The sequence below is a fragment of the Rhizobium terrae genome (genome assembly GCF_003425685.1).
Taxonomy (GTDB): domain Bacteria; phylum Pseudomonadota; class Alphaproteobacteria; order Rhizobiales; family Rhizobiaceae; genus Neorhizobium; species Neorhizobium terrae.
Window position 1 is genome coordinate 110,323 of the sequence record NZ_QJKM01000003.1, and the last position, 225,623, is coordinate 335,945.

A 225,623-nucleotide genomic window follows, 5' to 3' on the forward strand; every position below is an offset into this window, starting at 1 on the left:
CAGGGCGTCGATCACCACGTCGCCGGTTGCCGGCCGGTAGTTTTCCAGCGGTGCAGGCTGCAACGGGCAGAGATCCCGCGCCCTCCGTGCGTCACCCTTCAGCATCGATAGCTCTCCAAGATGGAAGAGGCCGACATGCGCACCCGCCTGCAGGAGCCCCCGCGCGGCCACATAGCCATCACCGCCGTTGTTTCCGGGGCCGCAGAGCACCACGAACCGCAACGCGCCGGGAAAATGGCGCAGCGCAGACGCCGCCACCGCCTGCCCTGCCCGCTCCATCAAGTCGAAGGAGAGGATGCCGGAACGAGCCGAAGCGTCATCGGCAGCCGCCATTTCCAGAGGCGTCAAAAGGATAGTTTCCAGCAAAGGGGTCATGGCCTCAGTTGAATGGAAAGATGGCTAGAAAACAAGCGTCGATTCACATGGCAAATAGATTAATTAATATGCAATTGCCTAAATTATAACCTTAGCAACAAGCATATCCAGGCCTGCCTAACTTTCTAAGAATCCACCGGATTTGCCGGTTTTTGCGCCGCAGCGCACAAATTTGCGGAAAATCGGAAGCATTTTTGCCACGGAACGCACTGATTTGCGGAGATCTGGTGCAAAAGCGCATTATTTTTTTGAATGTCGCTTCCGAGTTTGGCACGATATCTGCATTTGGATGGCCGAGCGGGTAAAAGCCTGCTTCAAGGGAGAAGCGGAGACATAGTTTCTCATGAAAAAGATCGAAGCGATCATCAAACCTTTCAAGCTCGATGAAGTGAAGGAAGCCCTTCAAGAAGTCGGCCTGCAGGGAATCACCGTTACCGAGGCCAAGGGTTTCGGGCGCCAGAAGGGCCATACGGAACTCTATCGCGGCGCGGAATACGTCGTGGACTTTCTGCCGAAGGTCAAAGTAGAAGTCGTGCTGGCGGACGAGAATGCGGATGCCGTCATCGAGGCCATCCGCAACGCCGCGCAGACTGGACGGATCGGAGACGGCAAGATATTCGTCTCCAATGTGGAGGAAGTCATCCGCATCCGCACCGGTGAAACGGGCGTCGACGCCATCTAAACGTCCTGCGGCCGGGAGGCCCAGGCTTCATCGTCATCGTACATCGAGGAAGGTCATATGACGAGCGCAAGCGAAATCATGAAACAAATCAAGGAAAACGACGTTAAGTTCGTGGACCTGCGCTTCACCGACCCGCGCGGCAAGCTGCAGCATGTCACCATGGACATCGCATCGGTCGACGAGGACATGTTCGCCGACGGCGTCATGTTCGACGGGTCCTCGATCGGTGGCTGGAAGGCGATCAACGAGTCCGACATGGTGCTGATGCCAGATCCGGCGACGGTCCATATGGATCCCTTCTTCGCACAGTCGACCATGGTCATCTTCTGCGACATCCTCGATCCGATCTCGGGTGAAGCCTATAACCGCGATCCGCGCGGCACCGCCAAGAAAGCGGAAGCCTATCTCAAGGCATCCGGCATCGGCGACACCGTATATGTCGGCCCCGAGCCGGAATTCTTCGTCTTCGACGACGTCAAGTACAAGGCCGATCCCTACAATACCGGCTTCAAGCTCGATTCGTCGGAACTGCCGTCGAACGACGATACCGATTACGAGACCGGCAACCTCGGCCACCGTCCGCGCGTCAAGGGCGGCTATTTCCCGGTTCCCCCGGTCGACAGCCTGCAGGACATGCGTTCCGAAATGCTGACCGTGCTCGCCGAAATGGGCGTGGTCGTCGAGAAGCACCACCATGAAGTGGCTTCCGCCCAGCACGAACTCGGTGTCAAGTTCGACACGCTGGTCCGCAACGCCGACAAGATCCAGATCTACAAATACGTCGTGCATCAGGTCGCCAATGCCTATGGCAAGACCGCGACCTTCATGCCGAAGCCGATCTTCGGCGACAACGGCTCTGGCATGCACGTCCACCAGTCGATCTGGAAGGACGGCAAGCCGACCTTCGCCGGCGACGAATATGCCGGCCTTTCCGAAACCTGCCTCTTTTATATCGGCGGCATCATCAAGCATGCCAAGGCGATCAACGCCTTCACCAACCCGACGACGAACTCCTACAAGCGCCTCGTCCCAGGTTATGAAGCACCGGTCCTGCTCGCCTATTCGGCCCGCAACCGTTCGGCATCCTGCCGCATTCCCTTCGGCACCGGGCCGAAGTCGAAGCGCGTCGAAGTCCGCTTCCCGGATCCTTTGGCAAACCCCTATCTCGGTTTCGCAGCCATGCTGATGGCCGGTCTCGACGGCATCAAGAACAAGATCCATCCGGGCAAGGCCATGGACAAGGATCTTTACGACCTGCCGCCGAAGGAACTGAAGAAGATCCCGACCGTCTGCGGCTCGTTGCGCGAAGCGCTCGAAAACCTCGATCGCGACCGCAAGTTCCTGACCGCCGGCGGCGTCTTCGACGACGATCAGATCGATGCCTATATCGAACTCAAGATGACCGAAGTGATGCGTTTCGAGATGACGCCGCATCCGGTCGAATTCGACATGTATTATTCGGCCTGATCCGGATGGGCGCGGCCTGCCGCGCCCGACTTCACTGAACGGCGGGCCGAAAGCCCGCCGTTTGTCTTTCCAGCGGGCGCATGCCTGCATGCCCAGTGTATTCCATGCCCTCCCCGAACATGTCGCAGCCGCGCCCGGCAGGCCGGCTGACCTTTGCCCTTGTGCCGGTCTTCTTTTCCAGCAACCTGATTTTCGGGCGCGGCGTGATCGGCGAGGTCGGGCCTTTCGTCACCGCCTTCATCCGCTGGGCAGGATTGACGCTGATCATGGTGCCGGTGCTCTATGTGAGCTGGCCGGTCGCCCGGGATTTCGTGAAGAAACACACCTGGCGGTGGCTATGGCTCGGGTTCCTCAGCATCGGCATCTGCGGCGGCTTCGTTTACTGGGCTCTGACGCGGACGACCGCTTCAAACGCGAGCTGATCTACACCACCTCGTCGCCCTTCATCCTCCTCCTCCAATGGCGGTTCGCCGGCCGGCGGATCGGCGGTCGCGAACTTCTCGGCATGCTGATGGCGTTTGCCGGCGTGGCGGCCATCGTGCTGCGCGGCGATTTCCGGGCATTCGCCCATATGAGCTTCAATGTCGGGGATTTCGGCATGCTGGTCGCGGCGATCGCCTTCGCCATCTATTCCGTGCTGCTGCGCCGCCCCGCCGCGCAGGCGATCCCGCCGTTGTCGCTGTTCGGACTGATCGCCTTTTCGGGTTCGCTTCGGCTGCTTCCGCTGGCCGTCTGGGAATTCTTCCATGGCGGACTGCTAGCCAAGACATTCTCCGCGTGGTCGAAGATTTCCGGCATCATCCTCATCGCATCGCTCGCCGCATTCTTCTGCTTCCACCATACTGTGAGGATTTTCGGACCGCCGACGGCCGGCATCACGCTCTATATGATGCCCCGGTCTCGATCATCATGGCCATGATCTTTCTCGGCGAATCATTTCATGCTCATCATGCTCTCGGCATCGTACTTGTACTTGGCGGCGTTATCCTGGCGACGATGAAACCCGGGAAACTTACGAACAGTTAAGTTCAAACCGTGGAACGAAGAGTGCCGGTCCGCATTAATCTCTTGATGTCGGAGAATTTTATTCCCACATTAGGATGCGAAAGGACATCGCACCATGAAACAACGCAACGCTAAATTCACCATCGGAGAAGTGGTCCGCCACAAGGTCTTTCCGTTCAGAGGCGTCGTGTTCGATGTGGATCCGGAATTCGCCAATACGGATGAATGGTGGAATTCCATTCCCGCCGAAATCCGGCCGAGCAAGGACCAGCCCTTCTATCATCTGCTTGCCGAAAATGACGAGACGGAATATGTGGCTTATGTGTCCGAACAGAATCTGGAGCATGACGAAAGCGACAAACCGCTTCGCAATCCTCAGGTCTATCAGATCTTCGATCGAGCTCCGTCCGGCCAGCTGAAGCCCAAGGTCATACTGGCCCACTAACGGATGGCAATCGATATGCACTGGGGAGCGCCGGCTTTTGTCGGCGTTTTTTTGTGCACAGGAACCGGCCATGGAAAAAGCCGGCTCAGGGCCGGCTTTTTCTCGTCTAACTCGGTTAAGGCTCTTACTGGCCCTGCTTGGCAGCGTTCTGGGCGTCTTCGAGCTTCTTGCGGGTTTCTTCAGCCTTCTTCTGCAGGCCTTCTTCGAGGCTGCGCTGGCTCTGGGCGATCTGCTCCTGCGGCATGGCCGGACCGTCGAAGGCGCCGGTGAAGCCGTTGAGTGCGATCTTGATCGGATTGGGCGCACGGCGGAAGTTGACCGAGGTGAAGACGACCTCGTTGCCCTTCTTGAGGCTGGCGATCATGGCATCGGTCAGCGGCACTTCGGCGGTGCACTTGTCGGGAAGGCAGACGACGTAGTCGAGCTTCTGGCCCTTGCCGCCATCGATCTGCATGACGATGCCCGGCGGCACGAGGCGCGCGGTCGGCACGGAAACCTGCAGGATCTTGCGGTTCACCTTGCCTTCGACCGTGATCAGGCCGACGGCGGTAATCAGCTGGCCGTTCTGTGCGGCGATAATGTTCTGCACGACGCAGAGATCGGCATCATCCTGCTTGGTGCAGGTCTTGAACCAGCCAAGCGGCGGGGCACCCGGGGCAGCCGCAGCCGGAGCATCCTGGGCAAGAGCTGCAACCGGCAGCGCGCCGGCGCCGACCGAGAGAGCAAGAGCGGACATTGCCGTCCGCAGAACTTGGATTGCCTTTAGCATCATAACGAGATCCGTCTCCTGAAATCCGCTGGGGACGGCAGCCGCCGTCAACTCCCTCGGGGTGTCCTATTGCCTGTCACCTGTCGTTCAAATGAGGCAATTGAATGACCCGCCCGTCCGGCAAACCTGTTACATCGGGCAGGCTTCGATATCCAGTCCTTCTTTCGTATTTTTTGACAAGACGTTAACATGGGCGATCACTCTTTTGCGCGCGCCAGCCGTTGGTAGCCTGCGGAGCATGCGCTATTTTGCCCTCGAATCAGCGAGGATTTCACAATCATGAGTCCCTTTCGACGCTTGCCCGCCCTTCTCGCCGCGCTTCTGCTGTCCGCGCCCGCATGGGCCGAACCGCTGCACGGAATTGCCATGCACGGCAAGCCGGCGCTCGCGCCCGACTACAAGAACTTCTCCTACGTGAAGCCCGATGTGAAGAAAGGCGGCCGGATAAGCTACGGTGTCGTCGGCACCTTCGACAGCCTGAACCCCTTCATCCTCAAGAGCATGCGCACCTCGGCGCGCGGCATATGGGATCCGGTTTTCGGCAACCTGATTTACGAGCCGCTGATGACGCGCTCCAGCGACGAGGCCTTCACGCTCTACGGCCTGCTTGCCGAAAGCGTCGAATGGGACGACGAGAGGACCTATATCCAGTTCAACCTCAACCCCAAGGCCAAATGGTCGGACGGCCAGCCGGTCACTCCCGAGGATGTAATCTTCACATTCGAACTGTTGCGCGACAAGGCTCGCGTTCCTTTTTCGAACCGACTTTCGCCGGTTGCGAAGATGGAGAAGGTCGGTGAGCACAGCGTTCGCTTCACCTTCAACGACAAGGCGGACAGGGAATTTCCGCTCATTCTCGCGACAGCCACCCCGATCCTGCCGAAACACGCGATCGACCCGGCGACCTTCGACCAGTCGACATTGAAGCCGCCGATCGGCTCGGGACCTTACCGCATCAAGTCCGTTTCACCCGGAGAGCGCATCATTTACGAGCGCAATCCGGATTATTGGGGCAAGGACATTCCCTCCAAGATCGGGTTCGACAACTACGACCAGATCGCGGTCGAATATTTCCTGCAGGACAACACTCTTTTCGAAGCCTTCAAGAAGGGGGACGTCGACGTCTATCCGGATGGCAGCCCGACCCATTGGGCGCGCGCCTACGACTTTCCCGCCGTCCAGAACGGCAGCGTGGTGAAGGACAGCTTCAAGCCGCAGCTGCCGACCGGCATGCTGGGATTCGTCTTCAATCTCCGGCGGCCGATCTTCGCAGACGTCAACGTGCGGGCCGGCCTGTCGCTGGCCTTCGATTTCGAATGGGCCAACAAGAACCTCTTCGAAGGCGCCTATACCCATACCGAAAGCATCTGGCAGAACTCGCCCCTCACCTCGCTCGGCAAGCCTGCCGACGAGCGGGAGCTGAAAATACTGGGAGCGGCCAAGGACAGGATCGAACCGGCCGTGCTTGCCGGCACCTACCGCCTTCCCAAGACAGACGGTTCGGGTGCCGACCGCAAGATCCTGCGCGAGGCCGTCGACCTCCTGAAGAAGGGCGGCTTCACGATCAGGAATGGCAAGATGTCGGATGCTTCCGGCAAGCCGCTCTCCTTCGAGGTGATGACCCAGAACCAGGATCAGGAAAAACTTGCGATCGCCTATCAGCGCACGCTGAAGACGATCGGCGTCGACATGGCGATCCGCACGGTCGACGATGCGCAGTACCAGGCACGGTCCGGAAATTTCGACTATGACATGATCGTCAAGGCCTATCCCGCGTCGCTCTCTCCGGGCATCGAACAACTCGGTCGCTGGGGATCGGCGGCGCGCGACGCGCAGGGCAGCTTCAACTTTGCCGGCACGGCCGATCCCGATATCGACAGGCTGATCGAGACGATGCTGAAGGCACGCAGCAAGGAGGATTTCGAAGCCACCGTCAGGGCTTACGACCGGCTGCTGATCTCCGGCCACTATATGGTGCCCCTCTATCACATCCCGGAACAATGGGTGGCGCGGCGCAGTCATATCGGTTATCCCGAAAAACTGCCGCTCTATGGCTACCAGTTCAACACCTGGTGGGATAAACGCGCACAATAAGCCGGTCCTGCCCCTTCAAAGAAAGGACGCCGCCATGGAGCGCGTCACCATCGACATCGTCTCGGATATCGTCTGCCCCTGGTGCTACCTCGGCAAGGCGCGGCTGGAGCTCGCGGTCGCCGAAGTCCAGGACGAGATCGGCGTCGACATCAACTGGCGGCCCTACCGCCTCAACCCGGACCATCCGCCGGAAGGCGTCGACCACCAGGCCGATCTTGCCGCAAAGCTCGGCGGCAAGGACGCGGTCGAACGCGCCCATGGCATGCTGAGGAAGCTCGGCGAGGAGGTCGGTATCCGTTATAATTTCGAGGCGATCAGGATCGGGCCCAACACGCTCGACGCGCACCGGCTGCTGCACTGGGCGATGATGGAGGGCCGCGAGGTCCAGGACAAGGTGGCGACGGCCCTTTTCAAGGCGAATTTCGAGGAGGGCCGCAATGTCGGCGACCACACGGTGCTCGCCGATATCGCCGAGGCCGCGGGCCTCGACCGCAAAGTCATCGAGAACCTCCTCAAAACCGACGCGGATAAGGATACCGTGCTTGCCGAGATCGATGCCGCCCAGAAGATGGGCGTCACCGGCGTACCCTTCTTCATCATCGACGGGCAGTATGCGGTGAGCGGTGCGCAGACGCCGGACGTCTTTGCCGATGCGCTGCGCGAAATCGCCAAACTCAAGAGCGAAGCCCGCAAGGGCATGATCTGAAGCGGATTTTTTGCGTGCGTACCGACCAGACCATGAAGGGCGTGCTTTTCGCCTTCGCTTCGTTTGCCGCCTATTCCTGGAGCGATGCCAGCGTCAAGATGATCGAAGGCGCGCTGACGCCCTATGAGATGGGCTTTTTCGGCGCCGTTTTCATGCTGGTCGCGGTTCCCTTTCTCATGAAGCCGGGCGACCGATGGGCCGACATGGTCAGAAGCAGCAACCGGCCGCTCTGGGTGCTGCGTTTCTTCTCCGCCGCCATGGGCACGATCGGCAGCGTGGCCGCCTTTACCTATCTTTCCATGGCGGAAGCCTTTGCGCTGATCTTCCTACTGCCGTCCTTCGTGACGATCATGTCCGTGATATTCCTCAAGGAGCAGGTCGGAGTCCGGCGCTGGAGCGCCGTGCTCATCGGCTTCGTCGGTGTCCTCATCGTGCTGCGCCCCGGCTTCCGGGAGCTTTCGATCGGCCATGTCGGCGCTGTGTTTGCCGGACTTTCCGGCGCGATCTCGATCATCGTCTACCGCGCCGTCGGACCGTCGGAGAAGAACATCTCGCTTTACGGCGCCGGCGTCATCGGCGTGCTCGTCATTCTTGGCATTCTAATGATCCCGGACTTCCGCTGGCCGACCCTGGTCGAATGGGCCATGCTTGCAGGCTATGGGTTGCTGGCGGCAATCGCCACCGTCTGGCTGATGTACGCCGCAAACTATGCACCCGCCGCCGTGATCGGCCCGACGCAATACAGCCAGATGCTCTGGGCGATCCTGTTCGGCTATCTGATCTTCGGCGACAGGATAGACCTGCCCATGCTGGTCGGCATCGCCTTGATCATCGGGTCGGGGTTGCTGACGCTCGCCCGCGAGCGGGTGAAGAACGTCGCGCTGCCACCGGCTGTCGCTTCCGACCCGCAGGCGGCGGCCGTCATGACGCCGGAAAAATCGGAATCTTAGTCATGTTTTTGCCAGCTCGGCGAACTGGGTCATCACCTGGGCGGCGGCGGTCAGCCGCTTTTCCGGCGTCGGCAGGTCGCGGGTCAGGAACACGCTCTGGTCGGGCCGGATTTTGGCGAGCGTGCCCTGCTTGGCAATGTACCCGACGAGATTGGCGGGGTTGGGGAACTGCTTGTCGCGGAAGGTGACGACGATGCCCTTCGGGCCGGCATCGAGCTTCTCGACATTCGCCTTGCGGCACAGCGACTTGATATAGACAACCTTCAAGAGGTTCTGCACCTCGACCGGCATTGAGCCGAAGCGATCGACCATTTCCGCACCGAAACCGTCGATCTCCGAAAGTTCGGAAACCTCGCCGAGGCGGCGGTAAAGACCCATGCGCAGATGCAGATCCGGCACATAGGTTTCGGGGATCATCACGGTAATGCCGACCGAAATCTGCGGCGACCAGCCGGTATCGGTGATCTCGTCGTCGCCCTTCACTTCGGCCACGGCCTCTTCCAGCATCTGCTGGTAGAGCTCGAAACCGACTTCCTTGATATGGCCCGACTGTTCCTCGCCAAGCAGATTGCCGGCGCCGCGGATGTCGAGGTCGTGGCTGGCGAGCTGGAAGCCGGCGCCGAGCGTATCGAGCGACTGCAGCACCTTGAGGCGGCGCTCGGCGGTCTGCGTCAGCGGTTTGTTGACCGGCAGCGTGAACAGCGCAAAGGCGCGCACCTTGGAGCGGCCGACGCGGCCCCGCAGCTGATAGAGCTGTGCAAGGCCGAACATGTCGGCGCGATGGACGATCAGCGTATTGGCGGTCGGCACGTCGAGACCGGATTCGACGATGGTGGTCGAGAGCAGGACGTCGTATTTGCCGTCGTAGAAGGCATTCATGATGTCTTCGAGCTCGCCGGCCGGCATCTGCCCGTGGGCGACGGCGACCTTGAGCTCCGGCACGTCGGACTGAAGGAAGGCTTGAATTTCCGGCAGGTCGGCAAGCCGCGGACAGACGTAGAAACTCTGGCCGCCGCGATAATGCTCGCGCATCAGCGTCTCGCGGATGACGAGCGGATCGAAGGGCGAGATGAAGGTGCGCACCGCCATGCGGTCGACCGGCGGCGTGGTGATCAGCGACAGTTCGCGCACACCGGTCATGGCAAGCTGCAAGGTACGCGGGATCGGTGTCGCGGAAAGCGTCAGGACGTGCACGTCGCTCTTCAATTCCTTCAGCCGTTCCTTGTGCTTGACGCCGAAATGCTGCTCCTCGTCGATGATCAGGAGGCTGAGATTGGCGAACTTGATGCCGGCGCCAAGCAGCGCGTGGGTGCCGACGACGATATCGACCTTGCCTTCGGCGAGTGCCTTCTTGGTGTCGGCCAATTCCTTGGCCGAAACGAGGCGCGAGGCCTGGGCTACTGTGATCGGCAGGCCACGGAACCGCTCGCGGAACGTTTTATAATGCTGGCGGGAGAGAAGCGTCGTCGGTACGACGACCGCCACCTGCGCTCCGTTCATCGCCGCAAAAAAGGCGGCACGCAGCGCGACCTCCGTCTTGCCAAAACCGACGTCGCCGCAGACCAGCCGGTCCATCGGACGGCCGGCGCCGAGATCATCGCGCACCGATTCGATCGCGTTCGCCTGGTCTTCGGTTTCGTCATAGGGAAAACGGGCGGCAAATTCGTCGTAGAGCCCTTCCGGCGTGGTCAGCACCGGGGCGCGGCGGACCATGCGGGTCGCGGCGATGCGGATGAGGTCGCCGGCCATGTCCAGCAGCCGCTTCTTGAGCTTGGCCTTGCGAGCCTGCCAGGCACCGCCGCCGAGCCTGTCGAGCTGCGCTTCCGCAGCATCCGAACCGTAACGTGAAAGCAGATCGATGTTTTCGACCGGCAGGAAAAGCTTCGCCTGGTCGGCATAATGCAGTTCGAGGCAGGCGCGCGGCGCACCGGCGGCTTCGATCGTGACGAGGCCGACGAAACGGCCGATGCCGTGTTCCGCATGGACGACGAGCGAACCTTCGTCGAGACCGGCCACCTCGGTGAGGAAATCCGCACCGCGCTTGCGGCGCTTGCCGCGGCGGACCATGCGGTCGCCCAGGATGTCCTGCTCGCCGATAACCGCGATATTGCCCGTCTCGAAACCGGCTTCGAGGCTCAAGACCGTGGCGGCCGCCTCCCCCTTGTCCAGCTTGTCGAGGTCGGCAAACCTGTCAATCTGCCGGATGCGTTTCAGGCCGCGTTCGTCGAGCACCTGCAGAAGCCTGTCGAGCGAGCCGGCCGACCAGCCGGTGACGAGAACCTTGGCACCTTCCGCCCGCTTGTCGGCGATGTGCTTGACGACGAGATCGAAGACGTTGACGCGTTCATCGCCGCCGCGCTCATTGGCCTTCTCCTCGGCCTGGCTTTTTGCCCAGCGCGGACCGGCATGCGCGTCTATCGCCACGACCCGGCGGCCTTCCGCATCCATTTCGTTGAACGGGGTCAGACGGAGCGCATTGACCCCGTCTAGCGCCGAGGCGAAAGCTTTTCCATCCAGATAAAGCTGGCCGGGCGAGACCGGCTTGTAAGGTGTGGCCTGGGCAGCGGCGCCTTTGCCCTGTGTGCCCGAATCGCGCCGGGCTTCGAAATAATCGAGAACGAGTTTTGAACGTTCGTTCGCCGCCTCGCGGGCGGTATGATCGGTGACGATGCGAAAGCCTTGCAAATAGTCGAATGCGGTCTCCAACCCGTCATAGAAAAGCGGCAGCCAATGTTCCATCCCGGCATAACGCCGTCCCTCGGAAACCGCCTGATAAAGCGCGTCGTCGCGGGTCGCGGCGCCGAAGAGCGACAGGTAATTCTTGCGGAATCGGCTGATCGTATCCGGCGTCAGCGTCACTTCGCTCATCGGGTTCAAGTCGAGGGAACGCGCCTGTCCCGTGGTGCGCTGGCTCGCGGGATCGAAGCTGCGGATCGATTCCAGCGTATCGCCGAAGAAGTCCAGGCGGACCGGCTCCTCCGTACCCGGTACGAAGACATCGAGGATGCCGCCGCGGACAGCAAATTCACCGACTTCGCGAACGGTGGCGACCCGCTCGAAACCGTTGCGCTCCAGGCGCGCGGCGATATCGTCCATGCGGATCTGGTTGCCGGGCCTGGCGGAGAAGGCCAGGCTTTCGATGATGTCGGACGGCGCGATCTTCTGCAGCATGGCATTGACCGTGACGAGGACGATCGCCGCATGCGGCTTCTTCCGGTGCGAGATCAGTCCGGAGAGCGCCGTCAATCTCCGGGCGGAGACATCGGCACTGGGCGAGACGCGGTCATAGGGCAGACAGTCCCAGGCAGGCAGCGTCAGGACGGGGATTTCCGGCGCGACAAAGGAGAGCATCTGCTCCAGATCCGGCATGCGCTGGCCATCGGACATGACATAGGCGACCGGCTGGCCGGCGCGCGCCAGTTCAGCGAGAACCAGCGGCTCCATGCCGGGCGGCACATTGCCGATCGTCAGCGGGTTCTGGGCCGCCGCGATCCTCTTCGCGTCAAAACCGGCGATCATCTGTTCTGTCCGAGTTTCTCTTCCAAGGAGGCTTTTGTAACCGGGGAAAAGTCCGGCTTGTAGGCCGCGACGCGTGCGAAAAGCGGCGTGTCGAGTCCAGCCGGCAAGGCCTTGGCGCCGGTGATCCAGGCATGCAGGTCGTGGTCGTCCTCGCCCATGATCGCCTCGAATTCGTCGAGTTCGGCATCCGACAAGCGGCCGATCTCCGCTTCGGCAAAACTGCCGAATACAAGGTCCATCTCGCGGATGCCGCGATGCCAGCAACGATAGAGAATGCGCCGGCGGCGCGGGTCGAGATCCGCGCTGGTGCGCGCCAAACCTGTCACGAGAATTTTCCGGTCATGGGCATGTTCCTGTTTGCGCTTCATATAGGACGGAAATCCTTGGCCGTCACCTTGCCAAATGGGCAAAACTTGACGCATTTTGCGCGCCATGCGTCCCGCCATTCTCGATCCGCTGTTCTCGCCCGTCGCCTCGCTTGCCGGTGTCGGGCCGAAGCTCGCCGAACTCATCGCGCGCGTCACCGGCCGCGAGGAGCCGGACGAGTGCCGTGTCGTCGATCTCCTCTTCCACGCACCCTATTCACTGATCGACCGGCGCAACCGGCCGGGCATCGGGCTGGCGCCGCAAGGCGCGATCGTCACGATCGAAGGCCGGGTCGATCGCCACCAGCCGCCACCGCGCGGCAAGCCGAACATTCCTTACCGCGTCTTCCTGCACGACGACACCGGCGAACTTGCGCTGACCTTTTTCCGGGCAAAAGGCGACTGGCTGGAAAAATCACTGCCGCTCGACGAGATGGTGATGGTGAGCGGCAAGGTGGACTGGTTCAACGGTCGTCCCTCCATGGTGCATCCGGATTTCATGGTGAAGGCCTCCGAGGCGGAAAACCTGCCGCTGGTGGAACCGGTCTATCCGCTGACGGCCGGGCTTTCGCCCAAGACATTGCGCAAGGCGATCGACGGTGCCGTCGCCCGTTTGCCTGCTCTGCCGGAATGGGCGGATGCCAACCTCACGCAACGTCAGGGCTTTCCCTCCGTGGCGGAAGCTTTCCGGCGCCTTCACGACCCGCGTGACGAAGCGGATATCGATCCGCAGTCGCCGGCCCGCCGACGGCTTGCCTATGATGAGTTCCTTGCCGGTCAGGTATCGCTTTCGCTGGTGCGTCAGAAGGTGCGGAAAGTGCCCGGCCAACCGATCCGGGTGAAGGGCGCTCTCGCCGCAAAAATCGTCTCCAACCTGCCCTTTTCTCCGACGTCCAGCCAGAAGAAAGCCGTCGAAGACATCATCAAGGACATGGCCGGCGAGGAACGCATGCTGCGCCTGCTGCAGGGCGATGTCGGCGCCGGCAAGACTCTGGTGGCGCTGCTCGCCATGGCGGGTGTCGTGGAGGCCGGCGGTCAGGCCGTGCTGATGGCACCGACTGAGATCCTCGCTCGCCAGCATTTTGCGACGATTTCGAAGTTCGCCGGTGCCGTGGGCGTCTCTGTCGAGGTGCTGACCGGCCGCACCAAGGGCCGGGAGCGCGACCAGATCGTCGAGCGGATCGCCTCCGGTGAGGCACAGATCGTCATCGGCACGCATGCGCTCTTTCAAGATGCGATCAACTATCACAATCTGATGCTTGCTGTGGTGGACGAGCAGCACCGTTTCGGCGTTCACCAGCGACTGCGGCTCACCGCAAAGGGCATTTCCCCGCATATGCTGGTGATGACCGCGACGCCCATTCCGCGCACGCTGGTGCTCGCCGCCTTCGGCGATATGGACGTGTCAAAACTCACGGAAAAGCCGGCCGGCCGCAAACCGATCCAGACCGTCACCATTCCGACCGAGCGGATCGGCGATATCGTCGCCAGGCTGAGAAGCGCGATCGAGGAAGGAAAAAAAGCCTATTGGATCTGCCCACTTGTGGAGGAATCCGATGTATCCGAGCTGATGTCGGCAGAGGAGCGGCATTCTGTGCTTGTTCGGGAACTCGGACGTGACAATGTCGGCCTGATCCACGGGCGGATGAGCGGCCCGGAAAAGGATGCGGTCATGACCGCCTTCAAGAACGGCGAAATCAGGCTCCTGGTCGCCACCACCGTGGTGGAAGTCGGCGTCGACGTGCCGGACGCGACGATCATGGTGATCGAGCATGCGGAACGGTTCGGGCTTGCCCAGCTCCACCAGCTGCGCGGTCGGGTCGGCCGCGGCGATGAGGCTTCGACCTGCATCCTGCTCTACAAAGGCCCTTTGAGCGAAACAGGCCGTGCGAGACTTTCGATCCTCCGCGACAGCGAGGACGGGTTCCTGATCGCCGAAGAGGATCTCAAGCTGCGCGGCGAAGGCGAGTTGCTGGGCACGCGCCAGTCCGGCACACCGGGTTTTCGGATTGCCAGCCTCGAGGCGCATGCCGATCTCCTGGAAATCGCCCGCAAGGATGCGGCTTATCTCCTGGAGCGCGACCCGGACCTTGTGAGCGAGCGCGGGCAGAACATCCGTGTGCTTCTCTATCTGCACCGCAGAGACGAGGCGATCCGCTTCCTGAGAGCCGGATAGATCAAGACTGGATGGCCGGCGGCGGCAGGACAGCGGTCGGCGCACCGGGAACCGGCTTGTAATCCGGTGCGATGAGGCCGCCGGAGATCAGGAGCTTGGCGCCTTCTTCCGGTGTCATGTCGAGCATGACGATCTTACTCTTCGGCACGAACATCAGGAAACCCGCCGTCGGGACCGGTGTCGGCGGCAGGAAGACGCCGACCATTTCCTCGCCGTCCGCATTGAGCTTTGCAGCGATCTCCCCCTGCGCGTCTCCGGAGATGAAAACCAGCGCCCACATGCCGGGGCTCGGGAACTCGATCAGGCCACATTTCTTGAAGGAGGTCGACTGCTCCTTCAGGACCGTCTCGAAGATCTGCTTCAGGCTTTTGTAGATGGTGCGGACCAGCGGCATGCGGTGCAGGATCGATTCGCCGAAATTAACGATCGACCGGCCGATCAGGTTCTTGCCGAGAAAGCCGATGATGGTGATGAACAGGACGGCGATCAGCAGGCCGCTGCCCGGAATGGTGATATTGAAATAATATTGCGGATCATAACGCTGGGGAATGTAGGGCGTCACCCAGCTGTCGGCCCAGTCGATAAATGTGAACGTCAGCCAGATGGTGATGGCGAGCGGCGCGCAGATGATCAGCCCGGTAAGGAAGTTATTCCTGAGGCGGCCGGCCAGCGATATTCGCTCTGCACTGTCGCTCATCCGTTTCCCTGCATCACCTAAGCATCGCACCAAATCTGATGCGACAATGCCGGATGCGATGCTGCGATGCAAGGAAAAGCGGCGAAGATCACTCCACAGTGACGGATTTCGCGAGGTTGCGCGGCTGGTCGACGTCGGTGCCCATGAAGACCGCCGTATGATAGGCGAGAAGCTGGATCGGCAGCGAGAAGATCATCGGCGCGATGATCTCGTCGACATTCGGCAGGGTGATCGTCGCCATGGTCGGCAGTTTGGAGGCGGCGGCGCCCTTTTCGTCGGTGATGAAGATGATCTTGCCGCCGCGTGCTGCCACTTCCTGCATGTTGGAGACCGTCTTGTCGAAGAACCGGTCGTGCGGCGCGATGACGATGACCGGCATATGCTCGTCGATCAGCGCGATCGGCCCGTGCTTCAATTCGCCGGCGGCGTAACCTTCCGCGTGGATATAGGAGATTTCCTTGAGCTTCAGCGCGCCTTCGAGCGCCAGCGGGAAACTCGTTCCGCGGCCGAGATAAAGCACGTCCTTGAACCGGGAAAGCTCCCGTGAGAGCGTCTCGATCTCCGGCTGGATATCGTTCAGCACCCGGCTCATGATGCGCGGCATCTCGGCAAGGTGTTTCACCATCGCCTTCTCGTCGCCTGCGGTTACCGTGCCACGGGCGCGTCCGGCGCCGATTGCAAGCGACGCCAGCACGGCAAGCTGGCAGGTGAAGGCCTTCGTCGAGGCGACGCCGATTTCGGGGCCGGCGAGGATCGGGAAGATCGCGTCGGATTCCCGGGCGATGGTCGATTCCCTGACATTCACCACCGCACCGATCTTGAGGCCTTCATCCTTGCAATAACGCAACGAGGCGAGCGTATCGGCAGTCTCCCCGGACTGGGAGATGAAAAGCGCCGCCTGGTTCGGCGACAGCGGCAGTTCGCGATAGCGGAATTCAGAGGCCACGTCGATCTCGACCGGGAGGCGGGCATAACGCTCGAACCAGTATTTGCCGATCAGGCCGGAGAGGTAGGCGGTGCCGCAGGCGGAGATGGCGAGGCCGGACAGCTTGCTGAAATCGATTGCCGTCCGGTTCGGCTTCACCGTGTGGGCGGTAAAATCGATATAGTGGCCGAGGGCATGGGAAATGATCTCCGGCTGCTCGTAGATTTCCTTTTCCATGAAATGGCGGTGGTTGCCCTTGTCGACCATGAAGGCGGCGGCTTGGGAAATCTGGCTTTTCCGCTTCAGCGGCTTGCCGTCGTAATCGATGATCTCGACGCCCCTGCCGGTCATGACGGCGCAATCGCCGTCGACCAGATAGGTGATCTCGTTCGTGAAGGGCGACAGCGCGATCGCGTCCGAGCCCAAAAACATCTCGCCGCGACCGTGGCCGACGGCAAGCGGCGGTCCGAAACGGGCGGCCATCACGGTGCCGGGATCGTCCTCAAACATCACCACCAGCGCGTAGGCGCCGGAGATCCGGTTCAGCATGGCGAGCATGGCGGCGCGGTGGTCGAGCCCCTGGCGGGTATATTTGGCCAGCAGATGCGCGACGACTTCCGTGTCTGTCTGGCTTTCGAAGACCGCCCCCTCGGCGATCAGCTCGTCCTTCAACTCGGAAAAATTCTCGATAATGCCGTTGTGGACGACGGCCACGCCATCGACGAAATGGGGATGGGCATTCGCTTCATTTGGCACGCCATGGGTGGCCCAGCGGGTATGGGCGATGCCGATCGTGCCGGGCAGCGGCTCCTGATCAAGCTTCTTTTCGAGATTGTAGAGCTTGCCCTCGGCACGGCGGCGATCCAGCCGGCCCTCGTGTATGGTGGCGACACCGGCGGAATCATACCCGCGATATTCAAGCCGCCGCAACGCATCGACGAGCCGCGCAGCGACCGGCTCCACACCGACGATTCCGACAATGCCGCACATGAACAGCCCCTTCCCGCTCGTTGAACCCGGGCGAATTCCTAGCCGATTGCCTGTTTTGCGCAATCGGCGCGCCGGTCACTTTCGGTGACGGAAAGTAATGGTCCGCAGTTAAGGGGCCGTTGTCTATTTCGCCTGCTTTTTAGCGGCCTTGAATGCAAGCGCACGTTCGCGGATCACTTTGGCACGTTCCGGTTTCACCTCCTGCCGCGCGCGGCCGAAGGCGAGCGCCTCGGCGGGGACGTCCTCGGTGATGACGCTGCCGGAGGCGACATAAGCGCCGTCGCCGATCGACACCGGTGCTACAAGCGACGAATTGGAGCCGACAAAGGCGTTGGCTCCGATCCTCGTCTCGTGCTTGTTAACCCCGTCATAGTTGCAGGTGATCGTCCCGGCACCGATATTGGAATGCGCGCCGACGGATGCGTCGCCGATATAGGTGAGATGGTTGACCTTGGCCCCCTCGCCGATCGTGGCGTTCTTCACCTCGCAGAAATTGCCGACCTTGGAACCGGGAGCAAGATCGGCTCCGGGGCGGAGCCGCGCAAAAGGCCCGACGGTTGCGCCGGCATGCACATGCGCGCCTTCGATATGGGAGAAGGCGTGGATGACGACGCCACTTTCGATCGTCACGCCAGGCCCGAAGACCACATTCGGTTCGATCAGAGAATCCTGGCCGATCTGCGTATCGTAGGAGAGAAACACGGTTTCCGGTGCAATCATGCTCACCCCCGAAACCATCAGCTCGTGGCGCCGGCGTTCCTGCCAGAGCTTTTCCAGCACCGCGAGTTCGGCGCGGTTGTTGCAGCCCGCGACCTCGGTCTCCGGCGCATCGACCGCCACGACCCTGCCGCCAGCCGCACGGGCGATCTCCACCAGATCCGTAAGGTAATACTCACCCTTCGCGTTGTTATTGCTGATCTTTTCGAGAAATTCCAGCGCTTTGCGACCATCGATCGCCATCAGCCCGCTATTGCACCAGGTGATCTTACGCTCCTCGTCGCTCGCATCCTTCTCCTCGCGGATGGCGATGAGCTCGCCACCTTCGACCAGCAGCCGGCCATAACCCGCGGGCTTGTCCGTATGGAAGCCGATGACGACCACGTCGGCGCCCTCCGCCAGCTTCTTTCGCGCTGCAGCAAAAGGCTGCGAGGTGACAAGAGGGACATCGCCATACGCCACCAGGATGTCGTCGTAACCTCTGGCGATGGCATCCTTTGCCGCCAGGACAGCATGGCCGGTGCCGCGACGCTCGGTCTGCAGAAAGCTCTGAACGGAGATGCCGTCAACCGCGCCCGCCTTCGCGACCCCCTCTGCATCGCGGCCGACCACGAGCGCGGCGTCGCTCACTCCGGTCGATGCGACCGCCGCCATGACATGCGAAATCATCGGCCGGCCGGCAATCGGATGCAGCACTTTCGACATCGACGATTTCATGCGGGTGCTGTCGCCGGCGGCCAAAATCACGGCAAGGCAGGAACGGCTCATCTCGAATCTCCTTCATGCTTTCGCGCTTCTTATCAGCAAGTTTCTTGAGGCGCGATAAACGGCGTGTCTGGCCGGGAACAAAAAGGGCGCCCGGAGGCGCCCTGTTCCTTCCCTTGAGAGGAATTACTGAGGAAGCTTGTCGTCCACGCCTTCGATATAAAAATTCATGCCGAGCAGGACGCCGTCCTGCGCCTTCTCGCCAGCCTTCAGCCAGGCAGAACCGTCCTGCTTGTTGATCGGGCCGGTGAACGGATGCAGCTCGCCCGACTTGATCTTGGCTTCGGTCTCTTCGGCCATCGCCTTCACGTCGTCCGGCATGTTGGTATAGGGCGCCATGGTGAGGATGCCGTCCTTCAGGCCGTCCCAGATCTGCTCGGACTTCCAGGTGCCGTCGAGAAGTGCCTGGGCGCGCTTGATGTAATAGGCGCCCCAGGTATCGACGATCGCGGTCAGCTGCGTCTTCGGGCCGGCGGCGATCATGTCCGAGGCCTGGCCGAAGGCGAGAATGCCGCGCTCTGCTGCCACCTGCATCGGCGCGGTCGTGTCGGTGTGCTGGGTCAGGATATCGACGCCCTGGTCGATCAGCGCCTTGGCGGCATCGGCTTCCTTGCCCGGATCGAACCAGGTATTGGCCCAGACCACCTTCAGCTTGAAGTTCGGGTTGACCGACTTGGCCCCGAGTTCGAAGGCGTTGATGCCCATCACCACTTCCGGGATCGGGAAGGAGGCGATGTAGCCGGCAAGCCCCTTCTTCGACATCTTGGCGGCGATCTGGCCCTGGATGTAACGGCCTTCATAGAATCGCGAATTGTAGGTCGCGAGGTTCGGAGCGGCTTTGAAACCGGTCGCGTGCTCGAACTTGATGTCCGGGAATTTCGCAGCGACCTTGACGGTCGCGTCCATGAAGCCGAACGAGGTGGTGAAGACCATGGCGCAACCGGAACGGGCCATGCGCTCGATGGCACGCTCGGCATCCGGGCCTTCCGGAACGTTTTCGAGGAAAGGCGTCTCGACCTTGGCGCCGAGCGCCTTGTCGAGCTGCTGGCGGCCAAGGTCGTGCGCCTGTGTCCAGCCGCCGTCCGTGCGCGAACCAACGTAAATGAAACAGACCTTCTTCTTTTCCTGGGCCTGAGCACCGCTCGTAAACCCGCCCAGGAGAGCAGCCGATGCGGCAAGTGCGATAATCAGTTTCTTCATTTCCTAACCTCTATTGGCTTGAAGGCGTTTGTTCTTGTAGCGCGGTCACCGGTCGGGGACAAAGGGTTTCCCGAGCGAGGCCGGCGTGTTGATGAGCGTCGTGCGGCGATTATGCGAGATGATGATCAGCACGACAATAGTAGCCGCATAAGGAAGTGCGGAGAGCAGTTGCGAGGGCACGCCGATACCGAATGCCTGGGCATGCAGCTGGCCGATGGTGACGGCGCCGAACAGATAGCCGCCGGCGAGCACCCGCCAGGGTCGCCAGGAGGCGAAAACCACCAGCGCCAACGCGATCCAGCCGCGGCCCGCCGACATGTTTTCCACCCATTGCGGCGTATAGACGAGCGAGAGCTGGGCGCCGGCAAGACCTGCACAGGCACCGCCGAACATGACCGCCAGATAACGGGTGCGGATGACGTTGATGCCGAGTGCATGGGCGGAGGCGTGGCTGTCGCCGATCGCGCGGAGCTTCAGCCCCGCGCGGCTTTTGAACAGGAACCAGCCGATGCCGAAGACAAGTGCCATCGAAAGGTAGAAGGTGAGATCCTGCGCGAAAAGGACCCGGCCGACGAACGGGATATCCGAGAGCAGCGGAATGGCGATCGGCTGCAGCTTGATACCCGGCTTTCCAACGAAACTCTCGCCGATCTGGCCGGAGAGGCCGAGACCCAGAATGGTGAGCGCGAGGCCCGTCGCGACCTGATTGGCGACCAGGGTCAGGGTGAGGAAACCGAAGAGCAATGAAAAGGCCGCGCCGCCGAAGACGCCGCCGAGGAGGCCGAGATAGGGCGAGCCGGTGAGCTGCGCGGTGGCAAAGGCGCAGACGGCGCCCATGATCATCATGCCCTCGACGCCGAGGTTCAGTACGCCGGCGCGTTCGGTGACGAGCTCGCCAAGCGCTGCGATGACGAGCGGGGTTGAGGCGGTGATGACGGTGAGAAGAATCGCTTCGAACATCAGCCCTTTGCCTCCACCGTCCTTACGTCGGAAAACACCAGCTTGATCCGATAATGGATGAGCGTGTCGCAGGAGAGCACGAAGAAGAGCAGCAGGCCCTGGAAGACGCGGCTGACCTTGTCGGAAATGCCGATGGAAAGCTGTGCCGCCTCGCCGCCAAGATAGGTCAGCGCCAGGACCAGGCCCGATGCGACGATGCCGAGCGGATTGAGCCGACCGAGGAACGCGACGATGATCGCCGTGAAGCCGTAGCCGGGAGAGATACTCGGCTGTACATGGCCGATGGAGCCGGAGACTTCCGAAATGCCGGCAAGGCCTGCCAGCGCACCGGAAAGCAGCATGGCGAACCACACCATGCGGCGGGCGGAAAATCCGGCGAATCTCCCTGCCCGCTCGGATTGCCCCAGTACCGAGACTTCAAAACCTTTCAGCATGAAGCGCATCATGAACCACAGCGCCACGGCCGCGACGATCGCGAAGACAAAAGCCCAATGCGCCCGGCCGGACGCCAGCATCTCCGGCAGGACGGCTTCGACCTGGAAACTCTTGGTCTGCGGAAAGTTGTAGCCCTGCGGGTCGCGCCAGGGACCGCGCACCAACCAGTCGAGAAAAAGCTGGGCGATATAGACCAGCATCAGGCTCGTCAGGATTTCGTTGGTGTTGAAGCGGGTCTTCAGGAGAGCGGGAATGCCGGCATAAAGCGCGCCGCCCGCCATGCCCATGACCAGCATCAGCGGCAGGATGATCCAGGAATGCCATTGCGGATAAAGGACGGGCAGGATCGAGCCGGCGATGGCGCCGATCGTGAACTGGCCTTCAGCGCCGATATTCCAGTTGTTGGAGCGATAGCAGACGGCCAGCCCGACGCCGATGAGGATCAACGGCGCGGCCTTGATCGCCAACTCGTGCAGCGACCAGACTTCGAGCAGCGGCTCGACGAAATAGACGTAGAGCGCGTTGAGCGGGCTTTTGCCCAGCAGCCAGAACATGATGGCGCCGAAAACGAGCGTCAGAACGAGAGCCAGCAACGGCGAAAGCACGGAGAACAGCAGCGAGACACGGGGGCGCTTTTCGAGCTCAATGCGCATGCGCAGCCTCCGGGATAGAATGGCTGTCGTGGATCCCGCCCATCATCAGGCCGATCCGCTCGAGCGTCAGGCTGCCCGCCGGATGCGGCTCGGACAACCGGCCTTCGGAAATCACGGCGATGTTCGTCGCCACTTCGAAAATCTCGTCGAGATCCTGGCTGATGACGACGACCGCCGAGCCCGCCTTGGCGAGATCGATCAGCGCCTGGCGGATGCGGCTTGCGGCACCCGCATCGACGCCCCAGGTCGGCTGGTTGACGATGAGCACCGACGGCTGGCGGTCGAGCTCGCGGCCGACGATGAATTTCTGGAGATTGCCGCCCGAGAGCGAGCCGGCAATCGGATCCTCGCCGCTCTTGCGCACATCCATCGCCTCGCAGATGCGGCGCGCGGCAGAGCGGATCGCATCGTGGCGAACGATCGAGGCGAAACCGCCGGAAAGAAAAGCCTTTTTGTCCGACCGGCTGCGGGCGAGCAGGAGATTGTCGGAAAGCGGCATGGCCGAGACCGCCGCGTGGCCGTGACGCTCCTCCGGCACGAAACCGGCGCCGAGGAGCCTGCGGCCATTGATGCCGGTTTTGCCGACCGCCTTGCCGCGGATGCGGACCGCCTCATCGTCCGCCACCGGATATTCACCTGACAGCGCATCGAAAAGCTCGCTCTGGCCGTTGCCGGCAACGCCGGCGATCGCCAGCACTTCGCCGGCCCGAACCTTTATGGCGATGTTCCTGAGGGATATCGCAAAGGGCGTGCGGGCCGGCACGGAAAGGTTGCTGACTTCGAGGCGGATGTCACCGGGTGCCACCGAGCCGTCGCGATGCACCTCCGCCACGTCGGAGCCGACCATCATGCGGGCGAGCGAGGCCGGTGTTTCCTGCTTCGGGTCGCAGGCGCCGGTCACCTTGCCGTGCCGCAGAACCGTCGCCCGATCGCAGATGCGGCGCACTTCTTCCAGCCTATGGCTGATGTAGAGAACCGAACGGCCTTCCGCCTTCAGCTTGAACAGCGTCTCGAACAGCCGGTCCGCCTCCTGAGGCGTCAGAACCGAGGTCGGCTCGTCGAGGATGATCAGCTTGGGGTTCTGCAAGAGCGCGCGGACGATCTCGATGCGCTGGCGTTCGCCGACCGACAGGTCTGCCACATGCGCGTTCGGATCAAGCGGCAGGCCGTAAGCCTTCGAAAGCGATGCCGCCTCATCGGAAATCCTGGCGAGCGAAATCTTCGGATCGAGCGACAGCGCGATGTTTTCGCCGACCGTCAGTGCCTCGAACAGGGAGAAATGCTGGAAGACCATGCCGATGCCAAGCCGGCGGGCCTCGCCCGGCGAGGCGATCGTCACCGGTTGTCCCTCCCAGAGAATCCGGCCGGCACTCGGCTGCAATACGCCGAACAGCATCTTGACCAGCGTCGACTTGCCGGCGCCGTTCTCGCCCAGAAGCGCGTGTATCTCCCCCGGCGCGATATCCAGGTCGATCGCATTGCAGGCTGCGAAACTGCCGAAAAGCTTGGTCAGACCTTCAACCGACAGAAGCGGGACGGTCGCCGGACCTGCGGATAGTGTCACTGAACCCCCTTCTTCACAGCCTTTGCTCACCTTCTCGCGAGGCTTTCATAGCATGGCAGCGCATTGTTTTTACGAACGCTTCGCGGGAAAAATGCCCGAGCGGGCGGCTGTCATATTGATACCGGTTTTGTTGCTGCGCACAACATGAAAGACGCGGGCCGGCCGGTCGTGCCGGACTATTTTCCGAGGCCGGGGAAAAGCTGCAGCACGCCGCCGATGCAAAAGAGATAGATGCCGCTCGCCACCACGCCCCAGATGACCCAGTCGGGTGTCTCGAAATGGAGCAACAGCGAATAACCGCCGAGCGCGCACCAGACGGCACAGACTGCCAGGTTGAGCGGGCGAAGCCGCTTTACCCGCACGGGGTGCAGGAAATTGATGGGGAGAAAGGTGAGGATGACGGCGACGGTCACGACGGCGATTGCCGCCGCCGCACTGGCATCGATGACGAACAGCGTGAAGATCACCATGTTCCAGACGACGGGAAAACCGGAGAAGAAATATTCGTCCGTCTTCATGCCCATGTCGGCGTAATATACGGCGCTCGATACGACGATTGCCCCGGCCGCCACGAAGGACCACGGTTCGCCGATCATGCCGCTCTGATAAAGCGCGAAAGCGGGCAGCAGGACATAGGTCACGTAGTCGATGATGTTGTCGAGCGTATCGCCCGACCAGTTGGGCAGGACTTCCTTGACCCGCACCTTGCGGGCGATCGGCCCGTCGATGCCATCGACCAGAAGCGCCAAGCCAAGCCACCAGAACATATCGACGAACCGGCGCTCGGCGGCGGCCACGACGCCAAGAAAGGCGAGAAAAGAGCCGGAGGCGGTCAGGAGATGAACCGAAAAGGCGCGGATTTCCGCATAGGGCACTTTCCGGTAGTTGAAGATTCGCCTTATCACGCCGTTCGTCCACCTCTCTCTGGTCGGGCAGGTATGCGGCCAATCACGATGTATTGCAACCGGCTCCGGGCGGAGCACGGGGACAAAGCCTTGCTTTTTCTATGCTGCGCCGCGATGTCCCATGGATATGCTCAGGCCGAAGTTCTAGATTACGTAGACGGATATCGGCAGGACAGGACGACGGACATGCAACATTTCGAGATCGCCGTGGTGGGCGGAGGGCTGGCCGGATCGATCGCCGCCCTGGCGCTGGCACGCGCCGGCCGCAAGGTGGCGTCGATCGCGCCGGCATCCGGAAAGGCCGACGAGCGCACCACGGCGCTGATGGACCAGTCCATCCGCTTCTTGGAACGGCTCGGCGTGTGGGAGGATATCGCGCCTTCCGCCGCTCCGCTTTCCATCATGCAGATCATCGATGGCACGAAGCGCCTGCTGCGCGCACCCACGGCGCAGTTTCGGGCACAGGACGTCGGCCTTTACGCCTTCGGCTACAATATTCCGAACCGGGCGCTTTCCGAAACGCTGGATGCGGCGGTGATGGCCGAACCCAATGTGACAACGATCGGTCAAAGTGTCGAAACCTACGACTTTGCGGAGGAGAGAGCGCTGCTGACGCTTTCCGACGGCACGATGACCAGCGCGGATTTCGTGGTCGGGGCGGACGGCCGCAAATCGAAGGCACGCGATGCCGCCGGCATCGGTGTACGGCGCTGGTCCTATCCGCAATCGGCACTTGTGCTGAATTTCGTCCATACATTGCCGCACGGCAATGTTTCGACGGAATTCCACACCGAGACGGGGCCGTTCACCCAGGTTCCCCTGCCCGGACTGCGGTCCAGCCTCGTCTGGGTGGTGAAGCCGGACGAAGCCCGGCGTCTTCTGGACCTTCCGGTCGACGAGCTTTCGCGACGCGTCGAGGACCGCATGCAGTCGATGCTCGGCAAGGTGACCGTGGAAGGTGTGCCACAGGCCTGGCCGCTTTCCAGCCTGATGGCTGACCGGTTCGGCAAGGGGCGGCTTGCCCTGGTCGGCGAGGCGGCACATGCCTTCCCGCCGATCGGCGCACAGGGGCTCAACCTGTCCCTGAGGGACATCATCACACTTTCGGACCTGTTGGCCGCGACCGGAACCGACCGGCCCATACCGGCCGATGCGGGAGAACGGTTCAACCGGCGTCGCCGGGCGGACGTCATGAGCCGCACATTCGGCGTCGATCTTCTCAATCGCTCGCTGCTTTCGGATTTCCTGCCGGTGCAGATGCTGCGCGCCGCCGGCCTGCACGTCCTCGCCAGTGCGCCGCCGCTTCGCAACCTGCTGATGCGCGAGGGGATCGAGCCAGGCCGCGGTTTTCGAGCCGTCGTCAATGCGTTACGGAACGAGATCCGGCGGTAACAGGCCGGAATGGATGAGATAGAGCACGATGGGTAAGGTCGCGACCGAAAGGATCGTGGTGATCAGGATACTGGCCGAGGCCCTCTCCTGCCACACGCCGTATTGCTGGCCGATCACGAAGACATTGGTCGCCGCCGGCAGAGCCGACAGAAGCGTCGCCGAGTAGATCCATACGGGATCGAAGTTGCCGATCAGCGAAAGCACCACATAGGTCGTCGCCGGCAGAAGGATCAGCTTGAAGACCGATATATAACCGATCTCCACCGGTACGCGCCTGATCGGCCGGAGCGCCAGCGTGACGCCCATGGCGAAGAGCGCGCAGGGCGCCGCAGCCTGGGCGAGATAATCGATCAGCCGCTGAAAGGCGTCCGGGGGCCTCACTGAAAAAACAGCAAAGCAGAAGCCGAGTGCCGTCGAGACGATGAAGGGGTGCAGACCGACCTTCTTGGCGATATCGACGGCCACCTGAGCGGCCGGACGCTTGTCGCCGCCTGCAACGGCCATCATCGCCGGCGCGACGATGAAATGAGTTGCGTTTTCAAAACAGACGATAAGCGCCACCGGCACCGCCGCAGCCTCGCCGAAGGCGAGCAATGCCAATCCCGGCCCCATATAGCCGATATTGCCGTAGGCGCCGGCGAAAGACTGGATCGTGCAATCGGCGAAGGAGTTGCGGCGGATGAAGAAGCCGATCAGGAAGAGCACAGAAAAGACGAGATATGTCGCGCCGATCTCGCCGAAGATGAAATCGGCTTGAGTCAGCTGCTCGACGGGCGTGCGGGAGACGAGCTTGAAGAACAGAGCGGGAAGTGCGGCATAGATGATGAACGTGTTCATCCAGCCGAGCGCTTCGGCGGGTTGTTTCGTCACCTTCGCAGCAATGTAGCCGATGAGGATCAGCCCGAAGAAGGGCAGAAGCAATGCAATGATATCGGCCATCGTTTCCTTGGCCCATAAAAACCGGGCATATGATCAGACGCTTTTCCGTTAGCCGATTTGCATCAGGATTGGAAATGTCTGCTGGAACCAGATCGCCGCGGAAGTGACGAAGCCGAAGATGAAGGCAAGCCCCGTGAGGATCAGGAACACGCCCATGACCTTTTCGACCAGACCGAGATGGCGGCGGAACCGGGTCAGGAAGCGCATGAAGGCCCCGGAGAACCCTGCGGCGATCCAGAAGGGTACGGCAAGGCCGAGCGAATAGATGGCGAGCAACGCGGCCCCTTCGCCCACCGTATCGCGCGATGCGGCAACGCCGAGGATCGCGCCAAGCACCGGCCCGATGCAAGGCGTCCATCCGAATGCGAAGGCCAGGCCCATCACATAGGCCCCCGACAGCGTCGCCGGCCGCCCTCCGCCCTGGAAGCGCGCCTCGCGCGCCAGCAATCCGATCCGGAAGACACCCAGAAAATTCAAACCCATGACGATGATGATCAGGCCGCCGATCTTGGAAAGGAGATCGAGGTGTTGACGCAGCAGCACGCCGATCGTCGAGGCGCCGGCGCCGAGCGCCACGAAGACGGTGGCGAAACCGAGGGTGAAGAACAGAGCGGACATGAGCACTGCCCGGCGTGTTCCCCCGCTCGAATCAACGACCGCCGCACCGCCGCCATCGCGGAACTGTTCGACCGAAATGCCCGCCATATAGCAGAGATAGGGCGGTACGAGCGGCAGCACGCAAGGAGAAAGAAAGGACAGGGCGCCGGCGAGCAGCGCGCTCAGCAGGGATATTTCGGCTATCGACACGTATGGCTCCGATCGGCAGGCCTTTGCGGGACCTCTATCTGCGCTCAGGTAACGGCCTGAGGCGGCAAATGCCAATCACCTTTTCGCATCTACGGGGAAAAGCGGCAAGAAGCCGCATTTTTGCTGTTTTTGCGGGTTGACCGAAGGGGGGCACCTGCATATGTTCCGCGCACTTTCAAGGACGCGCTTCGCGGCCGCGGGAGAGCGCGTAGCTCAGTCGGTAGAGCAACTGACTTTTAATCAGTAGGTCCTGGGTTCGAATCCCAGCGCGCTCACCAAAATTATCTTGCGAAACCAACTGGATGAGCTGGATAATCGGTGAAATCGTCGGCGGGTTTGCCGTATTTTGGCGGATACGAACGGCCCAAGACATGCGGCTGACAGGCCGTCGATCTCTTCCATCGCGACACGCAAGTTCGAGACAGGATTCCGCATGAACACCCCCTGGAAAAAACCTGTCGTCGTCAAGCTCGGCGAACCTGCCGCCGAAACCGTCATAGAGACGACGCAAGCCGCGGCCTGGGCGATGATCGAGGACTGGCCGGTCGAAGACGGTACCCTCCTCGATCGTGCTCTTGTGATTTGTGCCGCAGTCGATGCCGGCAAGCGCAAGCCGGAAGAGGCCCGCCATGCATTCGTAGACGCCGCGGCCGAGGCCGGAATCCTGGTCCGGGCTTAGATCATCCGCCGTATGACAGCCTCTTCCCCGGGATGTCGTCGAGCCGCATTACAAATTCCTCATCTTTGCCGCGGAAAATCGTTTATTACAGGTGCGTTAGGTTGAGGCCGGCACCGCCGGGCGGTCGAGCGGCGCCATGTTCTGGCCAAGCCATTGAAAGATCGAGGCTATATAGAACCCGCGTCAGGCCGAGCCTCAGGATTTGGCCGAAAATTCGGCAAAGCGCCCGGCAACAACCTTATTTATATTTAAGCTGACCGGCTGAGAGGGCGAGAGTATTTTTCGTCTCGGGACTGAATGCCGCCGGCGGTGAACGATGCCGCGACGCGACGGTGTGAGACAGTCCTGCAATCGATTGTCACGGAGCTGCATCATGCGCCCGTTCATGGCGAAAGACCTGCATCCGTCCGCACGGCAGGCGCCCTCCTCCATCCGCCCGATTACCGGTCCGCCCGCCCGATTGCGATCGTGACGGACCTACCGGAGCGCCCGCCTCCAGCGACCCCGCTTCGCAACGCCAGCGACCTGGCGCCCTCGACCACCAAGCATAAAACGCAACGATCTGCCGCGGGTGACGCTTTCCCCGGCAGCGATTTTTCCTGCCCTGAAGGATCGCCCCTCCCAGACCTTCATGGCGCCAGCACACGAAAGGAAGACCTATCATGTCCGTTATCCTCCGCAGACACCGTATCGCAGCCCTCGTCGGCGCCGCCATTCTCGCCATCCCGCTCGCCATGCCCGTCATCGCCGGCAACAATGCGGCTCTTGCCGCGTCGACGGCGACTGCCGTGCCGGGCATCGTTGCCCCCGGCGGCTCCTTTGCGCCGATCGTCTCGGCCGACAAGCCGGCAGTCGTGACGATCACCACGACGATGAAAGTCGACAATGCAAACTCCGACGACAGTTCCCCGTTCGGCGACGATTCACCATTCGATGAGCAGTTCCGGCAGTTTTTCGGTCAGCAGGGCATTCCGATCCCCCGCCAGATGCCTCAGCAGCGGCAGGCTCCGCGCGCAGAGGCGCTGGGCTCCGGCTTCGTCATCACCGCCGACGGGTACATCGTCACCAATAACCACGTGATCGACCATGCGATCGGCATCAAGGTGACGCTCGACGACGGGACCGAAGTACCGGCCAAGCTCGTCGGCACCGATCCGAAATCTGATCTGGCGGTGATCAAGATCGCCGCGCCAAAGCCGCTCCCGACCGTCGCCTGGGGCGATTCGGACAGGTTGAACGCCGGCGACCAGATCCTTGCGATCGGCAATCCGTTCGGCATCGGCACCACGGTCACCGCCGGCATCGTCTCGGCCCGCGGCCGCGACCTGCACAGCGGTCCCTATGACGACTTCATCCAGATCGACGCGCCGATCAACCACGGCAATTCCGGCGGCCCGCTGGTCGATCTGGAAGGCAAGGTGGTCGGCATCAACACGGCAATCTACTCCCCGAACGGCGGCAGCGTCGGCGTCGGTTTCGCCATCCCGTCCGATCAGGCCCAGAAGGTCGTGGCCAAGCTGATGAAGGACGGCTCGATCGAACACGGCTTTATCGGCGTGCAGATCCAGCCGATCACCGCGGATGTCGCAGGCGCGATCGGCCTCGACAAACCGGAAGGCGCACTGGTCGCCAGTGTGAACGACGACACGCCCGCCGCCAGGGCCGGGATCGAAACCGGCGACGTCATCAGCTCGCTCGGAGGTCAGCCGGTCAAGTCGCCCAAGGACCTTTCGCGCATGGTCGCCGACCTGACGCCCGGTATGAAGGAAAACCTCACTGTCTGGCGGCGAGGCGAATCCAAGGATCTGCGTATCACCATCGGTGGAAACGAGGCGGACCGGCAGCAGGCTTCGGCCGACAAAGGCGACAAATCCGTCCCGGTGGCTCAGCGCGTTCCGACCATCGGCGTCGGACTTGCCGATCTCACGCCGGATGTCCGCCAGGCGCTCAACCTGCCCCGCCGCGAAAGCGGCGCGGTGATCGAAACCGTGGCGCCCGACAAGCCGGCCGCCGATGCCGGTCTCCAGCCGGGAGACGTCATCGTCTCGGTCAACCAGCAGCCGGTCAAATCCGCGCGGGAAGCGAAGGCCGTGTTTGCGGAAGCCGGCAAGGCGGGCCACAAGTCGGTGCTACTCCTGATCCAGCGCGGCGACAACCAGACCTTCGTTGCCGTTCCCTTCTCGGTCGGCTGACCATCGCCGGGACATCATCAGCCCGTCGGCATCGCCCGGTTTTCGCGACCGATTGTCGCAGCGGCGGTGTCCGGACGCCCGTCTGACTATCGGATGCCGCGATCGCTTCAGCAAAACATCCTCCAGGCAAGGATCAAGAATACCGGCACGAGGTGTCGATCACGCCAAGCACGGTCCCGACCCGCCCTGCGCGGCAGTTTGACATCCTGGAGCGGAAGGCCGCGTTGTCCGCATCGGGGGAAACTCGATCACGCCTCCATGTCTGCACCGGGAACCTTGCAGCCTCGCTCCTCGTTACAGCCGCCGAAGGAGCAATCCATGCGGATCATCTTTGTCATTCTGGTCGGATCGGTGCTGAGCATTCTCGCATTCAAATATGCGGATCAATCGCTTGGCGACGCGGATATCATGGCTTCGCCGACGGAACTCTCCGCACAGAACTGATGCCTACGCAAAGACGATCGCATCAGGCGAGGTCCGGTCCACCCCTCTCTCTCCCGCTTGACCGCCCCGGCCAGCAGCCATATTCGTTCGGTCCATCAATCCATTTTCCGAACAAGAGAGGATTTCCATGGCCAAGCCCAAGATTGCGATCATCATCACCAGCACGCGCGATGTCCGTTTCGGCGAAAAGCCGGCCAGATGGATCTACGAAACGGCTTCGCAGCGCGACGACATGGACTTCGAGATCGTCGATCTACGGGATTTTCCGCTGCCGTTCTTCAACGAGAAGGCGTCCAATGCCTGGGTTCCCACCGAAAACGAAGTCGGTCAGGCGTGGCAGAAGAAGATTGCAGAATTCGACGGCTACATCTTCATCGTGGCCGAGTATAACCGCTCGATCACCGGCGTCCTCAAGAATGCGCTCGATTATTCCTATAAGGAATGGAACCGCAAGCCGGCCGCTGCGGTGGGTTACGGCAGCGTTGGTGGCGCCCGTGCGGTCGAGCATCTGCGCAACATCGCCGTCGAACTCCAGATGGCGCCGACCCGCCCCGGCGTGCACATTCAGGGCGCCGATTTCTTCGCCGTCTGGCAGCAGGGCAAGGACCTCAAGGAACTCACCCATCTCGAAGCCGGCGTGAAGACGATGCTCGACGATCTTTCCTGGTGGGCGACGGCGTTGAAAACGGCCCGCGAACAGGCCTGATCGCACTTCACGCGAGCTTGATGGGGAGGTTTCTGTCCAACCGGAACCTTCCGTCTTCATAGGGGTTTTCCGGCTATAGAGGAGTGTATAGCCATGAATGCCCGAAATGCTTTGATAGCCTTGGGTTCGGCGATCGCCGGCGGGCTCGTCGTCGCTCTTCTGATGCATCCGGCCGGGCCGACGGTGACTGCCAAATCCGACCGCCTCAGCGGCCCGCCGGCGGAGACGGCGTTCCTGCCGGAGCGCTTCGGAGTCCCCGCTTCGACCCAATAGAGTCCCGATCACAGAATGCAAAAGAGACCGGCGCCCCGTAAGAGACGCCGGCTTTTTCTACCCGTTCAATGTACGGCCTTGCCGCCTTCCTCCTCTTCGAAGGAGACCGCGACGGCGCCATCGGCTGACAGGCGTACCCGTCCGCTCTCGATTTCGGCGACGAGTTCGAGCGGGATGAAGTGGTGATGGCCTTCGTGGCTACCCTCGCCGCTATCCTTCCTGGTCAGCTTGATACGGCTCCCCTCGACGCGGTCGACGGTTCCGACATGGACGCCGTCCGCACCGATCACCTCGGCATGTTCCTTGATTCTCGCAGCATCGATCATGGGAAATCTCCTTTCCTGCGTTTCCACAACGCATGAGGCCGCATATTGATGCAGTCCTTTGAAAAGAAGGCGTTCTCGAAACCTGCGATCGGTTTCGGCCCTTTCAGATACTACCTTACCGATATTTAAGTGGGCACCGATTGCGTTTCATGTCATTGAAAAACCCTTGCAAATCGATCCGCCGACATGGTTCCGGCGGATTCGTGCCGCATGACGGCGAGAAAGCGCGCCGGCGCAACATCTTGGCGCCCGCGCAACACAATCCGCCAGCAGAGGACCCGACCTTGAACGTGCAGAACACATCCGATCCGGCAGCGGGCAAAAGCGAGGCACCGGACCTCGCCGCGATCCTGGCGACGTCGGGCGGACGGCGCGGGAAGAGCCGCTTCCTCTGGCCGGTGCTGGTCATCCTGCTCGCGGCCGGCGCCGCCGGCGCCTATTCCTATTTCGGCAGTGACGGACCTCGCTTCGACTACACGACGCGGCCCGCCAAGCGCGGCGATCTTTCGGTCGTCGTCACCGCCACGGGCTCGGTCCAGCCGACCGACCAGGTGGATATTTCGAGCGAGCTTTCCGGCACGGTGCGCAAGGTCAACGTGACCTATAACAGCGCCGTCAAGCAGGGAGACGTTCTGGCGGAACTGGATACCAACAAGCAGGAGGCCGACGTGCAGAGCGCCCGCGCGCAGCTCGCCTCGGCGCGCGCCAACGTCCTGAAGGCGGAAGCCGAAGCGGCATCGGCGAAAAACTCGCTTGACCGGCTGACGGGTCTCGTCAGCAACCGCATCTCCAGCCAGCAGGAACTCGATGCGGCGAAATTCGCTTACGACTCGGCGCTCGCCACGAAGTCGGTGAACGAGGCATCGGTCCTCTCCGCCCAGGCCAATCTGCGACTTGCCGAGGTCAACCTCTCGAAGCTCAAGGTCGTCTCGCCGATCGACGGCATCGTGCTCACCCGCGATGTCGATCCCGGCCAGACGGTCGCCTCCTCGCTCAACGCGCCGGTGCTCTTCACCATTGCCGGCGACCTGAAGCGGATGGAGCTGCAGGTCGCTGTCGATGAGGCGGATGTCGGCCAGGTCCAACAGGGGCAGATGGCGAAATTTTCAGTCGATGCCTATCCCGAACGCGATTTTCCCGCGACCATCCAGACGGTGCGCTTCGCCTCCGAGACCGTTTCCAACGTCGTCACCTACAAGGCGATCCTGACGGTCGACAATGCCGATCTGCTGCTGCGCCCTGGTATGACGGCAACCGCCGACATCACCGTACAAGCGGTGTCCGACGCGCTGCTCGTGCCGAATGCGGCGCTGCGTTATGCGCCGCCGGCCACGGCCCGCAACCGTGGCAGCTTTCTGACCCGGCTTTTTTCGCCGCCGCGTCCGCGGGGCAATCGCGGCGCGGACGAAGCCTCCGGCGCCGGCCGAGCCGTCTATGTGCTGCGCAACGGAGTGCCGCAGCGGGTGGGCGTCGAGACTGGGCCGACCGACGGTCAGTTCACCGTCATCCGGTCCGGCGAGGTCAAGGCTGGCGATCTGCTGGTTACGGACGCCGTGGCGCGCGCGAGCTGAGGTGATGCCGTGACGCTGCCTCCCCTCATCGCATTCAGACAGGTCTCGAAATTCTACGGCCGCGGCGAAGCGACGATCCGGGCGCTCGACCGTGTCGACCTCTCCATCTCGGCGGGCGAATTCGTGTCGATCATGGGACCGTCAGGTTCCGGCAAATCGACGGCGATGAACATCATCGGCGGGCTCGACGTGCCCTCCTCCGGCGAATATCTGTTCCAGGGCATTCCGACGAGCGGCTTCGATCGCGCCCAACTGACGCTGCTGCGGCGGCACATGCTGGGCTTCGTCTTCCAGGGGTTCAATCTGCTTGCTCGGACATCCGCCGTCGAGAATGTCGAATTGCCCCTCGTCTATCGCGGCATGGACCATCGCGAGCGGCGCAAGCGTGCGCTCATCGCGCTCGAACAGGTGGGCCTCAAGGGACGCGAAGGGCATACGACCCAGGAATTGTCCGGCGGCCAGCAACAACGCGTGGCGATTGCCCGTGCGATCGTCACCGATCCGGCCGTGCTGCTCGCCGACGAGCCGACCGGCAATCTCGACACCAAGACCAGCATTGAGATCATGGAGCTGATCACCCGCCTCAACCGTGAGAACGGCATTACGGTCATCATGGTCACCCATGAGGAGGACATTGCCGCCTATGGCAGGCGCCTCTTGCGTTTCGTCGACGGGCGCCTCTCCGCCGACCAATCGCAGATCAGGGAGCCGGACCATGTTTCTTGAGACGGCGAAACTGGCCTGGCGGGCGATCCGCCGCAATATCCTGCGCTCCTTCCTCACCGTGCTCGGCGTCGTGATCGGCGTAGCGGCCGTCATCGCCATGGTGACGGTCGGCAACGGCACGACGGCGCGCGTACAGTCAGAGCTTTCGCGGCTCGGCACCAACACGCTTTTCGTGCGGCCCGGACAGTTCGGGCCCGGCCGCGCCAGCACTGAGGCGAAGCGTTTCAACGATAAGGACATCCTGGCGATCCAGGAGCAGGTGCCGGGCCTGAGAGCCGTCGCGCCGATGAACCGCGGCACGGCGACCGTGATCGCTGGAGGCGCCAACCATTCATCGAGCGTCATCGGCACCACCAACGACTATCTGGTCGCCCAGGACTGGGACCTGTCGCTCGGCCGCAACTTCCTGCCCAACGAGGATCGCGGCAGCCAGGCGGCCTGCATCATCGGTGAGACGGTGCGCAAGGAACTGTTCGGCTCGGCCAACCCTGTCGGCCAGAACATCCGCGTCAGCAATGTCGCCTGTCCGGTGGTCGGCGTATTGGCCGTCAAGGGTCAGTCGGGCCTCGGCGACGATCAGGACGACACGGTAATCATGCCTCTGAAACTGCACCAGCGGCGGATCGGCGGCACGACGACGATCGGCAGCATCATCCTTTCGGCGCAGGACGGGGTGGCGACATCCAAGGTACAGTCGGACGTGGAAGATCTGCTGCGCGAACGCCGCCGCATCGCGATCGGACGGGAAGACGATTTCTCCGTCAACGACATGTCGCAGATCGCCGCCGCCATGACCGGCACGACCGTGCTCCTGACCGGCCTGCTCGGCGCGGTGGCGGCCGTCAGCCTGCTCGTCGGCGGCATCGGCATCATGAACATCATGCTGGTATCGGTCACGGAGCGAACCCGCGAGATCGGCATCCGGCTGGCGATCGGTGCGCTGGAAAGACAGGTGCTGACGCAATTCCTTGTCGAAGCGGTGATGCTGTCGATCTTCGGCGGCGTGACCGGCATCGTTACCGGCCTTTTGCTCGCCTTCGGCGTGGTGAATTTCCTCGGCGTGCCCTTCGTGGCGAGCCCGACGATCATCCTGCTCGCCTTCGCCTTTTCCGCGGCGATCGGCATGGTGTTCGGTTATTTCCCGGCCCGGCGGGCAGCGCAGCTCAATCCGATCGAGGCGCTACGACACGAGTAACATCGGGGTGCCGAGGCTGGCACCACACTCGAACGTCATGCTCGAGGGCCTGTCCCGAGCATCTGCATCGGCCTGATGTGTTGAAGGGGCCTAGATCCTCGGGACGAGCCCGAGGATGACGAAAATGCGCGAAATGCCGACCACTGTGAGCGGTCAAACCCGCGCTTCCGCTTCGCGCTGTCTGGCCAGCGCTGCCAGATCCGCTGGCTTCAGTTCAACGGATTCCCCGCAGCCGCAGGCGGAGGTCTGGTTCGGGTTCACGAAGGTGAAGCCCGAGCGCATCTTGGTGACCTCGAAATCCATCTGGGTGCCGAGGAGATAGAGCACGGCAGACGGCTCGACCCAGACCCTTGCACCATCGCGCTCGATCAGGTCGTCCTTGGCATTCGGCTCGGTGACGAGATCGATCGTATATTCCATACCGGCGCAGCCGCCCTTTTTTATCCCGACACGGATGCCCTTGGCCTCCGGCCCGGAACTGGCGACGATCTGCTTGACGCGGATCGCGGCGGCATCGGTCATGGTCATCACTGCAAAGCCCATGGGCACATTCTCCTTCCACAGCAGGGGTAAAGGCCCTGAGTTTCTAGAATCCAATGTAATACCGGCCACTTGACCGATCAATACCAGCCGACGGCAACCTGAGCCTCTTCGGACATGCGCTCGGGGGTCCACGGCGGATCGAAGGTCATTTCCACTTCGACACCGGAAACACCTTCGATAGAGCCAACGGCATTCTCGACCCAGCCCGGCATCTCGCCGGCCACCGGGCAACCTGGCGCCGTCAGGGTCATGACGATCTTCACCATGCGGTCGTCTTCGATATCGATCTTGTAGATCAGGCCGAGTTCGAAAATGTCGGCCGGGATTTCCGGATCGTAGACCGTCTTCAGCGCTCCGATGATGTCGTCGCTCAAACGCGCCAGTTCATCGGCCGGGATGGCGGATTGGATGATCCCCTCCCGGGCGTCCCACTTCAGTTCCGTTTCGTCGACAGCCATGGCAAGCGTCCCCAAATAGCGAATTCAGGCAAAGAAATTGCGCGCATATTCCAGCGCGTCAGCCAGCGCGTCCACTTCCGCGCGGGTATTGTACATGCCGAACGATGCCCGGCATGTGGAGGTGACGCCGAAGCGTTTCAAGAGCGGCATGGCGCAATGGGTGCCGGCACGCACCGCGACGCCCCTGCGGTCGATCACCATCGATACGTCATGGGCATGGATGCCGGCAAGCTCGAAAGAGAAGATGCCGCCCTTGCCGGGTGCATTGCCGATGATGCGCAGCGAGTTGACCGCCCGCAGGCGCTCCGCCGCATAGGCCGCCAGATCCGCCTCGTGGCGAGCGATCGCCGCGCGCCCGACCTTGTCCATGTAATCAAGGGCATAACCCAGCCCGATCGCCTGGACGATCGGCGGCGTGCCGGCCTCGAAACGGTGCGGCGGATCGTTGTAGGTGACGACGTCTTCCGTTACGTCGATAATCATCTCGCCGCCACCCTGGAACGGCCGCATCTCCTTCAGCCGATCCGCCTTGCCGTAGAGTACGCCGATACCCGACGGACCATAGAGCTTGTGGCCGGTCATCACATACCAGTCGCAGTCGATATCGCGGACATCGACCGGCATGTGCACCGCGCCCTGGCTTCCGTCGATCAGCACCGGAATGCCGCGCTCATGGGCGATGCGGCAGACTTCCTTGACCGGCACGATCGTGCCAAGCGCGTTCGACATATGGGTGATGGCGACGAGCCTGGTCTTTTCCGTCAGCGACTTTTCGAAGTCCTCGATATGGAAAGCGCCCTCGTCGTCGATCGGCACCCAGACGAGCCTGGCGCCCTGCCGTTCGCGAATGAAATGCCAGGGCACGATATTGGAGTGATGCTCCATGATCGTCACGACGATCTCGTCGTCCGCGCCGATATTCGGCATGCCCCAGCCGTAGGCGACCGTGTTGATCGCCTCGGTCGAATTTTTGGTGAAGACGATCTCGTCGACCGAGCCGGCATTCAGGAACCGGCGCACCTTTTCGCGCGCCGCTTCATAAGCGTCCGTGGCCGCGTTCGAAAGATAGTGCAGGCCGCGGTGGACGTTCGCATATTCATTGGAATAAGCGTGGCTGATCGCGTCGATCACCACCTGCGGCTTCTGCGCGGAGGCGCCATTGTCCAGGTACACAAGCGGCTTGTTGCCATGCACCATGGTCGACAGGATCGGGAAATCCCGCCGGATGGCTTCGACGTCATAGGCGGTAACCGGTGTTGTCTGGTCCATTGCAGACCCTTTCGATTGTCGCCCGCGGACTATCGACGAGCGTCACCACTTGTTCCACGTCATCTTCGGCCTTGTGCCGAGGATCTATTCACGTCGCAACGAAATCAACCGTGCGCAGATGCTCGGTACACCCTCGGGTTTAACCCGGGGGCGAGCATGACGGAGGAGAGGTTGCGCCTCTCGCCCGTAATCTCAGGCATGCTTTTCCAGCCAGGCGGAGATGACGCCTTCGAGCGCCTCGACCAGCTTCTCGTCTTCCAGCTCCTCGACGATCTCCGCCACGAAGGCGTTGACCAGCATGGCGCGCGCCTTCTTTTCCGGAACGCCACGGGCCATCAGGTAGAAGAGATGGCTTTTTTCGATGTCGGCAACGGTAGCGCCGTGGCCACAAACCACGTCGTCGGCAAAGATTTCGAGCTCCGGCTTGGCCGAGAATCCACCCTCATCGGACAGAAGCAACGTGTTGCACGACATCTTCGCATCGGTCTTCTGGGCGTCGGGAGCAACCCGGATCATGCCCTGGAAGACGCCGCTCGCCTTGTCGAACACGACGTTGCGGATAATTTCCGTCGAGTTGGTATGCGGCACGTTGTGGCCGAGCACCAGCGTCACGTCCGTATGGCTGTCGCCGCCGAGCAGGTTGACGCCGCGCAACGTCAGCTCGGCCCCCTCGCCTTCGACGGCGATCCTGAGCTCCTGGCGCACCAGCTTGCCGCCGGCATTAACGACGAAGAGCCGCAGCTTGGCGTCCTTGCCGAGATTGACACGGATCTGACCAAGATGGGTGTCGGCCGCGCCCTGACGCTGCAGGATGATCCAAGTGACGTCGGCACCGTCTTCCAGCGCGATGTCGCTGATCGAGGATACGAGCGCCGCGCCGTCCGCCACCGACTGGTGACGCTCGACGATCGTTGCCTTGGAAGCAGCCCCGAAGGATGCCGGGAAGCGGGTATGGACCTGTCCGGCTGCATGCAGCGCCTGCAGTTCGATTGGCTCTTCGATTTCGGCATTGGCCGGGATGGCAAGTGCGAAACCATCGCGCACAAAGGAACCGTTGATGCGGCCGATCACATCGTCCTTGTCGAGCGCCGTCAGGCCGGCCGCGGCCGAACCATCTGCCAGCTTTTCCTTAAAAGCTTCGATCTGCACGCCTTCAACGGTCGCCCTGGCATCTGCCGCGCCCTGCAGCACGGACAGCACGCTCGAACCTTCGACCAGCGCCGCGACCGGATCGATCACCGATGCCGGCACCGCTTCCGGGACCATGCGAAGCAGGGTCTTGAGATCGGTATAGTGCCAGGCCTCGATACGACGGGTCGGCAGGCCGGCCTTCTTGAGGTCGTCCAGAAGCCGGTCGCGCGTGCCGATCACGGCGCCATTGCCCGGCAGTTCGCCGATCTGTGAGGCGAATGCCTCGACCAGAGCGGTTTCGGCGGCGGTCAGCCGCGTTGTCGTCTGCATGTTCATGACAGCATCCTTCCCCGCGCCTTAGGCCGCTTCCCCGATGATGTCCGCATAACCGTTCTCTTCCAGCTGAAGCGCCAGCGACTTGTCGCCGGAGCGGATGATCTGGCCCTTGTAGAGGACGTGAACGCTATCAGGCACGATGTATTCGAGCAGACGCTGGTAATGGGTGATGACGATGACGGCGCGATCCGGCGACTTCAACGCATTGACGCCGTCTGCAACGATCTTCAGTGCGTCGATGTCGAGGCCTGAGTCCGTCTCGTCAAGGATGCAGAGCTTCGGTTCGAGCAGCGCCATCTGCAGGATTTCGGCGCGCTTTTTTTCACCGCCGGAGAAACCGACGTTCAGCGGGCGGCGCAGCATGGCCTGATCGATCTTCAGCTTCTCGGCCGCTTCCTTGACGCGGCGGATGAAGTCCGGCGTTGTCAGCTCGGCCTCTCCGCGCGCCTTGCGCTGCTCGTTCATCGCGACCTTGAGGAATTGCATAGTGGCGACGCCTGGGATTTCCAACGGATACTGGAACGCGAGGAAAATGCCCTTGGAGGCACGCTCGGCCGGATCGAGTTCCAGGATGCTCTCGCCGTTATAGAGGATGTCACCCTCGGTGACCTCGTAGTCTTCGCGGCCGGAAAGGATGTAGGACAGCGTCGACTTGCCGGATCCGTTCGGGCCCATGATCGCGGCGATCTCGCCCGCCTTCACGGTGAGATTCAGGCCGCGGATGATTTCGGTGCCGTCTTCGGCGATACGGGCGTGCAGGTTCTTGATCTCAAGCATGGTAAAATCTCTTATCTGTTTGCAAAGAACGGGCGGCGAATTATTCGCTCAGCTCCATCCGTTTTTCGGGGCGGTCGAGGCGCACTTTGATGCTCGCAAGTTCGCCGTCATGAAGCACCTGAGAGCCAAGCAGCCCAGCCATGTGCTGGCGCATGACCAGCATTTCCGCTCGCACGCCGCCCATTTCTTCCTTCAACGAACTCATATCAGCGCGCATGACACGAAGATGTTCCAGAATGAGGTTTTCGACCTTCTCGTTCATCAGCCGACACTCCCCTCCAGCGAAATGCCGATCAGCTTCTGCGCCTCAACGGCAAATTCCATCGGCAGTTCCTGGATGACGTCCTTGACGAAGCCATTGACGATCAGCGCGATGGCTTCCTCTTCCGGAATGCCGCGCTGCATCACGTAGAACTTCTGGTCCTCGGAAATCTTCGATGTCGTCGCTTCGTGTTCGACCTGCGCGGAGGCGTTCTTCACGTCGATATAAGGCACGGTATGTGCGCCGCATTTGTCGCCGATCAGCAGCGAGTCGCAATTGGTGAAATTGCGCGCGTTCTCCGCCCGGCGATGCACCGAGACCTGACCCCGATAGGTGTTGTTCGACTTACCGGCGGAAATGCCCTTGGAGATGATGCGGCTCGACGTGTTCTTGCCGAGATGGATCATCTTGGTGCCCGAATCGATCTGCTGATGGCCGTTGGAAACGGCGATCGAATAGAATTCGCCGCGGCTCTCGTCGCCGCGCAGGATGCAGCTCGGGTATTTCCAGGTGATCGCCGAACCGGTCTCCACCTGTGTCCAGGAGATCTTCGAACGGGCGCCGCGGCAATCGCCACGCTTGGTGACGAAGTTGTAGATGCCGCCCTTACCTTCCTTGTCGCCCGGAAACCAGTTCTGGACGGTCGAATACTTGATCTCGGCGTCGTCCAGCGCAACGAGCTCGACGACCGCCGCATGCAGCTGGTTCTCGTCCCGTTGCGGCGCGGTGCAGCCTTCGAGGTAGGAGACATAGGCACCCTCCTCGGCGATGATCAGCGTGCGCTCGAACTGGCCGGTATTCTTCTCGTTGATGCGGAAATAGGTGGAAAGTTCCATCGGGCACCGCACGCCCTTGGGCACGAAGACGAAGGAGCCGTCGGTGAAGACCGCCGAATTCAGCGTCGCATAGAAATTGTCGGACTGCGGAACGACGGAGCCCAGGTATTTCTGCACCAGTTCCGGGTATTCGCGGATGGCCTCCGAGATCGACATGAAGATCACGCCAGCCTTCTGCAATTCCTTCTTGAACGTGGTCACGACCGAGACGGAATCGAATACCGCATCGACGGCCACTTTCGAGGTCTTCACTCCGGCGAGGATTTCCTGTTCCTTCAGCGGGATGCCGAGCTTCTCATAGGTCCTGAGAAGCTCCGGATCGACCTCGTCCAGCGATTTCGGACCGGTGACGTTCTTCGGCGCGGCATAATAATAGAGGTCGTTGAAGTCGATCTTCGGATAATCGACGCGCGCCCAGGTCGGCTCTTCCATGGTGAGCCAGCGCCTATAGGCTTCCAGCCGCCATTCCAGCATCCATTCCGGCTCCTGTTTCTTGGCCGAAATGAAGCGAATGATCTCTTCCGAAAGCCCCTTGGGCGCCTTGTCCACTTCGATGACGGTCTCGAAACCGTATTTGTACTGATCGATATCGATCCCTCGGACCTGATCGATCGTTTCCTGGACAGCAGGCATGTCATTCTCCAAATCTTGCCGGTTCAAATTCCGACAATTCTGTCATCTTGTCAGGGGGACATCAGCCACCCCTATGTAGGCGCCAGAAGGATGTTTTCACACCGTTTGGCAAGCGGAAATTTGTGTTTCCGCAATTTAAGCGCAGGTCACGCCGCCGCTCCTGCCGGCTTTCTTCGGCCGGCGATCTTGGCGAAGGCCGCGATCGCCTGTTCGATATCCGTTTCCGTCGTTTCGGGACCGAGCGAAATCCTGAGGGCGCCGAGCTTCGGATCGTGGCCCATGGCGGTCAGCACATGGCTTTCGCCGACCTTTCCCGACGAGCAGGCCGAGCCCGCCGAAATCGCCACCCCTTCGAGATCGAAGGCGATCTGCCCGGTCTCCGACCTCAGGCCCGACAAAGTGAAGAAGCAGGTATTCGCCACGCGCAAGGCATACTCGCCATGGATGATCACATCGGGCGCCGCCTGGCGCATGCCTCGCTCCAGACGCTCGCGCAGCAAGCCGATCGCAACATTGCGCTCGTCGAGGTTTTCGCGGGCAGCCTCCGCCGCCGCGCCAAACCCCGCGATCGCGTGGAAATTCTCCGTGCCGGAACGATGACCCTTTTCCTGGCCGCCGCCGCGAATGAGCGGTTTCGGCATCAGCACCTCACCGCGTGAAACCAGAGCACCAACGCCTTTCGGGCCGCCGATCTTGTGGGAAGACAGGATCAGGAAATCCGCATCCAGGCCATTGATATCCACCGGAATGCGACCGACCGCCTGCACCGCGTCGACCACCATCAGCCCGCCATGGGCATGGGCAAGCCCCGCCGCTTCCGCCACCGGCTGGACGATCCCGGTCTCGTTGTTGACCAGCATGACGGCGACCATCGGCATGCCGGTGCCGCGATCGTGCTCCGCGAGCAGGATTTCGAGCCCCTTGAGATCGAGGATTCCATCACGCGTGACCGGAACTTCCGCAACGTCGGAGGGATCGAAACGCCCCCCTTCGCGGATCGCCGGATGTTCGATCGCCGAAACGTAAAGCCGACCGACGGTCAAGGGCGCCCGGCCCATCCTGAACTCCGGCGTCAGAACGTGATTGGCCGCTTCCGTCGCTCCGCTGACAAAAGTGACATGCGCAGCCTCGGCGCCAACCAGCGACGCGACCTGCCGGCGGGCCCTGTCGATGGCGGACCGCGCCGCCCTGCCCTCGCCGTGGACGGAGGAGGCATTGCCCGGCAATTGCAGCGCATCGAGCATGGCGGCGCGGGCCGGCGCGCTCAAGGGCGCCGTCGCGTTCCAGTCCAGATATATGCGTTCACGCGCCATTGCCTTTTGAAGTTCCGTTCCCAGATAGCAGTTGCGTTTGCAGATAGCAGGCCAGAGCCCCGCATTTTCCTTGAAATTTCCTTGAGCCTTGCCTTATGAGACATGGCACCGGGCGCTGATCGAGATGCGCCCAAAGTTTCGAATGGTTCTAAACTGTGTTTTAGAAAAGCTGAGCCGCTTCGTCAAGTCAAACTCGACGTGATGACCGGTTTGGAACCTGACACGTTGACCGGAGTACCAATGCCCGAAGTCATTTTCAACGGCCCCGCCGGCCGCCTGGAGGGACGTTACCAGCCTTCCAAGGAAAAGAGCGCCCCGATCGCCATCATCCTGCATCCGCATCCGCAGTTCGGCGGCACGATGAACAACCAGATCGTCTACCAGCTGTTCTACATGTTCCAGAAGCGCGGATTTACCACGCTCCGGTTCAATTTCCGCGGCATCGGGCGCAGCCAGGGCGAGTTCGACCACGGCGCCGGCGAGCTTTCGGATGCGGCTTCCGCCCTCGACTGGGTGCAGAGCCTGCATCCCGATTCGAAGAGCTGCTGGGTGGCGGGTTATTCCTTCGGCGCCTGGATCGGCATGCAGCTTCTGATGCGTCGTCCGGAAATCGAGGGTTTCATGTCGATCGCACCGCAGCCGAACATCTACGACTTCTCCTTCCTTGCCCCCTGTCCGTCATCCGGTCTGATCATCAACGGCGACAGCGACAAAGTGGCGCCGGAGAAGGATGTCAACGGGCTGGTCGAAAAGCTGAAGACCCAGAAAGGCATCCTCATCACCCACCGCACGGTCGACGGCGCCAACCATTTCTTCAATGGGCAGGTGGAAACGCTGATGGCCGAATGCGAGGACTATCTCGACCGCCGGCTGAACGGCGAACTGGTGCCGGAGCCGGCCGCCAAACGCATCCGCTGAAGCGGATTTCCGAGAATACAGACGGCCGCAGAAGCGGCCGTTTTCATTTCACGGATCTGATTGCCGTCACACCTGCGAAGCCCGGCGGTCGAGCCTGCTTTACCCGGTTGCGCCCCGAACGCTTGGCCTCGTAGAGCGCCATATCCGCATCACGCATGGCGTCCGCGAAGTTTCCATCGCTTCCGAGTTCCGCCACGCCGAAGCTCGCGGTGATTGCAAAGGAATCGGGTAATGCGCCGATGGCGATCCTCATCGTCCCGCCCCGGAGAGCCTGGGCGAACAGCACGGCCATGTCGATCGTCGTGTTTGGCAGGAAGATTACGAATTCCTCGCCGCCCACCCGGCCGACGACCGCATTCTTCGGAGCACTCGCCTGCAGCAGTTCCCCGAAGGCCCGGATCACCAGGTCGCCGCCATGATGGCCGTAAGTGTCGTTGACGTTCTTGAAATGGTCGAGATCGCAGATCACGACCGCATGCGCGGTCTTCGGCGCCAGCGCCAGCGCCGTCTTCACGCCATTTTCGAAGCCCCGGCGATTGGCGAGGCCCGAGAGCGCGTCCTTTTCTGAATTGCTGCGTTCGTCGGCCATGATTTCCAGGACCAGAACCGACAGAAGCGTCAGACCGACGGCGACGATGAGCACCGCCGTCGAGCTTTGCGAGATCAGCGCGTAGTTCGTGTGTATGTAGTCCTTGGCAGTCGTCCCGGCGCCGGCCAGAACCGCAAATCCGGCCTTGACGAAAAAATGCAGCCCCGTCACGGCGAGCAGACCGCCGAGAGCCCGATCGATCGGCAGGCGGCGGCCGGAGGAAAAAACGGCTGCCGCGCTCGTCAAGACCACCAATGCGAACGGCGTCTGGTAAGAAAAGGAATGCATGAGGGTGCCGCGCGGCAGATCGTATATCAATATGTCGAGTAAAGTCGCGGCCACGAGGAAACTGCCGGCCCAGGGAAGATTGGCCTTCACGCCATACAGGTCCCCAATGCCGACCCGCAGCAGGATCAAGCCGCCGAGGACGGAGGCGAAGGCGCCGATCGCCCAGAATTTCGCGAAGTCCGTGTAGGCGACCAGAAGCTCGCAGATTGCCGAGAGCGACGCTACGGCAAATCCTGCAGCAAACCAGAGGGCTGCGGTTCGGGAGCGGCTGCGGGTCGAAACTACGGCAAACATCGCCGCGAATGACGCGGCGATGACGAAATTCACCGCCAGGAAAAAAGCTGCCCCGTTCATCAACCCATCAACGCAGGCGGCCTGTACGCCACCCTTTTAGCGTGTCCCGGCCGGATGTTAGGGGTACATGAAACAAGAAAACGTTAATGCCTGGGATATTGGTCCACAATTGATGCAGAAGATCCCGGCAGGAGGCATTCGCGGCGCTGATCCAACCGAGCATCACTTTTGAAGTGATTACCGTCCAAAACAGTGGTAGACGCGCGGCATTACAGCAAAACACATCCTGCCAGAGATAGGTCATGTCCAGGTTCAAGTCCGATTTCCTCCGCATCCTCGACGAACGCGGCTTCATTCACCAGATCTCCGATCCGGAGGGTCTGGACAAGCTCGCCGCCACGAGCCGCATCAGCGGATATGTCGGTTACGATGCGACGGCGACCTCGATCCATATCGGCAATCTCATCACCGTCACGATGCTCTACTGGCTGCAGGAGACCGGCCACCAGGCGATCAGTCTGATGGGCGGCGGCACGTCGATGGTCGGCGATCCGTCCTTCCGCGACGACCAGCGCCAGCTTCTGACGCCTGAGAAGATCGCCACCAATATCGAGAGCATCAAGAAGGTCTACTCGAACATCCTTCGCTACGACGGATCCAATCCGGCCATCATGGTCAACAATGCCGACTGGCTGCTGGAGCTGAAGTATGTGGAATTCCTGCGCGACGTCGGCCGCCATTTCTCGGTCAACCGCATGCTCTCCTTCGACAGCGTCAAGCTGAGGCTCGACCGCGAGCAGTCGCTGTCCTTCCTCGAATTCAACTACATGATCATGCAGGGTTACGATTTCACCGAGCTCAACCGGCGCTACGGTACCGTGCTGCAGATGGGAGGGTCGGACCAGTGGGGTAATATCATCAACGGCGTCGACCTGTCGCACCGCATGGGCGGCCCGCAGCTCTACGCCGTCACGACCCCGCTCCTGACGAAATCCTCGGGCGAGAAGATGGGCAAGTCGGCGTCGGGCGCCGTGTGGCTCAACGGCGATCTCTTCAGCCCCTACGATTTCTGGCAATATTGGCGCAACACGGAGGATGACGACGTCACCCGGTTCCTGAAGATCTTCACGCGCCTGCCGCTCGACGAGATCGCCAGGCTCGGCGCGCTCGGCGGTTCGGAAATCAACGAGGCGAAGAAGGTTCTCGCCACCGAAACGACGGCGATCGTCCATGGCCGGGCAGCTGCGGAAGCAGCCGCCGCGACGGCCCGGACCACCTTCGAGGAAGGCAGGGTTGCCGAGAACCTTCCGTCGATCGATGTGCCCTCCGCCGAACTCGAATCCGGCCTCGGCCTGCTGTCGCTGATCGTGCGCGCCGGCCTTGCGGCTTCGAACGGCGAAGCACGCCGCCATGTGCAGGGCGGTGCGGTGCGCATCAACGACGAGGCGGTCAGCGACGAGCGCAAGATGGTCGGCAGCGGCGAGATCACCGGCGACGGCGTCATCAAGCTGTCGCTCGGCAAGAAGAAACACATCCTGGTGCGTCCGGCTTGACGGATATCGGCACTTGACGGCAGGAGGGCCGCGTTGCGGCCCTTTTGCATTCCACAGTCATGGATCAACCGCCTGGCGGCATCATCACGGTAACACCGATGGAGCCGGCTTTTCCGATATCCGACGCGAGGCGTTCGGCCAGATCTTTGTTCATGTTGGAAAGAAGGAAGTATCGATTGGTAATCGGTGCCGTGATCACCGGCAACCAGACCGCCTTGCCGTTGAGTTCGATCGACATATTGCGGCCGACATTTCCGGTTGTCAGACGCTCGATGATCTCGCCTGAAGGTGCGGACAGGTAGATCATTACGCCATAGGAGCCGTTGTCCGGGTCGTTTTTGACTTTGGCATCAAGAACATCAAGGGTCTCAGCTCCGGCTAGGCCGGCCGATGCAATGAACAATGCCAATGCAAAAGGTACTCTCTTCATCACCCGTTCTCCGCTACGACCTCGGCAAGATAGCGCGCCGCCGATGATTGGCAACGAACGAGATTTTACCCTCCGGTTTCGCAAACCGGCGGGTTCGGCGGGCCACGGTTACTGGAACTCGAAAATCTGCCGGAAGATGCCTGGAGCGATCAGGGACAGGGGATTGACGGTCAGTTTCGGCTTGTCGAACTGCCCCTCGAGCTTGAACGTGATGCCGACGAGGCCGCGGTCACGGCCGTTGCCGAGGATCTCGCCGATCAGCGGCAGTTCGCCGAACAGGCGGTTCAGCCCATAGGCCGGCATGAACGTTCCCGTCATGTCCATGTTGCCCTTCGCATCGCGCACCAGGCCCTGGAACGTCGCGCCGATCTGTTCGCCGCGAACGACGCCGTTTTCGATCGCGAGCGCCCCGTTGCGGTAGAGAAGGCTTGCAAATCCGCGCTGGAATTTTGCGGAAGTCACGTCGATGTTGCGCCTGGTGGCGGTGTTCAGGCTGCGTCCTTCCTGATCGGCGGTGGAAACCAGCGATTCGAGCTTCTGTTCGTTGACGAGGGAGAAGCTGCGCAGATCGACTGAACCGGCCCAGGCGTCGCCCTGTTCCTTCAGGCGCAGGTTCAGGAGACCGCCGCGCATGTTACCGTAGAGGTTCATGAAGCGGATGAACGCGCCGGCATCGCCGCTGGTGATCGAAATCGTGTCGCCGCCTGTCATCTGACTGACAACCGCCTGCCCACTCTCCGTCACCCCGGAAAAATCAGCCGTCGCGATATCGCCTCCGCGGCTCGAAAAGAGCAAGGACACGTTGGAGAGCGCCTGATCGTTGAAGCCTATCATGCGGTCGATCCTGGCGCGCACCGTCGCGTTGCCGTTGTCGTCGCCGCCGGGTTTGCCGCCGCCTTTTCCACCCGCGCGAAGCTTGGTGATCACCGGGCGAAGGTCTACGACGGAACCGGTTATCGACACGTCGAAGTTTCCCTTGGCGCGCTTGACCGAAACCGCATAATTGTCGGAAGGCGAAAGCTGCATATGCGAGAAATCCGCCGAATTCAGCGAACCTCCGTTGAGCGCCAGGGCGCCCTTGGCCCCGAAACCGTCGCCGGAAAGTTCGAAATTGCGGATCTCGGTATGCTCCCCCTCCCCGGAAAGTTCGAACTGCGCCTTGGCGGGAATGCCGCCGCCCTTGGTCCAGCCGACCCACGGCACGGAAAGCGTCGCGCGGCCGAGATCCAGGGAGACGGCCTGGCGGGTCTCGTCGATCCGCGTCAGCTGCGCGGTTACCGTGCCGTCGATCATGTCGGAAAGGCCAGGCGCCAGCTTCTCCCGCTGGTCGTTGTTGAGCACGGTCCTAATGATCCGTTCCCGCTTCACGGGAGACGCGTTATCGACCGGTTCGACGACCATGAGATCGGCCGGCACGTCGTCGATCGTACCCTTGGCGACAAGACGCGCGGCCTTCGTGTCGATGTCGAGCGTCCCGTCCAAGGCCCCGATCCTGTGGCCGGAGAACTGCGGTGCGAGGTTTACCTTGTCGAGATCGATATGGGCGTTCCAGGTGGGCTTCGGCGGATTGTGCGCGTTGATGAGGCCCATGCGCGCCTTGAGATCGATGCGAGCATGTCCGGAAAAATCCTCGGGCTTGAAACCGGTCCCCTTGAGTGCGTTGATGGGGCGGAAATTCGACAGTTCCGTCACCGCATCGGCGGGGCCGGCCAGATTCAGCGCCAGGTCGGCCATCAGCGGCTTGGCGTAGGTCGAAGGGATGGAGAAGCGGCCTCCCTCCACGGCGACGAAACGGCCCGAAGGGAAAAAAGACGCGGCGCGCGCGACATCGACCTGCATTGCCTCGCCCTTCAGATCGAACCGGCCGTCGATATCGCGCAGCGGCGGAACGTCGCCGGGCAGATTGATGCGCACGTCCGCCATATCGAAGCTGATCTGCAGCTCGTTGCGGTTAAGCTCCATCGGAATGCCAGGCCCCTTCATCCGGCCGGCCGGAATGAAGACGGCAATCGAACCGTTGGTTACGGTGCCGCCGAACATGTTGTCCATGACCCATTCGCGCGGCTTGCGCGCCATCCAGAAGGGCCAGAGCTGCTTGACGCCCGTCACCTGCATGTGCGGCAGCTGCGCGCCGAAACTGATCTCCGGCGACTGGTCGCCGAAACGGACCTTCAGCGCACCCGCCATCCGGCCAAGCGGGCTCGAAACGCCCATTTCGTCGAACTGCAGCTCCCGGTCGGCGGCAAGGTAACGGCCGTTTGCCTTCAGATCGAAGCGGGCCGGTTGCTCGCTTGCCGTGGCTCCCACCGCGGTGCCGCCGCTGATCAGGAGATCGAGGCCGAAGCCGATCCGCTTGTCATCGGGATTGAGCCGGTTCAGGTCGATCACCGCACCGGTAAACGGAAGGATGGTCGGCCCGAAACGGGCTTCGGATTTCAGCAGCTCGACCGAGTTCTTGGCGAAATCATACGCGATGTTGATATCGGCGCCGGTGAAAGTCTGCTCGAGCCCGTCGAAATAGAAGCGACCGGGAGATTGACGCAGTTTGGCGGTGATGGAGGGCTTGGTCGTCTCGCGGGAGCGCACCGCCGCCAATTCCAGGTCGAGCGTACCCTCGATGCCCTCGCGAGGCTGGCCGCCATCTGTCCGCTGCAGCAGGAACGGCGTCATTTCAAGCCCCGTCAACGTCGCGGAGAGAGATGTGGTAACCCCGTCCACGGCCTTGGAGGCCACCACCAACGTGGCTTTGCGGTCGTTGAGGCGGATCTCGCCGTTGATCTCGACCTCCCCCTCGGCGCTGCGGGCGAGTTCCAGATCATCGACGACAAGGCTGATGGGTTTGCGGCCCGGCGCCGCCGGCAGCAGGACCTCGATGCCGGAAATGCTGACAGAACCGGTGCCAGTCCGTTCGATCAGGCCTTTCGCCTCATCGAGACGCTGGAAGGCTTGTTCCAGAACGGCCGGCATGGCATCGACGCGCACTTCCGAGAGCGGCATCGGATCGCCGGAGGGCAGTTGCGCGGTGTAGAGGCGGATATCTTCCGCCTCCATATGCTTGATCGAGATACGGCCGCTCAGAAGCGCCAACGGATCGACCGCCATCCGCATGGCACCGGTGCGACTTAAATGCTCGCCGGTTGCCTGTTCGATCACGTCGACGTCGCGCGCCTCCAGCGCCAGGCGAAACCCCGAATCGAAACGTATCGCCGTCGAGCCGAGCGAAGCCTTATAACGCGGGCCGATGGCGTCGTTGAGGGCGCTCTGCGCCCGGGCCGACAACGTACCGTCCACAATGCCGGTTTCTATGGCGAAAACCGCGCTGCCGGCGGCGAGAATCACCAGCATCAGAAACAGCACGACGGTCTTGCCCAGCCTTCTCATCCGCGAACGCGGCGGCGGGCAATGGACGATGACCGGATCCTCCACCTGAGCGGAGGGAAGTTCATGCAGCGGAACGATTTCCTTCCTGTTGAAACTGACCCTTTCTCCGCGAATTTCCGCCATCAGGTTGAGAACTCATCTTTCCGCAGCCGCGACCGATCCGGCCACGACTGATCTGGACGTCGTCACGGCCAATATATACCGATTGCTTCGATTATCACCCAGGATGCCGGCAAAAGAAAGGAAATCCATGTCTGCTCTGACTATTGGCGACATCGCACCGGACTTCGAAATTCCGCGCGACGGCGGCGGCACGGTGTCTTTGAGCGCATTTTCCGGCAGGCCGGTCGTGCTTTATTTCTATCCCAAGGACGACACCGAGGCCTGCACCAAGGAGGCCGTCTCGTTCACCGCGCTTCTGCCGGAATTCCAGAAGGCGGGCGTCCCGGTGATCGGCGTTTCCCCGGACAGCGTCAAGAAACACGACAGGTTCGCCAGGAAACACGCGCTTTCGATCATCCTCGGATCGGACGAGGATACCGCCCTTGCCAATCTCTACGGCGTCTGGAAGGAAAAGATGATGTACGGCCGCACCTATATGGGCGTGGAACGCACCACCTTCCTGATCGGCGCAGATGGAAAGATCGCCAGGATCTGGCCGAAGGTGAAGGTCGCGGGCCATGTCGAGGAGGTGCTGGAAAACGTCAGGGCGCTTTAGGCGGGGAATGCGATGGCGGACGAATTTGCGATCACGTCACTGAGAGGCGGTGCGACCGGGGCCATCCTGTCGGCCGATCTCGACACCAAGACACGTCTGGCGCAGGAGACCGCCACACGGTGGTTCGAGCGCCGGCTTTCGCTGCGTTCTCCCCTCGATCCGCCGCTGCCGGACCGTCCCGGCCGGCCGGCCAAACCCGAACTCGTACCTCCGAAGGCGGTGGCGAAGCGGTCGCTGCATACGCAGCAGGGCCGAATCGCCCTCCTCCACTCGATCGCCCATATCGAACTCAATGCGGTCGACCTGGCGCTCGACATCGTCGCCCGCTTCGCGACGGAACCGGTGCCGAACTCGTTTTTCGACGGCTGGATGCAGGTCGCCTTCGAGGAAGCCAAGCACTTTCGCATGGTGCGCGCCCGCCTGAACGACATGAGGGCCGACTATGGCGACATGCCGGCTCATGACGGGTTGTGGCAGGCGGCGCATTCGACCCGCAACGACCTGACGGCGCGGCTTGCGGTCGTGCCGCTCATCCTCGAGGCGCGCGGTCTCGACGTCACGCCCTCGCTACAGGCCAAGATGCGGGAAACGGGCGATCTCGAAAGCGCGGCCGTCCTCGACGTCATCTACAACGACGAGAAAGGCCATGTGGCGATCGGCGCGAAATGGTTCCGCTTTCTCTGCGCCCGCGAGCGCAAGGATCCGGCCGCCACCTTCCAGCAGCTGGTCCGCGCCAATTTCCGCGGATCGCTGAAGGCGCCTTTCAATGATGTCGCCCGCGCGGAGGCCGGTCTTACCCCTTCCTTCTATCGATCGCTGACGTCGACCAGCAACGGCTGAACAGCCGGAAATAAAGCAATCGTTAACCATATCCATGTGTAATCCCGAAAAAGGGAATGGCGGCGAAACGAGTCGCACCTCCGGGAGAATCTCGTGGCGAAGGGAACCGAAAACCGGGTGTTTGGGAGGCGGACGTCTCAGCACGTTCTCATTCTCGCCAGCGGCGAAAAGATCCGCCACATGACCGTCCGCCCATGGATGGCGGCGCTGACTTTCTGCTTCTTCGGGGTTTTCGCCATCGGCTATCTGGCGGCGACCTCCTATCTCGTCATCCGCGACGACCTGATCGGCGCCACCATGGCCCGTCAGGCGCGTATGCAGCACGATTACGAGGATCGCATTTCCGCCCTGCGGGCGCAGTTGGACCGCATCACTTCCAGGCAGTTGCTGGATCAGCAGGTGGTCGAGCAGAAGGTCGAAAAACTGCTCGAACAGCAGAACGCCCTCTTCTCCCGGCATGGCAAGCTCGGCTCGCTCCTGAACCGCGCGGAAGAGTCGGGGCTGACCAGTCCCGAGGCTCCGGCGTCCCAGCCGAACACCAAGGAACGCCAGGCGTCGCTCACTGGCGGCAGCGGCTTGAACGCGATCGAGAAGCTTCTTTCCGGAGAAACCTTCGCAGCCCCTCTCGAAAGCAGCCGCGCACTTGGTTATGCACCCTTGCGTGAAAATATCGCCGATCGGGCCGACCGGGTCTTTTCGAAAGTCACCTTGTCCCTCAAGAACATCGAGAAGGAACAGCTCGGCAAGATCGCCAGCCTGACCACAGATGCCTCCGAGACGGCGGATGCCATGGCTGCGATCATCCGCCGGACCGGCGTCGATGTCGCGGAGGCCGACAAGCCGGCCGGTCCGGCCGCCGACGGCGTAGGCGGCCCCTATATGGCACCTCAGCTCAATGTCAACGGCTTCGACGCCTCGCTGGACGAACTCGACGCCGCGCTGAGCCGGCTCGAAAGCGTTCGCGAGACCGCGCGGGACCTCCCCTTCGGCAACCCTGCACCCGGCCACCCCGTCACAAGCCGCTACGGCAACCGGATCGATCCCTTCCTCGGCCGGCTCGCCCTGCACGCCGGCATCGATTTTCAGGCATCGACCGGCGACGAAGTCCGGAGCACGGGCGCCGGCAAGGTGATTTCCGCCGGTCCGACCAGCGGTTACGGCAACATGGTGGAGATCGATCACGGCCAGGGCATCACCACCCGTTACGGGCACATGTCGAAAATCCTCGTCAAGGAAGGTGACGCCGTTTCAGCCGCCGATGTGATCGGCCGTGCCGGTTCCACCGGCCGCTCGACCGGCCCGCATGTGCATTACGAGGTGCGACGCGACGGCAATCCGATCGATCCCGTTCATTTCCTGAATGCCGGAATGAAGCTCACGACCTATCTCAACTGAACGGCTCCTGCGCAGAAAGGCAACGGCTTTGCCGCGGGAACGATAGCCGGCTTGCCGATTTAGCATCTTCATTCACCAATCCGCCAGCGGAATTGCCTGTATTCCTTGACTTTCGGGCATTTTGGTCCTATGTCGCGGGCCAGTTGCCGGCCGTCCGAGGCCGACTCTCACAGTGTTCGCACAGAACCGGAACGGAAACAGAATTCCCTTTGACCACATTCGCTGATCTTGGCCTGAGCCAGAAAGTCCTCTCCGCCGTCACCGACGCGGGTTATACGACCCCAACACCGATCCAGGCCGGGGCAATCCCGCATGCGCTGCAGCGCCGCGATATCTGCGGCATCGCGCAGACCGGAACGGGCAAGACGGCATCTTTCGTTCTGCCGATGCTGACGCTTCTGGAAAAGGGCCGCGCCCGGGCCCGCATGCCGCGTACGTTGATCCTCGAGCCGACCCGCGAACTGGCGGCGCAGGTCGCCGAGAACTTCGACAAATACGGCAAGAACCACAAGCTCAACGTCGCGCTTCTGATCGGCGGCGTCTCTTTCGAAGAACAGGACCGCAAGCTGGAACGCGGCGCCGACGTGCTAATCTGCACCCCCGGCCGGCTCCTTGACCATTGCGAACGCGGCAAGCTTTTGATGACCGGCGTCGAAATCCTGGTCATCGACGAGGCCGACCGCATGCTCGACATGGGCTTCATCCCGGATATCGAACGGATCGCCAAGATGATCCCGTTCACCCGGCAGACGCTGTTCTTCTCCGCCACCATGCCGCCGGAGATCCAGAAGCTCGCCGACCGCTTCCTGCAGAATCCGGAACGGGTCGAAGTCGCCAAGCCGTCGACGACCGCCAAGACCGTGACGCAGCGCCTCGTCGCCTCGCATGCCAAGGATTACGAAAAACGCGCGGTCCTGCGCGACCTGATCAAGGCACAGGACGATCTCAAGAACGCGATCATCTTCTGCAATCGCAAGGTGGATGTGGCCGACCTGTTCCGTTCGCTGGAGCGCCACGGCTTTTCGGTCGGTGCGCTTCACGGCGACATGGACCAGCGCTCCCGCACGACGATGCTGCAGAATTTCCGGGACGGCAATATCCAGCTTCTGGTCGCGTCCGACGTCGCCGCGCGCGGCCTCGATCTGCCCGACGTCGGTCACGTCTTCAATTTCGACGTGCCGATCCATGCGGAAGACTATGTCCATCGTATCGGCCGCACCGGTCGAGCGGGACGTTCGGGCCGGGCTTTCACGCTCGTCACCCGTTCCGACACGAAATATCTCGACGCCATCGAAAAGCTCATCAACGAAAAGATCGAATGGCTGAACGGCGATCTTTCCGCGCTCCCCGCACCGATGGAAAGCCACGATAGCGATCGCGGTGGCCGAAAGGGGCGCGACCGTGATAAGGACCGCGGCCGCGGCAGACGTGGCGATTCGTCCCGGGGCGATTCGCGGCGCGGCGATTCGAGTCACAACGCTGACACGAAAAACCAGGATAATCAGATCGAAGCCTCAGAAGAGACAATCGTGGAAGCAAGGGTAGAAAACGTGAAATCGGAGCGCAAGGCAGACAGGAAGCCGCAGAACAACGGCGGCAACCGCAATTCGCGGCCGAGCCCGAACCCTGCGAACGACGACAATCGCGAACGGCGCGCCCGCTACCATCGCGATCACGACGATGGCCCGACCCCCGTCGGTTTCGGCGACGATATCCCCGCCTTCATGCTGATCGTGGCAAACGCCAAGGGCTGACAGCCAGAGTTTTCTGATGTCTGCAAAACCTGGCATCGATTTTCCGGGTGTCGGCGCGGGGCTCGTCATCATGCGCGATGACGGCAGGGTCCTGCTCTGCCGTCGGCTGAAGGCGCCGGAAGCGGGCTGCTGGAGCATTGTCGGCGGCAAGGTCGATCTGATGGAACCCTCTTCCGAAGCCGCGCGTCGCGAAGCGGAAGAGGAAAGCGGCCTCCGCATCGGCCAAGTCGACTATCTCTGCACGGTCGAGGAAATCGTCGAGGCCGACCGGCAACACTGGGTTTCGCTGATCTATGTCACGCGCGATTTTTCCGGCGAGCCAAGCCTCCTCGAACCCGACAAATTATCGGAAATCGGCTGGTTCGACCTTGGCGACCTGCCGCAGCCGCTATCAGCCTTCGCGACAAAAGCCTTCGCACATCTTCTGAAATGATAGAAAGAGAAAGCCGTCCCGGTTGTCCGGAACGGCTATCTTGATGAAATCATTTGGTTCTAATCCTGGACGCAACCTCTACCGAAAAGTCGGCAACCCACGTCCCCAGTACGAGTTGATACTAAGCTTCCCTTAGCATTTGGGGCAACCCGCTAAATCTTACACTGTGACGCATCTGCATCCGTCAAGCCTTCGCGTTGGCGCGAATTGCAGCATCATAAGCGAGCCTTACCCATTTGCGCATCTCATCGGGATCGTCGAAAGCTTCCTCCGGGATCGACCAGTAGGGCATGAGAACCGGCTTGCCCTTCTTGTTCTCGTAAGCCCATTGGCGCGCGCCGGCCGCGGCAAATTCGGGACCGCTGAGATCGTCCGCCTTCAGCATGATCTCGTCGCGCAGATCGATCGCGACGATCAGGCCCTGATGATAGATCCCCTTGCCGCCGAACATGCGGCGTATCGAAACGGGGCCAAGTCCTTCGAACATTTCTTCGATGCCGGCATTGTCCATCTGTCTACTACCCCTTCAAAATGCCGCCCGCCGCCGTCACCGCTTCCGGCGTATCCACATCGAGATGGGCCGCCGGACCGATATCGACATCGATCACCGCAAGCCCGGCGGTCTCGATGATGGCGCGGGCACCGACATCGCCTTCCAGCCGCAGGACTGCGTCATAGGCAATCCGCGGGAGAATGATCGGGTTGCCGCGTTTTCCATCCGAGACCGAACGCACCACGACGCCGCCACCCGCAGCACGGAAGGCGGAAACCAGCATGTCGACATGTTCCGTGGTCACGCCCGGCATGTCGGCGAGCATGACCAGGATGCCATCCTTCTCCGCGAGCTCCGGCGCGGAGAAACCGGCAACCAGGGAGCTTGCCATGCCGAGCGCGTAATCCGGGTTGAATCGTGTCCGCAGGGCGAGGCCCGAAAGCACCGCCTCGATCTCCTCGCGCCGATGGCCGGTGATCGCCACGACAGGCGCAGCCTGCGACGCAAGCAGGATCTCGGCCGACCGCCGGGCGAGCGGCACACCGCCGAATTCGGCAAGCAATTTGTGCGGGCCGTCCTTGCCCATTCGCCTTGCCTGGCCGGCGGCCAGCATCAATGCGCCGATGGAAAGTGCCGACGGCTTTTCGGGCGGATTGTCGCGCGGCCGCGGCCGGGTCGGAATCTCCATCAGCAGTCCTCCGACACCCATGCCGGTGATGTCGAACGAGGTCAGTGTCTCCCCGGCCATCAAGCGGTTCAGCACCCAATCGAAACCATTCTCCTTGGGAGAGCGGGCGCAGCCCGGCGCCCCGAGCACGGGCACGTCGCCGATTCGCCCGAGAACCAGGAGATTGCCGGGATCGACCGGCATGCCGACCTGCTCCACCTCGCCGCCTGCACGGCGGATAGCGGCGGGAATGACATCGTCGGGATCGGCAACCGCCGAGGCTCCGAACACGATAATCATAGCCGGCTCATTAATTTTATGAGGTTCAAGCGCTTGAAGAACCTCAGTCAGCCGGTCGGACGAATGTGGAATGCGGATCTCTTTTATGAGCCGGCTACCGGATGGCGCCAGTCGTTGCTCGAGCAGTCTTGCGGTACGGTCCATGACCGATGCCTTGAGCGACGGAAGCTCCGTCGCAACCAGCGTCACCGCCCGGGGACTGAAGGCCTTCACCTCGAAAGCGACCGATTCCGTCAGCAGCGCGACCGCCTGCGCGACCTTCCCGCCGCCGACGGCGAGCGGAATGATCTTGACGGTCGCCACCATGTCGCCTGCCCGTACGGCCACGTGGTCGGCTAGACAGGCGAGCGTGATCGCCGGATCAATGCGGTTCAGGGCATCGACCACCGCCCTGTCGGCGATGAAAAGCCCATCCACCTTGGCATAGACGTTGACGCGACCGGTGGTTGCTTCGGAAAAGCGCAGATTGTCCGGACTGATCGCAGCGGCGATCGCCTGAGCCGCCACGTCCTCCAGGAGATCACCTGGATCGAGCCGCACCGCAACGACGGAGCCGATACCCTCCTCAGCGAGCCGGGCGATATCGGCTTGCGACAATATTTCGCCTTTCGACAGGCGCCCGCCCGGCAGCCGGATGCTGTGGGCCAGCACTGTGCCTTCCGCTTCGGCGAGTTCAAACGTCCCGTATTTCATGTCATCACCCGGCAGTGACAAGATCGCGGCGGCGGAAGGCCTGGACGATCTGGGCGAGCGTCGCGAGCGCGATCTCGGCGGGGCTTGCGGCACCGATGTCGACGCCGATCGGTGCCGCAATGCGGCCGATCTCGTTGTCCGTCCGCCCCATTTCCCTGAGCCGCTCGACGCGTTTCGCATGGGTTTTCCGGCTGCCCAACGCACCGACATAAAAACAGCCGACCCTCAGCGCCTCGGAGAGCGGAAAATCGTCGATCTTGGGGTCATGGGTCACGGCTGCCAGCGCCGTGTAGGCATCGAGCGGGCGATCCTTCAGCACGTCCTCGGGCCAATCGGCGATGAGTTCGACACCTTCGAAACGTTCTTCGGTGGCAAACGCCGTGCGCGGGTCAATGATCGTCAGGTCATAACCCGCGACGGGGGCAATACGCGCCAGCGCCTGGCTGATATGCACGGCGCCGATCACCACGATGCGCGGCGGCGGCAGATGGGCATTGAGAAAGACCGATCTGCCTTCGATTTCGACCGTCCCCGCCTTGCCGCTGCGAAACGCCTTGGCGACCTCCTCGCCGAGCGGACCGGCCACAGACTCGCCCTCGATGATCACGCGGACCTCGTTGCTGCCGAGATCGGTCACGACCATCGCGGCCCGCCGATCACGCCGCGCGGCATTCAGCTTCGTCAGTGTTTCTAACTGCATCAGGAGAGCCTTTCGACGTAGACCCGGATGCGGCCGCCGCAGGAGAGGCCGACCCGCCAGGCCGTCTCGTCTGCGACACCGAATTCGAGCATCTTCGCCTCGCCGCTCTCGATCACGTCGAGTGCTTCGGTGATGACAGCGCCTTCGACGCAGCCCCCGGAGACGGAACCTTCGAAATTGCCCTCGCCGTCGATGACGAGATGGCTGCCCGCCGGGCGCGGCGCCGAGCCCCAGGTCTCGACGACGGTGGCGATCGCCACGTCGCGACCGGCCCGTTTCCAGCTCTCGGCGGTCAGAAGCGGATCCAGAGTTTCGATAACAGTCATGCCACCCTCCTCCTATCGAGATAACGCCGCGGATCCGCGGCCTTTGCATGATCATCCGACAATGCGATCGCCAGATCGGCAATCGACTGCAGATTGTGGACGGCGCGAAACTCGTCCACATGCGGCAACATGGCGCGAACGCCGCGCGCCCTCGCCTCGAAACCGTCGAAGCGCAGCAGCGGATTCAGCCAGATCAGCCGCCGGCAGGAGCGGTGCAGCCGGTCCATCTCCTTTCCCAGTTCCTCCACACCCTCGCGCTCCAGGCCATCGGTGATCAGCAGCACGACGGCGCCCTGCCCCAGTACGCGGCGCGACCAGAGCCGGTTGAATTCGGCAAGCGTCGCACCGATCCGCGTTCCGCCGGACCAGTCGCGCACCGCGTCCGTGCAGCCGGCCAGCGCCTCGTCCGGATCGCGGCGGCGCATCTGGCGAGTCACATTGGTCAGCCGCGTGCCGAACAGGAACGTGTGCACCCTGGTCCGCTTTTCCGTCAACGCATGCAGGAAATGCAGGAAGATGCGGGTATACTGGCTCATCGAGCCGGAAATATCGGCCAATACCACCAAAGGCGGCGGCGCCGTCCTGCGCCTGCGGAACCGCGGCAGGATCAGATCGCCGCCGCTCCGCATCGCCTGGCGCATGGTGGCGCGCGGATCGATGACCGGCGGACGGTTCGAGGCCCGGAAACGGCGGGTTGCGACCTTGTCGAGCGGCAAGGCCAGTTTCTGAAGCTCCCGCCGCGCCTGCGCCAGTTCGGCGGCGCTCATCTGGGCAAAATCCCGATGCTTGAGGATCTCACTTGCGGACGTCGTGAAGCGGGAGTCCACCTCGATCTCCGGCGGCTTGCGACCCGGCTTTTCCTGCCTGTCGGCAGTCAGAGCGTCGTTTACGCGGGTCGCTCCCGCCTTCTGCTTTTCCGTCTCGCGGTCGTCGGCCACCTTGGGGGACATCATCGCGATCATCTTGCCGACGAGATCACGCGAGCGCCAGAACAGCCGAAAGGCTTCGTCGAAGACGGGCTGCTCCTCGTGGCGTCTGACGAAGACGGCCGAAAGTGCCGCATGGAATTCCTCGCGCGAGCCGATGCCGATCGCGTCCACCGCGGCAATGGCATCCGCGGCAGCCGACGGCCCGTTCTTCAACCCGGCCCGGCGCAGGACGCGGGAAAAATAGACGAGATTTTCCGCAAGCCGGCCATCGCCGGAAGCGCTCGCGCGCACCGCTTCGCCGCCGGCGGGAGCCGGCGAGACGATCCATCCCTCCTCGCTGGAGCCTGCCGCCATCGTCTTATCCCGCCGCCAGAAGTTCCGCCTTCACGTCGGCGAGTACTCGTTCGCCCTCGCCGCCCTTGATGCGGGCAATGTCATCCTGGTATTTCAGAAGCGTGCAGAGCGTGTCGGCGACGGTTTCCGGATCGAGTGCGATCCGGTCGAGTTCCGTCAGCGCCGTTGCCCAGTCAATGGTTTCGGCGACACCCGGGTTCTTGAAGAGGTCGATCGTTCTGAGCTTCTGCACATAGGCGACCACCTGCCGCGACAGGGTCTCGGAACATTGCGGCACCTTGCGTCGGATGATCTCCAGTTCCTGGACCGCATCCGGATAATCCACCCAGTGGTAGAGGCAGCGCCGCTTCAGCGCGTCATGGATCTCGCGGGTGCGGTTGGTGGTGATGATCACGATCGGCGGCTCGTTCGCCTTGATCGTGCCGAGTTCGGGGATCGTCACTTGGAAATCGGAGAGCACCTCCAGCAGGAAGGCTTCGAAGGCCTCGTCGGTGCGGTCGAGTTCGTCGATCAGGAAGACCGGAGCCGGGCCGCCCTTCTCGCCGAGCGCCCGCAGTACCGGTCGGCGGATCAGGTGGCGTTCCGAGAAGAGATCGGATTCCAGCGCCTTGCGATCCTTGACGCCGGCGGCTTCCGAAAGCCGGATGTCCAGCATCTGGGCCGGGTAGTTCCATTCGTAGACGGCAGAGGAAATGTCGAGACCCTCGTAGCACTGCAGGCGGATCAGCGGCCGGTTTAGGGCCTTCGCCAGCGTCTTGGCGATCTCGGTTTTGCCGACCCCGGCTTCCCCTTCCAGGAATAGCGGCCGTTTCATCTTCAGTGCAAGGAAAACCACGGTGCCGAGCGCGCGGCCGGCGAGGTAATCCCCGGCACCGAGCATGGCGATCGTCTCATCAATGGAGGCGGGCAGAGCGCACGTCTTGTCTTCCGGCATCATGACACCCTTTCAAACGGCGTTCTACAAAGTCCGAAAGCCGCGGTCCAGATAGATGAGCGAGGGATTGGCTTCGCCGAAATGCATGGCCTCGACCTCGCCGAACATGACGAAATGCGTGGAAACCGGCTTGATGTCGGTCAGCCGGCAATCGAAGCTGACGACGGCATCTGCCAGCACCGGCGCCCCGGTCTCCAGCGTCTTCCAGGTCGCGAGCGAAAACCGTTCCCCGGCCGGAACACCGCTCAGGCCCGCAAACGCCGTCGCCAGCGCCTGATGATGCGCCGCCAGCGAATTCAGCGCAAAGACGCCGCTCTTCTCGAAGATCGCATTGTTGGCATTGCTGCTGTTCAGGCAGACGAGCACCGTCGGCGGATCGTCGGAGACCGAGCAGGCAGCCGTCACCGTCACGCCGCGCCGCATCCCTTGAAATTCCGTCGTCACGATCTGAACATGGCCGGCATAACGTGCCATGCCGTTGCGGTAGCGGACGGGATCGAGAAGAGGCTGGTCCGTCAAGATCATCTCGCGAAAGGCATCCGGAGACCGACGTCAGTCTCGCATTACAGTGGAGATATGGTGGTAAAGCCGCTTGATGTCCACCGGACTTGCGGCTTTTTACATCGATGAGCTGATTCTCTTTGACGGCTGAGATCAGAAAGCTAAATGTCACTCCAAGGACGGAACGCCAGGAAAAGCATGACAGCACGACGTTTCATCATCGCCGGGTTGCTGGCGTCGTTTTTCGGATGCCAGCCGGCATCGGCGGCGGTGATCGGCGTCGTGGCCCCGCGGTCCGGCCCTTATGCCTCTCTCGGTGCCCAGGTCTTCCAGGGCGCGCGCGCGGCAGCGGAAGCGTCCGGCGATACGGTGATCGAAATCGATGAAAGCTGCGACGAAAACGGCGGCGCTCTTGCCGCCAGGGGCCTGGCCGATGCCAAGGCCACGGCAGCGATCGGCTTCCTCTGCGTCGAAACGCTTTCCACGGCACTGCCGGCCTTGAAGGCGGCGCATATCCCCGCCGTTACCGTCTCCGTGCGTTCGAAGATCCTCATGGAAGATACGCTGCGCAACGGTTGGCCGTTCTTTCGCATGGCCCCCGCGGAAGGCGACGAGGCGGAGAAGCTGTCGGAAACCATCCTGAGCATCTGGAAGGCCGAGCCGATCGCACTTGTCGAGGATGGCACGATCTACGGCCGCGAGTTGGCAAGCGCCATCCGCCAGCATCTCGAGCCCATGGGCATGACCCCGATCTTCACGGATACATTCCGACCGGGCCAGGAGCAGCAGGTGGCGCTGGTGCGCCGCCTTGCCAAGGCGGGAGCCACGCATGTCTTCGTCGGCGGCGACCGCAACGACATGGCGATCATCGCCCGCGACGGCGCTTCGGAGAACATTTCCCTGGTCCTGCTCGGCGGCGATGCGATGCGGGCGGCCAACCGCCCCGTGCCGCTGCGCGACGGCGTTCTGGCGGTCGCCCTGCCCGATTATGCGGCCCTGCCTTCCGCAACCGCGGCGGTCGCGGCGCTGCGGGCGAAAAACATCGATCCGGACGGCTATATGCTGCCGGCCTATGCCGCCGTCGAATTGATTCACCAGTCGGCGACCGCCGCCGCCGGGCGTCCGCTCGCAACGGTCATCGGCGGCGGATCCTTCAGCACCGCCCTCGGCACGATCCGTTTCGACAAGAACCATGAGCTCATCGACAATCCCTTCCGCCTGCTCGAATGGCGTGGCTCGTCGTTTGTCCTGTCCCGGCCGGTCACCGAGTGACATTGTTCCCGCGCCGGCGGAATGTTAGAGGACGCCGGAAACGGAGATCTTCGACCCATGACCCTGCCCGTCCGCATCGCACCTTCCATCCTCGCCGCCGATTTTTCCAGGCTGGGCCAGGAGGTCCGCGATGTCGTGGAGGCGGGAGCGGACTGGGTGCATCTCGACGTGATGGACGGGCATTTCGTGCCGAACATCTCCTTCGGGCCGGATGTCATCAAATCGCTGCGCCCCTATACGACGGCCTTTTTCGATTGCCACCTGATGATCTCCCCGGCCGATCCCTATCTCGAAGCCTTCGCGAAGGCCGGCTGCGACGGCATTACCGTGCACGTCGAGGCGGGGCCGCATCTGCACCGCTCGCTGCAGACGATCCGCGGGCTTGGCAAGAAGACCGGCGTCACGCTCAATCCGGCAACGCCGCTCTCCGCCATCGAAAACGTGCTTGACGATGTCGATCTGATCCTCATCATGAGCGTCAATCCCGGCTTCGGCGGCCAGAAATTCATCCCGGCGATGACGGACAAGATCCGCGCCGCCAAGGCGATGATCGGCGACCGGCCGATCGAGCTGGAAGTCGACGGCGGCATTACCGCGGAAACGATCGGTGCCGCCACGGCTGCCGGCGCCAATGTCTTCGTCGCCGGTTCGGCGGTTTACAAAGGCGACGGAATCGCGGCCTATCGTCAGAATATCGCGCAGCTCAGGCAGGCAGCGGAGGACGGACGCAGATGATATCGAACTCGCGATCTTCGGCCGTCGCCCTTGCGGCAATGCTTTCCGCAGGGCCTTTGGCCGCTTCTGCAGGTGCAGCCGATATCGCAAGCATCCATCCGATCGGCTTTTCCGCCGACGGCGCCGTTTTCGCCTTCGAGGAATACGGCGTGCAGGATGGCTCCGGTTTTCCCTACGCCAGCATTTTCGCGCTCGATCTCGCCAAGGATGCCTATCTGCCGGGAACCCCTTTCCGGGTCAGGCTGGAGGATGACGGTGCGACGATCGCCAAGGCCCGCTGGCAGGTCCGCAACCAAGCCGAGACGATGATCGAGACGCATGAACTCGCCAACCATCCGGGCGAACTGGTCGCATTCAATCCGATCACCGAACTTGACGACGACCCGCATAAGATACGCTATCGCAGCGTCGCCGTTCTGCCGCCGGTCGGCGAACCGAGCACGCTGGTGCTCGACGAAATCCCGGAGCCGCCGGATCCGGGTTGCGAGGGCGTAGTGGAGCGAAAGGTCTCCTTCCGGCTGCGCTTTACCGAGCGCGACGGCAAGCCGGTCAACGAGGTGGTCCATGACGACGAACGCATTCCGAGCTCGCGGCGTTGCGTCAACGGCTACCGGCTGGGCGGGGTCGTCGCCGGCGAAGCGGCGGGCGGCGGCACGGTCGAGGTCGCGCTGGTTCTCGTCCTCAGCGCCGGTTTCGAGGGTCAGGACGGCCGCTGGATCGCCATTCCGATCAAGTCTCCGGCAGCCGATCGTCCCTGAGCGACTCCCAAACTTGAGCTTGGGCGCGCTTCTTGCTACAGCGGCGGCAATATTCCCACAGGAACGAAAATTTATGATCCCCCGTTATTCGCGGCCCGAAATGGTCGCCATCTGGTCGCCCGAAACCAAGTTCCGCATCTGGTTCGAGATCGAGGCGCATGCCTGCGACGCGCTGGCGGCGATCGGCGTGATCCCAAAGTCGGCGGCCGAGACCATCTGGGAAAAGGGCGGCAAGGCCGAGTTCAACGTCGCACGCATCGATGAGATCGAGGCGGTCACCAAGCATGACGTCATCGCCTTCCTCACCCACCTTGCCGAATTCGTCGGCCCCGACAGCCGCTTCGTCCATCAGGGCATGACGTCGTCCGACGTGCTCGACACCTGTTTCAATGTCCAGCTCGTGCGTGCCACCGACCTGCTGCTGGCCGACATGGACAAACTCCTGGACGCGCTGAAGCGCCGCGCCTTCGAACATAAGGACACGGTCACGATCGGCCGCAGCCACGGCATCCATGCGGAGCCGACCACGTTCGGCATCAAGCTCGCCCAGGCCTATGCGGAATTCGACCGCAACAAGACGCGCCTGCTCGAAGCCCGCGAGGAGATCGCCACCTGCGCGATTTCCGGCGCCGTCGGCACTTTCGCGAACATCGATCCTCGCGTCGAAGAACATGTCGCGGCGGCCATGGGCCTGAAGCCCGAGCCGGTATCGACCCAGGTCATTCCGCGCGACCGGCACGCCATGTATTTTGCGATCCTCGGCGTCGTCGCCTCGTCGATCGAGCGCCTGGCGATCGAGATCCGCCATCTGCAGCGCACCGAAGTGCTGGAGGCCGAAGAGTATTTCTCGCCCGGCCAAAAGGGCTCGTCGGCCATGCCGCACAAGCGCAACCCTGTTCTGACCGAAAACCTGACGGGCCTTGCCCGCATGGTCCGTTCCTATGCGATGCCGGCGATGGAAAACGTAGCGCTCTGGCACGAACGGGACATTTCGCATTCCTCCGTCGAACGGATGATCGGGCCCGACGCGACGGTGACGCTCGACTTCGCCCTGGCGCGTCTCACCAGCGTCATCGACAAGCTGCTCGTCTATCCCGACAACATGATGAAGAACATGAACAAGTTCCGCGGGCTTGTTCATTCGCAGCGCGTTCTGCTTGCCTTGACGCAGGCCGGCGTGTCGCGCGAAGACGCCTATCGTCTCGTGCAGCGCAACGCGATGAAGGTCTGGGAAGAAGGCAAGGACTTCCTGGAGGAACTGCTCGCCGACCAGGAAGTCCGTGCAGCGCTTTCCGAAGCCGACATCCGAGAAAAATTCGATCTCGGTTATCATACCAAGCATGTGGATACGATCTTCCGCCGGGTGTTCGGCGAAGTGTAGGGCGCGGAACAGCAATCAATTCACTTCGGTCCCCGGTTGCCGCAGCAACCGGGGATTTTTCATGGCCGCTCGTCAGCGAGCAGGCACGACCAGTTTGCGGTAGAGATGCCAGGTCGCATGGCCGAGGATCGGCATAATGACCGCCAGCCCCGCGAAGATCGGTATCGTGCCGATGACGAGAAGCGCTGCGACGATCAGCCCCCAGAGCGCCACCGGTCCCGGGTTGGCGATCGTCGCCCGCACGCTCGTGTCGATCGCGGCGGCGGCGCCGACGTCACGATCGAGCATCAGCGGAAAGGCGACCACCGTCGTCGCCAGCACGACGACAGCGAAGGCGAAGCCGGCGAGATTGCCGAGCACAATCAGCGCCAGCCCCCGCGAGGTCGTGAGGACATCGGACAGGAAGGACGAAACGGAAGCCGGCGCGGTCTCGCCGAAATAGGCGGTGTAAATTGCTTGCGCAACGAGCAGCCACGCGATGAACATCACGAACAGGAAAAAGCCGACCGCCAGGATGGACGGCAGCGCCCGCGAATGACGAACGTCGAGCGCGTGCCGCCAGGACGTGTCCTCGCCGCTTTCGCGCCGCCGACTGATCTCATAAAGGCCGATCGCGGCGATCGGTCCGAGAAGCGCGAAACCCGACATCAGCGGGAAAAGCAGCGGCAGCAGGTTTGCACCGGTGCTCCAGACCGTCAGAAAAATGCCGGCGACGGGATAGATCAGGCAGAGAAACACATAATGCGACGGCTTTTCACGAAAATCCCTGAGGCCCAGCTTCAGTGCGTCGGCGATATCCGCAAACCCGACCTTCCGTACCACCGGACGAACAAAATGCTCGCTCGCACCGGCCATGACATGAAATGCAGTCATCGAGCTTATCCTCCTTGGCTCATGCCACGGCGGCGCTCCCCCAGACGCAGATGACGACGTGGCAGCAATTGCACGAGGAAGCCTAGCAAATTTTATCGCGCCTGTCGCCTGCCGGCTTGACTTCGGTCCCTCCACTCCTCACATCGCGTCCTCATGAAAGCATCCGACGCAGAAATATTGATCGTTCCCGGCTACACGAATTCGGGGCCGCATCACTGGCAGACCCGCTGGGAACAGAAACTGACGACCGCCCGAAGGGTCGAGCAGGCGGAGTGGTCGAAGCCGGTTCGAGAGGACTGGGTGGCGCGCGTGGCCGAAGAGGTCAATGCGGCGACGCGCCCGGTTGTCCTCGTCGCGCATTCGCTCGGCATTCCAACGGTCGTCCACGCCGTCCCGCTGTTTCGCAAGCCGATAGCCGGCGCCTTTTTCGTGGCTCCGCCGGAAGTGGACAATCCGTCGATCCGCCCGAAACACCTGATGACGTTCGGTCCCTATCCGCGCGATCCCCTGCCCTTCCCGTCGCTCACGGTGGCGAGCCGCAACGATCCGTTCGGCTCCTACGAGCATGCCGACGACATCACCGCCGCCTGGGGTTCGCTGCTCGTCGATGCCGGAGAGGCCGGCCATATCAACGCGGAATCCGGTCACGGTCCCTGGCCCGAGGGAACGATGGTCTTTGCGCAATTTCTGAGCCGCCTCAGGGTCTGAGCCGTCCCTCGGCCCGCGAAACATCGGAAATGTCGATAGTTTTGAGGAGCGCAATTCGAACGGCTATTTTAAGCCGGATTTAATTGGCAATTGCTAAGGTGTTCGCTCGTGTTGTTGTGAGTGATGCCGCGCCGATGCCATCAAACGCCCTCCCGCGCCTTCTGGACCCAGGATATGGAGAGGATATCGGTGTCCTGGAGACGGTTTTCGAGGCGGTTCCCCTGGCCGTTGCGGTGATCGACGCCGGCGGTGCGCTTCTGTTTGCAAATTCCCCCTTTCGGCGTGAATGGATCGGCACAACATCCGATTTTCACGCCTGCATCCATCCCGATGATCGCTGCACGCTCGCAGAAACGCTGCGGCCCATGCGTGTGGACTCCGCTCCGCAGCATATGGATTTGCGGATAACGGCCCCCGATGGCCCTTTGCGCCGGGTCCTTGCCACGCTGACCCCGTTCACCAGAACTCTGAACGATCGGCTGCTGCTCACCGTTCATTTGACGGATGTGACCGAACTGAAGCGGCATGCCGAAGAACTGGCCGAACGCGAAAGCCGCTGGAACAACGCGCTCGTCAGTTCCGTCTCGGGCGTCTGGGATCACAATTACGCAACCGGCCAGAAATACTACTCGCCGGTCTGGCGCCAGATCCGCGGCATGTCGGCCAGCGATCCACTTGCGGCAAGCACACAGGAATGGCTGGAACTCGTGCATCCGGACGACCGGGCACGGGTCATCCATGCGATGGAACGGCAGAATGCCGGCGATCCTGCCTATGCCGTTTTCGAATATCGCGAGCGGCATAAACTCGGACACTGGATCTGGATCGAGTGCCGCGGCGCCTGTGTCGAATGGGATGCGCAGGGCAAAGCTACCCGTGTCGTGGGCACGGATACGGACATCACCGCACGCAAGGCCGCCGAGGAGGCGACCGAGAGAATGTCGCGCCGGCTCGACATGGCGCTCGAAATCTCCGGCATCGGCGTCTTCGAATGTGATTTCACCACAGGCGAGGTCGATTGGGACGAGCGCATGTTCCGGATCTATGGCCTCGACAAGAACGAGGAGGTCTTCGTCGGCGGTCTCTGGGAAAGCCTGTTGCATCCCGAGGATGCCGACCGCGTGCAGGCCAATGTCGATGTGAACGTGCGCAACAACGAACGTTTCTCCGACCAATACCGCGTGATCCTGCGGGATGGATCCGAACGGATCGTGCGCACCCGGACGATGCCCTTTGTCGACGGCAATGGCCATCGGAAGATGGTCGGCGCCAACTGGGACGTGACGACGGACGTGTCACTCCACCGCGAGCTCGAGCGGGCCAAGACGCTCGCCGAGGCACGCAATCGCGAGCTCGAATCCGCCCGCAGCCGCATCGAACACAATGCGATGCACGATTATCTGACCGATCTGCCCAACCGGCGCTATCTCGACGAGATGCTCGACCGCGTGGCGGCGGAATGCGCCCGGGAAGGTGGCGGCATCGCCATCCTCCACATCGATCTCGACCGTTTCAAGCAGATCAACGATACGCTTGGCCACAGCGCCGGCGACACGATGTTGAAGCACGTCGCCAGGATCCTGAAAGGCACGATCCGCAAGGGAGACTTCGTGGCTCGCATCGGCGGCGACGAGTTCGTCATCCTGTCGAAATTCCAGGGGTCGCCCCGCAAACTTTCGAACCTCGCCGAGCGGATCATCAAGGAACTGCGCAAACCGGTTTCCTACGAAGGGCACGACTGCCGGTTTGGCGCCAGCATCGGGATCGCCTGCGAAACGGCCATGCGGATCGATCCGCGCCAGCTCCTTCTCAATGCCGATATCGCGCTCTACCGCGCCAAGAACAGCGGCCGCAACCGCCATGAATTCTTTTCGACGGATACCCAGAACGAGATCATCAGCACCAAGAAGATGTCGGACGAGATCCTGCTCGGTCTCGAACGCAATGAATTCGTCCCCTTCTACCAGCTGCAGTTCGACGCGGCGACGCTGGAGGTCGCCGGCGTGGAGACGCTCGCGCGCTGGATGCATCCCGAACGGGGCATGCTGTCGCCCGACAAATTTCTCGAAACGGCCGAGGAACTGGATACCGTCTCGGTGATCGACGGAATGATCTTCGACAGGGCGCTGGCGGATTTCCGCGAGTGGCGCCGGCAGGGCCTGTCAATCCCGAAATTCTCGGTGAACGTCTCGTCCCGTCGGCTTCACGACCCGTCGCTGGCGAAAAAGCTCAAGAAGCTGAAGATCGAGCCGGGAACGGTATCCTTCGAGCTTCTCGAATCGATCTTCCTCGATGATTGCGACGAGGAAGTGCGGAAAAATCTGACGCGGCTGAGGAAACTCGGCATCGAGATCGAGATCGACGATTTCGGCACCGGTCATGCGTCGATCATCAGCCTCTTGAGGCTCAATCCGAGTGCGCTCAAGATCGACCGGGAACTGGTTCGTTGCGTTCCGCAGTCCCACGAACAGCGAAAGCTGGTGAGTTCGATCATCGAAATTGGAAAGTCCCTGAATATTCGCGTGGTCGCCGAAGGCGTCGAAACCACCGACCATATCCGCATCCTGCGCGATCTCGGCTGCGATGTGCTGCAGGGTTATGCGCTGGCAAGGCCGATGCCGCGCGCCGGGATTTGCGACTTCATCCGGTCCCACCGCTGGCGTCCTGTCGAGGCCGCGCAGCATGAGGTTCGCGGGAAAACCCCGTTCCGCGGCTGAGCTTACGGCTTTCGCCGGGCTCACGCGGACGTGGATGCGGTGCTAAGGAGAAGCGGAGCTACTGCTTCTCGATCTGGGTTACGGCTTCGCTCAGGAGATCGACCATCTTGACGCGGATATCCTGGTCCGAAACCGAAATACCGGCGGCGTCGAAATCGCCACGCAGCTTGCGGAAGACGTCCTCATCGCCGGCTTCCTCGAAATCGGCGGCAACGACTTCCTTGGCATAGGAGTCGGCATCCGCCTTGCCGAGAAGGCCGGCGGCCCACTGGCCGAGAAGCTTGTTGCGGCGAGCCAGCGCCTTGAACTTCAGTTCCTGATCCAGGGCGAACTTGTTTTCGAAGGCTTTTTCGCGATCGCTGATGCCGCTCATCTAGGGTCTCCCAAAAGTGGACTCGTGCCTGGACCCCTTAATCAAAACGTAAAGGAAGTGCAATCGGCGACCCAAGGAATCCGACGCCGCCGATCGTGAAATCTGCGTGACGTGCCATCCCCGGGACGAAGTGTCTCACACATGAGGAGGCACAGTGTCAGGCGCGTTCCATTTCCTTTACCAGCTCGATCAGGAGGTCGCGTGTCTTGGCCTGCAGGTCGTCGTCCAGAACCGGCACGCCGACGGTGTCGAAATCATGACGCAATTTACTGGCTATGTCTTACTGCCTATGTCGTGCACAGACTTGCCGTCGAGCGTCGAAGACATCAGATCCTGCGCATGGATGGCAGCATAGACAGCCCCTATGGAGAAGTGACCAAAGACCGAGAAGCTCGTTACGGCGCATTTGCACGAAATTGAAAAGCTTCGTCACAGGCGAATTCATCTTCCAGGGCTTCGGCCCGGTCACGAAGAGCGCACATCATGGCCCCTGCTTTTGTTGTTCATTACTTGTCCCGTCCAAGAGGACACTATGATTGCTACGACAAAGATCTCAGAATCCGTGTACCCTGAGGCCGAATGATTCCTGATCGCGCTTCGTCGAGAGGCCCCTCGCCCACAAAGGTTTCGGAGGCCCGCATTGTGAAACCCGTTCTTTTCCGATAAGGGACCGCTCAAACATCATCCATTGCGCCCCTGAAGGGCGCCAACAACGAGACAAGAATCATGAATCGTCGCCGCCGTATCTACGAAGGCAAGGCCAAGATCCTGTATGAAGGCCCGGAGCCCGGCACGCTGATCCAGTTCTTCAAGGACGACGCCACCGCCTTCAACAAGAAGAAACATGACGTCATCGACGGCAAGGGCGTCCTCAACAACCGCATCAGCGAATACATCTTCACCCATCTCAACAAGATCGGCATCCCGACGCATTTCATCCGTCGGCTGAACATGCGCGAGCAGTTGATCAAGGAAGTGGAGATGATTCCGCTCGAGATCGTGGTGCGCAACGTCGCCGCCGGCTCGCTGTCGGAGCGACTCGGCATCGAGGAAGGCATGGTCCTGCCGCGCTCGATCATCGAATTCTACTACAAGTCCGATGCGCTGGCTGATCCGATGGTCTCCGAGGAGCACATTACTGCCTTCGGCTGGGCGAACCCCGCCGAGCTCGACGACATCATGGCGCTCGCCATCCGCGTCAACGACTTCTTGTCGGGCCTCTTCCTCGGCGTTGGCATCCAGCTCGTCGATTTCAAGATCGAATGCGGCCGGCTCTTCGAAGGCGACATGATGCGCATCATTCTCGCCGACGAGATTTCACCGGACAGCTGCCGCCTTTGGGACATCGAAACCAAGGAAAAGATGGACAAGGACCGTTTCCGGCGCGACCTGGGCGGGCTTCTGGAAGCCTATTCGGAAGTGGCTCGCCGTCTCGGCATCATCAATGAAAACGAACCGATCCGCGGGACCGGTCCGGTTCTCGTCAAGTAATGGTTTTGGCTCAGCAATTCGGGGGTAGATCAGTGATTAAGGCACGCGTGACGGTCACGCTCAAGAACGGCGTTCTCGATCCGCAGGGCAAGGCCATCGAAGGCGCACTCGGCAGTCTCGGCTTTTCCGGTGTCGGCCAGGTGCGCCAGGGCAAGGTCTTCGACCTCGAACTCGACGGTGCCGACAAGGCCAAGGCCGAAGCCGACCTCAAGGCCATGTGCGAGAAGCTTCTGGCAAACACGGTCATCGAGAACTATACTATCGCTCTCGACTGACGGTTGCGGAGCAGGCGATGGCTGAGATCACCACCGAATTGATGTACGAGCTTCTGAAGAAGATCCACCGGCGGTTTGACAAAGTCGAACATTCGATTGGTGAGCTGCGTGCTGACAACATGACTTTGAGAGGACAACTCCATGTCCTCCAAGGCGATGTGAACAATCTCCGCGTGACCGTTGGTCATATCGAAAACCGTCTCGACCGTATCGAAAACCGCCTCGAACTGCGCGAGCTGGCCGAGGCCCAGGCAAGGTTTGAACCGCATCCATGAAATCCGCCGTCGTTCAGCTCCCCGGTCTCAACCGCGATCGCGACATGATCGCGGCACTCACCAAGATTTCCGGCAAGGCGCCGGTCACCGTCTGGCAGACCGAGGCCGAGATCCCGGACGACGTCGACCTGATCGTCATTCCGGGCGGCTTCTCCTACGGCGACTATCTGCGATGCGGCGCGATCGCCGCCCGCATGCCGGTGATGCAGGCGATCAAGGACAAGGCAGACAAGGGCGTGAAGGTGCTCGGCGTCTGCAACGGTTTCCAGATCCTCGTCGAGGCCGGCATGCTGCCGGGCGCGCTGATGCGCAATTCCTCGCTGAAATTCGTCTGCAAGGAAGTGAAGCTCGAAGTGGTCAATGCCGAGACCGACTTCACCCGCGCCTATGAAAAGGGCCAGGTGATCCGCTGCCCGGTCGCCCATCACGATGGGAACTATTTCGTCGATCCGGAGACGCTCGCAGGCATGGAAGACCGCGGCGAGATCGTGTTCCGCTATGCCGAAGGCACGAACCCGAACGGATCTCTCGGCGACATCGCCGGCGTCATGAACAGGCGCGGCAACGTGCTTGGCATGATGCCGCATCCCGAGAACCTGATCGAAGCCGCTCATGGCGGCAGCGACGGTCGCGGCATTTTTGCTTCAGCCCTCGATGTGATCGCTGCAACTGCTTAAATACTTGGTGTTATCGGCGCGTATCTCCAGATCGGCCGAAACCATTGTCAGGACATTCGATGCCGCTTTCCCGTCGCCTTCCCGTGCTGCTTTCGATCACCGCACTCGGCACCGCACTTTCCGCCTGCCAGTCCGACCGTCCCGTTTCTGGTCCGAACCGCGCCGCCCTGCCGACCATGGAACGCGTGGCGCTGGCGGCCAATACCTGCTGGTTCAAGTCTGGAGACGCGGCCTTCAGGCCGTACCGGCTGGCGCCGGAACTCAACTCGTTCTCGGGGCGCCCCCGCATTCTGGCCGTGCCGCGCAACAGCCCGGAGTCACGCCCGATGCTGGTCGTCCAGGCGGAAGGCAATCCCGCGCGCCTGGATGCATTCGGCCCGATGATGAGCGGTCCGGAGGGTGAACGAATCAAACGCGACGTGTTGCGCTGGGCCAGCGGCACAAGCAGCTGTTGAACTTGCCGGCGGCACATTACAGTTTGATGTAGAATTTGTTGCATGCCTGCACCGCACGCCGTGAATTTTCACGTTTTTCCAATCCGAATCAGCCCGTTCTGCGGAGATCGCTGGACGAGTTCCCCTCGCCGCGATAGCCCTTGATACAGACAACAAGGGCGAGCGTATCACGTATGGATCGTCCAACTGCCAGAATGGCAGCGATTGCAGGGACGGTGGGAATGAGCAAGGCATTTCTGGGGTCTATGGTCGGAGCAATTATGATTGCTTCGATTTTCGCCTCATCGGCATCCGCCCAGGAACATCTGCTGGACGAAGTGCGTATCGGAGTTTCAGGGTCGATCCAGACCAAACGTACATTCGAACCGGGCGTATTCCCCTCCGCCACCGTCTTTTTCGATCCGTTCGACCAGCGCCACGCGCAAAGTTTCCTGGATCACATGCTGCGTCCGCGCGTCCATGTCGGTGCGATCGTCTCCACGACAGGCGGCGCCAATCAGGCCTATGCCGGGTTCACATGGACTGTACCTCTCGGCGAGAAATTCTTCGTCGATCTGGGATTCGGCGGCTCGGTCACCGATGCAAGCCCGGATGACCCGAACAAGCGCCCGGTCGTCGGCTGCCGCCTTCAGTTCCACGAGTCCGCGGGCCTCGGCTACAACATCAATCAGAACTGGCGTGTTCTTGCGACGATCGAGCATTCCTCCAATGCCGATCTTTGCGACGAGAACGACGGCCTGAGCTATGCGGGCATCGCGGTCGGCTACAGGTTCTGAACGATCCGGGAGTGCATTTCGAGCGCCGGAGATTTCCGGCGCTTTTTGTTTTTCAGAGACGATGCTGTAACCTTGCAGAGCAGCATTTTCCTGTCGCACCTTTCTGCGACATAGGCTAAAGAGCGGCCAAAGCTTGGCCCTTCAATCCAGAGAAGATCATGACCATTCCGAACAGTATCGCGATCACGCCCGAACTCGTCGCCTCGCACGGCCTGAAGCCCGACGAATATCAGCGGATCCTCGATCTGATCGGACGCGAGCCGACCTTCACGGAACTCGGCATCTTCTCGGCCATGTGGAACGAGCATTGCTCCTACAAATCATCGAAGCGCTGGCTGCGCACGCTGCCGACCAAGGGTCCGCGCGTCATCCAGGGACCGGGAGAAAATGCCGGGGTCGTGGATATCGACGACGGCGACTGCGTGGTCTTCAAGATGGAGAGCCACAACCACCCGTCCTATATCGAGCCCTATCAGGGCGCGGCGACCGGCGTCGGCGGCATCCTCCGCGACGTCTTCACCATGGGCGCCCGGCCGATCGCGGCGATGAACGCGCTGCGCTTTGGCGCTCCCGATCATCCGAAGACCAAGCACCTCGTCTCGGGAGTCGTCGCCGGCGTCGGCGGCTACGGCAACTCCTTCGGTGTGCCGACCGTCGGCGGCGAGGTGGAGTTCGATCCGCGCTATAACGGCAACATCCTGGTCAACGCCTTTGCGGCCGGCCTCGCGCGCACCGACGGGATCTTCTATTCCAAGGCCGAAGGCGTCGGCCTGCCAGTCGTCTATCTCGGCGCCAAGACGGGCCGTGACGGCGTCGGCGGCGCGACCATGGCTTCTGCCGAATTCGACGAGTCGATCGAGGAAAAGCGCCCGACCGTACAGGTCGGCGACCCCTTCACCGAAAAATGCCTGCTGGAGGCCTGCCTCGAACTGATGGCGACCGGCGCGGTCATCGCCATCCAGGACATGGGGGCTGCCGGCCTCACCTGCTCGGCCGTCGAGATGGGCGCCAAGGGCGACCTCGGCATCGAACTCGATCTCGACAAGGTGCCGGTTCGCGAAGAGCGGATGACGGCATACGAAATGATGCTGTCGGAAAGCCAGGAGCGCATGCTCATGGTGCTGAAGCCGGAGAAGGAAGAGGAAGCCAAGGCGATCTTCGTCAAGTGGGGGCTCGATTTCGCGATCGTCGGCAAAACGACCGACGACCTGCGTTTCCGCATCCTGCATCAGGGCGAGGAGGTCGCCAATCTGCCGATCAAGGAACTCGGCGACCAAGCGCCGGAATACGACCGGCCTTGGGTCCAGTCGAACGGGCGGCAGCCCCTGCCCGCTTCCAAGGTCGCCGCTCCCGCCAACTATGGCGAAGCGCTGCTGAAGCTCGTCGGTTCGGCCAACCAGTCCAGCCGCCGCTGGGTCTGGGAACAATACGACACGCTGATCCAGGGCAACTCGCTGCAGCGTCCCGGCGGCGATGCGGGCGTCGTGCGCGTCGAAAACCATCCGTCGAAGGCGCTCGCCTTTTCCTCCGACGTGACGCCGCGTTATGTCGAGGCCGATCCGTTCGAAGGCGGCAAGCAGGCGGTCGCCGAATGCTGGCGCAATCTCGTTGCGACAGGCGCCGAACCGCTTGCTGCGACCGACAACCTCAATTTCGGCAATCCGGAAAAGCCGGAAATCATGGGTCAGCTCGTCGGCGCCATCAAAGGCATCGGCGAAGCCTGCAAGGCGCTCGACTTCCCGATCGTTTCCGGCAACGTCTCGCTCTACAACGAGACGAACGGCATTGCGATCCTGCCGACCCCGACGATCGCCGGCGTCGGCCTGCTGCCCGACTGGCAGAAGATGGCAAAGATCGGCTCCGCGAGGGACGGCGACAGACTGATCATGATCGGCACGGACGGCAGCCATCTTGGCGCGTCGGTTTACCTGCGCGACATTCTCGACACGATCGAAGGCCCGCCGCCGCAAGTCGATCTCGCCGCCGAGCGCCGCAACGGCGATTTCGTCCGTTCGCTCATCCGCAACGGCCAGGTGACCGCATGCCACGACATCTCGTCGGGCGGCCTGGCTATCGCGCTTGCAGAAATGGCGATGGCCTCGGCCAAGGGCATGAAGATCAGCCTGTCTGAACAGCGCGGCGCTGCCCATGCCCTGCTCTTCGGAGAGGACCAGGCCCGCTACGTGATCGCAGTGCCTGCCGACCTTGCCAATTTCGTGCAGGCGAGCGCGGAAAGCGCCGGCGTGCCGTTCCGCCCGCTCGGCGCCGTCGCAGGCCGCGAGCTCGTGGTCGACGATCTCATCAACGTAGCCGTCGAAGACCTTGCGAAGGCGCATGAATCCTGGTTCCCGACCTTCATGGCCTGATCAACGGCAGGAGCCGCCTCAGCGGTGTGAGCGAAAGACGGCGGCAACCTTCGTGCGCCGTTTGAGTTTTTAGGCAACTTCTTCATCGTCCTCCTCCCCCGGTTTCAACCCGGAGACGAAGACGACGGCGGTGGTGCGACCTCAGAATCTCTAATACGCGGCGCGATCTTTCAGATTCGCTTGCCACGCTTCAGCATGCCGTTGTCGCAAAACCGCCGGATACTTTTGCGCGACAGGCCTTAGACAACGCGCCCACACCATCGTTTTTGCACACGTATTCAAGTGCCGGGGATTGATGGATGGGTACCCGGCGCGTATGCATCTGGATCCACTGAAATAGAAAACTGGGCACAGAAATGCACAAGCCGATTCTGACCTGGCTCAGGTCATCGGGCCCGACCTGGCAATACAAGCGCATCTGGCTGGACGCGCTGATCGCCACTCTCTGCCTGAATGTCCTCGCCTACGTGATCTTCTCGAAGATGGGTTTCACCACTTTCGAGATTTTCGAGGAGGACGGGCCCATCGAGGACCTTCAGTCTCTGGTGCTTGCCATCACCGTGGTGCTTGCCGTGCTTGCGGCATTCAGGACGCGGATACTGGCACGTTTCATTGCAATCACCACCGCCTGCATCGCCGTGGTCTTCTTCATGCGTGAAATGCCGATATGCCGTGGAGATGTAACGGTATATTGCGTATCAAAGACCTCGCTGCCGATTGTTCTCGGGGCGACGGCGCTCGTGCTGCTGATCGCCACCGTCCTCTTCGAGCTGCGCCATCGCGGCGGCCTATCCCGCGCCATTCATCCGCGCCTTTCCTGGCCGCTCGCTCTCATCGCGCTCATCCTGGCGGCCGGTCAGGCGGCCGAGCATTTCGATATCGTCGAGGCAGAGGAGACTTTCGAATCCTACGGTTTCATGGTTCTGATGATGAGTGCCGTCTGGCTTTTCCGCTTCTCGCGAAAGCAGCCCGTCGAGCCCCTCAAAGTGCGCGCCCGGGCAGGTTTCCACAAGCTGATGCATCCTCTGTCACATCGGTGAGGTAGCGCCCTCTCCTGCTTTGACCGGAACGAAGCTTTGAGGCACTCTGTTCTAAACAAAAGGTTCCGCGTGAGTCCGCGGAAGGGAAAAGGGATGACAACATGGCTATGAGACCCGGTGAAATCGAAGATCTGATCAAGGCCGGCATTCCCGGCGCCAAGGTCACCATCCGGGATCTGGCGGGCGACGGTGATCACTATGCCGCCGAAGTCGTAGCGGAAGCCTTCCGCGGCAAGAGCCGGGTGCAGCAGCATCAGATGGTCTATGAGGCCCTGAAGGGCAATATGGGCGGTGTGCTGCATGCCCTGGCGTTGCAGACATCGGCTCCGGCTGAGTGACCGCTCCATGTCCGACCTTATCAAGCAAATCGTCACCGGCCTCGTGGAAAACGCGGTCAAGGAGCTTCTCGGCAAGTCGCACGGACGTACCGCTTCCAAGCGCAAGAAACGCCGGACTCGTTCGGCCACCACTCGCTCCGCGACGACCGGCCGTTTCGTGAAGAAGAAAACCACCCGCACCGCCAAGCCGGCGCGCAAACAGGTCAGCCGCCGGCGCACCGCCGCCAGCCGCAGCAGGCAGCGCAGCTGCTGACCGTCCCATGAAGGCCGCCGCTCTCCTTGCCTCATCCCTGTTCGTTATGGCTGACGCCGCCTCTGCACAGGACGTCGAATGCCATTCCAACAAGGATTTTCTCGTTGCCGCTAAATCCTATCAGGACGAGGCCGGTTCGCAGTTCGCCGTCACCGCGCTGGCCGGCAAGCCGAAACCGGCCAAATGCGTCTTCGATATGAGGAAGGCGGATTTCGTCATCGGAACACCGGGCGACCCGCTCTGGTTCGGCGAACAGTCCGGCAACCTGCTGATCCTCTCCCGGTCCACCGGCCCCGAAGGCGATCTCGTGATCTACGACCTGAAGACGCGCAAGGCGATCCTCGACGTTCCCTCCGACGACTATGCGCTCGAAAACGGCAGGCTGACCTTCTGGCAGCGCACTGCGCAGGCGACACGGAAGAACTGCCCGAGCTTTGCCCGGAACAAGGCGAACGGCATGGGATCGGTCATTTCCGTCGAGAAAACCTTCGACTTTGCAGCCAATACGGTAAAGGATACCGGCAGGAGCCGCTGCGACGCCACCCAATAACCATGGCCGGCGGACTATTCCGCTGGAATTCCGGCGGGCAGGTTGCTATCTAGAGAAAATTCAAGCAGCGCAGCGGTCCTTGAAACCGCATGTGAAAGGACAGGATATGAGCGGAATTCACGAACTCATCGACAACGAAGTGAAGACGAACGACGTGGTTCTCTTCATGAAGGGCACGCCGCAGTTCCCGCAGTGTGGTTTCTCCGGCCAGGTGGTGCAGATCCTCGACTATCTCGGCCTCGACTACAAGGGCGTGAACGTGCTCGCCGACGCGGAAATCCGCCAGGGCATCAAGGACTACTCGAACTGGCCGACCATTCCGCAGCTTTATGTCAAGGGCGAGTTCATCGGCGGCTGCGATATCGTCCGCGAGATGTTCCAATCCGGAGAGCTGCAGACTCACCTGCAGGAACAGGGCATCGCCGTGCGCGGCGCAGCCTGATACTTTCCGGGCGCCGCCCGGCGAAATCAAAGATATTTTCAAGGCGCCGCTCCCAACGGCGCCTTTGACGTTGTTTAGGAAATTGCTGTGACACATTCTTCACAAACGGCCCCGGACCGCCTGCCCGGCATGGGACGCGCCGAATTCATTGCCATGATGGCAATGCTCATGGCCCTCAACGCCCTTGCCATCGATATCATGCTTCCCGGCCTTCAGGAGATCGGAGCATCGCTCGGGGTTGAAAACGAGAACCACCGCCAATATGTGGTTTCAGCCTATATCTTCGGGCTCGGCGCAATGCAGCTTCTTTACGGTCCCTTGTCCGACCGTTTCGGACGCCGCAGGCCGATGATCTTCGGCATCTTCGTCTATGTGCTCTGCGCCATCGGCATTGTCGTCGTCCCCTCCTTCGGGGCGATGCTGGCGCTGCGCTTCATACAGGGTGCGGGAGCCGCCGCGACGCGGGTCGTTACCGTCTCCATCGTGCGCGACGTATTCGGCGGCCGCGCGATGGCGGAGGTCATGTCGCTGATCATGATGGTGTTCATGGTCGTGCCGATCATCGCGCCGGGCACGGGCCAGCTCATCATGTTCCTCGGCAACTGGCACCTGATCTTCCTGTTCATGGCGATCGTCTCGTCCGGCATCGGTCTGTGGATGTATTACCGCCTCCCCGAAACGCTCGATCCCGCCGACGTGCGGCCGTTCACGCTCTCGTCCATCCTCGACGGTTTCCGGATCGTGCTCACCAATCGCATCGCACTCTGCTACACGATCGCCAGCACCTTCATCTTCGGCGCGATGTTCGGCTTCATCAACTCCGCGCAGCAGATCTACGTGGGGATCTACGAGCTCGGCATTTGGTTCCCGGTCGCATTCGCAGCCGTCGCCGTCTTCATGTCGACTGCGTCCTTCCTGAACTCCCGTTTCGTCGGACGGTTCGGAATGCGGCGTCTGTCGCACGGTTCTCTCATCGGCTTCATCACCATCACCTTCCTCTGGATGATGGTACAGGTGTTCGGCCCGCAGCCGATGCCGATCCTGCTGTTCCTGACGTTCTTTGCGCTTGCCATGTTCCAGTTCGGCTGGATCGGCGCGAACTTCAATTCGCTTGCCATGGAGCCGCTCGGCCACGTTGCCGGCACGGCTTCGGCGGTGCTGGGTTTCATGAGCACCGTGGGCGGCGCGCTGATCGGCGTCGCGATCGGCCAGGCCTTCGACGGCACGGCCCTGCCGCTGGTCGCCGGCTTCTTCACTGTCTCCATCGTCGGGCTCGTCTTCGTGCTGATCGGCGAAAAGGGAAAGCTCTTCCAGCCGCACAATCCGCCGATCTGAACGAAGCTGATCGCCAAAAAAGGCCGGATCGCTCCGGCCTTTTCTGTTCAGTACCCGATGATCTCGTCGCGTAGCACTCGCCAACTTTCCTTGTCGGTCGCGACCAGCAGACCGCCGTCCACATGGTGCGGCAGGTAAGGCGAACCATCGAGGCGCGCCCCGTAACCGCCGGCTTCCGCGGCGATCAGCGTTCCGGCCAGATGATCCCATGGCATCAGCTTGTTGTAGAGCATGAACTGCACGTGGCCGCCGGCAAACGTGCGGTATTCGTGTGCCGCGCAGCGGTAGTTGGCAAAGAAACGTACCTTGGCGAGATTGCCCAAAATGCGCTCGCGCTCCTCACCGAAAAAATAGCCGGGTGACGCCATGCCGACCATCGCGTCGAGCGGCCGCGCTTCGGCCACCGAGAGGCGTACCGTTTCGCCGTCGGGCCTTTTCAGAAAAGCCCCCGCCCCCCGTTCCGCCATCACCCAGTCGTCGCCCATCGGATCGTAGATGATGCCGGCAGCCGTCTCGCCCTTCCAGATGACCGAAGCCATGACGCCGAAAGCAGGAATGCCGGAGGCGAAATTGAAGGTGCCGTCGACCGGATCGACCACGACTGCAAAATCCGCATCGGCCAATCTGCTCAGCAGCCCCGGATCGGCCGCAACCGACTCCTCGCCCACGAACAGCGCATCGGGCGCAATCGCATCGATCTCCCGCCGGATCAGCCGCTCCGCCGCCTCGTCGGCCTCTGTCACCAGGTCCGTCGGCTCGCTCTTCGAGCGGATATCGCCGCTACCGAGCCGCCGGAAACGCGGCAGGATTTCAGTCTTGGCGGCAAGCCGCAAAAGGTCGGCAAGCTTCGTGACGTCGAGCGGCAAGGTCATGGAAAAGTCTCTTGGCAGAAGGGTTCAGATAGTCGGAGCGACCTGGAGGCCGGAAAAGTCGAAAAGGTTCGGGTCGAGAAGATGGGACGGGTTCACATGCGCAAGCGCGCGCAGCATCGTGTCCTTGCGGCCCGGCATGCGTGCCTCGATATCGGCAAACATCTGCTTCATGGCGTTGCGCTGCAGCCCGTCCTGCGAGCCGCAAAGATCGCAGGGAATGATCGGGAACTGCATGGCAGTCGCGAACTTCGCAAGATCGTCCTCGGCGCAATAGGCGAGCGGGCGCAGCACCATCAGGTCGCCCTCGTCGTTCAGGAGCTTTGCCGGCATGCCGGCAAGCCGTCCGCCATGGAAGAAATTCATGAAGAAGGTTTCGAGAATGTCCTCCCGGTGGTGGCCGAGAACCAGCGCGTCGCAGTCCTCCTCACGCGCGATCCGGTAAAGATTGCCGCGCCTGAGCCTCGAACAGAGCGAGCAATAGGTGGCGCCTTCCGGCACCTTCTCCTTCACGATCGAATAGGTGTCGCGGTACTCGATCCGGTGCTTCACGCCGATCGAGGCGAGATAGTCCGGCAGGATGTGTTTCGGGAAATTCGGCTGGCCCTGATCGAGATTGCAGGCAATCAGCTCCACAGGCAACAGACCGCGCCATTGCAGATCGAGAAGCACGGCCAGCAGCGAGTAGGAGTCCTTGCCGCCGGAAAGGCCGATCAGCCAGCGCTTCTGGCCCTTCAGCATGCCGAAATCGTCGAAGGCCTGACGCACCTGGCGCAGCAGCCGCTTGCGCAGCTTGTTGAACGAAACGGAGTTCGGCGCATCGCGAAAAAGCGTCGGCACGAGCCCGTTCACGGCCTCTTCCAGCTCATTCTCGATCCTGGCGTTCACGCCCATTCGTCTTCCCTCAAAGCGGCGAAGCGGGCCGAGCCCGCTTCACGTATCGTCATCAGGCACCGAGCGCGGCTGCCACCGCTTGCAGCGCCGCGTCCGCCTTGGCGCCATCCGGGCCGCCGGCCTGCGCCATGTCCGGACGGCCCCCGCCGCCCTTGCCGCCGAGTGCCGCGGAAGCCACCCGCACCAGGTCCACGGCACTGAAACGCTGCGTCAGTTCCGGCGTCACGGCGACGACGGCGCTTGCCTTGCCATCCTCCGAAACGCCGATCAAAGTGACGACACCCGAACCGAGGCTGGCCTTTGCTTCGTCGGCCAAACCCTTGAGGTCCTTTGCATCGATGCCGGCAAGCGCCTTGCCCATGAACCTGATGCCGGCGATCTCGCGAACATCGTCCGCAGAACCGCCCTGCCCGCCGCCCATGGCGAGCCGGCGTCTGGCGTCCGCCAGCTCCCGTTCCAGCCTGCGACGCTCGTCGATCAGCGCCTCGACGCGATTGACCACGTCACCCGGCTGCACCTTCAGGGCGCTGGCGAGCGTCTTCACCCGCTCGTCCTGCTCGGCAAGATAGGCGCGTGCCGCCTCGCCCGTGACCGCCTCGACACGGCGGACGCCGGAGCCGACCGCGCTTTCACCGAGAATGCGGACCAGACCGATATCGCCGGTGGCGTTCACATGCGTGCCGCCGCAAAGTTCGACCGAATAAGGCTTACCGGCCTTTTGACCTTCCACCGCCCTGCCCATGGAGACGACACGCACTTCGTCACCGTATTTCTCGCCGAACAGCGCCATCGCCCCCTCGGCGATCGCATCGTCGACACTCATCAGACGCGTGGTGACCGGTGCGTTCTGCAGGATGATGGCATTCGCCATGTCCTCGACCTTCTGCAGTTCTTCGGCCGACATCGGCTTCGGATGGGAGACGTCGAAACGCAGGCGTTCTGGCGCGACCAGCGAACCCTTCTGAGCCACATGGGTCCCGAGCACCTCACGCAGCGCCTCGTGCAGGAGATGGGTCGCCGAATGGTTCGAGCGCAGGCGCGACCGGCGATCGTGGTTCACCCGCAATGTCACCGGCATGCCGACCCTGAGAGGTCCCTGCTGGACCCTGGCGGAATGCACAAACAGGCCTTCCCCCTTCTTCTGGGTGTCCGTCACGGCGAGCCACAGCTCTCCCTCGCCGATGATCGTGCCGGTATCGCCCATCTGCCCGCCGGACTCGGCGTAAAAAGGTGTCTGGTTGACGATGACCTGGACGTCCGCGCCTTCGGCAGCGCTCTCGACAGACTTGCCGTCATGGACGATCGCCTGGACGACGCCCTCGGCCGTCTCGGTATCGTAACCGAGGAATTCGGTCGCGCCATGCTTTTCCTTGAGCTCGAACCAGATCGTCTCGGTCGCCTTGTCGCCGGAACCTGCCCAGTGAGACCTCGCTTCGGCCTTCTGGCGCTCCATGGCATCGGTGAATCCGGCAAGGTCGACGCCGATTTCCCGGGCGCGCAACGCATCCTGCGTCAGATCAAGCGGAAAACCATAGGTGTCGTAAAGCTTGAAGGCGGTCTCGCCATCGAGCATGTCGCCCTTGCCCAGCGTGTTCGTCGCATCCGACAGCAGCGAAAGTCCGCGCTCCAGCGTCTTGCGGAAACGGGTCTCCTCCAGCTTCAGCGTCTCGGAGATCAGCGCCTCGGCACGGACCAGTTCGGGATACGCCCGACCCATCTGCTGGACGAGCGCCGGCAGCAATTTCCACAGCAGAGGATCGCGGGCACCCAGAAGCTGCGCATGCCGCATGGCGCGGCGCATGATGCGGCGGAGCACGTAACCACGGCCTTCGTTCGACGGCAGCACGCCGTCGGCGATCAAGAAGGCGGAGGAACGAAGATGGTCGGCGATGACCCGATGGCTGGCGCGACGTTCGCCTTCGGCCTTGACGCCGGTCGCTTCTTCGGAGGCCGAAATCAGTGCCCGGAACAGATCGATGTCGTAATTGTCGTGCTGACCCTGCAGCACGGCGGCGACGCGCTCCAGGCCCATGCCGGTGTCGATCGAAGGACGCGGCAGGTCGATCCGTTCCTCCTTCGTCACCTGCTCGTATTGCATGAAGACGAGGTTCCAGATCTCGATGAACCGGTCGCCGTCCTCTTCCGGCGAACCGGGAGGACCGCCCCAGATATGGTCGCCGTGGTCGTAGAAGATTTCCGAGCACGGACCGCAGGGGCCGGTATCGCCCATGGCCCAGAAATTGTCGCTGGTGGGGATGCGGATGATCCTGTCGTCAGAAAGGCCGGCAATCTTCTTCCAGAGATGGAAAGCCTCGTCGTCGGTGTGGTACACCGTCACCAGCAGGCGCTTCGCGTCGAGGCCGAATTCCTTGGTGATCAGGTTCCAGGCAAGCTCGATGGCGCGCTCCTTGAAATAGTCGCCGAAGGAGAAATTGCCGAGCATTTCGAAGAACGTATGATGGCGTGCCGTGTAACCGACATTGTCGAGGTCGTTGTGCTTGCCGCCGGCGCGCACGCATTTTTGCGCGGTCGCCGCCGTCGAATAGGGGCGCTTCTCAAGCCCGGTGAAAACGTTCTTGAACTGCACCATGCCGGCATTGGTGAACATCAGCGTCGGATCGTTGCGCGGCACCAGCGGACTGGAGGAAACCACCTCGTGTCCGTTCTTTCGGAAATAGTCGAGGAAAGTCGACCGGATTTCATTCACGCCGCTCATGCTAGGCCCTTTTTACCGCCGGATGCGGTCACGTTATTCGAAAACCAAAGGCTTGTATCGCCCACGCCCACAACTGTCCAGCCGGACCGCCGTCTTAGATCGTTTTGCGCAATCTCCAACGGAAGACTGCAAAACACCTTTTCGGAAACTGCCCCGATCCAAAGAGAAACCGGCCGCGCATCTCTCCATGCACGGCCGGTTCGAAGTAAGCGGTCGAGTGCGGCGGAACCGCTTACATATCTGCTGCGACGTCCCCGTCGTCGGCATCCGGTCCGCCATTCTGCAGGAAGCGGTCGGCGATCAGACCGGCATTCTGGCGGAGCGACATTTCGATCTCGCGGGCGAGCTCTGGATTGTCACGCAGGAAGAGCTTTGCGTTTTCGCGGCCCTGGCCGAGGCGCTGGCTGTTGTAGGAGAACCAGGCACCGGACTTCTCGACGATACCGGCCTTGACGCCGAGGTCGATCAGTTCGCCGGTCTTGGACACGCCTTCGCCATACATGATGTCGAATTCGACCTGCTTGAAGGGAGGCGCCATCTTGTTCTTGACGACCTTCACGCGGGTCTGGTTGCCGATCACCTCCTCGCGCTCCTTGACCTGGCCGATACGGCGGATGTCGAGGCGGACGGAGGCATAGAACTTCAGCGCGTTGCCACCGGTCGTCGTTTCCGGCGAACCGAACATGACGCCGATCTTCATGCGGATCTGGTTGATGAAGATCACCATCGTATTCGATTTGGAGATCGACGCCGTCAGCTTGCGCAATGCCTGGCTCATCAGGCGCGCCTGGAGGCCCGGCAGGTTGTCCCCCATCTCACCTTCGATTTCGGCGCGCGGCGTCAGCGCGGCAACCGAGTCGACGACGAGGACGTCGACGGCGCCGGAGCGAACCAGCGTATCGGTGATTTCGAGCGCCTGCTCGCCAGTGTCCGGCTGGGAGATCAAAAGGTTCTGCAGATCGACGCCGAGCTTGCGGGCGTAGACCGGATCGAGCGCGTGTTCCGCATCGACGAAGGCGCAGATGCCGCCCTTCTTCTGGGCTTCGGCAATCGTCTGCAGCGCGAGCGTCGTCTTGCCCGAGCTTTCCGGACCGTAGATTTCGATGATGCGGCCCTTGGGCAGGCCACCGATGCCGAGCGCGATATCGAGGCTAAGAGAGCCGGTGGAAACCGTCTCAATCTCGACAATGCTCTCGTTCGCACCGAGCTTCATGATCGATCCTTTGCCGAAGGATCTTTCGATCTGCGACAGTGCCGCTTCCAGCGCCTTGCTCTTATCCACGCCCTTATCCTCTACCAGCCGCAATGTGTTCTGTGCCATGTGATCCCACCTTTAGGTTATTGCCGCCGCGCAAGCAATGAAGCAGCCGATAAAGGTGATGTACTCTATTTGTTCTCATTTCGCAAGAGCCGATCAAGAGATTGACTTCAAATAGTTATTCCGATTCTGTTCCCGTCCTGTTCCGCATATTGCCGCTGTGGAAAATTCTCGTTTGAAAACAACCACTCGCGGCGATCCGCGAGCCGGATTCGCAATCTCGAAAAAGTTTGCCCAAATGCGATTCTCACTGCGAATCGAGCATTTCCCGGACCGCCACCGCGAGCTGCTTTAACGAGAACGGCTTCGGCAGGAAGCCGAACTTGGCCTCGGCGGGCAGATTGCGCGCGAAGGCATCCTCGGCATAACCGGAGACGAAGATGAACTTCAGGTCCGGATAGGACTTTCGCAGCTCCGCCAGCAGGGTCGGACCATCCATTTCGGGCATGACGACGTCGGATACGACGATATCGACCTTGCCTTGAAGCTCTTCCATGATGTCGAGCGCTTCGACGCCGGAACCCGCTTCGTGCACGGTATAGCCGCGTGTCTCCAGCATCCGCTTGCCGCCACGCCGCACCGCCTCCTCGTCCTCGACGAGCAATACGACGGCCGACTTGCCGGTCAGATCCAGATCCTCGGCGGGCGGCGCGGAAACCACCGGGGCCGGCGCCTGTTCGATGCCCGGGGCGGCCACGGTCGCGGGCGCCTCCTGGGTCAGCACAGGCGTCTCCGGCACATGGCGCGGCAGAAAGATGCGGAAGCTCGTGCCGCGGCCGACTTCCGATTCCGGATAGATGTAGCCGCCGGACTGCTTGACGATGCCATAAACCATCGAAAGGCCGAGACCCGTTCCCTTGCCCACTTCCTTGGTGGTGAAGAAGGGTTCGAAGATCTTGTCCATGATCTCGGAGGAAATGCCCGTGCCGGTATCGGATACCTCGACCATGACGAAATCCTCGGCCGGCAGATCCGCCTGGTGGAAGCCCGCCGCCTCCTTCGCCGAGACGTTGCGGGTCTTGATGAGGATCGTGCCGCCCTGGGGCATGGCGTCCCGGGCGTTGACGCAGAGGTTGATCAGCACCTGCTCGAACTGCGAAAGGTCAGTGCGCACCGGCCAGAGGTCGCGGCCGTAGTCCACTTCGAGCTTCACATTGGTGCCGGAGATCAGCCGGTCGACCAGCATGCGCAGGTCGCCCACGACGTCGGTCAGGTTCAGCACGGCGGGGCGCATGGTCTGTTTGCGCGAGAATGCGAGCAGCTGGCGCACCAAGACGGCCGCCCGGTTGGCGTTCCGCTTGATCTCCATCAGATCCGCGAAGCTTGCATCCGAGGGGCGGGCCTGCAGCAGAAGATGGTCGGAGGAGAGCAGGATCGCCGTCAGCACGTTGTTGAAGTCGTGCGCGATGCCGCCCGCCAGCGTGCCGACGGCGTTGAGCTTCTGGGTCTGCGCCATCTGCGTTTCGAGCGCCTTCTGCTCGGTCGTCTCGACGGCATAGACGATCGCCGCCTCTTCCGGCGCCTCGTCGCTCTCGTCGATGACGGCGTTCACGTAGAAGCGCACATACCGGTTCTCGTCGCCCGGATGGCGCGAATCGATCGGCGGAATGTCGCCTTGCCTGTCCTTGGCGGCCGCAATCGCTTGCATCAGATGCTGGCGGGACGTCTCGTGGACGATGCGCTCGAGTTCGACGCCCGAATCGATCTCGTCGCGCGAGACGACGCCGGCAAACAGTTTCAGGAACGGTGCGTTGATGCGCAGGATCCGGCCGCCGCCGTCGACCGAGGCGATCGCCATCGGCGTGTTGTTGAAGAAGCGGGTGAAGCGCATGGCCGACGCCGACTGGTCGCCCTCGCCGCCTTTCGGACGAGCCAGGACGATGGTGCGGCTTTCGCCCGGTGCGCCGTCCCGGGCGGCGCTGACATTGTGCACCAGGCGCACCGGCAGGCTCTGGCCGTTGGCGCGGCGCAGGTCGAGATCGAGCGTCTCGGTGCGTTTCAGGCCGGGAGCTGCCTGCACGGACTGGATCAGCGCCATGCCTTCGCCGGCCACGATATCGGCGATCGTGATGGAGCGCGGCACGAACTTCGTGAGGTCGAGGCCCAGCCATTCCGCAAGCGTGGCGTTGAGATAGAAGAGCTCGCCGTTCTTTCCGGCGGAGAAGAAGCCGGCCGGCGCGTGGTCGAGATAGTCGATGGCGTTCTGCAACTCGCGGAAAAAGCGTTCCTGATCGTCCCGTTCCGACGTGATGTCGGTGATCTGCCAGATGTCGAGCGGATCCTTGCGGCCGTCGGCCGGCGCCAGAAGCCGCGCCTTCAGGCGGTACCAGTGCGCGCCGGAGCCGTTGCCGGTGGCACGGCCGAGCGGTTGCAGCAGCCGGAATTCCTCGTGCCCTTCGCGGCCCTCGCGCAGCGCCGACGTCAGCCGATAGAGCGATTCGGTCGATTCGCGGGTCTTGGCGAGAAGGGCCTCGAGGGACTGGACGTTGCTGGCCTTGGTCGCGCCGGTCATCCGTCCATAGGCCGCATTGGCATAGAGAATGCGGCCCTTGGGATCGGTGATGAGGATGCCGTCCGGGTGGCTGGCGAGAAAACCCCTTGCCAGCTCGTCCGACCGCGACTGCGGCATGACCTCGACAAGGCCGATGATGGAGGAGACCAGGAAAAAGATGCCGACCATGGCGAGGATGCCGAGCACGCCGAGCACGACCTCGTTGTTCAGGGCGTTCTGGAACAGCACGAAGCCGGCGGCCACGCCGCAGAGGACGAGCGCCAGGAGAACGATCCGGAAGATGGTGCCGCCCCGCGTCCCGCGATCCACCAAAGGCGCTTCGTAGTTGCCGCCTTGCTGCAACTTCGTCATCAATTCCTCACATTTAGGCCGGCGCTGCGGCCATGGACGTCCACGGGAGGAGATCCCGCGATTCTTTCTTAGCAAGTTGCAGGTGAAGCAAAAAGCTCCGGAGAGCCACAAAAGCCGGGACAGTTCGGCTTCGTGACCTATCTTCGTCATTCCTGACCGTTTTTCGGGGCAGGACAATGAACGCGGGCGGCTTGCCTCGCCAAGAAAAAAGTCGTCTGTTACCGCAGCATTCAAGGCAGGGAGTGGCAGGACATGTTCGAAGATCTGATGGGCGCCTATGGCGGCCGCCTGGTGATCGCGATCCTTGGCGTGGGCCTTGGCCTCCTTCTCCTCGTCGGCGTCTTGTGGACGATTCGCGGCCGGGGCGGGCCGTCGCCCTTCGTGCGCGGCGGCAAAAATCGCCAGCCCCGGCTGCAGGTTCTCGATGCCGCCGCCGTCGATACGAGACGCCGGCTGGTTCTCGTGCGCCGCGACGACGTGGAACATCTGATCATGATCGGCGGCCCGACCGATATCGTCATCGAGAGCGGCATCGGGCTGACACCGGCCGGCGCCTCTGCGAATTCCGCCCAGAGCCGCTTCGCTCCGCTCGACATGTCGGTTCCGGCACTTGTAACACCGCCGATGGAGCCCCGCCCCGTGCCGCCGGCGGAGCCGCGCGCCGTCCCGGCATCCCGCCCCGTGCCGGCTGCACCGATCCCGGAACTGCGCGCCGAACCTCTCCGGGAAAATCCACCCCCTCGGGAACGGCCGCGTCCTATCGCCGGCGCCGAGCCGCCTTCGATTGGACCTGCCATTCCGACGGCGACGGTGCCGCCGAACGCCGCAGCGCCTATGCGACCGGCTCCGCCGGTCGCCGCCGCAGCGCCGCAGGAGGCCTTCGCCGCACCAAAGGTCGAAGCACCCGTTCGCGAACCGTCACCTGCAAGGCCCGAACCCTTGCGCCCCATCGCCGCCCTTGCCGCGGCCCAGGGGCTCAACACCGCCGCCAGCGCGCTCGATGCCGCCCGCGGGCGAGTTTTCCAGGAGGCGCCCGAGCCCCGGGGCATCCCGCCGCTCGCCGCTCCGCCCGCCTCGGCGGCGCTGCAATCGGCGGCCGAAAGACCGACGCAGCTCGGCAACGATTTCGAAAAGATCCTCGAACAGGAAATGGCCAACAATCTCGCGGCCCGTGAAACTGCCGCGCCCGGACAGCCTGATCGCCGCGAGACGCCCCCGCGCGATCCCTCCACCCCGAAGGTTACGGGAGCCACGCCCGATCCCTCGCTTCAGTCGGAAGTCGCGCGCATTTTCGGCGAGATGTCAGTCAACCGCGAAAAGTAGGCGGCAGGCGTCACCATGGCTTCCAACCGGGGCGTTCTGGTCCCTCCAAAGAAAAAGGCACGGAAAACCGTGCCTGCAAATCTCTTTTCTGACGAGAATCTCTTCCTGACGAGAAAGAGCCTATTCGTCCCGGTAGACCTTCTCGCGGCGCTCGTGGCGCTCCTGCGCTTCGATCGACAGCGTCGCAATCGGACGGGCGTCGAGGCGCTTGAGACCGATCGGCTCCCCGGTTTCCTCGCAGTACCCGTAGGTGCCGTCCTCGATGCGCTGAAGCGCGGCGTCGATCTTGGAAATCAGCTTGCGCTGGCGATCGCGGGCGCGAAGTTCGATGGCTCTGTCGGTTTCGGAGGAGGCCCGGTCGGCGAGATCGGGATGGTTTGCGCTTTCTTCTGCCAGATGATCCAGCGTTTCGCGCGCTTCTCTCAGGATGTCATTCTTCCAAGCAATCAGTTTCGCCCGGAAATACGCTTTCTGATTTGCATTCATGAACTCATCGTTTTCCGAGAGCACATAATTGCTAAGATCGATCTTCTCACTCAACGCGATTCTCCTGAAGAACATCTCATGCGGCGCCTCTATATCCTATCCGCCCATTCCGATTCAAGCCTTGCGCTCCGCATTAAGGCATTTTTAAAACTGTCATAAAAATCGGCTAAAGGGCTATTATTTAAGCTTTTATTTCGAAGTACCGGAATTGTTGCCCAAAGTCGTGCCGGCTTTTAAAGGTCATTTGAGAACAAGCCGGGCAGTTGACGAGCGTCCCGCCGAAAGGCTACCCATCCTGCAAATTCCTCAGTTTTTGGCGCCGGGCATGACGACGATCACTCCTCCTCCTTCCCGCATCTACCTGCTGCGCCACGCAAAGTCTGGCTGGGCCGAGCCCGGCCAGCGCGATTTCGATCGCGTTCTCGACAACCAGGGTTTTGCGGAAGCCGAGATCGTCGCGGACAAGGCGGCTGACCGGAACTACCGGCCCGACCTCGTCATCAGTTCGACGGCGGTACGCTGCCGCCAGACGGCGGAGGCGATCCGCCGGGCGATCAGCGAGGCCATAGAACCGCTCTTCATCGACGAACTCTACAATGGTTCGCTCGGGACCTATCTTTCCGTTCTGTCCGGGCAGAAGGACAGCCGTTCGGTGATGCTGATCGGTCACAACCCGACCATGGAGGAATTGCTGGAGGCGCTCATCGGGCCGGACCAGATGGTCGCAGCCATCCCGGGCGGATATCCGCCCGCCGGTCTTGCCGTTCTCGATTATCGCAGCCTTACCCCCGGTTCCGAGGCCGTATGGGCGCTGACAGACTTCCTGACCGCCTGATCATTGCCCTCGCCTTTGCGGCGGCGTGCAACCTTCCTATATATCGGGCCTATATATCGGGAAACACGGGATCCGGATCGACGCCTTGCCGCCTTCGCTTACCAGCCTCGCCGATGACGCACGCATCGCGTTCGACAATCTGACCGATCGCGCCTCGGGTCTCCTCAATCCGACGATAAGACTCGGGGTGACCGGCCTTTCGCGAGCCGGCAAAACCGTGTTCATCTCCTCTCTGGTGCATAATCTTCTGAATGGCGGGCGCCTGCCTCTCTTCGAAGTGTTTCGCTCCGGCCGCGTTTCGGCCGTACGGCTCGAGCCACAGCCCGACGATGCCATTCCCCGCTTTCAATACGAGGATCACATCCAGGCTTTGGCCGGCGACCGGATCTGGCCGGAATCCACCCGCGCCATTTCCGAACTGCGCATCACGATCGATTATGAAAGCGCCAGCGGCTGGAGCCGCATGTTCTCGCGCGGCAGGCTCTCGATCGACGTTGTCGACTATCCCGGCGAATGGCTTCTAGACCTGCCGCTTCTAGACCAGGATTTCAAGGCATTCAGCGACGCGACCACGGCGCTTGCCGAAACCGGCATCCGCAGGGAACTGTCCCGGGAATGGCTGGCTTTCGCCTCCGGCATCGATCAGGACGCCCCCGCCGACGAGATGACGGCACGCCGCCTTTCGGAGGCTTTTGCCGCCTATCTCAAAGCCTGCAAGGCAGACGAACGATCCCTCTCGACCTTGCCGCCCGGCCGTTTCCTGATGCCGGGCGATCTGGAGGGATCGCCGGCGCTGACATTCGCGCCGCTGCCAAGCATTCCCGACGCCAGAGCCCCCAAAGGATCGCTCAGGGCGATGATGGAAAGGCGCTACGACGCCTACAGGAACATCGTCGTCAAACCGTTCTTCCGCGAGCACTTCGCCCGCATCGACCGGCAGATCGTGCTGATCGATGCGCTTCAGGCGATCAACCGCGGGCCCGAGGCGGTACAGGATCTCGAACGGGCGCTGACCGACGTGCTCGCGTGTTTTCGTCCCGGCCAGAACAGCTTTTTTTCGGCGCTCGTCGGGCGGCGGATCGACAAGGTGCTGGTCGCCGCCACCAAGGCCGACCATCTTCATCATGAGAGCCACGACCGGCTGGAAAGGCTCACGGGCCGGCTGGTGGATCGCGCCATCGAGCGGATCGGCATGGCGGGCGCCGGCATCGAGGTGATGGCGATAGCCTCCGTCCGCGCCACGCGCGAGGCGACAGTCAAGCAGGATGGCCATCTGTTGCCGGTCATCGTCGGAACCCCTATCGCGGGCGAGACGATTAATGGCGAACGCTTCGATGGCGACAAGAAAACAGCTATATTTCCCGGAGACTTGCCCGATAATCCTGAAGCATTGTTTCAGCATCTTGAGGCAAATTCCGGCGATCTGCCGGAGATCAACGTCGTCCGCTTTCGTCCACCTCTGCTGGAAAAGTCCGACGGGGGAATGAAGCTTTCCGTGCCGCATATCCGGCTCGACCGCGCCATGCAGTTCCTGCTGGGAGACCGCCTCGCATGAGACCGCCTGAGAAACCCGAGAACGGCAAACGTCGGCCCGCATCGTTCTCGGTGGACGAGGAACCGGTCAGCGCGGCGGGACCATCAGTCCCGGTGCGACGCGCGCCGCGCAGCTTCGACGATGGCGTGGTCGTCACGCCGGATGAACAGGATCCGTTTCTCACGCCGCCGGAACTGGCGCCGGAGGCCGTGCCTGTCGCGGAGCCGCGGGCGCGAAAGAAATTCTCCTTCGTCAATCTTGCGCTTGCAGCCTTCGGCACCTTCCTGTCGCTCGCCTTCGGTCTCTGGGCCGACAGCGTCGTCCGCGATCTTTTCGCCCGCGCCGACTGGCTGGGTTACGCGGCGCTCACCGCGCTCGGACTTGGCCTGCTCGCGGTCTTCGTGATCGTCGGCCGCGAGATCTTCGGCATGATGCGGCTTTCGGCCGTGCAAACCCTCAAGGCGCAGGCCGAGGAAGCGGTCCTTTCCCCTCGCCCCGCGGCCGCCCGGGCCGTGGTCGCCACGCTGAATAGGATCCTCAGTCACCGCCCGGAGACGGCCAAGGGCCGCGCCAGTCTCGATGCGACCAGGGACGAGATCATCGACGGGCCGCAGCTGATCGAACTTGCGGAACGCGAGCTCCTGGCGCCCCTCGACCGAAAGGCGCGTTCGCTCATTCTCGCCTCCTCCAAACGCGTCTCGATCGTCACCGCCGTCAGCCCGCGGGCAATCGTCGACCTCGCCTACGTGCTCTTCGAGGTGACGCGGCTGATTCGCACCATGGCAGAGCTTTACGGCGCTCGGCCCGGCACGCTCGGCCTCATGCGGCTGATGCGCGACGTCATCGCTCACCTTGCGGTGACCGGGTCGATCGCCGTCGGCGACGGCCTCGCCCAGCAGGTGCTCGGGCATGGACTTGCGTCCCGGGTGTCGAAGCGACTCGGCGAAGGCGTGATCAACGGACTGCTGACCGCGCGGATCGGTATCGCGGCGATGGACCTTTGCCGCCCGCTGCCGTTCCGGGCGGTCCGGCGGCCCGGAATCGGCGATTTTATTACGGATATCGCCGCGGTCGGCGGGCGGAAAGACGAACCGTAATCTCTTTCCCAATACGCCAAACCCGGTTATCGATACCAGTCGTTAACCATTCCCGCCTAAATTACGGAGCACTTAAAGTTGCCGGTTGTCAGGGGAAAGTTCATGTATTCGCGCTTCTTTTCGCTTCTCGGCGGTTTCGCCGTTCTGACCGGCGCGGCCACTTCGGCACTCGCCCCGCAGGCGGAAGCCGCGCCGCGCGACAAGGTATTCTTCCAGTCGGTCGCCGGCGTCTGGAAAGGTCCGGGCGAGATCGTCGCCGGCAAATACAAGGGCACCAAGTTCAGCTGCAATCTGGTCGGCGGCCCGACGCCGGACGGCGATGTCGGCATCAAACTGGACGGCACCTGCCGCGTCGGCGTCTTCCAGCAGCCGATGTCCGCCACCATCACCCAGAGCGGCAAGGGCTATACCGGCAAATTCCTGGACGGCGCCGAGGGCAAGGGCCTCGATATCGTGTCGGGTTCGGTCAATGGTGACAAGGTCGTCATGGGCATCAACCGCAACCAATTGAACGGCGCCATGGTCGCAAGCTTGCGCGGCGAGAACAAGATGAACATCACGATATCCGTCAAGGTCGAAGACCAGATGGTGCCGGTGATCGGTCTCAGCCTCGACCGCGACATGGATTCGATCGCCGTCGGCTCGATCGAGCAGTAAGCCGGACGGGGCGCCTTACGCCCCCCGCCACCAATCCTGATCGTCGTCCGCCACCTTGATGCCGGCGACGTCGGCACCCGCAAGCCAATCGCGAACGGCCCTTCCCTTCACCGGCATCTCCGGCGCGATATCCGCGAGCGGCATCATCACGAAGCCCCGCTCGGTCATGCGCGGATGCGGCACTTCCAGCTTTTCGGTCTTCTGTTCCCGCGCCCCGAAGGTCAGGATATCGATATCGATCGTGCGCGGTCCCCAGCGTTCCAGCCGCACCCGCTTCATGCCGCGCTCGATGGACAGGCAGACATCGAGCAGATCGCCCGGCTCCAGCGAGGTTTCGACCAGCGCGCAGCAGTTGAAGAAATCCGCCTGGTCGGTCTTTCCCCATGGCGGCGTCGAGTAGAGCCTCGACACGGCGAGAACGCGGCAATCCTCGCGGCCGTCCAGCTGCCGCAGGGCTTCGGCCATGGCCGCCCCCGGATCGCCTATATTGCCGCCAAGCCCGAGCGACGCGACCTCCACAGGCATTCCGGAAGACTTGTCAGGCGAAATGCTCAACGCGCACCTCCGCATGGTCGAGGATGCCGGGGATGGGCACGCTCGGCTTCCTGACCGTGATCTCGGCGCGGCGGATCTGCGGCGACCAGGCACACAGAGCCTTGGCGATGTCCTTGGCGAGCGTCTCGATGAGATTGCGGCGGCTTTCGGTCACGATCCTCTCGACGATCCCATAGGCAAGGCCATAATGAACCGTGCTCTCCACCTCGTCGTCTTCGAGCGCGGCGTCCGCCTCCACGTCCATCACGATATCGACGAAAAACCGTTGGCCCAGGGTAGCCTCCTGCTCGAACGCCCCGTGCCGGGCGTAGAAGGCACAGTTCCTCAGGGTAATCGTATAGCTCATCGGGCATTTTCCCTCTGCTCGCGCGCCGCATCGGCCGCCAGCACGGCATCCGCCATCATCAGCGCATCGCGGTTGGCCGCGACATTGTGGACCCGGAAGATCGCGGCTCCCGCCAGCCGCAGCATGACGGTCGTGGCGGCGGTGCCGACATCCCGTTCGTCCGCCTTCTCCCGGCCCGTCACAGCGCCGATGAAGCGCTTTCGCGAGGTGCCGGCCAGAAGCGGAAAGCCGAGCCGGTGAAGCTCCGAAAACCGTGCCAGCAGTTCGAGGTCGTCGTCGCGGTCCTTGGCGAAGCCGAAACCCGGATCGAGCACGATCGCCTCCTCGTCGATGCCGGCAGCGCGGGCGATCCGAAGCGATTCGGAAAGAAAATATTCCTGGTCGACGATCCTGTCGGCGAGCTGTTCGCGGCCGCGGCCGGTGTGCATGATGCACACCCCCGCTCCCGTCCGCGCCGCCACACCGGCGATCTCCGGCTCCCGCTGCAGGCCATGCACGTCGTTGACGATATGGGCACCGGCGGCCATCGCAAGCCTTGCCGTCTCGGCGCGGTAGGTATCGATCGAAATCAGCGCATCGGTCTCGGCGGCGAGCCTCTCGATGACCGGCAGGACACGGTCCTGCTCTTCGGCAGGCGTCACTTCCACCGCGCCCGGCCTGGTCGATTCGCCGCCAATGTCCAAAATCGCTGCGCCGTCGCGTACGCAGGCCAGCGCATGCGCCACCGCCGAATCACGGTTCGCATGGCGGCCGCCGTCCGAAAAGGAATCGGGCGTGACATTGACGATCGCCATCAGGTGACCTTTCGGGCCGAGCTCGAGGCTGCGCCCCCGGCCGACCCGCCAGGCCACGGGACGCCACGGCCTGTTGCGCGGAGATGTCACCAACCGTCCATCTGTCGAAGGGTAACGCAAAATTTGATGCCTTTGTGTTGCGCTCCGGCTGGCTATGCCCCAAGGTCTCCATAAGTTCAACGTCGCAGGCCATAGAATGTTTTCAACGCGCAGGGTCCGCCGGGTTTTCGGTGCAATTCTCTTCTCCTGCGTGATCCCTGCGGCGGCCTCGGCCGAACCCGTCATCAACAAGACCTATGCCTATTTCAAGATCGGCGGCCGCACGGCGGAAGATCTCGACAAGGAACTGGAAAGGCGCGGACCCTTGACGCGTACCACCGGGCATCGCCACCCCGGCGCGACCGAAATCAAGTTCGGCGGCGACGTCACCTATGTGGAAAAAAGCGGCCGCTGTTCGGTCGGCGGCGTACGCGTGACGCTGCGCACGCATATCATCCTGCCGCGCTGGGCCAATCGCGGCCGTGCGACTGCCGACCTCGGCTTCATCTGGGATACGCTGTCGACCGATATCAAGCGGCACGAAGAGCGGCACGCCGAGATTGCCCGCAACCATGCGCGCCAGCTGGAGCGCGAGCTGCTGACGCTGCCGCCCGCCAGAACCTGCGATGCTCTGGAAAAACAGGTGGCGGAGATCACCCGCCGAAGTCTCGAAAGCCATGACCGGGAGCAGCTGCGATTCGACCAGGTCGAAGCCGCGAATTTCGACGCCCGGATGATGCGGCTCCTGCAATACCGCATGCAACGCAAGGGCAAATAGCCCTTCGCCACCCAAAATCAGGCCCGTAACCGCATGAAGCTTTTGCGAGGCTTGCGCGCGCTCCTGTCAATGACAGGTGATTTATGGTGATGGTCTAAAATACGATTCTCGGATAGAACCTAAGACATAGCTTACCTACCGAAGCTTCAGGAAAACGAAGCGAACAAGGTGGATAGCCGAGAAATTCGCGTGTTTGCGGCCTCTAGGCCCCTGTGTCGCACGCAGCTTGTTTGGTGTCCCCGGATACCGTTTCCGGCGTTTTGGTTCCAGTTCAGTTCCGGTTCAGTTCTCCTGGCGCGTCTTCAAGCCGAAGGTGTTTCCTCCCTCGCCTGTCGGTGATGCGCCCGCCTTGCCTCGCTTGCAGCTTTTGCTGAGCGAGGCTTTTTTTTTGCGCGCAGGACAGGAAGCGGCGGCGGGCTTCAGGCCTGCCGCTCGGGCACGTTGACGACAAGGCCGTCAAGTTCCGGCTTCACCTTGATCTGACAGGAAAGACGGGAATTCGGCTTCACCTCGAAGGCGAAATCCAGCATGTCCTCCTCCATAGGCGCCGGCGGACCGACCCTGTCGGTCCATTCCTCGTCCACATAGACATGACAGGTGGCGCAGGCGCAGGCGCCGCCGCATTCGGCCTCGATGCCGGGAACGGAATTGCGAACGGCGTTCTCCATCACCGTGGAGCCGGGTTCTGCGTCGAGCTCAAAGCGCGTTCCGTCGAAGGCAACGATGGTCAGTTTCGTCATGATCTGGAAATCCGGGATGTTGAAGGGGCAGGTACTTTATTCGCGCACTCTATTTAAGGGCGCTGTCTTCCGATAAAACCCCGGTCCAGTCAACATTTTCGGGCGTCTTCGATTGTTCTCAAGACGCCGTCGGCACAAAACTAATGCCTTTAGCGGCAGAGCTTATTGATGAAGTTTTCGGCTTCCACGACGGCTGCGCTGACGGCAGCGCGCAATGCAGTGTCGCCGGCATTGTTCTCGAGGTTTTCGGCGGCGGCCGAGACCTTGAAGGCGCCGACGGCGCTTGCAGCCCCCTTCAGCCGGTGGGCGGCGGCCAGGATGGCGTCGGTATCGGGGGTCGCCATGTCGTGCAATGCGCGGCGCGCCTGGCGGGCGAACATCTGGAGGACCTCGACTTCGAGCGCCTTGTCGCCCATCGTCTGAGTCGCGAGGTGGACAAGATCGATCGGACGGGATTGCGAGGGGCAAACACCCCGGAGAGTTTCGGGAGCCTCGAACGCGATACTGACCGCTGCCATTGCCATAATCTGTTTTCCCTGTTGTTATTCTGAGGATGTCCCGAATTGTGCGGGACAAAGCCCGCTATCCCGTTAAATTCCGGCACAATCTGGGCCGAAATCTTCCCATATGGTTAATTTCTGCTAAGCTCCCGGGATTTTAGGACTTTTGCATCTTCTTATGGTTTAAATCCTGTTAACAACATTCCGCACACCCTGTCGCGAGACGGCCTTATAATTGTGCGGGATGGCCGAATGTGCCACTACAGTACGACTAAGGTGGCGGGAAATAACGTCCTTCTGCCGCGGATGGCAGGTTGGTAAGCTTTCATTATCATCCGTTTGAAAGAACGGCCGTCCGACCTGAAAGTGAATGGGAAATTCCAGAACTCCGGTTTCGGAGAGGGAATTTCCGGCAGGCAGTGTTCCACCTTTCGGTCTGCAGGCGGCAGGACGTCGGGTGGAATGGCCGGGCGAGTATGTAACGAGGCGTAACCGCATGGCGAAGAAACCCAGCAGCGAGTCGATCGATGAGACGGCATTCCAGGCGTTGGAAGATGCCCTGAAAATCAATTTCAACGACGAGCAGTCACGTTCCAGATCCGTGCCGCATGCCTCGGAGGCCAGAGTGTCAGACACATCCAAGCAGCGCCAGTCGTCTCCCTATCAGGATGATGCCGCCGACGCCTACCGTCCGAGCGCGCAGGAGCCCGCTCCGAAATCCCCGGCCTTCCAGCCGGCCAACGACCCGGGCAGGCGCTCAAGCGCCGCGATCCTGCGGACGCTGGAAGGCGGCTCGATGCGCTCGGCCATCCGTAACGCGGTGATCCTCTCGATCATCTGGGCTGTCGCCGGCATCGGCCTCGGCCAGATGATCTACGGTAGCCAGCTCTGGCAGATCACATCGGTTGCGGGCGTGCTCGCAGCTCCGGGCATCGTGGCGCTGGCCGTCGGCATCCTCATCCCGATCATGCTTTTCTTCGCCTTCGCCATCATGATGGCCCGGGCGCAGGACTTGAGAAACGCCGCCCGCTCGATGGCCGAAGTAGCGCTTCGGCTGTCCGACCCGGAGACTGTCGCATCCGAGCGGATCATGAGCGTCGGCCAGGCGGTGCGCCGCGAAGTCTCTGCCATGAACGAGGGCATCGAGCGCACCATCGCCCGTGCCGCCGAGCTCGAGACGCTGGTGCATTCCGAGGTCAATGCGCTGGAACGCAGCTTCACGGACAATGAACTGCGGGTGCGCGGCCTCGTGCACGAACTCGGCGCCGAGCGCGATGCGATCGTCAACCACGCCGAGCGCATCCGCTCGTCGATCGTCGGCGCCCATGACCAGCTCAAGGAAGAGCTGTCGCTGGCGACCGAGGAAATCTCCATCCGCCTCGCCACCTCGGGCGAGGCCTTCGCGTCGATGATCGAGACGCGCGGCGCCATGCTGATGGAAAAATCCAATGCCGCGGGCGAAGCGCTCGGCAGCCTCCTCTCCACCAAGACGGAGAACCTGCTGCAGACGCTCAACTCTTCCGGATTCGCGCTCGCCCACGAGTTCGACCAGCGGATGGAAGAGATCAATTCGGTCCTTTCGAAACGCGGCCAGGCGCTTCTCAACGAGTTCGAGACACGCGCCTCCTCGCTCGACGCCAATACCGAAAAGCTCAACGCAGCCCTCGCGGACCGCACGCGCCAGCTCAACGAAACCCTGCTGGCCCGCACCCGCGAGATCACCGAGGGGCTCGCCGACAGCGAAAAGAGCATCACCGGCTCGCTCGACGGCATTCTCTCCTCGCTCAACAACTCGCTCGCGGAACGCAGCACGTCCTTCCGCGAGAGCCTGCAGAATACCGTCGAAGACGTGGTGATGGATCTCGACATGCGCTCGGGCTTCTTCGAGGAGCGCCTGCAGGCGACCGTCGGCCAGCTCAGCACGACCTTCGACGAAAGCATCTCGCAGTTTACCTCGGCCTTCGACCAGCGCGCCGGCACGCTCGACAGCAAGCTGATGGACAGCCTTTCCCGCATCAACGAGACGGTTGCGAGCGGCTCCGAGGCAATGGAAAACATCCTCAGCTCCAGCATCGAGCGCATCAGCTCGTCGCTGACCGACCAATCTTTCGCGCTCGCCACCACGTTCGGAACCGGTCAGGAAGTGCTGGATTCGATGCTGGAAAGTCGCTCGCGCGAACTCTCCGACGCGCTCGCCGCCCGCAGCGGCGAGATCCAGGATACGCTCGCCTCCCGCACCGGAGAGATCAAGCAGGGTTTCGCGGCCGCCCATCAGGAAATCGACGGCACGCTCACCGCCCGCGCCGCGGAAATCCGCGACCTCCTGACATCGCGCACCGGCGAGATCCAGCAGGGCCTGGCGACTGCGCATCAGGAAATCGACGGCACGCTTACCGCCCGCGCCGCGGAAATCCGCGACCTTCTGGCCTCGCGCACCGGCGAGATCCAGCAGGGCCTGGCGACCGCCCAGCAGGAAATCGACGGGGCCCTCGCATCCCGCACGGCGGAGATTCGCGACGTGCTCGTCTCCCACACGGGCGAAATCCAGCAGGGTCTCGCAAGCGTCTACCAGGAAATCGATGGAACCCTCGCAGCCAGGACGGCGGAAATCCGCGACGTGCTCGCGTCCCGCACCGGCGAGATCCAGGAAAGCCTCGCAGGCGCGCATGAGAAGATCGATGCGACCTTTGCCGAGCGCAACAGCAGCCTTCTCAGCACCCTCTCGGAAAACCAGACGAGGTTCGAGCAGGGCCTGGCCATCCGCTCCGGCGCGATCATCGCCGCCCTTTCGAGCAGCCACGATCACCTGACCGAAGTGCTCAGCCAGAAGACCGCGGCGATCGACACCCTGATGTCCGGTGCGCCCGACCGGCTTGCCGGCATGTTCGACGAAAAGGCGGAGCACATCGCCCGCACGCTTTCCGAGAGCGAGCAGCGGTTCAGCGCCGATCTCGGCCAGCACGCTTCGACCTTGCAGTCGTCTCTGGAGAGCAATCGCGAGCGGATTTCCGAAATCCTCGACGACAAGTCGATGGAGATCGCCACATCCTTCGCGCTCGGCGAGGACCGCCTCACCGGCATGCTCGACGAGAAGTCGGAAGCCATCGCCAAGGCGCTTGCGGAAACGGAACAGCGCATCGGCGGAGACCTCAGCCGCCGCACCACGGAAATCCACGAGGCGCTCAGCACCAACCGCGACCGGCTTTCCGAAATCCTCGACGACAAGTCGATGGAAATCGCCACCTCCTTCGCGCTTGGCGAAGACCGCCTTTCCGGCATGCTCGACGAAAAGGCCTCGCTGCTTGTCAACACGCTTGCCGATGCGGACAGCCGTATCGAACAGTCCTTTGCGGCGAGGGCGGAAGCGATCCGCAGCGCCTATGCCGACAACCAGCTCAATCTCGACATCTCGCTCGAGAACCGGACCGCCGAACTCTCACGCGTCCTGGAAGCTGGCGGCGACCGCCTGGAACAGGCAGTCGGCGGCGCGACCGGACGTATCGAGACCGCTCTTGCAGGCGGCGCGCTGCGTTTCGAGAACGGCATGGCCGACGGTCTGGAACAGCTCGGAACCGCCCTCACCTCGACGCAGGAGCGCATCGCCGCGACGATCGGGCTCGGCCACCAGCAGATGGCCGAAACGCTCGGTTCGGGCTACGAGCAGATCCGCGAAACGCTCGAAGAGCGCACCGGCATGATCGCCTCGACGCTCGGCCAGGCACAGCAGCGGATCGGCGGTCTGATGCAGGATCAGACGGCATCGCTCAGCACCACCGTCGCCGCCAGTGCAGGCATGCTGGAAATGTCGCTGGAAAATCATCAAAACGCCTTGCGCGACGCGATCGACACCGCTGGCCAGTCGCTGGAAGAGCGGCTGCGTGAAAATGTCGGTACACTTGCCGTCCGGCTGTCCGATGCGGCGGGCGAGATCGGCCGCTCGGCCGATGCCTTCTCCAACCGCATCCGGCAGACCGTCGGCGGCGTGCAGAGCGCGCTCGAAGAGACCGGAAGCCGGATCGAGACCACGTTCGGCGGCCTCGAAGGCCGTATCCGCGGCGAAATCCTGGAAGCGGCGCAGCTGGTCGACGATGCCGGCAACAACCTCTCCGCCACGCTCAGCAACCGCACGTCCGAACTCGAACGGGTCGCCGGCGAAGCGTCGGATCGCATTGCCGAGACCATGGACGGCCGCACGGCGCGTATCGAGGAACGCCTCGGCACGATCGACCGGGCGCTGACGATCGGCCTCGACAACGTCACGAAAACGATCGAGAGCAAGGCAGTCGGCCTCGCCTCGACGCTGCGCGAAGCCGTCAGCGCCGCCGCCCAGAGCATGGACAGCGAAGCCAGCCGCTCGGCCGAGGTGCTGGCCCGCGCCGGTGCCGAATTCACCGAGGAACTCACCAACCGCAATGCCGAGTTCACCAAGGCGATCGAGGAACGCTCGACGCAGATCGTCGGCCGGATCTCCGAAACGCAGAACCGGCTCGCCGGCCAGGCGGCAACCGTGGCGCATGCCTTCTCGGAAGCCGGCAACGCGATCGTCAACAAGGTGGCGGAAGCCGACAGCCTGGTGAAGCGGCAGGTCACGGCGATTTCCGAAGCGTTGGACGACGCGCAGAAGGCGCTCGGCGAGCGCGGCAACGACATCCGTTCGACGCTTGCCGATACCGCAAGCCAGCTCGACACCGCCATGGACGCCGTCGACCGGGCGCTCGCCGCCCGCGGCGATGCGATCCGTGCCGCGCTCGACACCCGTGCCCGCGACCTGAACTCCATGCTCGCCAGCCGCTCGGCCGAACTGTCCCGCCTCATCGACGAACAGGCCAAGCCGATGGTCGAGCATTATGCCGAGACCGGACGCGCCGCCGTCGAGCAGATCACGGCTGCCGCCGAACAGGGTGCGGAACGCCTTTCAAGCACAGCCGAACAGACGACCGCCCGCATCCGCGACGAAAACTCGGCGCTGATCGACGCGATCGCCGCCCGCACCAACGACACGCTCACAGCCATCAGCCAGCGGACGGAAAATGCCGCAGGCACGATGCGTTATGTCGAACAGGGCCTGTCTGTCAGCGTCAACAGCCTGATCGACAAGCTGGCCGAGAGCAATTCCAACATTGCCTCGATGGTCCAGCAGGCCGCTCAGGAGATCGGTACCGCGACCGATGCCGTGGCGCAGCAGATCGCCGAGGTGGATCGCAAGCTCGGTGCGACCGCGAGCCGCTTCACGCAGACCGCGACCAATGCCGCCGATATCGTCTCCGGCTCGACCCGCCAGCTCGAAGCCAATATCGAGCGGATGTCGGAAGCCTTCGGCGAGACGCTGCAGCAGGTCGGCAGCATCGTCGGCCGCTTCGACGAGCATTCGCGTGTACTGGCGGAAGCCTCGGATCTTCTGGGGGCTGCCCAGTCCAACCTCGTCAGCACGCTGGACGAACGGCAGAATGCGCTGCGCAGCCTTGCAGGCGGCCTCGTCAAGCGTTCCGAGGAAATCGAAGGAACGATGCAGAGCCTCACCAGCCTTGTCGACAGCGCTTTCGAGCGCGCCGAGGAGCGCTCGCTACAGGTCGGCTCGCGGCTTCGCGAAAGCCTGCATGCCTCGTTCGCCGATATCGGCCGCACGCTGGGCGAAACCCAGCATCGTGCCGAGGTGACGGCGGACGCGATGCGCGATGCGCTTGTCAGTGCCGGCAGCGACGCAAACCGCGCCATCGAGACGACGCTTTCGGAAGCGGAAAAGCGCACCCGCGAGCTTTCCGACCGGATGCGCGGCAGCATTTCCCAGTCGCTTGCCGATGTCGAAAAGCTGCTCTCGGATGCGACCAGCCGTTCCGGCAGCGCCGCCGAACAGCTTCGCGACACGCTGCGCGAATCCGTCGAAGAGGCGATCTCCCGCTTCTCCGGCGCGACCGAGGAAATCCGCCGCTCGGCGCACGATATCCGCAAGGAACTCGACTCGACCCGCTCGGAATTGAAACGCGGCGCCTTCGACCTGCCGGAAGAAGCCAAGGAAAGCGCGGCCGCCATGCGGCGCGCCGTCGCCGAGCAGATCAAGGCGCTCCAGGACATTTCGGCGCTCGTCGGCCGCTCGACGCAGAATTTCGAAATCTCCGAAGCTGCCGCCGCCCGTCCGGCTCCGGCTCCCCAGCCGGCGCCGCGTCCGCAGCCGCCGGCAGCCGCCATGGCGCCGCAGCCGGCCCAGCTGCCGCCCGCACCGCGCAACGATCCCTATGCCTCGAACTCGTTGCGTGGCAGCCTGCCGCTCGATCGCCCGGCACCGACAACCTCTCGTGCGCCGGAAGCTGCGCCACGCGGCGGCAATGCCAATGACGACGGCTGGATCAGCAGCCTGCTTCGCGGCGCCTCGCGCGATGAGTTCGCCGAACAGCAGCCGGCACCGCGCCAGCAGCAGCAACCGGTTCGCCAGGCCGAGCCGGCACCGGCACCGCGCACCAACGGCGACAACCGCAACCCGCGCCATATGGTCGAATCGCTGAACTCGCTTTCGGTCGATATCGCCCGTGCCATCGACCACGATGCGTCGGTCGATCTCTGGCGGCGTTACCAGCGCGGCGAGCGCGACGTCTTCACCCGTCGCCTCTATACGCTGAAGGGTCAGCAGACTTTTGACGAGATCAAGCGCAAGTACGACCGCGAGCCGGAATTCCGCACCGCCGTCGACCGCTATATCGCCGATTTCGAAAAGCTGCTTGCCGACGTCGCCCGCACCGACCGCGACAAGACCGTGACGCAGAGCTACCTGACCTCGGACACCGGCAAGGTCTACACGATGCTTGCCCACGCGGCCGGCCGGTTCAACTGAGCATCGTTCGCGAATTTCAGGCGCGAGAGCGTCTGGAGTTCGGGAGACGGCTTGGAACTGCCGATTATCGTCAGGAAACGCATGAGACCGCCTGCAGCATCAGCGCTGTGGGCGGTTTTCTTTTCGCAACGTGGCCTATACAGCCCGGAGGCTGCCATTTTTGAAGCCGCGTTGGCTTGCGAGGATACGGTGAAACGGGAAGCCGCCAGAACGCTTATCGAGAAGCTGCACGATCTCTGGAACAAGGGCGACTTGTCTCGAATCCCGGAAATTTACGACGAAGCCTTCATCGCCCATATGCCGAAAGGCTGGGAGCGGAGCGAGTTTGTCGGCCATGACGGCGTCAGGGACGCAATAGAGCGTATCCGGTCGGCGTTTCCGGATTGGCACGAGAAGGTGGAAAATATGATCGTGGAACGGGACAAGGTCGTCACGCGCTATGTCTCGACCGGTACCCATTCTGGTTCCTTCATCGGTATTCCGGAGACGGGGAGGTGCGTTTCCATAGACGAGATTTCGATTTACCGGATCGCGGGTGACCGGGTCGCCGAGCAATGGTGCCTGACCGACGATCTTACCCTGGCACGTCAGCTCGGACGCCTTTGAAGCATGTGCACGGTTTTGCGACGACGACATGCGTAAAAACAAGAACCTGAAGCGCGGCAAGCGAATCTGAACGATCGCGACGCCTTCAGGGCGGCGGCACAGCGTCACCCGATGACGTGATTTCTCCTATCGCCGTCACATCGACTTCAGCGACCAATCGACGATCTCAGCACCGACCTTGGCGAAAGCGCGGTCAAGCGCCTCGATGAAATCCCGGTTCTCCGAACCGGAGACGGGCGCGGTTGCTTTGAAGACATTCTGGGCGCGCACGGTACCGTTACGGTCGTTGAGGATCTTGGCGGAGATTTCGACATTCGCCAGACGGGGGCTGCCGGCGGTCACCTCGAAGGCGCGGATATCGGTGACGACCTGGTAGTCGATCGCAAGGCCCTGTCCGGGTTTGCCGACGCCGCCCAGACGGCCGGAATTTTCGAACGCTTCGACAAGCTTCGACTGCACGAGCGCCGGCAGGCGGTCGCCCCAGCGGGATTCGGCGAGATACTGAATCTCCGATTGCGAAACCCGCACGACCACCTGCTCGCTGTTGAGCGATTTCAGCGCCGTCGGCTCGGGCACGAGAATCTGCCGGCTGCGGGCGGACGGCCCCTGCCCGGACGGCGTGATCGACAGGTCGAACGTGTCATTGTTCGCCTTGCTGCCGCAGCCGGTCACCAGCGCCGCAAGCAGCGGCAATGCGGCCAAGAACGGGCGGCTGGCCACACGTCGCATCGAAAACTCCGAACCGGTCATCATAACCCCACTCTATTACGCCGCTTACCGCCGTGTCCTGCCGTCATATTCCTTGACCGCCTCGCCGCCGAAGATCAGCCGCTGCGGGTTCTGGTCGAAATTGTTGATCGTCTGATCGAGCGACTGCACCGTGCGGCGCGCGTCGTTGACCAGCGTCTGGATGTCCCTCAGGCCGGTCGCGGAAAACCGCGACAGGTTGTCGGCAATCGGCCCGACGCGCGCGTTGATGTTGTCGGCAACGGTGCGGAAGGATTCGAGCGTCCTGCGCGCCTCGGCGAACAGGCCTTGCGAATCGTCGCTGGAAACGAGCCCGTCCACTTTGGCGAGAATGCCGTCGACGCGGCTGGAAGCCTCGTTCAGCTTCCTGGCAAGGTCGGTGAAGTCGCCGATCGCCCGGTCGATATCCTCCTTGCGATGGGCGAAATTGTCCACCACGCTACGCGCCGAGCTGACGGTCTGGCGGGCGTCCTCGGAGGCGGCGGTGATATTGCCGATCGTGGTGCGGACCTGATCCGGATCGACCGATGCCATCACCGTGTCGACACGCCGCAGCACGCTTTGCGCCTGCGCGCCGGCCTGTTCGAAATTGGCGGCGGCATTTCTGACATTGATGACCAGATCGGTAAAATTGTCCGAAGCGTTAGCGATATTTCGCGTGGCGCGCTCGGTGTTGGACACGACGGCATTGATCTTCTCAGCATCGATGGCGCTGACCAGCTTCTCGGCGGCTTCGAGCGTCGAATTCAGCGTGCCGGACACGCGGTCGATGGTGGCCGAGAGTGTCGCAAGGCTGGTCAGGAACTTGTCGATGCTGTCGGAATTCTGGGCCAGCGCGGAGGTGAAGGTCTCGACGTTGCGGATCGTCTGGGTCAGCGGGCCTCGCGCGTCCGCCACGAAGCCCTGAATGTCGCCGATCGCTTGGTCGGCACGATCGAGGATCTTGTCGGCCGTCGCAAGCAGATTGGTGACGCTCGATTGCTCGGCGATCAGCACCGCGGGGCGGCCGCTTTCGATCGCCTTCTGAAGGATGTTCTCCTCGCCCTTGGCGCCGCCGGAGAGTTCGATATAGGCGGCCCCCGTCAAGCCCTGCACTTCCAGCGCCGCCTGGGTCGACTGGTAGACCGGCGCGTCGGCCCTGACCTCGGTGAAGGCGATCGAATACCGCGGGTCGTCCGGATCGATGGTCAGACTGCGTACCGAGCCGACCGGGATACCGTTGAAGCGCACCGGAGAGCCGACCGAAAGGCCGTTGGCGGAACCCGGAATCCGGATGGCAAGCTCCGCCGTCGGACCGCCGCGGCCCGATTGCGCCATCCAATAAACGAAGCCGAAGGCAGCCGCGATGACCAGCAGCGTGAAAAAGCCGACAAGGGCGTAATTGGCTCTCGTTTCCATGCTTTCAGGTCTTCTCTACTTCTGCAGCCGACGGCTTTTCTTGGATCACGACCGACCGCGCCCGCTTGCCGCGGAAGTAGGACTGAACCCATGGATCGTCATTCGCAAACATATCTTCCAGTGTGCCTTCCACCAATACCCGTTTCCGGCCAAGCACGGCAATACGGTCGCAGACCGAAAAAAGGCTGTCGAGATCGTGCGTTACCATATAGACCGTGAGGCCCAGCGTATCACGCAGCTTGGCGATCAGCGCGTCGAAATCGGCCGCACCGATGGGGTCGAGACCCGAGGTCGGCTCGTCGAGGAAAACGAGGTCCGGATCGAGCGCCAGCGCGCGGGCCAGCGCGGCGCGCTTGATCATGCCGCCCGACAGTTCGGACGGATATTTGTCCGCCGCATCCGGCGGCAGGCCCACCATCTCGATCTTGAGATAGGCGAGTTCGTCCATCAGCGACTGCGGCAGGTCGAGATATTCGCGCATCGGCAGCTGGATGTTTTCCTTGACGGTGAGCGCCGAGAAGAGCGCGCCGTGCTGGAAGAGAACGCCGAGACGCATGTCCACCATCATGCGATCTTCTTCCGTGGCGTTGTCGTAATCGACGCCCAGGATTTCGATCGTGCCGGAGCGATGCGCGAGCAGGCCTAGCACGGTGCGCATCAGCACCGACTTGCCGGTGCCGGATGCGCCGACGAAGCCCAAAATCTCGCCGCGGTAGACATCGAGGTTCAGTTTGTCGAGCACCAGGTTGTCACCGAAACCGACAGTCACGTCGCGCACCGACAGCACGACCTGACGGCCGTTCGACTTGTCCACCACTGCCCGCTCCTGCGTCTCCTCCACCCCGCTCTCCATCAGAAATCGATCGCGGAATAGAAGATGGCGAACAGCGCATCCATCAGGATGACGACGAAGATCGCCTTCACCACGGACGTGGTGACGTGCTGACCGAGGGATTCGGCGCTGCCGCCGACCTTCATGCCCTCGACGGCCGCGACGATGCCGATGCAGAGCGCCATGAACGGCGCCTTGATCATGCCCGATGCCACCGAGGTATGGTCGATCGCCTCGTGCAGGCGGGAGAGATAGGTATCGAAGGTGATGCCGGAATAGGCCCAGGCAACGACCGCAGCACCCGCAAGCGCTGCAAAATTGGCGACGATGGTCAGAAGCGGCAGAGCGACCGTCAGCGCCACGAGACGCGGGAAGATCAGCACGCCGACAGGATTGAGGCCGATGACGGTCAGCGCGTCGATCTCCTCGCGCATCTTCATCGAGCCGATCTCGGCGGTGATGGCGCTTCCCGAACGGCCGGCGATCATGATGGCGGTCAAGAGCACGCCGATCTCACGCAATTGCAGGATGCCGACGAGGTCGACGACGAAAATCTCGGCACCGAAATACCGAAGCTGGAAGGCGCCCTGCTGGGCGATGATCGCGCCGATCAGGAAGGACATCAGCACGATGATCGGCACCGCCCGCACGCCCATGCGGTCGATGTGGGTGACGACGGAGGCGGGCGACACGCCGGCGCCGCGGCCGAACTTCATCTGGGCGCCGCGCACGGCGGAACCGAGAATATGCATGGCGGCGTAGAAATCGCCCCACAGGCCGACCATCGTCTCGCCGGCCGGCGAGAAAACCCGTTCGAAGAGGGTCCCCTTCGTGCCATTCTCGGCATGAGGCGCCGGCGCCTTTTCCGGCAGCACGCCGACCAGTTCCTGGATCGGCCCCTCGCCGCCCACCAGGGCGGTTTCACGTCCCTGTTCGCTCTTGGCCGTCAGCAGCCGGCGGATGAGCCATGCGCCGGCCGTATCGATGCCTTCGACCCCGGTCAGGTCGATCTCCAGCCGCCCTTGGCCGCCAGCCTTCTCAAGCTGCTCGAAATCCTTCAGAATGGGGGAAATCGTAGCGCCGCGCCAATTGCCGGCCAGCACGTAGCGCTCGCCGCCGCCTCCTGGCATATCCTCGGCCTTGATTTCGGCTGCCTTCGACGTCACGGAAATCTTTCGCGCTTACAGGTCATCTGAAGTTGCAATGCGATGCGGTTGATCGCATTTTCAAGACCAGCAATATAGCCATCCGATACGCATTTGCCACAATGGGACGCACTAAAACCATGCGCCGTAACCTCGAAGCCACAATCGAAACCTTCCCCATCGCCGGCGCCTTCACCATCTCGCGCGGCTCCAAGACCGAGGCCGAGGTGATTACCTGCACGATCACTGAAGACGGGATTTCCGGGCGCGGGGAGTGCGTGCCCTACAGGCGCTATGGCGAAAGCATGGACGGGGTGATGGCGGATATCCGCAGCGTTGCAACTGCCGTCGGCGACGGTTTGACGCGCGAGGAACTGCAGGCACGCATGAAGCCCGGGGCTGCGAGAAATGCCGTCGATTGCGCGCTCTGGGACCTCCAAGCCAAACGCACCGGACGGCGCGTCGCCGAGACGATCGGCGCCACGAGCCAGCGCCCCTTCGTCACCGCCTTCACGCTGTCGCTCGGCGAGCCGGACGCCATGGCCGCGGAGGCACGCAGAAATGCCGGGCGCCCTCTCCTCAAGATCAAGCTCGGCACCGATAACGACGAGACGCGGCTGAAGGCCGTCCGGGCGGCGGCACCGGATGCGCGCATCATCGTCGATGCCAACGAGGGCTGGACGGAGGAAAACCTTGCCCATCACATGGCGATCGCCGCCGAAACCAACGTGTCGCTGATCGAACAGCCGCTTCCCGCCGGACAGGACGCCGCACTTGCCGGCTTCCGCCGCCTCGTCTCTGTCTGCGCCGACGAAAGCGTACATGCGACCAGAGACCTGGAAAGCCTGAGAGACCGCTACGACGCGGTCAACATCAAGCTCGACAAGACCGGCGGGCTGACCGAGGCGCTTGCCATGAAGGCGGAGGCGCAGCGGCTCGGATTTGCGGTCATGATCGGCTGCATGGTCGGCTCCTCGCTCGCCATGGCGCCCGCCGTGCTGCTCGCCGAGGATGCGGATTATGCCGATCTCGACGGACCGCTGCTGCTGGCCCGCGACCGGCCGGGCGGGCTGCGTTACGAAGGCTCGCTCGTCTATCCGCCGGAAGCCGGCCTCTGGGGGTGAAGCCTGGCGGCGAATGCGATGATGCCGAGGCCCGCCAGCGCCAGAAACGCCATCGCCACATAGCTCGGCGGCCCGAACTGGCGATAGAGCAGCCCCGACAGCACGGTCGAAAGCGCCAGGAAGACGCCATTGTAGAAGACATAGGCACCCTGCATGGAGGATTCCTGGTCCTCGCGGACCGTTTCCACCAGCCGGCTCTGCAGGCCGATATGGACGAAGGCGAAGGTGAAGGCATGCATGGCCTGCAGGCCGACATAGCTCCAGAAACCGAGGTCCATCGGAAACATCGTCCAACGGACCAATGCCACCGCGCAGCCGATCCGCATCAGCGTCCAGGACCGGACCCTGCGGACGAGCCAGCCGGCCGCAAAAAAGACGACGATCTCCGAAATCACCGCGGCACTCCACAGCACGCCGATCGACGCGCTCGAAAAGCCGATATCCTGCCAGTGGATCGTGCCGAACGTGTAGAACATGCCATGGCCCGCTTGCGCGACGGATGCGCCGATCATCAGCACGTGCAGATCGATCCGCTTCAGGGAACTCGGCTGCAGCGCCCTGTCGGCCCCCGGCCGCACCGCCGCCCGGCCAAGCCTCGGCGCCGTGAAGGCGACGATGACGGTGAGCAGGAAGCCGGCCGCCATGATGGCCGGGATGGTCTCGAAACCCCACAGGCCGCGCAGTTCGCCGGCGACAAGCGTGACGCCCACGAAGCCGATGGAGCCCCAGACCCGCATCGATCCGTACTGAAATCCCCAACGCCGCACGCCGGTAATGGCGATCGATTCGACAATCGGCGCGTAGGGTGCGAACACCACGGCCTGAACGGCGATAACGAGAAGAACCGACCAGAAATCGCGGGTGAAGAACATGGCCAGCGCGGACAGGAAGGTGAGCGCACCCGACCAGGCGAGCATCAGGGTCCGCTCGCTTATCCGGTCGGCGACAAATCCCGCCACCGGGGCTGCAGCCACGCGCAGCAGAAGCTGCATTGCCAGCACCACGCCGATCTCGAATTCCGTGAAGGCAAGACCGGCGAGCCAGACGGGCAGGTAGGGCAGGATGACGCCGTTCACCCCCAAGGGCGCACCATAGGCGAGAGCGCAGCGAAGCTGGAAAAAAGGCGGCGCGGAGGGCACCTTGTCTGGGGGAATCACGATATCACGGATAGGTTGCTGAAACTTCCAGCTTACCTAACACAAGCCCCAGACCCTGCCTATGCCAAGATATGGCCGTCCGGTACGGTTTGCCCGGACATGGTTGACCTATTGCGGCAGGCCGTCAGGCGGCCTGCATGTCCTCGACGGATTGCGGCTTCGGCAGCGCCTTGATGTCCGCCGTCTCGCTGATCCGCTGCCAGGAGATCATTTCGAGCGTGCCGTCATGGTGCTCGGCGACCGCCGTGCAGCTTTCCACCCAGTCGCCCGTGTTGACGTAGTGGATGCCGTCGATGTCTTCCATGACGGCGTGATGGATATGGCCGCAGATCACCCCGTCGACATTGTTGCGGCGGGCTTCGTCGGCCACGACGCGCTGGAACTCGCCGATGAAGTTGACGGCATGCTTGACCTGCAGCTTGGCCCAGGCCGAAAACGACCAGTAAGGCATGCCGAGGCGGCGGCGGATAGCGGCAAGACCGACATTGATGACGATCGCCGCATCATAGGCCCAATCGCCGAGATAGGCGAGCAGGCGGGCGTTGCGAACCACGACGTCGAATTCGTCGCCGTGCAGGATCAGGTATTTCTTGCCGTCGGCCATTTCATGGATGGCGCGTTCCGCAACCTCGATGCCGCCGAAATGCATGCCCGGGAAAGTGCGGAGGAACTCGTCGTGATTGCCGGGGATGTAGACGATGCGTGTCCCCTTGCGCGCCTTGCGCAAAAGCTTCTGCACCACGTCGTTGCAGCCCTGCGGCCAGTACCAGTTCCGCTTCAGGCGCCAGCCGTCGACGATATCGCCGACGAGGTAGACGGTATCGGCTTCGTGATACCGCAGGAAATCGAGAAGGAAATCCGTTCGGGCGGCCTTGGAACCCAAATGCACGTCCGAAATGAAAAGCGTCCTGAAATGCCTTGTCTCAGCCTGACCGGTCACGAAGTCACCCTTTCGCCGCCGTTTATGGGCTTCCAAAACCAGACTCGTGTTTCAAGATGATGACAGACGGTGGGAAAAGCCGGTTTTCGCCGTTCGCCCGGCTTGGCTCCAATTTCGGCCGCGACCGCAAATTAGCTGCTGTTGCGGCCGGTCGATTGATGTAAATGAGGGTCTCTCCTTTCGAACCAGCACGCAGACAAAGACACTTCAGGAGGAAGCATGAACGCGCAGGACAAACCGAAATCGCCGGCCATCTCGGCCACCGGGCCGGTCAGCGGCGATCTCGACGAACAGGCGCTGTTCTTCCACCGTTATCCCCGCCCCGGCAAGCTGGAGATCCAGGCCACCAAGCCGCTCGGCAACCAGCGGGATCTCGCGCTCGCCTATTCGCCGGGCGTCGCGGCCCCCTGTCTTGCGATCCGCGACAATCCCGAGATGGCGGCGGACTACACCGCCCGCGCCAACCTCGTCGCGGTCATATCGAACGGAACGGCCGTGCTCGGCCTCGGCAATATCGGCCCGCTCGCCTCCAAGCCCGTCATGGAGGGCAAGGCCGTCCTCTTCAAGAAATTCGCCGGCATCGACGTCTTCGACATCGAGATCGACGCGGAGACGATCGATTCCATGGTCTCGACCGTCTCGGCACTGGAGCCGACCTTCGGCGGCATCAATCTCGAAGACATCAAGGCGCCGGAATGTTTCGAGGTGGAGCGCCGGCTGCGCGAGAAGATGAACATTCCCGTCTTCCACGACGACCAGCACGGTACGGCGATCATCGTCGCCGCGGCGATCATGAACGGCCTGGAACTTGCCGGAAAGAACATTTCCGACGTCAAGATCGTCACCTCCGGCGCGGGTGCTGCGGCGCTCGCCTGCCTGCATCTCCTCGTGTCGCTCGGCGCCAGGAAGGAGAACATCTGGGTCCATGACATCGAAGGCCTCGTCTATGACGGCCGCAATACGCTGATGGACGAGTGGAAGGAAATCTACGCTCAGAAGACCGACAAGCGCGTGCTTGCCGACAGCATCGACGATGCGGACGTCTTCCTCGGTCTCTCCGCCGCGGGCGTCCTGAAGCCGGAACTGCTCGCCCGCATGGCGCCGAAACCGCTGATCATGGCGCTCGCCAATCCGACGCCGGAAATCATGCCGGAGCTTGCCCGCGCCGCCCGCCCCGACGCGATGATCTGCACCGGCCGTTCGGACTTTCCGAACCAGGTCAACAACGTGCTCTGCTTTCCCTACATCTTCCGCGGCGCGCTCGACTGCGGTGCCCGGACGATCAACGAGGAGATGAAGATGGCGGCGGTCAAGGCGATCGCGGCCCTTGCCCGCGAGGAAGTCTCCGACGTCGCCGCGCGCGCCTATTCCGGTGAGACGCCCACTTTCGGACCGGACTACCTCATTCCCTCGCCGTTCGACCCGCGCCTCATCCTGCGCATCGCGCCGGCGGTTGCCAGGGCCGCCGCCGAAACCGGCGTCGCCGCCCGGCCGATCCACGATTTCGACGCCTATCTCGATCAGTTGAACCGCTTCGTCTGGCGCTCCGGCTTCGTCATGAAGCCGATTTTCAATGCCGCCAAGTCGTCGGAAAAGAAACGCGTCATCTTCGCGGAAGGCGAAGACGAACGGGTGCTGCGCGCCGCTCAGGTGCTGCTCGAGGAAAAGACCGCGACGCCGATCCTGATCGGCCGTCCCTCGGTGATCGAGGCACGCCTGAAACGCTTCGGCATCCGCATCCGCCCGGATGTCGATTTCGCCGTGGTCAATCCGGAGGACGATCCGCGTTACCGCGACTATGTGGACGAATATTTTGCGCTGGTCGGCCGCCGCGGCATCAACCCGGAAACGGCGCGCACCATCGTGCGCACCAACAATACGGTCATCGGCGCGTTGTCGGTGAAACGCGGCGAAGCGGATGCGCTGATCTGCGGCGTCGAAGGCGGCTACGACCGGCATCTGCGCGATGTCGATCAGATCATCGGCAAGCGGCCGGACGTCTGCGCCTTTTCCGGCTTGAGCCTGCTGATCTCGCAGCGCGGCGCGATCTTCTTCACCGACACGTTCGTCAACTACAATCCGTCGGCACAGGAACTCGCCGAGATCACCGTTCTCGCCGCCGAGGAAATCCACCGTTTCGGCATCGTGCCGAAGGCGGCACTGATCTGCCATTCCAATTTCGGCTCGCGCGATTCGGAAAGCGCGCAGAAGATGCGGACCGCCCTGAAACTGGTGCGCGAGCGGGCGCCTCACCTCGAAGTGGACGGCGAGATGCAGGGCGGATCGGCGCTTTCGGAGACGTTGCGCAAGCGCGCCATGCCGAACAGCTCGCTCACCGGCGAGGCCAATCTCCTCGTCTTCCCGAACCTCGACGCGGCCAACATCTCGCTCGGCATCGTCCGCAACATGACGGATGCGCTGCATGTCGGCCCGATCCTGCTCGGCGCGGCCATGCCGGCCCATATCCTGTCGCCCTCGGTCACCTCGCGCGGCGTGGTCAACATGGCGGCACTGGCGGTCGTGGAGGCCGCCCAGCCCAATCTCGGTATCCAGCCGTAATGCTGCTCGAACGGGGGAGAATCGGCCTCCCCTGAATTTCAACAGGTCGTGATCCGCGCCTTATGACATTGTCAACCGGCGCACGGCATGATGCGCTCTCGCTCCTGAAGGGAATGCCGGACCTGCCCATGCGCCTTCGCGGCCTGTTGATAGCCCCTCTTCTCATCGCACCCGCCGCCGCCTCGGCTCGGGACGTGGCGACCTGCGCCGCGCTTTACCGGCAGCTCGCCAACCTCCCGCAGGTGATCGGCAATACGGATCAGATGCGGCGTTATGCACAGGAACTCGCGCAGCTTAATATCCGGATCCGGGAACTCCGGATCGAGATGCGGCAGGCCGGCTGCGGAACCGGCAGCATCGTCGTGTTCGGCGGCGCCGATGCCGGAACCTGCGATGAGATGCGCCAGGCGCTGCAATCCATGGAAGAGGCTCGCGACACGCTGACGGCGGAACGGAAGAACACCCGCGATCTGGTCCGGCCCTCCGACGAGCGCTCCACCGTGCTCGCAGCCATCCGGTCGAACGCCTGCACACCATCCGACGTCGAGGCGGATGAAAAGGAAAGGCTCAAGGTCCAGGGTCTCGAACTGCCGAAGCAACAGCAGGACTATTCCGGCGTGACCAGCCTGCGCACCACGCCCCCCAGCCAACCGCAGGCGGCCGCCAGCCAGCCGAACCTGCCGGGGCCGGAGCGACCCTACGATCCCAACAAGAAGGTGCGCACCGTGGGGCCGGTCTTCCTGCCCGAGGAGAACATCGACCTCGCCCATCCGAAATCGAGCGGGCCGCAGGCCCAGCAGTGATCAGCCTGCCGGCCAGCGATCCTCGAAGATGAGCTCCTGAAGCGGCAGTCTTTGCCGCCAGCCCTTCGCCGCGAGTTCCGGCTCCACATAGAGCCGGTCCACATAGCCAAGGCACAGCCAGGCGACGATTTCCACACGCTCCGGAATGCCGAGCAGGGCACGGATGTCCTCGTCGCGAAAAATGCTGACCCAGCCGACGCCGACGCCTTCGGCACGGGCGGCGAGCCAGAGGTTCTGCACCGCGCAGACGGTGGAATAGGCATCCATGCGCGGATTGTGGGTGCGCCCCAGCACCACCGGCCCCGCCCGGTCCGGATCGCAGGTGATGCAGATGGAGAGCGGCGCGGTACGGATGCCTTCGAGCTTCAGACTGCGGTAGAGAGCGCGACTTTCCTCCGGAAACATCTCCGCGGCCTCCCGGTTGGCGCGCGAAAACGCCGTCCAGGCGGCCTGCCGCATGGCGGGGTCGCGGACGAGGATGAAATTCCACGGCTGCATGAAGCCGACCGAGGGCGCCGCATGGGCCGCAGCCAATAGTCTCCTCACCAGATCGTCCGGCAGAGGATCGGGCAGGAATTCGCCGCGCACGTCGCGGCGCGTGTGGATCGCCCGGTAGACGGCGGCGCGTTCGTCGGCCGAGAATTCGCCGGCCGGCACAAAGCCCGGCGGCAACAGGTCTGGTCGCATCGTTTTTCCCCAACAATGCCGAGCCGCCTCGCCTGTGGCGGAGCCTGCTCACACAACCTGTCCGCCGTCCGCGCGGGTCGGTCCATCGCATCAGGCCGGTCTTCTGACTTGGCTTCACCTGCCCGGCCGCCGCCTTCCCGGATGTCTCCAGTGGCTTATCTGCGGCCAGGCATCCGCCTCACAGCGTTGGGCACGTCCCGGTCTTGCACCGGGTTCCCGATTCTCCTGCCACGGGCAGGCACCTGACAGACAAGGTATGCCCGCCCCCTCGCCGGGTTTCAAGCCTCTCATGCGACAGGGAAATAGCGCACATAGGCGAATTCATCACCGTCCGGTGACCAGTTCGGCGAATTCATCGTGCCCTGCCCGCCGAAGAGATCGAACAGCGTCTCGACATTGCCGCCGTCCATGTCCATCAGCCGGACACGAACCTGTTGGTCGCGCGGATGATCGAAGACATCGGCGTCGTAGGACAGGAAGACGATCTTGTCGCCCTTCGGTGAGGGATGCGGAAACCAGTCGCCGTAGGGGCTGTCGCTGATCCGCTCGGCCGGGCCGCCGGCGGCCGGCACGCGCCAGATCTGCATCAGGCCGGTGCGGCTCGAATTGAAGTAGATCCAGTTCCCGTCCGGCGAATAGTCTGGCCCGTCATTGCGGCCCTCGCCGAAGGTCAGCCGCGTCTCCCTGCCGCCGTCGATGCCGTCCTGAACGTCGATCGTGTAGATATCGAATTCGTCGTTGCGGATACCGCAATAGGCGAATGTTTTTCCGTCCGGCGACCAGCCATGCCAATAGGAAGGCAGGTTCTTCGTGACCAGTTTCGGCTCGCCGCCCCCAGCAGGCAGGACATAGATTGCCGATTTGCCGAATTCGACCTTGTCGGAGATCGCGATCCGCAAACCGTCTGGCGAAATGCCGTGGTCGTTGTTGCACCGTTTTGCAAAGCCGGTATCGACGAGTTCCGGTCCCATGCCCCCGTCCAGAGACAGCCGGTAGATCAGGCCGTCGCTGTTCAGCATCAGGTAACGCCCGTCCGGCGACCAGTTGGGCGCCTCGAACAGTGCCTCGGTCTGCCAGACGACGCGGTTTCTTCGCCTGCGGATGTCGAATGTCTCGACGGAGCTGCGCAGCGCCATGACCCGCTTCCTCAGCGATCGCGGAACCGGTTGGTGATCGGGTAACGGCGGTCGCGGCCAAAGTTCTTCTTGGTGATCTTGACACCCGGCGCCGACTGCCGCCGCTTGTATTCGGCAAGATAAAGCAGGTGCTCGATGCGATGCACCGTCGCCACGTCATGGCCGCGCGCGACGATCTCCTCGGTGCCCATCTCCATCTCGACCAGGCATTCGAGGATGTCGTCGAGCACCGGATAGGGCGGCAGCGAATCCTGGTCCGTCTGGTTCGGGCGCAGTTCGGCGGAAGGCGCCTTGGAGATGATATTCTTCGGGATCACCTCGCCGCTCGGACCAAGCGCCGTCGGCGGCAGGTGCTTGTTGCGCCAGGCGGCCAGCGCGTAGACCTGCATCTTGTAGAGATCCTTGATCGGATTGAAACCGCCGTTCATGTCGCCGTAAAGCGTCGCGTAGCCCACCGACATTTCCGACTTGTTGCCGGTGGTCACCACCATCGAGCCGAACTTGTTGGAAATCGCCATCAAGATCGTACCGCGGGCGCGGCTCTGGAGATTTTCCTCGGTGATCCCCTCGTCGGTTCCCTCGAAAAGCTCGGAGAGAGCCGAGGAAAAGCCGTCGACCGGTTCGGCGATCGGCACGATGTCGTAACGGCAGCCCAGCGCCTTGGCGCAGTCGGCCGCGTCCTTGAACGAGTCTTCGGACGTGTAGCGATAGGGCAGCATCACCGTGCGCACCCGCTCCTCGCCCAGCGCATCGACGGCGATCGCCGCGCAGATTGCCGAGTCGATGCCGCCGGAAAGGCCGAGCACCACCGACTTGAAGCCGTTCTTGTTGACGTAATCGCGGAAGCCGAGCAGGCAGGCGCGGTAATCCGCCTCCTCCTTTTCGGGAATGCGCGCCATCGGCCCACGCGCGCAATGCCAGGTGTCGTCCGTCCGTCTCCACTCGGTGACGGCGACGGCCGGCTCGAACTGGCTCATCTGGAAGGCGAGCGACTTGTCCGCGTTGAAGGCGAAGCTCGCCCCGTCGAAGACAAGTTCATCCTGGCCGCCGAGCTGCGCGGCGTAGATCATCGGCAGGCCGGTCTCGATCACCTGTTTCAGCACGACCTGATGGCGGATATCCACCTTGCCGCGATAATAGGGCGAGCCGTTCGGCACGAGCAGGATTTCCGCGCCGCTTTCCGACAAGGTCTCGCAAACGCCGAGATCGCCCCAGATATCCTCGCAGATCGGAATACCAAGGCGTACCCCCCGGAAATTCACCGGACCCGGCATGTCCCCGGCGATGAAGACCCGCTTCTCATCGAACTCGCCATAGTTCGGCAGATCGATCTTGTCGCGCACGGCGACCACCTTGCCGCCGTCGAGCACGGCGATGGAATTATGCCGGCCCTCCTTCCCCTGGCGTGGAAAACCGATGATCACGCCCGGCCCGCCATCGGCCGTATCGGCCGCCAGTTCCTCGACCGCCTTGAGGCAGGCCTTCAGAAAAGCCGGCTTCAGCACCAGGTCTTCCGGCGGATAACCGGAGAGAAAAAGTTCGGTGAAGAGGATGATATCCGCCTCCTCCCTGGCCGCATCCCGACGCGCCTCACGGGCGAGCGCCAGGTTGCCGGCGACATCGCCGACGGTCGGGTTGAGCTGGGCGATGGCGATACGGAAAGTCTGGGCGATGTCCTGGGTCATGGCACCGATTTAGCGTCAGCCGGCGATCGCGGCAACGTTGTTCCAAGAGATTTTTGGCTCCAAGAGATTTTTGCAATGCATCAAGCCGACGCCGGCCGATCGCCTGGGTGGTGAGGGACGCCGTCGTCCGGAAGCTCGTAGAAATCCGCCTTGTCGGCGCAGTAGATATGTTCGCCCATCACAAGCCCGCTTGGCTGATCGAATGCGCCGGCCATGATCGAGATTTGTGCAGCGCCGTCCGCCTGCCAGAACAGCGCGGAGCCGCATCGGGAGCAAAAGCCGCGCCGGGCCGTGTCGCTCGCCCGGTACCAGGAAAGCGTCTCCTCGCTTTCGAGCTGCAGCTTATCGAGCGGCACGGCGGTGGCGGCGTAATAAAGCCCCGTCTGACGGCGGCATTGCGAGCAGTGGCAGGCCGTCACCGTCCGCAATGGGCCACTCGTCCTGAACCGCACGGAACCGCATAGACATTGACCGCTGTTGTTCTGCTCCATCCATGCCTCCGTGCGAAATCGGGTGGCCGGAGTGTCGCGGGCCATGCGGTCCGGGTCAAATCTATTTCATTGATGATTAGCATCAGGCGCGAACGAAGAAGGCCGGCGTCTCCGCCGGCCTTCTTCGTTCGCGATCCGGTGACGGATCAGCCGTTGACGACCATCCGCTTCTCGTCGCGGCCGCTCTTCATCCGCTCGGCGAGCAGGAAGGCGAGTTCCAGCGCCTGGTCGGCATTGAGGCGCGGATCGCAATGGGTGTGGTAGCGGTCGTGCAGGTCGTCCGCGGTCACCGCGCGGGCGCCGCCGGTGCATTCGGTCACGTCCTTGCCGGTCATCTCGATGTGGATGCCGCCCGGATGGGTGCCTTCGGCCCTATGGATCTGGAAGAAGCTTTCGACTTCCGACAGGATCCGCTCGAAGGGACGCGTCTTGTACTTGTTGAGCGTGATCGTGTTGCCGTGCATCGGATCGCAGGACCAGACGACTTGTCTGCCTTCGCGCTCAACGGCGCGGATCAGCTTCGGCAGGCAGTCGGCCACCTTGTCGGAACCGAAGCGGCAGATCAGCGTCAGGCGGCCCGCCTCGTTGGTCGGGTTCAGCGCGTCAATGAGTTCGATCAGGTTGTCGGCCTGCAGCGAGGGGCCGCATTTCAGGCCGATCGGGTTCTTGATGCCGCGGAAATATTCCACATGCGCATGGTCGAGCTGGCGGGTGCGATCGCCGATCCACAGCATGTGGCCGGAGGTCGCATACCAGTCGCCCGAGGTGGAATCGACGCGCGTGAACGCCTCTTCGTAGCCGAGCAACAATGCCTCATGGCTGGTGAAAAAATCCGTCTCGCGCAGGCTCGGCTGATTTTCGGAGGTGATGCCGATCGCCTGCATGAAGTCCATGGTCTCGCTGATGCGGTCGGCGAGCTTGCGGTAGCGCTCGCCCTGCGGTGAATCCTTCACGAAGCCGAGCATCCACTTGTGGACGTTTTCCAGATTGGCGTAGCCGCCCATCGCGAAGGCGCGCAGAAGGTTCAGCGTCGCGGCCGACTGGCGGTAGGCCATCATCTGCCGTTCCGGGTTCGGGGTGCGGGCTTCCTCGGTGAAATCCGTACCGTTGACGATGTCGCCGCGATAGGTCAGCAGCGTCTGGCCGTCCTGGGTCTCGTGCGAATTGCTGCGGGGTTTGGCGAACTGGCCGGCGATGCGGCCGACTTTCACCACCGGAAGCTGGGCGCCGTAGGTCAGGACGACGGCCATCTGCAGGAAGGAACGGAAGAAATCGCGGATGTTGTCGGCGCCGTGCTCGGCGAAGCTTTCGGCGCAGTCGCCGCCCTGCAGCAGGAAGGCGTTGCCTTCCGCGACATTGGCGAGCTGCTTCTTCAGGCGGCGCGCCTCACCGGCGAAAACCAGCGGCGGAAAGGTTGCGAGCTGAGCTTCCGTCGCCGCAAGGGCGGCCTTGTCCGGAAATTCCGGCACCTGCTGGATCGGTTTGTTCCGCCAACTGCTCGGGGTCCAATTCTGTGCCATGTCACTCACCTGTTCTCGCCGCGGCAAACACCGGCCCACGGCTGGGCCGACGGCCGTCCTCAAAATCGAGGCGGCTTATAAACCTTAACGCCAGCCTTGCATAGCCGCATCGCCGCGTTTGAAGCCCGCCAGGACGAGACGGGCTTTTTCGCAATTGATGATCATCAATTCCTGCACCCTTCCAGACCATCCTTGGGGCCAATAACCGGATTCCGTCAACAAGGCCTCCGGGTCGCCTCCGGAGGCAGCGGATGTTCGAATTCGGCCTGGAGACCGAGTTGGCCGTCGCTTTAGGTTTGATTTCACTAATTTAAGCAATACTCCCCGGAAATTTCGACTGCTGGGGAACAAACGATGCATGTTGTAAAACGGCTCTGGGAAGAGCGACTGGGCAATTTCGGCATCATGACGGCATTGCTGATGGTGCCGGTCATGGGGGCCGCAGGAATGGCGGTGGATTTCGGGCGTGCGCTCAGTCTCAGAACAGAACTCGTCGGCGCCGCGGATGCCGCCGCCGTCGGCGCGATCGCCGAAAAATCCAAGGCCGTCGCCCAGGCGATGTCGATGTCGGGCGATGGCAGCGTCCCGCTCGATACGACGGAAGCCAACCGCATCTTCATGAGCCAGATGTCGGGCGAGCTTTCGAAACTGCCTCTCACGGTCGATATCGCGATCGTGAAAAACAACGGGATAATCTCCTCGCGGGTCTCGTTCAAAGCCGAGATGCCCACGGCCTTCATGCGCATTCTCGGCAAGGATCAGGTTGCCGTCTCCGGCGTCGCCACCGCCGTGTTCCAGGCTCCGGCGTTCATGGATTTCTTCATGCTGCTGGACAACACCCCGTCCATGGGGGTCGGTGCGACGCCACACGACATCAAGACGATGCAGGAGGCCACGCGCCTCGGGTCGGACGGCAAAGGAAAGGACGCCAACTGCGCCTTCGCCTGCCACATTGTCTCGGAAGCGGGCGTCGAGGATCCGAAAAGCTATTACAACGTCGCCAAGAACAACAACGTGACGACCCGCATCGACGTCGTGGCCGCGGCGACCAAGGCCCTGATGACGAAGGCCACCGATACCCAGACGGTCGCCAACCAGTTCCGCATTGCGGCCTACACCTTCGGAAAGACGGCGATGGACGCGAAACTCTTCAAGGTGGCGGGCCTCAACTACAACCTCGGCGAGGTCGCCAAGGCGACCGACCAGATCGAGTTGATGAGCATCCCCAAACAGAATTACAACAACGACCAGCAGACGAGCTTCGACGATGCGTTGAAGGGGATCAACGGCGAAATCGACGGCACGCCGGGCAAGGGCACGAGCAACACGGATCGTCAGAAGATCGTCTTCTTCGTTGCGGACGGCGTCGGCGACAGCGCAAAATCCAAGGGCTGCACCAGCCCCAAAGGCACGACGAACGGCACCCGCTGCATCGAGCCGATCGACACCCAGGCCTGCCAGACGCTGAAGGATCGCGGCATCCGGATTGCGGTCCTCTACACGACCTATCTCGAACTGCCGGAAAACGACTTCTACAAGAAATGGGTGGCGCCCTTCCAGTCGCAGATCGCGACCAAGATGCAGGAATGCGCCACGCCAGGCTTCTATTTCGAGGTCAGCCCGACCGAAGGTATCGAAAAGGCGATGCAGACCCTGTTCCTCAAGATCGTCACCTCCCCGCGCATCACCAGCTGAAGGCAGGCCATGCGGCATCCGCGAACGCGTCAGATGCGTTCGCCGTTTTTGACCCGGTAGCTCGGGTTGTACATGGTGACGAGTTCTTCGGCCGCAGTCGGGTGGACGGCCATGGTGCGGTCGAAATCGTCCTTGGTGACGCCCGCTTTCAGCGAAATGCCGAGAAGCTGCGCCATTTCGCCTGCATCGTGACCGAGCACATGGGCGCCGACCACCTTGCGGCTCGCCGCGTCGACGACAAGCTTCATGATCATCTTTTCGGCACGGCCCGAGAGCGTCGCCTTCATCGGCCGGAATTCGGCGCGGTAGACTTCGAGTTCCGGATAGCGCTTGGCGGCCTCTTCCTCGGAGAGGCCGACGGTGCCGATCTCCGGCTGAGAAAAGACGGCGGTGGCAATCAGGTCGTGGTCGGGCGCGGTCGGGTTGTTGCGATATTCGGTTTCGATGAAGCACATCGCCTCGTGGATCGCCACGGGCGTCAGCTGTACCCGGTCGGTGACGTCGCCGAGCGCATAGATATGCGGCACGCTGGTGCGCGAATATTTGTCGACCACGATCGCACCGCGCTCGTTCACGTCGACGCCCGCAGCCTCCAGCCCGAGACCGTCGGTATTCGGATCGCGGCCGAGCGCCAACATTATGGTGTCGACGGCAAGCGTCTCGCCGCACATCGTCTCCGCCACCAGCCCGCCGGCGGGCGCTCTGGTCACCTCTTCGATGACATCGGTGAGGATGACGCGGATGCCCTTTTCGACCATCGCCTTGTGCAGGCCCTGGCGCATGTCGTGGTCGAAGCGCGAGAGGATTTCCTTGCCGCGATAGATCAGCGTCGTATCGACGCCGAGGCCGTGGAAGATGTTGGCGAACTCCACCGCAATGTAACCGCCCCCGGCAATCAGGATGGAGCGCGGCAGTTCCGGCAGGTGGAAGGCTTCGTTCGAGGAGATGCAGAGCTCGTGGCCGGGCAGCGCCGCATGCGGATTGGGAGCCCCGCCGGTCGCGATGACGATCTTCTCCGCCGTCACGGTCTTGCCGGTCTTGACGATACGGATCGTATGGGCGTCGACCAATTCGGCACGGCTTTCGACGATCTCGGCGCCGTTGTTTTCCAGCCCCCTGCGGTAAAGGCCTTCGAGGCGGGTGATCTCCTTGTCCTTGGCGGCGATCAGCTTCTTCCAGTCGAAGCTGCTTTCGCCCACCTCCCAGCCGTAGCCGACGGCATCTTCGAAATGCTCGTGGTACTGGGAGGCATAGACGAAGAGTTTTTTCGGCACGCAGCCGCGGATGACGCAGGTTCCGCCGAAACGATATTCCTCGGCGATCGCCACCCGCTTGCCGAGCGATGCCGCGACCCGGCCCGCCCTCACCCCGCCCGATCCGCCGCCAATCACAAACAGATCGTAGTCATAGGCGGTCATGGCATTCTCCTTGAGGGCAAACTGCAGGGCAGGCGGCGGGATGTCCCTCATATAATGATCCACCCCGGAAAAGCAAAAGCCGCAAGCTGCAATACCCACCGAAAGAAAAAGGCCCGGATCGCTCCGGGCCGTTTCCGAAAATCAATGGGCCGCCGATTACGGCTTCGGGGCGGGAGCCGGAGCGGGCTTGGCGGCCGGAGCCGGGGCGGCCGGCTTGGCCGGTGCTGCCGCCGGCGCGGCAGGTTTGGCCGGTGCCGCAGCAGGGGTTGCGGGCTTTGCCGGTGCCGGAGTTGCAGGCTTTGCCGGTGCGGGCGCCGCGGCCTGGGCATCGGCCGGTGCCGGATCGATCACCGGCGCCTGGATCGGCGTCGAATCGATGATGCCGCGCAGCTTTTCCGAGCTCTGGTTGGTCAGGTCGCGGGAGATGCCGGTCGCCCAGATCTCGGCGGCCTTGACCAGTTCCCGGCTGACGAGCGGCTGGTTGGTCAGAAGCTTCTTGCCGGCTTCGGTGTTGAAGAAGGTGGAAATCACCTTCAGCTCGTCGATCGAGAAACTCTTGGCGTAGATGGTGGCGGCTTCCCGCTCCAGGTCGGCGCGGCGCGGCGCCAGCGTCAGCGCCTGCTCGTCGACGACGGCCGAAATCTGCGACTGGAAGTTCGGCGAGGCTTGGATGAACTGAGCCTTCAGCCGCTCGGCCAGGTTGGGCAGGATGTTGTCGTAACGATCGGTGACGTTCAGCGAAGCAATGGCATCCCTTGCGGCAGCAAGCTGAGCCTCCGACACTTCCTGCGCGCGAGCCGACAGGGTGAAGGCACCGGAGAAAAGGATCGCCAGGGCGGCGGCACGGCCAAAAACCGCGAATCTGATCATGAGTTGTTACTCCTAGTTTATTTCGCCTCGAGCGTCCGCGCTCCGGCCTCACCGGCAATGATCGCAAAGGACACCATATGAATGAACAGCCCGTGTTCGACGACACCGGGAATGGAATTCAGTTCGGCCGAAAGAGCCTCTGCCTCAGGAATGCGGCCAAAAGATGCGTCGATGATATGGTGGCCGCCATCCGTCATGAAGACGTCGTCACCCGATTTGCGCAGTTTCAGTTCGCCGCTCAGGCCGAGTTTCGCCGCCGCCTTCTCGATCGCGATGCGGGTGGCGGCCTGGCCGAAGGGATTGATCTCGATCGGCAGCGGGAAGGCGCCGAGCGTCTCCACCAGCTTGCTTGCGTCGGCGATCACGATCATCCGGCTCGAAGCGGCGGCGACGATCTTCTCGCGCAGAAGCGCGCCGCCTCCGCCCTTGATGAGCGTCAGATTGGCATCGACTTCATCGGCGCCGTCAATCGTCAGGTCGAGTTCCGGCAGTTCGTCGAGCGATTTCAGCGGAATACCGAGTTCGACGCACAGCCGCGCCGTACGCTCGGACGTCGGCACGCCCTCGACGCGAAGGCCGTCATGGACCTTTTCCGCCAGCAGCCGGACGAATTCTTCCGCCGTCGATCCGGTACCGATGCCGAGCCGCATGCCGTCTTCGACATATGCCAGTGCCGCCTCAGCCGCCTTGACCTTCATTTGCCGGGCGTCCATCCGCCAAAAGCTCCCCGCTGTTTTCGCCGACCCGCTGTTTACACGGCTCGCCTCGCAAACGAAAGTCCCCTTGCCGGGTTTTAAGGCGGCGGCGAATCTCGCATATTTGCTTTTCCCGGCGGCTTTCCGTAATCGGACGCTTTTCGAACCAGCCTTTGCGAGGTTTCATTGACTGCTCCCCTCGTCATTTTCGATCTCGACGGAACGCTGATCGACACCGCTCCCGACCTCATCGACAGCCTCAACCATACGATCGAGGCGGTCGGCCTGGCACCGGTCACTTTCGAAGACCTGACGCATCTCGTCGGCCAAGGCGTCAAAGTGATGATCCAGCGCGCCTTCGAACTCAGAAAGGCACCGCTCGACGAAACCACCGCCGCGCGGCTCTTCGACCGCTACATGGCGCATTACCAGGCCCATATGCCCGGAAAAAGCCTGCCCTATCCCCGCGTGATCGACTGCCTCGATCAGTTCGAAGCGGCCGGCATGCGGCTTGCCGTCTGCACCAACAAGAGCAGCCAGCTCGCCGTCCAGCTTATCGAAAAGCTCGGTCTCACGCACCGCTTCGCGACGATGACCTGCGGCGATACCTTCCCTTACCGAAAGCCCGACGGGCGCCATATTCTGGGTACGATCGAGCGGGCCGGCGGCGACCCCGCGACGGCGATCATGATCGGCGACAGCATCAACGATATTCTCGCTGCGCAGAATGCCGGCATTCCCTCCGTCGCCGTGACCTTCGGGTATTCGGATGTCGCGGTCGATACGCTCGGTCCGGATCACGTCATCGGCGGTTATGACGAATTGACGGTGGAATTGGTGGAAACGCTGATCTCCCGCGAGACAAAGCGCGCCGCCCTCGTGCGGTAACACGGGAACGGCAGAGACAAAAAAGGCGGCCGGAGCCGCCTTTTCCTTGATGGGGATCCGGTCTCAGCTCTGGGCTCCGCGGACCTTGGTGGTCGCGTCGAAAGCCCTGGCCATGGCATCGTCGCGGCCATAAACGTCGTCGAAATATTCCACCACACCGTCCTTGTTGGGCCAGGCGGTGAAATAGGAAACGTAGACCGGGATCTTCACCGGCACCTTGGTCGCAACGTTCTGGCCGTTGGCGATACGGGCGTTGACGTCGTCGATCGTCGTGCCGAGCACGGCGGCGGCCATTTTGCGCGGCTCGGCGAGACGCACGCAGCCGTGGCTCAGCGCCCGCATGTCGCGCTGGAAGAAGCTTTTCGAGGGCGTGTCGTGCATATAGATCGCGTGGCTGTTCGGGAACAGGATCTTCAGGTCGCCGAGCGCATTGTCGCTCGACGGCGGCTGGCGGACCGAAACCTTCTCGGTCGAGCCGAACCAGTTGACGCTGCTCGATGGCACGGCCTTGCCGCCGACCGACACTTCGTAGCCGAGACGGTCGAGATAACTCGGGTCCTGGCGCAGGTGCGGCAGCATCTCGTTGATGATGATCGACTGCGGCACGCCCCAATAGGGGTTGAATTCCACCGTCTCGATCTCATCCTGGAAGAAATAGGTCTGGTTCGACTTCGAGCCAACCACGACGCGCATCGAGAACTGCTCGACACCCTTGTCATGATAATAGACCGTGAAGGCCGGCTGGTTGATGAAGACGTAGCGGCTGCCGAGATCGTCCGGCAGCCAGCGCGCCTGTTCCATGGCGACGACCACCTTGCGGATCTTGTCCTCGGACGTGTGGCCGACCATCTTGCGCACGGTCGCCGCGCCGATCACGCCGTCCGGCTTCAGCCCGACTTCCGCCTGGAAGGTCTTGACCACCTCCACCAGTTCCGGCGTGTAGTCCGGCGTCTGCTGGTAGGCGGCAAACGTCGCGGCATGCCGGGTCTTCAGCGCTTCGGATCCGGTATGCTGGATCGCGGCGATGATATTGGCCATGTCCGGGCTGCTCTTGCCAGGCTTCAGGAGAAGGTCGCCGGGCAGAGACACGCGCGGACCTTCGGTGACGGCCTCCGCGCGCAGCCTGGCGAGTTCGGCCTTGAGGGCCTGGAACTGCGGACCTGCCGGCGCCAGCCCCTGGAGATAGGCCGCCGCATCGGTGCCCTCCTTGGCAAAGGGCAGAACGAGCGAAAGCTTGACATCCTTGCGCTTGAAATCGTGGTATCCCGACACCTTGTTCGGGTCGATACGACCGCGCAGCATGTCCTGCGCGAATGTCAGGGCCTTTTCCGACAGCGCCAGTTCGAACTGCATGAGGGCCGCGTCGTGGGCATCCGCCGGCGTGACGGCGGCGGGGGCAACCGACGCGTTCACGAGCGTGGCCGGCGCATCTGCCGGGGCCGCGACGCTTGCCGTCGTCAGCGCCGGAATGGAGAGCTGGTAATCGGCCGGGTCGAGACCGTAATCCCCCGCTTTCTCGAAGAGGGCGAGCACGCCCCTGGCCTTGTCGTTGACGTCGCCGTTCGAAATCCAGATCGGCTCCGCCGTCTTGATATAGAAGGCTTCGAGCGCCGAAGCGATTTCCGCCGGCGCCATGACCTTCGCCGTCGTGATCAGACGGGTTCCGTCGGCGGCGGACGCAGCGGCGAAGCCCGCCGTCTTCACCACCCGCTCGGCATCCGGCTTGTAGGTGTAATAGCGCGGACCGGAGACTTTCGGCAGCGGCTCGGGATCGGCAAGGCTCTTTTCGCTCGGCATCGCGGCGCGACCCGTCTCGACGCCCGGCAGGCCGTTGCCTGCCGGCCCGCCGCGGTTCGCGCCGGGGCCGCCGCGCAGGATATCGAGGAGGGTCACGGCATGGGCAGGAGCCGCCGCCCCGGCGAAAATCGAAATACCCGACATGAGCGCCAGCGCGATCGAAGTTTTCCTGTATATGTGCTGCAATGTCGTCCCCGTCACCTGCATCCGCATCCTGATTTGCGGGCTCGAATATGTATCACGCCATCTAACCGATCGCGTGAGGGATGGAAAGAAACGCCCGAGTCCCCGGCGAGTCCACCCGCCATTGTGTCGGCATCGGCGCGCCGGCAGAAGGTTAAGAAAATATTCGTTAAATTTTTACTGACGCCGAAGCGCGGGCGGAAAAACACGACGCGGATTCTGCTGCATAATTCCAGGGTCCGTGTCATAAAAGGCACGCGAAGAGGCGCATGAAAAGCAGGCTCGACCGTCTTGCAGACCAGTAGCAATCGTATAGTAATGCCGCCGGCCGGGGTTGAGGCGGTAACGCTTTGTTGAATCCCCGATAGCGACCACGAGTACGACATAGCCTGGGAGGCAGCGAAGATGGCATCGACCCGCACCGAAACCGATACGTTTGGCCCGATCGAAGTGGCAGGCGACCGTTATTGGGGCGCCCAGGCGCAGCGCTCGCTCGGCAATTTCAAGATCGGCTGGGAAAAGCAGCCGCTTCCGGTCGTGCGTGCGCTCGGCATCGTCAAGCAGGCCGCCGCCCGCGCCAACATGGAACTTGCCGGCCTCGACGCCGCGCTCGGCAAGGCGATCATCGAAGCGGCTCAGGAAGTCATCGACGGCAAGCTCAACGATCACTTCCCGCTCGTCGTCTGGCAGACCGGCTCCGGCACGCAGTCGAACATGAACGCCAACGAGGTGATCTCCAACCGGGCGATCGAAATGCTCGGCGGCGTCATGGGCTCCAAGAAGCCTGTTCACCCGAACGACCACGTCAACATGAGCCAGTCGTCGAACGACACCTATCCGACGGCCATGCATATCGCCTGCGTCGAAACCATCGTGCGCCACCTCATCCCTTCGCTGAAGCACCTGCACGAAGCTCTGGAAGTCAAGGTCAAGGCGTTCGCCCACATCATCAAGATCGGCCGCACGCACACGCAGGATGCCACGCCGCTCACCCTCGGCCAGGAATTCTCCGGCTATGCCGCCCAGGTCGCCTCGGCGATCGCCAATATCGAACTGACGCTGCCGGCGCTTTCGAAGCTCGCCCAGGGCGGCACGGCCGTCGGCACCGGCCTCAACGCCCCGGTCGGATTTGCCGAAAAGGTCGCGGAGGAAATCTCGAAGATCACCGGCCTGCCCTTCGTGACCGCGCCGAACAAGTTCGAGGCGCTCGCCTCGCATGACTCGATGGTCTTCGCGCATGGCGCGATCAATGCCGCCGCAGCGGCTCTCTTCAAGATCGCAAACGACATCCGCTTCTTAGGCTCCGGCCCGCGCGCGGGCCTCGGCGAGCTGTCGCTGCCGGAAAACGAGCCGGGCTCGTCGATCATGCCGGGCAAGGTCAACCCGACCCAGTCGGAAGCGCTGACCCAGGTCTGCGCCCATATCTTCGGCAACCATGCGGCGCTCACCTTCGCCGGCAGCCAGGGCCATTTCGAGCTCAACGTCTACAATCCGATGATGGCCTATAACTTCCTGCAGTCGGTGCAGCTCCTCGGCGATGCCGCCGTTTCCTTCACGGACAACTGCGTCGTCGGCATCGAGGCCCGCGAGGACAATATCAAGCGCGGCGTCGAAAATTCGCTGATGCTGGTCACCGCCCTCAATACCAGGCTCGGCTACGACATCTGCGCCAAGATCGCCAAGACGGCCCACAAGAACGGCACGACGCTTCGTGAAGAAGCCGTCGGCGGCGGATATCTGACGAACGAGGAGTTCGACCAATATGTCCGTCCGGAAAACATGATCGGCCCGAAATAAGCGGTATCCCGATACGGCAAAAAGGCGCACCCCGCCGGCCGGCCGGCGGGGATTTCGGCACACGGAAGCATCAAAATCGACTGATCTTGATAATAAAACACTTTGGCCAAAGGTGAACGCCGCAGGCGCCCGATTTTCACTAAGTCCACTATTTCTGACGATAATCAGGTACTTCGGCCGGTGCGAGACGAATTGAGAAATAAGTCCTTCAGAATTGACCCCTTAATTCTTTTCCAACATTTTTCACATACTAATTCGCTTACATACACACAGGCGGGATCTAACGGGGATCGTCGATGACGACGGCAACTGCGCCAAAGGCGCAATCTAACGATCTAATCAGTCAGATCATCTATGCGGTGCGCTCCATGGGGCTCGCGCCGATCCCCCGCAATTACCAGCTCTTCTACGAAGCCTATATCGGCTCCAATCCCGATCTGACCCGTGATCTGGCGGCACTCGGAAGCCGTGCCACCCAGGAGGAACTCGACCAGCTCGCCCACCGGCATCTCGGAGCCGGCCAGGCAGCGGTCATCGACGACGCGCATTCCAAGCTGCTCGGCGAACTCGATTCCTTGCTGAAGCTGCTGCGTCAGGAACAGAATTCGCTGGAAAGCTACAGCAAGCTGCTCGGCGAAACGGCGCAGCGGATCAATTCGAAGAGCCACTTCTCGACCGACCTTTTGACCAACGCCATTTCGCTGCTCAGCGAGGCGACCGGCTCGACGCTGGCGCATGGCGAAAAGACGGTCGGCGGCGTCGTGCAGCGCTCGCAGGAGATGGACCAGGTCCGCAAGGAGCTGGACGAATACAAGCGCATCGCCAATACGGATTCGCTGACGCGCATCGCCAATCGCCGGGCCTTCGACGAACGGCTGGCAGCGGTCTACAACAATTCGGCGACCCTGGCGCTCAGCGCGCTGGTGCTTGCCGACATCGACAATTTCAAGAAGATCAACGACAGCTTCGGCCATCCGGTGGGAGACAAGATCCTCGCGACGGTCGCCTCCGTCATCCGTGCCAATGTCCGCAAGGACGTGTTCGTCGCCCGCTCCGGCGGCGAGGAATTCGCGATGATCGTCGAAGGCAATACGCCGGACGAGGTGATGATCATCTGCGAGCGGGTCCGCCGGGCCTTGGAAACGCGGACGTTCCGCAATTCGCGCTCGGGCATCGACTACGGCCCCGTCACCATCTCGATCGGTTTTGCAATGGGTTCGCAGGCAAGCGATCCCGGCGAGCTTTATGCGAGCTCCGATACCGCGCTCTATCACGCCAAGAACAGCGGCCGCAACCGCACCGTCTTCTTCGAGGACGGCATGCGGAAGGATTATGTCGGCAAGAGCTGGCTGATCTACCGGAAGTAACCCTCCGGAAAAGCTGCCGGCTCGCGACGGGCCGGCTCACCACATCGTTTTTGCGGCGCGCTCGGGCCATTCGCGGTCATAGGTTTCCCTGTCGAAATCGGCTTTCGCGGCTTTCAGCAGCGTGCCGGGGGTCGGCAGGCTCTTCGGGTCGACGAAATGCTCGGGGTTCCAGAGTTCTGCCCGCATCAGCGCCCTGGCGCACTGGAAATAGACTTCGTTGATGGTGATGACGGTGACGCTGCGCGGATGGCGTCCGTCCATCTCGAAGCTTTCCAGAAGCGCCGGCTCGACGGAAACGACGGCATGGCCGTTGATGCGCATCGTCGTGTTGGAACCCGGCACCAGAAACATCAGCGCGACGCGGGGGTCGCGGACGATATTCGACAGCGAATCGATGCGGTTGTTGCCGCGCCAGTCCGGCAGGAGCAAGGTTTTCTCGTCCCGAATTCTGACCGCACCGCCGAGATCGCCGCGCGGCGAACAATCGAGGCCTTCCGGCCCGACGGTCGCAAGCGCGACGAAGGGCGAAGCCTCGATCATCTGGCGATATTCCGGCGTCAGCGTCTTCGTCACTTTGGCGAGCGATGCCTCGGAAACACCGTCATAGATGGCCTTCAAATCTTCAACCGATGTGATGATCGTCATGATTCGTCCCCGCAATCGATCGCCCGTAGCCGGCGCCGGTGACACTATGATGACGTTTGCCGCCCATCAAGCGGCAGCATCGCTGCCGGGAACATCGCGGGCAGGCCTCGGTCCCTCCGCAAGAAAGGCCGAGATGGTGTCGATCACCCCGCGATCGCTGACGATGCGGCGGTGCCCAAGCCCGTTCGCCCAATGGAGTCGCGCCGCAGCGCTGCCGTCGAAACGGCGGGCATGATCGGCCGCGACCTCCTTGTCGTCCTCGGCATGGACCACCAGCAGCGGAACGTTCCCGCGCTCGGCCACCGCAACGGTATCGAAATCGTCGAGCGAGGCGCCGGCGATCTTCTCCGTGTGGCGGATCAGCAATGCCTTGACGTGCGGCGGCAATGCGACCATGCGGGAGAAGTCGTCGAAGAGCCAGTGGATGTGGCTCGGCGCGCCGATCACCACGGCTTTCGCCGGCGAGATCGAACCCGCCCCGGGGAAGATGCCGCCCACGGCAAGCATGAGGCTGGCACCGCCGAAGGAATGGCCGACGGCGGCATCGAACCGGCCGAAGCGGCGCTCGGCTTCGACGATGGCTTCCACCGCCTGGCGCATGTTGAGGCTGCGGCCGCTCGACAGTCCGTGGCCGGGAAAATCGAGCACGACGACCTCCGCCCCCGTCTCCGCAAGTCCGGCCGGCAGGGCCGCGATATAGGCCGCGTTCGACCCCCAGCCGTGTACCACGAGGTAACGCGGCCGGCCGGCCTTGCCGTCACCGTTGAAACGATAGGCCATCACCGCCGATCCGCCAGCCGCAAACGGTATTCTCTCGGCTTTTGCGAGCCTCCCGCGCCCCTCCTCCTCCATGGCCCTGGCCTTGTCGCTCTTCGGGCGCCGCGACGGCGTCCGGCAGAACAGCACGAAGGCAAGCTCGGCCGCTCTTTGCGGAAAAACCCTCCCAAAAGTGGCGAAGGCAAGACGGGTGACCTGAATCGCAAACGGTGCCATAGTGAGAAAATCCAATAATGTTCAATGTTGAACAATAAAGTACAGGCATGAACAAAAATCAAGCCCTTCCTTGGGATCATCCGCGTTTTCGCAGCTGGGTGGCCGTGGCGCGCGCCTGCCAGCTCATGCAGACGGTGCTGACGCGCGAGCTTGCCGCCCTCGACATCAAGCCGCCGCATCTCGATATCCTCGTCAATCTTTACCGGTTCGAGGGGATTTCGCAGCAGGAACTGGCCCGCAAGCTGCTGGTCGGCCGCTCCAACATGAGCATGACCCTGCCGCAGATGGAAAAGCGCGGGCTGGTCGAACGCATCGGAGACAAAAAAGACAAGCGCGTGCTGCGCCTCCATCTGACGGAACGGGGCCGAACGATCGCCGAGGAGGCGATGGCGATCCAGACCCGGCTGATCGAGCGCACGCTTTCCAACGAGCCGCTCGAACAATGCATGGCCATGGCCGAATCGATGGAACGGCTGATCGTCACGCTGCAGGCCGAAATGCGCGAGGACGGTCCGGAGCCGGCCTGACGCACATGGGTTCGCTCAGCGCGACCTCTGCGGCGGATCGCGGCTCAATCCCTTTTCGGCGAGTTCCCGTTCGTAAGCGGCAAAAAGTTCCTCGCCTTGCTCGCCGAGTTCGCGCAGATAGGTCCAGGTGAAGATACCGCTGTCATGCCCGTCGTCGAAACCGATCCGCACCGCGTAATTGCCGGTGGGCGTGATCGCCCGGATGCCGACGTTGCGCTTGCCCGGCACGGTCACCTTCTGGCCGGGAGCATGGCCCTGCACTTCCGCCGACGGGGAAAGAACGCGCATCATTTCCGCCGCCAGCGGAAAGGACCGGCCGTCGTTGAAGGTGATGTTCAGCGTGTGCCGGTCCTTCGAGACCCTCAATTCCGTCGGCCAGATCTCGCTCATGACCCAAACTCCCGATTGTCATTTCATCCCGCCGATGGATTATGGGCAGACGCGGTCCGCTGCAAGCGGTTTCCCCCTTCGTCACTCAATCCGTTTGCCCCCGCCCTCCGGACTGGCTGTCATACACTTGACGCCGAGCCTCAAAGCCCCCACTTTCAAGGGCAAGGGAGAATATCACGTGAACAGTTTTGCAGGACCGGTCGGGGGCGCAGCACCAATCATCGCGGACAAGGCGCCGATGATCGACCCGTTCGGTCGTGCGGTCACCTATCTGCGCGTCTCGGTGACCGACCGCTGCGACTTCCGCTGCACCTATTGCATGGCGGAAAACATGACCTTCCTGCCGAAGAAGGACCTGCTGACGCTCGAAGAGCTCAACCGGCTCTGTTCCGCCTTCATTTCCAAGGGCGTCCGTAAGATCCGCCTTACGGGCGGCGAACCGCTCGTGCGCAAGAACATCATGTTCCTGGTGCGCGAGCTGGGCCGTCACGTCGAAGCCGGCTCGCTCGACGAACTGACGCTGACCACCAACGGCTCGCAGCTTGCCCGATATGCCGATGAGCTTTACGATTGCGGCGTCCGCCGCATCAACGTCTCCCTCGACACGCTTGATCCGGCCAAATTCAAGGCGATCACCCGCTGGGGCGATTTCCACAAGGTCATGGAAGGCATCGACGCGGCGCAGAAGGCCGGCTTGAAGATCAAGCTCAACGCCGTGGCGCTCAAGGATTTCAACGAGTTCGAAATCCCCGAGATGATCCGCTTCGCGCATGGCCGCGGCATGGACATGACCGTCATCGAGACCATGCCGATGGGCGAGATCGAAGAGGACCGCACCGACCAATACCTGCCGCTTTCCAAGGTCCGGGCAGATCTCGAAGAGCAGTTCACGCTCTCCGACATCCCCTACAAGACCGGCGGCCCGGCCCGTTACGTCGAAGTCGGGGAAACCGGCGGCCGGCTCGGCTTCATCACGCCGATGACCCATAATTTCTGCGAAAGCTGCAACCGCGTGCGGCTGACCTGCACCGGCACGCTCTACATGTGTCTCGGCCAGAACGACGCTGCCGACCTGCGCACGGCGCTGCGCGCCTCCGAGGGCGACGACTATCTCTCCGCCGCGATCGACGAGGCGATCGGCCGCAAGCCGAAGGGCCACGACTTCATCATCGACCGCCAGCACAAGCGCCCCGCCGTGGCGCGGCACATGAGTGTGACCGGCGGCTAACCCCGCTTTGGGGCCGGGCCGCTGCACACGTCGGCAAAGGCGAGATAGACTCTTTCCATTCTGGGAAACGCGCTGAGGTTGTTGCTCTCGATGGATTGGATTGCCTGTTCAAGTATCGACTTGGCGGCATCTCCCTCGCCCGAAAGCCATAGGGCCTTGGCGTAGTTCGCTGAAATGAGGATTCTCGCCGGCAACTGGCCTTCCCAGGTGCAAGCCTCGTCGAATGCCGGTTTCAGATAATGCAGCGCTTCGTCGATACGGTCCGTCTCGCATAACAGCCGACCGAGCGCGTTGCGCAGCAAGGTCAAAGACTGTCTGACGTCTGCATCCGATGAAGCCGTGTTCTCGAGCGCGTCCCTGAAGAGCGGTTCGGCTTCAGAGTATAATTTGTTGTCAAGGAGAAGGATGGCGTAATTTGCAAGACGTTTGGCGGCCACGCTGCTCGACGCCCCGAATGTAGTTATAGCATGCTGGATGGATTTTTGAAGAAATGGGCCTGCCTCGTCAAAGCGGCCGGCCTGAAGCAGCATGGTGCCCATGTTGGCGAGATGCCGCACAGCTTGCGGATGTTCAAGTCCGATCGTCTCTCGATCGATTTTTATCGACAGCCGCAACAGCCGGACGCCGGCGTCGATACGTCCCTGTTCAAAGCGGATGGTGGCGAGATTGTTCAGCCAGACCGCGAAATCGGGATGCGGCTGCGAAAGCACAACGGAACCGATGCTCAAGGCTTCCTGAACGAGCTTGGAAGCCGCGGGAAACTGACGCCTGTCCATCAGGACGGCAGCCAGGCTGTTAAGCGTGCGTGCCAGGTTTGGACGGTCGTCTGAAAGGCGGTAGAATTTTACCGCGTCCTCGAAAAGGGCTGCAGCCTCTTCGCGTTGCCCCAGCCGATTTTTGGCCTGGGCGAGGTGCGTGCTGATCCGGATAAGTTCTTCCGGCGGCGCATTCTCTGAGCGAAGAATTTCCCCTGCCTGCGTCAGGGCAGCAGATGCTGCACGCCAGTCGGATGCTTCGGCCGCGGTTACGCCGTATTGCGTCAGATATTCGGCTGACTTGTCGCTTTCATAACGGACTGCAAGGCGGGAAGCTTCACGCCAGCTGGCCAGCGAACCGACATAGTCAAGCCGGACCCGCTGGAGTTCGGCCCGAACGGCGCGGGTATCCGCGGCATCTTGCCCCTTCCGGAGAACCTCGCGCTCAGCTGCGTCCAGCTTGCTCAAAAGCCGATCCTCGGCATCCGCGAGAATGGCTTCGGCCTTGTCATATCTCTTTTGTGCTATTTCCCGGCGCGCCTGTTCCTTCAGGCTTTCGATTTCCCCGTCATCGCTGGTTAACTGGTCCAAGCGCTGCTGCATCGAACGATAGGCCATGGCGATCTGGACAAGCTTCGTCACCAACTCATTGGTGGGTACCTGTCTTTCGCCCAGGATCTCGAAAAAAGCTGCCGTCGCGGCATTGGTGACGCCTAAATCCGCGCTCAGCTTTGCGATGCGTTCTTCGGATCTACTTTCCATAACCCCGGCCAACTCCTGGCCGGTCATTCCAAATACAATGGAAATATCGCCCTGACTGGAGATATCCCTGACCATATATCCTGCCATTTCGGCAGAACTTACTTTTTTGAGGAATTATCTCCCTCCAGGCCACCGATATCGATCTTGCCGGTCGCCGAGTTCAAGCCCTGTACGTGGAAGTATCTGCCATATTTGACATTCTTGATCAGGATATCACCGGCGGCCTTCAAATCCTCAATCGAGACGCCGGCCTTCGCCAGGTCGGCCGCCGGTCGTGCCTGGAGAGCAGCCTGCAACTGACCAATACGATCAAGAATTTCCTGATCGTCGTTGGCGGCGGTGCTCTTGATTTCCTCGACGACTTTCTGGCGGTTTTCCTCTTTGGCCGGCTCTGCATCAAGTTCGGCAAAGGACTTCAGCCGAGGGATAAGCAACGCCTTGACGCCGGCATAAGCGTCCTTCACAGCCTGTCCTGCCGTCTCCTTCAAGGCGCTGGTTGCGCCGGCCGCAATAATCGCCACAAGGGCGGAAATCGGGTCCATGAAATCCTCCACCTTCATAAGCACTAGATATTATAGAACCAAATCATAATCGTCGAGGCGCCAAGACCTACATAGAGGCGCCTAAAGCAGGGACGACAGGACTAAACATCGCGATGAACCGTTGCAGCCTGACTGATCCGCATGCTCTCGACCAACTCCATATCGTTGTTTGCGGCGCTGGTCTTGAGTTCTCCGATATCTGGCGCGGGGCCTTCGCGACCGGACGGCACGACTTCAGTTTCTTCGCGTGCTCGGATACGCGGGCCAAACAGCGCCGAAATCCTTGCGGCAAGGGAAGAAACAGTACCCATCCAATCGCACCCCATCAGCCTGAGCATAGTGAGCGTACCACAGCTTGGTTGAGGGGCCTAGATACATCGTTTGACCTTCGCAAGACAGGTAGAATAAACAGAATAAGCCGGAACGGGGGTTCCGGCTTCTCCATTTCATCCAGCATGTATGTCACGCCGCGTCGCTGCGGCGCATGCCTGCGCGCCGCTCGTGGGCGCCGGCATGGAAGGAGGCGTTTGCCGGATCGCGCGTCTTGAAGCGCTCGATCTTTTCCGACAGCATTTCCACCCGACGGCGCAGGCCATGGATCTCGGCGTTGTTTTCCTCGACCATCGCGGCATTGCGCTGGGTGATGAGTTCTACTTCCTGCACGGCCTTGGTGACTTCGTTGATGCCGGTCGACTGCTCGCCGGTCGCCGCGGAAATCTGGGCAACCAGTTTGCGGACGTCGGTGATGTGGCCGATGATCTCGGTCAGCGCCGAACCCGTCTCCTCGACGAGGTGCACGCCGTTCGAGACCTGCGTCGAGCTTGCCGAGATCAGCCCCTTGATCTCGCGGGCGGCACCGGCGCAGCGCTGGGCAAGTTCCCGCACTTCCTGGGCGACGACGGCGAAACCGCGGCCGGCCTCGCCTGCACGGGCGGCTTCGACGCCGGCGTTCAGCGCCAGAAGATTGGTCTGGAAGGCGATCTCGTCGATAACGCCGATGATCGTCGCGATCTTATCGGAAGAGCGGCTGATCTCGCCCATCGCATCGACGGCACGGGCAACCACTTCGCCGGAGCGGACCGCGAACTCTTCCGTTTCGTTGACCGAGACCGACGTCTGCTTGGCGCTGTCGGCCGTCGAGCGGACGATGTCGCTCAAGTGGCGGAGGGCGCGTGAGCTTTCTTCGAGCGCTGCGGCCTGCTGTTCGGTGCGGCGGGCAAGATCGTCGGCAGACGATGCGAGGTTGCCCGTGCCTCCGTCGATCTCCTCGGCCGTGGAGCGCACGTCGGCAAGCGTCGCGCGCAATGCCTCGACCGCCTGGTTGTAGGTGCGGGCCATCTCGATGAAATCTTCCGGCAGGTCCTCGTCCATGCTGCGTTCGAGATCGCCTTCGGCAAGCTTGCCGAGCACGTCGGAGAGCGCGGTGAGCGCCTGGCGCTGTTCGCCGGCGATGCGGGCGCGTTCGGCGGCGCGGCGTTCGGCTTCCGCATTGGAGAGTTCGCGGGCTGCGGCGGCATCCTGTTCGAGGCGGACATTTTCGACGGCGGCGTCGCGGAAGACGGTGACCGAGCGAACCATGTCGCCGATTTCGTCGCCGCGCTCGCGGCCCTCGATCTTCACTTCGAGATCGCCGTCGGCGAGGCGCTTCATCACCTCGGTGACGCGGCGCAGCGGACCGCGCAGGGTTTCGACCAGCATCAGGCCGCCGGCGATGGCGAGCAGCGTGCCGACAACCATGGCGACGAGCGACAGCTGGGCGGAACGTTCGCTGTCTTCCTTGCCCACTTCCTGGGCCTGGGCGACGAAGTTCTTGAGACCCGCCATGCCGGTCGTCAGGGTTTCCATGGCCTTGGTGCGCGCCTTCTTCCATTCCGCGGCAATCGACAGAAGCCGGGCCGTGTCGCTTTCGATCGACGCCAGCCGCGGCTGCAGCAGGGTGGAGAACTCGCGCATCGCCGGGTTCCTGGCAAGTTCGGAAACCTCGGCGCTCGTGGACCTCAGCTTCGCCATCACGTCAAGCACTTCCTTGCGGGCGTCCTCGGTCTGGGTCGCGCGCAGCCGTTCGACGTAAAGCTCCATGCCGTCGATCAGGCGAAGCGAATCGGCGCTGCGGTCGAGGAGTGTCCGCAGGCTGGCGACCTCGCCTTCGATGCTGGCGAAACGCGACGCCGCGTTGCCGGCCTTGTTGGTGACTTCCGCCTCCATCTTCAGCTGGTGCTGTTCCATGCCGGCCACGGCCTTGCGGACCGCATCGGCTTTTTCCGGAGCCGTCTGATTGCCCTTGATGGTCGCGGCGAGGCCGGCAATGGCATCGTTGATCGGCTTCAGCTGCTTGACGCCGTTCGGCGTCAGGAAAGCCTGCACCTCTTCGAAGGTCTTGGCCAGGATGCCGAGATACATGTCGGCAGTGCTGATCGCACCCTCGTCCGTGCCTGTCTCCTTGACCGAACTCCGAAGCTCGCCGATCTGCTCGGCGATCGCCTTGTAGGCATAGGCCTCCAGCACCATGCCCTTGGCGAACTTTTCCTTGCCTTCGAACTGCTTGCGGACGTTGGCGACCTGATCGGCGACGCCGGTTGCGACGCTGCGGATGTCTTCGATGTTGAAGTCGAGCGCCGAGGCGTTCTGGTCGCGCTTCTGCTTGATGGCCCACAGGGCGTCGGTATCGGCGCGCAGCAGCGGCGCAAGTCGCTTGACGACGTCGACGCGCTCCCGGTCGCCATCGGTCACCAGCAGCCCTTCGAGCACCTGGACACCCTTCTCCTGTCTGTCGATGCCGCTCTTCAGCGCATCCAGCGAGGCATTGTCGGGTTTTGCGGTGAAATCCTGGAGAACCGCCTGGAGGTTTTCGAAATCCCCGATGTTCTCGATCGTCGCGCGCGTCACCGTCATATGACCGTTCAACATGCTGGCCGTGTAATACCCGGCCAATCCGACGCCGGCGATCAGGACAACGAGCGGCACGACGAAAAGCAGGACCTTGGTGACGATCCTGCGGCTCTGAAGAAGGCGATCTATGAAAGACATTGTTCCCCCAAGTGCAACCAAGTGCCCGTCCAGCGCCAGCGGCATGCGCGAAACGGCAACGGCACAATTCCAGCGTCATGCGGGAACGATTTCCCCTACATTCGGCAAATTGAGTTGAACAACGGTTAATTCGGGACCCTTACAATTCGCTTTCGGCGCAAGCTGTCGCATTTCGGCATCGCCTCACCTCAGCGCAAAACAATGCCGGCGGCTACAATCAGCACTGGCGAGGCGTAAGTCGTTGCTTTAAGACACTTCCGCACGGAGGAGTCGGGAATGGCATTGTCGGAAAACTCGCGGGGCGCGCTGCTCATGGCGCTTGCCATGGCGGCTTTCACCTGCAACGACGCACTCGTCAAATCCGTGACTTCGGAGCTCAGCATCCCCCAGGTCATGGCCGTGCGCGGGGTCATGGCGACCGCGCTGATCTACGGCGTGTCGCGTTATCTCGGCGTCAGCCTGTCGCTGAGGGCCGTCATGCATCCGCTGGTGCTCCTGCGCACGGCCTTCGAACTCGGCGCCACGCTCACCTTCCTGACGGCGCTTGCCCATATCGAGTTCGCCACCATGTCCTCGATCATGCAGGCACTGCCGCTGGTGGTGACGCTGGGCGCCGCCCTCTTCCTCGGCGAACCCGTCGGCTGGCGGCGCTGGACGGCGATCGGCATCGGCTTCGTGGGCGTGCTGCTGATCATCCGGCCAGGCCCGGAAGGCTTCACGCCGGTCGCCCTGCTCGCGGTCGCCGCCTGCTGTTTCACCGCGGCCCGCGACCTCACGACCAAGCGCATCAACCTCGACATCCCGACGCTGACCGTCACTTTCTTCACCTCGCTCGCCAATACCGTCGTCGGGATGGTGCTGATCGCGCCGATGGGCGGATGGGCGCCGGTCAGCACCTACGCACTCGGCCATCTTGCGCTCGCCTCGGTATTGGTCTTCGCCGGTTATCAGGCGGTGATCAAGTCGATGCGCGGCGGCGAGATCTCCTTCATCGCGCCGTTCCGCTATACCGGGCTCCTGTGGGGGCTCGTCATCGCCGTGCTTGCCTTTGGCGAACATCCGAACGCCTACATGCTGACGGGCGCCGCCGTCGTCATCGGCTCGGGCCTCTATACATTCTACCGCGAACGCAAGCGGCAAGGCGACGTGGCGGAAAAGGCAAGTGCGGCGCCGCCGGCCTGAATCTGGCCTTGCCCAGGGCCGAGGGTTCGGGCGTGAAAGGGAAATGTGACGTGCAGCAGAGCCGGTTTCTGGATAGAGGTACACCGCCCCACATCATGACGTTGGTCGTCTGCGCCGGACTTGCCGCACTTTCCCTCAACGTCTTCCTGCCCTCGCTTTCCGCCATGGCGGCGCATTTCGGCACCGAATACGCCGTCATGCAGTTCGCCGTCTCGGGCTATATCGCCGGAACCGCGTTGCTGCAGCTCGTGCTCGGCCCGCTGTCCGACATTTTCGGACGCCGCCGGGTGATGATCGGCAGCATTCTCATCCTGCTCGCAGGCACCGTCATCTGCCTTGCCGCGCCCAACGTGACGATCTTCATGATCGGCCGGCTTCTGCAGACGGCCGTCGTCGCCGGTTTCGTACTGCCACGCGCCATCATCCGCGACACGGTGCCGATGGAAAGTGCCGCCTCGATGATCGCCTATGTCACCATGGGCATGTCGCTGGTGCCGATGATCGCGCCGACCGTCGGCGGCACGCTCAACGACCTGTTCGGCTGGGAAGCCAATTTCGCCCTGATTCTGGCTCTCGGCTTGGTGGCCCTGCTGCTCGTCTTCACCGATCTCGGCGAAACGAACCGGACGCCTGCCGCCAGCTTCACCGCGCAGTTCAAGAGCTGGCCGGACCTTTTCCGTTCCCGCCGCTTCTGGGGCTATACGCTCACCTCGACCTTCTCGTCCGGCGTCTTCTTCGCCTTCCTCGGCGGTGCGCCCTTCGTCGGCACGGCGATCTATCACCTGACACCCACCATGCTCGGCGTGCAGTTCTTCCTGATCGCCGCCGGCTACATGGTCGGCAATTTCATCTCCGGGCGTTATACCCGCCGCCTCGGCACCATGACGATGATGATCTCCGGAAGCGTCGTCAGCCTGATCGGCATCGCCATCACCACGGCGATCCTGTTTGGCGAGGTCGCGTCGGCAACCGCCTTCTTCGCGCCGCTGGCGCTGACCGGGGTCGGCAACGGGCTGACGCTTCCGAGTTCGAACGCCGGCATCGTCAGCGTCCGGCCGCATCTTGCCGGCTCCGCCTCCGGCCTCGGAGGCGCGATCACCGTCGGTGGCGGCGCCGCGCTCTCGACGCTTGCGGCCGCGGTCCTCAAGGAGGAAGGCGGCGCCATGCCGCTGCTGATGGTCATGGGCGTGACCACCCTCTTCGCACTCGCTGCGTCGGCCTTCGTCCACCATGTCGACCGCCGCGAAGGCGCGATCAATCCGCGGGATGGCGATTGATGGCCGGCAGCACGCTCCCACCGGGTCTCGTTCTTTGCGGCGGCAGGTCGAGCCGCATGGGCGAAGACAAGGCGTTCGTGCGGATCGGCGGCGACACGATCCTCGGGCATATCGTCCGGCGCCTTGCTCCCCAGGTTTGCGGGATCACCCTCAACGCGCCGGCGGATTTTCCCAATCCGCTCGGCCTTCCGCTTCTGCCGGACAAGCTGCCCGGCCAGATCGGCCCGCTCGCCGGCGTGCTGTCCGGCCTGCGCCATCTGCAGGCTCGCGGCACCGCGGAGACGCACCTGCTGACCGTGCCTTCGGACAGTCCTTTCCTCCCGGCCGATCTCGCCGAGCGCCTGCGGGCGGAAACCGGCGAGCCGGATACGATCGTCATCACCGCCTCGGACGGCCGCAACCATCCCGTCTTCGGGCTCTGGCCGCTGTCGATCGCCGACGATCTCGAGACCTGGCTTTCCGGTCCGGACAACCGGCGCATCAAGGCTTTCCTTCAGCGTCACCGGTTGGCGACCGTCGAATTTCCCATGGTCGAGACGCCGCAGGGCCTGCTCGATCCCTTCTTCAACATCAATACGCCGGAAGAGCTCGCAGAGGCCCGCCGGTTCGCAGGCGAGCTTCGATGACCGCACGACGCGTCTTCGGCATTTCCGGCTGGAAGAATTCCGGCAAGACCGGCCTCGTGGAGCGGCTGGTCGCCGAGCTGACCCGCCGCGGCTACCGGATCTCGACCGTCAAGCACGCCCACCACGATTTCGACATCGACAGGCCCGGCGCCGATTCCTTCCGCCACCGCCGGGCGGGAGCGCATGAAGTGGCGATCGTCTCAGGAACACGCTTCGCGATCATGCACGAGCTGCGCGACGAGCCGGAACCGCCGCTCAAGGACGTGCTGGCCCGCCTTGCGCCCTGCGACCTCGTGCTGATCGAGGGTTACAAGCGCGAACCGGTGCCGAAGATCGAGGCCCGCCGCCTCGGCGCCAAAAGCCGCGAACCGCTTGCCCCGAACGACCCGCACATCGTCGCCATCGCCGCCGACCATCCCGTGACGGACACATCCCTGCCCGTGTTCGATCTCGACGATACTGCCGGCATTGCGGATTTCATCGTCAACACGACAGGCCTCCGCCGTTAGCCCCTGCACCGTCATCCTTGGGCTTGTCCCAAGGATCTATCCCCTCCCGGCAAACACGACGTCCATAGCATTGACGTGGGCAGATCCTCGGGGCAAGCCCGAGGATGACGAACGGGGAACGAAAAAGACCGCCGGATCGCTCCGGCGGCCTCACTTATCTTCCGTTCGAACGCGCTACTGCCTCGCCGCGACCGGCTTTACCAGCGGCGTGATGCGGCGGATGGTGACGCGGCGGTTCTCCTGTTCCGGCCCGTCGGTACGGACCTTCAGGTAGCGCTCGCCATAACCCTGCGTCGCCAGGTTCTCGGGCGGAATGCCGAAGGCGTCCGTCAAAACCTTCGCCACGCTCTCGGCGCGCTCGTCGGAAAGCACGAGATTGCTGTCGTCGGAGCCGACTGCATCCGTATGACCCTCGATCAGGAAGGTCTCGGACGGATCCTTGTCCAGCACCTTGCCGATCGCATCGGCCACCTTGCGCAGCGAACTTGCCTGGTTCATCGGAATTTCGGCGCTTCCGGTCGCAAAGGTGATCGTGTCGAGATCGATCCGGCGCACCTTGTCGCGGATGCGTGCGGAATAACGCACCTCGTCCAGCGAATAGACCCGCTCGACGCGCTCGACCGGCGGCTGCTCCAGGAACTCGTAATAGTCCCGGTCAGGTTCGGTCGAAGTGTCGATGATATATTCGTCGACCGGCACGGTGAGCCGCATCGGCGGCAGGTCGAGGCCGGGATCACGCCAGACGTAATCGCGGCCGCGGCTGTCGTCCATCAGTTCCGGAGCGTAGTACAGCACGTATTCGTCGCCGCCCCTGACGATGCGCGAACGCTGGACGATCTCGCCGTAGCGGTTGCGGATCGTCACGACCCGGGTGCCGTCATCGCGCACGATGACCTCGCGCACGCGCCCGTCGCGCAGCCGCTCGTATTCCGGCTCCCGGCCGTCGACCCAGAAGCGGCGGCTGTCGTCATGGCGGACGACCGTCTGGTTGTCGATCGAGATGATCACCCGGCCGCCATCGCGATCCCGGTCGCGGCGGTTGCCGCCGTCACGGCCGGTCACATCCCGAAAATCCCAGCCCTGCGGCCGGTCGAAATCCGGGCGCCGGTCGAGCCGCTCGCCGCGCTCTTCGACAAGCGCCCGGAAGTCCCGCTGCTGCTCGCGGGTGGCCCGCGTCGCGCCCTGAGCTTCGGCATCGGATTTCGGGGGCGCGAGCTGCTGCTGATCGGCCTGCTGGGTCTGCTGGGTCTGCTGGCGACGCGGCTGCTGGGTAGCGCCGCCGGCTGCGGGCGGTGCAGCCGGGGCCTCCTTGGCGCTGTCGAGCACGGCCGCACCGTTCTCGACCGGCAGCACCACCTGCTCGCCGCTTCTGGCCGAAGCAGGATCGCGGGCGAGCTCCTTGGCGCGCTCCACCTGCTGAGGCGTCTGTGCCGTCTGCGGCTGCCCCGGTGCCGCCCCTTGAGGAGCCTGAGCGGGGGCCTGGCTCGGCTGCTGGCCGGTTGTCTGCTGGCCCTGAGGCTGGCCGGGAACGGCCTGCGGCGACTGGCCTTCCATGGTCTGGCGACGCTGCTGGCCATCCGCAGGCTGCTGCCCTTGCGTTGCCTGGCCGGGCTGGATCTGGCCCGACTGGATCTGGTTGGGCTGGATCTGGTTGGGCTGGGTCTGACCCGGCACCGGCTGGCCCGGTGCAGCCTGACCCTGTGCCGGTCGTCCCTGCGCCGGCGGCGGCTGGGTCCGGTTGCCCTGGGCGGCACCGGTTCCCTGGCTGCCGCCCTGACCTTCGGCATTCCGCCGGGCGGGATTTTCGGGCTGCTGGGCCTCGGGTGCCGCCGTCCGGTCAGTGGCGCGCGGGCGCAGTGCGGGGGTCTCCGCCTGGTTTCCGGCCGGGGCCGTGTTGCGGTCCTCTGCATTGCGCCTTTGCTGGCGGTCACCGCCCGAAGGCGCGGTCTCTCGTGGCAGCGTGTTCTGGGGCTGCTGGGCCTCCCTTGTGGCCGGCTGCTCCGCTTGCGGCGCGGCCTGCTGCCGTTGCCGGTCGCGCTGCTGCTGGCCTTCGCCGTCCTGGCCCTGGCCGGCATCCTGCCGCTGGCGGCGCAGCTGCTGGCCGCCGCCCTCGCCCTCACCTGCCTGCTGGCGACGCTGCGGACGCTCCTGTGCCGGCGCCTCCTGAGCGGGGGCCTGCGCGGCCGGAGCCTCCCGGGGGGCTGCCTGGGGTGCCGGCTGAGGCTTCCGGCGTGGCTCTTCGCTCTGCTGCTGGGCTTCGGCAGGAGCCTGTTCGCGCTGGCCTCCGCCGCGCTGGCCGCCGCCATCCTGCCCGCCTTCGCGCTGCCGGCCTTCCCCGCTGCCGGGCGGAACAAGGATCTGCTGCTGGATCCGGATGACGCCCGGCATCCGGCCGGCCTCGATCGCGGCTTTCGGCGGCATCGCCGCCGCCGGCTGGATCATCAGCGGCAGCGACACGAAGGGCACCGCGACGCTGGTGAACAGTGTGAATTTCCTCGACATGGCATTTCCTCTTCCTGGGGTGTCATCCCTTTCAAGCGCGTCCTCTCTTGCCGGCTCGGGCGGACTTACGCGGCGGCTGAATGCCGTTCGGCGGAGGTTTGTTCCCTCCGGCTATGGGAGACAGGTTCGAGGCCCGGCGCTGAACCTCGCATGAATGTGTCGTTCATGTTTCGTCGCCATCCGGACGTGCACGTAAAATGCCGTTGCAATTTCCTGCGGGCCGGTATCTATAAAGCTGACGGAGGCGCCGCCGCGCGCCCCGCTCCTCATGGCGAAAAAAGATGAGACGCCGTGAGGCCGCCAACAGAGAGGATCATCATGAACATCTCCACCCGTCTTCTTGCCGCCGCCTCGATCGCCGTGCTTTCGCTGTTCGCCGGTTCGGCCATGGCACAGGAAAAGCTCGTGATCGGCACGGAAGGCGCCTATCCGCCCTTCAACAATCTCGAAGCCAACGGCCAGCTCACCGGCTTCGACGTCGATATCGCCAAGGCGCTCTGCGTTGAGATGAAGGTCACCTGCACGTTCGTCACCAACGACTGGGACGGCATCATTCCGGCGCTGCAGTCGAAGAAGTTCGACGCGATCATCGCCTCCATGTCGATCACGCCGGAGCGCAAGGAACAGGTCACCTTCTCCAAGAAATACTACAATACCCCGCCGGCCATTGCCGTGCCGAAGGATTCGCCGATCAAGGACGCTTCCTCGGCCTCGCTGAAGGGCAAGACGCTCGGCGCCCAGGGTTCCACGACCCATTCGAACTATGCCGAAAAGCACATGCCGGATGCCGAGCTGAAGCTCTATCCGACTGCCGACGAATACAAGCTCGACCTGTCCAACGGTCGCATCGACGGCGTGGTGGACGATATCGTCGTGCTGTCCGACTGGGTGAAGTCGGACGCCGGCAAGTGCTGCAAGATCCTCTCTGCCCTGCCGCTCGATCCGGACATCAACGGCGAGGGCGCCGGCGTCGCCGTCCGCAAGGGCGAACAGGCTCTCGCCGACAAGTTCACGGCCGCGATTGCCGCGATCCGCGCCAACGGCACCTACAAGAAGATCCAGGACAAGTATTTCGACTTCGACGTCTACGGCGACAAGTAAGCGGCTACTTCGGTGCATCAATCCGGCGGGAGGCTTGCCCTTCCGCCGTTTTTCTTTTTAATGAAGCAAAGTTTAAGAGCGGCCCAAGAGAAGCCGCAGGGGAAAACGAGCATATGAGCGGATTCTTTTCCGCCCTTTTCAGCGCACTCGATCCGCTTTGCGGTCCCATCGGCCTTTTTTCCCTGTTCGGCGCATTGGTCGACAATGGCTCGCTGATCGCTTGCGGCGACGCGGGCTGGGGCGACGAGATCGCCTTCGGGGTGAAGATCACCATCGGCCTGGCGATCGTCACGCTGCCGGTGGGGCTCGTCATCGGCTTCCTGATCGCGCTGGCGGCGCAGTCGGAGGAAAAGCTGCTGAGGCTCGCCGCCGGCATCTACACGACGATCTTCAGGGGCCTGCCGGAACTGCTGACCCTCTTCATCATCTATTACGGCCTGCAGATTCTCATCCAGGCGGTCTTTGCCTGGTTCGGCTACGAGGAACGCATCGAGATCAACGCCTTCTTCGCCGGCGTCGTCGCCCTTTCGGTTGTCTTCTCCTCCTATGCGTCGGAAGTGCTGCTGTCGGCCTTCCGGGCGATCCCGCACGGCCAGTACGAAGCGGGTGACGCGCTCGGCCTGCACCGCGGGCGCACCATGCGGCTCGTCATCCTGCCGCAGCTCGTCCGCATCGCCTTGCCAGGGCTCACCAATCTCTGGCTGATCCTGCTCAAGGACACGTCCTATGCGTCGGCCATCGGGCTTGCGGAGATCCTACGCCAGACCGGCATTGCGGCGCGGGTCAGCAAGGAAGCCTTCTTCTTCTATTTCATCGCCTGCATGCTTTATCTGACCCTCGCGACCATTTCATCCGTCGGGCTCGGCTTTCTGGAAAGCTGGGCAAAACGCTCGGAGGTCCGCCGATGACCGCCGTCAGCCAACTGATCCCGCCGCGCCCGGCGCCGGCCTCTGCAAAACGCCGCATCACCGGCGCCAAGGTCGCGGCCATCGCGGTGCTGGCGCTCTGGGCACTGCTTGCCGTGGCGCTCGTCCTCACCGTCGTCAACGGCTGGGAAGAGGCGAAATTCCTGCGCTACGGCCCGCGTTACCTGCATGGCCTGTGGACGACCATTTCGCTCGTCGTGCTGGCGGTCGTCCTCGGCGCCCTCCTGTCTCTGCCGGTCGCGTTCGCGCGCATGTCGAACAACCGTGTGCTGAACACCGTCGCCTATGCCTATGTCTATATCTTCCGCAGCACGCCGCTGCTCGCCCAGCTGTTCCTGATCTATTACGGGCTCGGCAGCTTCCGGCCGCAACTCGAAACGGTCGGGCTGTGGTGGTTCTTCCGCGAGGCCTGGTATTGCGGACTGCTCTCCTTCGTCCTCAATACCGCCGCCTACCAGGCGGAAATCCTGCGCGGCGCGATCCAGAGCGTACCGCGCGGCCAGCACGAAGGCGCCGCGGCCCTCGGCATCCCGAAATATATCGCGTTTCGCAAGATCATCCTGCCGCAGGCCCTGATCGTGGCGCTGCGCCCCTATGGCAACGAGATCATCCTGATGATCAAGGGCTCGGCCGTCGTGTCGATCGTCACGGTCTACGACCTGATGGGCGAGACGCGATATGCCTTCTCCCGCACGTTCGATTACCAGACCTATCTCTGGGCGGCGATCTTCTATCTTGCCATCGTCGAGGCGCTCAGGCATGTCCTGGCCTTCCTGGAAGCCCGCCTCACCCGCCATCTCAAACGTTAGCAGCACTCTTTGCATGCGGCTGCTAAGCCATTGGTAAATTTAACGAATGTTCTTCTAGAGGTGATTTGTAAAGCCTCCGTTAAGCATGGCATGCTCCCCTGTGGGTGACACAAAAGTGTCATCTGAAAAACAACAACGGGAACCGTCGATGTCTGAAATGGAAATGATGCTGAAAGGCTACGGCCTCACCACGGCCCAGATCTTCTACCGCCTGCCCGACCACCCTTCCCTGCTGCAGAGCTATGTCTGGCAGAACTACGATCTCGCCCCGGATTTCCCGGAGATGAAGGGCTTCCTGAAATTCTGGCAGGAAAAACTCGACGGGCCGCTGCATTCCGTCCGCTACGTGCATCGCAAGCTGATCTCGGCCGGCGAATGGCGGGCGGTCAAGGGCGAGATCATCCTGCACTAGGACGAAGCTTCAGCCTCATACATGCACTTCGCCATGGGCGAATTCGCCGTCGTCGGGCTGCCGGTGAACGGCCGCGTAGATCACCGCGGCATACAGCATGGCAACCAGGGCGATGACGGTCCAGCCCGGCAGCGGACCGAGGGCGGCGTTGCCGACCGCCTCCGATACGGAGAACACCACGTCCGTCTTCGGCTGGTCGGGCAGAAGCTTCGGCGTCGAGATCTTCAGCAGCCAGGCGAGCAACAGGATGAGATACATCCAGACGTAATTGCGTCTGACGCGGCGAAACAGCGCCTCGCGGTAGCTGATCAGGAAACAGGGATTGCGCAGGCTTTTGGCGATCGCCTGGGCCCAGTCCGGCTTCAAGTCCGCCTGCGGAAAGAGCGCCTGCGCGAAATAATGGCGTTCCAGCTTGCGCACCCGCGCCCGGTAGACGTCGAAGAAACGGTAGCGCCGCGCCTCGATCAGCAGCAACAGCGAGACGAGCAGCATGGCGAACAGCACCACGCCGTGGTGGGACGTGGGGGTCGACAGCGACACGGAGAGCAGCGCCGCCACCACCGTGATCGCCCAGTTCGACGTGCGGTCGATGCGGTCGCGCCAGCTCGTCATCCGGCCGATCTCGCCGCGATAATAATGAATGATGAGATTGGCCTTCTCGCTCGACGTGATGGGCAGCGAAGGCGCCCGGCGCTCGACATTCTGCTCCAGCGCGGTCTGAGCCTGCTCGGCAGCCATTTCCTTTCTCCCGGACATATCTGCTTTACGCTTCAACGAATGAGCCACGCCGGCGTTCCCCCTGCATGGACAAACCGCGGCCATCGGCTTAAACGCCTCCCGAACGAAGGATGAGAGCGATGAAGAAGATCGACGAGGAAGCACTGGCCGAGGCCTATAACCGGGCACTGGCGCTGGAAAAGGCGGGCGATATCGATGCGGCCGTAAAAGCCTACGAACAGGTTCTGGAACTCGACCCGGAAGACCATGGCGGGGCCGCGGTGCGCATCGCCGCCATGGGCCGCGGCGAAACGCCGCCCAAGGCGCCGGATGCCTATGTGGAGACGCTTTTCGACCAGCATGCCGAGAGTTTCGAGGACATCCTGGTCGAGCAGCTCGGATATGCGGTTCCCGTCATCGTGCGCCAGCGCCTGCAGGCGCTGAAGCTCGGCCCGTTCAAGCGGATGCTCGATCTCGGCTGCGGCACGGGGCTGACCGGCGGCACGCTGCGCGACATGGCGGACGACATCACCGGCATCGACATTTCCGAGAACATGGTTGAAATCGCTCACGAAAAGGATATCTACGAGACGCTTTACGTAGCGGAAGCCGAAGACTTTCTGGAAGACAACGACGACGAGCCTTTCGACCTCGTGACCGCCACCGACGTGCTGCCCTATCTCGGCGCGCTCGAACCGCTTTTTTTCGGCGCGGCGGAAAACATGGTCCCGGGCGGGCTCTTCATCTTCTCCTCCGAGACGCTTTCCGACAGCGACGGCCGCCCGTATATCGTCGGCCCGAACCAGCGCTTCCTGCACTCGGAAGCCTATATCCGCTCGCGTCTTGCCGAGACCGGTTTCGATCTCGTCGAGATCACCGGGATCAACGTGCGCATGCAGGACGGCAATCCGAGCCCCGGCCATCTGGTCATCGCGCGGCTGAAAGGCTAAACCTCCTCCTCTATGGAGGATTCCCGATGCCGCCCGAGCGTTACCTTCTCGCCCAGGCCTATAACAATGCCTGGGCCAATCACCGGCTGCTGAAGGCCTGCGGGCAGCTGTCGGCGGCAGAGGTCGCGGCGGAGCGGACGAACTTCTTCCCGTCGATCATCCACACGCTCAACCACAATCTAACGGTCGACTGGATGTATGTCAGCGCGCTCGAAGGCGACTGCATCGGTGCTGCCGCCTACGATCCCGAAATTCCCTTCCCCGCCTTTGCCGATCTCGATCGCGAGCAGCGGGCCGTCGACCGCCGCCTGATCGACCACTGTCGAAGCATGGACGGCGCGGGAGTGGCCGCCGAAATCCGTATTCCGCGCGCCGCCTATGTCCAGGTCGAGCGAGCCGACCGCGTGCTGCTGCATCTCTTCCAGCACCAGATTCATCACCGCGGGCAGATCCACGCGATGCTGTCGGGGACTTCCGTCGCGCCGCCGCAGCTCGACGAGTTCTTCCCCGGCGAGCCGAATTGCGAAGCGCTGCGAGCCCAGGATTTTGCCGAACTCGGCTTCACCGAAGCCATGATCTGGAGTTGATCTGAACCATGCTTTATTTCGTCATCAAGGCCCTGCATATCCTGTCCGACTTCCTGCTGATCGGCGGCATGCTGATCAATGCCTTCGTCATCGGCATGGTGCCGCCGGCGATCCGCGTCGGCGTCATCGCGGCGCTTCGCAGATACGATCGCACCGTCACCACGGCGGCCCTCGGCGGCGCCTGGCTCTTCGGCCTCTGGCTGATCTTCGGCTATATCGGTTTCTCGGACGGCTGGCTGCACGCCAAGCTGCTCCTGGTGATCCTGCTCTCGGCACTGCACGGCATGCAGCAGGGCTGGATGCGCCGCATGCAGGCCGATCCGAAGCTCGATCCGCCCGCCTTCGTGCGCGCCGGCATGCCGATCATCCTCGTCTCGGTCGTGCTGATCGTCGCACTCGCGGTCATCAAGCCGTTCTGAACCGCAACCGATCCCCACGGCTGGTCCCCATGTGGCTGGTCCGCAAGATTGATCCGAAGGCCGATTTCGATGACCGTCCCTCGCCTCCCGATCCGCACCGAACGCCTCGTCCTGCGCCCGACCACGGCGGCGGATGCCGCGCGCGCCTTCGAGATCCAGTCCGACTGGGAGGTTACCCGGATGCTGCGCATGGCCGCCTTTCCGCCGGACGCAGAGGCGACGCGCGGCTGGTTTGCAGATCACCAACGGGAATGGTCCGCCGGCGAGGCCTATCGTTTCGCCGTTGAGCACGACGGCCGCATGATCGGGCTTGCCGATCTCGACGAGATTGCCGATGGCAAGGGCGATCTCGGCTACTGGTACGAAAAGGCGGCCTGGGGACACGGCCTTGCATTTGAGGCCGCCCAGGCCGTGGTGCGTTTCGCTTTCGGTGAAGCCAGCCTCTCGACGCTGAAATCCGGACATGCGGCGGACAATGCCGCCTCGGGCCGCATCCTGACAAAACTCGGCTTCACACCGGTCGACACTGTCGAGGTCTTTTCGAAATCGCGCGGCGGGATGATCCGTCAGCACCGTTATGCGCTGACCGCTTCACGGTGACCGCGCCGGACGGCGATACCGTCAACCTTTCGGCGCTTCGCTGGGCGGCTCCACGTCGGAAGGCGCGGCGGGCTCGTAATGCGGCCTTCCCGGCCCGACGCCCGCCATCGCAGGCGGAGCGGCCTCCGCCGCCGGCTCCTCCTCCACCGGCTCGACACGGTAGTGCACCTGGTCGAGACCTTCGAGCATGCCGTAGGCGATCTCGCGCTCGCCCATGATCGTCTTGTCGGCGCCGAGCCTGGTCAGGTGTTCGATCTCGGCATCGGAATTGGCGCGGCAGAGAATCAGCAGCGCCGGGTTGACCTCGCGCGCCTGCATGACGACATTGCCCGCCTCGAAAGCGTTGGGAATGGCGATGACGAGGCTTTTCGCCGCGCCGAGATTGGCGAGCCCCAGAACCCTTGCGGAGGCCGCATTGCCGACGATCACCTCGATGCCCTGTTTCAGAAGCTCCTGGACGCGGTTTTCGGAATCCTCGACCACCAGGAACGGCACGCCGGAGGATTTCAGGTTGGCGACGACGATGCTGCCGACCCGGCCGTAACCCACCACGACCGCATGGCCGGAGAGATGGGTCGCGGCCACCTCGCCCTCCTCGCCCGCCGTCGTCAGCACCGGCTCTTTCTCGTCGAGCTTTGCCGAAGCCTCCGCCTCGGTGACCGGACCGCTTCCTTCTGCGGCAGTCTCCGCCTCGGAAGGCGCATCCGCCGGCAGGGCGCGATAGATACGCGCCTCCAGCCGCGGACGGATCTTGTCGCAGAGGTAGAACATCACCGGATTCAGGATGATCGAGAGGATCGCGCCGGCGAGGATCAGGTCGCGCCCCTCTTCCGGCAAAAGGTTCAGCCCGACGCCGAGCTCGGCGAGGATGAAGGAGAATTCGCCGATCTGCGCCAGGCTGGCGGAAATCGTCAATGCCGTTCCGGCCTTGTGGCCGAACGCCATGACGATCAGGAAGGCGGCGATCGACTTGCCGATGACGATGATGAACACCGTGCCGATGAGCGTCAGCGGGCTGTTCACCACGATGGTCGGATCGAACAGCATGCCGACCGAAACGAAGAACAGCACGGCGAACGCATCCCGCAACGGCAGGCTTTCCTGCGCTGCGCGGTGCGACAGTTCGCTTTCCGAGAGGATCATGCCGGCGAAGAAGGCGCCGAGCGCCAGCGACACGCCGAACAGTTTTGCCGCGCCGAAGGCCACTCCGAGCGCGATCGCCAGCACGCCGAGCCGGAAAAGCTCGCGTGAACCGCTGTGGGCGATGCGATGCAGGATCCAGGGAATGACCCGGCGGCCGACCACCAGCATCAGGCCGAGGAAAGCCGCGACCTTCAGCAGCGTTATGCCGATGATGCCGGCGATCCCGAGTTCGATTTCGAAGACCTGCGCCACGGCGACGGCCAGCGGATCCGGATGGGCGGCCTCGCCGCCGATACTCGCCAGCGCCGGGATCAGCACCAGCGCGAGCACCATGGCGAGGTCCTCGACGATCAGCCATCCGACGGCGATCTTGCCGCGTTCCGTCTCGACAAGCCGCCTTTCCTGCAATGCCTTCAGAAGCACGACCGTCGATGCGACCGAGAGCGCCAGGCCGAAAACAAGGCTGCCGCCGAGCGGCCAGCCCAGCAACGTGCCCATGCCCCAGCCGAGCAGCGTCGCAAAACCGATCTGGACGATGGCCCCCGGCACGGCGATGCCGCGCACCGACAGAAGGTCCTTGAGCGAAAAATGCAGGCCGACGCCGAACATCAGGAGGATGACGCCGATCTCGGCAAGTTCCGGCGCAAGGTTCTGATCCGCCACGAAACCCGGTGTGTGCGGGCCGACGAGAATGCCGGCAAAGAGATAACCGACCAGCGGCGGCAGGCGGAACCGGTTGGCGATGGCGCCGAAGATAAACGCAAGCACGAGACCGCCCACAATCGTCGAAATCAATGGCGTCTCGTGCGGCATCCGCGTCTCCCTCTGGAAATCTCCTGAAAATCTGCCATATATGGCGTAGTTTGACCAATATGGGCAGCTTGTAGACATGGGTCAAGACACCAGGCAGATGATTTTGACGCCGGCTTTATGCCGCGCGGCCAGAGGCCTTCTCGATTGGACGCAGAGCGATCTTGCGGAGCGCTCGGAAGTGTCCCGCAGCACCATCCGCGATTATGAAGGCTGCCGCCACGACATTCACCGTGCCACGGCCGCCCAGCTCCGCCGCGCCTTCGAGGATGGGGGCGCGATGTTCATGGAAGTGGAGGGCTGCGGCATGGGCGTCTGCCAGAAGCACGCACCTCTTCCGCCGCAGCAGCACCCCTGACAGAAATGGCCCGGCAGGAAATGGACGCTTTTCGCCCGAGCCGGCTTTTCGGGGCGGCTGCTTTGCTCTAATCCTTCGGCCGAGGAAATTCGGAGGTAGAAGCATGGCGAGAGTGGCATTCATCGGTCTTGGCGTTATGGGTTTCCCCATGGCGGGGCATCTCAGGGAAAAGGGCGGACACGACGTCACCGTCTACAACCGCACCGCAGCCAAGGCCGAGGACTGGGCGAAGAAATTCGGCGGCAAGGCGGCCGCCACGCCCGCGGAAGCGGCGAAGGATGCCGATTTCGTCTTTACCTGTGTCGGCAATGACGACGATCTCCGCTCGGTGACATTGACCGATACCGGCGTTCTCGCCGGCATGAAGGCCGGTTCGATCCTGATCGACAACACCACCGCCAGCGCCGAAGTCGCCCGCGAACTCGAGGCCGCGGCCAAGGCAAAGGGTGTCGGCTTCGTCGACGCGCCGGTTTCCGGCGGCCAGGCGGGCGCCGAAAACGGCGTGCTCACCGTCATGTGCGGCGGCGATGAGGCGGCCTTCGACAAGGCAAAGCCCGTCATCGACGCCTATGCCCGCATGGTCGGCCTGATGGGTCCGGCAGGCGCCGGCCAGCTCACCAAGATGATGAACCAGATCTGCATCGCCGGCGTCGTGCAGGGGCTTGCCGAAGCGATCCATTTCGGCAAGCAGTCCGGCCTCGACATCGAAAAGGTCATCGAGGTGATTTCCAAGGGGGCGGCCGGCTCCTGGCAGATGGAAAACCGCTACAAGACCATGAATGCCGGCAAATACGACTTCGGCTTCGCGGTCGACTGGATGCGCAAGGACCTCGACATCGTGCTGACCGAGGCCCGCCGCAACGGCGCCAAGCTGCCGCTGACCGCCCTCGTCGATCAATTCTACGGCGACGTGCAGGCGATGGGCGGCAATCGCTGGGACACGTCCTCGCTCCTCGCCCGCCTCGACAGGAAATGATGATCGGCCCCTCCTCCGACGCCGCCGAGATCGTCGCGCATCTCAAGACATTGCGCTCGCAGGAGAATATTGCCGGCATGGCCCGTTTCGGCATCGCGACCGAAACGGCGCTCGGCATCTCCAATCCCGACCTGCAGAAGATCGCCCGGCTCGTAAAACGCAACCATGCCCGGGCGTTCGATCTCTGGGCGACCGGCATCCGCGAGGCGCGGATGCTGGCGATCTATACCGCGGATCCGAAAGCGCTCACGCCGGCGCAGGTCCGCAGCTGGGCGGAGGATTTCGCCTCCTGGGAAATCGTCGACACCGCCGCCGACCTCCTTACCGAAACGCCCTTCTGGCGGGATCTCGTCGCAGAATTCGCGGCGGACGACCGCGAATTCATCCGCCGTACCGCCTTCGCGATGATCGCCGGCGCCTCCGTGCACAACAAGCAGGAGCCCGACGAAACATTCGTTTCATACCTGCCGCTGATCGAGGCGCATTCCGCCGATCCCCGCAACTTCGTGAAAAAAGCGGTGAACTGGGCGCTCCGCAATATCGGCAAGCGCAACCGCACCTGCCACGTCCCTGCCCTGGCGCTGGCCGAAAAGCTTGCCGCCTCGGCAGACAAGACCGCCCGGTGGATCGGCAAGGACGCAGTGAAGGAGCTATCGAGCGAGAAGGTTCTGGCGCGGCTGAAGGGTTAGGCTTCCGGCGGCAGGATGGTTTGGAGCGGCAGGCTCAAACCGGCTGCGACGCAGGCGGCGAGGCGGCGATCAAAGGGATTGCTGGGATCAGCATGACTTCGAACAATCTTCCCGTCCTCTATCTCGACAACGAGCCGGGCACCGGCGGCACTGTTGTCGAATATCATCGTAGTTTCGCTGACTGACAAACAAGCGATAAGATTCTGAAAAGAGATATCATACCGCCGTCGAATGATATGTTCCGGAATATTGTGGCCGCCTCGCGAAACGCGCTGCTCAACCCGCTTGATATGGAGATCCGGTGTCGCCAGCGCGACGAAGATCAAGAGCGTTTGGTAACCGGCCCGCGAAACCTTTTGAAGCAAGCTCACGGACTGATGGCTGCTGAGTGTGGTTTCGTAGATAAAACTCTGCTTTGTCGCGATAAGCTCGCCCAGTCTCAGAAGCACAAGCCGACCTGCCTGCAACGAACTTGCTTCCGGATCGGAAGGGTTGACTTCCCGCGCCACTTCATCCGCATTCACGAAAATGCCGGACAATGCCAGATTTTTATAGATCGTGGATTTGCCAGCCCCATTCGGGCCGGCGAGAATGCAGCAGAACGGCCGCAGATCGCTCATTCAGCGGCATCGGCCCGCGACCAGTCGATCGGAGAAAAGGGCGTCAACACCTTCACGCCATTTGGCTTTTCCTCGACGAGATAGTCGCCGAATGCAGGGTCGATGTAGAAAGAGGAGACATTTTCGGATCGCGCCTCGTCACGCTCGCGCAATCCCATCGTCGCGAGCTTTTCGAGCTTTCCATGCACCTCACGCAGTACGCTCATCGGCAGTATCTCCAGTGTTGATGCCATGATAATGCTTCAGAACCTGAAATTCTATCCTGTCGATCCTTCTTCTCACTCCTCCCCCGACTTCTGGTTGTCGAGCACCATGTAGTCGAGCGGCAGTTCGGTCGTGTATTTGATCTGCTCCATCGCGAAGGCGGACGAGACGTCGCGGATCTCGATCTTCGCGATCAGGCGCTTGTAGAAGGCGTCATAGGCGCCGATGTCCGGAACGACGACGCGCAGCAGATAGTCGACGTCGCCGCTCATGCGGTAGAACTCAACCACTTCGGGGAAATCGACCACGACTTCCGAAAAGCGCTTCAGCCATTCGATCGAGTGGCTGGCGGTGCGGATCGACACGAAAACCGTGACCTTGGTATTGACCTTGACCGGGTCGAGCAGCGCCACGCGGCGGCGGATGACGCCGTCCTCCTCCATCTTCTGGATCCGGCGCCAGCAGGGCGTGGTGGAGAGGCCCACCTTCTTCGCCAGATCCGCGACGGCGAGTGTGGAGTCTTCCTGAAGAATGCGGAGAATCTTGCGGTCGAGGCGGTCCATTAAGTTCCCTTTCGAAATGTTTTTTCGTTATACACCGATTTGTCAGGAGTTAACCGAAATCTGTTCCCCGGATCAAGCTATCCACATGCTGCCGCAGCACCGGCAGCACATCGGCTTCGAACCAGGGATTTTTCCTGAGCCAGCCGGTATTGCGCCAGCTCGGATGCGGCAGCGGCAGGATGCGCGGGCCCTCGTTGGCAAAAACGTAGTCGCGCCAGTTGCGAACCGTTTCCGTCATGCCCTTCCTGCGCCTCGGTCCGAGATGCCAGGCCTGCGCATATTGCCCGACGGCGATGACGAATTCGATCTGCGGCATGGCCGCAAGCACCCTTGCGCGCCAGAGCGGCGCGCATTCGAGCCGCGGCGGCAGGTCACTGCCCTTTTCATCATAGCCCGGAAAACAGAACCCCATCGGCACGATCGCGAATTTTCGCGGATCGTAGAATTCCTCGCGCGTCACCGCCATCCAGTCGCGCAGCCGGTTTCCCGACGCGTCGTTGAACGGCAGCCCGCTTTCGTGCACCCGAAGCCCCGGCGCCTGTCCAGCGATCAGCACCCGGGCGGTTTTCGATAACACGGCGACCGGCCGCGGCTCGTGCGGCAATCGGTCGCCCTCGCCCTTGGCCGGCGCGTCGCGACAGATGCGGCAGGCGGCGATCGCCTGCTGCAGCAACTCGATATCCTCCGTCTGGTCTACCGCCATGCCGTCCATGCTCACTGCCAGCCCGCCTGCCGTTTCACCCAGTTCAAAAAAGCCTCGACGAGGCCTGCATCCTCCATCATGCCGCGGCTCGCCCGCCAGTCGCGCGGGCTTTCGAAGCGTCCGGCCCAGAGGCCGCGTTCCTCGCGCCTCGCCGCCACCTGTTCCTCGGCATAGCGGCCCGAGGCGACCGCCAGCCCCTGCCTCACCATCGCCGCGTTGATGCTCGTCTCACCCGCGCGGCAGCGCACCAGAAGCCGGCGGTAACGGTCGCGTTCCCGCCCGAGGCACTCCACCTCGCCGCCGGCGACGAGCCGTGCCAGGAACCGCCTCGCCTCGCCGCCGCAGGGCCAGAGCAGGCCCTTGCCATCCTCGCAGGTCTGGTCGAGTTCCGGCGCGTCCAGGCCCTGCAGCCTCAGGCGCTCGCCGCCCGCCGCCAGCGTGTCGCCGTCGACTGCAAAAAACGGGCCGCGGACCACGCTGTCGGCCGCCTCGTCCAGCTTGGCGGCGACCAGCACCAGAAGGATGAAGAAGGCTGCCACGAGCAGGCCCTCCCGGAAATACTTCAATCTCAGGGCCACAATCCAGCCTTATTGGAAAACGGAAACTTCAGGGAAATGGCAAACAAAACCTTTCCCGGCAAAACTCTTTTAAGGTTTTGGCCATACTCTCTCAACACCCGCGTAAGCAGTCGATGGGCCATGAGTAACGGCGTCAGCACCTCAACCGACAAGAACATCGTCGATCGTTCGCGCAGCCATCGCAACAAGGCTGTGTCGAAAGCCGTGCGCGCCACCCGTGAACGCCTGCAATCCAGCACCCAGGGCAACCAAGTCTTTGATCGCGACATGCTTGCCATGCATGTCAACACGGTGCTGCAGAGCGCTTCGATCATGCCGCTCTTCATCGTGCTGGTGACGGCGATCGGCCTCTATCTCGATCCGGGCGCCAATCTCTTCGCCTGGGCGCTGCTGATGCTCAGCCTGCACGCCATCAACGTGCTTCTCGCCCGGCGCGCCAGCCGCAAGGAAATCGCCGCGATCGAGACCCAGAAATGGCGCCGCAGGCTGCTTGCCGCGCAGATGCTGATCGGGCTCGGCTGGGCGATCTTCGCGCTGCAGGGCTGCGATACCTGTTCCGGCGACAGCTATTATTTCTACAAGGGCGCAGCCCTTCTCTTTGCCATCTCCATCGCCGCGATGAGCAGTTTCATGCTGCGGCTCGGCGTGCTGTTCGGCTTCGTGCCGATGATCGCCGCCCTGCTCGGCATGGCTGTCCTGTCGCGCCACGTGCTCGATATCGGCCTGACGGCGATGTGTGCGGTGGCGGTGGTGTTCTTCCACTACATCGCCGACCGGCTCTACCGCAACAATCTGACGCTGATGTCCTACCAGTCGGAAAAGGACGACCTGATCGCCGAGCTGGAAGTGGCGAAATCCATGTCGGACGAGGCCCGCCGCCGTGCCGAGGAGGCCAATCTGGCGAAATCCCGCTTCCTCGCCTCGATGTCGCACGAACTCCGGACACCGCTCAACGCCATCCTCGGCTTTTCGGAAGTGATGAGTTCGGAGGTCCTGGGTCCCCTCGCCAACCCGACCTACAAGGAATATGCCGGCGACATCCACCGCTCGGGCCAGCATCTCCTCAACCTGATCAACGAGATCCTCGACCTGTCGCGCATCGAGGCCGGCCGCTACGACCTTTCCGAGGAGTCCCTGTCGCTCCTGGAGATCGCCGAGGACTGCATCGGCATGGTGCAGCTCAGGGCGCGGGCGAAGAACATCACGATCCGGGAGCAGTTCGAACCGCAGCTGCCGCAGGTCTGGGCCGATGAGAAATCGATGCGCCAGGTGCTGCTGAACCTTCTGTCCAACGCGGTCAAATTCACGCCGCAGGGTGGCGAGGTCACAGTCAAGGTCGGCTGGACGGCCGGCGGCGGCCAGTATGTGGCGATCAAGGACAACGGGCCCGGCATTCCGGAAGAGGAAATCCCGGTCGTGCTGTCGGCCTTCGGCCAGGGCTCGATCGCCATCAAGAGCGCCGAACAGGGCACCGGTCTCGGCCTGCCGATCGTCCAGGCGATCCTTGCCAAACACGACGGCCAGTTCATCCTGCGCTCGAAACTGCGCGAGGGTACCGAAGCGATCGCCATCCTGCCCTCGACCCGCGTGCTGCAGAGCGTGCCGGCCGTCGCCGAAGCAACGACGGTGGAGCGCCGCCGCAAGAGCTTTGCGTAAGGCAGGCTCTTTTACAACGACAGGTTTAAGTTCATACTGACGGCATGACCGAGCTTCTCGACTACGCAATTGAAGTTGCAAGAGGCTTGCCCGACCATAAACAGGATCGGCTAGCGGCCGCTATCACGCGATATCTCCGGTCTCGTGCCTTCCGGAAATGAGATTTATACAAAAACCCTGCCTGAACCGGAGAGGCAGGAAGTTCTGGCCATTCTGACCAAGCATGGTTCTATGCCCGCCTCAGAAGGCTAGGTTCTTCCCCACCACATACAACACAAAAAACCCGTTGGCGCAGAGCAGGCAGAACACCGCGAACGAGCCGAGATCCTTGGCGTGCCGGCCGACGGTGGAGATTTCCGGCGAGATCCGGTCGACCAGTTCCTCGATCGCCGTATTCAGGGATTCGACGCCGAACAGAACGAGCATCAGGATCAGGAAGATGAAGTGGTCGAGCAGCGTCGCTCCGACGGCGGCGAAGATGACGAGGCCGAGCGCGAAGGCATAGACCTCCTGGCGGAAGGCCGCCTCCCGCCAGAGCCTCCGCAGCCCCTGCATGGAATAGCGGAAAGACGCCACGATGCGGCGAAGCGTCGCTGCCTTTTCGATGTTGCTGTCGAGCGGCGTCTTCTCCATTCCGCTCAATGACCGTGGCCGTGGCCCTGATCGGGGCTCTTGTTGGCGACGCCGGCCTGTTCGAAGGTCGCCATGCCGGAATGGCAGGCCGCGGCCGCCTTGACGATGCCGGCGGCGAGCGCCGCGCCCGTCCCTTCGCCGAGCCGCATGCCGAGCGCCAGGAGCGGCGTCTTGCCGAGCTTTTCGATGGCACGCAGATGCCCGGGCTCGCCCGATACGTGGCCGATCAGGCAGTGGTCGAGAGCGGCCGGATTGGCGGCCTTCAGGATCGAGGCGGCAGCCGTCACCACGTATCCGTCGATGAGGACAGGGATCTTTTCCATGCGGGCGGCAAGGATCGCGCCGGCGATCGCCGCGATCTCGCGGCCCCCGAGACGGCGGAGGATCTCGAGCGGATCGTTCAGGTGATCCTTGTGGAATTCGACCGCCTGCTTCACCACGGCGATCTTCCTTTCGAGAAGTTCGCCATGCGAACCGGTACCGGGGCCGACCCAGTCCTCCGCCTCGCCGCCATAAAGGGCGAGATTGATGGCGGCGGCGACCGTCGTGTTGCCGATGCCCATCTCGCCGATGCACAGAAGATCCGTGCCGCCGGCGATCGCCTCCATGCCGAAGGCCATGGTCGCGGCGCAGTCCCGTTCGGAAAGCGCCGCCTCGGTCGCGATGTCGCCGGTCGGGTAGTCGAGGGCCAGGTCGAAGATCTTCAGCCCGAGATCGTGGGTGACGCAGATCTGGTTGATCGCCGCCCCGCCGGCCGCGAAATTCTCGACCATCTGCTGTGTCACCGAGGAGGGATAGGGCGTGATGCCGTGTTTCGTGACGCCGTGATTGCCGGCAAAGATCGCCACCAGCGGCCGGTTCACCGCCGGCGCCCTGCCGGTCCATGCGGCAAGCCAGAAGGCGATCTCCTCCAGCCGGCCGAGCGCACCGGGCGGCTTGGTGAGCTGCCCGTCGCGCTCGCGGGCCGCCACCAGCGCCCGTGCGTCCGGCCCCGGAAGGTTGGCTAGCAGGACACGGAAATCGTCGAAAGGCAGGCCGCTCACGCTCATCGGAAATCTCTCTTGATATCTCAATCGGGCGCGACATCCGGGCAGCTTGTGTTTCCCGGCAAATCGCGCTTCTGTGCGCCTCTCATAATCGGGTCGGGAGGGACGAACAACTGCCAAACGCGACGGAATTCATCGCCGACCTCGCCCGTTCGGTCGGTTTCCTCAGCCGCCTGCCGGTGCCGGACCGCTTTTTCAAGGGCCATGACGGCACGATCTCGCGTGCCGTGCGGGCATTTCCGCTGGCGGGCCTCGTCATCGCCGCCCTGCCCGCGTTCATCCTCTTCCTGATGCTGCAGTCGGGCGATCCGCTGCTGGCGAGCCTGATCGCAATCGCGCTGATGACGCTGATGACCGGCGCTTTGCACGAGGACGGGCTGGCCGATGCGGCCGACGGACTCGGCGGCGGGCGCGACAGGGATCATGCGCTGTCGATCATGAAGGACAGCCGCAGCGGGGCCTATGGCGTGGTGGCGCTGATCCTGTCGTTTGCGCTTCGCGCATCGGCGCTTGCCGCCCTTGCGCGGACGGACCCGGCGCTCGCGGCGCTGGGGCTCGTGGCGGCGGCCGTGGTCAGCCGGGGCATCCTCGTCGCCCATTGGCATGCTCTTCCCTCGGCACGCGAGAGCGGTGTTGCGGCCAGTGCCGGAATGCCGGAGGAAAGTGCGCGCAATATCGCGCTGTTCAGCGCGGCCGCCATCGCGATCCTCCTCATCGTCCCGCTTGCCGGCCTGCCGAAGACCCTGCTGTCGCTGATCGCCGCGGCCGCCGCCGGCTTCGGCTTCACCGGCTTCGTCCGCCGGAAACTCGGCGGCCATACCGGCGACACGATCGGCGCCACGCAACAGATAAGCGAGATCGTGATGCTCGCCGCCCTTGCTCTCGTCGCGTGACATCCCGATATTGTTCCCATGATTTCGCCCTGCATCCTCGTCTGCTCCATCGACCTCAAGACCGGCTACTGTTTCGGCTGCGGACGCACGCGCGACGAGATCGCCGGCTGGATGGACTATACGGATGCGGAACGACGCCGGCTGATGGACATCCTGCCCGCCCGGCTGGAAACCATCGAGCGCCGGCCGCGGCGGGAAACGAAACGCCGGCGCCTCGCCCAACAGTCGGCGAAGGAACGCGACAGCGCATGAACCCATTGACAATCGTTCTCGCCATTCTCGGCATCGGCCTTGCCTTTCTCCTCGTCAACCACGACGGCGGCCGGACCATGGGCATCGACAACGACGATTTCGGCCGGCTGGTCTATCTGATACCGCTTGCCGGCCTGTTCGGCGCCGGCATTCTTGCCGGCCGGCGCGGCAGCCTCAACACCGTCTTCCAGCAGTTCGCCATCTGGCTCGTCATCATCCTCGGCCTGGTCGTCGCCTATCTCTACCGCGACGACGCCCGCAATGTCGCCGCAAGGGTGACGGCTGGTCTTTTGCCCGGCACGGCGGTGGTGGTCACGAACAGCGAGGGCGGTAACGAAGTGATCATCCACAAGACGCGCGGAAGCCATTTCCAGACCAATGTCGGGATCAACGGCAAGGTCCTGCACATGCTGGTCGATACCGGCGCCAGCACGGTTGTGCTCTCCTACGACGATGCCCGCGCGGTGGGGCTTGATCCGCAGAAGCTCGATTTCAGCGTCACGGTGATGACCGCCAACGGCCGGGCGCTCGCCGCGCCGGTCCGCCTCGAAGAGATCGCCATCGGCCCGATCGTCCGCAAGAACATCCGCGCCATGGTCGCCGAGGATGGAAAACTCGGCGAAAGCCTGCTCGGCATGAGCTTTCTCTCGACCCTCGGCTCGTTGCAGATGCAGACGGACGAGCTGAAACTGAGGGATTAGATCGAAACCCTACGCCGGTTCGCCAGGACAGGGCCATTGCGACAGCTGCGCGGTCGCAATGATCGTGCAATCATCCTTGCGGCAAAGACAGATTTCGGTTCCTGCCGGGTGGAAGGCCGGGCGTCCGGGGAATTTTCCGGGGACCCGCGCGAACGGGACAAGCCCGTCGGCAGACAGGAAAAGGTGCGCTTCTGCCGACGAGAAGGCAATCCACCGCCCCTCCGGAGACCAGACGGGCCTGGAAAAAGAAGGCCTCGGTGCAAAAACATGCTCGCAAAGGCTCGAGCCGGTCGCCCTGTCTCTCATCACCCATTTCGAGGGCCGCCGGCCGATCTCGTAGATCGGATCGGCAATGATATAGCGGCAGAGAATTCTGGAGCCGCCCGGCGAAATATACATTCCGCTGGCGAAGGTATTGTCCGTCAGCTCGCGCATTTCGAAGGTCTCGACGTCCAGGCCGCAGAGCACTTCGCCGACCGGATCGCGGTCGGATCGAGCCGGAATCAGGCGAACCACCGTCAAGAAATCGGTCCCGGGAACCAGATGAAGCACCCGCAACTGGGAGCCGACCCGAAACGGCTCGCGGACCCGGCTGCCGTCCCGCGGATCGAGGCGCTGGAGCAGGCCGTTCCAGGTCGCAAACAGAAAAGTTCCGTCGGCAAGCAGCGTGCCCCGATCACCTTCTCCGACCGGCTCCGTCTGCCAGAGGATTTCGCCGGTATCGCGGCAGAGGCCGAAATGGCGCCCGGACGTGTCGGTCGCGACAATCCTCCCCGCTTCCGGCGCTTCGACGAGGTGGCAGCAATATCGGACCCTGGCTGTCCAGAGCCTGGTCGGTTCGATGCGTCCCTCCGGCGTCCGCTCCAGCGAATGTCGTTCGATGCGATTGCCGTCAACCGTGACGATGGCCGCGCCGCCGTCGACAAACAGTGCAAGGTCGACCGTCTTCATCGAACACTCCTCGAATGGACCAGATGAGCAGTTGCGAAGAGTGTAGACCGGCAGATGGACGAGCGTGTGTCGGCCCGAGCCGATGTTTTCGTCAGCCGAAATCCCTCGGGGCCAGATCCGCCCCGTCGCCCTTCCTGCGGAACTGGCTCGGCGGCGCGCCGATGATGCGCTTGAAGGCGCGGCTGAAGGAGGCTTCGGCGTCATAACCCAGCCGCTCGGCGACGATCGCGACGCGCTCGCCATCCTTCAGCCAGAGCCGCGCCTGGTGCATGCGCACCCGTGCCACGTAGCGCGCCGGTGTCTCGCCGACCACCTTCAGGAACCGTTCGGCGAAACCGGAACGCGAGGCGCCCATCAGCCGCGCCAGCGCTGCGACACTCCAGTCGCGGTCCGGCTGCAGGTGGATCGCCGCGAGCACCCGGCCGACATCGGGGCTGCGCACCGCCGCGATCCAGCCGGTCGTGTCGCCGCAGCCGTGTTCGACCCAGGTGCGGATCAGCGTCGCGGTGAGCACGTCCGCGAGCCGCGCGACGATGCCGCCAGCGCCGACCCGGTCCATCTCCACCTCGCGGGCCATGGCGTCGAGAAGATGCGGGATGGCGGGATCGCTTTTCGCCAGATCGCTGGTCAGCATCGCGTCCGGCATCAGTTGCAGGAGCGGGTGCAGCTTGTCGATGTTGAACTGCATGGAGGCCGTGAAGGCGAGCGTCCCGCCGCCGATATCGGCGCATTGCACGTCATAGATGCCGCTGCACACCTCCTTGCGGCGGAAACGGTCGAACGGCGTCGGCGGCACTCCCGGCGTGCTGGCCAGCACATGCCGGTCGCCGCGCGGCAAAAGCACCGCGTCGCCGGGCTTCAGCTCCAGCCACTCGCCGGACGGCGCCTGAAGCCAGCAGGCGCCGCAGGAAATGAAATGGAAGCGCGCCGCTTCCTCGGCCGGAAACAGGGTGGCCCAGGGCTCGGCTAGCCGGCAGCGGCCATATTCGACGCCGTCGAGCCTCAGGCCCCGCAGCATCTCGGTCAGCGGGTCGTTTGAATTGAGCGGGAGTTCTTTGGACGATCTGTCAAGCATATCGGATTTTCTAGCATGGAAAGTACAGGTTGTCATCCCTAAGTCTGTGCCACTCCCGCAACGGGACTCTGTGAACCTCCCAACACAGGACGACAACCATGACAGACAGCACTTTCGAAGCGGACGCGCGCGCCGCGTCCGGCGCCGACATGTCCGGCCCCGGCGCCTCCCCCAAGGCCTCCCACCAGGCCCGCTGGGACGCGATCTTTTCCCTCACCCTCGGCGTCTTCGGCCTCGTCACCGCCGAGTTCCTGCCGGCAAGCCTTCTCACGCCCATCTCCGCCGATCTCGGCATCAGTTCCGGCACGGCGGGACAGACGGTCACGGTCACCGCGATCGTCGCCGCCATCGCCGGTCCGGCGGTCGTCATCGGCACGCGCAGCCTCAACCGCCGCTGGACGCTGTTCGGGCTCACCGCCCTTCTCGTCATCGCCAGCGCGCTTGCAGCGCTCGCCAACGGCCTGACGCTGCTCCTCGTCTCGCGCGTCCTGCTCGGCATCGGGCTTGGCGGCTTCTGGGCGATGGCCGGCGCGCTCGCCATGCGGCTCGTGCCCATCGACCACCTGCCGCGCGCCATGGCGATCATCTTCACCGGCGTCTCCGTCGCGACCGTCACCGCCGCCCCGCTCGGCGCCTATATCGGCTCGACGCTCGGCTGGCGGGCGGCCTTCGTCATCGCCGGCGCCGTCGGCATCCTGGCGCTCCTCGCGCAGATGGTCACCGTGCCCTCGCTACCGCCTGCCGGACATGCCGGTCTCGGCACGATGGCCGCCGTCCTCAAGCGCCCGAAGATCCGCATCGGCCTGTTCGCCACGCTCTTGATCGTCGCCGGCCATTTCGCGGGCTTCACCTATATCCGCCCGTATCTCGAAGAAGTCCCGCATTTCGACGTCGAGATGATCTCGCTCGTGCTCCTCGCCTACGGCATCGGCGGCTTCTTCGGCAACATCGTCGGCGGCATGATCACCGAGCGCAGCGCGACCATGGGCGTCGTCTTCGCCTCCAGCTTGATTGCGGCCTCGGCGGTGATCCTCGCCACGCTCGGCGTCTCGCCGGTCGCCTCGGCCGTCGCAGCCACCCTGTGGGGCTTCGCCTTCGGCGCGCTGCCGGTCAGCATCCAGAGCTACATCACCCGCGCCGCCCCGGACGAGGCCGAAAGCGCCGGCGCCCTGCTGCTGACGACGTTCCAGATCGCGATTTCCAGCGGCGCGGTCCTCGGCGGCCTGCTGATCGACCTGCAGGGCCCGATCGGCGTCATGTCCTTCCTCGGCGTCGCCGCCATTCTCGGCGCCTTCGTGATGGTCGCCCGCGGCGGCCGCCAGGTGCAGCTCAGCGAGGGCTGAGCGGTTCCCACACTCCTGCCGGCTGCGGTCAGTTCCGCAGCCGGTAACCCGTCCTGAACATCCAGCCGACGACCGACAGGCAGATCACCAGGAAAAGACCGACCATCGCAAGGCTGATCGCCGGATTGACGTCGGCGATCTCGTAGAAGCTCCAGCGGAAACCGCTGACGAGGTAGAGAACCGGATTGAGATGGCTCACCGCCTGCCAGAAGGGCGGCAGCATGTCGATCGAATAGAAGCTGCCGCCGAGGAAGGTCAGCGGCGGCACGACGAGCATCGGCACGATGTTCAGTTGCTCGAAGTTCTTCGCCCAGATGCCGATGATGAAGCCGAACAGGCTGAAGCTGACCGCCGTCAGCACCAGGAAGACCACCATCATGAACGGATGGGCGATCGAGATGTCGACGAAGAAGGAGGCGGTCGCCAATATGATGAGGCCGATGATCAGCCCCTTGCTCGCCGCAGCCCCCACGTAACCGACAAGGATCTCCGTCATCGCCACCGGCGCCGAAAGGATCTCGTAGATCGTTCCGGTGAATTTCGGGAAATAGATGCCGATCGAGCCGTTTGCGATGCATTGCGTGAGCAGCGTCAGCATGATCAGGCCCGGCGTGATGAAGGAGCCGTAGGACACGCCCTCGACCGTCTGGATGCGCGAGCCGATCGCGGTCCCGAAGACGATGAAATAGAGCGAGGTGGTGATGACCGGCGAGATGACGCTCTGCAGCAGCGTGCGCTGCATGCGGGCCATCTCGAAAACGTAGATCGACTTGATCGCCTCGAAATTCATGCCTTTTCTCCCGCCTTTTCCCCGACCAGCGCAACAAAGATGTCTTCGAGCGAGCTTTGCCGGGTGGAAAGATCGCGGAAATGAATGTCCTCGGCGGCGAGCGTCGAAAGCAGCGAGGCGATCGTGCCCTGCCCTTCGTCGCCCTGATATTCGTGGATCAGCGCGGTGCCGTCTTCGGACAGCGTCAGATTGTGCAGGGCAAGGCTCGACGGCACCGCTCTCAACGGCTCGACCAGTTCGAGCCGAAGCTGCTTGCGGCCGAGCTTGTGCATCAGCGCCGTCTTTTCCTCGACCAGCAGCAGCTTGCCGCCGTTGATGACGCCGACCCGGTCGGCGATCTCCTCGGCCTCCTCGATATAATGGGTGGTGAGGATGATCGTCACGCCGTTTGCGCGCAGCTTCTCCACCACCTGCCACATCTCGCGGCGCAGGTTGACGTCGACGCCGGCGGTCGGTTCGTCGAGGAAGAGGATCTGCGGCTCGTGCGCCAGCGCCTTGGCGATCAGCACGCGCCGCTTCATGCCGCCGGAAAGCTCGCGCAGCATGTTGTCCTTCTTCGACCACAAGGACAGGTCCTTCAGGATCTGCTCGATCAGCGCCGGATTGGGCTTCTTGCCGTGCACGCCGCGCGAAAAGCTCACCGTGTTCCACACCGTCTCGAACATGTCGGTGGTCAGTTCCTGCGGCACGAGCCCGATCATCGCGCGCGTCCTGCGGAAATCGCGGACCACGTCGTGGCCGCCGACCAGCGCCGTGCCGGAACTCGGGTTGACGAGCCCGCAGACGATCGAGATCAGCGTCGTCTTGCCGGCGCCGTTGGGTCCGAGCAGCGCGAGGATTTCACCCTCCTCGATTTCGAGATCGACGCCCTTCAGCGCCTGGAACCCGTTGCCATAGGTCTTGGTGAGGTTCTTTATGGAGACGACGGAAGCCATGCGGAAAGCATCTTTTCGAAATTGATTTGCGGAATTCGCGGCCAATATAGGGACGGCGTTTATCTAAACCATCCCTGTTAGAAGAATATTGCGTTCGATTTTCTTGATCAATCCTTGGCCGGAATGGGCCTCAAGGCCTCACCAGCCCCCCGCCATAATCGAGCGCATAGACCTGCCGACCATCGACCATGATGATTTCACGTCCGCGAAAACGTGAGGCATCGCCGGAATTCTCGTCGATATAGGTCCCGTGCGTGCCGATCCATTCGAAGCCGCCGAGAAAGCGGCCTTGTTCGTACAAGGCGGAAAGTGCTGCCTTTATCGTCGCGCCGGCACGGCTGGCGTCGATCAAGTCCGGACGAAGAATGAAACCATAATAGTTCATGCCCCAGACCGGCACGTCGTCACGCCAGATGATTTCCTGCCCGATGAAATCGGACCCGCCGAAATAGCTGTCGAGATACCGCCACTCCCCCTCACGCCAAGCCAGGTCGCGGGACCTTGCCCGGCTTGAGCGGTTCTCTTCGCCACCGCCGACATAGGCTGCGGCCTTCGCCTTGACGATCACTCGGTCCAAAAGCTCGATGTCCATATCCCCCTCCAGACGGAACATATAGTGAACACACTATCGGAAAGCCGTCAAGAGCTCTCGGTTAGACGATAATCGTCAGGAAGAACTGGATCGAGATGACGATCAGGAAGATGCCGAAACCGGCTTCGAGCTGGCGTTTCGACATGGCATGCGCCAGCCGCGCACCGACCGGCGCCAGACAAAGCGTGATCGGGATGAGCAGCAGCACGGCCAGCCAGTTGATATATCCGGTGGAAAATGGCGGCAGGCCGGGCACGCCCCAGCCGCCCCAGACATAACCCGCCAGTCCGGGCAGCGAGATCAGCACGCCGACGCCGGAAGACGTCGCGACCGCCTGGTGGATCGAGCGGCCGTAGAGCGTCATGAACGTATTGTTCAGAACCCCGCCGCCGATGCCCATCAGCCCGGACAGGACGCCGATCCCGGTGCCGACCATAAATTTCAGCGGATTGCCCGGCAGGTCTTCGCCGAGCCGCCAGCTTGCCCGGTTGAAGATCATCCGGAAGGCGAGCACCAGCGCGATCACCGCGAAGATCACCCTCAGTTCGACGCTGGAAGCCTTGGCGGCGATGGCTGTCGCGGCAAGCGTGCCGAGCGGCACGGCGACGACCCAGCCCTTCAGGAGCGCCGTGTCGACCGCGCCCCGCTGCCGGTGCGCGGTGAAGGAGCGCACCGAGGTCGGCACGATGATCGCCAGCGACGTGCCGAGCGCAAGCTGCATGCGCACCTCTTCGGCGATGCCGAGAAGCCCGAAGACATGGAAGAAGATCGGGACAAGGATCGCGCCCCCGCCGATGCCGAACAGACCGGCCAGCAGGCCGGCGACCACACCGCCCGCGACAAGCGCCGCGATGAAGGGCAGGAATTCGATGAATGAGGGCATCAGGGCGTCCGGAGGGAGGCGGCTTGGTGGAAGAACGAGATTCCCTCTTCCGCTGTCATTTTTCCGTGACGTTCTTACAGCATTGTGCCGCGCAGGCAAGCAACGGTCGCGTCTTTACGCCGCAAGCAACCCCTCGTGCGACCGTCATGACCAGACTATTTCAGTTCTCTCGTTTCCGCTTGCCGCATATGTCGTGTTTTTGAGTATCAGTTCTCGTAATCGGAGGAACCGCTCTCCCCGCGAGCCCACCTCCGCCCTCGCCGGCTCATCGAGCCGGCTTTCTTTTTTGTGCTCTTCGGCCGATGCCCCCGGAGATTTCCCCCCGCCGAAGGACAGGGCGAGGCCCGGCGCTGGGCATGGGTGCTGGCGCCGGGCCTCTTTGCTGCAGACGGGGCATGGTCGCGGGGGGACGACGGACTGCAGCGACGACATTCATGCGTCGCCGGCGCTTATGGTTCCAGTTTGGTTGGCAAACGTGGTTTACCGAGCATTAATCTCCACAGGCCGCCGGTTCAGCGCCTCTTCGGCAGCGCGTGCCGCCACGCGGTCTCCAACGCGTCGCGGAGGTCGGCCTCGTCGAGCTCCGCCAGAACGGCCGTCGTCCAGCCCTGCCTGCCCCAGGCGTTCGGTACCGGCGAAAAGGCGGTCGGCAGCATCAGGCATTTGAACTGCTGCTCGTCGGGCGTGAACTTGAAGTTCGCGGTCAGGCCGTCGCCGGAAAGCGTCGCATAATTGCGTTTCACCCTGAAGGCGGCGCGATCGAAATGCGGTGCCTCCGCGGTTCCCGGAAGGGAAAGGGCGAGGCTGCGTAGCATGTCCCCGGTCGCCATGGCCTACAGGCTGCAGTAGCGCTTGCCGCTCCTGCGGGAGCGCAGGTCGAAGTGGAAATGGTTCCAGTGTTCGGCATTGCTGCCGGGGCCGAGCACCGTGTTGAAATATTTGCAGCTGTCGCTGCGCACGGATTTCAGCAGCCCGCCCTCGCGCAGCGAGAACAACCCCTTCTTGCGCACGTCGATCTCATGGCCGTCCTTCAGCACGATCTGGCCGATGTCGATGGCGTTGCCCTTGGCATGTTCCGACATGGGGTTGTAGCGCTGGCTCGAATTGTTCATGCGGCGGCAGGAATAACCGCCCATCGGGACGATCTTCTGGACGCCGGTGAGATAGCGCATGCGGGCGGAAGGGGCGAGTTCGTTCTTGACCCATTTGGCGAAGGCGAGCGTCACCTGGCAGTTCAGGGTCACGGCGGGCTTCACGTCGATATTGCCCGACAGGCCGGAAAGCTTCACCGGATAGGCGATGCCGCAGCTTGGGCCGGCGTCGATGCGCGGCCGGTCCTCGAACTCGACGCCGAGGCGGCGCAGTTCCGCGCGGCAGCTCACTTCCGATTGCGGCATCACCTCGCGCTGCCAGGGCATGTCGCGCTGGCTCATCGGGGCGTCGTTCATCGGATTGTTCGGCCGCAGCATCGCCACCTGGCGGCTGCCGGCCGGTGCGCGGCTCGGTGGGTTGACGCGCGATCCATCGCCCCAGGTCATGCCGCCGCGGGCGAAATCGCCCTCGATGCCGGCGCCCTGCCGTTTCGGCGGCACGGCAACATAGTCCCCTTGAACCGGCTGCGAGATCGGCTGCCGACGCGCTTGCAGCGCCACGGGGTTGTCGGTGCCGATGCCGTCGACCACCGGCTGGTCGCCGACGCCTTCGGCGATATCCGTGTCCTCCTCCTCGGCAAGTCCGGTAATATCGCTTTCATCCGGTCCGAAACCCAGTTCGGCGTCGATGTTGACGCCCTCTTCCGGAATGACCGTCGGCCCGGAATTCTCTGCCGGCCGGGACGGATTGCGGGCGCCGAGCGAGGCCTGCTGCTGCATGGCCTCGTCGCTGTCGATCATCGGCAGGCGGCCCTGGCGAGGGGCCGTCGCCTGCTGCGGCAGGGTTGCTAGGTTTGAAGGCGGCGCCCCCAATTGCTGGGATTGGACCTTGCCCGGCGCCCGCAGATAATGGCCGCTGTCGCCGGTATAGGCGTCGCCGCGAGGAGCGGCATTGCGGGAGTACCCGTAGTCGACGGCGCTTGCCTGGGAAACCGGCATCGGGCTCATCTGGTAGGCCTGCTGGGAAACGGGCTCGCGCGGCAGGTTGCGGACCGGCGAGATCGCCCCGACCTGGGTGCCGCTGTCGATCGATCCGGGCGGCACGAGATCGCCGGAGGAACAGGCAACCAGCATCGTCGAGATCATCAGCAGGCCGATCGCCCGCCGAGAAAGGGAAGCATACGCCATACCAGTTGCCACTCTTCCGGTGCCGAAATGACACAGGTGAGGAGTTTAGAGAAAGTCGGTAAATGAAGCCTTGAGAAATAAAGGTCTTTTCATGACCTTGCTGTGCCGGAATGCGGGATATCGGTAACGCGCGTTAAGAAATTCGCTCGCCTCCGGGCAAGAAAAAACCCGCCGGACAAGGCCCGGCGGGCGCTGTTTTCGATGCTCCGACCGGTCAGGCCGCGCGCGAACGCTGCGGCGCCGAACTGGACGTCACCCGGCCGCCGTTGTCGAGCCGGAAGGCCGAGAGCAGGCCCTGCAGGTGCACGCTCTGCTCGGCCAGCGTCTGGCTCGCCGCGGTGGTCTCCTCCACCATGGCGGCGTTCTGCTGGGTCATCTGGTCCATATGGTTGACGGAGGAATTGATCTCCTGAAGGCCCGTCGCTTGTTCCCGGGCGGCGGTCGCGATCGTCTCGACATGGGCGTTGACCCGGTCGACCAGCGTGGCGATCTCCACCAGCGCATCGCCGGTCGAGCGCACCAGCGCCACGCCGCCTTCCACCTCGCGGGCGGAATTGCTGATCAGCGTCTTGATCTCCTTCGCCGCATTCGCGGAACGCTGGGCCAGTTCGCGGACCTCCTGCGCCACGACCGCGAAACCGCGGCCCGCCTCGCCGGCGCGCGCCGCCTCGACGCCGGCATTCAGCGCCAGAAGGTTGGTCTGGAAGGCGATCTCGTCGATGACGGAGATGATCTGGTTGATGCGGTTCGAGCTCTCCTCGATCCGGCCCATGGCGTCGATCGCGTTGCGGACGATCTCGCCCGAACGGCCGGCGCTCTCCTTCGTCTCGCTGACCATGCTGCGGGCCTCGTGGGCGCGATCCGAGGCGGTGCGGACGGTGGCGGTGATCTCGTCGAGCGCCGCTGCGGTCTCCTCAAGCGCCGCGGCCTGCTGTTCGGTGCGCTTGGAAAGATTGCCGGTCGCGCCGGAAATGTCCGACGCGCTGTCGCGCACCACGAAGCTGGTTTCCGAAATGTCGGCAATCGCCTGGTGCAGGGAACCCACGGCAGCGTTGAAATCCTCGCGGAGCTTGGCATAGTCGGGGCCGATATCGCCGAGCGAGACGGAAAGATCGCCGCCGGCGAGGGCCTCCAGCACGGCGCCAAGTTCGCGCATGGCCCGCGCATGGCTCTCGGCGGACGCCGAAAGCGCCCGCTCGCGGCCGGAGCGTTCCTCGGCGAGCGCCCTGCTCTGCTCGGCCTCGCGCGCCTGCAGTTCGGAACGTTCGGCGACCGACTGACGCAGCACGCCAAGCGCCCGGGCCATTTCGCCGATCTCGTTCTTCTGCTCCGTGCAGGGCACGGTGACCTCCATCTCGCCGTCGGCGATCTTCTGCAGGGCCTGGCGGATGCCGGTTATCGGACCGGTCACGGTGCGCACCACCAGCGTCGCGCCGCCGATCAGCACCAGCGCGCCGACGCCGAAGATCGAGGCGAAGTTGATCGCGTCGCGGCGGAACATGGCGTGCAGGTCGTCCACGTAGACGCCCGTGCCGACGATCCAGCCCCAGGGCGAAAAGCCCGCGACGTGCGAATATTTCTCGACCGGCTGTTCGGCGCCCGGCTTCGGCCAGTAGTAATCGACGAAGCCCTTGCCGCCCGCCTTCACCGTATTGACGAATTCAACGAACAGGAACTTGCCGTTCGGGTCCTTGTCGCCGGAAAGATCCTTGCCGTTCAGCTCCGGCTTGATCGGATGCATGACCATGCGGGGCGTCATGTCGTTGATCCAGAAATAACCGCTGCCCTCGCCGTAGCGCATCGCGGCGATGACCGTCTTGGCCTCGGCCTGCGCCTGTTCGCGGGTCATCGCCCCGGAGGTTTCGAGCGTCTGGTATTTCTTGAGAACCGTCAGCGCCACGTCGTTCATCTGGGCAAGACCGGCCTTGCGTTCGCGCTCCGAAGAGGCGTAGCTCTGAAACAGGCTGAAGGTCATCGCGCCGCCGAGGATGACAAGCGACAGGAGAACGAGGGAATAAAGTCGCCAGGAAATGGTGAGACGCTGCATGGAATCCCCTTTTTTCGAATTCGCCGTCAATTTATAGGGGGTGATAGTTACTAGGTGGTGAAGCATCTTCTAAATCACGAACCGCGTGAGTTAGCCGGCACTAAAACAATTGACGAAAACCGTATTCGCCGGAGGCGTTTGCATCTTCGCCGCGCCGTTCTAGTGTCGTTTCGAAGGGAATCGCCCGAACGTGCCGGAAAGGACGACCATGGCCGAAACTTTGCAGCCGCCTGAGAAACCGCTCGGGAAACCGCTTGGGAAACCGACCGGCGAACTGACGCTCAGGACGCTTGCCATGCCCGCGGACGCCAATGCGGCCGGCGATATCTTCGGCGGCTGGGTCATGGCGCAGATGGACCTGGCGAGCGGTATCCGCGCCGCCGAGCGCGCCCGCGGCCGCGTGGTGACGGCCGCCGTCAAGGAAATGGCCTTCGAACTGCCGGTGAAGATCGGCGACACGCTGAACGTCTATACGGAGATCACCCGCGTCGGCCGCACGTCGATCACGCTGAACGTTGAGGCCTGGGCGCACCGCGCGCGCCACCGGATGCTGGAAAAGGTCACCGCGGGCACCTTCATCATGGTGGCGCTCGACGAGCACGGCCAGCCGACGCCCGTCCCGCCGGAGGAATGACGCCATGGATGCCGTGACCGCCGCCGAGACATTCGCGCATATCCGCGTCGTCATGGGCATGGTGGTCAGCCTCAGCCTGGCGCGGCTCCTGAACGGGCTCGCCGGCATCGTGCAGCATCCCAAGGCCGCGCGCATCTATGCCGTGCATCTCGGCTGGGTGGCGTTCCTGTTCCTCTTCCTGGTACATTTCTGGTGGTGGGAATACCGCCTGCACGCCCTGCCGGCGATCGGCTTTGCGACCTATCTCTTCCTCATCGTCTTCTGCGCCCTGTTCTTCTTCCTCTGCGCGCTGCTCTTCCCCACCTCGATGCAGGATTACGACGGCTACGAGCATTATTTCCTGTCGCGGCGAAAGTGGTTCTTCAGTTTCCTGGCGGGTCTGCTCGTCACCGATCTTCTCGACACGGCGCTGAAGGGGGCGGAATACTTCGCCTCGCTCGGCCCGGAATATCCGATCCGTACGGCGATCTACATCGTGCTGGCGCTGGTCGCCGCGGCGACCGCCAATCGGCGCTATCACGCCGCCTTCGTCGCCTTCGCGCTCCTCTACCAGCTCTACTGGATCTTCCGGGTCTACGATTTCCTCACCTGAGGACGGTCATCCCTTCAGATAGACCGACGACGCATCGAAGCCGAGCCCAGGGAAGACCTTGGCCGTCAGGTTGTCGGGCGAGACGCCGAACTGGCGGTAGAGCATGGCGGCGGCCACTTCGCGCACGTCGCCGGTCGGCATCAGGTCGCGGCCGTCGAGCAGCTTGTCGGCGGCGAGCCCCGGCCACCGGCCCAGAACCCTGCCGCCCGCCATCGCGCCGCCGGCCAGCACGGCAAGCCCGCCGGTGCCGTGGTCGGTGCCGTTGGTGCCGTTCTCCCGTGCCGTACGGCCGAATTCGGTCATCGCCAGCACGACCGTCTTTTTCCAGGCCTCGCCGCCGAGCGTTTCCTTCAGCACGGTGACGGCCGTCGCCAGATCACCGACCGCCTTGCCGAACTGCGCCTTCTGGCCGACATGCGTATCCCAGCCGTTGATCGAGAAGCTGGCGATCCGGTAGTCGTCGCGCAGCATGCCGCCCGCAAGCCGCGCCATGTCGGCGATGCCTGCCCCGCGCCTGGCATCGCCATAGAGGGAATCGGCCGAGACATCCGTCCTCCGCGCTTCCGCCATCGCCCTGGCGAAAGGCTCGTCGCTGGCATAGAGCCGTTCCAGGAAGGCGATCTCGTCCTCCGCCAGCGCGAAATTGCTCTGGCTCGACCAGGAATCCGCCTCGTTCGGACCGGTCAGGATCAGTTCCATCGAGGTGTTGATGTCGATCGCCTTGCGCGCATCGGCCCGCGGGATCACCGCCAGCGCCCGGTTCAGCCAGCCGGTCCGCTGGCTGGTATCGGTGCCGCCGGTCTCCAGCATGTCCTGCCCGTCGAAATGGCTGCGCTGGTCGCGATAGGGCGTCGAGACCGCATGCACGAAGGAAACTTCGCCCGCCTGCCACAGCGGCATCAGCGCGGACGCCGCCGGGTTGAGGCCGAAGAAGCCGTCGAGATCGATGAGCCCCGTATCGGGCCTCAGGCCGAGTTTCGGCCTCAGCGCCGCAAAGGCGGGGTCACCATGCGGCTGGACGAAATCGAGCCCGTCCATCGCGCCGCGCAGGATGATCGTCACGAAGCGGTTGTCGCCCGGCATCGCGGCGAAGCTCACCGGCGTCAGCACCGGGGCCGCCGCCGCACAGCAGGCGCCGGCAAGAAAGCCGCGGCGGGACAACAGGAAGCGTTCAGGTATGGTCATCTCCTATCTCCTGTTGAACTCGGGGGATGCGAGAACCATGGCGAGGCCGTGCACCTTGTTGGGAGCCTGCGCCACGATCCGGCGGGTTTCCGGCCGGGCGGCGTCGGCGAGCGCCGCCTCCAGGAAGGCCGGCGGCTCCAATCTCTGGGCGAACAGGCGCCCGATCATGCGCGACCAGGCGATCCGCTCGCTGAGCTGGCTCGGCGCCAGCCAGACGCTCGCCTCGTCGGCAAAACCGGCCGGGCTCGGCGGCTGCCAGATCGGCTGGCCCATGCGCTGCAATGCCCCGAGCGTCAGCCCGTTGGCGCGGCCGGCCCGTTTCTTCGTCTCCTCCGCATCGGCCGCGCCGGCCATTTCCATGGCCTTGCCGACAGGCCCCTCGTCGTCCCCCGCCTCCATGTCGCGCAGGAGACCGGCAAGGTTCTTCTCCGGCAGATCGAGGGCGCGGAAGCCCGACACCAGGAATTCGAACGGCCTCTTGATCTTCCGGCCGGGATCGGCCCAGGCGAGCGGATGGGTCAGCATGGCGCGATAGACCTCGGTCAGGTCGCCCTCGCTCTTCGCCCAGGCATCCGTCATCGCCGCCACCACCTCCTGCGGCGGATCGTCGGCGATGAAATGCCGGACGAGCTTGCGGGAAACATGCAGGGCCGTCTTGGGGTCGGCCGCGAGATCCTCCAGCATCAGGACGTGGTCCTGGCCGCCCTCGTCGTCCTGGTAGGATCTGCCGAGCAGTGTGATCGGCCCGGCCTCCGCCAGCCGCGGCCGATAAACCACTTCGAGCGCCCGGTTGTCGACCGACAGGCCGGTCAGGATCAGTGCCGCGGCGCGCACGTCGTCCTGCGTATAACCGCTGCCGGCGCCGAGCGTGTGAAGTTCCAGAAGCTCGCGGCCGAGGTTTTCGTTGAGGCCGCGATTGTCGCGCCGTCCGGCAACCGAATCCGGCCCGACGCTCTGGTTCTGGTCGAGATAGATCAGCATGGCCGGATGCAGGATCGCCGCCTGCAGCAGTCTCGAAAACGAGCCGGCGAGATTGGGGCGGATCGCCTGCGCCTCGTAGAGCGGCACGATCATCCGCATCGGCAGCGATTTCAGGACGCTGACGGAGAAATGATCGACCCAGAAGCTCGCCAGCCGCTCGTGGAAGCCGAGCGGCGAATGAATGGCCTGGCCAAGCCGCGCCATCGCGTCCTGGCGGTAGATGCGCTGCGCCTCGCGCTGGGTTTCCCTGCGGATGCTCTCGTTCGGATTGCCGGCCTGCGCCGCCTTCGCCTCGGCCGCCCGGACCGAAAGGACACGCGTCGCCGTCTCCAGCCGGCCGCCCGCCCCTTCGCGGGGAAAGCCCGGCCTTTCTTTCGCGCCCTCGTTGAGCTGCGCCAGCAGCGCATCGGCGTCGCGCGGAGCCTCTTCGCCGGGCCGCAGCCCATAACCGAAACGGATTGCGGCCAGGGTCGGGTTCGCCATGGTCGAATTCGGAAGTGCCATTCGATCACTCCTCTTTGGGCACTCAGGTTCGGCGACAAATGTGGTGGAAACGGTCAAAAAATGCGGCCTTTTCGGGACATGGAGATTTTGTAACGTCGGCGGCGTGGCAACGTTCCCAAGAACGCGAACCGGCCTCCCAATTCGCTTATTTGTTGCATTAGTTCTTATTTTCAATCATACTTTATTAAGCTTATCTGAGGGGGTGGGCACATGGGGAAATATCGCTGCGCTCTTGTCGCGGCCGCGATGGCCATTACCGCGGGTTGCACACCGTCCGTGGCGGGGGGACCGAACCTCAGCCAGTATAACGGGGTCACCTCCGCCTATTTTGCGGACGGTTATTCGGCCAAGCGGCTGAGGGCCTATCACGAGACGGACGAAGCCGACCGGCGCGGCATCCGCAATTCCATCGTCCTCAGCGCCATGGGATCGATCGATGTCCAGTATGCGCGTTTCTCGGCCGAGCTGACCCAGGAAAGCCAGGGCGTGCCGTTCCTGGCCACGCTGACCAGCCTTTCGCTGAGCGGTGCGGGAACGCTGGCCGCCGCCAAGGCCGCCAAGACCGCGCTCGCGGCCGTGGACACGGGGATCAAGGGTGCCCACGCCGCATACGACAAGAACATCCTGTCGGAAAAGACCATCCAGTTCCTGCAGAAGCAGATGCGGGCGAACAGGAACAGGGTTCGCTCGTCGATCCTCAGCAAGCTCGCACTCGACACGGCGGCCTATCCGCTCGAATTGGCGCTGATGGACGTCAACGAATACGCATCGGCCGGCACCATCACGGCCGGACTGATCGGCATCGACGAGCAGACGTCGGATGTGCTGGCCCGCTCCGAAGATGCCAAGGTCGAGACCGTTTATGCCTTTTCGGCCGACAACGCGTCGGCGCTGATCAACGGTTACATCGACAAATCCCCGGACGCTCCGCAGACGATCAGGCAATGGCTCGCCCAGGAGAAGATTGCCGCCTCGCTGACGGAGTTCGTTTACGCCCCGCAGTTTGCCTCCTCCCGGGCCAGGTTCGTCCAGGCCAAGGGGCTAAGGTAAGCCGCCCGGCCGTCCTTCGGTTTTCCGACGCAAGACCCGCTTTGATCCATCGTTTTGAAGGAGGAGATGCATGACCACGATCACAGGTGTCCCCGAGTCGGAACTGAACAAGGTTCTGCGCCTCATCGCGCTCGACGGCTTTACCGTCATCTCCATCGACAAGAAGGACGGCGGCTATACCGTCGTCTATGGTCCGGCTCCTTCCGGATCTGCCAGCGCCCGCACCGCGTGGATGCCGACAAGGCCGCCGGTCGCCAACATGGACGAGCCGACGCCGCCGCCGGCGGGCCAGCCCGGCGAATTCGTGCACGCCCGGGTCATCGCGCCGAAGACCATTCTTTACATTGACGGCGCCGGCCGGGAACAGGTTCGGGAAAGCGGATCGCGATCGTGGCGCAACTGCAATCCCGGCAATATCCGCAAGGGGGATTTCTCCGTCAATTGCGGCGCGATCGGCGACGACGGCAGCTTCGCCATCTTTCCCGACGAGGCGGTCGGGATGGCGGCGATCGTCGCCCTTCTCAAAACCGCGTCCTATGCAAGGCTGACGCTCAAGGACGCGATATTCCGTTATGCGCCGCCGAACGAGAACGATTCCGACCAATATGCCCGACAGATCGGGATCGACACCGGGATCGCCCTGACCGCCGTGCTCTCGTCGCTGACTAAACCGGAACTGGACAAGGTTGCCCGCACCATCCGGAAGATCGAAGGATGGATCGAGGGAACGGTCCGAGCGAACGCGCCTCCGGCCCCTCTGCTCGGGCAGGCTTCGGACACTCTTTCCTCGGCCGCATCGGCAGCGAACGACTGGATGACGGTCGCCAGCCGCGAAGCGGCCCTGCCCGCGGTCGAAAGAACACAATGGGACGATCCGGGTGAAAATCCCCGCATTCTTCGCTATTTCGAGGTCTGCGCCCCCTGGTTCGATCCCGTTGGCGGCGACGAGGTGGACTGGTGTGCGGCCTTCGTCAACTATTGCCTCGTCGGCAGCGGCCATATGGGCACCAATCATCCCGGAGCCCGGTCCTTCTACTGGAACAAGAACAATCAGTTCCGGAAGCTGCCCAGACCGGTATTCGGGGCGATCGGCGTGCGCCGCTATGCGCCCTTCGGCGATCCCGCCTGGGCCACGGGTCCGGGCCATGTGGGCTTCGTGATGCGCTGGACGGACACCAGCGTGACGCTGCTCGGCGGCAATCAATCCCGCACGATCAAGGAGATGACGTATCCCCTGACCGAAAGGGACGCCTCCGGGGCCGTAAGCTCCGAGTTCGTCGCTTGGATGATGCCGGTCATCATCTGAGTGCCGCACCGGCAGCGGCAGAGCTCCGGATTCTGCGATAATCTGCGGCGTTACTTCTTTGTTCAGTATAAGCGCAGGACAATTCCGGAATCGCGGCTCGGTCAATACTTTCTTATTGGAGCGCGGGGATAGTACAGCCATTCGATGATGGACTAGGCTTTACTAAGCTCGATGGAAGCGGAACTCAAGACCGGCCGCACAGATCCGGCCCTCGCATTGGACGTCAAACGCGCCCAGGCAGCGACGATGCTCGAAAGGCTGCTGTCGACGGTCCTAACCAATGCCGGCGTGTCGGCATCCGCATTGTTCGTCGTCGGTGTGAGCCGCGAGTTCGGTCTGCCTGCAATCGCCTGGTTTCTGGCCGTCATCGCCAGCTTGATCCTGCGCGTCGCCATGGCCTCCATTCTGAAACGCTGGGAAACCATCGACCACTCCCCACAGGCGGCATTGGACGCGATGACGGTGGGCGCACTCCTGAGCGGCATCGCCTGGGCCTGCCTTCCCCTGTCGCTGCCGGGTTTCGAGGCGATCGGCCGGGATGGCGCGCTCTATCTGATGATGCTGGGGATCGCCACCGGCGCGGTGCTGATGGGGGTCGGCTACAGTCCCATTTCGCTCGCCTTCGCGCTGCCGCCGCACGCTTCCGTGATCCTGTCGTTCGCATTCAGCGGCAGTCCCGGCAGCTGGCTGCTGGCGCTCAATGTCGTTGCCCTGGCGATCATCCTCATCCGCAGCAGCCGTATGAGCCAGGCGATCTTCGTCGGCAATGTCCTCGGCAAGCTGCAGGCGACGGCGCTCGCCGATTCCCTCTCCTCCGCCAATGGCGACATTCTGCGCGCCAACTACCGGCTGAAAGTGCTGGCCAGCTGCGATCCGCTGACCGGGCTTGCCAACCGCGCCGCATTCAATGCCGCGCTGAGCACGTGCATAGCCGAAGCGCGCCAGCAGGAAGAGCAGCTCGCCCTGCTGATCCTCGACCTCGACCGCTTCAAATCGATCAACGACACGCTCGGCCACAGCGCCGGCGACACGTTGCTGATCGAGGTGAGCGAAAGGCTGCGCTCGGCCGTCGACGGAAAGGGCACCATCGCGCGTCTCGGCGGCGACGAATTCGCCGTCATCGTCGGCGGGCCGGATGCAGCCGGACGCAGCCGCCGGCTGGCCGAAGCCCTTCTCGAACGCGGCCGCCAGCCGGTCATGCTCGACAAGCAGCCGACCGTCGTTGGAACCTCGATCGGCATCGCCGTCTTCCCGGACCACGCGGATACGGCCGAGGACCTGTTCGTCAGCGCCGACATGGCGCTCTACCGCGCCAAGGACGGCGGGCGGCGCCAGTGGCGCGAATTCGAACCGGCCTTCCGCTCGCAGGCCGACCGCCAGCACCAGATCGAACAGGAGCTTGCCGACGCGCTCGCCGAGGGCGGCGTGGAAGCCTGGTTCCAGCCGCAGATCGACCTCTGTTCCGGAAAGATCACCGGGTTCGAGGCGCTGGTGCGCTGGCACCATCCCTATCTCGGGCCGATCTCACCGCCGGAAATCGTCGCCGCGGCGCAGGCCGCCAATCTTGCCGACAGGCTGACGGCGACCGTCGCGGAAGCCGCCTGCCGGCTCCTGAACCGACTGCCAGGGCTCGGCCTGCCGCAGGCGACGGTGTCGATCAACGTCTCGCCGCGCGAGTTCGGCCTCTATTCCGTCACCGACGTGCTCGACTGTATCACCGAGGCGCATCTCATCGATCCGTCGCTGTTCGAAATCGAGATCACCGAGGAGGCGATCCTCGACACGCTGGTCGCCGGCGAGCAGCTGAAGCGCATCGAACGTTCCGGCTACAAGCTGGCGGTCGACGATTTCGGCGCCGGCCATTCCTCGCTCGCCTATCTGATCTCGCTGAAGGTCGACCGCCTGAAGCTCGACCGCCGCTTCGTCGCCGGCATCCATCGGAGTCGCCAGAACCAGGAGATCGTCGGCGCGCTGGTCGGGCTCGGCCGGGCGCTCTCCATGGACGTGGTGGTCGAGGGCGTCGAAAGCGAGGAGGAGGCCGCCGTGCTCCGAACCCTCGGCTGCGGCGTCGCCCAGGGCTATTTCTTCGGCCGCCCGATGCCCGCCGAACGCCTCCCCGGCTGGATCGAAAGCCGGCGGGCGCTGGCGCAGCGGCGCGACGTGGCGTGATTTCCGGCTCTTCGCCCTCGCCCATATCCGTTTCCCTTTTGTACTGGTTTTGTGACCTCGCCCCCTTCCCTTTCGCGATGACTCCCTCCATATTCGCGGCATGGCCAGATCATCGAAAAAATCCCCCGCCCGAAACGCAGGTTTCGAGGAAGTACCGCAGTCTTCATTTGAGGGCGCGCCGCTTTCCGGCAGCGTCGCCGACTGGGTGAGGCAGCTCGAGGCCGAGGCGGAGGCATCGGGCATCGAAACGCAGCGCGAGATCGCCTCGAAGGCCGGCAAACACCGCAAGAAGATCGAGATCGCCGCCCGCGAGGAGGCCATCAAACAGGCTGCGAAGGACGCGCCGAAAACCGCCCAGAAAACCGCGAAAAACACCACCGCCTCGAAGACCGCCCGCGGCGTGTCGATCGGCGCCTCCTCCGATCCGAAGACCCGCGCCCGCGCCGGGCTCAACCCGGTCGCCGGCCTCGACGTCTCGCTGGAAGAGGCTCAGAGCCTGGCCCCCTCTCTGGCTCCGGGCGCCGTCACCGCCACGGTCGAGGCCTTGTCGAAGCTGATCGAGAGCGGCAATCCGCTGTTCAAGGACGGCAAGCTGTGGACGCCGCACCGTCCCGAGCGCCCCCAGAAATCCGAGGGCGGCATCCCGATCGAGATGGTCACCGAATACCAGCCCTCCGGCGACCAGCCGACCGCCATCGCCGACCTCGTCGACGGCATCAATTCCGGCGAACGGTCGCAGGTCCTGCTCGGCGTCACCGGTTCCGGCAAGACCTTCACCATGGCGCAGGTGATCGCCCGCACCCAGCGCCCGGCCGTGATCCTCGCCCCCAACAAGACGCTCGCCGCGCAGCTCTATTCCGAGTTCAAAAACTTCTTCCCCAACAACGCGGTCGAATATTTCGTCTCCTATTACGACTATTACCAGCCGGAAGCCTATGTGCCGCGCTCCGACACCTATATCGAGAAGGAATCGTCGATCAACGAACAGATCGACCGGATGCGCCACGCCGCCACCCGCGCCATTCTGGAGCGCGACGACTGCATCATCGTCGCCTCGGTCTCCTGCATCTACGGTATCGGCTCGGTCGAGACCTATACGGCGATGACCTTCCAGATGACGGTCGGCGACCGATTGGACCAACGTCAGTTATTGGCAGACCTGGTGGCGCAGCAATACAAGCGCCAGGACATCAATTTCGTGCGCGGCTCGTTCAGGGTCCGCGGCGATACGATCGAAATTTTCCCCGCCCACCTGGAAGACGCGGCCTGGCGCATCTCGATGTTCGGCGACGAGATCGACGCGATCACCGAGTTCGACCCGCTCACCGGCCAGAAGACCGGCGACCTGAAATCGGTGAAGATCTACGCCAATTCGCATTACGTCACCCCGCGCCCCACCCTCAACGCCGCGATCAAATCGATCAAGGAGGAGCTGAAACACCGGCTCGCCGAGCTCGAAAAGGCCGGCCGCCTGCTGGAGGCCCAGCGCCTCGAACAGCGCACCCGCTACGATCTGGAGATGATGGAGGCGACCGGCTCCTGCGCCGGCATCGAGAACTATTCGCGTTACCTCACCGGCCGCCGCCCCGGCGAGCCGCCGCCGACGCTCTTCGAATACATCCCGGACAACGCGCTGATCTTCATCGACGAAAGCCATGTCACCGTGCCGCAGATCGGCGGCATGTATCGCGGCGACTTCCGCCGCAAGGCGACGCTCGCCGAATACGGTTTCCGCCTGCCGTCCTGCATGGACAACCGGCCGCTGCGCTTCGAGGAATGGGACGCCATGCGGCCGCAGACCATTTCCGTCTCCGCCACACCCGGCAATTGGGAAATGGAACAGTCCGGCGGCGTCTTCGCCGAACAGGTCATCCGCCCGACCGGCCTGATCGACCCTCCGGTGGAAGTCCGTTCCGCCCGCTCCCAGGTCGACGACGTGCTCGGCGAAATCCGCGAGACCTCCGCCAAGGGGTACCGGACGCTCTGCACCGTGCTCACCAAGCGCATGGCCGAGGATCTCACCGAATACCTGCACGAACAGGGTGTTCGCGTGCGCTACATGCATTCGGACATCGACACGCTGGAGCGCATCGAGATCATCCGCGATCTGCGGCTGGGCGCCTTCGATTGCCTGGTCGGCATCAACCTCCTGCGCGAAGGCCTCGACATTCCCGAATGCGGCTTCGTCGCCATCCTCGATGCCGACAAGGAAGGGTTCCTCCGCTCCGAAACCTCGCTCATCCAGACGATCGGGCGCGCCGCCCGTAACGTCGACGGCAAGGTCATCCTTTATGCCGACACCATTACCGGCTCGATGCAGCGCGCCATGGACGAGACCGCGCGGCGCCGCGAAAAGCAGATGGAATACAACGCCGCCCACGGCATCACGCCGGAATCGGTGAAGGCGAAGATCTCCGACATCCTCGATTCCGTCTACGAACGCGACCACGTCCGCGCCGATATTTCCGGCGTCTCCGGCAAGGGTTTTGCAGACGGCGGCCACCTCGTCGGCAACAATCTCCAGGCCCATCTCAACGCGCTCGAAAAGAGCATGCGCGACGCCGCCGCCAACCTCGACTTCGAAAAAGCCGCAAGACTCCGCGACGAGATCAAACGCCTCAAGGCCGCCGAGCTTTCGGCCATGGACGACCCGATCGCGAGAGACGAGGCACGCAGCCAGGAACGCGGCGGCAAGAGCGGAACGAAGGGCGGCACCCGCGAATCCCTTCTCCCCGCAGGCGGGGAGAAGGTGCCCGGCAGGGCGGATGAGGGGCAAGTCTCACCCTCGACCTCGCTCTTCGCCAAACCCTCCCTCGACGACATGGGCCCGGGCACCGACACCGCAACCCCGCTCTTCCGCAAGCCGCAGCTCGACGACATGGGCCGCGACATCGCCGAACCATCCTCGGGTCAAGCTCGAGGACCATCCCTCTTCCGCAAGAACACGCTCGACGAAATGACCGTCGGCCGCACGGAAAAACCCGTCACCGGGAAAATGCCGCCGAAGCCGGAGGCGGAGGCGGAGGCTGGCAAACGGTTTTCGCCCCTTCTCGAAGGCCAGCCGGAACGCGGTGACGACCCTCGCCCCGTCGTCCGCGGCAAGATCGGCGCGGGGAGCTATGAGGGTGAGGGCCAGTATGGTCCGAACGCGGAACAGAAGCGCAAGGGGCGGACCAAGGGCAAGACGGGACGGCCGGGGCGGTAAGGCCACGACCGTTCCGGTGACGGATCGGATGACACGCCGTTGAGCGCGATGGGCCGGAAAGGCATATCCATGGTCGAGCTTTCAGAGCCGCGGGAGGGCAGCGGGAGCCGCACGGGAGCCCCAGTGGAGGACGATCCGCGTCTTGCCTTCGTCTACGACGAGGCGGTTCGGGGCCTCAATCACCAGCAGGGTGTGGTGGAAAGCATGAATGCCCGGGCCGGAAGCCTCATCTTCGCCACGGCCTTCGTCAATTCGCTGCTCGGCGCGAGGGCGCTGTCCGACGGCCTCGGGCCGTGGGACTGGATTGCGGTGGTGCTGCTGTTCTGCATCGGCGGATTGATCGTCTTCATGCTTTGGCCCTACCACCGCTACACGTTCCGCTTCGATCCCGAGGAATTGCTGGAAAGCTATGTGGACGGCGACAGGCCCTCGACGCTGTCGGGCATGCGCCGTGCCCTCGCCCTTCGCATCAAGGCCGACATGGCGAGCAACTGGCGGATCATTCAGCGGCTCCGGGTGGCCTTGCAGGCCGCGCTATTGTTGCTGCTGTTCGACATCCTGGCGTGGCTGCTTGCCATCGCACGGACATAACCGACCGCCTTCGTTCCGGGCGGGGAGCAGAAGCGCAGAGGCGGAGGAAGGGGAAGACGGGGGCGGCCGGGGCGGTGACTTCTGTTTTTAATTTTGCGTAGCACATAGATGGCGAAACATATTAAAACAGCCCGCCGTCTCGATAGCTAACTTCGCCCAATATTTCCGCATGAGTTTTTTGTATCTGCAATTTAACTTTAGGCGGCAATCGGGGGTTAAAAGTATCGATTTCATTAAAAGAAACTTTGAATGCGAACATTTCAAGGGAGAAGTGGGATTCGTCGCCTTGATAATAGGCAATATCTTGGGGATCGTTTTGGGATCTATTGATAAATCGTAGAGGTATTAAAATACCGTTTCCGCTCCTCGATCACGGATTTAACTGGTGAGCAGCCGTAATTGATGTGCCATCTTGGCATCATGTAAGACTCGCCCAGCGTAGCCCCCAATTAGACGATAGGTGAAGGGGTGAAGTGCTTGTTTTAAAATTAGACGCTATGCCGTCTTGAGAAATGTAAGTGGTTTGGCATATCTGGAGAGAAGCCAAAGTACACTGTGCACGCCCACGGGATTTCTCCACTCTATAGCGGGCTGCTATAGCAGGAAGATATCCCCCGCTTGAGATTTCTTCCCTTATTCTTTTTGCATATCCATCAATATTGACATGTATATCTGAAAAATCTATCGCGTCCGGAAAGAAAGAATTTCTGACTTGATGACGAACCTTCTTGCGCCATTTTTCCGTAAGTCTTGCTTGGCTGAAAGTCTTCCTCAGGTCGTGCCACCTAAGAGGATACTTCGGGGACTGATTGAAAAGGTGCATGAGGCCTCCAAGCTACCAGTTCATACTTGATTCCTCTATGATCGAGACATATCTGTTTGAACAATAGCAACTATTTTTTTATTATTTTCTGGGGCGACTGCAGGAAGCCGAATTTGCGCAAATTTCAAACTGATAACGTGGCAGCGAAATCAACTGTCGAAATCTCCCCATCCCCCATTAAACCTCCCTCAACCTCCTCATGGCATTGACGTATCAGCCAAACTGAGAAGGAGAGTCCCGTGGCGCTGATCGGCTTCAAGAACACCCACAACCAGCCCGTCTACGTCAATCCGGACCACGTGGCCTATGTCACGACCTTCGAGGAAGGGGTGACGATCATCGCGCTGGCGGTGACCGGGGCCGGTGGCAAGCCGGTGGCGCTGTATGTGCGCGGCGATATCGATCAGGTCCAGCACCGGCTCGCCGCGCCGCCGGCCGCCCGCCAGGCCGCCTGAGCCGCCATCGGTCGCAAACCAGCGATCCGGCGGGGAAGATCACGCCCCGTTTTCCGGCGCTCCGGCACCCATATTTTCAGCCAAGCCTTTGATTTTCCTTCCTCTGCTGCAGAGGAAAAAATTTTTTCCGCGCCGTTTTCATCCCCGCTCTCAGGACCCCTGCCTATACTGTGCCCGTCCCGTTTCGGATACGCTGGCAGGCGTGCCAGTGAGGCGGGGCCAGCGCGGTGCGGGAGGATAGGACGCAAAGCCTCCCGCATCGGGTTCGCGGAAAATGGTTTCCCTCCGGCGACACGGGAGAAGCGATGCGGTTACGGACCGGCCTTTTCGCTTCCGATGCCCGAAAGAGCGCGCCGGGCGTGCCTGTGCGGCACACATGAGGGCTGACCCGGATGGTTTCGCCGGATTTCCGGTCTGGATTCCCGGATCGGGTCCGGGGACGAAACCGGCGGCAAAGGACCGTCCGGTCCGGCCTTCGCAGAGGAACCGGAGTCGCGGACAAAAACAGCCGAACGGGGCGCTGAGAGGTGTCACCTACTACTTAACTACGAGGCAGCTTTCAGCGCCCCGTCCGATCCTCGTCCTCGTCCTCGGGTTTAACCCGAGGATCACCCGAGGAGAAAACCTGACATCACCAAGGGTTACCATGTCCGATTCAAAGCCGCCGCCCGTCCAGACCACGATCGAGACCGCCCTCGCCTCCCGCACCGCCGAAATGCTCGCCCTGCCGCATATGGTTTGCCGCCGGCGCGGTTGCCGGCGCAGGAATGCGTGCTGGTGGCATTTCAAAGCGAACGGCGAGCCCTGCTGCCTGCGCAACCTGACCGCCGAGCAGCGCCGTCTCTTCGATCAGGTCTATGACATGGCGCGCGTCGCCCGCGACCAACTCGGCTGCTGCGGCCTAACGTTCACATCCCGCCGTCCCTGGGGCGGTCGGTGGAGGATGCCGGTGTCGAGATCGCCCGCAGCAGGATTGGCACATGGGACCGCAAACGCTGGAACGCCGCCCGGCGGGAACGGGAGAAGATACTGCCGGCGGAGGGGTGAAGTGATGCGGGCGACGGAGGGAACATGACGGTGGACTCAACCCTCTCCTCCGTCATTCCTGTCCTTGTGACAGGAATCCAGCAGCGCCGCGTTCGCGGCGCGAGGGACTCCGCGTGTCTGGAGATGTGCAACGGGGTCGCGCGTGACGCGCCGCCCCCAGCCCTTCGCTTGGTTGGGCTCAGGGCGTTCGACGCTCAAAACGCTCCACCGGAGCGTTTTGCCGGCCGCAGGCCGTCGCGTCTCACCCCACAAACGCCCGTTCGATGACGAATTCGCCGGGCTTGTTGTTGGAGCCTTCCACGAGGCCCGCCTTTTCGAGCAGGTCCTTGGTGTCCTTCAGCATCGCCGCCGAGCCGCAGATCATGCCGCGGTCGACCGCCGGGTCGAGCGGCGGCACGCCGAGATCGGAAAACAGCTTGCCGTTCTCGATCAGGTCGGTGATGCGGCCCCGGTACGGATAGGAGGCGTCGCGGGTGACGGTCGGGTAATGCTTGAGTTTGTCGCCGACGATCTCCGCCAGGAATTCGTGGTTCTTGATCTCCTCCACGAGGTCGAAGCCGTATTTCAGCTCCGCCACCTCGCGGCAGGTATGCGTCAGGATGACCTCGTCGAACTTCTCGTAGGTCTCCGGGTCGCGGATCAGGCTGGCGAAGGGCGCGATGCCGGTGCCGGTCGAGAACATGTAGAGCCGCTTGCCCGGCGTCAGCGCGTCGAGCACCAGCGTGCCGGTCGGCTTCTTGCGCATCAGCACCGTGTCGCCGGGCTTGATCTTCTGGAGGTGCGAGGTCAGCGGGCCGTCCGGCACCTTGATCGAGAAAAATTCCAGCTCCTCGTCCCAGGCGGGGCTCGCTACCGAATAGGCCCGGTAGACCGGCTTGTCGCCGACCATCAGGCCGATCATCGCGAATTCGCCCGAGCGGAACCGGAAGCCGGCCGGCCGGGTCATGCGGAAGCGGAACAGGCGGTCGGTGTAATGCTCGACGGCAAGCACCGTCTCGGCATAAACGCCGTCCGGGATCTTCGCCGTCCCCTGGGCCGGATTCTGGACCGCAAATTCGTCTGTCTTCGCTGGAGCGTTCATGCCTATCCGTCTCGTCTCTTCGGTCTTCTCGTCTTTCGCAGAAGCGAAATATACCATAGGTCCGCGATTTTGAAGGTACCCGCGTCTTCAAGTCGCGGGGCGCGGAAGAAAAATAGTGCCGGAAGTCGCCCCTCGGCGTTCAGCTCGGCGCCCGGGCCGGCACTCAACCAACCCTCGAACCGGCGCTTTGGCCGGCGTTCAGGCGCTGGCCGTGCGCCGGCGCCAGCTGTAGCCGCCGGATTTTTCGGCGGCCCGGGCGGTCGGCTGGTAATGCACCGCGATGCCCGGCAGCCTGCCCTCTTCCAGCCGCTTCAGCGCGGTCGGGTTCTTCACCGCGAAACTGTCGATGCCGCAGCGCAGCATCAGCGGGATCTGGTCGATCAGCACGTCGCCGACGGCGCGCAGCTCGTTGCGATAGGCCAGCCGGTCGCGCAGCAGCGAGGCATGCGAAAAGGCGCGGCCGTCGTTGAAGGCCGGGAATTCCACCGCGACGATTTCGAGGCGGTAGAGATAGGGTTCGAGCTTGCGCACGTCGTCGCCCGGCCGGATCAGCACGCCGAGGCCGACGTCGTTGCTCGCCTCCGCCTTCTCGATCAGGTCGGCCAGCGGCAGCAGAACCTTCTGCTCTTCGGTCGCCTTCACCTCTTCCGTCTCGACCACCCAGGGGTCGTTAGCGACGAAACCGGTTTCTCTCCAGAGTCTGGTCATTTATGCCGCCTCCGCCTTGGCGTCGCCGTAGAGCGCTTCCTTGAACGGCTGCGGCCCGACACGGCGATAGGCTTCGAGGAAGGTCTCTTCCCTGCCGGTCCGAAGGCCGAGATAGGTGTCGACGATGGTCTCGATCGCGTCGGTCACCTTGTTCGGCTCGAAACCGCGGCCGATGATCTCGCCGATCGAGGTGTTTTCATCCCCCGAGCCGCCGAGCGTGATCTGGTAGAGTTCGGCACCCTTCTTCTCGACTCCCAGAAGGCCGATATGGCCGACATGGTGATGGCCGCAGGCGTTGATGCAACCGGAAATCTTGATCTTCAGCTCGCCGATCTCCGCCTGGCGCTCCGGCGAACCGAAGCGGGTAGAGATTTCCTGGGCCACGGGAATAGAACGGGCGTTCGCCAGCGCGCAGTAGTCGAGGCCGGGACAGGCGATGATGTCGGTGATCAGGCCGGCATTGGCGGTCGCGAGGTTCTGGGCGACCAGCGCGCGGTAGAGCGGTTCGAGATCGGCCAGCGCCACATGCGGGAAGATCACGTTCTGCTCGTGGCTGATGCGGATTTCGTCATGGGCGAACTCTTCCGCCAGATCGGCGATCGCCTCCATCTGCACATCGGACGCATCGCCCGGAATGCCGCCGATGGGCTTCAGCGAGATCGTCACCATGCCGTAATCGGGATGTTTGTGCGGCTGGACGTTTTGGCTGACCCAGCGGGCGAAATTTTCGTCCGTCTTCTTCCAGCCGGCAAGCTGCGCCCAACCTTCCGCGCGATCGGCAAGCGCGGGAGGCGCGAAATAGGCGGCGATCGCGGCCACGTCGGCTTCGGGAAGCTTGAGCTCCGTGCCCTGCAGGTGGGCGAATTCCTCCTCCACCTGGCGGGTCAATTCCTCGACGCCGGTCTCGTGGACGAGAATCTTGATGCGCGCCTTGTACTTGTTGTCGCGGCGGCCATGCAGGTTATAGATGCGCATGATCGCGGTCGTGTAGGAGAGCAGATCCTCTTCCGGCAGGAAGTCGCGGATCTTCTTGGCGATCAAAGGCGTGCGCCCCTGACCGCCGCCGACATAGACGGCAAAGCCGAGTTCGCCCTGGTCGTTCTTCTTCAGGTGCAGGCCGATATCGTGGACCTGGATCGCCGCACGGTCTCGCTCGGCGCCGGTGACGGCGATCTTGAACTTTCTGGGCAGGAAGGAGAATTCCGGATGCACCGAAGACCACTGGCGCAGGATCTCCGCATAGGGTCTCGGATCGGCGACCTCGTCGGCGGCCGCGCCGGCAAAATGGTCGGCGGTGACGTTGCGAATGCAGTTGCCCGAGGTCTGCAGCGCGTGCATCTCCACGCTTGCAAGCTCGGCGAGGATATCCGGCGTGTCGGAAAGCTTCGGCCAGTTGTACTGGATGTTCTGGCGGGTGGTGAAATGGCCGTAACCGCGGTCATATTTGCGGGCGATATGGGCGAGCATCCGCATCTGCCTGGCGTTCAGCGTGCCGTAGGGGATCGCGACGCGCAACATGTAGGCGTGCAGCTGAAGATAGACGCCGTTCATCAGGCGCAGCGGCTTGAACGCATCCTCCGCCAGCTCGCCGGAAAGGCGGCGCGACACCTGATCGCGGAACTGCTCCACGCGGCTCGAAACAAATGCGTGGTCGAATTCGTCGTAACGGTACATGACTTCCCCGAACTTTCGGTATCAGACTGCAATGAAGGCCGGATCGGCGGCGCGATAACCGGCGGCATATTCCATGGTCGGACCCTGGGCACGAATGCGCTCGCGAAGGCGGAGCGGCCAGAGCTTGCCGTCCTGCTCCTGCACGTCGACGACGGCGACGTCAACGACCTTGTTCTCGGCGAAATCACGCTTGCCGATCGCTTCCAGCGAGGCAACGGCCTCAGCATGGCGCGCTACCAGCGCATCCTGTAGGTTTTCCACCCAGGTGCCGTTCGCATCGAGCCACACGGCAATGCCGTCGGACAGGCGGTTGGCGGTGAGAACCTTGTCGGTCATTGCTTATCGTCCCATTTCCTCTCGAATCCTGTCAGCTTGCTCGGTCCTGAAAGCAGACAAAGGTTCGGACTTCTCGAAATTCGCCCCGGCGACGGCTTCGCCGATGATCACTAGGACAGGGCCGTAAAGATCGTCGCGGCGTTCCAGATCCGGCAGCTCGCGCAGGACACCGTGGAAGAGCCTTCTATCGGCGCGGCTGGCATTCTCGATCACGGCAACAGTCGTTTCCGCAGCAAGGCCCGCGCCCATCAGCCGTTCGGCGACGGAGGCTGCGACAGTGCTGCCCATATAGACGGCAATCGTCGCGCCGGACACGGCGAGGCTTGCCCAATCGGGAAGAACCTTGCCGGTCAGGTCATAGCCGGTGGTGAAGATCAGCGACGAGGCGACGCCCCGCAGTGTCAGCGGCAGGTCGAAATCGGCGGCGGCCGCAAAGGCGGACGTGATGCCCGGCACGATCTCGTAGGCGACCCCTGCTTCGCGCAGCGCCGCCATTTCCTCGCCGGCGCGGCCATAGACCAGCGGATCGCCGGACTTCAGGCGGACGACGCGCTTACCTTCCCGACCGAGCCCGACGAGCAGGCGGTTGATTTCGTCCTGGGACTTGGAATGGCAGTTCTTGCGCTTGCCGACCGGCAGCCGTTCCGCATCGCGGCGGCCCATGTCGACGATCGCCTGCGGCACCAGCGCGTCGTAGACGATCGCGTCGGCTTCCATCAAAACGCGCTGGGCGCGCAGCGTCAGCAGGTCCTCGGCGCCGGGGCCGGCGCCGACCAGCCAGATCTTGCCTTCTGCGCGACCCGTCGTGGAAAGAAGCGCATTGGCCGAGCGGCGGGCGGCGGCGGCGTCATTGGCGGCGACCGCATCGGCCACATCGCCCGAGAAGAAGCGGCGCCAGAAGATGCGGCGCGACACGCCGCGCGGCACGAGGCGTTCGGCGGCATCGCGATAATCGGCGGCAAGGCTTGCCAGCCGGCCGAGCGAAGGCGACAGCATCTGATCGACGCGGGCGCGGATCATCTGGGCAAGAACCGGGCCGGCGCCCTCCGTGCCGATCGCAATGGCGACCGGGGCGCGGTTAACGAGGGCCGGCGTATAGAAATCGCAGAAATCCGGCTGGTCCACGGCATTGGCCGGGATCCTTTCGGCGCGGGCGGCGGTGACGATCTCGCGATCCTGCGTCGCATCTCCGGTGGCGGCAAAAACGAGTGCGGCGTCCTTCACCTGTTCCGGGGAGAACTCGACGCGGACAATCTCGATCCCCTGTGCGGTCAGGTAAGCGGCGTAATCGGCCTCCGGATGGCTCGCATAGGCGATGATCTCGGCATCGGTATTGCGCAGCAGCCTTGCCTTGGCAAAAGCCTCGTCGCCATTGCCGAATACGAGAACGCTCCTTCCGCTGACGCGGAAGAAGGCCGGGAAAACCGACAGGCGCTCTTGGCTGGAAGACATACGAAGTTCCTGAATCATATAACAGGACTATCCACAATCGTGTGAAGAAATAGAAGGAATGGATATGCGAAGTGGATTGACTGAGGGTATTTCTGTTTCATGATCAACCGGTTCTTGAGCAAAAGCCACCGCAGACGATAATTCTCCAGTCTTTTTGTAGATTAATTCGTTTTTGCCCCGTTATCCTCGTTCGGCGCGATAAACTGCCTGGACACTCCGCAGCAAAGAAGCCTTCATGACCATCGCCGCCCGCCTTCTCAACGTTATCGAACAGGATATCCTGCCGCTCACGCAAAAGGGCGTCGCAGCCGGAAACAAGGTGTTCGGCGCGGCGATCCTGAAGAAATCCGATCTCTCCCTGGTGATTGCCGAGACGAACAGCGAGCTTGAAAACCCGCTCTGGCACGGCGAGGTCCATACCCTGAAGCGTTTTTACGAAAGAACTTCAGGACTTTTCACCAAGGACCTGATTTTCCTTTCGACTCACGAACCCTGCACGATGTGCATGTCGGCGATCACCTGGGCCGGGTTCGACAATTTCTATTCCTTTTTCAGTCACGAGGATTCGCGCGACGCCTTCGCCATCCCGCACGATCTCAAGATCCTGAAGGAGGTGTTCGGGCTGGAGCCGGGCGGCTACCGGCGCAGCAACGCCTTCTGGAATTCCTACTTCATCGCCGAACTCGCCGAAAGCGAGGAGGAACCGCTGCGAAGCGAGCTCAAGGCACAGATCGCACGGATCAAGGCGACCTACCAGCAGCTTTCGGACAGCTATCAGTCCGGCAAGGCCGAAAACAATATTCCGCTCGCCTGACGGACGAGTAGAAATCGAGGAATACGGACAATGGAAGCATCCAAGGATATTTCACGGCTGATCGAGATCATGGCGGCGCTGCGCACGCCGGTGACCGGCTGCCCCTGGGACCTCGAACAGAATTTTGCGACCATCAAGCCCTATACGATCGAAGAGGCCTATGAGGTGGCCGACGCGATCGAGCGCAACGACATGGACGATCTCCGCGAGGAACTGGGCGACCTGCTCCTGCAGGTGGTCTTCCATGCCCGGATGGCGGAAGAAGCGGGCGAATTCTCCTTCGGCGACGTGGTCGAAGCCATTACCAAGAAGATGATCCGCCGGCACCCGCATGTCTTTCCACCCCTTGGGCCACGCTCCGACGCGGACACGCCGGACGCGGTGAAGACGCAGTGGGACGACATCAAGATGGCGGAAAAGCGCGAGCGGGCCGAGCGGCGAGCTCGACGCGGAATTACGGAGGATTTCAAGCAAGGCTATCTCGGCGCCGTGCATCGCGCCCAGCCGGCGCTTACCGAAGCGCTGAAGCTGCAGCACCGCGCGGCCAAGGTGGGTTTCGACTGGTCGGAGGCCGAACCGATCCTCGACAAGATCGAGGAGGAAGTGGGCGAACTGCGCGAAGCCCTGCGCGGCGGGCGGCGGGAAAAGGTGGCCGACGAACTCGGCGACCTGATCTTCGCGCTCGTCAATATCGGACGCCACGTGAAGGCTGATCCGGAGGAGGCGCTGCGCGGCACCAATACCAAATTCCGGCGCCGTTTCAGATATATCGAGACCGAACTTGAAAAGTCGAGTCAGACACTGGAGGCGGCAACCCTGGAGCGCATGGAGGAACTCTGGCAGGCGGCAAAGGCGATCGAGCGGCAGATCGGCTGAGCCGGCCCCGGGTGACGGATGCTCTGAAAACCGCAGATTCGGGGGATAATTCGCCAGACATCTCGCAACAAGTTGGCTTCAAAAACCGTTGGTGCTCCGTCAGCAAACCTTTGAGGCGACTCCCATGAAAAGACTTTCTCTTTCGGCCGCCATGCTTCTCGCGACCGCCGGCCTTGCCCTTGCGCAGCAGCCACCAGCCCCGCCAAGCGAACCACCTCCTGCGCCGACCGTCGACAGGACCGACCCGCCGCCGGACCAGTCGGATCGAAATCGGCCAAGCTCAGGGCCTCACCGTCCGGACGGACCTGCCGACATGTACGATCCGCCGGCGAAGGCCGCCTATTTCCGCATCAGGCAGGGCGACGCCTGGCTCGAGGTCAGATGCGCTGAAGGCGAGCCGATGAAGGCTTGCGCCGATGTCGTCCTCCAGATCCTCGACAGGTCGAATGCCTCGGACGAATCGAACGACAGGGATGACCGCGGCTTCGAACGCCGGTCCAACAGGTCTGGCGATTACGACCGCCAGCGCTGGTAACGCCTAGCGCTCCCAGTCTTCCCTGGCGGGTTTCGGTCCATTGCCGAGCTTGCGCTCCAGTTCGGCGGCCTGGGCTTCCGACAGGCGGACATCCAGGGTCACCGAACCGTCCTCGTTGTCGGCGCGCTCGTCGACGACGGCGTTGTTATAGACCCAGGAGACGAGCGACAGTTTTTCCGGCGGCAGCGTGATCGATGTTTCGGTGAGCACGCCGGAGAGACGTTTCGAAATCTCGGCCATCAGGGCGTCGATCCCCTCGCCCGTGATCGCCGAAACCGCCATGACGTTGTTGCGGCCGGCGGCACGTTCGGCCATTGCATCATGGGCTTCCGGATCGAGCCGGTCGATCTTGTTCCAGACCTCGATGAGGCGAGCAGCGCTTTCTTTCTCGTCGATGCCGAGATCGTCGAGGATCCTGAGCACATCGGCCGACTGAGCGGCATTGTCCGGATCTGACATGTCGCGCACATGCAGGATGAGGTCGGCTTCCAGCACCTCTTCCAGCGTCGCCCGGAAGGCGGCGACCAGGTGAGTCGGCAGGTCGGAGATGAAGCCGACCGTATCGGAGAGGATGACGGTGCGGCCATGCGGCAGTTTCATGCGGCGCAGCGTCGGGTCGAGGGTGGCGAACAGCATGTCCTCGGCAAGCACGCCGGCGCCGGTGATGCGGTTGAAGAGCGTCGACTTGCCGGCGTTGGTGTAGCCGACCAGCGCCACGATCGGATGCGGCACCTTGCGGCGCTTGGCGCGATGCAGCTGGCGGGTGCGGACGACCTGCTCCAGCTCCCGCTCCAGACGCACGATACGCTCCTGCAGCAGCCGTCGGTCGGCTTCGATCTGGGTTTCGCCGGGGCCGCCCATGAAACCCGCACCGCCGCGCTGGCGTTCGAGGTGGGTCCAGCTGCGGACGAGACGGCCCTTCTGATAGTTGAGATGCGCGAGATCGACCTGCAGCGTGCCTTCCTTGGTGGAGGCGCGGCGGCCGAAGATTTCGAGGATCAGGCCCGTCCGGTCGATGACTTTGGCGCCGAGTTCCTTTTCGAGATTGCGCTGCTGCACCGGCGTCAGCGGATGGTCGACGATGACGAGGCCGGCGTCGTGCTCATCGAGCAGCGCCTTGATCTCCTCGATCTTTCCGGTGCCCATGAGGGTGGCCGGGCGCGGCTGGGCGATCGGCACGATCAGGCCCTGGACGATCTCGAGGTCGATCGCCTTGGCAAGGCCGATCGCCTCTTCGAGACGGGCCTCGTTGGAACGCTGCGGCGCGGGTGTCGCGGGTGTTTCACCCTGCCCGGCCTTCGGCTTCGCCTGCTTGAGGACCGGCACGATAACGGCCGCGCGCATATCGTCCCGGCGCTTTTCAGCTTCCGGGACAAGGGATTCGTTCGAAGTATCGCGATTTGAAATCTGCTCTTGTCCTGTTACGCCGCGTTCTCTTCGCTTTCGAACATCTGCATCGGCTGGCCGGGCATGATGGTCGAGATCGCGTGCTTATACACGAGCTGGGAATGCCCGTCACGACGAAGAAGGACGCAGAAATTGTCGAAGGACGTCACGACGCCCGTCAGCTTGACCCCGTTGATGAGGAATATCGTCAGGGAAATCTTCTGCTTGCGAACGGTATTGAGAAATAAATCCTGAAGGTTCTGAGAACGTTCCGCCATAGCGCCGCTTCTTTCTTTTTTGCCGGCAAGCACCGGATTCCGATCAAAATGTAAGAGACAACCGGGAAACGCCCTCGTGCTTCCCTTCCCCCGGATGTCTGGTTATCAAATCGGCGTCTTTTCCGCAACGTCGAAAAAGGCGTCACGAACGCTTGTCGAAACGGTACCTGGATGCCCGTTGGCGATCGTCTTTCCGTCGATTTCAACGATCGGCACGCAGATGCCGGTGGCGGAAGTGAAAAACACCTCGCGGGCGGCCAGCATTTCCTCGGTCCTAAACTCTCGCTCGACGACCTTCAGGCCGAGGTTCGCGGCAACATCGATCGCGGTCGTACGGGTGATTCCCCGAAGGATGCCATGTTCGGCCGGCCGGGTGACCATTTCGCCGTCCGGCGTGACGATCCAGACGTTGGAGGATGCGCCTTCCATGACGATGCCGTTCCTGTCGACGAAAATGGCGTCCTGGGCGCCCATCTCCTTCGCCTGCTGCTTGGCGAGCACGTTCGGAAGCAGGCCGACGGTCTTGATATCGACCCGGTCCCATCGGTTTTCCGGGATCGTGATCACCTTGATTCCATTGGCGTATTTTTTCGCGGCGACCGAAGGATCGGTGCTCTTGGCGGTGATGGTGACGGTGGGCGGGGTGCCGGGCGCCGGGAAGAAATGGTCGCGGCGGGCGGCGCCTCGGGTCACCTGCAGGTAAAAGATGCCGTTCGTCACGCGGTTGCGGCGGAGCACTTCGCGGATGACGAAGGTGAGCGCGGCGCGGCTCATGGGCGAGGCCATCTTCAGTTCGGAGAGCGACCGGTCCAGGCGGTTCAGATGCCGGGTCAGGTCGACGATCATGCCCTGGCGCACCTCGCAAACCTCGTAGACGCCGTCGGCGAACTGGAAACCGCGGTCCTCGACATGCACGGCGGCTTCGGAGTGAGGAACATACCGGCCGTTCACATAGGCAATTCTCGACATCTCGTGTCCCCTGCTTTCGACAATAATGGATTTAAAAATACTGGATCGAGACGCGGAAGAGCTGTTCCACGTCCCTCACCGCGGCGGCGGCGGCGAAAAGCACGACCCGGTCGCGCGCCCTGATCTTCGTGTCGCCGTTCGGGCGAATGACGCCATCGCCGCGATAGATGGCGCCGATCCGGATGCCGTCGGGAAGATCGAGCTCCCGGAACGGCCGGCCGACCAGCGGCGAGGTCTCGAGCGCCTCGGCCTCGATGATTTCGGCCGCGCCGTGCTGGACAGCATAGACCGAGCGGATGCGCCCCTTGCGCACGTGCTGCAACACGCGGGAAATGGTGACCGCGCGCGGATTGATCTGCGCATCGATGCCGACCGAATCGATCACCTGGTGCAGCGAGGTGGAATTGATCAGCACCAGGTTGGACTTGCAGCCGAGCGACTTGGCGAGCACCGCGCCTAGGATGTTGATCTGATCGCTGTTGGTCAGCATCACCATCAGGTCGGTTTCCTGAATATCCGCCTGGGTGAGGATGTTCTGATCGAGCGCCGAGCCGTGCAGGACAATCGTGTTGCGGAGTTTCTCCGAGACCGCCACGGCGCGCTCGCGGTCGCTTTCGATGATCTTCAGCCGCGTGCGCGGCTGGTGCTCCTCGATCATGCGGGCGACGTAATAACCGATATTGCCGCCGCCGGCGATGATGATGCGGCGCGCCTCCTGCTCCTCGTGGCCGAACAGGCCGAGCGTGCGGCGGATATGCTCGCGCTGGCAGATGACATAGGCGAGGTCTCCGACTTCCAGCTGGTCGGCGGAACGGGCGGCCGTCAGCATGCCGTTGCGGAAGATGCCGACCACCGTCGCCATCAGGTCCGGGAAGAGATTGGAGAGCTGGTGGAGCGGCGTCGCGACGACGGGGCAATCCTCCATGCATTCGATCGCCACCATGGCGATATGGTCCTCGGCGAAACGAACCACGTCGGTGGCGCCCGGGAAGGAGATGCGCCTCAGCACCATCTTGCCGACTTCGATCTCCGGCGAAATCGTCACGTCGATCGACATGTTCTGTCGGCTGAAGAGATCGGCGTATTCGGGCTGCAGATAGTTCTGGGCGCGGATGCGGGCGATCTTGGTCGGCACCGAGAACAGCGCCTGCGCCACTTCGCAGGCGACGATGTTGACTTCGTCGTAAAGGGTGACCGCGATGATCATGTCGGCGTCTTCGGCGCCGGCCTTTTCCAGCATGTCCGGATGGGCGCCGTGACCGACATAACCCTTGACGTCGAGGGTCTCGGTGATCGCGGCGATCAGCGACGCGGAGGTATCGATGACCGAGACGTCGTTGTCCTCCTGCGACAGCCGTTCGGCGATGCCGTATCCGACCTGCCCCGCGCCGCAAATGATGACCTTCATCGGATTGACCTTGGTGGACGCGGGACCTGCATCGATCAGACGCCGAGCGACTTGAGCTTGCGGTGCAGCGCGGAGCGTTCCATGCCGACGAATTCGGCCGTGCGGGAAATATTGCCTCCGAAGCGGTTGATCTGGGCGATCAGATAGTCCCGCTCGAACATTTCGCGCGCCTCGCGCAGCGGCAGGGTCATGATGTGGTAGTCGCCCTTGGCTGAGACCTTGGGCAGCATGTCGCCGAGATCGGTCGGCAGCATGTCGGCGGAGATCGGCGTGTCGGGACCATCGGAACGGGCGAGAATCATCAGGCGCTCGATATTGTTGCGCAGCTGACGGATATTGCCCGGCCAGTCGTGCGCCTGCAGGACGGCCATGGCATCCTCGCCGATGCGGCGCGTGCGGATGCCAGCCTGTTCGGAGATCTGCCGCATGAACATGTCGACCAGGAACGGAATGTCCTCGCGGCGTTCGGCAAGCGCCGGCACCTTGACCGGCACGACCGCCAGGCGGTGATAGAGGTCCTCGCGGAAGGAGCCCTCGGCGATCAGGTTTTCGAGGTTGTAGGCGGTCGAGGAGATGATGCGGACATCGACCTTGACCCGCTTCGAGCCGCCGACGCGCTCGAACTGTTGGTCGACGAGCACGCGGAGAATCTTGTTCTGGGTCTCGCGCGGCATTTCGCCCACTTCGTCGAGATAGAGAATGCCACGATGGGCTTCTTCCAGCGCGCCGATTTTGCGCGGCTGGCCCGGGCCGCCTTCAGTGCCGAACAGCGCGATCTCCATGCGGTCCGGCGTGATCGTCGCGGCGTTGAGCGCCACGAACGGTCCGGCCGAGCGGGCCGAGCGCTTGTGGATCATGCGCGCCACCAGTTCCTTGCCAGAGCCGGAGGGGCCGAGGATCATGATACGGCTGTTGGTGGGCGACACCTTCTCGATGGTCTGGCGGAGCTGCGAGACGGCGACCGAGGTGCCGACCAGTTCGGCGGCGTCGCCGGTGCGTTTCTTGAGTTCGGTCACCTCGCGCTTCAGTTTGGAATTTTCGAGCGCCCGTTCGGCGATCAGGATCAGCCGGTCGGCCTTGAAGGGTTTTTCGATGAAGTCGAAGGCGCCGCGCTTGATGGCGGAAACGGCCGTTTCGATATTGCCGTGGCCGGAGATCATCACCACCGGCAGGTCGGGATGGCGGGTCCTGATCTCGTCGAGCAGCGCCAGGCCGTCGAGCTTCGAACCTTGCATCCAGATGTCCAGAAACACCAGCCGCGGAACGCGGTCGGAAATCGCCGCAAGCGCGCTGTCGCTGTCATGCGCCGTGCGGGTTTCATGGCCCTCATCGGACAGGATGCCCGATACGATATCGCGGATATCCGCCTCGTCATCCACGACCAGAATATCAGACGCCATAAGCCAGTTCCTTGTTATTATCCGTTCCGGGCACTGCGAGCTGCTGCACATGCGGCAGCAGGACCCTGATCATGGCGCCCTTGCCATGATCGAAATCGGCGGGCGCATCGTGCAATTCGAGCTGCCCGCCGTGTTCCTCGATGATCTTCTTGACGATGGCGAGCCCCAGACCCGTGCCCTTTTCGCGCATGGTCATGTAGGGCTCCAGGATGCGGTGGCGGTTCTCGGTCGGCAGACCGCTGCCGTTGTCGATGATGTCGACCACATACGTATCCCGTGCCGCATCGAAGACCGCCCGCACCTTGACCTTGCGGCCGTCGCGCTCCTGGTCGCTCGGCACCGCCTCGATCGCCTCGACGGCGTTCTTGACGAGATTGCCGAAAGCCTGGCCGAGCATGCGCGCGTCGAACATGCCCTTCAGAGGCTCGTCGCCAAGCTCGCGGATGAAATCGACGTGCGTCGTGCCCATCTCGCGCAGGAAGATCGCGTCGCGCAGGATATCGCGCAGGTCCGCCTCTTCCTTGGCCGGTTTCGGCATGCGGGCGAAGGACGAAAACTCGTCGACCATGCGGCCAATATCGCCGACCTGACGCACGATCGTGTCCGTGCACTGGTCGAACACGGCCCGGTCGTCCTCGGCGATCTGCTTGCCATAGCGGCGCTTCAGGCGCTCGGCGGAAAGCTGGATCGGGGTCAGCGGGTTCTTGATCTCATGGGCGATGCGCCGCGCCACGTCGGCCCAGGCGGTCGAGCGTTGGGCGATGACGAGATCGGTGATATCGTCGAGAGTGATGACGTAGGAATCGTGGGCCGAGCGCTGCTCCTCGCGGGTCACCTGCACCGAAAGGGTCCGCTCCTTGCCGCCGCGCATCAGGTTGACGTGCTTTCGGAAATCGCCGCGGGCGCGCGCCCGCGCCTCGGTCAGGACCTGCTCGATCTCGGGGGCCACATCCTGCAGCTTTTCGCCGATCAGCTTCTCGGCCGGAACGCCCAAGAAATCCTCCGCCGAGGGATTGACGATGGTGATGCGCCGGTCCTCCTCGACACCGATCACCGCCGCGGTGACGCCCGACAGCACGGCTTCTATGAATCGGCGGCGGTCGTCCATCTCGTCCTTGGCTTCCAAGATCTCGTCGCGCTGCCCGCGGATTTCCGAGATCATCTTGTTGAAGGTGCGCGACAGGCTGCCGACGTCGCCATCGGCGGCACGCACCGGCACCACAACGTTGAGATTGCCGGTCGCCACGCTGTCGGCAGCGCTGATGAGCAGCCGGATCGGCCGGACGATGCGGTCGGCAACCGCAATCGCCGTCCAGATCGCGGCGAGCAGGACGATCAGCGCAAAGCCGAGATAGAGCACGGCGAAAGCGATCTGCAGCGACGTTCGGCCCGCCTCCATCGCCTGGTACTCGACCGTGTTCTCCTCCATCAGCCGCATCGCCGCGATAACCTTGGGATCGACAGCGCGGATCGTGTAAAGGAAGGAGCCGGGGATGGCGTCGATCTTGATGATGGCACCGACGAGATTGGTGATGCCGGGGGGAATGAGCGTCGGCTGGCCGGCCGCCGCCGTCTTCAGGGCATCCGCCGGCACCGCCGGCAACGGCTTTTCCGTCTTGATATCGGCCTGGACGATCGCCTGGCCATCCTCGCGCACCAGGAAGGCACCGAGCATGCCGCGACCGCGCGCCTGGCGGGTCATCAGCTCGATGAAACCGGTGCGGTCGAGATAGAACATCGCCCGGTTGCGCTCGAGGTCGTTCGACATCGACACCGTCTGACCCTGAAGGTAGCTCGCATTTTCAAGCATGTAGGCGCGGGCAACGTCCTGCGAAGACTGCACGATCGATTGGGTGCGCAACGAGAACCAGCGGTCGAGGCCGACATTCAGCGTAAGGCTCGCGAAGATCGCCACGAGGACCGCCGGAGTGATCGCCACGATTGAGAAGAGAACGACGATGCGGACATGCAGGCGGGCGGCAGCACGGCCGCGGTTGCGCGCCTTCACGAGCCGCAGGACCTCGCGGCCAATCAGGTACATCAGGCCAAGAATGAAGAGGGAATTCACCACCGCCGAGGCGATGACCACGTTGGTGGTCGGCGCGATCGGCGTGAGACCGAGCAGGATGACGAGTGTCAGCGAGGCGCAAATCAGCGCGCCGCCGGCCAACAGCAGGCCCGGGAGAGCAAACGAGGCACGCCGATCCTGAACCGAAACTGCCGGTTCGGTGCCCGACAGATCGCTTTCCGGCAGGTCGTTCTCGCTCACCGGCGCTGTCACGCCTTCCGCCATTGAATCCACTCCGATCCCCAAACCCTCGCGGGAGATCGATTCAGCCCAGGCAGACCCGGGTGAAGCGACAGCCACTTTTAGAAAAGGTCAGGCTCCCCCTTTCGACGACCGCCACTCCATCGAAAATTTTGCCTGATCCTGCGTGACCTTTAAGCAACGCTTTGTGGCGAAAATGCAACGATAAGAAGGAGGTGTCAAGAAGTTGGGAACATTGCCCCAGCCTCTTGCCGGCCTTATGCGCCGCGCGAGCTGCGATAGACCGAAACGCCAAGTTCGCGAATCTTCTTGCGCAGCGTGTTTCGGTTGAGGCCGAGGAGATCGGCCGCCTTGATCTGGTTGCCGCGGGTGGCGGTCAAGGCTGCGAGAATCAGCGGATACTCCATTTCGGTCAGCACCCGGTCGTAGAGGCCGGGCGGCGGCAGGTTGTCGCCGAAGCTTGCGAAATAGGTCCGCATGTTCTCTTCCACCGCCTGGGCAATGGTGAGCGAGCCGGAACGGGCTCCCATCTTGTCGATCGGACTGTCCGGCACGTCGGAACGCAGTTCGGCATCGATAATCTCGCGGGTGATGACGTCCTGCGGATAAAGCGCCATCAGGCGGCGGACTAGGTTTTCCAGCTCGCGGACGTTGCCGGGCCAGGCATAGGCCTTCATCAGGTCCAGAGCCTCGTTGTCGAAACGCTTGGAATCGAGGCCTTCCTTCTCGGCCATCTGCATAAAGTGGCGGACGAGATCGGGAATGTCCTCGGCGCGGTCACGCAAGGGCGGAAGGCGCAGCGGCACGACGTTCAGGCGGTAATAGAGGTCCTCACGAAAGAGGCCCTGGTTGATGAGCTGCTTCAGGTCCTTGTTGGTGGCGGCGACGATGCGGACGTCGGTGCGGATCGGCGTGCGGCCGCCGACGGTGGTGTATTCGCCCTGCTGCAGGACGCGCAGCAGGCGGGTCTGAGCATCCATCGGCATGTCGCCGATCTCGTCGAGGAAGAGAGTACCACCCTCCGCCTGTTCGAAACGGCCGGTCGAGCGGTTCTGGGCACCGGTAAAGGCCCCCTTCTCGTGGCCGAAAAGTTCCGATTCGATCAGGTCGCGGGGGATGGCGGCCATGTTGATCGCCACGAAAGGACCGTTGCGGCGCTTGCCGTAATCGTGCAGCGCGCGGGCGACGAGCTCCTTGCCGGTGCCCGACTCGCCGGTGATCATCAGCGTCAGGTCCGTCTGCATAAGGCGGGCGAGCACGCGGTAGATTTCCTGCATGGCGGCGGAGCGGCCGACCAGCGGCATGCCGTCCTGCATGTCGTCGTCGAGACGGGCCGGCTTACGCTTCGGTTCGGCGAGCGCGCGGCCGATGATGGCGATCAGCTCGGTCAGGTCGAACGGCTTCGGCAGGTAGTCATAGGCGCCCTTCTCCGAGGCCTTGATCGCCGTCATGAAGGTGTTCTGGGCGCTCATGACGAGGACGGGGAGTTCCGGCCTCGCCTTTTTGATGCGCGGCAGCAGATCGAATGCGTTTTCGTCCGGCATGACCACGTCGGTGACGACGAGATCGCCCTCGCCTGCGGAAATCCAGCGCCACAGCGTCGCGGCATTGGAGGTGATGCGCACCTCGTAACCCGCCCGGGTCAAGGCCTGGTTCAGAACGGTGCGGATCGCCGCGTCGTCGTCGGCGACAAGGATCGTGGCAGTCATCTTATCTTCCTGTGGAATGCAAGGCACGGCCGTCGCCGGCCTCTTCCTTGTGCATGGGCATCAGAACGCGGAAAATGGTCCGGCGCGCCTGGCTGTCGCATTCGACGATGCCGCCATGGCCGCCGATGATCTTGGCGACCAGCGCAAGGCCGAGGCCGGAACCGTTCGTCTTGGTGGTGATGAAGGGATCGAAGAGGTGCGGCAGAAGGTCGGGCGGAACGCCCGGGCCGTTGTCGATGACGCAGAATTCGAGCGGCAGCGAAATCTTCTCGCGCGTGCCGGAGACCGAAAGCTTGATGCCGGGACGATAGGCCGTGGTCAGCATGATCTCGCCATCCTGCTGGTCGCCGACCGCTTCGGCGGCATTCTTGACGAGGTTCAGGAAGACCTGCACCAACTGGTCACGATTGGCGAAGACCGGCGGCAGCGACGGGTCGTACATTTCCGAGACCTTGATCTCGCGCGCGAACCCCGCCTTGGCGATCGCCTTCACGTGGTCGAGCACCGAGTGGATGTTGAGCGGCACCCGATCGACCGGGCGCTCGTCGGAAAAGACCTCCATGCGGTCGACCAGCGAGACGATGCGGTCGGTCTCGTCGCAGATCAGCCGCGTCAGGGCCCGGTCCTCGTCCGGCACGGAGGTTTCCAGGAGCTGGGCGGCGCCGCGAATGCCGGAGAGCGGGTTCTTGATCTCATGCGCCAGCATGGAGGCAAGGCCGGTGACCGAACGCGCCGCCGCGCGATGGGTGAGCTGGCGGTCGATCTTGTCGGCCATCGAACGTTCCTGGAAAACGACGACCACCGAGCCGGGCTCGCTGACGACGGGCGCGACATAGAGGTCCACCAGCTTGTCCTGGCCGAGGCGCGGCGAGGAGAGATCGACGCGGTATTCGTTGACCGGCGCCTTGCGCTCGCGCACCTGGTCGATCAGCGCCAGAAGCGGGCTGCCGAAGGGAATGAAGGTGGAAATCCTGTTCTTGGCGAGATGGGACGCGCTGGCGCCGAAAAAGGCTTCCGCCTCCCAGTTGGCGAACGCGACCTTGCCGGCCGCATCCACCAGGATCACCGGATTCTGCACCGAGTTGAGGACGGCCATGGCGAGCGTGTTGCCGGTCGCGGCAGGCGCGCTGTTCGGTCCTTCCTTCGATATCGGCGACTTGCTCATGCGGCCTCCCTGCGCATCGAGGCGGCTTTACCGCTCAACGCCGCACTCATCCGGCGCGTCACGTCGGCCGGGTCCTTCGAGATCATGATGGCTGCCTTTTCTTCGACCGGGAGATTCGCCGCGAAGCGGTCGAGATACCAGCCGAGCTGTTTGCGGGCATGACGGAGTCCGGCCTCACGGCCGTAAAACTCCAGCATCGCCTCATAGTGTTCGACGACGAGCTCGGCGATTTCGCCTTGCGGCGGTGCTGAATGGCCCGCGAGCCAGCCGACATGCCAGGGGCGCCCCTGTGCGCCCCTTCCGACCATCACCGCATCGGCACCGGAGCGCTTCAGGATCTCGGCCGCGTCCTCCGGGGTTTCGACATCGCCATTGGCGATCAGCGGAATGGAGACGGCGTCGCGCACCGGACGGATCGCATCCCAGTCGGCCCTCCCCTCGTAGAACTGCATGCGGGTGCGTCCGTGGATGGTGACGAGCTGAATGCCGGCCTGTTCGGCGCGGCGGGCGATCTCCGGCGCGTTGATGGAATTCTCGTCCCAGCCGAGCCGCATCTTCAGCGTCACCGGCACACTGACGGCGTTTACCGTCGCCTCGATGAGCGTCAGGGCATGGTCGGGGTCGCGCATCAGGGCCGAGCCGGAATAACCACCCGTCACCTTCTTGGCCGGACATCCCATGTTGATGTCGATGATATCGGCGCCGTTGTCGGCGGCGATCCGCGCGGCCTGCGCCATCGAACGGGCTTCCCGGCCGGCGAGCTGCACCATATGCGGAAAGATCCCCGCCCCCTTCAGCCGCGCCCATGATTCGCCGCGATTGAGAACGAGTTCACCGCTTGCCACCATCTCCGTCACGACGAGCCCGGCTCCGTAGCGCCAGGCGAGCTGTCTGAACGGCAGATCGGTGACGCCGGACATCGGCGCCAGGACGACGCGATTGCGGATGGCGACAGGCCCGATCTGAAAAGGCTTGGCAAGATCGTGAAAATGCAAATGATGATCTTTCGGGCACACGAGCGTATTGCACTATTTTTATTCAGTCCGTAAGCGTTTGCCAAGAGCAAATCCGGAACTGCGTTATTTTTGAGCGGGCTGCTGGAAATGGGGCTTTTGGTCCTATAGTTGTCCGCCTGTCAATCCTCAAGGTTCAGCAAAAACGGGTTACGGCGTATGGACGACAAGCCCATGACAGGTGGGGCCATGACAATCGGTATCGTCATCGTCGCCGCAGGCCGCGGCGAAAGGGCTGGATCGCCAGAAGACGGCCCCAAGCAGTATCGGCGGATCGGTGGCAAGCCGGTGATCGCCCACACGCTCGAACGGTTTCTCGCCTGGCATCGAAGCGGCCCGATCGTCGTCGTCATCCATCCGGACGACGAGGCGCTGTATGCCGCAGCCACGGCCGGGGTGAAGGATGCTGGCCGGGTGATCACGACATTCGGCGGCGTGACGCGCCAGCGTTCGGTCTATGAGGGATTGCGTGCACTTTCGGGCGCCGAAGCGACCCATGTGATGATCCACGATGCCGCGCGTCCGTTCATCGACCATGGCGTGCTCGACCGGGTCGCGGCGGCGCTCGACGGGGGCAGCGATGGCGTGTTGCCGGCCATTCCCGTCACCGACACGCTAAAGCGCGGCGGATCGGACGGCCTGGTGCACGAGACGGTGCCGCGCTCGGGACTTTATGCCGCGCAGACACCGCAGAGCTTTCTTCTCTCCGAAATCCGCAGCGCCCATGAAAAGGCCGCAGCGCTTCGCCGCGAGGATTTCACCGACGATGCCTCGATCGCCGAATGGGCCGGATTGCCGGTGACGCTGGTCGAGGGTTCGGTCGACAATATCAAACTCACCGTGAAGCGGGATATCGCCATGGCCGACGAAAAGCTCTCGCAAGGTGTCCCTCCCGCCCATGTTCTTCCCGATGTGCGCACCGGCAACGGCTATGACGTACACCAGCTCGAACCCGGCGACGGTGTCACGCTCTGTGGCGTGTTCATCCCGCACCAATTCAAGCTGAGCGGCCATTCGGATGCGGACGTCGCCATGCATGCACTGACCGACGCGCTGCTGGCCACCTGCGGTGCCGGCGACATCGGCGACCATTTTCCGCCGTCCGACATGCAATGGCGCGGCGCGCCTTCGAAAATCTTCCTCGACCATGCGGCGAAGATCGTCAGGGAGCGCGGCGGCACGATCATGAATGCCGATATCTCGCTGATCGCGGAGGCGCCGAAGATCGCACCGCACCGGCAGGAGATGCGTGGAAACCTTGCCGATATCCTCGGCATTTCCCTCGACCGCTGCTCGGTGAAGGCGACCACCAACGAGAAGATGGGCTTCGTCGGCCGCCGGGAAGGCATTGCGGCGATCGCCACAGCCACCGTCGTCTATCGCGGGAATACCGCATGAGCCTGTTTCCCGCCGATATAGAGGAACAGGCCAGGCGGATCATCCTGGATTTCACCGCACGGAGACTGATGGTCTCGACGGCGGAATCCTGCACCGGCGGGCTGATCGCCGGAGCGCTGACGGAAATTTCCGGCTCGTCGGCCGTCGTCGACCGCGGTTTCGTCACCTATACCAACCAAGCGAAGATGGACCTCATCGGCGTGACAGCGGCCACGCTTGCGGCCCATGGGGCCGTATCGAGGCAGACGGCGCTGCAAATGGCGCATGGCGCGCTCTATCGCTCGCGGGCGTCGGTGGCCATCGCGGTCACCGGGATTGCCGGCCCGGGCGGCGGCTCGGCGGAAAAGCCGATCGGACTGGTGCATCTGACGGCTCAAAGCCGGGCGGGAACGATCCTACACCGGGAAATGCGCTATGGCGATATCGGCCGGACGGAAGTGCGGCTTGCAACAATCAGGACCGCGCTTGAAATGCTGCTGGAAACCGCGGGTTAACCCGGATCCGGACAGGCCGAGGCGAGATCCGGCCCGAAGTCGTCTCGACTGAAATTGTCGCGCTCCAACCACGATTTGCCGCCCATGGCGAACACCGTCGCCATCCACCGGTCGCCCGTTTCGCGCTGTTTCTTCACCGCAGCCTGGAATTCTGGCTTCGAGCGAACCTCTTCGTAACATTTCGCCGCCTTGGGCAGGTGGGGCACGGCACGCGCGATATAAAGCGCATGGAAGTCCCCGGTGCTGCCCGCCTCACCTGTCTCGACGCGGGCAACCTTCGCCGCATCGGCGGCCGCAAGATCGACATCCAGGGTCTCGATATAGACGCGCGGCCCCGTCTCCCGGTGGGGAATGCCGAACCAGTCGCCGTCGACCCCATAGTGGCGGCTGACGATGTCGACGTTCTCAAGCTTCGAGGCGACGATGCCGGTGGTGGCGAACGCGATCGGCTTCGTTTCCTGCGACGAGGAAAACCGCGTCGTCTGCTTGAGCTGGGCAACCTTGCCGACGGGCAGCGAGGCCGGTTCCGGATCGTAGGCCAACTGCACGTTGATGAACATATCGAACTGGGCCATGCGGCGCGGGAACATTTCCCGATCGACATAGGTCACGAGGGTGGGCGGTGCGCCCTTTTCCGAGTGCACGACGATCTTCAGGTCGGGCGACAGCCAATAGGCGCCGCTGATCACCTTGCCGTCCTTGTCGGACAAGATGACGTAACCGCCGGGTTTGCGGATTTTCGAAAGATCGGCCACCGCTGCGGCCGGAAAGGCTGCGCTCAAGGTCATCAGCGCCAGCCACGCCGTATGCGAAAGAGACCTGTGCATGCCGATTTGCCCCGTTGCAAAGGGATTATCCGCCGAACGGAGGATAAGCGCAAGCAGGTTCCCCGCGTGGCCTCAGGCGTAGATCTTGTCGGCCCGGGTCTCGAAAGCTTCCGCGAACATGCGAAAGGCACGGTCGAACATCGAGCCCATGAGCGCGCCGAGGATCATGCTCTTGAACTCGTAGTCGATGAAGAAATGCACGACGCACCCCTCTGGGGACGCATTCGACGATCCATCCGCCGGGGGCTCGAAACGCCAGCGGTTGTCGAGATACTTGAAGGGTCCCTCGATATATTTGACGTCGATCACCCTTTCGGCCGGATTGAGCAGGACCTGCGTGGTGAAGGTCTCGCGGATCGCCTTGTAGCCGACCGTCATATCCGCCACGAGCAGTTCCTTGCCGTCGCGCTCCTTGCGGGAACGCACCGTCAAGGCTTCACAGAGCGGCAGGAACTGCGGATATTTTTCGACATCGGCAACGAGCGCGTACATTTCTTCTGCGCTGTGCTTGACGGGACGGCGGATCTCGAACTTCGGCATGATCTGGAGTTAAGCGCCTGCTCCGAGAAGATCAAGGAGATCGCGCATTTCGGCTCGCGATTTCAACATCAGAACGGGCTTGCTGCCGGCATGCGCCGTGAGCGCCGCAATGACGCGCGGCGCGAAGACCTTTTCCCAGGTCCAGACAAAACGGAAGAACTCCCAGCTGACCTGTTCCGGGCAGCCGGGTGCCATTTCCGGACGCGTGCCGCCTCTGTGCCGTGCCCAGCGGCTGAGGATGCCCCAGACGTTGACGTAACGCGGCATGCGGACCCAGATGACAATGTCGCTGCGCGGCACGCGGATATCGAAGGTCGAAGTATTGGTGCCGTCCATGATCCAGCGCTCGCCGGCGATGAGCGCCTTGATGCGGACGAACTGCTCTTCCTTGCTGCGCTGGATCCAGCCCGGCAGCCAGAGAATGTCGCGATCGATGGAGATGTAGGAAAACCCGAAACGGTGGGCGATCTTCTGCGACAGTGTCGATTTTCCGCCGCCGGAGCAGCCGATGACCATGATCCGGTCCGCCACCCGGATCTTGTCCGCAGCCTCCGCAACACCTACGTAACGGATCGTATTCGGGCCAGAATTGGTATCCATCATCAGCTCCCGAGAATCAGATTTCAATCCGATGCGGAGGCAGTAGCCGCCGATGGTGACAGGAGGATTTCAATATCGAGCAAGGCGCATTATAGACAACCGCCGAGTGCCGCGACGACGACTGACCCTGCCGTATTCCACCAAACGCCAAGGTCCAACCTCAACCGGAGGTGATTTGTTGATGTCGGACGGCATTCAGATTAATAAGATGTAACGTAGGATTCATCCGGTTGTAATGATCCATTGCCGCTTATAAGCGTACAAGGATTCAACTCAACCAATGGCAGATCGGGCGCACTCGAAAGAACCATCCATGGACGACTTTGCACAGATGATCAAGCTGCTCGAATCCGCAAAGCAGCTCGCCGACATGAACCAGCTCCCGATGCTCGCCTATCTCATTGAAATGGCTAAGGGCGAGGCACGCGGGCACCGTTTCACGCTGCGGGAAAGGCGGCGCGGACAGGAGAAGACCGAAAAGGTTCAGGCGGCGGAATGAGGCTTGCGTGAATGGGCTGCCGCTTACTCGGCGGCAGCCAGCAGTTTCTTTTCCCGTGCAGCCCTGAGGCGAGCGAAATCATCGCCGGCGTGGTGCGAAGACCGGGTCAGCGGGCTCGACGACACCATCAGGAAACCCTTGGTATAGGCAACCGTTTCGTAGGATTTGAACTCCTCGGGGGTCACGAACTTTTCCACCTTGTGGTGTTTGCGGGTCGGCTGAAGATACTGGCCGATCGTCAGGAAATCGACGTCTGCGGTGCGCAGGTCGTCCATCAGCTGCAGCACTTCGTTACGCTCCTCACCGAGCCCCACCATGATGCCTGACTTGGTGAACATGGACGGATCGAGTTCCTTGACTCGCTGAAGCAGACGGATGGAATGGAAGTAACGCGCGCCGGGACGGACCGTCAGGTAATTGCCCGCCACGGTTTCCATGTTGTGGTTGAAGACGTCGGGCTTGGCCGCGACGACGCGTTCCAGCGCACCGGGCTTCTTCAGGAAGTCGGGCGTCAGGATTTCGATCGTCGTCGCCGGAGACGCCGCACGGATCGCCCAGATCACCTTCTCGAAATGTTCGGCACCGCCGTCTTCCAGATCGTCACGGTCGACGGAGGTGATGACGACGTGGGTAAGCCCCATCTGCCGGACGGCCTTGGCGACGTTTTCCGGCTCCTCCATGTCAAGCGCGTTCGGCTTGCCGGTCGCGACATTGCAGAAGGCGCAGGCGCGGGTGCAGATCTCGCCCATGATCATGAAGGTAGCGTGCTTCTTGTCCCAGCACTCGCCGATATTGGGGCAGCCCGCTTCCTCGCAGACCGTCACCAGCTTGTTTTCCTTCACGATCGAACGGGTTTCCTGATAGCCCTTGGAGACCGGCGCACGAACGCGGATCCATTCGGGTTTGCGCATGACCTCGGTATCGGGCCGGTGGGCCTTTTCCGGATGGCGGACGCGCTTTTCATCGCCGGATGCGATCGTGTCGAAAATGGTGACCATAGATACCTGCTTTCAACCGCTTGGAACGCGGGTCTCGTCAACGCCTGACGAGCTTGGGAACAAATAGCAAAATGCAGGAGCCGATGAAACCTGCAACCAGGTAACCCAGCCATCCGTCTGCAACATGGATGTTGAGCCTGTTGAAGATGCCGTTGGCGAGAACCGCGCCGACAATGCCGATGACGATGTTCATAAAAATGCCGAAGCGGACATCCATCAGCTTGCCGGCGAGCCAACCCGCCAGGCCGCCGATGATGATCGCCGCAATCCAACCTACACCCAAGTGATATTCCCCGTTGTCAGAATCCCAATATGGGAGTGGATATTTGCGGTTTCCAGACAGGCGTCCGGGTTTACCGGAGCCGATCCCCTCACCTGCGATTTCTAACACTTAGCTTTCAGCTAAAATGTTGAAATCGCTTTCTCTCCCACAAGGGGAGAGATAACGGTGCCGCACCTTCGACGCCCTACCTCCCCTTGGTGGGAGAGGTTACAAAATCAGCATCTTAGCTTCAGCTAAGTGCTAGATTTTGTTGGTGAGGGGGTTCGATGGCGGTTACCCCAAACTCAAGCGTTCAAAACCCGTCCATACGCATCCAGCACGCTTTCCTTCATCGTCTCTGAAATCGTCGGATGCGGGAAGATGGTGTGCATCAGGTCTTCCTCGGTCGTCTCCAAGTTCATGGCGACGACGAAGCCCTGGATGAGTTCGGTGACCTCGGCGCCGACCATGTGGGCGCCGAGGAGTTCGCCGGTCTTCCTGTCGAAGATGGTCTTGACGAGGCCCTGGTCCTCGCCGAGCGCCACCGCCTTGCCGTTGGCGGCAAACGAGAAGCGACCGACGCGGATGTCGCGGCCCTCGGCCTTCGCCTTGGCTTCCGTCAGGCCGACCGACGCGACCTGCGGGTTGCAATAGGTGCAGCCCGGGATCTTCAGCTTGTCCATCGGATGGACGTTCGGCAGGCCGGCGATCTTCTCGACGCAGATGACGGCCTCATGCTCGGCCTTGTGAGCGAGCAGCGGCGGGCCGGCGACGTCGCCGATCGCATAAATGCCCGGCACGTTGGTCTTGCCGTAACCGTCGATGACGATGAAGCCGCGGTCGGTCTTGACGCCCAAGGCTTCGAGGCCGATTCCCTCGATATTGGCCTGGACGCCGACGGCGGAGATCATCCGGTCGGCGGTGATCTCCTGCGTCTTGCCGTCCTTGAGCTCGATCGTCGCGGTGACCGAGTTGGCGCCCTTCACGACCTTGGCGACCTTGGCTTCGAGCAGGATCTTCATGCCCTGGCGCTCGAACTGCTTCTTGGCAAGCGCGGAGATTTCCGCATCCTCGACCGGCATGACCTGGCTCATGATCTCGACGACGGTGACCTCGACGCCCATGGTGCGGTAGAAGCTCGCGAATTCGATGCCGATGGCGCCCGAGCCCATGACGAGCAAAGACTTCGGCATTTCCTCAGGCTTCATCGCCTCGAAATAGGTCCAGATCAGCTTGCCGTCCGGCTCGATGCCCGGCAGAGCGCGCGGGCGGGCGCCGGTGGCGACAATGATGTGCTTGGCGGTATAGGTGCCCTCACCCAGCGTGTTCTTCGGCACCGGACCCATGGGCTCGACGACCGGCTTGGTCGACTTGCCGACGACGATTTCGGCCATTTGTGAACCAGAAGAGGACTTGGTGATCTTCGCCTCGCCCCAGATGATGTCGACCTTGTTCTTCTTGAACAGGAAGCCGACGCCGTTGTTCATGCGATGCGCGATGCCGCGGGAACGGGCGACGATCGCCTTGATGTCCGGCTTGATCGAGCCTTCGAGCGTCAGGCCGTAGTCCTTGCCGTGCTGGGCCGTGTGCAGCACATCCGCCGAGCGCAGCAGCGCCTTGGTCGGGATGCAGCCCCAGTTGGAGCAGATGCCGGCGAGATGCTCGCGCTCCACGACCGCGACCTTCAACCCCAGCTGTGCCGCACGAATGGCGGCGATATAACCGCCGGGACCGGAACCGATAACGATGACGTCGTAAGCATTGGCCATAGGCGCTTCACTCCTTGGTTTTTGCGGGAACGGCCTTGAGCCGCCCACCTTGTCCTTCCAGGGAGCGAAACGCCTTGAACCTCATCCGTCGATCTTTTCGACAGCCGGTTCCAACCGCGTCAGCATCCCGTATATCTCGTCCTTCAAGGCCAGCCGCCGCTTGCGCATCTCGACCATCCGCAGATCGTCGCAGGGCTCGACATCGGTTTCCGCCTTGTGGACCTCGTAGTTCACTTCCTCGTATTCAGTGCAGATGCGGTGGAAATGCCCGTCCGTCTCGCGCAGGTGGCGCAGCTGGACGAGATATTCCGGAAATTCTTCCGCGAGATGGTGCGGTGTGCTCGACATATCCAATACCTCCTTGGTGGCGATACCGGAATGCTAGAGCGATGCCGCCCTTCCCCTCTTTGACCCTCATCAACCTTGTCTCACATTCCCAGCATCATCCGGACGATCGGCTCGAGACCCCGCCCGAGCGCGCGGGTATTTCCCGCATCGAGATGCACGCCGTCGATCGGGCTAGTCCTTGCCACCGAACCCGCATCGAAGAAACCGCAGCCGAGATCGTCGGCAAGATCGCGATAGAGCGAGGCCAGCATGGCAGACTGCTCGACGCCGCCCTTGAAGATCGCCGAAAACACCGGATCGGCCGTCTCGCAGAGCGGCGGCGGCGAGACGATCAGCACATCCGGCGCATCGTAATCGAAGGAATATTCGTGATGACGGATCAACGCCACCAGGCGCTGGATACCCGCCCTCGCCGCATGCGCCGTGCCGGCGATCATCGGCTTCATGTCGTTGGTACCGAGCATGACGATGACCAGATCGAGCGGCATGTGGGTGTGCAGCACGGTCGGCAGGTTTCTTACGCCGTTGCGGTCGCAATCGGCGAGATGGTCGTCATAACCGGTCGTGCGGCCGTTCAGGCCTTCGGCAATGACGGTGACATCGGGACCGAGTGCTGCGCCGAGCACGCTGGACCAGCGATCCTCGAAGGCGTGACGGCCCGGAGCTACCGGGTCGTAACCCCAAGTGAGGGAATCGCCGAAGCAGAGAACGGTTTTCAAACGCGCACCTCCTGTTCCTCTCCCCCTTGCAGGGAGGGGCTAGGGGTGGGGGTGGCCAAGGCGGCACTTAAAGTTTTCAGCACGAATGACATCTCCAGCATGATCTTGTCGTTCGAAAACCTCAAAACACGAAAATTCTGATTGCGGAAATAGATATCGCGTTGAGCATCCCGCTTTCTCTGGCCGATCTCGTTGTGAACAGGACCGTCCACCTCAACAATCAGCCGGCTTCCGAGACAAACGAAATCCGCAATATAAGGACCGATCGCTACTTGTCTTCGAAAATGCATGCCGGATATATCCGGTAGTCCTTGCGGAGCGCATTCCAAAGACACCTCTCGGCATCCGTCATCGTTTTGCGCAGGCGTAAGGCGTTGTTAGCAGTCGAAGCACTTGGCGGATTTGGATTTTCTCGATTCCAAGCCATCCGGCGCTTCTTCTGCGGCACCACCCCGCCCGTCCGCTCGCGGACACCCTCCCCGCAAGGGGGAGGGATGGTCCTCATATCGGTCGCGCTACACCAGCATCGCCATCGGGTTTTCGATGTAGCGCTTGAAGGCGGACGCGAGTTCTGCGCCGAGCGCGCCATCGATGACGCGGTGGTCGAAGGCGAAGGTGGCGGTCATCACCGTGCCCACTTCGATCTTGCCGTTCCGCACAACCGGCTTTTCGACGCCGGCGCCGATCGAAACGATCGAGGCCTGCGGCAGGTTGACAATCGAGGTGAAGCTCGAGACGCCGTACATGCCGAGGTTGGACACGGATGTCGTGCCGCCCTGGTATTCCTCCGGCTTCAGCTTCTTGTCGCGGGCGCGCTTGGCCATGTCCTTCACCTCGTTGGAGATGACGGACAGGGTCTTGGTCTCGGCCTTGCGGACGATCGGGGTGATCAGGCCGTCCGGGATAGACACGGCGACGCCGACATCGGAATGCTTGTGCAGCACGCGGGCCGTCGAGGTCCAGGAGGCATTCGCCATCGGGACTTCGCGGAGCGCCAGCGCCATCGCCTTGATGATGAAGTCGTTGACTGAGAGCTTGAAGGCCGGGACCTCGCCCTTCTCCGTCTTCTTCACCGGCGCCGAGGCGTTGATCTCGGCACGCAGCTTCAGAAGCGCGTCGATCTCGCAATCCATCGAGATCGTGTAGGCGGGAACGGTCTGGGTCGACTCGGTGAGGCGCGCAGCGATCGTTCTGCGCATGCCGTCATGCGGCAGAAGCTCGTAGGAGCCTTCCGCGAACAGCTTGAGCACGGCGTCGTCCGACGGACCTTTCGCCATAGCAGGAGCCGGCGCGGCGGCGGGAGCAACCTGCGGGGCTGCAGACGGCGCGGGCTTGCCCGTGCCGGAGGCGACAGCCTTCTCGATATCCGCCTTGACGACGCGGCCGTGCGGGCCGGAGCCGGTGACGGCGGAAAGATCGAGACCGGCTTCCTTGGCGAGGCGACGTGCAAGCGGGGAAGAGAAGGTACGGGCGCCGCCCGATGAAGCCGGCGCTGCCGGAGGCGGAGGTGCCACCGGATTGCCGACGATCAGTTGGTCGGCAGCAGGTTTTGCGGCCGGAGCAGCCTCAGCCTTGGGCGCGGGCGCTGCTTCAGCCTTCGGGGCCGGCGCAGAACCACCGCCGGCAGCGGCAGCCGCGACATCTTCGCCATCGGCGGCGAGGATAGCGATGAGCGCGTTGACCTTAACCGCTTCCGTGCCGGCCGGCACGACGAGCCTGGCGACGGTGCCTTCATCGACGGCTTCCACTTCCATGGTTGCCTTGTCGGTCTCGATCTCGGCGATCACATCGCCGGACTTGACCTTGTCGCCTTCCTTGACCAGCCATTTCGAAAGATTGCCCTCTTCCATGGTCGGCGAAAGGGCAGGCATGGTGATGTTGATCGGCATCGAAGCAACCTCCCCTTATTTGTAGCAGACGGTCTTCACCGCCTGGACCACTTCGCCGACATTCGGCAGAGCGAGCTTTTCGAGGTTGGCCGCGTAAGGCATCGGAACGTCCTTGCCGGCGATCGTCAGGATCGGCGCGTCGAGGTAATCGAAGGCCTGCTGCATGACGCGGGTGGCGATTTCGGTGCCGACCGACGACTGCGGGTAACCCTCCTCGACGGTGACGAGACGGCCGGTCTTCCTGACCGATTCGATGACCGTCGGCAGGTCCATCGGGCGCAAGGTGCGAAGGTCGATCAGTTCGACGTCGATGCCTTCCTTGGCAAGCTCGTCGACGGCCTTGACCGCATAGGTCATGCCGATGCCCCAGGAGACGATCGTCGCGTCCCTGCCGGCCTTGTGGATGCGGGCCTTGCCGATCGGCAGGACGAAATCGTCCATTTTCGGCACTTCGAAGGAGTGACCGTAGAGGATTTCGTTTTCCAGGAAGATGACCGGGTTCGGATCGCGGATCGCAGCCTTGAGAAGGCCCTTGGCATCGGCTGCCGTATAGGGCTGCACGACCTTGAGGCCCGGGATATGGCTGTACCAGGCGCCGTAATCCTGGCTGTGCTGGGCTGCGACGCGGGCTGCAGCACCGTTCGGGCCGCGGAAGACGATCGGGGCACCCATCTGGCCGCCGGACATGTAGAGCGTCTTGGCAGCGGAATTGATGATCTGGTCGATCGCCTGCATGGCGAAGTTGAAGGTCATGAATTCGACGATCGGACGCAGGCCCGCCATGGCGGCACCAACGCCGACGCCGGCAAAGCCGTGCTCGGTGATCGGCGTGTCGATCACGCGGCGGTCGCCGAATTCCTGCAGCAACCCCTGCGTGATCTTGTAGGCGCCCTGGTATTCGGCGACTTCCTCACCCATGACGAAGACGTTTTCGTCGCGGCGCATTTCCTCCGCCATGGCGTCGCGCAGGGCTTCGCGCACGGTCATCGTCACCATTTCGGTGCCGGCCGGGATGTCGGGGTCGGAAGCGGCTTCAGCCTTCGGCTGGGCCGGGACCTTGCTGTCGGCCTTGGCAGTAGGCTCCTCCGCGGACTCGCGGACCTTGCCACCGGCGGCTTCCGAGGTCGCTGCCGGCGTGTCGGCATCGGCCTTGGCAGGTGCGGCAGGCTTTTCGGCCGAAATGGCGTCGGCGCCTTCGCCATCCGCGAGCAGCACGGCAATCCTGGTGTTGACCTTGACGTTCTCGGTGCCAGCCGGAACCAGCAGCTTGCCGATCACGCCCTCGTCGACGGCTTCCACTTCCATGGTCGCCTTGTCGGTCTCGATCTCGGCGATCACGTCGCCGGAGGTGACCTTGTCACCTTCTTTTTTCAGCCACTTGCTGAGCGTGCCTTCCTCCATGGTCGGGGAAAGGGCGGGCATAAGGATATCGATTGGCATGGGTTCCCTCCCCGCGATCAGAGCAGAATGTCGGTGTAGAGCTCGGACGGATCCGGCTCCGGATCGGCCTGAGCAAAGTCGGCGCTGTCCGAAACGACGTCGCGGATGTCCTTGTCGATCGCCTTCAGCTCGTCCTCGGTCGCCCAGCCCTTTTCGAGAAGGCGCAGGCGCACCTGCTCGATCGGATCATGCTCGGAGCGCATCTTCTGCACTTCGTCCTTGGAGCGGTACTTCGCCGGGTCGGACATGGAGTGACCGCGATAACGGTAGGTCAGCATTTCGAGGATGATCGGCCCCTTGCCGGAGCGGCAATGTTCGAGCGCCTCGTCGCCGGCCGCCTTGACAGCACGGACGTCCATGCCGTCGACCTGGACGCCGGGAATGCCGAAGCCCGAACCGCGCAGCGAATAGTTCGACTGGGCCGTGGCGCGCGACGTGGACGTGCCCATGGCGTAGCGGTTGTTCTCGACGATATAGACGATCGGCAGCTTCCAGAGAGCGGCCATATTGAAGCTCTCGTAGACCTGGCCCTGGTTGGCCGCGCCGTCGCCGAAATAGGCGACGGAAACCGAGTCATTGTTGCGGTATTTGTTGGCGAAGGCCAGACCCGTGCCGAGCGACACCTGGGCGCCGACGATGCCGTGACCGCCGTAGAAATGCTTTTCCTTGGAGAACATGTGCATGGAGCCGCCCTTCCCCTTGGAATAGCCGCCCCGGCGCCCGGTGAGTTCCGCCATGACGCCGCGCGCGCTCATGCCGGTCGCCAGCATGTGGCCGTGGTCGCGATAGGCGGTGATGACCTGATCACCCTCCTTCTGCGCCATCTGCATGCCGACGACGACGGCTTCCTGGCCGATATAAAGATGACAGAAGCCGCCGATGAAGCCCATGCCGTAAAGCTGGCCGGCCTTTTCCTCGAAGCGGCGGATGAGCAGCATCTCGCGATAGGCGTGAAGATCGTCGTCCTTGCCGAAATCCGGCGTATTCCTGCCGGTGAATTCCTTCGATGCCGATCTGGATGCTGTTTTGGTAGCAGACTTTGCCGCGGTCTTGCGGCCGGATACAGACGCGGTCTTGGTCGGCGCCATTCATCCCTCCCTTTGAGTTCTGCGTTAGGCGAAACTGGCACACCGCTTGAACAAGCTGAAACACCAATCCCATTTCGGGGCGTAACATAGGCAAGAACTTGCGCCCCAGCAATGCCATAATTGCATGGCTCACATTCCGCGCAAGATCATGAAAAGCTTAGCGAAATGTGAAATTAACCGAATTCCGGTTAACTCAGAAATAGCTGTTGAAGATGACGATTTCGTCGCCGCGCGAAACGTTGAGCTGGTAGCGGGCGATCTCGTCGAGCATGTCCTTCTCCAGGGATCCGTCGCTCATCAGCTGCACCTGCCGCTCCAGCGCCTCACGCCGGGCGGTCAGCCTGGCGAGCTCCTCCGCACGCGCCACACGCTGACGTTCAAATTCCTCCGTGGCGATCAATCCCAGGTCACCATGCACAGAATGATAGCCGAAGTATGAAACAAAGGCGATGGTGATGGCGGGAAGAACGAAGCGGCCGAATTTTCTTTTCTTATGATGCTTTGTCCACATGCCGCTACATACGCCTTGTCACGCCTATGGGACCGACAGGATTCGGTCCGGAACAGACACTCAAAATCGCAGAACTTGCTTAAACAATCGTTGACCAGATTCGAGGCGCGGAAAAGCCCGCGCTTTTGGGGCGCGAGCTCGCTTTCGTCATCCCTGTGCTTGTCACAGGGAACCAGCGGCACTGCGTCTGCAGCGCTGAGGACTCTTTTCAGCCCAAAGACTTGGGCTGGTTCGATTCCCGTAACAAGCACAGGAACGACGGAGGAGCATGGGCTCCTCCAAGCCTTCTCCAATCAGACCTTCAGGATCGAGCGCCCAGCATACGCGGCCTGCGGACCCAGCATTTCCTCGATGCGGATCAGCTGGTTGTATTTGGCCATTCGGTCGGAGCGCGACAGCGAGCCGGTTTTGATCTGGCCGCAGTTGGTGGCGACCGCAAGATCGGCGATGGTCGAATCCTCCGTCTCGCCGGAGCGGTGCGACATGACGGCCGTGTAGGCAGCCTTGTGGGCGGTTTCGACGGCGTCGAGCGTTTCCGTGAGCGAGCCGATCTGGTTGACCTTGACGAGGATGGAGTTGGCGACGCCCATCCTGATGCCGTCGCGCAGGCGCGCCGAATTGGTGACGAAAAGGTCGTCGCCGACAAGCTGGCATTTGGCGCCGATCTTGTCGGTCAGGAGCTTCCAGCCGTCCCAGTCGTCTTCCGCCATGCCGTCCTCGATCGAGATGATCGGGTACCTGGCGACGAGTTCGGCGAGATAATCGGCCATGGCGCCGGATTCCAGCGTGCGGCCCTCGCCTTCCATCGCGTATTTGCCGTCCTTGAAGAATTCGGTCGAGGCGCAATCGAGGCCGAGATAGATGTCCTCGCCGGGACGATAACCGGCCTTCTCGATCGACTTCATGATGAAGTCGAGCGCTTCCGGCGCGCTCTTGAGGTTCGGGGCGAAACCGCCTT

General features: G+C 62.8%; 212 protein-coding genes, 1 tRNA gene, 2 pseudogenes and 1 riboswitch (2 of these 216 only partly in view). Of the genes and pseudogenes, 96 read left to right on the forward strand and 119 right to left on the reverse strand.

Annotated elements, in window-relative coordinates; translation table 11 throughout:
- On the reverse strand, positions 1-375 hold the beginning of the coding sequence (locus DMO26_RS06150) for an NAD(P)H-hydrate dehydratase (protein ID WP_117191161.1). Its footprint begins 1,110 nt before the window's first position; the window shows 375 of its 1,485 coding nt (coding positions 1-375); it begins with the start codon at positions 373-375; the stop codon falls past the left edge of the window.
- Between the two features lie 343 nt (positions 376-718).
- On the opposite strand from DMO26_RS06150, the gene DMO26_RS06155 reads away from it, so the two are divergent.
- The 4 genes and pseudogenes from DMO26_RS06155 (at position 719) to hspQ (ending at position 3,974) form a co-directional block, all read left to right on the forward strand.
- A complete protein-coding gene (locus DMO26_RS06155; RefSeq protein WP_007753933.1) occupies positions 719-1,057 on the forward strand; it encodes a P-II family nitrogen regulator in 339 nt (112 codons plus the stop codon).
- Between the two features lie 57 nt (positions 1,058-1,114).
- On the forward strand, positions 1,115-2,524 hold the full coding sequence (gene glnA / locus DMO26_RS06160; protein WP_117191162.1) for a type I glutamate--ammonia ligase: 1,410 nt from the start codon (positions 1,115-1,117) through the stop codon (positions 2,522-2,524).
- 104 nt (positions 2,525-2,628) lie between these two features.
- A pseudogene (locus DMO26_RS06165) lies at positions 2,629-3,550 on the forward strand (DMT family transporter).
- Positions 3,551-3,644: 94 nt separating this feature from the next.
- The gene (hspQ, locus tag DMO26_RS06170; protein ID WP_117191163.1) at positions 3,645-3,974 is read left to right on the forward strand and encodes a heat shock protein HspQ; all 330 of its coding nucleotides are present in this window, start codon (positions 3,645-3,647) and stop codon (positions 3,972-3,974) included.
- 124 nt (positions 3,975-4,098) lie between these two features.
- Here hspQ and DMO26_RS06175 read toward each other — a convergent pair whose 3' ends face one another.
- Complete coding sequence (locus tag DMO26_RS06175) at positions 4,099-4,746, reverse strand: invasion associated locus B family protein (RefSeq protein WP_117191164.1); 648 nt, start codon at positions 4,744-4,746, stop codon at positions 4,099-4,101.
- Positions 4,747-5,022: 276 nt separating this feature from the next.
- Between DMO26_RS06175 and DMO26_RS06180 the strand changes: the two genes are divergently transcribed.
- From DMO26_RS06180 to DMO26_RS06190, 3 genes are read left to right on the forward strand one after another with little or no spacing between them, the layout of a single operon-like run.
- Positions 5,023-6,837 (forward strand): extracellular solute-binding protein, encoded by a 1,815-nt coding sequence (locus tag DMO26_RS06180; RefSeq protein ID WP_117191165.1) that lies wholly within the window; start codon positions 5,023-5,025, stop codon positions 6,835-6,837.
- A gap of 34 nt (positions 6,838-6,871) precedes the next feature.
- Entirely contained in the window at positions 6,872-7,543 is a 672-nt protein-coding gene (locus DMO26_RS06185; RefSeq protein WP_117191166.1) for a DsbA family oxidoreductase, read from the forward strand.
- A gap of 32 nt (positions 7,544-7,575) precedes the next feature.
- Positions 7,576-8,493 carry a DMT family transporter gene (locus DMO26_RS06190; RefSeq protein ID WP_117191167.1) on the forward strand — a complete coding sequence of 306 codons (918 nt, stop codon included), beginning with the start codon at positions 7,576-7,578 and terminating at the stop codon, positions 8,491-8,493.
- Here the strand turns inward: DMO26_RS06190 and mfd are convergent, their stop codons facing one another.
- Together mfd and DMO26_RS06200 are read right to left on the reverse strand one after the other, a co-directional pair.
- On the reverse strand, positions 8,494-12,012 hold the full coding sequence (mfd, locus tag DMO26_RS06195; RefSeq protein WP_117191168.1) for a transcription-repair coupling factor: 3,519 nt from the start codon (positions 12,010-12,012) through the stop codon (positions 8,494-8,496).
- Complete coding sequence (locus tag DMO26_RS06200; protein ID WP_117191481.1) at positions 12,009-12,338, reverse strand: FAD assembly factor SdhE; 330 nt, start codon at positions 12,336-12,338, stop codon at positions 12,009-12,011. The genes mfd and DMO26_RS06200 overlap by 4 nt, the downstream gene beginning before the upstream one ends.
- A gap of 106 nt (positions 12,339-12,444) precedes the next feature.
- Here DMO26_RS06200 and recG point away from each other — a divergent pair, with 106 nt between their 5' ends.
- A complete protein-coding gene (gene recG, locus DMO26_RS06205) occupies positions 12,445-14,553 on the forward strand; it encodes an ATP-dependent DNA helicase RecG (RefSeq protein ID WP_117191169.1) in 2,109 nt (702 codons plus the stop codon).
- 1 nt (position 14,554) lies between these two features.
- On the opposite strand, the gene DMO26_RS06210 is transcribed toward recG, so the two are convergent.
- The 8 genes from DMO26_RS06210 to pcsA all read right to left on the reverse strand — a co-directional run bounded on the left by DMO26_RS06210 (position 14,555) and on the right by pcsA (position 24,364).
- The gene (locus tag DMO26_RS06210) at positions 14,555-15,250 is read right to left on the reverse strand and encodes a DUF502 domain-containing protein (RefSeq protein ID WP_117191170.1); all 696 of its coding nucleotides are present in this window, start codon (positions 15,248-15,250) and stop codon (positions 14,555-14,557) included.
- An 88-nt stretch (positions 15,251-15,338) separates the two neighbouring features.
- Entirely contained in the window at positions 15,339-17,165 is a 1,827-nt protein-coding gene (gene glmS, locus DMO26_RS06215) for a glutamine--fructose-6-phosphate transaminase (isomerizing) (protein ID WP_117191171.1), read from the reverse strand.
- Between the two features lie 123 nt (positions 17,166-17,288).
- A complete protein-coding gene (gene glmU, locus DMO26_RS06220; protein WP_117191172.1) occupies positions 17,289-18,650 on the reverse strand; it encodes a bifunctional UDP-N-acetylglucosamine diphosphorylase/glucosamine-1-phosphate N-acetyltransferase GlmU in 1,362 nt (453 codons plus the stop codon).
- 123 nt (positions 18,651-18,773) lie between these two features.
- Positions 18,774-19,847 (reverse strand): BMP family ABC transporter substrate-binding protein, encoded by a 1,074-nt coding sequence (locus DMO26_RS06225; protein ID WP_117191173.1) that lies wholly within the window; start codon positions 19,845-19,847, stop codon positions 18,774-18,776.
- A gap of 45 nt (positions 19,848-19,892) precedes the next feature.
- Positions 19,893-20,807 (reverse strand): ABC transporter permease, encoded by a 915-nt coding sequence (locus tag DMO26_RS06230; protein WP_117191174.1) that lies wholly within the window; start codon positions 20,805-20,807, stop codon positions 19,893-19,895.
- On the reverse strand, positions 20,807-21,895 hold the full coding sequence (locus DMO26_RS06235; RefSeq protein WP_117191175.1) for an ABC transporter permease: 1,089 nt from the start codon (positions 21,893-21,895) through the stop codon (positions 20,807-20,809). The genes DMO26_RS06230 and DMO26_RS06235 overlap by 1 nt, the downstream gene beginning before the upstream one ends.
- The gene (locus DMO26_RS06240; protein WP_117191176.1) at positions 21,885-23,459 is read right to left on the reverse strand and encodes an ABC transporter ATP-binding protein; all 1,575 of its coding nucleotides are present in this window, start codon (positions 23,457-23,459) and stop codon (positions 21,885-21,887) included. Before DMO26_RS06240 ends, DMO26_RS06235 begins: the two co-directional genes overlap by 11 nt.
- Before the next feature lie 176 nt (positions 23,460-23,635).
- On the reverse strand, positions 23,636-24,364 hold the full coding sequence (pcsA, locus tag DMO26_RS06245; protein WP_162894746.1) for a phosphatidylcholine synthase: 729 nt from the start codon (positions 24,362-24,364) through the stop codon (positions 23,636-23,638).
- A gap of 186 nt (positions 24,365-24,550) precedes the next feature.
- On the opposite strand from pcsA, the gene DMO26_RS06250 reads away from it, so the two are divergent.
- Positions 24,551-25,756, forward strand: coding sequence for a UbiH/UbiF family hydroxylase (locus tag DMO26_RS06250; RefSeq protein ID WP_117191177.1), 1,206 nt, complete (start codon positions 24,551-24,553; stop codon positions 25,754-25,756).
- Here the strand turns inward: DMO26_RS06250 and DMO26_RS06255 are convergent.
- On the reverse strand, positions 25,733-26,695 hold the full coding sequence (locus tag DMO26_RS06255) for an AEC family transporter (RefSeq protein WP_117191178.1): 963 nt from the start codon (positions 26,693-26,695) through the stop codon (positions 25,733-25,735). The two genes, DMO26_RS06250 and DMO26_RS06255, sit on opposite strands and share 24 nt — an antisense overlap.
- A gap of 48 nt (positions 26,696-26,743) precedes the next feature.
- Complete coding sequence (locus tag DMO26_RS06260; protein ID WP_117191179.1) at positions 26,744-27,502, reverse strand: cytochrome c biogenesis CcdA family protein; 759 nt, start codon at positions 27,500-27,502, stop codon at positions 26,744-26,746.
- A gap of 202 nt (positions 27,503-27,704) precedes the next feature.
- Between DMO26_RS06260 and DMO26_RS06265 the strand changes: the two genes are divergently transcribed.
- From DMO26_RS06265 to DMO26_RS06285, 6 genes are all read left to right on the forward strand, one after another.
- Positions 27,705-27,780: transfer RNA gene (locus DMO26_RS06265), tRNA-Lys, on the forward strand.
- A gap of 155 nt (positions 27,781-27,935) precedes the next feature.
- Positions 27,936-28,181: a DUF982 domain-containing protein gene (locus tag DMO26_RS06270; protein ID WP_117191483.1), complete on the forward strand. Its 246-nt coding sequence runs from the start codon at positions 27,936-27,938 to the stop codon at positions 28,179-28,181.
- Positions 28,182-28,843: 662 nt separating this feature from the next.
- Complete coding sequence (locus DMO26_RS06275; protein ID WP_117191180.1) at positions 28,844-30,373, forward strand: DegQ family serine endoprotease; 1,530 nt, start codon at positions 28,844-28,846, stop codon at positions 30,371-30,373.
- Positions 30,374-30,691: 318 nt separating this feature from the next.
- Positions 30,692-30,817, forward strand: a complete 126-nt coding sequence (locus DMO26_RS34775; protein WP_264319347.1) for a hypothetical protein — start codon at positions 30,692-30,694, stop codon at positions 30,815-30,817.
- Positions 30,818-30,944: 127 nt separating this feature from the next.
- Entirely contained in the window at positions 30,945-31,523 is a 579-nt protein-coding gene (locus DMO26_RS06280; RefSeq protein ID WP_117191181.1) for an NADPH-dependent FMN reductase, read from the forward strand.
- A 93-nt stretch (positions 31,524-31,616) separates the two neighbouring features.
- A complete protein-coding gene (locus DMO26_RS06285; protein WP_117191182.1) occupies positions 31,617-31,796 on the forward strand; it encodes a hypothetical protein in 180 nt (59 codons plus the stop codon).
- 65 nt (positions 31,797-31,861) lie between these two features.
- Here the strand turns inward: DMO26_RS06285 and DMO26_RS06290 are convergent, their stop codons facing one another.
- Positions 31,862-32,122, reverse strand: a complete 261-nt coding sequence (locus DMO26_RS06290; RefSeq protein ID WP_205421184.1) for a DUF2171 domain-containing protein — start codon at positions 32,120-32,122, stop codon at positions 31,862-31,864.
- A 284-nt stretch (positions 32,123-32,406) separates the two neighbouring features.
- Here DMO26_RS06290 and DMO26_RS06295 point away from each other — a divergent pair, with 284 nt between their 5' ends.
- The 3 genes from DMO26_RS06295 to DMO26_RS06305 are packed head-to-tail and all read left to right on the forward strand — an operon-like array spanning position 32,407 to position 35,614.
- Entirely contained in the window at positions 32,407-33,693 is a 1,287-nt protein-coding gene (locus tag DMO26_RS06295) for an efflux RND transporter periplasmic adaptor subunit (protein WP_404947019.1), read from the forward strand.
- Positions 33,694-33,702: 9 nt separating this feature from the next.
- Positions 33,703-34,419 carry an ABC transporter ATP-binding protein gene (locus DMO26_RS06300; RefSeq protein ID WP_117191184.1) on the forward strand — a complete coding sequence of 239 codons (717 nt, stop codon included), beginning with the start codon at positions 33,703-33,705 and terminating at the stop codon, positions 34,417-34,419.
- Positions 34,409-35,614, forward strand: coding sequence for an ABC transporter permease (locus DMO26_RS06305; RefSeq protein WP_117191185.1), 1,206 nt, complete (start codon positions 34,409-34,411; stop codon positions 35,612-35,614). Before DMO26_RS06300 ends, DMO26_RS06305 begins: the two co-directional genes overlap by 11 nt.
- A 153-nt stretch (positions 35,615-35,767) precedes the next feature.
- Here the strand turns inward: DMO26_RS06305 and sufA are convergent, their stop codons facing one another.
- The 8 genes from sufA to DMO26_RS06345 all read right to left on the reverse strand — a co-directional run bounded on the left by sufA (position 35,768) and on the right by DMO26_RS06345 (position 43,172).
- Positions 35,768-36,157 carry a Fe-S cluster assembly scaffold SufA gene (sufA, locus tag DMO26_RS06310; protein ID WP_117191186.1) on the reverse strand — a complete coding sequence of 130 codons (390 nt, stop codon included), beginning with the start codon at positions 36,155-36,157 and terminating at the stop codon, positions 35,768-35,770.
- A gap of 77 nt (positions 36,158-36,234) precedes the next feature.
- Complete coding sequence (locus DMO26_RS06315) at positions 36,235-36,615, reverse strand: SUF system Fe-S cluster assembly protein (protein WP_117191485.1); 381 nt, start codon at positions 36,613-36,615, stop codon at positions 36,235-36,237.
- Positions 36,616-36,639: 24 nt separating this feature from the next.
- Positions 36,640-37,884: a cysteine desulfurase gene (locus DMO26_RS06320; protein WP_117191187.1), complete on the reverse strand. Its 1,245-nt coding sequence runs from the start codon at positions 37,882-37,884 to the stop codon at positions 36,640-36,642.
- A 192-nt stretch (positions 37,885-38,076) separates the two neighbouring features.
- Positions 38,077-39,351: a Fe-S cluster assembly protein SufD gene (gene sufD / locus DMO26_RS06325; RefSeq protein ID WP_117191188.1), complete on the reverse strand. Its 1,275-nt coding sequence runs from the start codon at positions 39,349-39,351 to the stop codon at positions 38,077-38,079.
- A gap of 21 nt (positions 39,352-39,372) precedes the next feature.
- Positions 39,373-40,128, reverse strand: a complete 756-nt coding sequence (gene sufC / locus DMO26_RS06330; RefSeq protein ID WP_117191189.1) for a Fe-S cluster assembly ATPase SufC — start codon at positions 40,126-40,128, stop codon at positions 39,373-39,375.
- Positions 40,129-40,168: 40 nt separating this feature from the next.
- Positions 40,169-40,390: a hypothetical protein gene (locus DMO26_RS06335; protein WP_117191190.1), complete on the reverse strand. Its 222-nt coding sequence runs from the start codon at positions 40,388-40,390 to the stop codon at positions 40,169-40,171.
- Positions 40,390-41,859 (reverse strand): Fe-S cluster assembly protein SufB, encoded by a 1,470-nt coding sequence (gene sufB, locus DMO26_RS06340; protein WP_117191191.1) that lies wholly within the window; start codon positions 41,857-41,859, stop codon positions 40,390-40,392. The genes DMO26_RS06335 and sufB overlap by 1 nt, the downstream gene beginning before the upstream one ends.
- Positions 41,860-42,005: 146 nt before the next feature.
- Complete coding sequence (locus tag DMO26_RS06345; protein ID WP_117191192.1) at positions 42,006-43,172, reverse strand: cysteine desulfurase family protein; 1,167 nt, start codon at positions 43,170-43,172, stop codon at positions 42,006-42,008.
- A 240-nt stretch (positions 43,173-43,412) separates the two neighbouring features.
- Between DMO26_RS06345 and DMO26_RS06350 the strand changes: the two genes are divergently transcribed.
- A complete protein-coding gene (locus DMO26_RS06350; RefSeq protein ID WP_117191193.1) occupies positions 43,413-44,090 on the forward strand; it encodes an alpha/beta hydrolase in 678 nt (225 codons plus the stop codon).
- A 43-nt stretch (positions 44,091-44,133) separates the two neighbouring features.
- On the opposite strand, the gene DMO26_RS06355 is transcribed toward DMO26_RS06350, so the two are convergent.
- On the reverse strand, positions 44,134-45,321 hold the full coding sequence (locus DMO26_RS06355) for a GGDEF domain-containing protein (protein WP_117191194.1): 1,188 nt from the start codon (positions 45,319-45,321) through the stop codon (positions 44,134-44,136).
- Positions 45,322-45,328: 7 nt separating this feature from the next.
- On the reverse strand, positions 45,329-45,577 hold the full coding sequence (locus DMO26_RS33580) for a hypothetical protein (protein ID WP_162894747.1): 249 nt from the start codon (positions 45,575-45,577) through the stop codon (positions 45,329-45,331).
- Between DMO26_RS33580 and tyrS the strand changes: the two genes are divergently transcribed.
- Complete coding sequence (tyrS, locus tag DMO26_RS06360) at positions 45,564-46,814, forward strand: tyrosine--tRNA ligase (RefSeq protein WP_117191195.1); 1,251 nt, start codon at positions 45,564-45,566, stop codon at positions 46,812-46,814. The genes DMO26_RS33580 and tyrS overlap by 14 nt on opposite strands.
- A gap of 64 nt (positions 46,815-46,878) precedes the next feature.
- Here tyrS and DMO26_RS06365 read toward each other — a convergent pair whose 3' ends face one another.
- Both DMO26_RS06365 and DMO26_RS06370 read right to left on the reverse strand, forming a co-directional pair.
- The gene (locus DMO26_RS06365) at positions 46,879-47,244 is read right to left on the reverse strand and encodes a SecDF P1 head subdomain-containing protein (protein ID WP_162894748.1); all 366 of its coding nucleotides are present in this window, start codon (positions 47,242-47,244) and stop codon (positions 46,879-46,881) included.
- A gap of 108 nt (positions 47,245-47,352) precedes the next feature.
- Positions 47,353-50,748 carry a YhdP family protein gene (locus tag DMO26_RS06370; RefSeq protein WP_117191197.1) on the reverse strand — a complete coding sequence of 1,132 codons (3,396 nt, stop codon included), beginning with the start codon at positions 50,746-50,748 and terminating at the stop codon, positions 47,353-47,355.
- A 127-nt stretch (positions 50,749-50,875) separates the two neighbouring features.
- Here DMO26_RS06370 and DMO26_RS06375 point away from each other — a divergent pair, with 127 nt between their 5' ends.
- The 5 genes from DMO26_RS06375 (at position 50,876) to DMO26_RS06395 (ending at position 55,765) form a co-directional block, all read left to right on the forward strand.
- On the forward strand, positions 50,876-51,343 hold the full coding sequence (locus DMO26_RS06375) for a peroxiredoxin (protein WP_117191198.1): 468 nt from the start codon (positions 50,876-50,878) through the stop codon (positions 51,341-51,343).
- Between the two features lie 12 nt (positions 51,344-51,355).
- Positions 51,356-52,183: a ferritin-like domain-containing protein gene (locus DMO26_RS06380; RefSeq protein WP_117191199.1), complete on the forward strand. Its 828-nt coding sequence runs from the start codon at positions 51,356-51,358 to the stop codon at positions 52,181-52,183.
- Positions 52,184-52,276: 93 nt separating this feature from the next.
- Positions 52,277-53,578 carry a M23 family metallopeptidase gene (locus tag DMO26_RS06385; RefSeq protein ID WP_117191200.1) on the forward strand — a complete coding sequence of 434 codons (1,302 nt, stop codon included), beginning with the start codon at positions 52,277-52,279 and terminating at the stop codon, positions 53,576-53,578.
- Between the two features lie 209 nt (positions 53,579-53,787).
- The gene (locus tag DMO26_RS06390) at positions 53,788-55,332 is read left to right on the forward strand and encodes a DEAD/DEAH box helicase (RefSeq protein WP_117191201.1); all 1,545 of its coding nucleotides are present in this window, start codon (positions 53,788-53,790) and stop codon (positions 55,330-55,332) included.
- A 16-nt stretch (positions 55,333-55,348) separates the two neighbouring features.
- Entirely contained in the window at positions 55,349-55,765 is a 417-nt protein-coding gene (locus DMO26_RS06395; RefSeq protein WP_117191202.1) for an NUDIX domain-containing protein, read from the forward strand.
- 184 nt (positions 55,766-55,949) lie between these two features.
- Here DMO26_RS06395 and DMO26_RS06400 read toward each other — a convergent pair whose 3' ends face one another.
- From DMO26_RS06400 to DMO26_RS06430, 7 genes are read right to left on the reverse strand one after another with little or no spacing between them, the layout of a single operon-like run.
- Complete coding sequence (locus tag DMO26_RS06400; protein ID WP_117191203.1) at positions 55,950-56,276, reverse strand: TfoX/Sxy family protein; 327 nt, start codon at positions 56,274-56,276, stop codon at positions 55,950-55,952.
- 7 nt (positions 56,277-56,283) lie between these two features.
- A complete protein-coding gene (locus tag DMO26_RS06405) occupies positions 56,284-57,918 on the reverse strand; it encodes an NTP transferase domain-containing protein (RefSeq protein ID WP_117191204.1) in 1,635 nt (544 codons plus the stop codon).
- Positions 57,919-57,922: 4 nt separating this feature from the next.
- Positions 57,923-58,618: an XdhC family protein gene (locus DMO26_RS06410; RefSeq protein ID WP_117191205.1), complete on the reverse strand. Its 696-nt coding sequence runs from the start codon at positions 58,616-58,618 to the stop codon at positions 57,923-57,925.
- Positions 58,618-58,944: an XdhC family protein gene (locus DMO26_RS06415; RefSeq protein WP_117191206.1), complete on the reverse strand. Its 327-nt coding sequence runs from the start codon at positions 58,942-58,944 to the stop codon at positions 58,618-58,620. Before DMO26_RS06415 ends, DMO26_RS06410 begins: the two co-directional genes overlap by 1 nt.
- Positions 58,941-60,227 (reverse strand): vWA domain-containing protein, encoded by a 1,287-nt coding sequence (locus tag DMO26_RS06420; protein ID WP_117191207.1) that lies wholly within the window; start codon positions 60,225-60,227, stop codon positions 58,941-58,943. Before DMO26_RS06420 ends, DMO26_RS06415 begins: the two co-directional genes overlap by 4 nt.
- A 4-nt stretch (positions 60,228-60,231) precedes the next feature.
- Positions 60,232-61,161, reverse strand: a complete 930-nt coding sequence (locus DMO26_RS06425; protein ID WP_117191486.1) for an AAA family ATPase — start codon at positions 61,159-61,161, stop codon at positions 60,232-60,234.
- A 24-nt stretch (positions 61,162-61,185) separates the two neighbouring features.
- Positions 61,186-61,686, reverse strand: a complete 501-nt coding sequence (locus DMO26_RS06430) for a flavin reductase (RefSeq protein ID WP_117191208.1) — start codon at positions 61,684-61,686, stop codon at positions 61,186-61,188.
- A gap of 174 nt (positions 61,687-61,860) precedes the next feature.
- On the opposite strand from DMO26_RS06430, the gene DMO26_RS06435 reads away from it, so the two are divergent.
- From DMO26_RS06435 to purB, 4 genes are all read left to right on the forward strand, one after another.
- Positions 61,861-62,934 (forward strand): branched-chain amino acid ABC transporter substrate-binding protein, encoded by a 1,074-nt coding sequence (locus tag DMO26_RS06435; RefSeq protein WP_117191209.1) that lies wholly within the window; start codon positions 61,861-61,863, stop codon positions 62,932-62,934.
- A gap of 57 nt (positions 62,935-62,991) precedes the next feature.
- Positions 62,992-63,669: a ribulose-phosphate 3-epimerase gene (gene rpe / locus DMO26_RS06440; protein ID WP_117191210.1), complete on the forward strand. Its 678-nt coding sequence runs from the start codon at positions 62,992-62,994 to the stop codon at positions 63,667-63,669.
- Positions 63,666-64,427: a DUF2259 domain-containing protein gene (locus DMO26_RS06445; protein WP_117191211.1), complete on the forward strand. Its 762-nt coding sequence runs from the start codon at positions 63,666-63,668 to the stop codon at positions 64,425-64,427. Before rpe ends, DMO26_RS06445 begins: the two co-directional genes overlap by 4 nt.
- A gap of 73 nt (positions 64,428-64,500) precedes the next feature.
- A complete protein-coding gene (purB, locus tag DMO26_RS06450; RefSeq protein ID WP_117191212.1) occupies positions 64,501-65,808 on the forward strand; it encodes an adenylosuccinate lyase in 1,308 nt (435 codons plus the stop codon).
- A gap of 72 nt (positions 65,809-65,880) precedes the next feature.
- On the opposite strand, the gene DMO26_RS06455 is transcribed toward purB, so the two are convergent.
- The gene (locus DMO26_RS06455; protein ID WP_117191213.1) at positions 65,881-66,681 is read right to left on the reverse strand and encodes a DUF2189 domain-containing protein; all 801 of its coding nucleotides are present in this window, start codon (positions 66,679-66,681) and stop codon (positions 65,881-65,883) included.
- Between the two features lie 153 nt (positions 66,682-66,834).
- On the opposite strand from DMO26_RS06455, the gene DMO26_RS06460 reads away from it, so the two are divergent.
- The 3 genes and pseudogenes from DMO26_RS06460 (at position 66,835) to DMO26_RS06465 (ending at position 70,106) form a co-directional block, all read left to right on the forward strand.
- Positions 66,835-67,389 carry an RBBP9/YdeN family alpha/beta hydrolase gene (locus DMO26_RS06460; RefSeq protein WP_117191214.1) on the forward strand — a complete coding sequence of 185 codons (555 nt, stop codon included), beginning with the start codon at positions 66,835-66,837 and terminating at the stop codon, positions 67,387-67,389.
- Positions 67,390-67,523: 134 nt separating this feature from the next.
- Positions 67,524-67,631 (forward strand): annotated as a pseudogene (locus DMO26_RS35035) (hypothetical protein); the annotation flags it as partial.
- Positions 67,632-67,895: 264 nt separating this feature from the next.
- On the forward strand, positions 67,896-70,106 hold the full coding sequence (locus tag DMO26_RS06465) for a putative bifunctional diguanylate cyclase/phosphodiesterase (RefSeq protein ID WP_226951206.1): 2,211 nt from the start codon (positions 67,896-67,898) through the stop codon (positions 70,104-70,106).
- A 58-nt stretch (positions 70,107-70,164) separates the two neighbouring features.
- Here the strand turns inward: DMO26_RS06465 and DMO26_RS06470 are convergent, their stop codons facing one another.
- Complete coding sequence (locus DMO26_RS06470) at positions 70,165-70,479, reverse strand: DUF1476 domain-containing protein (RefSeq protein ID WP_117191216.1); 315 nt, start codon at positions 70,477-70,479, stop codon at positions 70,165-70,167.
- A gap of 726 nt (positions 70,480-71,205) precedes the next feature.
- Here DMO26_RS06470 and purC point away from each other — a divergent pair.
- The 13 genes from purC to DMO26_RS06535 all read left to right on the forward strand — a co-directional run bounded on the left by purC (position 71,206) and on the right by DMO26_RS06535 (position 80,752).
- Positions 71,206-71,970, forward strand: coding sequence for a phosphoribosylaminoimidazolesuccinocarboxamide synthase (purC, locus tag DMO26_RS06475; protein ID WP_117191217.1), 765 nt, complete (start codon positions 71,206-71,208; stop codon positions 71,968-71,970).
- Positions 71,971-72,002: 32 nt separating this feature from the next.
- The gene (gene purS, locus DMO26_RS06480) at positions 72,003-72,245 is read left to right on the forward strand and encodes a phosphoribosylformylglycinamidine synthase subunit PurS (RefSeq protein WP_117191218.1); all 243 of its coding nucleotides are present in this window, start codon (positions 72,003-72,005) and stop codon (positions 72,243-72,245) included.
- Positions 72,246-72,262: 17 nt separating this feature from the next.
- Complete coding sequence (locus DMO26_RS06485) at positions 72,263-72,520, forward strand: hypothetical protein (RefSeq protein ID WP_117191219.1); 258 nt, start codon at positions 72,263-72,265, stop codon at positions 72,518-72,520.
- The gene (purQ, locus tag DMO26_RS06490) at positions 72,517-73,197 is read left to right on the forward strand and encodes a phosphoribosylformylglycinamidine synthase subunit PurQ (protein ID WP_117191220.1); all 681 of its coding nucleotides are present in this window, start codon (positions 72,517-72,519) and stop codon (positions 73,195-73,197) included. Before DMO26_RS06485 ends, purQ begins: the two co-directional genes overlap by 4 nt.
- A gap of 59 nt (positions 73,198-73,256) precedes the next feature.
- Positions 73,257-73,652, forward strand: coding sequence for a hypothetical protein (locus DMO26_RS06495; RefSeq protein WP_117191221.1), 396 nt, complete (start codon positions 73,257-73,259; stop codon positions 73,650-73,652).
- 260 nt (positions 73,653-73,912) lie between these two features.
- The gene (locus DMO26_RS06500) at positions 73,913-74,428 is read left to right on the forward strand and encodes an acyloxyacyl hydrolase (protein ID WP_226951207.1); all 516 of its coding nucleotides are present in this window, start codon (positions 73,913-73,915) and stop codon (positions 74,426-74,428) included.
- Between the two features lie 158 nt (positions 74,429-74,586).
- On the forward strand, positions 74,587-76,794 hold the full coding sequence (gene purL, locus DMO26_RS06505) for a phosphoribosylformylglycinamidine synthase subunit PurL (protein WP_117191223.1): 2,208 nt from the start codon (positions 74,587-74,589) through the stop codon (positions 76,792-76,794).
- 356 nt (positions 76,795-77,150) lie between these two features.
- The gene (locus tag DMO26_RS06510) at positions 77,151-77,834 is read left to right on the forward strand and encodes a hypothetical protein (RefSeq protein WP_117191224.1); all 684 of its coding nucleotides are present in this window, start codon (positions 77,151-77,153) and stop codon (positions 77,832-77,834) included.
- 101 nt (positions 77,835-77,935) lie between these two features.
- Positions 77,936-78,172 (forward strand): BolA family protein, encoded by a 237-nt coding sequence (locus DMO26_RS06515; protein ID WP_007770085.1) that lies wholly within the window; start codon positions 77,936-77,938, stop codon positions 78,170-78,172.
- A gap of 7 nt (positions 78,173-78,179) precedes the next feature.
- Complete coding sequence (locus DMO26_RS06520; protein ID WP_117191225.1) at positions 78,180-78,425, forward strand: hypothetical protein; 246 nt, start codon at positions 78,180-78,182, stop codon at positions 78,423-78,425.
- A 7-nt stretch (positions 78,426-78,432) separates the two neighbouring features.
- On the forward strand, positions 78,433-78,975 hold the full coding sequence (locus DMO26_RS06525; RefSeq protein WP_117191226.1) for a hypothetical protein: 543 nt from the start codon (positions 78,433-78,435) through the stop codon (positions 78,973-78,975).
- A gap of 106 nt (positions 78,976-79,081) precedes the next feature.
- A complete protein-coding gene (gene grxD, locus DMO26_RS06530) occupies positions 79,082-79,417 on the forward strand; it encodes a Grx4 family monothiol glutaredoxin (protein ID WP_117191227.1) in 336 nt (111 codons plus the stop codon).
- An 87-nt stretch (positions 79,418-79,504) separates the two neighbouring features.
- Positions 79,505-80,752, forward strand: a complete 1,248-nt coding sequence (locus DMO26_RS06535; protein ID WP_226951208.1) for a multidrug effflux MFS transporter — start codon at positions 79,505-79,507, stop codon at positions 80,750-80,752.
- Between the two features lie 47 nt (positions 80,753-80,799).
- Here the strand turns inward: DMO26_RS06535 and DMO26_RS06540 are convergent, their stop codons facing one another.
- The 5 genes from DMO26_RS06540 to cckA form a co-directional block, all read right to left on the reverse strand.
- Positions 80,800-81,624: an inositol monophosphatase family protein gene (locus tag DMO26_RS06540; RefSeq protein WP_117191228.1), complete on the reverse strand. Its 825-nt coding sequence runs from the start codon at positions 81,622-81,624 to the stop codon at positions 80,800-80,802.
- A 24-nt stretch (positions 81,625-81,648) separates the two neighbouring features.
- A complete protein-coding gene (ttcA, locus tag DMO26_RS06545) occupies positions 81,649-82,515 on the reverse strand; it encodes a tRNA 2-thiocytidine(32) synthetase TtcA (RefSeq protein WP_117191229.1) in 867 nt (288 codons plus the stop codon).
- A gap of 52 nt (positions 82,516-82,567) precedes the next feature.
- Complete coding sequence (gene alaS, locus DMO26_RS06550; protein WP_117191230.1) at positions 82,568-85,231, reverse strand: alanine--tRNA ligase; 2,664 nt, start codon at positions 85,229-85,231, stop codon at positions 82,568-82,570.
- 232 nt (positions 85,232-85,463) lie between these two features.
- Positions 85,464-86,552 carry a recombinase RecA gene (gene recA, locus DMO26_RS06555; RefSeq protein ID WP_117191231.1) on the reverse strand — a complete coding sequence of 363 codons (1,089 nt, stop codon included), beginning with the start codon at positions 86,550-86,552 and terminating at the stop codon, positions 85,464-85,466.
- 244 nt (positions 86,553-86,796) lie between these two features.
- The gene (gene cckA / locus DMO26_RS06560; RefSeq protein ID WP_117191232.1) at positions 86,797-89,412 is read right to left on the reverse strand and encodes a cell cycle histidine kinase CckA; all 2,616 of its coding nucleotides are present in this window, start codon (positions 89,410-89,412) and stop codon (positions 86,797-86,799) included.
- A 252-nt stretch (positions 89,413-89,664) separates the two neighbouring features.
- Here cckA and DMO26_RS06565 point away from each other — a divergent pair, with 252 nt between their 5' ends.
- Entirely contained in the window at positions 89,665-90,735 is a 1,071-nt protein-coding gene (locus DMO26_RS06565; RefSeq protein WP_117191233.1) for a flagellar biosynthetic protein FliO, read from the forward strand.
- Positions 90,736-90,855: 120 nt separating this feature from the next.
- Here the strand turns inward: DMO26_RS06565 and dksA are convergent, their stop codons facing one another.
- Entirely contained in the window at positions 90,856-91,275 is a 420-nt protein-coding gene (dksA, locus tag DMO26_RS06570; RefSeq protein WP_117191234.1) for an RNA polymerase-binding protein DksA, read from the reverse strand.
- Between the two features lie 271 nt (positions 91,276-91,546).
- Here dksA and DMO26_RS06575 point away from each other — a divergent pair, with 271 nt between their 5' ends.
- The 4 genes from DMO26_RS06575 to DMO26_RS06590 all read left to right on the forward strand — a co-directional run bounded on the left by DMO26_RS06575 (position 91,547) and on the right by DMO26_RS06590 (position 95,344).
- Entirely contained in the window at positions 91,547-92,056 is a 510-nt protein-coding gene (locus tag DMO26_RS06575) for a SixA phosphatase family protein (protein WP_117191488.1), read from the forward strand.
- An 85-nt stretch (positions 92,057-92,141) separates the two neighbouring features.
- Positions 92,142-93,611, forward strand: a complete 1,470-nt coding sequence (locus DMO26_RS06580; protein WP_117191235.1) for a YcjX family GTP-binding protein — start codon at positions 92,142-92,144, stop codon at positions 93,609-93,611.
- Complete coding sequence (locus tag DMO26_RS06585; RefSeq protein WP_117191236.1) at positions 93,608-94,687, forward strand: YcjF family protein; 1,080 nt, start codon at positions 93,608-93,610, stop codon at positions 94,685-94,687. Before DMO26_RS06580 ends, DMO26_RS06585 begins: the two co-directional genes overlap by 4 nt.
- Before the next feature lie 102 nt (positions 94,688-94,789).
- A complete protein-coding gene (locus DMO26_RS06590; RefSeq protein WP_117191237.1) occupies positions 94,790-95,344 on the forward strand; it encodes a hypothetical protein in 555 nt (184 codons plus the stop codon).
- A gap of 15 nt (positions 95,345-95,359) precedes the next feature.
- Here the strand turns inward: DMO26_RS06590 and folK are convergent, their stop codons facing one another.
- From folK to folP, 3 genes are read right to left on the reverse strand one after another with little or no spacing between them, the layout of a single operon-like run.
- Complete coding sequence (gene folK, locus DMO26_RS06595) at positions 95,360-95,869, reverse strand: 2-amino-4-hydroxy-6-hydroxymethyldihydropteridine diphosphokinase (protein ID WP_117191489.1); 510 nt, start codon at positions 95,867-95,869, stop codon at positions 95,360-95,362.
- Between the two features lie 13 nt (positions 95,870-95,882).
- Complete coding sequence (gene folB / locus DMO26_RS06600; RefSeq protein ID WP_117191238.1) at positions 95,883-96,245, reverse strand: dihydroneopterin aldolase; 363 nt, start codon at positions 96,243-96,245, stop codon at positions 95,883-95,885.
- Positions 96,242-97,129, reverse strand: coding sequence for a dihydropteroate synthase (gene folP, locus DMO26_RS06605; protein ID WP_226951209.1), 888 nt, complete (start codon positions 97,127-97,129; stop codon positions 96,242-96,244). The genes folB and folP overlap by 4 nt, the downstream gene beginning before the upstream one ends.
- A 106-nt stretch (positions 97,130-97,235) precedes the next feature.
- Between folP and DMO26_RS06610 the strand changes: the two genes are divergently transcribed.
- The gene (locus DMO26_RS06610) at positions 97,236-97,856 is read left to right on the forward strand and encodes a DUF922 domain-containing Zn-dependent protease (protein ID WP_117191240.1); all 621 of its coding nucleotides are present in this window, start codon (positions 97,236-97,238) and stop codon (positions 97,854-97,856) included.
- A gap of 419 nt (positions 97,857-98,275) precedes the next feature.
- On the opposite strand, the gene DMO26_RS06615 is transcribed toward DMO26_RS06610, so the two are convergent.
- Positions 98,276-98,596: a 2Fe-2S iron-sulfur cluster-binding protein gene (locus DMO26_RS06615; protein WP_117191241.1), complete on the reverse strand. Its 321-nt coding sequence runs from the start codon at positions 98,594-98,596 to the stop codon at positions 98,276-98,278.
- A 149-nt stretch (positions 98,597-98,745) separates the two neighbouring features.
- On the reverse strand, positions 98,746-99,114 hold the full coding sequence (locus DMO26_RS06620; RefSeq protein WP_117191490.1) for an Hpt domain-containing protein: 369 nt from the start codon (positions 99,112-99,114) through the stop codon (positions 98,746-98,748).
- A 478-nt stretch (positions 99,115-99,592) separates the two neighbouring features.
- On the opposite strand from DMO26_RS06620, the gene DMO26_RS06625 reads away from it, so the two are divergent.
- Together DMO26_RS06625 and DMO26_RS06630 are read left to right on the forward strand one after the other, a co-directional pair.
- Positions 99,593-105,922, forward strand: coding sequence for an apolipoprotein A-IV repeat region-like domain-containing protein (locus DMO26_RS06625; protein ID WP_117191242.1), 6,330 nt, complete (start codon positions 99,593-99,595; stop codon positions 105,920-105,922).
- Between the two features lie 51 nt (positions 105,923-105,973).
- The gene (locus DMO26_RS06630) at positions 105,974-106,528 is read left to right on the forward strand and encodes an ester cyclase (RefSeq protein ID WP_117191243.1); all 555 of its coding nucleotides are present in this window, start codon (positions 105,974-105,976) and stop codon (positions 106,526-106,528) included.
- A gap of 135 nt (positions 106,529-106,663) precedes the next feature.
- Here the strand turns inward: DMO26_RS06630 and DMO26_RS06635 are convergent, their stop codons facing one another.
- Genes DMO26_RS06635 through DMO26_RS06650 form a run of 4 tightly spaced genes read right to left on the reverse strand, consistent with a single transcriptional unit; the run spans position 106,664 to position 110,635 of the window.
- The gene (locus tag DMO26_RS06635) at positions 106,664-107,278 is read right to left on the reverse strand and encodes an ABC-type transport auxiliary lipoprotein family protein (protein ID WP_117191491.1); all 615 of its coding nucleotides are present in this window, start codon (positions 107,276-107,278) and stop codon (positions 106,664-106,666) included.
- Positions 107,279-107,302: 24 nt separating this feature from the next.
- Complete coding sequence (locus DMO26_RS06640; RefSeq protein ID WP_117191244.1) at positions 107,303-108,673, reverse strand: MlaD family protein; 1,371 nt, start codon at positions 108,671-108,673, stop codon at positions 107,303-107,305.
- A gap of 4 nt (positions 108,674-108,677) precedes the next feature.
- Positions 108,678-109,514 (reverse strand): ABC transporter ATP-binding protein, encoded by an 837-nt coding sequence (locus DMO26_RS06645; RefSeq protein WP_404947020.1) that lies wholly within the window; start codon positions 109,512-109,514, stop codon positions 108,678-108,680.
- An 11-nt stretch (positions 109,515-109,525) separates the two neighbouring features.
- Positions 109,526-110,635, reverse strand: a complete 1,110-nt coding sequence (locus tag DMO26_RS06650; RefSeq protein WP_117191492.1) for an ABC transporter permease — start codon at positions 110,633-110,635, stop codon at positions 109,526-109,528.
- Between the two features lie 155 nt (positions 110,636-110,790).
- Here DMO26_RS06650 and dgcA point away from each other — a divergent pair, with 155 nt between their 5' ends.
- The gene (gene dgcA / locus DMO26_RS06655) at positions 110,791-111,774 is read left to right on the forward strand and encodes an N-acetyl-D-Glu racemase DgcA (protein ID WP_117191246.1); all 984 of its coding nucleotides are present in this window, start codon (positions 110,791-110,793) and stop codon (positions 111,772-111,774) included.
- Here the strand turns inward: dgcA and DMO26_RS06660 are convergent.
- Together DMO26_RS06660 and DMO26_RS06665 are read right to left on the reverse strand one after the other, a co-directional pair.
- Positions 111,744-112,931 carry an MFS transporter gene (locus DMO26_RS06660; protein ID WP_226951211.1) on the reverse strand — a complete coding sequence of 396 codons (1,188 nt, stop codon included), beginning with the start codon at positions 112,929-112,931 and terminating at the stop codon, positions 111,744-111,746. The genes dgcA and DMO26_RS06660 overlap by 31 nt on opposite strands.
- 124 nt (positions 112,932-113,055) lie before the next feature.
- Entirely contained in the window at positions 113,056-113,871 is an 816-nt protein-coding gene (locus tag DMO26_RS06665; RefSeq protein ID WP_117191248.1) for a UDP-2,3-diacylglucosamine diphosphatase, read from the reverse strand.
- A 219-nt stretch (positions 113,872-114,090) separates the two neighbouring features.
- On the opposite strand from DMO26_RS06665, the gene DMO26_RS06670 reads away from it, so the two are divergent.
- Positions 114,091-116,430 carry an NADP-dependent malic enzyme gene (locus DMO26_RS06670; RefSeq protein ID WP_117191249.1) on the forward strand — a complete coding sequence of 780 codons (2,340 nt, stop codon included), beginning with the start codon at positions 114,091-114,093 and terminating at the stop codon, positions 116,428-116,430.
- 62 nt (positions 116,431-116,492) lie between these two features.
- A complete protein-coding gene (locus tag DMO26_RS06675) occupies positions 116,493-117,233 on the forward strand; it encodes a hypothetical protein (protein WP_162894735.1) in 741 nt (246 codons plus the stop codon).
- Here the strand turns inward: DMO26_RS06675 and bluB are convergent, their stop codons facing one another.
- The 5 genes from bluB to DMO26_RS06700 form a co-directional block, all read right to left on the reverse strand.
- Positions 117,234-117,920: a 5,6-dimethylbenzimidazole synthase gene (gene bluB / locus DMO26_RS06680; protein ID WP_117191251.1), complete on the reverse strand. Its 687-nt coding sequence runs from the start codon at positions 117,918-117,920 to the stop codon at positions 117,234-117,236. It lies immediately after the preceding gene.
- A 76-nt stretch (positions 117,921-117,996) separates the two neighbouring features.
- Positions 117,997-118,181: riboswitch (cobalamin riboswitch) on the reverse strand.
- A gap of 26 nt (positions 118,182-118,207) precedes the next feature.
- Entirely contained in the window at positions 118,208-119,050 is an 843-nt protein-coding gene (locus DMO26_RS06685) for a TolB family protein (RefSeq protein WP_117191493.1), read from the reverse strand.
- 17 nt (positions 119,051-119,067) lie between these two features.
- Complete coding sequence (locus DMO26_RS06690) at positions 119,068-120,741, reverse strand: NAD+ synthase (RefSeq protein ID WP_117191252.1); 1,674 nt, start codon at positions 120,739-120,741, stop codon at positions 119,068-119,070.
- An 80-nt stretch (positions 120,742-120,821) separates the two neighbouring features.
- Positions 120,822-121,232 (reverse strand): GFA family protein, encoded by a 411-nt coding sequence (locus tag DMO26_RS06695; RefSeq protein ID WP_117191253.1) that lies wholly within the window; start codon positions 121,230-121,232, stop codon positions 120,822-120,824.
- A gap of 146 nt (positions 121,233-121,378) precedes the next feature.
- A complete protein-coding gene (locus tag DMO26_RS06700) occupies positions 121,379-122,752 on the reverse strand; it encodes a class II 3-deoxy-7-phosphoheptulonate synthase (protein WP_117191254.1) in 1,374 nt (457 codons plus the stop codon).
- 354 nt (positions 122,753-123,106) lie between these two features.
- On the opposite strand from DMO26_RS06700, the gene DMO26_RS06705 reads away from it, so the two are divergent.
- Positions 123,107-124,447, forward strand: a complete 1,341-nt coding sequence (locus DMO26_RS06705; protein WP_117191255.1) for a TadE/TadG family type IV pilus assembly protein — start codon at positions 123,107-123,109, stop codon at positions 124,445-124,447.
- 29 nt (positions 124,448-124,476) lie between these two features.
- On the opposite strand, the gene gor is transcribed toward DMO26_RS06705, so the two are convergent.
- The 3 genes from gor to rpiA all read right to left on the reverse strand — a co-directional run bounded on the left by gor (position 124,477) and on the right by rpiA (position 127,448).
- Complete coding sequence (gor, locus tag DMO26_RS06710; RefSeq protein ID WP_117191494.1) at positions 124,477-125,865, reverse strand: glutathione-disulfide reductase; 1,389 nt, start codon at positions 125,863-125,865, stop codon at positions 124,477-124,479.
- Between the two features lie 156 nt (positions 125,866-126,021).
- The gene (locus tag DMO26_RS06715) at positions 126,022-126,735 is read right to left on the reverse strand and encodes a DUF2059 domain-containing protein (RefSeq protein ID WP_117191256.1); all 714 of its coding nucleotides are present in this window, start codon (positions 126,733-126,735) and stop codon (positions 126,022-126,024) included.
- Between the two features lie 17 nt (positions 126,736-126,752).
- Complete coding sequence (rpiA, locus tag DMO26_RS06720) at positions 126,753-127,448, reverse strand: ribose-5-phosphate isomerase RpiA (RefSeq protein WP_117191257.1); 696 nt, start codon at positions 127,446-127,448, stop codon at positions 126,753-126,755.
- Between the two features lie 168 nt (positions 127,449-127,616).
- Between rpiA and gph the strand changes: the two genes are divergently transcribed.
- Positions 127,617-128,318 (forward strand): phosphoglycolate phosphatase, encoded by a 702-nt coding sequence (gene gph, locus DMO26_RS06725; protein ID WP_117191258.1) that lies wholly within the window; start codon positions 127,617-127,619, stop codon positions 128,316-128,318.
- A gap of 63 nt (positions 128,319-128,381) precedes the next feature.
- Here gph and DMO26_RS06730 read toward each other — a convergent pair whose 3' ends face one another.
- Complete coding sequence (locus tag DMO26_RS06730; protein WP_117191495.1) at positions 128,382-130,322, reverse strand: L,D-transpeptidase family protein; 1,941 nt, start codon at positions 130,320-130,322, stop codon at positions 128,382-128,384.
- A gap of 381 nt (positions 130,323-130,703) precedes the next feature.
- On the opposite strand from DMO26_RS06730, the gene fumC reads away from it, so the two are divergent.
- Positions 130,704-132,095, forward strand: coding sequence for a class II fumarate hydratase (gene fumC / locus DMO26_RS06735; protein ID WP_117191259.1), 1,392 nt, complete (start codon positions 130,704-130,706; stop codon positions 132,093-132,095).
- 296 nt (positions 132,096-132,391) lie between these two features.
- Complete coding sequence (locus DMO26_RS06740) at positions 132,392-133,462, forward strand: GGDEF domain-containing protein (protein WP_117191260.1); 1,071 nt, start codon at positions 132,392-132,394, stop codon at positions 133,460-133,462.
- A 36-nt stretch (positions 133,463-133,498) separates the two neighbouring features.
- Here DMO26_RS06740 and DMO26_RS06745 read toward each other — a convergent pair whose 3' ends face one another.
- The gene (locus DMO26_RS06745) at positions 133,499-134,107 is read right to left on the reverse strand and encodes a pyridoxamine 5'-phosphate oxidase family protein (protein ID WP_117191261.1); all 609 of its coding nucleotides are present in this window, start codon (positions 134,105-134,107) and stop codon (positions 133,499-133,501) included.
- 66 nt (positions 134,108-134,173) lie between these two features.
- On the reverse strand, positions 134,174-135,100 hold the full coding sequence (locus DMO26_RS06750; protein ID WP_117191262.1) for an alpha/beta hydrolase: 927 nt from the start codon (positions 135,098-135,100) through the stop codon (positions 134,174-134,176).
- A gap of 47 nt (positions 135,101-135,147) precedes the next feature.
- Between DMO26_RS06750 and DMO26_RS06755 the strand changes: the two genes are divergently transcribed.
- Positions 135,148-135,627, forward strand: a complete 480-nt coding sequence (locus DMO26_RS06755) for a MarR family winged helix-turn-helix transcriptional regulator (protein WP_117191263.1) — start codon at positions 135,148-135,150, stop codon at positions 135,625-135,627.
- A 15-nt stretch (positions 135,628-135,642) separates the two neighbouring features.
- Here DMO26_RS06755 and DMO26_RS06760 read toward each other — a convergent pair whose 3' ends face one another.
- Positions 135,643-136,017, reverse strand: coding sequence for a gamma-butyrobetaine hydroxylase-like domain-containing protein (locus DMO26_RS06760; RefSeq protein ID WP_117191264.1), 375 nt, complete (start codon positions 136,015-136,017; stop codon positions 135,643-135,645).
- A gap of 238 nt (positions 136,018-136,255) precedes the next feature.
- Between DMO26_RS06760 and moaA the strand changes: the two genes are divergently transcribed.
- A complete protein-coding gene (gene moaA, locus DMO26_RS06765) occupies positions 136,256-137,245 on the forward strand; it encodes a GTP 3',8-cyclase MoaA (protein WP_404947026.1) in 990 nt (329 codons plus the stop codon).
- Here moaA and DMO26_RS06770 read toward each other — a convergent pair.
- The 4 genes from DMO26_RS06770 to DMO26_RS06780 all read right to left on the reverse strand — a co-directional run bounded on the left by DMO26_RS06770 (position 137,242) and on the right by DMO26_RS06780 (position 142,331).
- Positions 137,242-138,837, reverse strand: a complete 1,596-nt coding sequence (locus DMO26_RS06770) for a tetratricopeptide repeat protein (protein WP_162894749.1) — start codon at positions 138,835-138,837, stop codon at positions 137,242-137,244. The two genes, moaA and DMO26_RS06770, sit on opposite strands and share 4 nt — an antisense overlap.
- Before the next feature lie 23 nt (positions 138,838-138,860).
- Positions 138,861-139,304, reverse strand: a complete 444-nt coding sequence (locus DMO26_RS06775; protein ID WP_117191267.1) for a hypothetical protein — start codon at positions 139,302-139,304, stop codon at positions 138,861-138,863.
- Between the two features lie 101 nt (positions 139,305-139,405).
- Positions 139,406-139,615 carry a hypothetical protein gene (locus DMO26_RS33585; protein WP_162894750.1) on the reverse strand — a complete coding sequence of 70 codons (210 nt, stop codon included), beginning with the start codon at positions 139,613-139,615 and terminating at the stop codon, positions 139,406-139,408.
- Between the two features lie 151 nt (positions 139,616-139,766).
- A complete protein-coding gene (locus DMO26_RS06780; protein WP_117191268.1) occupies positions 139,767-142,331 on the reverse strand; it encodes a methyl-accepting chemotaxis protein in 2,565 nt (854 codons plus the stop codon).
- A gap of 276 nt (positions 142,332-142,607) precedes the next feature.
- Between DMO26_RS06780 and DMO26_RS06785 the strand changes: the two genes are divergently transcribed.
- The 4 genes from DMO26_RS06785 to mobB are packed head-to-tail and all read left to right on the forward strand — an operon-like array spanning position 142,608 to position 145,925.
- A complete protein-coding gene (locus DMO26_RS06785) occupies positions 142,608-143,513 on the forward strand; it encodes a DMT family transporter (protein ID WP_117191269.1) in 906 nt (301 codons plus the stop codon).
- A 50-nt stretch (positions 143,514-143,563) separates the two neighbouring features.
- A complete protein-coding gene (locus tag DMO26_RS06790; protein WP_117191270.1) occupies positions 143,564-144,790 on the forward strand; it encodes a multidrug effflux MFS transporter in 1,227 nt (408 codons plus the stop codon).
- Complete coding sequence (gene mobA / locus DMO26_RS06795) at positions 144,790-145,416, forward strand: molybdenum cofactor guanylyltransferase MobA (RefSeq protein ID WP_117191271.1); 627 nt, start codon at positions 144,790-144,792, stop codon at positions 145,414-145,416. The genes DMO26_RS06790 and mobA overlap by 1 nt, the downstream gene beginning before the upstream one ends.
- Complete coding sequence (mobB, locus tag DMO26_RS06800) at positions 145,413-145,925, forward strand: molybdopterin-guanine dinucleotide biosynthesis protein B (protein WP_117191272.1); 513 nt, start codon at positions 145,413-145,415, stop codon at positions 145,923-145,925. The genes mobA and mobB overlap by 4 nt, the downstream gene beginning before the upstream one ends.
- 174 nt (positions 145,926-146,099) lie before the next feature.
- Here the strand turns inward: mobB and DMO26_RS06810 are convergent, their stop codons facing one another.
- On the reverse strand, positions 146,100-148,427 hold the full coding sequence (locus tag DMO26_RS06810; protein WP_117191274.1) for an OmpA family protein: 2,328 nt from the start codon (positions 148,425-148,427) through the stop codon (positions 146,100-146,102).
- 318 nt (positions 148,428-148,745) lie between these two features.
- Here DMO26_RS06810 and DMO26_RS06815 point away from each other — a divergent pair, with 318 nt between their 5' ends.
- The 4 genes from DMO26_RS06815 (at position 148,746) to DMO26_RS06830 (ending at position 151,675) form a co-directional block, all read left to right on the forward strand.
- On the forward strand, positions 148,746-149,528 hold the full coding sequence (locus DMO26_RS06815) for an ABC transporter substrate-binding protein (RefSeq protein WP_117191275.1): 783 nt from the start codon (positions 148,746-148,748) through the stop codon (positions 149,526-149,528).
- A gap of 113 nt (positions 149,529-149,641) precedes the next feature.
- Positions 149,642-150,436, forward strand: a complete 795-nt coding sequence (locus DMO26_RS06820; RefSeq protein WP_117191276.1) for an ABC transporter permease — start codon at positions 149,642-149,644, stop codon at positions 150,434-150,436.
- Complete coding sequence (locus DMO26_RS06825) at positions 150,433-151,263, forward strand: ABC transporter permease (protein WP_117191277.1); 831 nt, start codon at positions 150,433-150,435, stop codon at positions 151,261-151,263. The genes DMO26_RS06820 and DMO26_RS06825 overlap by 4 nt, the downstream gene beginning before the upstream one ends.
- Before the next feature lie 148 nt (positions 151,264-151,411).
- Complete coding sequence (locus tag DMO26_RS06830) at positions 151,412-151,675, forward strand: usg protein (protein WP_117191278.1); 264 nt, start codon at positions 151,412-151,414, stop codon at positions 151,673-151,675.
- Positions 151,676-151,690: 15 nt separating this feature from the next.
- Here DMO26_RS06830 and DMO26_RS06835 read toward each other — a convergent pair whose 3' ends face one another.
- The gene (locus tag DMO26_RS06835; RefSeq protein ID WP_117191279.1) at positions 151,691-152,413 is read right to left on the reverse strand and encodes a DUF2270 domain-containing protein; all 723 of its coding nucleotides are present in this window, start codon (positions 152,411-152,413) and stop codon (positions 151,691-151,693) included.
- A gap of 110 nt (positions 152,414-152,523) precedes the next feature.
- Here DMO26_RS06835 and DMO26_RS06840 point away from each other — a divergent pair, with 110 nt between their 5' ends.
- The 4 genes from DMO26_RS06840 (at position 152,524) to DMO26_RS06855 (ending at position 154,948) form a co-directional block, all read left to right on the forward strand.
- Entirely contained in the window at positions 152,524-153,342 is an 819-nt protein-coding gene (locus tag DMO26_RS06840) for a class I SAM-dependent DNA methyltransferase (RefSeq protein ID WP_117191280.1), read from the forward strand.
- Between the two features lie 26 nt (positions 153,343-153,368).
- Positions 153,369-153,929 (forward strand): DinB family protein, encoded by a 561-nt coding sequence (locus DMO26_RS06845; RefSeq protein ID WP_117191281.1) that lies wholly within the window; start codon positions 153,369-153,371, stop codon positions 153,927-153,929.
- An 8-nt stretch (positions 153,930-153,937) separates the two neighbouring features.
- Positions 153,938-154,348: a CopD family protein gene (locus DMO26_RS06850; RefSeq protein ID WP_117191282.1), complete on the forward strand. Its 411-nt coding sequence runs from the start codon at positions 153,938-153,940 to the stop codon at positions 154,346-154,348.
- 69 nt (positions 154,349-154,417) lie between these two features.
- Positions 154,418-154,948 carry a GNAT family N-acetyltransferase gene (locus DMO26_RS06855; RefSeq protein ID WP_117191283.1) on the forward strand — a complete coding sequence of 177 codons (531 nt, stop codon included), beginning with the start codon at positions 154,418-154,420 and terminating at the stop codon, positions 154,946-154,948.
- A gap of 21 nt (positions 154,949-154,969) precedes the next feature.
- On the opposite strand, the gene DMO26_RS06860 is transcribed toward DMO26_RS06855, so the two are convergent.
- A complete protein-coding gene (locus DMO26_RS06860) occupies positions 154,970-156,904 on the reverse strand; it encodes a cation:proton antiporter domain-containing protein (RefSeq protein WP_117191284.1) in 1,935 nt (644 codons plus the stop codon).
- A gap of 76 nt (positions 156,905-156,980) precedes the next feature.
- On the opposite strand from DMO26_RS06860, the gene DMO26_RS06865 reads away from it, so the two are divergent.
- From DMO26_RS06865 to DMO26_RS06875, 3 genes are read left to right on the forward strand one after another with little or no spacing between them, the layout of a single operon-like run.
- Positions 156,981-157,259, forward strand: coding sequence for a helix-turn-helix transcriptional regulator (locus DMO26_RS06865; RefSeq protein WP_117191285.1), 279 nt, complete (start codon positions 156,981-156,983; stop codon positions 157,257-157,259).
- Positions 157,171-158,235: an NAD(P)-dependent oxidoreductase gene (locus DMO26_RS06870; RefSeq protein WP_264319348.1), complete on the forward strand. Its 1,065-nt coding sequence runs from the start codon at positions 157,171-157,173 to the stop codon at positions 158,233-158,235. Before DMO26_RS06865 ends, DMO26_RS06870 begins: the two co-directional genes overlap by 89 nt.
- Positions 158,235-158,924: a DNA alkylation repair protein gene (locus DMO26_RS06875; protein WP_117191287.1), complete on the forward strand. Its 690-nt coding sequence runs from the start codon at positions 158,235-158,237 to the stop codon at positions 158,922-158,924. Before DMO26_RS06870 ends, DMO26_RS06875 begins: the two co-directional genes overlap by 1 nt.
- Here DMO26_RS06875 and DMO26_RS06880 read toward each other — a convergent pair.
- From DMO26_RS06880 to DMO26_RS06900, 5 genes are all read right to left on the reverse strand, one after another.
- Entirely contained in the window at positions 158,921-159,544 is a 624-nt protein-coding gene (locus DMO26_RS06880; RefSeq protein WP_117191288.1) for a zeta toxin family protein, read from the reverse strand. The two genes, DMO26_RS06875 and DMO26_RS06880, sit on opposite strands and share 4 nt — an antisense overlap.
- A complete protein-coding gene (locus DMO26_RS06885; RefSeq protein WP_117191289.1) occupies positions 159,541-159,750 on the reverse strand; it encodes a hypothetical protein in 210 nt (69 codons plus the stop codon). The genes DMO26_RS06880 and DMO26_RS06885 overlap by 4 nt, the downstream gene beginning before the upstream one ends.
- Before the next feature lie 72 nt (positions 159,751-159,822).
- The gene (locus DMO26_RS06890) at positions 159,823-160,311 is read right to left on the reverse strand and encodes an Lrp/AsnC family transcriptional regulator (RefSeq protein WP_117191290.1); all 489 of its coding nucleotides are present in this window, start codon (positions 160,309-160,311) and stop codon (positions 159,823-159,825) included.
- Between the two features lie 49 nt (positions 160,312-160,360).
- Complete coding sequence (locus tag DMO26_RS06895; protein WP_117191291.1) at positions 160,361-161,023, reverse strand: uracil-DNA glycosylase family protein; 663 nt, start codon at positions 161,021-161,023, stop codon at positions 160,361-160,363.
- Between the two features lie 2 nt (positions 161,024-161,025).
- Entirely contained in the window at positions 161,026-161,553 is a 528-nt protein-coding gene (locus DMO26_RS06900) for a thermonuclease family protein (protein ID WP_226951212.1), read from the reverse strand.
- Positions 161,554-161,712: 159 nt separating this feature from the next.
- On the opposite strand from DMO26_RS06900, the gene DMO26_RS06905 reads away from it, so the two are divergent.
- Positions 161,713-163,248, forward strand: a complete 1,536-nt coding sequence (locus DMO26_RS06905; RefSeq protein WP_117191293.1) for a sensor histidine kinase — start codon at positions 161,713-161,715, stop codon at positions 163,246-163,248.
- Positions 163,249-163,488: 240 nt separating this feature from the next.
- On the opposite strand, the gene DMO26_RS06910 is transcribed toward DMO26_RS06905, so the two are convergent.
- Both DMO26_RS06910 and cobT read right to left on the reverse strand, forming a co-directional pair.
- Positions 163,489-163,881, reverse strand: a complete 393-nt coding sequence (locus DMO26_RS06910) for a diacylglycerol kinase (protein ID WP_117191294.1) — start codon at positions 163,879-163,881, stop codon at positions 163,489-163,491.
- A 5-nt stretch (positions 163,882-163,886) separates the two neighbouring features.
- On the reverse strand, positions 163,887-164,930 hold the full coding sequence (gene cobT / locus DMO26_RS06915) for a nicotinate-nucleotide--dimethylbenzimidazole phosphoribosyltransferase (protein WP_117191295.1): 1,044 nt from the start codon (positions 164,928-164,930) through the stop codon (positions 163,887-163,889).
- Between the two features lie 110 nt (positions 164,931-165,040).
- Here cobT and DMO26_RS06920 point away from each other — a divergent pair, with 110 nt between their 5' ends.
- From DMO26_RS06920 to DMO26_RS06930, 3 genes are read left to right on the forward strand one after another with little or no spacing between them, the layout of a single operon-like run.
- Entirely contained in the window at positions 165,041-165,820 is a 780-nt protein-coding gene (locus DMO26_RS06920) for an adenosylcobinamide-GDP ribazoletransferase (RefSeq protein WP_117191496.1), read from the forward strand.
- Positions 165,821-165,838: 18 nt separating this feature from the next.
- Positions 165,839-166,072: a DUF1289 domain-containing protein gene (locus DMO26_RS06925; RefSeq protein WP_117191296.1), complete on the forward strand. Its 234-nt coding sequence runs from the start codon at positions 165,839-165,841 to the stop codon at positions 166,070-166,072.
- Complete coding sequence (locus tag DMO26_RS06930) at positions 166,069-166,773, forward strand: TIGR02281 family clan AA aspartic protease (RefSeq protein WP_117191297.1); 705 nt, start codon at positions 166,069-166,071, stop codon at positions 166,771-166,773. The genes DMO26_RS06925 and DMO26_RS06930 overlap by 4 nt, the downstream gene beginning before the upstream one ends.
- Before the next feature lie 9 nt (positions 166,774-166,782).
- Here DMO26_RS06930 and DMO26_RS06935 read toward each other — a convergent pair whose 3' ends face one another.
- Together DMO26_RS06935 and DMO26_RS06940 are read right to left on the reverse strand one after the other, a co-directional pair.
- Positions 166,783-167,724 (reverse strand): PQQ-binding-like beta-propeller repeat protein, encoded by a 942-nt coding sequence (locus DMO26_RS06935; protein WP_117191298.1) that lies wholly within the window; start codon positions 167,722-167,724, stop codon positions 166,783-166,785.
- A gap of 91 nt (positions 167,725-167,815) precedes the next feature.
- Positions 167,816-168,799: an AraC family transcriptional regulator gene (locus tag DMO26_RS06940; protein WP_117191299.1), complete on the reverse strand. Its 984-nt coding sequence runs from the start codon at positions 168,797-168,799 to the stop codon at positions 167,816-167,818.
- Between the two features lie 149 nt (positions 168,800-168,948).
- Between DMO26_RS06940 and DMO26_RS06945 the strand changes: the two genes are divergently transcribed.
- Complete coding sequence (locus tag DMO26_RS06945; protein ID WP_117191497.1) at positions 168,949-170,142, forward strand: MFS transporter; 1,194 nt, start codon at positions 168,949-168,951, stop codon at positions 170,140-170,142.
- A gap of 28 nt (positions 170,143-170,170) precedes the next feature.
- On the opposite strand, the gene DMO26_RS06950 is transcribed toward DMO26_RS06945, so the two are convergent.
- The 7 genes from DMO26_RS06950 to DMO26_RS06980 form a co-directional block, all read right to left on the reverse strand.
- Positions 170,171-170,932 (reverse strand): ABC transporter permease, encoded by a 762-nt coding sequence (locus DMO26_RS06950; RefSeq protein WP_117191300.1) that lies wholly within the window; start codon positions 170,930-170,932, stop codon positions 170,171-170,173.
- Positions 170,929-171,867, reverse strand: a complete 939-nt coding sequence (locus tag DMO26_RS06955) for an ABC transporter ATP-binding protein (RefSeq protein WP_117191301.1) — start codon at positions 171,865-171,867, stop codon at positions 170,929-170,931. Before DMO26_RS06955 ends, DMO26_RS06950 begins: the two co-directional genes overlap by 4 nt.
- Positions 171,868-171,997: 130 nt before the next feature.
- Positions 171,998-172,459, reverse strand: a complete 462-nt coding sequence (locus DMO26_RS06960) for a DUF5680 domain-containing protein (RefSeq protein WP_117191302.1) — start codon at positions 172,457-172,459, stop codon at positions 171,998-172,000.
- 61 nt (positions 172,460-172,520) lie between these two features.
- Positions 172,521-173,342: a sulfite exporter TauE/SafE family protein gene (locus DMO26_RS06965; protein WP_117191303.1), complete on the reverse strand. Its 822-nt coding sequence runs from the start codon at positions 173,340-173,342 to the stop codon at positions 172,521-172,523.
- A gap of 512 nt (positions 173,343-173,854) precedes the next feature.
- Complete coding sequence (locus DMO26_RS06970) at positions 173,855-174,157, reverse strand: MmcQ/YjbR family DNA-binding protein (RefSeq protein WP_404947021.1); 303 nt, start codon at positions 174,155-174,157, stop codon at positions 173,855-173,857.
- A gap of 18 nt (positions 174,158-174,175) precedes the next feature.
- Positions 174,176-175,621 (reverse strand): extensin-like domain-containing protein, encoded by a 1,446-nt coding sequence (locus DMO26_RS06975; RefSeq protein WP_117191305.1) that lies wholly within the window; start codon positions 175,619-175,621, stop codon positions 174,176-174,178.
- A 214-nt stretch (positions 175,622-175,835) separates the two neighbouring features.
- Positions 175,836-177,668, reverse strand: a complete 1,833-nt coding sequence (locus DMO26_RS06980; RefSeq protein WP_117191306.1) for a methyl-accepting chemotaxis protein — start codon at positions 177,666-177,668, stop codon at positions 175,836-175,838.
- A gap of 208 nt (positions 177,669-177,876) precedes the next feature.
- Between DMO26_RS06980 and DMO26_RS06985 the strand changes: the two genes are divergently transcribed.
- Positions 177,877-178,302, forward strand: a complete 426-nt coding sequence (locus DMO26_RS06985) for an acyl-CoA thioesterase (RefSeq protein ID WP_117191307.1) — start codon at positions 177,877-177,879, stop codon at positions 178,300-178,302.
- Positions 178,303-178,306: 4 nt separating this feature from the next.
- Positions 178,307-178,894, forward strand: coding sequence for a hypothetical protein (locus DMO26_RS06990; protein ID WP_117191308.1), 588 nt, complete (start codon positions 178,307-178,309; stop codon positions 178,892-178,894).
- A 6-nt stretch (positions 178,895-178,900) separates the two neighbouring features.
- Here the strand turns inward: DMO26_RS06990 and DMO26_RS06995 are convergent, their stop codons facing one another.
- Together DMO26_RS06995 and DMO26_RS07000 are read right to left on the reverse strand one after the other, a co-directional pair.
- A complete protein-coding gene (locus tag DMO26_RS06995) occupies positions 178,901-180,079 on the reverse strand; it encodes a DUF1501 domain-containing protein (protein ID WP_117191309.1) in 1,179 nt (392 codons plus the stop codon).
- 3 nt (positions 180,080-180,082) lie between these two features.
- Positions 180,083-181,564: a DUF1800 domain-containing protein gene (locus tag DMO26_RS07000; protein WP_117191310.1), complete on the reverse strand. Its 1,482-nt coding sequence runs from the start codon at positions 181,562-181,564 to the stop codon at positions 180,083-180,085.
- A gap of 210 nt (positions 181,565-181,774) precedes the next feature.
- On the opposite strand from DMO26_RS07000, the gene DMO26_RS07005 reads away from it, so the two are divergent.
- The 6 genes from DMO26_RS07005 (at position 181,775) to DMO26_RS07030 (ending at position 191,163) form a co-directional block, all read left to right on the forward strand.
- Complete coding sequence (locus DMO26_RS07005) at positions 181,775-182,614, forward strand: hypothetical protein (protein WP_162894751.1); 840 nt, start codon at positions 181,775-181,777, stop codon at positions 182,612-182,614.
- Positions 182,615-182,684: 70 nt separating this feature from the next.
- The gene (locus DMO26_RS07010) at positions 182,685-183,920 is read left to right on the forward strand and encodes a conjugal transfer protein (protein ID WP_226951213.1); all 1,236 of its coding nucleotides are present in this window, start codon (positions 182,685-182,687) and stop codon (positions 183,918-183,920) included.
- Between the two features lie 171 nt (positions 183,921-184,091).
- Positions 184,092-186,089, forward strand: coding sequence for a putative bifunctional diguanylate cyclase/phosphodiesterase (locus DMO26_RS07015; protein ID WP_117191312.1), 1,998 nt, complete (start codon positions 184,092-184,094; stop codon positions 186,087-186,089).
- A gap of 100 nt (positions 186,090-186,189) precedes the next feature.
- Positions 186,190-189,294, forward strand: a complete 3,105-nt coding sequence (uvrB, locus tag DMO26_RS07020; RefSeq protein WP_117191313.1) for an excinuclease ABC subunit UvrB — start codon at positions 186,190-186,192, stop codon at positions 189,292-189,294.
- A 48-nt stretch (positions 189,295-189,342) separates the two neighbouring features.
- Positions 189,343-189,885 (forward strand): hypothetical protein, encoded by a 543-nt coding sequence (locus tag DMO26_RS07025; protein ID WP_226951225.1) that lies wholly within the window; start codon positions 189,343-189,345, stop codon positions 189,883-189,885.
- Between the two features lie 1,062 nt (positions 189,886-190,947).
- The gene (locus DMO26_RS07030; RefSeq protein ID WP_117191314.1) at positions 190,948-191,163 is read left to right on the forward strand and encodes a hypothetical protein; all 216 of its coding nucleotides are present in this window, start codon (positions 190,948-190,950) and stop codon (positions 191,161-191,163) included.
- A 655-nt stretch (positions 191,164-191,818) separates the two neighbouring features.
- Here DMO26_RS07030 and DMO26_RS07035 read toward each other — a convergent pair.
- The 6 genes from DMO26_RS07035 to cysG all read right to left on the reverse strand — a co-directional run bounded on the left by DMO26_RS07035 (position 191,819) and on the right by cysG (position 197,461).
- On the reverse strand, positions 191,819-192,049 hold the full coding sequence (locus DMO26_RS07035) for a hypothetical protein (protein ID WP_117191315.1): 231 nt from the start codon (positions 192,047-192,049) through the stop codon (positions 191,819-191,821).
- Between the two features lie 402 nt (positions 192,050-192,451).
- A complete protein-coding gene (locus DMO26_RS07040; protein WP_117191500.1) occupies positions 192,452-193,291 on the reverse strand; it encodes a ferredoxin--NADP reductase in 840 nt (279 codons plus the stop codon).
- 198 nt (positions 193,292-193,489) lie between these two features.
- Entirely contained in the window at positions 193,490-193,999 is a 510-nt protein-coding gene (locus tag DMO26_RS07045) for a DUF934 domain-containing protein (RefSeq protein ID WP_117191316.1), read from the reverse strand.
- Positions 194,000-195,673: a nitrite/sulfite reductase gene (locus tag DMO26_RS07050; protein WP_117191317.1), complete on the reverse strand. Its 1,674-nt coding sequence runs from the start codon at positions 195,671-195,673 to the stop codon at positions 194,000-194,002.
- 21 nt (positions 195,674-195,694) lie between these two features.
- Positions 195,695-196,009: a DUF2849 domain-containing protein gene (locus DMO26_RS07055; RefSeq protein ID WP_117191318.1), complete on the reverse strand. Its 315-nt coding sequence runs from the start codon at positions 196,007-196,009 to the stop codon at positions 195,695-195,697.
- A gap of 3 nt (positions 196,010-196,012) precedes the next feature.
- Complete coding sequence (gene cysG / locus DMO26_RS07060; RefSeq protein WP_117191501.1) at positions 196,013-197,461, reverse strand: siroheme synthase CysG; 1,449 nt, start codon at positions 197,459-197,461, stop codon at positions 196,013-196,015.
- A 235-nt stretch (positions 197,462-197,696) separates the two neighbouring features.
- On the opposite strand from cysG, the gene DMO26_RS07065 reads away from it, so the two are divergent.
- From DMO26_RS07065 to DMO26_RS07075, 3 genes are all read left to right on the forward strand, one after another.
- Positions 197,697-198,275 (forward strand): deaminase, encoded by a 579-nt coding sequence (locus DMO26_RS07065; RefSeq protein WP_117191319.1) that lies wholly within the window; start codon positions 197,697-197,699, stop codon positions 198,273-198,275.
- A gap of 30 nt (positions 198,276-198,305) precedes the next feature.
- Positions 198,306-199,151: a nucleoside triphosphate pyrophosphohydrolase gene (gene mazG, locus DMO26_RS07070; protein ID WP_117191320.1), complete on the forward strand. Its 846-nt coding sequence runs from the start codon at positions 198,306-198,308 to the stop codon at positions 199,149-199,151.
- 124 nt (positions 199,152-199,275) lie between these two features.
- Positions 199,276-199,686 carry a hypothetical protein gene (locus DMO26_RS07075; protein ID WP_319025392.1) on the forward strand — a complete coding sequence of 137 codons (411 nt, stop codon included), beginning with the start codon at positions 199,276-199,278 and terminating at the stop codon, positions 199,684-199,686.
- Positions 199,687-199,689: 3 nt separating this feature from the next.
- On the opposite strand, the gene hflX is transcribed toward DMO26_RS07075, so the two are convergent.
- From hflX to dusB, 9 genes are all read right to left on the reverse strand, one after another.
- On the reverse strand, positions 199,690-201,030 hold the full coding sequence (hflX, locus tag DMO26_RS07080; RefSeq protein WP_117191321.1) for a GTPase HflX: 1,341 nt from the start codon (positions 201,028-201,030) through the stop codon (positions 199,690-199,692).
- 77 nt (positions 201,031-201,107) lie between these two features.
- A complete protein-coding gene (hfq, locus tag DMO26_RS07085) occupies positions 201,108-201,350 on the reverse strand; it encodes an RNA chaperone Hfq (RefSeq protein WP_037155370.1) in 243 nt (80 codons plus the stop codon).
- Positions 201,351-201,455: 105 nt separating this feature from the next.
- On the reverse strand, positions 201,456-202,319 hold the full coding sequence (locus DMO26_RS07090; RefSeq protein WP_117191322.1) for a D-amino-acid transaminase: 864 nt from the start codon (positions 202,317-202,319) through the stop codon (positions 201,456-201,458).
- Between the two features lie 31 nt (positions 202,320-202,350).
- Complete coding sequence (gene trkA, locus DMO26_RS07095; RefSeq protein ID WP_117191323.1) at positions 202,351-203,727, reverse strand: Trk system potassium transporter TrkA; 1,377 nt, start codon at positions 203,725-203,727, stop codon at positions 202,351-202,353.
- A 35-nt stretch (positions 203,728-203,762) separates the two neighbouring features.
- A complete protein-coding gene (ntrX, locus tag DMO26_RS07100; protein ID WP_117191324.1) occupies positions 203,763-205,127 on the reverse strand; it encodes a nitrogen assimilation response regulator NtrX in 1,365 nt (454 codons plus the stop codon).
- Positions 205,117-207,420 carry a sensor histidine kinase NtrY-like gene (locus DMO26_RS07105; RefSeq protein ID WP_117191325.1) on the reverse strand — a complete coding sequence of 768 codons (2,304 nt, stop codon included), beginning with the start codon at positions 207,418-207,420 and terminating at the stop codon, positions 205,117-205,119. The genes ntrX and DMO26_RS07105 overlap by 11 nt, the downstream gene beginning before the upstream one ends.
- A gap of 233 nt (positions 207,421-207,653) precedes the next feature.
- The gene (ntrC, locus tag DMO26_RS07110) at positions 207,654-209,105 is read right to left on the reverse strand and encodes a nitrogen regulation protein NR(I) (RefSeq protein ID WP_117191326.1); all 1,452 of its coding nucleotides are present in this window, start codon (positions 209,103-209,105) and stop codon (positions 207,654-207,656) included.
- Between the two features lies 1 nt (position 209,106).
- Positions 209,107-210,270 (reverse strand): two-component system sensor histidine kinase NtrB, encoded by a 1,164-nt coding sequence (locus DMO26_RS07115; protein WP_404947022.1) that lies wholly within the window; start codon positions 210,268-210,270, stop codon positions 209,107-209,109.
- Positions 210,267-211,286, reverse strand: a complete 1,020-nt coding sequence (gene dusB / locus DMO26_RS07120; protein ID WP_162894752.1) for a tRNA dihydrouridine synthase DusB — start codon at positions 211,284-211,286, stop codon at positions 210,267-210,269. Before dusB ends, DMO26_RS07115 begins: the two co-directional genes overlap by 4 nt.
- A gap of 186 nt (positions 211,287-211,472) precedes the next feature.
- On the opposite strand from dusB, the gene DMO26_RS07125 reads away from it, so the two are divergent.
- A complete protein-coding gene (locus DMO26_RS07125; RefSeq protein ID WP_226951214.1) occupies positions 211,473-212,681 on the forward strand; it encodes a bifunctional 2-C-methyl-D-erythritol 4-phosphate cytidylyltransferase/2-C-methyl-D-erythritol 2,4-cyclodiphosphate synthase in 1,209 nt (402 codons plus the stop codon).
- Positions 212,678-213,175, forward strand: coding sequence for a CinA family protein (locus DMO26_RS07130; protein ID WP_117191328.1), 498 nt, complete (start codon positions 212,678-212,680; stop codon positions 213,173-213,175). The genes DMO26_RS07125 and DMO26_RS07130 overlap by 4 nt, the downstream gene beginning before the upstream one ends.
- Here DMO26_RS07130 and DMO26_RS07135 read toward each other — a convergent pair.
- From DMO26_RS07135 to DMO26_RS07145, 3 genes are all read right to left on the reverse strand, one after another.
- Complete coding sequence (locus tag DMO26_RS07135) at positions 213,172-214,002, reverse strand: hypothetical protein (protein ID WP_117191329.1); 831 nt, start codon at positions 214,000-214,002, stop codon at positions 213,172-213,174. The two genes, DMO26_RS07130 and DMO26_RS07135, sit on opposite strands and share 4 nt — an antisense overlap.
- Positions 214,003-214,074: 72 nt before the next feature.
- Entirely contained in the window at positions 214,075-214,542 is a 468-nt protein-coding gene (locus tag DMO26_RS07140) for a type II toxin-antitoxin system RatA family toxin (RefSeq protein WP_117191330.1), read from the reverse strand.
- A 9-nt stretch (positions 214,543-214,551) separates the two neighbouring features.
- A complete protein-coding gene (locus DMO26_RS07145) occupies positions 214,552-215,145 on the reverse strand; it encodes a P-loop NTPase family protein (RefSeq protein ID WP_404947023.1) in 594 nt (197 codons plus the stop codon).
- Between the two features lie 310 nt (positions 215,146-215,455).
- Between DMO26_RS07145 and DMO26_RS07150 the strand changes: the two genes are divergently transcribed.
- Entirely contained in the window at positions 215,456-215,641 is a 186-nt protein-coding gene (locus DMO26_RS07150) for a hypothetical protein (RefSeq protein ID WP_117191332.1), read from the forward strand.
- Between the two features lie 23 nt (positions 215,642-215,664).
- Here DMO26_RS07150 and lipA read toward each other — a convergent pair whose 3' ends face one another.
- From lipA to eno, 11 genes are all read right to left on the reverse strand, one after another.
- Complete coding sequence (lipA, locus tag DMO26_RS07155) at positions 215,665-216,639, reverse strand: lipoyl synthase (protein ID WP_117191333.1); 975 nt, start codon at positions 216,637-216,639, stop codon at positions 215,665-215,667.
- Positions 216,640-216,676: 37 nt separating this feature from the next.
- Positions 216,677-216,922 (reverse strand): GlsB/YeaQ/YmgE family stress response membrane protein, encoded by a 246-nt coding sequence (locus tag DMO26_RS07160; RefSeq protein ID WP_117191334.1) that lies wholly within the window; start codon positions 216,920-216,922, stop codon positions 216,677-216,679.
- A 284-nt stretch (positions 216,923-217,206) separates the two neighbouring features.
- Positions 217,207-218,670 carry a dihydrolipoyl dehydrogenase gene (gene lpdA, locus DMO26_RS07165; protein ID WP_117191335.1) on the reverse strand — a complete coding sequence of 488 codons (1,464 nt, stop codon included), beginning with the start codon at positions 218,668-218,670 and terminating at the stop codon, positions 217,207-217,209.
- Between the two features lie 81 nt (positions 218,671-218,751).
- On the reverse strand, positions 218,752-219,018 hold the full coding sequence (locus DMO26_RS07170) for a YdcH family protein (protein WP_117191336.1): 267 nt from the start codon (positions 219,016-219,018) through the stop codon (positions 218,752-218,754).
- Between the two features lie 80 nt (positions 219,019-219,098).
- Positions 219,099-219,737 (reverse strand): SGNH/GDSL hydrolase family protein, encoded by a 639-nt coding sequence (locus DMO26_RS07175; protein WP_117191337.1) that lies wholly within the window; start codon positions 219,735-219,737, stop codon positions 219,099-219,101.
- A complete protein-coding gene (locus DMO26_RS07180; protein WP_117191338.1) occupies positions 219,734-220,027 on the reverse strand; it encodes an endonuclease domain-containing protein in 294 nt (97 codons plus the stop codon). The genes DMO26_RS07175 and DMO26_RS07180 overlap by 4 nt, the downstream gene beginning before the upstream one ends.
- A gap of 225 nt (positions 220,028-220,252) precedes the next feature.
- Positions 220,253-221,626 (reverse strand): pyruvate dehydrogenase complex dihydrolipoamide acetyltransferase, encoded by a 1,374-nt coding sequence (locus DMO26_RS07185; protein WP_117191339.1) that lies wholly within the window; start codon positions 221,624-221,626, stop codon positions 220,253-220,255.
- A 15-nt stretch (positions 221,627-221,641) separates the two neighbouring features.
- Complete coding sequence (locus DMO26_RS07190; RefSeq protein ID WP_117191340.1) at positions 221,642-223,066, reverse strand: pyruvate dehydrogenase complex E1 component subunit beta; 1,425 nt, start codon at positions 223,064-223,066, stop codon at positions 221,642-221,644.
- Between the two features lie 17 nt (positions 223,067-223,083).
- Positions 223,084-224,154 carry a pyruvate dehydrogenase (acetyl-transferring) E1 component subunit alpha gene (gene pdhA / locus DMO26_RS07195; RefSeq protein WP_117191341.1) on the reverse strand — a complete coding sequence of 357 codons (1,071 nt, stop codon included), beginning with the start codon at positions 224,152-224,154 and terminating at the stop codon, positions 223,084-223,086.
- 193 nt (positions 224,155-224,347) lie between these two features.
- Complete coding sequence (locus tag DMO26_RS07200) at positions 224,348-224,665, reverse strand: FtsB family cell division protein (protein ID WP_117191342.1); 318 nt, start codon at positions 224,663-224,665, stop codon at positions 224,348-224,350.
- 293 nt (positions 224,666-224,958) lie between these two features.
- Positions 224,959-225,623: the 3' portion of a phosphopyruvate hydratase gene (gene eno, locus DMO26_RS07205; protein ID WP_117191343.1), read on the reverse strand. Its footprint extends 610 nt past the window's final position; 665 of the gene's 1,275 nt are visible here — the last part of the coding sequence; the start codon falls outside the window, past its right edge; its stop codon occupies positions 224,959-224,961.

What these genes read in the sequence shown, in the direction of transcription:
- DMO26_RS06155 (WP_007753933.1), top strand. Translation starts at nt 719, where the DNA reads ATGAAAAAGATCGAAGCGATCATCAAACCTTTCAAGCTCGATGAAGTG.
- glnA (WP_117191162.1), top strand. Translation starts at nt 1,115, where the DNA reads ATGACGAGCGCAAGCGAAATCATGAAACAAATCAAGGAAAACGACGTT.
- hspQ (WP_117191163.1), top strand. Translation starts at nt 3,645, where the DNA reads ATGAAACAACGCAACGCTAAATTCACCATCGGAGAAGTGGTCCGCCAC.
- DMO26_RS06175 (WP_117191164.1), bottom strand. Translation starts at nt 4,746, where the DNA reads ATGATGCTAAAGGCAATCCAAGTTCTGCGGACGGCAATGTCCGCTCTT.
- DMO26_RS06180 (WP_117191165.1), top strand. Translation starts at nt 5,023, where the DNA reads ATGAGTCCCTTTCGACGCTTGCCCGCCCTTCTCGCCGCGCTTCTGCTG.
- DMO26_RS06185 (WP_117191166.1), top strand. Translation starts at nt 6,872, where the DNA reads ATGGAGCGCGTCACCATCGACATCGTCTCGGATATCGTCTGCCCCTGG.
- DMO26_RS06190 (WP_117191167.1), top strand. Translation starts at nt 7,576, where the DNA reads ATGAAGGGCGTGCTTTTCGCCTTCGCTTCGTTTGCCGCCTATTCCTGG.
- mfd (WP_117191168.1), bottom strand. Translation starts at nt 12,012, where the DNA reads ATGATCGCCGGTTTTGACGCGAAGAGGATCGCGGCGGCCCAGAACCCG.
- recG (WP_117191169.1), top strand. Translation starts at nt 12,445, where the DNA reads ATGCGTCCCGCCATTCTCGATCCGCTGTTCTCGCCCGTCGCCTCGCTT.
- DMO26_RS06210 (WP_117191170.1), bottom strand. Translation starts at nt 15,250, where the DNA reads ATGAGCGACAGTGCAGAGCGAATATCGCTGGCCGGCCGCCTCAGGAAT.
- glmS (WP_117191171.1), bottom strand. Translation starts at nt 17,165, where the DNA reads ATGTGCGGCATTGTCGGAATCGTCGGTGTGGAGCCGGTCGCTGCGCGG.
- glmU (WP_117191172.1), bottom strand. Translation starts at nt 18,650, where the DNA reads ATGAGCCGTTCCTGCCTTGCCGTGATTTTGGCCGCCGGCGACAGCACC.
- DMO26_RS06225 (WP_117191173.1), bottom strand. Translation starts at nt 19,847, where the DNA reads ATGAAGAAACTGATTATCGCACTTGCCGCATCGGCTGCTCTCCTGGGC.
- DMO26_RS06230 (WP_117191174.1), bottom strand. Translation starts at nt 20,807, where the DNA reads ATGTTCGAAGCGATTCTTCTCACCGTCATCACCGCCTCAACCCCGCTC.
- DMO26_RS06235 (WP_117191175.1), bottom strand. Translation starts at nt 21,895, where the DNA reads ATGCGCATTGAGCTCGAAAAGCGCCCCCGTGTCTCGCTGCTGTTCTCC.
- DMO26_RS06250 (WP_117191177.1), top strand. Translation starts at nt 24,551, where the DNA reads ATGCAACATTTCGAGATCGCCGTGGTGGGCGGAGGGCTGGCCGGATCG.
- DMO26_RS06255 (WP_117191178.1), bottom strand. Translation starts at nt 26,695, where the DNA reads ATGGCCGATATCATTGCATTGCTTCTGCCCTTCTTCGGGCTGATCCTC.
- DMO26_RS06270 (WP_117191483.1), top strand. Translation starts at nt 27,936, where the DNA reads ATGAACACCCCCTGGAAAAAACCTGTCGTCGTCAAGCTCGGCGAACCT.
- DMO26_RS06275 (WP_117191180.1), top strand. Translation starts at nt 28,844, where the DNA reads ATGTCCGTTATCCTCCGCAGACACCGTATCGCAGCCCTCGTCGGCGCC.
- DMO26_RS34775 (WP_264319347.1), top strand. Translation starts at nt 30,692, where the DNA reads ATGCGGATCATCTTTGTCATTCTGGTCGGATCGGTGCTGAGCATTCTC.
- DMO26_RS06280 (WP_117191181.1), top strand. Translation starts at nt 30,945, where the DNA reads ATGGCCAAGCCCAAGATTGCGATCATCATCACCAGCACGCGCGATGTC.
- DMO26_RS06285 (WP_117191182.1), top strand. Translation starts at nt 31,617, where the DNA reads ATGAATGCCCGAAATGCTTTGATAGCCTTGGGTTCGGCGATCGCCGGC.
- DMO26_RS06290 (WP_205421184.1), bottom strand. Translation starts at nt 32,122, where the DNA reads ATGATCGATGCTGCGAGAATCAAGGAACATGCCGAGGTGATCGGTGCG.
- DMO26_RS06305 (WP_117191185.1), top strand. Translation starts at nt 34,409, where the DNA reads ATGTTTCTTGAGACGGCGAAACTGGCCTGGCGGGCGATCCGCCGCAAT.
- sufA (WP_117191186.1), bottom strand. Translation starts at nt 36,157, where the DNA reads ATGGGCTTTGCAGTGATGACCATGACCGATGCCGCCGCGATCCGCGTC.
- DMO26_RS06315 (WP_117191485.1), bottom strand. Translation starts at nt 36,615, where the DNA reads ATGGCTGTCGACGAAACGGAACTGAAGTGGGACGCCCGGGAGGGGATC.
- DMO26_RS06320 (WP_117191187.1), bottom strand. Translation starts at nt 37,884, where the DNA reads ATGGACCAGACAACACCGGTTACCGCCTATGACGTCGAAGCCATCCGG.
- sufD (WP_117191188.1), bottom strand. Translation starts at nt 39,351, where the DNA reads ATGAACATGCAGACGACAACGCGGCTGACCGCCGCCGAAACCGCTCTG.
- sufC (WP_117191189.1), bottom strand. Translation starts at nt 40,128, where the DNA reads ATGCTTGAGATCAAGAACCTGCACGCCCGTATCGCCGAAGACGGCACC.
- DMO26_RS06335 (WP_117191190.1), bottom strand. Translation starts at nt 40,390, where the DNA reads ATGAACGAGAAGGTCGAAAACCTCATTCTGGAACATCTTCGTGTCATG.
- sufB (WP_117191191.1), bottom strand. Translation starts at nt 41,859, where the DNA reads ATGCCTGCTGTCCAGGAAACGATCGATCAGGTCCGAGGGATCGATATC.
- DMO26_RS06345 (WP_117191192.1), bottom strand. Translation starts at nt 43,172, where the DNA reads ATGGCGCGTGAACGCATATATCTGGACTGGAACGCGACGGCGCCCTTG.
- DMO26_RS06350 (WP_117191193.1), top strand. Translation starts at nt 43,413, where the DNA reads ATGCCCGAAGTCATTTTCAACGGCCCCGCCGGCCGCCTGGAGGGACGT.
- DMO26_RS06355 (WP_117191194.1), bottom strand. Translation starts at nt 45,321, where the DNA reads ATGAACGGGGCAGCTTTTTTCCTGGCGGTGAATTTCGTCATCGCCGCG.
- tyrS (WP_117191195.1), top strand. Translation starts at nt 45,564, where the DNA reads ATGTCCAGGTTCAAGTCCGATTTCCTCCGCATCCTCGACGAACGCGGC.
- DMO26_RS06365 (WP_162894748.1), bottom strand. Translation starts at nt 47,244, where the DNA reads ATGAAGAGAGTACCTTTTGCATTGGCATTGTTCATTGCATCGGCCGGC.
- DMO26_RS06370 (WP_117191197.1), bottom strand. Translation starts at nt 50,748, where the DNA reads ATGGCGGAAATTCGCGGAGAAAGGGTCAGTTTCAACAGGAAGGAAATC.
- DMO26_RS06375 (WP_117191198.1), top strand. Translation starts at nt 50,876, where the DNA reads ATGTCTGCTCTGACTATTGGCGACATCGCACCGGACTTCGAAATTCCG.
- DMO26_RS06380 (WP_117191199.1), top strand. Translation starts at nt 51,356, where the DNA reads ATGGCGGACGAATTTGCGATCACGTCACTGAGAGGCGGTGCGACCGGG.
- DMO26_RS06395 (WP_117191202.1), top strand. Translation starts at nt 55,349, where the DNA reads ATGTCTGCAAAACCTGGCATCGATTTTCCGGGTGTCGGCGCGGGGCTC.
- DMO26_RS06400 (WP_117191203.1), bottom strand. Translation starts at nt 56,276, where the DNA reads ATGGACAATGCCGGCATCGAAGAAATGTTCGAAGGACTTGGCCCCGTT.
- DMO26_RS06405 (WP_117191204.1), bottom strand. Translation starts at nt 57,918, where the DNA reads ATGAAATACGGGACGTTTGAACTCGCCGAAGCGGAAGGCACAGTGCTG.
- DMO26_RS06410 (WP_117191205.1), bottom strand. Translation starts at nt 58,618, where the DNA reads ATGCAGTTAGAAACACTGACGAAGCTGAATGCCGCGCGGCGTGATCGG.
- DMO26_RS06415 (WP_117191206.1), bottom strand. Translation starts at nt 58,944, where the DNA reads ATGACTGTTATCGAAACTCTGGATCCGCTTCTGACCGCCGAGAGCTGG.
- DMO26_RS06420 (WP_117191207.1), bottom strand. Translation starts at nt 60,227, where the DNA reads ATGGCGGCAGGCTCCAGCGAGGAGGGATGGATCGTCTCGCCGGCTCCC.
- DMO26_RS06425 (WP_117191486.1), bottom strand. Translation starts at nt 61,161, where the DNA reads ATGCCGGAAGACAAGACGTGCGCTCTGCCCGCCTCCATTGATGAGACG.
- DMO26_RS06430 (WP_117191208.1), bottom strand. Translation starts at nt 61,686, where the DNA reads ATGATCTTGACGGACCAGCCTCTTCTCGATCCCGTCCGCTACCGCAAC.
- DMO26_RS06435 (WP_117191209.1), top strand. Translation starts at nt 61,861, where the DNA reads ATGACAGCACGACGTTTCATCATCGCCGGGTTGCTGGCGTCGTTTTTC.
- rpe (WP_117191210.1), top strand. Translation starts at nt 62,992, where the DNA reads ATGACCCTGCCCGTCCGCATCGCACCTTCCATCCTCGCCGCCGATTTT.
- DMO26_RS06445 (WP_117191211.1), top strand. Translation starts at nt 63,666, where the DNA reads ATGATATCGAACTCGCGATCTTCGGCCGTCGCCCTTGCGGCAATGCTT.
- purB (WP_117191212.1), top strand. Translation starts at nt 64,501, where the DNA reads ATGATCCCCCGTTATTCGCGGCCCGAAATGGTCGCCATCTGGTCGCCC.
- DMO26_RS06455 (WP_117191213.1), bottom strand. Translation starts at nt 66,681, where the DNA reads ATGACTGCATTTCATGTCATGGCCGGTGCGAGCGAGCATTTTGTTCGT.
- DMO26_RS06460 (WP_117191214.1), top strand. Translation starts at nt 66,835, where the DNA reads ATGAAAGCATCCGACGCAGAAATATTGATCGTTCCCGGCTACACGAAT.
- DMO26_RS06470 (WP_117191216.1), bottom strand. Translation starts at nt 70,479, where the DNA reads ATGAGCGGCATCAGCGATCGCGAAAAAGCCTTCGAAAACAAGTTCGCC.
- purC (WP_117191217.1), top strand. Translation starts at nt 71,206, where the DNA reads ATGAATCGTCGCCGCCGTATCTACGAAGGCAAGGCCAAGATCCTGTAT.
- DMO26_RS06485 (WP_117191219.1), top strand. Translation starts at nt 72,263, where the DNA reads ATGGCTGAGATCACCACCGAATTGATGTACGAGCTTCTGAAGAAGATC.
- purQ (WP_117191220.1), top strand. Translation starts at nt 72,517, where the DNA reads ATGAAATCCGCCGTCGTTCAGCTCCCCGGTCTCAACCGCGATCGCGAC.
- DMO26_RS06495 (WP_117191221.1), top strand. Translation starts at nt 73,257, where the DNA reads ATGCCGCTTTCCCGTCGCCTTCCCGTGCTGCTTTCGATCACCGCACTC.
- DMO26_RS06500 (WP_226951207.1), top strand. Translation starts at nt 73,913, where the DNA reads ATGATTGCTTCGATTTTCGCCTCATCGGCATCCGCCCAGGAACATCTG.
- purL (WP_117191223.1), top strand. Translation starts at nt 74,587, where the DNA reads ATGACCATTCCGAACAGTATCGCGATCACGCCCGAACTCGTCGCCTCG.
- DMO26_RS06510 (WP_117191224.1), top strand. Translation starts at nt 77,151, where the DNA reads ATGCACAAGCCGATTCTGACCTGGCTCAGGTCATCGGGCCCGACCTGG.
- DMO26_RS06515 (WP_007770085.1), top strand. Translation starts at nt 77,936, where the DNA reads ATGGCTATGAGACCCGGTGAAATCGAAGATCTGATCAAGGCCGGCATT.
- DMO26_RS06520 (WP_117191225.1), top strand. Translation starts at nt 78,180, where the DNA reads ATGTCCGACCTTATCAAGCAAATCGTCACCGGCCTCGTGGAAAACGCG.
- DMO26_RS06525 (WP_117191226.1), top strand. Translation starts at nt 78,433, where the DNA reads ATGAAGGCCGCCGCTCTCCTTGCCTCATCCCTGTTCGTTATGGCTGAC.
- grxD (WP_117191227.1), top strand. Translation starts at nt 79,082, where the DNA reads ATGAGCGGAATTCACGAACTCATCGACAACGAAGTGAAGACGAACGAC.
- DMO26_RS06540 (WP_117191228.1), bottom strand. Translation starts at nt 81,624, where the DNA reads ATGACCTTGCCGCTCGACGTCACGAAGCTTGCCGACCTTTTGCGGCTT.
- ttcA (WP_117191229.1), bottom strand. Translation starts at nt 82,515, where the DNA reads ATGGGCGTGAACGCCAGGATCGAGAATGAGCTGGAAGAGGCCGTGAAC.
- alaS (WP_117191230.1), bottom strand. Translation starts at nt 85,231, where the DNA reads ATGAGCGGCGTGAATGAAATCCGGTCGACTTTCCTCGACTATTTCCGA.
- recA (WP_117191231.1), bottom strand. Translation starts at nt 86,552, where the DNA reads ATGGCACAGAACACATTGCGGCTGGTAGAGGATAAGGGCGTGGATAAG.
- cckA (WP_117191232.1), bottom strand. Translation starts at nt 89,412, where the DNA reads ATGACGAAGTTGCAGCAAGGCGGCAACTACGAAGCGCCTTTGGTGGAT.
- DMO26_RS06565 (WP_117191233.1), top strand. Translation starts at nt 89,665, where the DNA reads ATGTTCGAAGATCTGATGGGCGCCTATGGCGGCCGCCTGGTGATCGCG.
- DMO26_RS06575 (WP_117191488.1), top strand. Translation starts at nt 91,547, where the DNA reads ATGACGACGATCACTCCTCCTCCTTCCCGCATCTACCTGCTGCGCCAC.
- DMO26_RS06585 (WP_117191236.1), top strand. Translation starts at nt 93,608, where the DNA reads ATGAGACCGCCTGAGAAACCCGAGAACGGCAAACGTCGGCCCGCATCG.
- DMO26_RS06590 (WP_117191237.1), top strand. Translation starts at nt 94,790, where the DNA reads ATGTATTCGCGCTTCTTTTCGCTTCTCGGCGGTTTCGCCGTTCTGACC.
- folK (WP_117191489.1), bottom strand. Translation starts at nt 95,869, where the DNA reads ATGCCTGTGGAGGTCGCGTCGCTCGGGCTTGGCGGCAATATAGGCGAT.
- folB (WP_117191238.1), bottom strand. Translation starts at nt 96,245, where the DNA reads ATGAGCTATACGATTACCCTGAGGAACTGTGCCTTCTACGCCCGGCAC.
- DMO26_RS06610 (WP_117191240.1), top strand. Translation starts at nt 97,236, where the DNA reads ATGTTTTCAACGCGCAGGGTCCGCCGGGTTTTCGGTGCAATTCTCTTC.
- DMO26_RS06615 (WP_117191241.1), bottom strand. Translation starts at nt 98,596, where the DNA reads ATGACGAAACTGACCATCGTTGCCTTCGACGGAACGCGCTTTGAGCTC.
- DMO26_RS06620 (WP_117191490.1), bottom strand. Translation starts at nt 99,114, where the DNA reads ATGGCAGCGGTCAGTATCGCGTTCGAGGCTCCCGAAACTCTCCGGGGT.
- DMO26_RS06625 (WP_117191242.1), top strand. Translation starts at nt 99,593, where the DNA reads ATGGCGAAGAAACCCAGCAGCGAGTCGATCGATGAGACGGCATTCCAG.
- DMO26_RS06635 (WP_117191491.1), bottom strand. Translation starts at nt 107,278, where the DNA reads ATGACCGGTTCGGAGTTTTCGATGCGACGTGTGGCCAGCCGCCCGTTC.
- DMO26_RS06640 (WP_117191244.1), bottom strand. Translation starts at nt 108,673, where the DNA reads ATGGAAACGAGAGCCAATTACGCCCTTGTCGGCTTTTTCACGCTGCTG.
- DMO26_RS06650 (WP_117191492.1), bottom strand. Translation starts at nt 110,635, where the DNA reads ATGCCAGGAGGCGGCGGCGAGCGCTACGTGCTGGCCGGCAATTGGCGC.
- dgcA (WP_117191246.1), top strand. Translation starts at nt 110,791, where the DNA reads ATGCGCCGTAACCTCGAAGCCACAATCGAAACCTTCCCCATCGCCGGC.
- DMO26_RS06670 (WP_117191249.1), top strand. Translation starts at nt 114,091, where the DNA reads ATGAACGCGCAGGACAAACCGAAATCGCCGGCCATCTCGGCCACCGGG.
- DMO26_RS06675 (WP_162894735.1), top strand. Translation starts at nt 116,493, where the DNA reads ATGACATTGTCAACCGGCGCACGGCATGATGCGCTCTCGCTCCTGAAG.
- bluB (WP_117191251.1), bottom strand. Translation starts at nt 117,920, where the DNA reads ATGCGACCAGACCTGTTGCCGCCGGGCTTTGTGCCGGCCGGCGAATTC.
- DMO26_RS06690 (WP_117191252.1), bottom strand. Translation starts at nt 120,741, where the DNA reads ATGACCCAGGACATCGCCCAGACTTTCCGTATCGCCATCGCCCAGCTC.
- DMO26_RS06695 (WP_117191253.1), bottom strand. Translation starts at nt 121,232, where the DNA reads ATGGAGCAGAACAACAGCGGTCAATGTCTATGCGGTTCCGTGCGGTTC.
- DMO26_RS06700 (WP_117191254.1), bottom strand. Translation starts at nt 122,752, where the DNA reads ATGGCACAGAATTGGACCCCGAGCAGTTGGCGGAACAAACCGATCCAG.
- DMO26_RS06705 (WP_117191255.1), top strand. Translation starts at nt 123,107, where the DNA reads ATGCATGTTGTAAAACGGCTCTGGGAAGAGCGACTGGGCAATTTCGGC.
- gor (WP_117191494.1), bottom strand. Translation starts at nt 125,865, where the DNA reads ATGACCGCCTATGACTACGATCTGTTTGTGATTGGCGGCGGATCGGGC.
- DMO26_RS06715 (WP_117191256.1), bottom strand. Translation starts at nt 126,735, where the DNA reads ATGATCAGATTCGCGGTTTTTGGCCGTGCCGCCGCCCTGGCGATCCTT.
- rpiA (WP_117191257.1), bottom strand. Translation starts at nt 127,448, where the DNA reads ATGGACGCCCGGCAAATGAAGGTCAAGGCGGCTGAGGCGGCACTGGCA.
- DMO26_RS06730 (WP_117191495.1), bottom strand. Translation starts at nt 130,322, where the DNA reads ATGCAGGTGACGGGGACGACATTGCAGCACATATACAGGAAAACTTCG.
- fumC (WP_117191259.1), top strand. Translation starts at nt 130,704, where the DNA reads ATGGCATCGACCCGCACCGAAACCGATACGTTTGGCCCGATCGAAGTG.
- DMO26_RS06740 (WP_117191260.1), top strand. Translation starts at nt 132,392, where the DNA reads ATGACGACGGCAACTGCGCCAAAGGCGCAATCTAACGATCTAATCAGT.
- DMO26_RS06745 (WP_117191261.1), bottom strand. Translation starts at nt 134,107, where the DNA reads ATGACGATCATCACATCGGTTGAAGATTTGAAGGCCATCTATGACGGT.
- DMO26_RS06750 (WP_117191262.1), bottom strand. Translation starts at nt 135,100, where the DNA reads ATGGCACCGTTTGCGATTCAGGTCACCCGTCTTGCCTTCGCCACTTTT.
- DMO26_RS06755 (WP_117191263.1), top strand. Translation starts at nt 135,148, where the DNA reads ATGAACAAAAATCAAGCCCTTCCTTGGGATCATCCGCGTTTTCGCAGC.
- DMO26_RS06760 (WP_117191264.1), bottom strand. Translation starts at nt 136,017, where the DNA reads ATGAGCGAGATCTGGCCGACGGAATTGAGGGTCTCGAAGGACCGGCAC.
- moaA (WP_404947026.1), top strand. Translation starts at nt 136,256, where the DNA reads ATGATCGACCCGTTCGGTCGTGCGGTCACCTATCTGCGCGTCTCGGTG.
- DMO26_RS06770 (WP_162894749.1), bottom strand. Translation starts at nt 138,837, where the DNA reads ATGGTCAGGGATATCTCCAGTCAGGGCGATATTTCCATTGTATTTGGA.
- DMO26_RS06775 (WP_117191267.1), bottom strand. Translation starts at nt 139,304, where the DNA reads ATGGACCCGATTTCCGCCCTTGTGGCGATTATTGCGGCCGGCGCAACC.
- DMO26_RS33585 (WP_162894750.1), bottom strand. Translation starts at nt 139,615, where the DNA reads ATGGGTACTGTTTCTTCCCTTGCCGCAAGGATTTCGGCGCTGTTTGGC.
- DMO26_RS06780 (WP_117191268.1), bottom strand. Translation starts at nt 142,331, where the DNA reads ATGTCTTTCATAGATCGCCTTCTTCAGAGCCGCAGGATCGTCACCAAG.
- DMO26_RS06785 (WP_117191269.1), top strand. Translation starts at nt 142,608, where the DNA reads ATGGCATTGTCGGAAAACTCGCGGGGCGCGCTGCTCATGGCGCTTGCC.
- mobA (WP_117191271.1), top strand. Translation starts at nt 144,790, where the DNA reads ATGGCCGGCAGCACGCTCCCACCGGGTCTCGTTCTTTGCGGCGGCAGG.
- mobB (WP_117191272.1), top strand. Translation starts at nt 145,413, where the DNA reads ATGACCGCACGACGCGTCTTCGGCATTTCCGGCTGGAAGAATTCCGGC.
- DMO26_RS06810 (WP_117191274.1), bottom strand. Translation starts at nt 148,427, where the DNA reads ATGTCGAGGAAATTCACACTGTTCACCAGCGTCGCGGTGCCCTTCGTG.
- DMO26_RS06815 (WP_117191275.1), top strand. Translation starts at nt 148,746, where the DNA reads ATGAACATCTCCACCCGTCTTCTTGCCGCCGCCTCGATCGCCGTGCTT.
- DMO26_RS06820 (WP_117191276.1), top strand. Translation starts at nt 149,642, where the DNA reads ATGAGCGGATTCTTTTCCGCCCTTTTCAGCGCACTCGATCCGCTTTGC.
- DMO26_RS06825 (WP_117191277.1), top strand. Translation starts at nt 150,433, where the DNA reads ATGACCGCCGTCAGCCAACTGATCCCGCCGCGCCCGGCGCCGGCCTCT.
- DMO26_RS06830 (WP_117191278.1), top strand. Translation starts at nt 151,412, where the DNA reads ATGTCTGAAATGGAAATGATGCTGAAAGGCTACGGCCTCACCACGGCC.
- DMO26_RS06835 (WP_117191279.1), bottom strand. Translation starts at nt 152,413, where the DNA reads ATGGCTGCCGAGCAGGCTCAGACCGCGCTGGAGCAGAATGTCGAGCGC.
- DMO26_RS06840 (WP_117191280.1), top strand. Translation starts at nt 152,524, where the DNA reads ATGAGAGCGATGAAGAAGATCGACGAGGAAGCACTGGCCGAGGCCTAT.
- DMO26_RS06845 (WP_117191281.1), top strand. Translation starts at nt 153,369, where the DNA reads ATGCCGCCCGAGCGTTACCTTCTCGCCCAGGCCTATAACAATGCCTGG.
- DMO26_RS06850 (WP_117191282.1), top strand. Translation starts at nt 153,938, where the DNA reads ATGCTTTATTTCGTCATCAAGGCCCTGCATATCCTGTCCGACTTCCTG.
- DMO26_RS06855 (WP_117191283.1), top strand. Translation starts at nt 154,418, where the DNA reads ATGACCGTCCCTCGCCTCCCGATCCGCACCGAACGCCTCGTCCTGCGC.
- DMO26_RS06860 (WP_117191284.1), bottom strand. Translation starts at nt 156,904, where the DNA reads ATGCCGCACGAGACGCCATTGATTTCGACGATTGTGGGCGGTCTCGTG.
- DMO26_RS06865 (WP_117191285.1), top strand. Translation starts at nt 156,981, where the DNA reads ATGGGTCAAGACACCAGGCAGATGATTTTGACGCCGGCTTTATGCCGC.
- DMO26_RS06870 (WP_264319348.1), top strand. Translation starts at nt 157,171, where the DNA reads ATGGGGGCGCGATGTTCATGGAAGTGGAGGGCTGCGGCATGGGCGTCT.
- DMO26_RS06875 (WP_117191287.1), top strand. Translation starts at nt 158,235, where the DNA reads ATGATCGGCCCCTCCTCCGACGCCGCCGAGATCGTCGCGCATCTCAAG.
- DMO26_RS06880 (WP_117191288.1), bottom strand. Translation starts at nt 159,544, where the DNA reads ATGAGCGATCTGCGGCCGTTCTGCTGCATTCTCGCCGGCCCGAATGGG.
- DMO26_RS06885 (WP_117191289.1), bottom strand. Translation starts at nt 159,750, where the DNA reads ATGAGCGTACTGCGTGAGGTGCATGGAAAGCTCGAAAAGCTCGCGACG.
- DMO26_RS06890 (WP_117191290.1), bottom strand. Translation starts at nt 160,311, where the DNA reads ATGGACCGCCTCGACCGCAAGATTCTCCGCATTCTTCAGGAAGACTCC.
- DMO26_RS06895 (WP_117191291.1), bottom strand. Translation starts at nt 161,023, where the DNA reads ATGGACGGCATGGCGGTAGACCAGACGGAGGATATCGAGTTGCTGCAG.
- DMO26_RS06905 (WP_117191293.1), top strand. Translation starts at nt 161,713, where the DNA reads ATGAGTAACGGCGTCAGCACCTCAACCGACAAGAACATCGTCGATCGT.
- DMO26_RS06910 (WP_117191294.1), bottom strand. Translation starts at nt 163,881, where the DNA reads ATGGAGAAGACGCCGCTCGACAGCAACATCGAAAAGGCAGCGACGCTT.
- cobT (WP_117191295.1), bottom strand. Translation starts at nt 164,930, where the DNA reads ATGAGCGTGAGCGGCCTGCCTTTCGACGATTTCCGTGTCCTGCTAGCC.
- DMO26_RS06925 (WP_117191296.1), top strand. Translation starts at nt 165,839, where the DNA reads ATGATTTCGCCCTGCATCCTCGTCTGCTCCATCGACCTCAAGACCGGC.
- DMO26_RS06930 (WP_117191297.1), top strand. Translation starts at nt 166,069, where the DNA reads ATGAACCCATTGACAATCGTTCTCGCCATTCTCGGCATCGGCCTTGCC.
- DMO26_RS06935 (WP_117191298.1), bottom strand. Translation starts at nt 167,724, where the DNA reads ATGAAGACGGTCGACCTTGCACTGTTTGTCGACGGCGGCGCGGCCATC.
- DMO26_RS06940 (WP_117191299.1), bottom strand. Translation starts at nt 168,799, where the DNA reads ATGCTTGACAGATCGTCCAAAGAACTCCCGCTCAATTCAAACGACCCG.
- DMO26_RS06945 (WP_117191497.1), top strand. Translation starts at nt 168,949, where the DNA reads ATGTCCGGCCCCGGCGCCTCCCCCAAGGCCTCCCACCAGGCCCGCTGG.
- DMO26_RS06950 (WP_117191300.1), bottom strand. Translation starts at nt 170,932, where the DNA reads ATGAATTTCGAGGCGATCAAGTCGATCTACGTTTTCGAGATGGCCCGC.
- DMO26_RS06955 (WP_117191301.1), bottom strand. Translation starts at nt 171,867, where the DNA reads ATGGCTTCCGTCGTCTCCATAAAGAACCTCACCAAGACCTATGGCAAC.
- DMO26_RS06960 (WP_117191302.1), bottom strand. Translation starts at nt 172,459, where the DNA reads ATGGACATCGAGCTTTTGGACCGAGTGATCGTCAAGGCGAAGGCCGCA.
- DMO26_RS06965 (WP_117191303.1), bottom strand. Translation starts at nt 173,342, where the DNA reads ATGCCCTCATTCATCGAATTCCTGCCCTTCATCGCGGCGCTTGTCGCG.
- DMO26_RS06970 (WP_404947021.1), bottom strand. Translation starts at nt 174,157, where the DNA reads ATGCTACGCAGCCTCGCCCTTTCCCTTCCGGGAACCGCGGAGGCACCG.
- DMO26_RS06975 (WP_117191305.1), bottom strand. Translation starts at nt 175,621, where the DNA reads ATGGCGTATGCTTCCCTTTCTCGGCGGGCGATCGGCCTGCTGATGATC.
- DMO26_RS06980 (WP_117191306.1), bottom strand. Translation starts at nt 177,668, where the DNA reads ATGCAGCGTCTCACCATTTCCTGGCGACTTTATTCCCTCGTTCTCCTG.
- DMO26_RS06985 (WP_117191307.1), top strand. Translation starts at nt 177,877, where the DNA reads ATGGCCGAAACTTTGCAGCCGCCTGAGAAACCGCTCGGGAAACCGCTT.
- DMO26_RS06990 (WP_117191308.1), top strand. Translation starts at nt 178,307, where the DNA reads ATGGATGCCGTGACCGCCGCCGAGACATTCGCGCATATCCGCGTCGTC.
- DMO26_RS06995 (WP_117191309.1), bottom strand. Translation starts at nt 180,079, where the DNA reads ATGACCATACCTGAACGCTTCCTGTTGTCCCGCCGCGGCTTTCTTGCC.
- DMO26_RS07000 (WP_117191310.1), bottom strand. Translation starts at nt 181,564, where the DNA reads ATGGCACTTCCGAATTCGACCATGGCGAACCCGACCCTGGCCGCAATC.
- DMO26_RS07005 (WP_162894751.1), top strand. Translation starts at nt 181,775, where the DNA reads ATGGGGAAATATCGCTGCGCTCTTGTCGCGGCCGCGATGGCCATTACC.
- DMO26_RS07010 (WP_226951213.1), top strand. Translation starts at nt 182,685, where the DNA reads ATGACCACGATCACAGGTGTCCCCGAGTCGGAACTGAACAAGGTTCTG.
- DMO26_RS07015 (WP_117191312.1), top strand. Translation starts at nt 184,092, where the DNA reads ATGGAAGCGGAACTCAAGACCGGCCGCACAGATCCGGCCCTCGCATTG.
- uvrB (WP_117191313.1), top strand. Translation starts at nt 186,190, where the DNA reads ATGGCCAGATCATCGAAAAAATCCCCCGCCCGAAACGCAGGTTTCGAG.
- DMO26_RS07025 (WP_226951225.1), top strand. Translation starts at nt 189,343, where the DNA reads ATGGGCCGGAAAGGCATATCCATGGTCGAGCTTTCAGAGCCGCGGGAG.
- DMO26_RS07040 (WP_117191500.1), bottom strand. Translation starts at nt 193,291, where the DNA reads ATGAACGCTCCAGCGAAGACAGACGAATTTGCGGTCCAGAATCCGGCC.
- DMO26_RS07045 (WP_117191316.1), bottom strand. Translation starts at nt 193,999, where the DNA reads ATGACCAGACTCTGGAGAGAAACCGGTTTCGTCGCTAACGACCCCTGG.
- DMO26_RS07050 (WP_117191317.1), bottom strand. Translation starts at nt 195,673, where the DNA reads ATGTACCGTTACGACGAATTCGACCACGCATTTGTTTCGAGCCGCGTG.
- DMO26_RS07055 (WP_117191318.1), bottom strand. Translation starts at nt 196,009, where the DNA reads ATGACCGACAAGGTTCTCACCGCCAACCGCCTGTCCGACGGCATTGCC.
- cysG (WP_117191501.1), bottom strand. Translation starts at nt 197,461, where the DNA reads ATGTCTTCCAGCCAAGAGCGCCTGTCGGTTTTCCCGGCCTTCTTCCGC.
- DMO26_RS07065 (WP_117191319.1), top strand. Translation starts at nt 197,697, where the DNA reads ATGACCATCGCCGCCCGCCTTCTCAACGTTATCGAACAGGATATCCTG.
- mazG (WP_117191320.1), top strand. Translation starts at nt 198,306, where the DNA reads ATGGAAGCATCCAAGGATATTTCACGGCTGATCGAGATCATGGCGGCG.
- DMO26_RS07075 (WP_319025392.1), top strand. Translation starts at nt 199,276, where the DNA reads ATGAAAAGACTTTCTCTTTCGGCCGCCATGCTTCTCGCGACCGCCGGC.
- hflX (WP_117191321.1), bottom strand. Translation starts at nt 201,030, where the DNA reads ATGCGCGCGGCCGTTATCGTGCCGGTCCTCAAGCAGGCGAAGCCGAAG.
- hfq (WP_037155370.1), bottom strand. Translation starts at nt 201,350, where the DNA reads ATGGCGGAACGTTCTCAGAACCTTCAGGATTTATTTCTCAATACCGTT.
- DMO26_RS07090 (WP_117191322.1), bottom strand. Translation starts at nt 202,319, where the DNA reads ATGTCGAGAATTGCCTATGTGAACGGCCGGTATGTTCCTCACTCCGAA.
- trkA (WP_117191323.1), bottom strand. Translation starts at nt 203,727, where the DNA reads ATGAAGGTCATCATTTGCGGCGCGGGGCAGGTCGGATACGGCATCGCC.
- ntrX (WP_117191324.1), bottom strand. Translation starts at nt 205,127, where the DNA reads ATGGCGTCTGATATTCTGGTCGTGGATGACGAGGCGGATATCCGCGAT.
- DMO26_RS07105 (WP_117191325.1), bottom strand. Translation starts at nt 207,420, where the DNA reads ATGGCGGAAGGCGTGACAGCGCCGGTGAGCGAGAACGACCTGCCGGAA.
- ntrC (WP_117191326.1), bottom strand. Translation starts at nt 209,105, where the DNA reads ATGACTGCCACGATCCTTGTCGCCGACGACGACGCGGCGATCCGCACC.
- DMO26_RS07115 (WP_404947022.1), bottom strand. Translation starts at nt 210,270, where the DNA reads ATGAGCAAGTCGCCGATATCGAAGGAAGGACCGAACAGCGCGCCTGCC.
- DMO26_RS07125 (WP_226951214.1), top strand. Translation starts at nt 211,473, where the DNA reads ATGACAATCGGTATCGTCATCGTCGCCGCAGGCCGCGGCGAAAGGGCT.
- DMO26_RS07130 (WP_117191328.1), top strand. Translation starts at nt 212,678, where the DNA reads ATGAGCCTGTTTCCCGCCGATATAGAGGAACAGGCCAGGCGGATCATC.
- DMO26_RS07135 (WP_117191329.1), bottom strand. Translation starts at nt 214,002, where the DNA reads ATGCACAGGTCTCTTTCGCATACGGCGTGGCTGGCGCTGATGACCTTG.
- DMO26_RS07140 (WP_117191330.1), bottom strand. Translation starts at nt 214,542, where the DNA reads ATGCCGAAGTTCGAGATCCGCCGTCCCGTCAAGCACAGCGCAGAAGAA.
- DMO26_RS07145 (WP_404947023.1), bottom strand. Translation starts at nt 215,145, where the DNA reads ATGATGGATACCAATTCTGGCCCGAATACGATCCGTTACGTAGGTGTT.
- DMO26_RS07150 (WP_117191332.1), top strand. Translation starts at nt 215,456, where the DNA reads ATGGACGACTTTGCACAGATGATCAAGCTGCTCGAATCCGCAAAGCAG.
- lipA (WP_117191333.1), bottom strand. Translation starts at nt 216,639, where the DNA reads ATGGTCACCATTTTCGACACGATCGCATCCGGCGATGAAAAGCGCGTC.
- lpdA (WP_117191335.1), bottom strand. Translation starts at nt 218,670, where the DNA reads ATGGCCAATGCTTACGACGTCATCGTTATCGGTTCCGGTCCCGGCGGT.
- DMO26_RS07170 (WP_117191336.1), bottom strand. Translation starts at nt 219,018, where the DNA reads ATGTCGAGCACACCGCACCATCTCGCGGAAGAATTTCCGGAATATCTC.
- DMO26_RS07180 (WP_117191338.1), bottom strand. Translation starts at nt 220,027, where the DNA reads ATGCATTTTCGAAGACAAGTAGCGATCGGTCCTTATATTGCGGATTTC.
- DMO26_RS07185 (WP_117191339.1), bottom strand. Translation starts at nt 221,626, where the DNA reads ATGCCGATCAACATCACCATGCCTGCCCTTTCGCCGACCATGGAAGAG.
- DMO26_RS07190 (WP_117191340.1), bottom strand. Translation starts at nt 223,066, where the DNA reads ATGCCAATCGATATCCTTATGCCCGCCCTTTCCCCGACCATGGAGGAA.
- pdhA (WP_117191341.1), bottom strand. Translation starts at nt 224,154, where the DNA reads ATGGCGCCGACCAAGACCGCGTCTGTATCCGGCCGCAAGACCGCGGCA.
- DMO26_RS07200 (WP_117191342.1), bottom strand. Translation starts at nt 224,665, where the DNA reads ATGTGGACAAAGCATCATAAGAAAAGAAAATTCGGCCGCTTCGTTCTT.